This is a genomic window from Pantoea sp. CFCC18177 (genome assembly GCF_059412425.1).
In genome coordinates, this window is record NZ_JBNBPL010000005.1 from 1 (window position 1) to 230686 (window position 230686).

Consider the following 230686-nt stretch of genomic DNA (forward strand, 5'->3'; position numbering starts at 1 on the left):
ATTATGACCGGGCAGAAAGAAGTATTATTCGAATCGACTGAGCACAAAAGTGTTACCTATGTGCCCGGTCTGATCTGTTACCCATGTGCCCGGTTGTACCTTGATGCGCACCAGGATTAAAGCCCCCATCAGTGTTACGGAACCATAATCACCACATCAATCTCTAGCAACAGTTCCGGTTCTGCCAGTGCTGAAATTTGAAACAGCGTACTGGCGGGCAATTCCAGTCCGGCAAAAAAACGTTGCCGTACTGGATGGATGTGTGGCACCAGCGCTAAATCAGTGACGTAAGTCGTGGTGCGCACAATCCAGTCACGTTGCGCGCCTAACCCCTCCAGGAGCAGATCAATATTGGCGTAAACCTGCTCAACCTGCTGCTGCATATCACCGATGCCCACCACATTGCCTTCGGCATCCCAGGCAACCTGACCGGTAGGAAACACCGGCGTGCCAGGCCGAATTTTCACGTGATTGTAATAGCTACGCGCTTTTAGACCGGCGGGGTTGATGATGCTCATAGGGTTCCTTTATCTGTCACTGTGGCGAAATGCCATAGCATCAAAACTACCATCTGCCGGGCACGACAGGTAAACGTAACCCGGCAACACCGTGTTGCGCACATCGCAACGCGCAAGAACTACAAACGCTTTTGCGACGCGGCGTCAAACAGCATGGCGCGTGAGTAATCCATTTCCACCGGGATAATATCGCCGGGTGCAGCACCGGAACGCAGGGTGGTAAACAGCATCACGTCATGGCCGTGAATCGTGCCATGAATCAACTCAGATAAGCCGGTGGGTTCGACCAGCGACACTTCAAGCGGTAAGGCGTGAGCCGCGTCCGCCGCAGCCAGCGCGATGTTTTCAGGGCGGATACCGTAAATCACTTCACGGCCATCCTGCTGAACGGCCCATGTGGGATTAGCAGGCAGACAGGTGTTGTCACTGATGCGCACCCCATCGCGGCTGACCACGCCGTTGATAAAGTTCATGGAGGGCGAACCGATAAAGCTGGCGACAAACTTATTGGTCGGCGTGTCGTAGAGTTCTAACGGTGTACCCACCTGCTGAATCACACCATGATTAAGCACCACAATGCGGTCGGCCAATGTCATTGCTTCGACCTGGTCGTGTGTGACATACACGATGGTGTTGTTCATTTGCTGGTGCAGACGTTTAATCTCCACGCGCATCTTGCCGCGCAACTGAGCATCCAGGTTGGAAAGGGGTTCATCAAACAGAAATACCTGCGGCTGACGCACAATGGCACGGCCCATAGCCACACGCTGACGCTGCCCGCCAGACAGCTCTTTTGGTCGACGATCCAGTAGATGCGTCAAATTCAGAATATCCGCTGCGCGTTTCACTTTCTCTTCTATCTCTGCGCGTGGACGCTTTTGAATCTCCAGGCTAAAGCCCATATTGCGCGCCACGGTGAGGTGCGGATAGAGCGCATAGCTTTGAAACACCATCGAGATATCACGATCCTTGGGCGCAACATCGTTCATCAGCTGTTTGCCGATGCGGATATCGCCGCCACTCGCCAGTTCTAATCCGGCGATGGTACGCAGCAGCGTCGATTTGCCACAGCCGGACGGCCCTACCAGCACCACGAACTCGCCGTCGTTGATGGTCAGGTTGATATCGCGCAGCACTTCAACATTGCCGTAGCGTTTGTCGATCTGCGCCAGTGTAATTTCTGCCATGTATTACCCCTTAACCGCGCCAGCGGTGAGACCCTGAACCAGATAACGTTGAATAAAGGCAAAGAACAGACAGGCGGGAATCAGTGCCATCACCGCTGCTGCCATCATCTCGCCCCAGGAAACGGCAAACTTAGAGACGAAGCTGAGCAGTCCCACCGGGAAGGTCATCACTTCGTTTTTGTTGATTAGCATTAGCGAGAACAGCAACTCGCTCCATGCCGCGGTAAAGACAAACCCCAGCGTAGCGGCCATGCCCGGCAGTGTGAGCGGCACTAAAACGCGATACAGCGCCTGAAAACGAGTACAGCCCTCCAGCATCGCCGACTCTTCGAGGTCTTTGGGTATAGCATCAAAAAATGACTGCATCAAAAAGGTGGCAAACGGCACGTTGAACGCGGTGTAGATCAGGATCAGGCCCAACAGACTGTTGGTCAGCCCCAGCGGGGCCATCACGCGATAGATCGGCGCAATGATCATGACCAGCGGGAACATCTGGGTGAACAGCAACAGTGCCGCCATCACCACTTTGCCGCGAAATTGAAAACGTGAGAACGCGTAGCCTGCGCCGGTGGCAATCAAGGTGGTAAGCAATGCGGTGCTAAAAGAAACGATCAGGCTGTTACTGAAAAACGTCGGGAAATCACTGTCAGTCAGCACTTTCTGGAAATGACCGAGCGTAAAGCCTTTCGGCCACAACGTGACGCCCTGGCTAAACAGCAGCTGATCCGGGGTCACCGAGATTTTGATGATCCAGTACAACGGAAACAGCGCGAACAGTAAGTACAACGCGATACTGAAGCGATGTCCGATCAGCGGTAACAATTTCATAGGCTCTCCTTATTTCAGCAGTTGATGGCGGATACGCAGCAATACCAACGCGTAACAGGTCATCAGCAGCAACAGGAATACCGCCATCGCCGAGGCATAACCAAAGTCAAGTTTGCGGTAGGCGGTGGTAAAGATGTAGCTGGAGAGAATCGAGGTCGATCCTGCGGGGCCGCCGTCGGTCATCACTACAATCAGATCGGCGAAATTCGCAATCCAGATGGTACGCAACATCACGGTGATGGCGATCATTGGCGCCAGGAACGGCAGTGTGACTCGGCAGAACTGTTGCCAACCGCTGGCACCGTCTATCGAGGCGGCTTCATACAGGTCTTTCGGGATGGATTGCAACGCCGCCAGCAGCGTGATGGCAAAGAACGGGATGCCAAACCACACGTTAGCGATGATCGGCCCCCACATGGCCAGTTGGGGATCGGAGAGAATGTTATAAGGCTCACTGAGCAATCCCAGGTCACTCAGCCATTGTGGCAGCGGACCCACCACCGGGTTGAGCAGCCATGACCACGTCAGACCCGAGAGGAAGGCGGGTACTGCCCAGGGTAAAAACACCAGCGCCTGTACCCAGCGACGAAAACGAAATTCGCGATTGAGCAGCAAGGCCAGGGCGAGGCCGAAAAGGAATTGCAGCAGTAGGGAACTGAGCGTCCAGTTAAGCGTGTGCCCAAGCGCCTTAAAGAAGCGCCGGTCATCAAACATCTCAGCAAAGTTGTCCCAGCCGACCCAACCGGAATCCATCGGATTGAGCAGGTTCATGCTCTGGAACGCATATGAGATACCGATCGCCATCGGAACAAAGATAAACAGGGCGATCAGCAGTAAGCCTGGTGAGAGATAAAACCAGGGTTCAGCCAGCCGCAGCCAGCGCGCATAGCGCGGGCGCGGAGAGCTGGCGGGCAGTGAAGTTTCAAGCATCATCATTGTTCTCCGCGCTGCGTTAAATTATTGCGTGGCGAGCCAGCTTTTCTGCTCTTTAGTGAGGTATTTCGCCCAGTCTTTCACCATGTCTTCCGTGTCGTTTTCACCTAACAAGGTTTCCTGGCTGCTCTCCTTGACGATCACGGAGTTGAAATAACCCCAGCCCTTCAGGTGAGTCGGCATGGTCAGTGGCACATAGTTGGGATCGTTTAGTTCCTTGAACCAGCCAGCAAATTGCGGTGTCTGGTAGAACGGGTCCTGTTCGGCACCTTTATAGATCGGCAAGGTGCCAACGAATTTTGCCCACGCGAGGTTGTTGGTTTTGTTACTCAGGAAGGTGATCAGCGGCCAGGCGAGATCTTGTTGTTTGCCCTGTTTAAACATCGCCCAGCCGGTGTAGCCAATGGTGGGGAAGGCTTTACCCGAAGGCCCGACCGGCATCGGCGCGACAGCAAAATCATCAGCGGCCATGCTGTTTTTGATCGCAATTAATGCGTCAGGGTCCTGATCCAGCATCGCGCATTTACCGGAATAGAAGCCGGAAACGATCTCGTTAAAGCCCCAGTTCACGCTGTCTTTCGGTGCGCCACCTTGCTTATACATGTCCACCAGCAACTGCGCGCCCTTGAGAGCGCCGGGTTGGGTCAGGGTGCTGTTGCCTGCTTTGTCGAAGAAGTCCGGTGAGCCATTCATGGCCGCCATAAACATCATCCAGGCATTTGTCCCACCGACACCGCCGCGCATACAGTAGCCGCTGATACCGTTACCCAACTGACTGATGCGCTTAGCATCGCTGGCGAACTCATCCATGGTTTTCGGCGGCTCGCTTAAACCGGCCTGCTGGAACAGTTTTTTATTCCAGAACAGGGCACGCAGATAGAAGCCGTAAGGCACCATGGTGGCTTTACCGTTGGCGGCACGCGCCATCGCCAGGGTTTTGTCGGTTAACTGCGCCGTGCCATCCCAGCTTTTAAGCCGAGGTTCGAGATCCACCAGCATATTGTTGCTGGCGTAGAGCCCTTGCCAGGTGTCGGGCATTTCCACTACATCGGGCACTTGCCCGCTTTGCAGCATGGTGCCCAGTTTTTCGAATGCCTGACCCCACGGCAGCGATATCAACTCAATCTCGGTTCCAGGATGTTCTGTTTTGTATTCATCCAGCATTTTCTGCAGCAGTTCAGTGCGCGGCGGGCTGGTGATCACCTCAACCACGGTGAGTTTTGCAGCCATACTGCTGAACGCTGAACCCAATCCAACGGCTAAAACCAGTGCTTTTAAAGCGAAACGGGTTGTCATTGCAGATTCTCCTGGAGGTGTTTACGCACGCGTGGCGGTAGCAAGGGCCTGTTGCAGGTCGGCCCACAGGTCGTCGGTCTCTTCTAATCCAATCGAGATGCGGATCAAACGTGGAGAGACGCCAAAATCGACAGCAGAGTTGAATTCACTGGCCTGGTTGATGACTGAGACGGCTGGCATCACCAGACTTTCAAATCCACCCCAGCTCACGCCCATATGGAACAGCTGGAGGGCGTTGCAAAAGACCGGGATATCGATCTGCTCAGTGACTTCGAAAGCAAACAAGCCGCTGTACCCGCGCAGCGTGGACCAGGGCTGTGGCTGAAGTCCCGGATGACACACCGCCGTGACTTGCGGATGGGCGTGTAACTGCTCGGCCAGCGCCATACCGCTTTGATGGTGGTGTTTCATGCGTATGGGCAGCGTGCGCAGACCGCGCATCAGCAGCGAGGCTTCATGGGCAGAGAGTTTTCCTCCCAGGAATGGGCTGATGTGACGGGCGATGTTGTTGATGTGCTGCTGGCTGGCGATCACCAAACCCGCTACCACATCGCTGTGGCCGCTGATGTATTTCGATGCGGAGTGCACCACGATATCGATCCCGCACAGTAACGGCTGCTGGAAGATGGGCGATGCCCAGCTGTTATCGATGATGGTGACGGCCCCGGCATCACGCGCCAGCGTCGCCAGTTTGTTGAGGTTTAATTCACTCATCACCCAACTGACCGGGCTTTCCAGATAGAGCAGGCTGGCTCCTGGTAGCGCAGCGCGTATTGCCGCTTCGTCATCACCGTCGACAAATTCTGTGGTGATACCAAACCGCTGGCAGAAGCCGCGCAGGAAGCGATAGGTGTCAGGGTAGACGTGATTGACGCATACCACTTTTGCGCCGGGTTGCAGCACGCTGAGGATGGCATTACTGATGGCCGCCATGCCGCTGCCAAAGGCCAGGCACGCTTCTCCGCCTTCTAATGCGGCCACTTTGTCCTGCAATGCTTTGACGGTGGGGTTGTCCACGCGAGAGTAGAGCGGCTGGTCACTCTCTCCACGGAAGCGGGCAATCATGCTGTCGTAGTCACTAAAAGTGAACAGCGATGACTGGTAGATCGGCGGTGTGACCGCACCTTTTTCATGACGTGTATCGTGGGTTAATAGCGTTTGTTGCGAGACAGGCTTATCGCTTTGCATTGATTACATCCTTCATGTCGCGTTCAGTGATATCGAGAATTTGGTGGCAAATGGCGCGCGCAGAGACGTCATCACGCTGGTTGATGGCATTGAATAGTTCACGGTGTAGGGGGAAGGAGTCGGCGAATAGCGCCTGCTCCGGCGGTGATTCGAAAAACGCATGCATGCTGTCATAGACGCCGTTGAGCATTTGCAGCAGGAGAGGGTTGCCTGCCGCGCGGTAGATGCTGGTATGAAAGGCCCAGTCCTGGATGCCTGCCGACCCGATGGCCAGATGCACGCGTTCCATTTCGTCCAGACGCCGTTCGATCTCTTTGAGGTCTTCAGCCGTGGCACGTTGTGCTGCCAGTACGCAGGATTCGGATTCGATGATGCGCCGGACTTCCAGCGCGTGCAGCATGTTGACGGAGTCATTTTTGAATCGCAGCGACAGGAAGCTGTCATTGATGCCGACCTCCGCCTGTAAAAAGGTGCCGCTGCCTTTTTTGCGCAGGATGATGCCTAGCGCCTCCCAACGTTTGAGCGCTTCACGCACGGTGTTACGGCTTACCCCTAGCTTTTCAGCCAGCACGCGTTCCGGTGGCAAGCGGCTGCCTGGTTGTGCGCCAGATTGCGCCATATAGCGAGTGAGCGCATCGAGGATCAGCGAGTCGCTGCGTGGCGTGATAATCGGTTGAAGCTCAATCGGTGAATGCATGCCGCCTGCCTTAATTGGTCCAACATCTCTACCAATCTCATAGCAAGCGGTGTGCCATTTATTTTTGTTGTTGAATTAAAGGGTTTTTTTGATGGGTGATAAGTAGGCGATCTGAGTTTTGCTGGTGCAGTGGAGGGGGATTTGCACTGTGGTGGGACAGGGACGGGGTCTCTGAATTTTAAGGGGCTCATTATCAATGGCGGGTAGGCAGTACAGCGGGTACGCAGTCTGGGGCCGCACAGGGGCCGGCGGTCCTCGCGCCGCTACGCGGTGCCTTCACTGCACTCGTCTGCCTTACGGACCGGTGCCGATGGAACATCCATGTTCCAGCGCCACCTTTCGCCCGCGTCCTGCGGGCTCTCCTGGCATACTCTCTCCGTTCAGCGCTGCGGAATGCCTGCCCCTGTGCGGCCCCAGCCTGCTCTTCAGCCTTGGTGCGCATTGTTAGAAACAAACAGGGTTCGCTGGTTGTTCATTAGGTTTGGTGCGTGTTGTCAAAAACACGCAGGGTTATGCTTAGCTGGCGTCAAAAATGACATACAGCTTACGCATGGTGCTCTCAATAACCCATGTTCCCTCGGTGTTGGCTTCGAAGAAGAATGAATCACCGGGTTTAAAATTGAGCGTGGCCTCACCATCTGGCGTAAATGAGCCGTTGCCGTTGAGAAAATGCATGATTTCGGCCTGTTTTACCGAGCGACGATAGGAGCCGACCGCACATTCGAAGATACCGGTATCGATATCTTCTTTGCCCGGAATCACTTTTTGAATGCCAGACAGAGGAATAGTCCCGCTGCCCGGTAAGCCTTCAACTGTGCCCCAGGGTTCCATTTCTTTAATTGCGGCGGCTTGTTCAATTTTCTGCACTTTCATTACGCTATGTTCCCTGACATTAAGTGAAGAGGATGACCTCAAAGGATGTGACTGCGTGATTCAGAATAAAGAATGGGATTGAGACAGAAATGCATTTATCGCCACGTGGATAACACTTTTGCATCGTTATCCACGTGGCTTAAGCAGAAACTTTCGTCGCAGATTACGACGCGGTTTGGCAGCAAGCGCAGGGCTGTGCGGTGGTATTGCCGAGCACGCGGCGCAGGAAATCTTGCGTGCGTGCTTCCTGTGGTCGCAACAGGACGTTTTCGGCTGCACCTTGCTCAACAATCTGTCCGCTGTGCAGGAAACAGACGCGATCGGCCACTTCACGGGCGAATTGCATTTCATGAGTGACGACAATCATTGTCATCCCTTCGCGCGCCAGATTGCGCATCACTTGCAGCACTTCGCCGACCAGCTCGGGGTCGAGGGCTGAAGTGGGCTCATCAAACAGGATGGCTTTGGGTTGCAGTGCCAGCGTCCGGGCAATCGCCACGCGCTGCTGTTGGCCGCCAGAGAGTTGGGTGGGCCAGGCGTTAATTTTTTCGGCCAGTCCGACCATTGCCAGCAAGTCTTTGGCGCGTTGCTCGGCAACGTTGCGTGACTCGCCGTTAACGTGAATCGGCCCTTCCATCACGTTCTCTAATACGCTGCGGTGCGGGAACAGATTGAACCGTTGAAACACCATGCCGATCTGACGGCGTAGATCATTGATGCTTTTGTGTTTGTTATTCACGCGCTGGCCCAGCACGTTGATCTCGCCACCTTCATAAGTCTCAAGGCCGTTAATGCAGCGCAAAATGGTGGATTTTCCGGAGCCTGAAGGCCCAATCAAACAGACCACCTCACCTTCACTGACGGTAAAACTCACGCCTTTGAGGACTTCGATATGACCAAATTTTTTGTGTACATCGCGTATCTCGATCATCTCAAGCTCCTTTAATCTGGCGCTTTTCCAGCTTTTTAGTCAGCGCCAGCAACGGCATGCACAGCACTAAGTAGAGAAGCGCGACCAGCGTATACACCGTGGTGTTATCGAATGTAGAGGCGGCAATCAGTTGGCCCTGGCGGGTCATTTCGGTGACCGCAATCGTCGAGGCCAGCGCAGAATCTTTCAGCATCATCACCAGGGTGTTGCTGAAGGGGGGCAAGGCAACATGAAACGCCTGCGGCAACACCACGCGGCGCATCGCTTTGCCGAAACCCATGCCCATTGAGCGAGCGGCTTCAAGTTGGCCACGATCCACCGATTCAATGCCGGAACGGAAAATCTCAGCAATATAGGTCGCAAAACAGAAGGCAATGCCAATCACACTGGCCTGAAAAGAGGTGAGGGTGATACCAATATCGGGAAAAACAAAATAGATATAAAACAGCACCACGATCATCGGTAGACCGCGAGTGATATTAATAATGATGGCAACGGGCCAGGAGATTATTTTCCACGGACACATTTTTGCTGCAGCAAAAAGTAAGCCCAAAGGAGTACTGATAATCAGCGACAAAAGGGTGATGTAAATCGTCATTTCAGCCCCTTTCAATAAAAAGGGCAGATAAACGTGGATACTGCTCCAGTCCATCATCTTCTCCTGCGTGGTTGCATCACCGGGCAAAATGGGCTGGTGATTTCATTATAATGAATATCGTTGTTAGCGGATTGCTGTCAATGAATACTCTCATTCGAGAGATAGCGTTTACTTATTATGTCCATATGAACAAGCTATAGATTTGAAATTCAGCGAAATCAAAGGCTTTATCAATAATCTGTGAGGTAAAGCCTTTTCATCAAATAAAACGTTGACAGCATGATGCATATTTTCATTATAGTGAAAAAGAACGCCATCCCTTTCATTGCATACAGGAGTGAGATATGTCGGCTAATCGTACCCGGTTAATGATTGTCAGCCTTGCGGCTGTATTCTGTGCTCATGCCAGTGCGGCAGCATTGACGGCGGGGTCTCCCCCTTCCAGTGCCCCAACCACGTTTCTGAATACGCAGACCGGTAAAATTGAGGGCTTTATGCCGGATGTGGCGGCAGAAGTGGCGAAGCGTGAGCATCTGGATATCAACTATACGGCGATACCGTTTTCAACCCTGATTCAATCGGTGATTGCCGGGAAAATCGACATGATTGTGGCCGGAATGACGCCAACTGAAGAGCGGGCGAAACGCATCACTTTCTCTCAACCAGTGACGGCCTTTGGCGCCGGGTTGGTGGTGCGTGATGACAATAAAAAAGCTTATCACTCCTGGCAGGATGTGAAGGGTGAAGTGGTGGGGACGATGGCAGGAACCGACTACACCCAAAGCCTGATGGCCAGTGGTATCGCTAAAGAGGTGAAGGTGTATGACAGCCCAGCCGATATGACACGGGATCTCTCGCTGGGTCGTATTGCCGCCGGAATGAATGACTATCCGATCCTCAAGGCGCAGGAGAAAGCGGGCGGGTTGAAAGGCATGCATGTGGTGGATGGATATGTGCCGGAGCATGTCTCCCCGATGGCCTTTGGTGTGAAAAAAGGCAACGATGCCTTAATGGCGCAGATTAATAGCGCGCTGACCAGCATGAAAGATGACGGCACGTTGCAGACCATTAAATCCAAATGGGGTATGCCGTAATCTGTTCTGCAAGACAAAAGTGCGTGATGGGTGACAGGGAATGAAAAAAGAACGAATCAGCGATGAAGTAGCCGGCGCGCAGGAAGCGGATATTGGAACGCGCCTGAAACGCATCCGCAAGGCGCGCAATATGACTATTACGGAACTGGCGCTGCTCGCCAATGTCTCCTCGGGTGCGATTAGCCAGATTGAACGCAATCTGACCAATCCAACTGTGCGCGTTCTTGAGCAATTACGGCTGGTACTGAAGGTGCCCCTGACGGCTTTTCTTGAAGAGAGCGAGTCGACACTGCGCGGCGCTGAGCACTATGTTCGTCGCGCCGTGGAGCGCCCGCACTTTAATGTGGGCAAGCGCGGGATATCGAAAGAGATGCTCTCTCCGTCAGGCGATCATGATTTGCAGTTTATGTTCATCAACATACCGCCGGGTGTTCGTTCCGATGAGATGCTGATGGGAAAGGGGGAGAAAGCGGGTCTGGTGATGGAAGGCGAGTTGACGCTGGAGATTGACGGGGATACCGCACTCCTCACGCCGGGTGACAGCTTTCAATTCCAAAGCCACTTGCCTCACAACATTTTTAACCATACCGCCAACGACGCCAGAGTGTTGTGGATTATGCACATCCCCTCTGAACACCATTTATAAATGGCAGGATTAAACAGCATGCATATCAAGGTTAATGCAGTAGCCGACAGTGAAACGTTTCCTACCGCCGTGGATGTCATCGTCATTGGCGGCGGCATCATTGGCACCTCCGTCAGCTATGAACTGGCAAAGCAAGGTGTGTCGGTCGCCCTGTTTGAGAAGGGCGTGATCGGCGGAGAACAGTCCGGACGAAACTGGGGCTGGGTACGTCAGCAAAACCGCGATCTGTATGAATTGCCGATGGCAATACGCAGCCTGCAGCGCTGGGATGCGTTAAGCAGTGAAATCGGTCTTGATTTGGGTTTTAGCCGCCAGGGTATTACCTATGGCACCTTGAGTGAAAGCGATCTGGCGCGCTGGGAAGCATGGGGCAAACAGGCGCAACAAATAGGTTTCGTCAGTCATTTGATGACGGCAAAAGAAGCGCGGGATCGCATTGGTGATAATGCTGCCTGGGTCGGCGGCGTGTGGTCGCCGAGCGATGGCAAAGCGGAACCTTCCATGGCCGCGCCAGCGATTGCCACTGGGGCAAAAAATTTGGGTGCTTCGGTGCATCAAAATTGCGCGGTACGGGGTTTGGATATCAGCGGCGGGCGCGTAACGGGCGTCTGGACCGAGCGCGGCTTAGTCAAAGCGAATCGGGTGATTTGCTGCGGCGGGGCCTGGAGTTCACGCTTCTGCAAACAGTACGGCATTGAGATGCCCAGCGCCAATATTCTCGGGACGGCGTTTAAAACCACTGCTGCGCCGGAGGTGATCAAAGGGTGCCTCAGCACCGGCAGTTTATGTATTCGCCGCCGCCAGGACGGCAGCTACACCGTCGCGCTGTCCGGTCGTGGACAGATCGATCTGGCACCACAAAACATCCGCTATGCCACCAAGTTCTATCCAATGTATCGCAGTAAAATCGCTAAGAAACTCAAGGTGCGCATTAACGGTTCCTTCTTTAATGGCCCAGAAGCGGCGGGTTCTTGGTCAAACCAGGGTATTTCACCGTTCGAGAGGATTCGCGTGCTGGACCCGGCGCCGGACAACGGTATTTTGCAGGAAGCGATGCAAACCCTGGTTCAGCTCTATCCCGAATTGAACGGCATCAAAATCGATCATGCCTGGGGTGGCTGGATCGATACCACGCCCGATTTAGTGCCGGTTATTGATGAGATGGCGAATGTGCCGGGGCTGTTTATTGCATCAGGATTCAGCGGTCACGGTTTCGGTATTGGACCTGGCGCCGGTCTGCTGTGTGCGCAGATGGTAAACAACCAACCGGTGTTCACCGATGCCACACCGTACAGCTTGTCACGCTTTGCCAAAGGCAACGCGATTCGCGAACCGCAGATGATGTGAGATGTAATAAAGCATCGCGGTTCGCATTTAACTCAGTTTTACCCGCAATTTATGCACTGTAGGGGCGGTCTTTAGGCCTAATGATTGTCAGGTAGGCGACTGACGATTACGCCGTCTGGAGTCGCACCGGGGCTGGCGGTCCTCGCGCCGCTACGCGGTACCTTCACTTCACTCATCTGCCTTAACGGACCGGTGCCGATGGAACATCCATGTTCCAGCGCCACCTTTCGCCCGCGTCCTGCGGGCTCTCCTGGCATACTCGCTCAGCTCAGCGCTGCGGAATGCCAGCCCCGGTGCGGCCCCAGCCAGCTCATTGGCTTCAGTGCGGGTTGTCAAAAAGGGCACGTTGTCTGAGGCCATGACGCCTCTGCTGCCCCCTCAGGGTTATCCGCAGCGCTGAGACTTTTACGTTGGGCCAGGAGCCCCACGCGGGGAGGCGTGGGGCAGTTCGCGGCCGACCATGGATGGTCATCCGCGAACGGTCCGTCCGGCACGACGTGAAAGTCGAAGGTACCGCTTTAGCGGCGCGAGGACGGCCCAGAGGGGGCAGTAGTGGCGGCAGAGCCCGCTCAGAAAAGACAGGCCACTTTATCAATAAGCAGCCTGAGTTCTTTGCTGACAAGCATTGGCCTTAAGGCCGCACAAACTCGCAGCGGGTACGCCAAAGCTCGCCCCTACGTTCAACGGTTGGCCTATACACTTTATTGCTAAACATCCAAACGATGAATCACGTTCACAAATTCATGTACGCCGCTGTTGATCTCGCGCAGGCTGCGTGACAGCACGCTGATTTTGTCCTGCTCGGTGACCACGAACTGCTTCACTTCCTCCAGCTGTTGATCCATTTGCTGAATCAATCGGGCATTGTGCTCCACGACTTGGGTAATCTTCTTTGTGGCGCTGGAAGTCGATGCCGCCAGACGACGGACTTCATCAGCCACCACGCTAAAACCACGTCCTGCTTCACCCGCGCGTGCGGCTTCAATGGCGGCATTCAGCGCCAGAATATTGGTTTGCGAAGCAATCAGGTTAATGGTCTCAACCACTTCATTAATGCTTTTCGCGGATTCATTAAGCTGAATACCAATTTCTGTCGCGGCATTGACCTGCACGGCTACCAACCCGGAGTTGCGGATGGTCTCTTCCAGCACCTCGTTAGCGTTATCAGTGATTTGGGATGTTTGTCCGGAAGTCGTGAGCGCAATATCGGCCACGCGTTTGGCTGCTTCAACACGCGCAGTAATATCGGAGGCGATTTTAATGACTTTATATACTTTGCCATCGGCATCCAGTACCGGGTTATAACTCGCCTCTAACCAAATACGTTCACCGCCCGCTGTTTTGCGTTCAAAGCGTCCGACAAAGTGCTGCCCTTTGCCGATTTTGCGCCAGAAGTCGGGGTTTTCACGGTAAAAATTGTCGAAACAAAACAGACGATGATGCTGACCAACTATCGACTTTAGATCATAACCCATATGCGTCAGGAAATTGGCATTGGCAGTCAGAATGTGCCCGTCGGGGGTAAATTCAATCACCGCCATTGAGCGGTCGAGCGCGGTGATCACCGCCTCTTTTTGCTCCAGCTCCTGATGACGTGCGGTGATGTCGGTGGCGACTTTAATCACCTTGTAGACTTTGCCCTTGTCATCGCTCACCGGGAAATAGGTAGCGCTCAAATAGAAGCGCTGCCGCTGCTTGTTGTAGCGTTCAAAAATACCGGTAACCGACTCGCCCGATGCCAGCGTTTGCCAGAAAGCGTAATAGTCCGAGGATTGGGCATAAGCGGGACTACAGAAAATACGGTGATGCTGCCCCTGAATTTCATGCAGTGTGTAGCCGGTGACGTCAAGAAATTGCTGATTGGCGCTGAGAATTTCGCCAGCAGGCGAAAACTCAATCCATGCTACATGCTGCTTTATCGCATTGATATCCTTGATGACATCGCCACTTTTATAAAATGGCAGAGAAAGGCTGGATTTCTTCACCCCAAACATGTGTGACCTCAGGCGAGATTATGTCGTTGAACATAATGCGTGCAGCCTACGCCGCGCCGCTGAATTTCCCTAAGCCGAACACTTCATCTGACGACGGTGTTTCTCTGCGCGAACGCAGGCAGGGGTTATTGAGTTATGTTTGCCTGATGTTGTGATAAGCGAACCGACACAGGGTTCGCTTTGGTAAAATCTACTTAATTATCGGCACGTATTCTAGAAGATTTAATTGAAATACATTAAAAAGGCGATCACTTGCCTGACCCAAGATAAGCCAGATTTTTCAACCGATCTTTAGGTGGACGCGAGGCAATAATGCCAAGAATTCCTCCCAAAATCAGTGCCAGTGCGACAATCAGTAAACCGGAATGATAACTATGGCTCATATCTTTGAGTTTTCCCAACACTGGGGGCAAGCCTAACCCAACAAAATTGGCCACCGTATTGATGAAAGCGATTGATGCCGCGGCGGCCACCCCTGCCAGCTTCTCTGTGGTCACTGCCCAAAAGATCGGCGTCAGGGCAAAATTGAAGCCGACAGTGAGTACCAACAGCACATAGGAGAGCCATAAATTTGAAGAATAGATGGCCGCTGTAAGCGCCAGTCCCGAGAAGATAAGTGGCAGCCCCAAATGCCAGCTGCGCTCTAGCGTTTTGTCTGAATGACGGCCGTTAAAATACATGAAGAGACAAGCCATGATAAAAGGCACGGCGGAGAGTAAACCGATAACGAAATTACTCTGATCTACTGCCATGCTTTTAATAATAAGTGGCATAAAAAGGGTGATGCCAATCGAACCAAACGCCTGCAGGAACCACACCAGGCTAAGCAACAGTACGGTTCTGTCTTTTAATGCATTAAGCCATGAATGATTTTTACCGATCTCAACGCCATCATTATCTTGTTCAAGACGCTGACGTAACCATGACTTTTGAGTTGAATTCAACCATGGCGCGTGTTCTGGCGAATCGGGGAGGCGAAACAGTACGACACATCCAAGAATGATCGCCGGAATACCTTCCAGCGCAAAGAGCCAACGCCAACCGGCAATATCTGCTAATCCATGCATATTTAGAATCGCGCCCGATATCGGCAGACCAATGATAGAGGCAGCTACCGACCCCATATAAAAAAATGACATGGCACGTGCTCGATTGCTTTTGGGAAACCAGCACGAAATATAATAGATAATGCCGGGTGCAAATCCTGCCTCCGCCATGCCGAGTAAAAATCGCATAACATACAGTTGGTTAGCGCTATTAACAAACGCCATGCCAACACCGACAATTCCCCAAGTGATCATGATTCGCGCAATCCATCGACGTGCGCCCACTTTGGTCATTATCACATTACTGGGGATCTCAAAAAGTATGTAAGAAATATAAAACATCCCAACACCCAGCCCATACATGCTGGTTGAAAGTCCTAAGTCCGCGTTCATTTGTAGGGCAGCAATAGAGATATTGGTTTTATCGAGATTGGCAACGAAATAGCAAATAACGATAAATGGAATAATCTTGCTATTCAGTTGTTTCAGCGTGGAGCTGTACAGATCACTGCTCATATTATCAACCTCAATATTGACTTCAATTTTTTTGGCAGCAGAAAACCTACCCGCAAAGCAGGGAGGAATTCAGGGATTGTTATTATTATTTTAATCGTGTCATTTAATACTGGTGTGGGACTGTGCAATATCAAGTGAAAAGAATATAACGAAGATCATTGTAGTACTAAAAATATCGATTGTACTACAATGTGGATCACAAAACGGACGTCAGGATTTTGAGTTAGGCCGTGATTAAAGACCCGCGCCGCTATCAACGAGAATATGTTACCTAAGTCAAATTAAGCGTATTTGGCTGCGATTTTTGTCTCCTGCCACTGGTTTTACCTCTTTCTTATAACTACACCTTAAACGTCCTTGTTTGCTGCATGCCATCAATTTGAGTGGGGTTCCCGACTCTGAAGGCATGCCTCTTTATTCTCATTTTGCATCGTTGATGCGACCTTGCGGGCGTGCGTTGCTGCGGAACAATGCGCACGGCCACTCTTAAGCGATCAGGGGTTAGCTTCTGATCCATCATGGAGTTGATGATGAAAAACCGTAGATACGCGTTATCGGCTGCCGCTGTGGCCGTGGCACTGATTGCCAGCCCCGCGTCACAGGCCTGGGATAGCCTAACCGTCTTTGGCGACAGCCTGAGTGATAGTGGCAACATCGGCCGCTTCACCGCCGATGGGTCACAACATCCCCTGTATGATGAAATCCTCGCGGCACATTTGGGTGAAAATCTGCAGGCGTCGAAGCTGGGCGGCAGTAACTATGCACAAGGTGGCGCGGTCGCGGTGCCTGAACTTGACCCTCAACTCAACACCCAGGATCAACTCGCCGCCTATCTGCAATCCACCGGCGGGCGAGCGGACAGTCATGGTTTGTATATTCACTGGGTCGGTGCCAATGACATTGCAGCTGCTGTAACCAATCCGCTGACCGCAACTGAAACCATCAGCAACAGTGCCGTGTCGGCAGCCGCGCAGGTGGAAACCTTGCTGAATGCGGGTGCGGGGGCGGTAATTGTGCCAAACGTCCCGCAACTGGGCTTGACGCCCTATATGGTTCAGTTGGTGTTAAGCACCTTGGGGAACGCTGCCACCGTGGCAGCTTTTCAGTCACTGGACAGTGCGGCGACCCCGGATGCAGCAGCACGTGAACAGGCGGTCAAAGATGCGTTTAACGTGGCGGCGGGCCAGGTCTCTACGATTCCAGCAGTGCGTGACGCGTTGGCGCAGCAGTTGTATAGCGCGTGGCAGGCGCTGAGTACCCAGGTAACGGGGTTATCCGACGGCTATAACCAGCAGGAAGAGGCGCAACTGGCCGCGTTGAAAGGCAATATTGTGCGCGTCGATATTGCCGGATTGTTCAATGAGGTCATTGCCAATCCCGTTCAGTACGGTTTGAGTAATACTATCGGTATCGAATGTCCGGTGGGCACTTCAGCGGATGCGTGTCAGTCATCCGATGCCGGTTTCAGCACTGCGCAAAATTATCTGTTTGCCGACCGACTGCATCCCAGCCCGGCAGTGCATGCGATGCTGGCCGACTATATCCAGTCGATTCTTGACGCCCCGGCACAGGTTGCGGCGCTGTCGCAGTCTACGTTGATGATGGCGCGTGATATGCACAATACACTGGATGGTCATCTGCAACAGCAACGTCGCAATCCCGCCAGCAGCGGACAGTTCACCGTATTCGGCGGCTACGCCGGTCAACATGTTGATTATCAAGGTGATAGCTGGCGAGACGGAGATGCAAACACCACTAATCTGACATTAGGGATTGGCTATCAGCTGACCGATAACTGGCAAACCGGCCTGCTGTTTTCCAACAGCAATCAACGGATGAATCCGTCGTCTAAATACGATTACAAGCTGCGCGGTAATCTGGTCGCGCTTTATAGTCAGTTAACGGTATTCGATCAGGGTTGGGTCAATGCCGATTTGCACTATGCCGATCTCGATTTTGACAGCATTGAGCGCAAGATCACCATTGGCCCAGCCACGCGCGAGGAGCAGGGCAACAGCAGTGGTAAACTGCTGGGGATGCGCGTGCAAACCGGTTGGGATCTGCCATTAGGCACGCATATCACCACCGGACCGGTTGCCAGCTATGCACTGGATTATGGTCGTGTGGGCGGTTACAGCGAAAAGGGCAACAGCAGTACTTCTATGCGATTCTCCGACCAAACGCTGCACTCACAGATTGGTGCGGTTGGCTGGCGTATCGATAGCCAGCAGTGGGTAGTGAATCCCTGGGCGCAGGTGACCTACAACCACCAGTTTGGTGATACCGAATCCACTGTGCGTGCCGGACTGAAATCCACCCAGACATCATTCTCGCGTGCGATAGCAGAAGGGGATAAAAACTGGCTGGATCTGGCGGTGGGGGCCAATGTGCCGTTGGGCGACACGGTTAACGCATTCGCAGGCGTTTCCACCGTTGCCAGTAACAATGATTATCACCAGGTCACCTGGAACCTCGGGGTAAACGCCACGTTCTGACAGTCAGTGCCAGCCATCAGATTGCGGGTGCGCGATTCGCTTTATCGCCGCTTATTGATGAGTGAATGAATCAATAAGCGGCTCAAGACTTCTCATGCTAATAGCCCGGCGCAAAGATGATTATCGAGCCGCCATTAGCCATAATTTCACTGCGATTTATCTGTAAAATATCAAACTGCCGCTGCGCTTTTATTGTGCAATCATTGTCTTGTCCCGCCACCATTCCCATGCTGATTTTTTCTCCTCCAGTTAACCTGGTACACATCAACACATTAACTATCAGATACTTATACTCCATGGGTGCAGTTATTTTCTCTTAACATTTAAGGGGTACACCATGGCTTCGACATCGCAAAATACCATTGCAGCGACAACCGCACCGGTTATTCAAGTCAGCGACATCGCCACATTAAAAACTACCGAGCCTTCCACCGGAGGGGAGTTGGCTACCGTGCTGGAATATACCAAAGGCACCAAAATGGGCGGTGGGGTGTTCGTTTATGACGCCAAAGATACCACTAGCGTGGATGACGGTGGCTTAGTGATTATTGGCCCCAACAATAAACGCTGGAAGCGCGTCATCCTCGACTACAACTCGGTCACGGTAGTGGATTTTGGGGCTGTCGCGGATGGTAAAACCGATTGTGTGGATGCCGTAAAACGCATGTTTACCTGGTCGCAGCGGGTGCTGCCATCAGCCGGCATACGTTTTACTGCCGGAGTGTTTAGCATGTCTACCTTTGATATCTCCGCAACCGAGGTTAACCGTTTTAAAGTCGCAGGTGCGTCGGTTAACTTTGGTTATTTCCCTACCACCACGCTGGTGTTCAATTGGAACACCACGCCGCGAGGATTGCACTTCTTCAAGGTGAAAGCGCGTTACGCAGAGATTTCGGGTTTTGTGGTTAAAGGCATGAGTTCTAACAGTGGTGGTGATGGTGGCACTGCCTTCAACCAAGTGGGCTTTTACGCCAATATCATCACCGGCGGTCAGTTTTTGCGCGTGAGCAGTATGGAGTTTCGCTATCTGGGCGGGCGTGCACTGGATCTGATTGATACGCTGGATTGTAAAATCGATCAGTTTTATTCACGAGGTTGCCAGGACAGCATTGTATACGCACGTTGGTCCGATCAGGTACAGGGTGCATGGGATCATTGCACAGCGATAGAACTCTCCAACTTTAATTTACAGGGCGGCACCAGCAAACCCGTGCTCGATTTACCGCGCTGTACACAATCGTTTATTAACAATGGCTGGATAGAGCACTCAGATTATGCAGGGGATCTCACTAATGGCCAGTGGGTGATTGAAGGACTAGCCATCGAATCGACTGCCAATCCACTCAAATTAGGTTATTGCCGAGCGTTAATCATCCAGAAAAGTATTCATAACCAAAGCGCCGGTTTTGACTATAGCACCGAAGGCATTGAGCCTTGGACGCTGATTTCTGAGGGCGACCGAGGGGTAATGGAAATATCAGATTGGGGGGCGGTTATTCAAGGTTCCCTCAATTACGATTACATCACCTCGCAACACCATATGGATAACCGAACGGATAAAGCTAAGTGGTTTTATATCGGGGATTTTAATTTTTCTGACGAAGGTACACAAATTCATGTGTGTGTTGTGGGAACTTCGCAAATTTTATCACAAAGTGAAACTCAGACTGATTACAGTTACCGCTCTCCTGAAGGCTGTGCGAACATCTATCTTCAATGTCGTAACAATGCGAACACTATCGGTAGCTGGTATGGTGAGGGTTCTTGCCCCGTTGCCAAGGTGCATATTGAAGGTGGAGCCACTCATACTAAACTGTATGTGAAACTGAATCCTTACACCGGTTTTGCCACGGCGCAAGTGGAGACCAACGGCAAGGATCGATACCAGTCAGGCCTGTGTTTTATTTTTCGTAAAGGTTTTACTGTGTGTTCTGATGCGGATGGTCAAAAATTTGATGCCGCCCCGGTCGTGGCTTTTGAACAACACTGGATCGGCAATGCTCAGGTAGGTTTTGGTTATAACGATAATAAACAGCTACTGCTGCGTGGACCAGTATTTGAAAAAGCCGTTGAGTATGAACCAGGAAAATGGCGTACGCGACGCTTTGTCAAAATATGGATAAATGGTAAGGAGCAATCAATAGAATATTTAAGCGCTACCGATCCATTTTAAAAAAAGAGCCAGCAAAGGGTATCTGCTGGCTCCGTTGTCCGCAGATTTAAAAATCGTACTGCAAACTCAAACGGTTCTGCCAGAAGTGAGAATCATACAACGGAGACGTCTGCACCCCAGCGAAATCGGTCAGGCTCAGACCTTTCAACACCCCGCTGAACGCCCAGGTAAAGTACACCAGGTATTCCGACTGATTGATGCTCGCCGACTGTGCAGAGGGCTTCAGATCCATAAACGAATACTGCGTACCCAGCGAAAGGTTTTCATTCAGCACGTAATTCAGGTTGGTCATATAGGCATTGCCGCTGCCCAAATCTTGCGTACTGGTGAAGAACGGCTGCGCGAAATAGGGACCGGATGAACTGTTGTGCGCGTAAGGCACCACCAGTGAACCGTTACCCCAACTGTTAGGGCTAGCGGCGATGTGATCATAGCCGAGCTTCCAACTCAGTGCGGACGTGAAGGTCAGCGCCAACTGTGCACCGTAGGAGGTGCTGTTTACCTCTCCGGCCAGCGCCTTGCCTAAACTGGTGCCACGAATAAATTGTACCGCCACATCCGGCTGGAACAGTGTGTCCTGCCACTGCAAATGGCTTTCGCCGTAGACGACGCGGGAATAGTCAGCGTATTCCTGATACCACAGTTGTCCAGTGAGCTTTTTATTATCCCACTGTGTGCCGCGTCCGCCGCCTATCGCCCACATGCCGTTGGTGCGTTCATCGATATCGGTATACGCCGTGGTATCCAGGAACTGGTCATCGCCCCAAGGCTTATAACGCCACACTTTGGTTGCATGTAGATAATTGGTGCTGTCGCCGTAATTGGCATCGACGCCACGGAACAGAATGGGCGTAATACGCCAGTCGTAGTCACCGACAAAAGGAATATTGATACGTTGATCGCCCGCAGTGATTTTGAAATCATCTTGCTGCCAGCTTAAATAGGCCTCACCAACATTGGTTTGATTGTCACCAATATCACTGATGGTATGCGCTTCATCGGGATGATCAATGCCGCGTAAAAAGATGGCGCTGACGCCCGCACGGAATCCATATGCCGGCGCGGTTTCATATTTCACGCTGCCACCATAGCTGGCGGTATCCTGGTTAAAACCTTTTGAGAAATAGGCGTTGTGCGTGGAGTAATACAGCGTACGTAAACTGCCGCTCACGGTGCCACAGGTAAAAATATCCGTAAAATTATCCACGCCACTGGCGTCATACTGGCAGTTGCTAATATTGCTCTGTGTCGCTGCCAGTGCCGCTGGCGCGAAGGGGAAAAACAGCGCAATCAACCCCACACTTTTTAGTGCTCTCATTGCATGATCCCTAAATAGATAGACCCGTCTGAATAAAGCAAAGCGCGGCCATCTGTGTGAGATAATCACCCAGTAGTCGGCCTTGCCGTAAATAACAAATAGAAAACTAATTGACGCCCGGAATATGCACTTCCGGTAACGTTTCACGCACTTCCCAGCCGCGCAATTTGCCAGGGTTTAATAAATTATGTGGATCGCAGGCGCGTTTCATCGCCACCACATCGGCGCGCACCATCCCTTGTTTACCATCTTCAATATGGATGACGTGGGGATTATTGATTTTGACGCCATGGCTGCGGTAAATATCCATAATGGCATTTAACCGATCTTCACTGCTGTAACGCACTAAGGGCAGGCCACTACAGGTGAGGGTACCGTTCATATCACGTAAGAACTCTATATGTGACATCACCTCATCGGAGAGTTGTGACTCCATATCCAGCGCCTGCTGGTGGTAATTATCTGCGGCATAGGCGGTTTGTAGATAGGTCAGGGTTTTGTCGATCTTAAGCGCCTGCAGGGTGGTGTGGTTCCAGCAATATTCGATTAATGAGTGACCGCTGTTTTCTCCTTCGGCGTAATGCAACGCACTGCGCCCTGCGTGTTGCGTTAACAGGCTTGGCAGGAGTGCATCACTTTCGCTACCGACCACCGATATCACCCCATGTTGACCGGCAACCTGGGCGTCGGCTAAATCACTGAAGTAATCCAGTATAGGTGCGGCAAACACCGCGATTTGGCGCTTTACTAAGCCTGGTGAACGGGCGAGGGCATCAGCGAACGCCATCGCGGAGGCAAAATCGGCAAAGGTATCCAGGCGTTCAATCCAGTCATGACGAGGGGCCAGAGCCAGCTCTATCTCCAGCACGATGCCGTTACTGCCATAGGCATGATGCAGCAGCAACGCATCCGGTGCTTGCAGTGTAATGATGCGCGGCGTCTCCTCCATGGTCATCATGCGTACGGACAACACGTTACCTGGCGCGGCCAGCGGTCCGTAATTGATCGACCCCACGCCGCCAAAACCACCACCAAACAGGCCACCCAGCGTGGCGATTTTCCAGGTGGATGGCATGCAGCGCAGTTCCCAGCCATGCGGCCGGGTGTGTGCTTCGAGATCGCCCAGTCGAATGCCAGCTTGCGCACGCACTGTCCCGGTACCCATCGCAGTGACGGCATTTAAACGCGTCATATCAACCATCACCCCGCCATCCAGTGGAATCAGCTGACCGTAATTACCGGTACCGCCGCCGCGCAGGTTAAGCGGGATGCGTGCTTTCGCGCAGGCAGCCACCACGGCGCTGAGTTCATTTTCGTCTCGCGGACGCACTGCCAACTCGGCAAACTTCTCTTCAAGTTGCGGTTTCAGCACCGGGCTGAACCAATGAAAATCACGCGACAGGCGTTTGACCTTCGGCGCCTCTTTGATCCAGTCGAGTTCAGGCAACGCCGCGACCAGCGCCGCCAGTGCAGACTGGCGATCGATATTAGACATGTTGAGTTCCTATCACTATTTGGCGTGTGGGGCGGCCTTCAAGCCGCCCGCTGGGATGAATTAACTCGGGCTCAGTTCGCTCTCATGCCATGCCGCCAGCACGCGGCGTGTTAGCCATGACATCAAGGCAAACAGCAGGAAACCCGCGAGGGAGATCAGCAGCAGCGCTGCAAACATCAGCGGAATATTCAGCTGATAGCCCGCTTGTAAAATCTGGTAGGCCAGGCCGGTATCGGTACCACCGGTTCCCGCGACAAACTCAGCGACCACCGCACCAATCAGCGACAAGCCGCTGGAGATGCGCAGCGCGCCAAAGAAATAGGGCAAAGCTGATGGGACGCGCAGACGTAACAGAATTTGCAGGCGTGATGCATGGTTTAATTTGAAGTAACTCAGTAAACCTGGCGAAACACTGCGCAGACCCTGTGTAGTGTTGGAGATGATCGGGAATACCGCCATCAGCGTGGCGCACACCACCAGCGACATCGTGGTGTCTTTCACCCAGATAATGATCAGCGGTGCGATGGCCACAATCGGCGTGACTTGCAGAAACACGATATAAGGAAATAATGCGGTCTCAATAAAACGGTTTTGTACCAGCAAAAACGCAATGATGGAGCCGATGATGATCGCCAGTACAAACGAGATCACGGTGATTTTCAAGGTGTAGAGCAACGACATAAATAACGCAGGGAAGTTCTGCACCAGGCTTTGCGCGACGACAACCGGTGAAGGAACCAGGAATGCAGGAACCTTAAACGCGGTAACGAGGAACTGCCACAGCAGCAGCATCGCTACAGCGACAATTGCCGGAAATAACCACTGCTGGAATTTGAGACTGGCGGCGAGCGGTTTCATGCTTTGCTCTCCTGGCTGGCAGCGAATAAGCCGCGCTGCAACTGTTGTGCATATTGGGTGAACGGTTGGCTAACGCGGAATTCGTCATCACGCGGCATGCTGGTTTCAATGCGGATATCGTCCACCACCCGCCCGGGACGCGCCGCCATCATGATCACCCGTTGTGACAGGAACACGGCTTCCTGTATCGAGTGCGTCACGAACACCACCGTGAGTTTTTGCTCCTGCCATAAATCGAGCAGATCGCTGTCCAGTTTGTTGCGGGTAATCTCATCCAGCGCGCCAAAAGGCTCATCCATGAGCAGCACTTTGGGGCGCGTCACCAAACCACGGGCAATTGAGACACGCATCTGCATGCCACCTGAGAGTTCACGCGGTAATACGTGACCAAACTGGCCGAGGCCAACCAGTTCCAGAATTTCACGTACCCGGGTATCGGCTTCGGCACGAGGCACGCCCGCTAAATCCAACGGCAATCTGACGTTTTTATGCACGTTGTTCCATGGCATAAGTGTGGCTTCCTGAAACACGAAGGAGAGCGGCAGATCGCGCTGATTCTCACGACGATCGCGACGGAACAGCATCAATTTGCCATCGGTCGGCTCAATCAATCCGGCAATCATTTTCAGCAGAGTACTTTTGCCGCACCCTGACGGTCCCAGCAGGGAAACAAACTCGCCCTGTCGGATGGTGAGATCCACAGGCAGCAATGCCCGTGTGCCATTGGGATAAATTTTCTCTGCTGATAACACCTCAATCGCTGGTGGTGCCGCAGGCAGCGGCACCGGTTGTCCATCGTGGTTCATCAGCGTGAGTTTGCTGGCGGTGTTCATGGCATGACCTTGACGTCTTTAATGAACTGCAGCGTATAACTGCCTTCAAACGGCACTTTGGCGGGATCGATCAGTTTGTTATCCACCAGCAGTTGCCAGGTCTGTTTCAGGCGCGGCTCGGTGATAATCCCGATACCCGCCGTTTGCGCATCACCGCCGGTCAGCATCTGGTATTTCTTCATCTGAGCGATACCAAAAGCAATCTGCTCATCGCTCATCTGCGGGTTCTCTTTCTTGATCAGGACGTTACCGGCGCTTGGGTCCTGCAGATAGTTTTTCCAGCCCTGCATCGAGGCTTTAACAAAGGCGGCGACCGCTTGCGGACGCTTTTCGATGGTCGATTTCATACAAACGATGCTGTTGCCATACGGCGGGTAGCCCCAGTCGCTAATCGGATACACGTTGGCCTGGGCATTGGCTTTTTGCACCGCAAAGGGCTCAGAGGTGATATAGCCCTGCTGTACCAGCGTTTTGTCTGCGAGGAACGGCTGGATACTGAAGGTATAGGGACGCACGCGCGCGTTTTTCAGGTTCAGCGCACTCTGTGCCCACGGCCAATAGGAGGTATAGGCTTCCGCCGCCAGTAGGAAGGTTTTGCCCTGCAGATCGGCTTTATCTTTCACGTCAGGATGGGTGAGAAACGCAATCGCTGAATGCTGGAAAGTGGTGGCAACAGGCACGGCTTCGACACCTTGCTGCCAGGATTCCAGCGCCTGCATGTTGTCGCTGATGATACAGTCCGCTTGGCCGGCTGCCATCAACTGCATGGTATGCACCTGTGGGCCCCCCATTTTGATGGTGACGTCCAGCCCTGCATCTTTATACAGATTTTGCGCCAACGCCTGGTAGAAGCCACCATGCTCTGCCTGGGCATACCAGTTCGTCATGAAGGTGAAGGGCTCAGCCGCCATACTCTGGGCCGACAGTGCCAGCGAAAGTGCGGCAACCATGCTCAATTTTTTATTCATTGTTGATCCCCGTTTAGCGCGGTTGTAATAGTGATGCTGCGTCGTTGTGGTCTAACACTTTGCCCTGCCAGTGGCCGGTGCCCCATGCGGGTTCAGCGCGGGTTACCCAGCTCATTTGATGCACTTCAGTAATGACCTGCGCCCAGCTTTCAGCCAGTGAATCGAGGATCGCCGCGCCCTGTTCCGGCGTAGAGGGCAGTGGATCACCAATTACGCCGCTCGGTCCAAAATCATAGGAGGCCCATGCCGCCATCGGTTTGTTGGTGGAGAGCGTTGGGCAAGGGAATTCCGGGGGATAGTTCGCCACCGCTTTGCTCATCTGCACGGTATCCGGTGCCAGTGCCATCATCAGCGCGGTTTCAGCATGACCGGCATGCATCGCCATTTGACGCTCTTTGTCGTCCATAAAGCTTTCAGCGCAGTTCGGCACTTTGAAGGTGTCCTGCATGATGATGATCATGTCACCGTGGCGCAGACGCAATTCACGCGCGGCCATCTGCAACGGCTGCGGTTGCCCGCCGTGACCGTTCACCATCAGGAATTTACGGAATCCGGCGCGGTACAGCGATTCGCCAATTTCCAGAATGGTGTGCAGCAAGGTTTCACCGGTCAGCGTCAGCGTGCCGGGAAAGTGCAAGTGCTCATCGGATTTGCCATAGGTGATGGGCGGAATGGCGTACGCCGGGATCTCTGCCGGTAAGCGTGCCAGGGCATGACCGACTACACCGGAGGCGATCACGCTGTCTACTGCACACGGCAGATGCGGACCGTGCTGCTCAATCGCGCCTGTCGGCAGTACGATCACCGTGTTGGCTTTATCGTCCAGCGTGGCAATGTCCGTCCAGCTCAGATACGGCAAAAAGCGGTTTGCCGGAATATAACCATGCAACATACTGTTTCCTCGTGTTATTGCGGCAACCACGCCGTGGCTTCAACTTCGATTAAGACATCCGGACTCGGCAGCATTTCACTGACCTGAACCACGGTGGAGACCGGCGGTTCGTCGGGGAAGAACTGCTTACGCACCCGGCTGTAATGGGGGAAATGGTCCAGATTGCGGAAGTACTGCACCAGTTTGAACACATCACTCATCTGCCCGCCTGCGCTTTCAATGGTGGTGCGGATGCTCTCCAGCACATACCAGCTCTGCGCCAGAATCGGGCCTTCTTTAATGTCCGTGGAAAATTCACCGGTGCGCCCTAACAACAGCTGCGCGGCTTCCGGGATATCGCCGTAACCGCGCACGATGGTGGCGGTTTGCGGGTTCACCGGGATGATGCCGGAGAGAAAAATAAAGTCGCCGACGCGTCGCCACGCCGCATATTTCGCCAGCGGTTTGCCCGCTCCTGCATCAAGCGTCATTTGTATCGTCTCCATAACGCACGCCCTGTTTAAGCCGATAGCGCTGGCGTTGGCGCAGCGGCCAGCTTGCAGTATCGGCATGCGGAAAGATCACTAAATCGTTGTGATAAAAAGCGTCGGCCTGGCAGATAAGCTGCGAGGCCTCATCAAAAGCAGCGTCCAACTGGAGGCTGATAAGACCGCTAAACAGGGTGTCGAGCGGGTCGTAGCTGCCGAATGGGCAGAAGGCGTCCTGGACGTTATCAGCGCCAAGTAGCAGCGGAATACCGCGCGCTTGCGCCTCTTTCACCAGCGTTAATCCGCGCTGGCGTGGTGTGCGGCCCGGCACTGCATCCTGCAACAGCAAATTGGTCAGCGGCAGGGCGATCAGCGTGACGCACTGCTGTGCCAGCAGATCGAGGATCTGGAGCGCATCCTCCTGTTGTGATAATGCGCAGCTGTGGCTACAAGTGATGCGCCCACTGAAAGTGTGGTGTTGCAGATAGTTCGCCAGCCAGCGCATGCCTTGCGCATCCGCATTAAGTTCTTCGTCAATGTGCAGATCGATATCCAGTTGCCACTGTTCTGCCGCCTGCATCAGATGGGTAAAGGCTTGAGCATCCCAGTTGCTGGTATGAATAAACCCACCGAGTAGCGCACCCGGACCACTCACCGCCACCTGAGCCGCGATATGTTGGGCATCCTCCGCATGAGCGAAGAAGCTCAACGGTGCCAGCGCCACGCGTTCGATGCGACACAGCGGATGGTGCAAATCAGCGATCACCTGCCACGCCAGCGGCGCATCGGCGGTGAACCAGTCAACATGGGTGCGCAGCAGGCCAACGCCACTCTCTGCCGCCCACTGCAAAGCCTGGCTGGCACGTTGATGAAGATCTTCCTGGTTCCAGTGCACCCGGTCCTGATGCATCGCGGCAATCGCCGCCAGCAGCCCCGGCTGTAGGGCTGGACTGCGCTGGATGGTGAAAGTTTTATCCAGATGCGCGTGCGGTTCGTTAAGTGCGGGCAGCACTAACGCGCCATTGAGCGGCAGATAATCCGCATGCGCATCTTCGTCAGGCTCGAATTGCAGCCCGTCAGCATAAAAATGTAAGGTTGCCAGTTGCGGATGGTTGCCGCTCATTGGCCAGTTGTCTGGCAATAACCAACGAGGTAAGCGCGCCCCGGTAGCGCCTGGATAGCGATTCATAGATCGAGCACCAAAAGGGGGGAGTGCGCACGTGAGCAGCACAGCACGATGCAATCATTGGCGGCGCGCTCTTTCTGGCTCAACACTTCATCACGGTGATCGGGTGCGCCAGAGACCACACCCGTTATGCACGCACCGCACATTCCTTGTTCACACGACAGCTCAATCTCGATGCCCGCGGCTTCCAGCACCTCAGCGATGCTCTGTGTTTTGCCGACAGTGAAGTGTGCGCCAGAAGAGGCGATTTCGACCTCAAAGCTGTCACCCGTGGTGGTCAGCGTGTTGTCGGCTTTAAAGCGCTCACTGTGCAATTGCTCTGGCCGCCAGCCGTATTGCTGCGCCAGTTGCTGAAGGTGATCCATAAAACCCGCCGGGCCACAGGCCACCAGTGCGCTGTGTTCAGGTCTCTTCAGGTCATACGGGATTTGGTGACGTAAACTGTCGCCTTCACTGCTGTAGTGGATGATCACGTGATCGCCAAGCTGTGCCAACCGATCATTAAAGGCCAGCTCATCATGACGCTTGAGGTAGATATGCAACTGGAAATTCGCTTGCTTAACGGCGAGCGCCTCCGCCATCACCAGCAGGGGCGTGAGGCCGATGCCGGCGGCGAACAACAGGGTACGAGGCGCATCCGGTAGCGGAAAATGATTACGTGGCGCGGAAATCGTCAGCCTCTCCCCGACGTTAAGTGCCTGATGCAGCCAGCGCGATCCTCCCGTTGAGGCCTGATCCAGACGCACGCAGATTTGGTAGTTTTCTGCTTCGGCTGTTGAACACAACGAGTATTGACGTACGCCCCCCACAGGCAGGTGAACATCAATGTGTGCGCCCGGCGCGAATGCCGGAAGCGGTTGTTGGCTGGCACTTTCCAGCGTCAGTAATAGATTGCCAGCACCGTTGAATTGCTTTGCGATGACGGTGGCAGCCAGGTGCGTTGATTTCATAATCAGCCTGTCTGAACAGGGATGTCTTCAGCCTTAACGCCGCGCATACCCTTGCTTTTATCATGGCTGGAATTATTATTTTGCCGTAGTGTAAGCGTCCATCTGTTTAATTCGCATGATGCGTTGCAAAAAAGAGAGCACCCACTATGTTCGCCTTCTCCCGATTTCTGCTTTATTTCACCGAAGTGGCGCGTCAGGGTTCATTGCGCAAGGCTTCAGAGGTGTTGCACGTCTCCGCCTCGTCCATTGACCGACAGATATTACGGGTAGAAGAGCAGCTGGATATGCCGCTGTTTGAACGCCATCCATCAGGATTACGTATGACCGCAGCGGGCGAGATTCTGCTGAATGCGGCAAAAAACTGGCAGCGGGAGTTTGGGCGCGTCTGTACCCAACTGGATGATTTGCGCGGGTTACGCCATGGGCATGTGCATATCGCCACGATTGATGCCATCAACCGCGGTTTCTTCTCTTCGATACTGCAACGCATCCGCGAAGAGTATCCGGGTATTTCGTTTACTCTCACCACCATGAGCAACATCCATATTGCCAACGCGCTGACGGCCGGCGATGCGGATTTCGGCATCATGCTTAACCCACAGAGTTCCCGTGAGTTGCTGGTGAAGTCGTTTGCCGATTTACGCCTGGGGATTGTGGTCAGCAGCCAGCATCCACTGGCAAAGCTGGAGTCCATTCGCTTTAGCCACTGCGAGTCCTGGCCGTTTATCGTGCCCGCCGCGCCGCTAATGCTGGCCGATCCGCTGGAAGCTTTGGTCAACAGTTCGGGCATTCGCCTGAATGAGGTTGGGCGTACTAATAACATTCATATGCTGCGTTCGCTGGTGCGTGACGATGTGGGCATCAGTTTGATGTGCTGGCTGGATATCGTTGACGAATACCGACGCGGGGAGTTGAAGTTCATACCGCTGATCGACACGGTGTTAAAGCCGTTCACCCTGTCGCTGTGTGTGGCGCCGCAGCGTCAGCTGTCGATTGCCGCGTCGATGATGTTACGTGAACTGGAGTCGTTTTTTGCCCTGATGCAGAGCGAAGAGGCGCTGGCGGGTGTGGCACCAAAAATGTAAGGGCCACCAAGTGGCCCTACGCATTCAAGAACCCCAGCGGCTACGCAAATAATTGACCGCTTGCTGGGTCTGAGGCTGATTCAGGTAATTCTCCCGGAATAAAATCGTGCCGTTGATTTGCGGCACCGACTCGTTCAGGTCGAGCTGTTTTTTCAGCTCAGGCACGCCGCCACTGACGGTCCAGTCTGGTTCCATTTTCGAACTTTCGCCGATCTTATACAGCGCCACGCCGATGTAGAGTCGTGTATGGGTCGGCTTCACCACGTTAGCCCACCAGTTAGCCAGAACGTCATAGCGGGCTGCCTGGCGCGCAAACGGCCAGTAAAGTTGCGGGGCAATGTAATCTAACAGGCCCATCTGCACCCACTGGCGGGTATCGGCGTAAGCTTCGTCGTAAGCCGCCGCACCACGAGTATCGGAACCCGCTGGGTCGTGCGAAATATTGCGCCACACGCCAGCAGGGCTGACGCCAAATTCAACCTGGGGTTTAAGTTGTTTGATGGTGTGGGAGACTTGCTCAATCAACAGCTGAGTGTTGTGACGACGCCAGTCCGCTTTGGATGCAAAATCTTGCCCATACTGACGGAAAGTCGCGCTGTCGTTAAGCTGCGAGCCCGGCGTCTCGGTGTAGAAATAGTCATCAAACTGCACGCCATCAATATCGTAATGCGACACCACTTCAGCAACGATGCTGGTAATCCAGTCACGCGCAGCTGGAATACCTGGATCCAGCACAAAGCGATCGCCTGCGGTGCGGATCCAGTCGCGATGCAGGACAAACACACTTGCCGGGTGTAGCGATAGCGTGTTGTTTAATTCATTGACGGTAGAAGGCTTAACGTTGGTGGAGACACGATAAGGGTTAAACCACGCATGCACTTTAATGCCACGCTTGTGCGCCTCATCAAGCATAAACTGCAGCGGATCGTATCCGGGATCTTCACCGATTTTGCCGGTCATCATATCGGACCACGGCAGAATTTTTGAACGCCATAGCGCGGTGCCATCGGGTTTCACCTGGAAGAACACCGTATTGATGCCCAGACTTTTCAGCTTATCCAGTTTGTCAGTTAACGCTTTTTGTTGCTGGCTAATACGATTGGTCGGGCTGGCATTGACGGAGGCAATTGGTGGCCAGTCAAGGCGTGAAACGGTGGTCAGCCACACGCCGCGCACCGGCTCTTTACTGGCGACAGGTTGTGTCGGCTGCGGGTGCGGCGTCACGGTAGGCAGTGGCGTGACTAATGACTTCGGTGGCTCAGATGAGCAACTGGCCAAAAGCAGGGCAGCAGCCAATAAGGTGACCGTTTTTTTTGCTGTGGAAACACAGGGGAAACGCGCTGAACAGGCTATGATAAACTCCATTTCTTTCAACTAACTGTTCGAAGAGCCTCATTCTCTTCTCATGAGTTATAAAGTCAATAAGAGCGCTCGGTAACGTAGCGGCGCAATTCAAGCGCGATGAATCGCGCCGCTACCAGTCTGTGCTCGCTAATTATGGGATTAATTGTCATGACCTACGAAGACCTCTATCGTCGCATTGCACAGATCGTTTTCAGCAGCGGGCCCCAAGGCGCTCGCGAACTGATCGTAAAAGCAGAATTATTTGCCGATGACGAAGGTGGTGAATACCAGTTCGACTATTTGGATGAGAACGGTGAGCCGGACTGGTTTGAACCCGATGCGCAGGCGATTGGCGATCTCACTGAAGCGCTGAAAGCTTTCCAGCACTACTTTGTGGAGCACGAGATGACAGAAGGCAAACCGGTGTGGAATAAGTGCATCGTGGTAATTAATGTGCCCGAAGAGTCGATCAGTATCGACGTGCAGTATGAGTGATGTTCCGCGGCATCCTTGCCCGGAACACTCAGGCGTTACGAGCGTAGCGCCACCATCTCCTCATGCTTACGTGCGGCACGTTTGCGATGCACAATACGGCTGGTGATCAACACGGCGAGCGTCAACAAGCCGGTGGCAATGATTTCAGAGCGGTGCTGTGGGTTGAACAGCATCGATATCAGTACCCCAACGATAAACACCATGGTTGCCCAGGTTAAGCCCGGGAACAACCACATGCGATAGCTCAGCGTTTCCCCGCGCGCCTCACGCTTCTTACGCAGCACCAGATGAGAGGCGGCAATCACCAGATAGACCAACAGGGCAATGGCACCTGAACTCGCCAGTAAGAACTCAAATACCGCTGCTGGAGCCAGATAATTGGCGATCACCGTCAAAAAAGCAGCGGCGGTGGACGCTATCACCGCGACCCATGGCGTACCACTGCCCGTGGTACGTGAGGCTGCAGCAGGCGCATCTTCACGGCGTGACAGGGAATAGAGCATGCGTGAAGCGGTATAAAGCGCAGAGTTGAGGCAGCTACACACCGCGATCAGGACCACGACATCGACAATTTGACGTGCGTAAGGAATGTTCATCATCTCCATCGCCGTCTGATAGGAGCCCGCTTTCATCAGCGATGGCGTGTTCCACGGCACCAGTGCGATGACGATGAAGATCGACAGCAGATAGAACAGCGCAATACGCCAGATAACCGAGTTGGTGGCTTGCGTGATCTGTTTCTTCGGCTCGCGTGATTCTGCGGCCGCAATGGTGACAATCTCGGTGCCCATAAATGAGAACATGGTGGTCAGAATCGCGGCCAGTACGGCGCTGATACCGTTCGGCATAAAGCCGTGGGTATCATAAAGGTGAGAGATACCACTGGTACTGCTGCCCGGCATCAAACCGAATACCGCCAGACTCCCAACAACCAGGAAGGCGACAATCGCCACCACTTTGAGTAACGCAAACCAGAATTCGAACTCGCCGTAATTCTTCACGCTGAACAGGTTGCTGACGGTGAGGAATGTGGTAATGGCCAAGGTGTACTCCCACACCGCGACCTGCGGGAACCAGCCGTGCAGAATGGTGCCTGCGGCGTTTGCCTCTAACGGGATCACTAATACCCAGAACCACCAGTAGAGCCAGCCGATGGTGAAACCGGCCCAGCGACCCAGGGATTTATCCGCGTAAGTTGAAAAAGAGCCGGAGTCCGGTGAGGCGACAGCCATCTCGGCCAGCATGCGCATAATCAGCACCACCAGCGTACCGGCGGCAATATAGGCCAGCAGGACAGCGGGGCCCGCTTCGGCAATCGCGTGACCGGAACCGACAAACAGCCCGGCACCAATCACGCCGGCAATCGATAACATTCTTACATGACGCGGCTTAAGCCCTTGCGCCAGCGCATCGGCATTCTGTGAACTCATTGTTATTCTCCAGATCGTCTTTCGGGCTGTTTATCGCACAGCCTGGCTGCAGCAGGTGAGAAGCCCAGCCTGCAGCATGCAGGCTGGGAAAACGGAGGAAAAGCTATGAATCCTGATGCTGGCTTAGCACGCCGCTGAGAATGTCCAGCGCCTGGTTAAACTGTGCATCCGGGATAGTCAGCGGATAGAGGAAGCGAATCACGTTGCCTTGCGGGCCGCAGGTCAACAGCAGTAAACCGCGTGCCATTGCCTGTTGCTGGATGGCTTGTGCGGTTTGCGCCTCAGCAAACTCCACGGCCACCATTGAACCTAGTGCACGAATGTCCGTAATAGCGGAGCAGCGAGAGCGGACCTGCTGGAGGAAATCATTCAACTGCGCGCCCAATTGTGCAGAACGCTCACACAACTGCTCTTCCGCGATCACATCCAGCACCGCATGCGCTGCGGCAATGGCTAACGGGTTACCCGCGTAAGTGCCACCCAGTCCACCTGGACCTGGTGCATCCATGATCTCAGCGCGGCCACTCACCGCTGACAGCGGCATGCCGCCTGCCAGGCTTTTCGCCATGGTGATCAGGTCGGGTTTAACGGTGTAGTGATCCATCGCAAACAGCTTACCGGTACGACCAAAGCCGGTCTGCACTTCGTCGGCAATCAGCAGAATGCCGTGATCATCAGCCAGCTGGCGCAGGCGCTCCATAAAGGCAGGGGGCGCGATATGGAAACCGCCTTCACCCTGAACGGGTTCCAGCACAATCGCTGCGACATCCTGCGGAGCGATATCCTGGGTGAAGATATCGTGCAGGCTGGCCAGTGCATCATCCACGCTGATGCCGGTGACGCTGTTGGGATAGCGCGCATGCCAGACCGATGCAGGCATCGGGCCAAAGTCACGCTTATAGGGAGCCACTTTGCCGGTCATCGCCATCGTCATAAAGGTGCGGCCGTGGAAGGCGTTGCCGAAGGTGATGATGCCGTGACGGCGAGTGGCGGCGCGGGCGACTTTCACCGCATTTTCTACCGCTTCTGCACCGGTAGAGAAGAAGGCGGTTTTGGCTTTACCTGCAATGGGCACCACGCTGTTGATGCGTTCTGCCAGCGCAACGTAGCTTTCATAAGGCGTCACCTGGAACGCCGTATGGGTGAATTTTTCTAACTGTTCAGCAATCGCTTTTACGATGCGAGGATGACGATGACCGGTATTCAGCACCGCGATGCCGCCCGCGAAATCAATCCAGCTGTTACCCTCAACGTCACGCAACGTGGCGTTTTCTGCCTGCTCAACATACCACTGACACAGGTTGCCGGTACCGCGTGGCAGGGCATCATCTTTGCGTTGTTGCAGCTGGCTGTTTTTACCTTTCATAACCTTTCCTTAGCGATAAGCGTCTTTACAAATCACGACAAACACGCTTATTTATCCCTGCGCTAAGGTTTGTTGCCAGAGCCACTTTTAGAGAAAAGGATAGAGCCAATTGCGAAGTTTATACGCCGATCATGTATTGGAACGTTTGCAATTTTTGCCGGAGGGAACGCTGCAACAGCGTCTGCTTGTGTGCATGCAAGCGGCGATTGCTGAAGGGATTTTTCCGCGATCCAGTCGATTACCCGCGACACGTGATTTGGCGCGAGAATTATCGGTGTCGCGCAATACGGTACTCACTGTTTATGAAAATTTAATGTCACAGGGTTATGTGACCGCGCGCACCGGCAGTGGTACCTGGATCGCCGAAACCTTACCCGAAGGCTGCCTGAATAGCCCACGCAGTGTGGAGTTGAATTTGCCCTCGACAGCGAAAACGGCAGCGATTTCTAAGCGCGGCGCATCGTTACTCGGCCATGCCAATGCTTCCCCTTATCAGTGGGGCGCTTTCGTGCCAGGCGCGCCTGACGTTACCCAGTTTCCGCATAAACTGTTCAGTCAGATTCAGGCGCGACTGAACCGGGAACCGGACGTTGACCGCTTGATTTATAGCAGTCATGGCGGTTGTCCGCAGCTTCGTCAGGCGCTGGCGGAATACCTGAGTGTGGCGCGTTCCGTGCACGCGGATGCCGATCAGATCATCATCACTGAAGGTGTGCATCAGGCGGTGGATCTGGTGACGCGAGTATTGTGCGATCCCGGCGATCCGGTATGGATTGAGGAACCCGGCTATTGGGGAACGCGCAATCTGATGCGCATTAACGGATTGAAGATCCAGGCCAAACCCGTTGACGATCAGGGCATTATTCCCGAATTACCCCCTCGCGTTCGCGCACCGAAAATGATTTTCGTGACACCGTCACATCAATATCCACTCGGCGTCCACCTTAGCCTTGAACGTCGCAAACAACTGCTGGACTTAGCCCGCAAACATAAAACCTGGCTGGTGGAGGATGACTATGACAGTGAGTTTCGCTTTGCCGGTCAGCCTTATCCCTCCCTGCAAGGATTTGAACCGGATGCGCCAGTGATTTATATGGGCACTTTCAGTAAAACCCTCTATCCGGCGCTGCGCTTGGGTTATCTGGTGGTGCCGAAAGCGCTGGCGCAACCTTTGCGCGTGGCGGCGGCAGAACTCTACCGGGGTGGGCATCTGCTGGTGCAACGCGCCCTGGCAGAGTTCATCCAGAAAGGGCACTACATGGCGCATATTCGTCGGATGCGCAAACTCTACAGTCAGCGACGTCGGTTTTTAACCAGCCTGATCGAACGCTATCTTGGTGCGGATTTTATGCCGCGCGTGAACCATGAGGCGGGGCTGCATCTGGTAATTAACCTTCCGGCGGGATGTGATGATGTGGCTGTCGCCGCCTTGGCGCTGCGCCGCGGTGTTAAAGTGCGGCCGCTCTCGCAATACTATATGCATCCTCAGGAACGGCGTGGGCTGCTGTTAGGTTATGCCTGCGTGGATGAACGGCAGTGTCAGGATGCATTTGGGGTGCTGAAGGCGTGCCTGGTGGAGAGCGGGATTGTTGGGCGTACCGGCGGTTCGAGCTAGAGTTCAGGGGCGGCCCGAGGGCCGCGGCAGAAAATTTACGCAATGCTGTTTAAACGCTGCACCACCTCGGGTGACAGCACTAACTCACCGCTCGCCAGATTTTGTTTGAGGTGCTCCGGTGATGAAGTACCGGGGATCAACAGAATGTTGGGTGAGCGCTGTAACAGCCAGGCCAGCGCCACTTGTAAGGTTGTGGCATGCAGCGCTTGTGCAACCTCGGTCAGCTGCTCGGATTGCAGCGGTGAGAAGCCGCCCAACGGGAAGAAGGGCACGTAAGCAATCCCCTGGGCAGCGAGTAGATCAACCAGCGCCTCATCCTGACGATTAGCCAGATTGTAAAGGTTTTGCACGCAGGCGATTGGCGTCATTTTCTGCGCATCCGCGACCTGTTTTGCCGTGACGTTGCTCAGCCCGATGTGTTTAACCAACCCGCGCTCTTTCAGTTTGATCATTGCTTCCACCTGCGGTTCCAGGGAACCCTCTGCCGGTGCGTGCACATCCAGCATGGAACGCAGGTTGACCACTTCCATCACCTCCAGACCGAGGTTGCGCAGATTATCTTCCACTGCCTGAGTCAGATCTTCCGGGGAAAACGCCGGTAACCAGCCGCCTTTGCTGTCACGACGCGCACCCACTTTGGTGACGATCACCAAATCATCGTGATAAGGATGCAGCGCTTGTTTGATCAGTTGATTGGTGACATGCGGGCCATAGAAGTCACTGGTATCAATATGATTAACGCCTGCTGCAACCGCATCACGCAGTACCTGCAACGCGCGTTGTTCATCTGCCGGCGGGCCAAACACCCCCGGCCCAGCCAGTTGCATCGCGCCGTAGCCCAGGCGTTTGACCTGACGATCGCCCAAGGTATAAGTGTTTACGTTGTGAGACATGGAAACCTCCTTCGTCGATGTGTGATCAGATTGTAATCGCCGATGCGCTGTGCAACTATCCGGATAATTCAGGACACAGTGTACGGATTGGCGAACAATGGCGTTAGATATTGCACTGCTGCACGCCGTGGTGGCGGTGGCCAAAGCGGGTGGCTTCCGAGAAGCGGCGCGTATGACGGGCAGCAATCCCTCCCGTTTAAGTGATGCGGTAAGACGCGCGGAGGAGCAGTTGGGCGTACGTTTGTTCAACCGCACCACGCGCACCGTGGCGCTCACCGAAGCGGGCAGAGCATTGATGTCACGCTTAATGCCCGCCATGAACGAAGTGGATGCGGCACTGGACGCATTGAATAATTTTCGCAACACGCCGGGCGGAACCTTGCGGCTCAATGTGCCCGTTAGTGCAGCGAGATTGGTCTTGCCCACCATCGTGCCCGGCTTTCTGGCGCGTTACCCCGATATCCAGCTGGAAGTGGTGGCTGAAAGTAACGTACAGGATATCTTCCGTGAGGGTTGTGATGCGGGTATCCGTTATGACGACCACCTTGAGCAGGATATGGTGGCACTGCCGATTGGTCCGCGCCTGCAACGCTTTGCCGCCGCCGCGGCTCCTGCTTATCTGACCGCAAACGGTACGCCGCAGCATCCGCGCGATTTGATGCAACATCGGTGCTTATATGGGCGCTATGCCACGGGCGTGATAGCCGACTGGGAGTTTGAAAACGGCGATGAAGTGGTGCGTTTGCATCCGAAGGGCCCTTTAATTTGCAGTATCGGTGCCGCTATGGATCTCACGGTGTCTGCTGCCGTGGCGGGGGCGGGCGTGGTCTACTTGTTTGAAGACTGGATTAAACCAGCGCTAAATGATGGCAGCTTACAGCCGATTTTAACCGACTGGTGGCAGAGTTTTTCTGGCTTATGGCTCTATTACAACGATCGTCGATTGATCCCGGCACCGTTGCAGGCTTTTCTCGATTATGTGCGGGAAATTAACGCGCGCGGCGTAATATCTGCAATACCGTAACGGCTATCACGCAAGAAATGGCTGTCTTAATTATCAGGACGGTGAAATCGAATTTATCCATCGCCGCTTCACCATCACCAGAGACACTAACCAGATGGCCGATGAGACTGTCTGGAATAAGTACTACACCAGCGACCAGGATAATAAAAAAAATAGCTATTTTCATTTCAATTCACACTTTGAGTAGTCTGGAACACCGCGCACGTCAATTCTCCCGTATGCTAACAACCCATTTCCTCCGGGAACGCGTACTTTTGGGCGACTGAGTAATGTTCGTCTGAGGCTGTGAAATTCATTGGCACGGTAAAGCGTTATACAACCCCAGGAAACACCTGTGCCGTCGGTATTGAGAGGATGTAAACGAAAACTACCACGGCGATTGCCATTGACGTAAACAAAATCGTTCATCGTCTGACTGTTATAGAGTGCAAACCATTCCGAATGATGATTTCGGTATAAATGTGCCATATCAATGGCTTCCGCGCGGATTCGGTTAAACCAACTTCCCTCAGGGCGATCAACTATCCAGTAAGTGCCTGGCGGAATCGCGGCTTTCTCTTTATCAGAGCAGTTTGGGTTATTGATGTAACGTTCAATGCCTGATAATACATCGAAGGTTCCTATGCCATAACATTCTAGTGGTAATGTTTTACCATCCCGAGACAGTTTTTTGTAATCCATGGTGCAGACCTGCATCAGTAAAAACTCCTGTCAAAATTTCTCGCTACTTTCAGCACGGCATGATGATGTTCATATCAGAGATGATACTAGCTATTTTATACAGTGAATTAGAACTGATATATGACAAAAGAGGATTTAAGCTAATGATCAATTATTTATCAGAATCATCCTGGCAAACTTGCCTGCCTCATCCATAAAAACAGATGGCATTGCATATTTGGGCATTATGCCTTCTTCAGCGTAGTCCGGGCAGATAGCATTTTTGCGCCCCTCAGTACTTCTCCGTCGCGAGCGCCTTGAGCACATTTAACCAAGGCGTTTTGTTGTCGAGCAACTGGCAGCTGAGATGTTCGATGGTCATATGCTGGTCCATCGCCGCGCGGCGCAGCAGATTGTAGGCCTCGTCTTCGCCAAGCTGCAGCTCGTTCATCACCAAAATCTGCGCGGAGAACAGGTGTTTTCGTGCGCGCAGACGCTCTTCCTGACGCTTTAATTGCGTTTCCAACTGGCTGATACGCGCGGCACTGTCCAGCGCCAGTGTAAAGGCGGTCATCACGCCGTCAAAGCGCACTGGTTTGCGCATATAGCTGTCGATGCGCTGCTCGGTGATCCACTGCAGGCGTGAGGGGGTTTCCATGGCCGTCAGCGCTATTTTGGGCAAGGCGGGCCAGGGCAGTTTGTGGGTGGGGTGAAACAACGCCGGATTATCGCCATCGAAAACCAATAGCTGCTGTCCGACAAGTTGTGCCTCGCTGGGAAAGAGTGAGTAGAACTCACCAACAATCCCCATGCGGGTAAACTGCTGCGCCAGATGCTGATTATCACGTTCTGAGCAACCGATGACGCCCACCTTGAGGCCGCGCATTTGCACGTTTTTTCGACTCATTAGCTGTCACCTCGCTGGCCCAGATTATCCAGGTCAACCCAAGTCAGCCAAGGATCGGGTTTGATCGCCTCTGGTGCTTGCCAAAAACTCTCCAGCTTGCCGTTATGACAGCGCGCCAGGCGCGGCGTCAACCAGCTGTGGTTGTTATCAGCATCAATGCGAATCGATCCGGCAGGGGAATCCATCTCATCCTGTAGTACGGCGCAGCGTACCGCTTCCACCTCAGCATTGCCCTGACGGTGAATAGCGCGTGCCAGCAGATGCCCCGCCAGCCAGGCACTTTGACTGTCCACCGAGGGTGACACGGACTCGCCAAAACGCTGGCGATAGCAGCGCAGAAATTCGCGATTAGCCGGTGTATTTATGGACTGGAACCAACTCGCCGAGACCAGATAGCCCTCCAGCGCCTCTGCGCCAATCATTGCCACTTCGGGTTCGCATAATGTCAGGCTAAGTTTCAGTACCTCGTTCATCCAGGGTTGTTGCAGACTGGCTTGATGCCAGGCACGATAAAAGCTGTAGGCGCTTTTGCCCACCATGGTGTTAAGCAGTACTTTGGGTCGGCGGGTGATGATATCGGCAATCAGCTCATCAACGTTCTCTTCGCCCAGCGGTAACAGTTTGCTCTCCAGCACGTTCCCGCCAGCAGGGATCACCACTTCGCGTGTGATACGATCCATTTCCCACGACCAGACGTAATTCGAACCCACGTGATACATCTCCACGTCCTGCTGCTGCAACAGCCAGCGCAGCAGGGGCAACATGTGCTGATTCGGCGCTGCGCCGAGATAAATCACACTGTTGCTGCTTTCAAATCCTTCATAGCGCGCAGAATGCCATAGCAGGGCATTCGCGCCCTCCACCAACGGCAGAATGGTTTTACGCGCCGCAGAGGTGTAACAGCCGATCAGATGGCGCACGCCGTGGCGATACAACAGGTCATGACAGTCCTGGTAATATTTATCCAGCGAGCCGCCGGGATCGCGCACGATGGGCGCGAGGGTGAAGTCATAAAGCGGATTAGCGTTAATCTCCTCAATAGCCAACAAAATACCGTTAAGCATTTCGCGGCCAATCACCGCGTAATCGCCGGAAACGGAATAGAGGATGCCAACGGGAATGACATGTTCTTGTGCTGACGCGGAGGTTGCCGTCATGGTTGCTCCAGATCTTCCAGGTAACGATGGGCGGCCAAAAAGCCGCCCTTGTGTTGACTCAAACGGCGCTACAAAACTAACGCTTTTACCAGCGCGGTGTAATAGTGGGGTTGACGCATTAACACCAGATCTTTACGTCTTACCACATGATTAGGATAAGCGGTATCGGGTGAGCCGGTGGTGATATCCAGCACCGCTAAACCCTGAGCGCCAAATGCCTTGATCTCTGTACGAGGGAAAGCAAAGGTATCCGGGCCAAACACGCCGCTGAGACCGAAACTCTCTCCCTTTGCAGGAGGCCAGTTGGCAAAGGCCAGCCACACGTTATTCTCTCCCGCACGAACGCGCGGCAACAGCCAGTGATAAGGATCGGCTCCACGTGGGATCGGCCAGGCATGGGGAATCGCCGTGCCCGCGTGTGCCATTGGCGTTGGCGTGTTGATTTGTGCGGGACAGGCGATGATATCGCAGCCTTCCAGCGCCAGGATGCGTGCAGCTTCAGGTACCAGCAAATCTTCCCCAATAAGAATACCGACACGGCCACAGGGGAGATCGCAGGTCACCCACTGATTACCCGCACTGGCCCATTGCTGGTCTGCTTCACTCAGATGGATCTGACGATAATGCGCGCTTACGCCTGCACTACTCACCAATAGCGCGCTGTTATAAAAGTGATGATCGTCCCGTTCGACCAGGCCCGCCAGCAAGGCGATATCTAACTCGATGGCGAGTTTAATCAGCTGCTGAACGGGCGCATCGTTCAGGGTCAGCGCATTGCTCTGGCCTGCACCGCCGCTCAACGCGCGCTCCGGTAGCACCAGCAATTCCGCTCCACGAGATTTTGCCTGTTCTGCCCAGTGACGAATCAATTGCAGATTCGCTGTAGCGTCATTTTCGGGTCTGAACTGCGCGACAGCCACCCGGGAATCTTTGGCTGCAGGTAACGGATCGCGCCCGTACAGGCCGAAGAAATCCTGAGGATTCCACATAAAGGTTTGTGTCATCAGCCGTTGATACAGCTCCGGACGACGCTTTTGTAGTGTCTTATTCACGCTGGGCACATGAAGTTCTGCGCAGAGTATCTGATCGCCACTGTCACCACTCGCCAGTAAGCCGCCATCACTGTCCACAATGCAGCTGCCGCCGCTAAATTGCACGCCACGCTCCCAACCCCAACGGTTGCTCTCGATCAGCGCACAGCCATTCTCCCAGCCGCGCGTCAGCCAGTAAGGGGCGGGAGTGCGTTCGGCCAACCAGTTACTGATATGGCAGATAATGTGTGCACCACCCAGCGCCGCGAGGCGAGCGGTTTCGATAAAGTGGATATCCATGCAAATCAACAAAGCAATATTGCCGATTTCGGTGTTAAACACCTGATGGCCCACATCACCATTGGCGGCCCATTTCGGTTCGGAAATGTAGGGGTGTGTCTTACGATGCACCCCAATTAATCCTTGTGGGCCAACCAGCACTGCGCTGTTGTAGTAAATATTTGTGACGGTGTCACGTTCTGGCATGCCAAATACCAGATAGCAGTGATATTCGCGGGCAATGGCCGCAAAGGCCTGGCTGGTGGGGCCATCTGCGGTTTCCACAAAGGGAGCGACTTCGTCACGGTCTTGCCAGCAATAGCCGGTGGTGGCCATTTCAGGCATCACGATCAAACGTGCGCCGTCACGAGCTGCGTCCGTGGCTAATTGGAGCAGACGCGCCACGTTTTCAACTTTGCGAAATTGAGTCGGTTCAAATTGAATCGTTGCGACTTTAACACTCATTATTTAGCCTCCTTGCTCAGTACGGGGGTCAATACCGGCTTGGGCCCTTGATAGGCATCGGACGGTTTCCATGCGGTGGGCATATCTTCTGGGAAGGTTTTGAAGTAGTAACGACCGCGTGTCGCGACGCTAATGGCGACGTGCAGTACCGGGCCAACCAGCATGGCGATAAAGGAGGCATAAACCATTGGATACATGCCAAGCACGCCGGCAGCGCCGATGGCCACCGCAACGCAGAGCGCAATCACGCCGCTCGGGTTCCACATGCGCAGATACTCTTTGCGGAACTCGACAAAGTCTGACGGTGCCAGATGCAGCATCTTACGGCAGACATAGTAATCCGCGAGGATAATGAATATCCACGTGTTGGTGAGAATACCGGTAATCGACAAGAAGGTGCCGGTGTACTGGAGAATATTACAGACGTAGAACACCACGCCGAGCAACCAGACCAGCAACATCCACCATTGACGGCCAGGACGATAGTTCAACGCCATATCCATGGTGTTCGACAGGGCAATGGAGCCAGAGTAAAGGTTGAGCACGTTGATACGAATCTGGGTGATCACCGCGAACAGTACGCCGGTTAATCCAATGATCAGTGGGAATACAAATCCGGGATCCAGCGCCAGTGACCAGACATCTTGCCCCTGAATATGCGGCATTAGCGTATAGGCCATAAACGCACCAAACAGCATCACCACCACAATCGGAATCAACATGCCCAACATAATGGTTGCCGTGCCTTTGTGGCTGATCCCCGGACGGGCGAAGCGGCCATAATCGGTTGCCATCAAGCCCTGGAACACGATCTGTCCATTGGCCATATTCATGACTAACCAGATCGCATTGCTGTCAATTTCACCTTTAGGCTGCCAGCCGCTAAAGCCCACTGAAGGGTAGTGATGCGTAAGCTGCCAGATACAGAAGCCGAACAGCAGGATGAAAATCGGCACCCCCCAGGTTTGCAGGAATTGCATCGAGGACATGCCTTTCCACACAAACCAGATCGCGGCCAGCCCCATCAAGGCAAAAATTGCAATACCGGTTATTGAGTTGACCGGCACGCCTGCATAGTTGGCGATGGCATGGGAAACTATGGTGCCTTCAAACAGGAAGTAAAAAATAAAGTTAACGGCGTAGATCAGAGAGGTGAATGCCGAGCCCATGTAACCAAAGCCGAGTCCACGCGTCATCAGATTCAGTGACAATCCCTCTTTGCTCGCCATTTTCATGATGCAGGAGCCAATCAGGGTGGCGAACACCACCATGTAGCCAATAGGCAGCAGCAGGAGCGGCCAGCCGACCTGATAGCTGATATCCGCGCCGAGGCTAAACCAGAACATGGCGGTTGAGTTGCCCAGCAGCACTAAAATGATCGCCGGAATCGGCCAGCGATAGTGTGACGGCACTCGGCCGACGGCGTAATCTTCCACCGCTTCCGCTTCGGTGATGTCTTGTGGTCCCTGAAACCACGTTTTTAACTTGCTCATAGCGTTACTCCAAAAAAAAAGCCCCGCCGACAGCATTGCCGGTGGGGCTTCTTCGCCTGAAATCGATGTATTGGAGTGGCACTCAGCCACAAACCGCTTTCCAGACTACGGCGCCTGTTCCTGACCAGCAGGATGCGGTAAACAGAGTGAAGCAATTGGCGTGCCAGAGTTGAGAACAGAGAAGGGATGGTTGTTGCAGTGCAGGGCGCGATTGGTCGCCATGAAGGGCATAATGCTCGTCAGTTAAGCGCCTTTCGGTCACCATAAATGGCGATCCTACAATGCATTGGCGCGTTTTACGTAGGGTGCGCATTTATGCGCACAGGCATCGTGAACGGGCTCGTAGGATAGGAATTTAAACGCTCTGGCACCAAAATGGTGCGATCCGCACTGTGATTGCACGCATGCAAAGTCTTATTTGATGCAATAAAAAAGCCGATAACTGTTGCCAGTTATCGGCTTTATCGCGTTAAGCGAGATTACGCGTTCAGTAACTGATTCGCGGTTTTCTCAACCAGCGCCAGCAGGACTTTGATATCTTCCAGCGTTACCGTTGGGTTCAGCAGCGTCAACTTCAGGCAGGTTACGCCCTGGTTTTCGGTTACGCCGACGTTAGCGCGACCAGAATCCAGTAGCGCATCACCGATGCGTTGGTTGAACAGGGCAATCTGCGCGATATCGGTCAGTTGCTCTGGACGGTAGCGGAACAGCACGCTAGCCAGCTGCGGCTGCATAACCAGCTCAAGGCGTGGTTCTGCAGCGACAAATTTAGCCACTTCCTGCGCCAGGGTCACACCGTGATCGATGATCGCCGCGTACTGTTTCTGACCCAATGCTTCGAGACCCATCCACAGTTTCAGCGCATCGAAACGACGCGTGGTCTGCAGAGATTTCGATACCAGGTTAGGTACGCCGGCTTCTTCGTCGAATTCGGAATTCAGATAAGCCGCCTGATAACGCATCAGCTCATAGTGACGCTCGTCTTTCAGCAGGAATGCACCACAGCTGATGGTCTGGAAGTACTGTTTGTGGAAGTCCAGGGTGACTGAATCCACCAACTCCAGGCCGTCCAGGTAATCACGATACTTCTCAGAAAGCAGCAGTGCGCCGCCCCATGCCGCGTCTACGTGTACCCAGATATTGCGCTCGGCAGCAATACCCGCGATTTCACGCAGTGGGTCGATGGCACCCGCATCCGTGGTACCCGCGGTGGCGACGATAGCCAGAATCTGCTCACCGTTCGCTTCCGCCTGCGCCAGCTTGGCTTTCAGGTCAGCTAAATCCATACGGGCGAATTCATCAGATTTCACCTGTACAACGGACTGATAGCCGTGGCCGAGCAGGGCCATGTTCTTCTGCACGGAGAAGTGTGCGTTCTCGGAACACAGCACTTTAATCTTACGCAGATCGCCTGTAATGCCATTCTGCTGAACAGAGTGGCCCTGACGCGCATAGAAGGCATCACGCGCCAGCATCAGACCCATCAGGTTACTCTGGGTGCCACCACTGGTGAACACACCAGCATCACCGGCTGGATAACCCACCTGCGCACGCAACCATTCGATCAGTTTGACCTCAATGATGGTGGCAGAAGGGCTCTGATCCCAGGAGTCCATACTCTGGTTGGTGGCGTTGATCAGCACTTCTGCCGCCTGGCTAACGACCAGGCTAGGGCAGTGCAGGTGCGCCACACATTGTGGATGGTGCACTGACAGGCTGTCTTTCAGGAAATACTCAATCGCGCGTTCAATCGCGGCCTGGTTACCCAGGCCGTTTGGATTGAAGTCGAGCGTGATACGCTCGCGCAGTTCGGCAACCGTTTTGCCTTGATACATCTCAGGCTGTTGCAGCCACTGCACAACCGCGGCGCTGCTTTGGGCAATCGCCTGCTGGTACGCCTCAATGCTCTGTGCAGAGGCGGCCAGAATCGGGTTTACTTCAGACATGTACTCTTCCAATCAAACAGGTTTGACGCCAGCGCCAATCAGCGCCTGCTCAAATTTATCCAGGAAAATCGCCAGCTCTTCGTTGGTGATCAGCAGTGACGGCAGCAGACGCAGTACCGCACCGTGACGACCGCCACGCTCCAGAATCAGACCTGCTTCGAAACATTTCTTCTGCAGCAAAGCAGAAAGTTCGCCATCTGCTGGCAGGCTGCCCATATGATCAGCTGCTTCGTTTGGTTTCACGATCTCGATACCGATCATCATACCCAAGCCGCGGATATGGCCAATTACCGGGAAGCGTTTCTGCATTTCAGCCAACTGCGCCTTCAGCCATTCGCCTTGCTCAGCCACTTTACCGGCGATGTTCTGCTCGGTCAGGACTTTCAGCGTTGCCAGACCGGTAGCCATCGCCAGCTGGTTGCCGCGGAAGGTACCGGTGTGGTGGCCAGGTGACCAGGCATCGAACTGCTTTTTGATACCCAGAACAGCCAGTGGCAGACCGCCGCCCACAGCTTTTGACATCACGATGATGTCTGGCTCAATGCCAGCGTGTTCGAAGGCGAAGAATTTACCGGTGCGGGCAAAGCCAGCCTGAACTTCGTCCAGGATCAGCAGAATGCCATGTTCCTGAGTCACTTTACGGATGCGCTGCAGCCACTCGACCGGAGCCGGGTTCACGCCGCCTTCACCCTGAACCGCTTCCAGGATAACAGCAGCAGGCTTGCGTACGCCGCTTTCAACGTCGTTGATCAGGTTTTCGAAGTAGTAGGTCAGCGCTTTAACGCCAGCTTCACCACCAAGGCCCAGCGGGCAACGATACAGATGCGGGTAAGGCATGAACTGCACTTCTGGCATCATGCCGTTAACTGCTTCTTTCGGCGAGAGGTTGCCGGTGACAGCCAATGCACCATGAGTCATACCATGGTAACCGCCAGAGAAGCTGATCACGCCGCTACGGCCGGTGACTTTTTTCGCCAGCTTCAGCGCGGCTTCAACCGCATCCGCACCGGAAGGACCGGTGAACTGCAGGCAATACTCTTTACCCTGACCAGGCAGCAGCGAGAGCAGTGACTCAGAGAATTGATCTTTCAGAGGTGTCGTCAGATCAAGAGTATGTAACGGCAAGCCGCTGGTAATGACATTTTGGATGCTCTGCAGAACATCAGGATGGTTGTGACCAAGTGCCAGCGTCCCTGCGCCAGCCAGACAGTCAAGATATTGTTTATTCTCAACATCTGTGATCCACACGCCATTGGCTTTAGCGATCGCTAAAGGCAACTTGCGCGGGTAACTCCTGACGTTAGATTCAAACTCAGCCTGACGGGCCAAGAAAGCGTCGTTGTTTCCGTTGAATGCGTTGGCACCAAAATTATCAATACGGACTTTATCCGTCATCATATCTCTCCTTCAACCGGGGCTCACACAGGCTGGCCGGTCGACTAGTTGAACAAAAAAGTATCAGTGGTTGAAAAAACGCGGCCAATATAGAGCCTTTTGACGTACATCACAATGATTAATTTTGTTTAGAATTGTTTATTCTTTTCATATAGGAATCAGGGCGTTGGCCACTAATTGGCCGGCTATTTTAGCGCCAGCCTATGAATGGGTTATTAAATAATCGTGTTAATAAAAAGACTTATAGCCGCTAAGGCGATCCAGGGGCCAAATGCAAGGGGCTGATGGAGGTCACGATGCACACACATTTTGCCGATAAAAATCGCTAAAATTGCCCCGCTACAGGCCAGTAAAAGCATCAACGGTAACAGCGTCCAACCTAGCCATGCGCCTAAAGCCGCCACCAGTTTTGTGTCGCCCATTCCCAGAGCGGGGATACCTTTTATCCATTGATAGGTTGTCGCCATGCACCACAGTGCGCCATAACCCAAAATGGCACCAAAAACGCCGTCGGATAGCGAACCGGGGATCCATTCCACAGCTTTTAATAATAGCCCAAGCCACAGCAAAGGCTGGGTGATCACATCTGGCAACAAAAGATGATCAATGTCGATCAGGGAGAGGGTCAACAGTAGCCAAAACAGCATGAGCGTAGCGGCCAAAGGTCGATCGACGGGAAGCAGAACAAACATCGTCAGGCAAAAGAGTGCGCTGGCGATTTCGACGCCTGGATAACGCGCGCCGATTGCGCATTGACAGAAACGACAGCGACCCCGCAGCAACAGCCAACTCACCACCGGTAAGATGTCACGCCAGCCCAGAACTTGTTTACAGGCGACACAGTGCGAACGTGGACGCCACACACTGATGCTGTGCTCTGGGTTGACTATCTGTGTCGGGAGACGATACACCACTACGTTAATAAAACTGCCCACGCTCAGAGCCACCACGACAGCAATCAGCCATAACACCCATTCCATTGAACACGCCCTTTATTCCCGATTTATCCGCTCAAACCTACGCCGGGCTGGGCGAGTGCGCGAGCAGCATAGACGTGTTTCAAGCACTTTCATTCGGATTTTCGAGCCTGTTCCCGTCATCAGCTGTACATATTGAAGCGAGTAATGATGTTGATGCGAGAATAGGGCGCGACATGTTCGCGCTGCGGTAAAAAGCCGTGATACTCCAGCAGTGCGCGAAATGCGTGCTGCGCATCGAGTTGCAGGTTGTGGTCGATCAACGCATCGATCCTACCAGCCTGCATCAACGCCCGATTTTCACGGTCAAGATCGTGTCCTATGAAGGTCTCGATCTTAATATTGTGCTCGTCGAAAGCCCGTAAAATCCCGGCATTTCCCCCACCCACGGTGTATACCGCGTTGATCTCGGGATGCTGTGTCAAAAAGTCACTAACACAGCTGTACATCTGTTGGTCGATGCCAAAACCTCCAGCAACCACCGCGACTTGATGTTGCGGAGCGAACTGCGCCATCCCCGTGACAAATCCATCAATTCGTTCCTGTTCGCCAATAAACGCCTCGCTGCCGGTAATCGCGGCAATGTACGCCATATCCGCCCTAAGCCATTTAGACATGAGAAAAGCCGCTGCCTTTCCCGCACTGGCATTGTCCATGCCGATATAGCGCAGGCGATTGCTGGTGGGCATATCGGTGACAACGGTCACCACTGGAATACGTTGTTTACTGAGTTGCTCCAGGGTGGGCAACAATCGCTCATCGTGGGTGGCTTTAAGGATGATGCCGTGGCTGTTTAAGGCGCATTTTTTCAGTAGCGCATTCACTTCCTCAACCGTCATGGTTTCCTGACAATGGAAGCGTAATTGCAGACGAAAGGCACCAAAACTCGAAATTTGGCTGCTAAAGGCTTCACGCACCAACTCACTGAAACGATTAGGGGTATGCATGATGATATCGAAATAGAGTGTCCGTCCCTGGGCGAGGCCGGTTTTGCGCAGCAGGTCGAGATCGGCGATCGCTTGTTGTATGCGATGTTCGGTTTGCGGGTGGACTTTCCCCCGTTTATGCAAAGCACGATCGATCGTGGCGAGACTTAAACCCGACTGTGCGGCGATCTGCTTTAAGGTAAATTTTGCCATAAGTTTGGTGAGGTTTTTATGAGGTGTTTTTGATGTTTTGTTAACGTAATGTAGCTGCTAATTTGTCGGGTAACAACGCACCGCAGCGCATTTCTGCGAGTGTACATAACGATAAAACTCACCCTGCAAACCGATATGAAAATGAGGTCATCATGACATCACATTATTTTGTAAATGAAGATCAGGCTAATCTGGATGACTTACGCACATTCTGTGCACAAAAGGTGGATGCCGCCGATTATCCATTGGCCACAGAGATCGTTTCAGAAGTACTGATTTATGATCGGGACGTGTTGGACGATGCAGCGCTTACGGACAAAAAAGCGGTGCTGAGTGAGTTACATAAAGCACTCTCCTATGGCCCCGGCGTGCTAGTGTTGCGTGGATTGTATGCGGATACGCAGTGTGTGGATCGTGCTTCTCAAGCGTTTGAAGCGATCATGCATGAAGAAGCGAAGTCCAAGGTCCAGGCCGATCACTTCTCTAAAGCGGGTAACAATGGCCGTATCTGGAATGCGCTGCAAAAGTTAGCTGAAGTTAATCCGCAGGTCTTTATCGACTATTACGCCAATCCGACGTTAGGGCTGATTTGCCAGGCATGGCTCGGTCCGGCGTGGAGTATGACCTCACAGGTAAACCAGGTACGACCGGGTGGTGAAGCGCAGCAGGCGCATCGCGATTATCATCTTGGTTTCCAGCAAAGCGCCTTCGCGGCAGAATTTCCCATCCCCGTGCAGATTTTGTCTCAATATCTGACGCTGCAAGGTGCGGTGGCGCACAGTGATATGCCGCTGGCCTCAGGCCCGACCAGACTGCTACCGTGGTCACATCAGTATGAGATGGGTTATATCGCCTATCGTCGTCCGGAGTTCGCGCAATACTTTGCTGATAATTTTGTGCAATTGCCATTGCAGAAGGGCGATGGGCTGTTCTTCAATCCCGCGCTGTTCCATGCAGCGGGTAACAACACCACGCAGGATCATATCCGTACGGCCAATTTGTTGCAGGTCTCCTCGGCCTTTGGCGTGCCCATGGAAGAAGTCAACCATGAGCAAATCCTTAAGTGGGTTTACCCGATATTGAGCCGCAGTGCGTTGAGTGAAGTGGAGCTGGAGGCGGCCATTGCGGTGGCCGCGCGTGGCTATTCATTCCCGACAAATCTGGATACGGACCCACCGGTGGGGGGAATGGTGCCAAAAACGCAGCAGCAGTTGGTTAAAGAGGCATTGCAGAGTAATTGGAGCGAAGCAGAATTTAATTCAGCGCTGGATGCGCACACCGAGCGGCGCAAAGCCTGAACCAACAAACAGCAGTCAGTGGCTTATGACTGCTGTTTGAACATTTGAATGGCTTCCTGCACATTGCTGGTTGCCAGTGACATAACGCGGTCATTATTGAGAAACACATCATAATGGCCCGCGTTATAGCGGAATACATACAGGTCACCGCGAAAGCGCAAACCCTTGGTCTTGACCCCAATATGATGGCGGCGCAGTGCAGCCTGAGAAAGTCTGTCCGCTCCAGTATTCATCGCGATACCCTCCGTTCGTCAATGCGTCAATATCCCGACATAGAGTATGGTTTGAATATTAGCTTAACCTTAAGAACCGTGCAGGTTAAACACTAACAGTTTGTTTCATTGTCATTTTTCCGTCATCAACCTCTCCGCACATCTCCCGTTTAAAAAATGCAGCAAACGCAACGTTGCAGGCATCTGTTCATCTTGATGAAACTTTGGTGACGGCTAAATAGCGCGATGAATCAACGATGGAAAATCTTCTACCAATCTTCAACATTTAAGAAAAAAGCTAACTTGAGTATGACCCATTTAATGTTGAGTTAAGTTTTCCGCCGTATTTTGTTCTACGAGCAATAAGACAGGTGTGCTTAAGTTTTTTGCGTTAGATTAAAAAATTAACACTTCGTGCTACCAGAATGTTTCCGCTTAATCTACGGTTAAACAGCAAGTTACTGAATGCTGTTAGGGATCTGAATGACTGCACACTGCAATTGGTCCTATTGCAGGCAACTTTAGGCGTAAAACGTTAAGGTAAACTTATGACTTTTCTTCCATTCTCGCGCCCCGCTTTGGGCGAGGAAGAGTTAGCGGCAGTAAAAGAGGTATTTGAGTCAGGTTGGATCACCACTGGCCCCAAAAATGCGGCGCTGGAACAAGCCTTTTGCCAGTTAACCGGCAATCAACATGCGATTGCTGTCAGTTCTGCCACGGCAGGCATGCACGTCACGCTTCTGGCGTTGAATATTCAGCCGGGTGATGAAGTGATCACACCTTCGCTGACGTGGGTCTCCACCATCAATATCATCACGTTGTTGGGTGCCACGCCGGTGATGATCGATATCGATCGCGATACGTTGATGGTCACGCCAGAACAGATTGAAGCAGCCATTACGCCGCGTACTCGCGCCATAATTCCGGTGCATTACGCCGGTGCGCCCGCCGACATTGACGCGATTCGCGCCTTGGGCGAGCGACACGGTATTGCCGTAATAGAAGACGCAGCACACGCAGCGGGTTGTTATTACAAAGGGCAGCATGTCGGAAACCAAGGCACCGCCATTTTTTCCTTCCATGCCATCAAGAACATGACCTGCGCCGAAGGCGGCCTCATCGTCACCGATGATGCTGAGCTGGCTGACCGCATGCGCAGTCTTAAATTCCACGGTTTAGGCGTTGATGCCTACGACCGCCATACCCACGGCCGTAAGCCCCAGGCAGAAGTGATTATGCCGGGCTTTAAATACAATCTGCCTGATATCAGTGCGGCGATTGCGCTGGTGCAACTCAACAAGCTGGCGGAGATTAATGCACGCCGTGCTGAGATTGCGCAGCGTTATCTGACCGAGTTAGCGGATACGCCGTTCCTGCCTCTGGCGCAGCCCGCCTGGCCGCATCAACACGCGTGGCATCTGTTCATCATTCGTGTTGATGAAGCCGAATGCGGGATGAGTCGTGATGCGTTAATGGAAACGCTGAAAGCGCAGGATATTGGCACTGGCTTGCACTTCCGGGCTGCCCATACCCATAAATATTACCGCGAACGTTACCCGCAACTTTCCCTGCCGAATACGGAATGGAATAGCGATCGAATTTGTTCAATACCGTTGTTTCCTGACATGCGCGATGAAGACGTCACTCGCGTCATTACCGCACTGCGTCAGATCGCTGGAGTTTGATTGAGATGTTGGAAGAACAAGCCATTCGTAAAGTTTCCGTGGTGATCCCGGTCTTCAACGAAGAGGAGAGCCTGCCGGAACTGGTGCGTCGCACCGATGCGGCCTGCGCAGAACTGAATCTGGAATACGAAATCTTGCTGGTGGATGACGGCAGCAGTGACCGCTCAGGCGAGATGATTGCCGATGCGGCGGATATGCCCGGCAGCCATGTGGTAGGCGTGTTGTTGAACCGTAACTATGGTCAGCATTCGGCGATCATGGCCGGATTTAACCATGTCTCAGGTGATTTGATTATCACCCTGGATGCTGACTTGCAGAATCCACCGGAAGAGATCCCGAATCTGGTAAGAGCCGCCCAACAGGGTTATGACGTGGTCGGCACGGTACGTCAGAACCGTCAGGATAGCTGGTTCCGCCGTCGTGCCTCGCGCACCATCAACCAACTTATTCAGAAAGTGACGGGCAAGGCAATGGGGGATTACGGCTGCATGTTACGTGCTTACCGTCGTCACATTGTCGATGCGATGCTCAACTGCCATGAGCGCAGCACCTTCATTCCCATTCTCGCCAATACCTTTGCCCGCCGCACTATCGAATTACCGGTGGCGCATGCGGAGCGTGAATTTGGCGATTCGAAATACAGCTTTATGAAGCTGATTAACCTGATGTATGACCTGGTGACCTGTCTGACCACTACGCCGCTGCGCCTGCTGAGCATTGTCGGTAGCCTGATTGCGCTAGCCGGTTTTGCCTTCTCACTGGTGTTGATTGTGTTGCGTCTATTCCTCGGTGCCGATTGGGCCGGAGATGGCGTGTTCATGCTGTTTGCGGTGCTGTTTATCTTCGTCGGCGCGCAGTTTATCGGCATGGGCTTACTCGGCGAATATATCGGCCGAATCTATAACGATGTACGCGCTCGTCCGCGCTACTTCATCCAACGTGTTATTAACTCGCAGAAAGATGCCTCATCTGTACAGGAAATTGAGCAATGAAAACTATCGTCTTCGCCTATCATGATATGGGCTGTGCAGGCATTACTGCGCTGTTGAACGCAGGTTTTGAAATCAGCGCGATCTTCACCCATGCGGACTCCGCCGGGGAAAATAATTTCTTTGGTTCAGTGGCGCGTCTGGCGGCTGAACAAGGCATTCCGGTTTATGCACCGGAAGACGCAAACCATCCGCTGTGGGTTGATCGTATTAAAACCATGGCCCCGGATTACATCTTCTCGTTCTACTACCGTAACCTGCTGAATGACAACATTCTCAGCAGCGCGCGTCTTGGCGCCTTTAACCTGCATGGTTCACTGCTGCCAAAATACCGTGGTCGCGCACCGCTCAACTGGGCGCTGGTAAACGGTGAGAAAGAAACCGGCGTGACGCTGCATCGCATGGTAAAACGTGCGGATGCGGGCGATATCGTGGCGCAACAGCGTGTCGCGATTGAAGAGCAAGACAATGCACTGACGCTGCACCGCAAACTGGTGACATGCGCGTCACAAGTGCTGGAACAGGCGTTGCCCGCGATGAAGCGCGGTGAGATCGCCGCAACTCCTCAGGATCACAGTCAGGCGACCGTCGTCGGACGCCGCACGCCGGAAGATGGTCGCATTAAGTGGGAGCAGCCCGCGCAAACCATCAATAACCTGGTGCGTGCGGTGACCGACCCATGGCCTGGCGCGTTTGCATTTGCCGGTACGGTCAAGTTCGTGGTGTGGAAAGGGCGCGTTCATTCTGACGCGCCTGTGGCGAAACCGGGTACGGTGCTCTCCGTAGAACCTTTCCTGATTGCCTGCGGTGAAGGCGCACTGGAAGTGGTAACCGGGCAAAGTGAAAACGGTGTGTACATGAACGGTACACAACTGGCACAAAGCCTGGGAATGGTGCCGGGCGCGCTGCTTTATTCGCAGCCGGTTGCAGCGGTCAAGCGCCGTACTCGTGTGCTTATCCTTGGCGTTAACGGTTTCATCGGTAACCATTTGACCGAGCGTCTGTTGCAGGATGACAACTTCGAAGTTTACGGCCTGGATATTGGTTCGGATGCCATCAGTCGTTTCCTCGATCAACCCCGCTTCCACTTTGTTGAAGGTGATATCAGCATTCACTCAGAATGGATTGAGTATCACATCAAGAAATGCGATGTGGTGTTGCCGCTGGTGGCGATTGCCACACCAATCGAGTACACCCGTAATCCACTGCGCGTATTCGAACTCGATTTTGAAGAGAACCTGAAAATCATCCGTGACTGCGTGAAGTACAAAAAGCGCATCATCTTCCCGTCTACGTCGGAAGTGTACGGTATGTGCACCGATAAACATTTCGACGAAGATCACTCCAATCTGGTGGTGGGACCGATCAACAAGCAGCGTTGGATCTATTCCGTCTCCAAACAGCTGCTCGACCGCGTGATCTGGGCTTACGGTGAAAAAGAGGGGCTGCGCTTCACCTTGTTCCGTCCGTTTAACTGGATGGGGCCGCGTCTGGATAACCTGAATGCTGCCCGTATCGGCAGCTCGCGCGCCATCACCCAGCTGATTCTTAATCTGGTGGAAGGTTCGCCGATCAAATTGATCGACGGTGGCGCGCAGAAACGCTGCTTTACCGATATCCGTGACGGTATTGAAGCCTTGTTCCGCATCATTGAGAACAAAGGCAATAACTGTGATGGTCAGATCGTTAACATCGGTAACCCGGATAACGAAGCCAGCATTAAAGAGCTGGCAGAACGCCTGTTGGCCAGCTTTGAACGTCATCCTCTGCGCGATCGCTTCCCGCCGTTTGCCGGCTTCCGTGAAGTGGAGAGCAGCAGCTATTACGGTAAAGGTTATCAGGACGTAGAACACCGTAAGCCAGCCATCAAAAATGCGCGTCGTCTGCTGGACTGGACGCCAACCGTCGAGATGGATACCACCATTGATAACACGCTGGACTTCTTCCTGCGCACCGTTGAGCTGCAGGATAAGCCATGAAGAAAATTGGTTTGCGCGTAGATGTTGATACCTGGCGTGGAACCAAACTCGGCGTCCCGGCACTGTTGGAACAGTTCAGCCTGCATCAGCTGCAGGCCAGTTTCTTCTTCAGCGTAGGGCCGGACAACATGGGGCGCCACTTGTGGCGCCTGATGAAGCCGCGCTTCTTATGGAAAATGCTGCGCTCGCGCGCAGCTTCCCTCTACGGCTGGGATATTTTACTCGCGGGTACCGCTTGGCCAGGGCGTGAAATTGGTCGCGGGTTGGAAGAGATCATCAGCGCCACGGCGGACCACCATGAAGTCGGGCTGCATGCGTGGGACCACTTTGCCTGGCAAACCTGGGCAGGCGTATGGCCAGAAGAGAAGTTGCTGGAGCAGATCGCCCGTGGCAAAAAGGCGTTGGAATCGATCATCGGTGACAATGTCACTTGCTCGGCCGTGGCGGGATGGCGTGCCGATGGCCGCGTGGTGGCGGCGAAGCAACGATTTGGTTTCAGCTACAACAGCGACTGCCGCGGTACGGGACCGTTTCTACCGCGTCTGCGTGATGGCAGCCTGGGCACGGTGCAAATCCCGGTGACACTGCCAACCTGGGACGAAGTGGTCGGGCAATCTGTGAGTGCGGCAGGCTTTAATGACTTCATCCTCGAACAGATGTTAGCTGCTGAAGGTGCGCCGGTTTATACCATTCACGCCGAAGTGGAAGGCATTGTCGGTTCGCAAGCTTTTGGCGAATTGCTGACGCGCGCGAAGCAGCATGGCATTCACTTTTGTCCGCTCAGTGAACTATTACCTGAAGATCTCAGCACGCTACCACAAGGCAATCTGGTGCGTGGGCATATCCCCGGACGAGAAGGCTGGCTGGGCTGCCAGGCCTGAGTGTTAACAGGAAACTAAACAGGAACCACGGATGCGTACAGGTACCAAAACGGCGCTGCTGTTAGCGCTTTTCGCACTCTACTACCTCATCCCCATTGAATTCCGCGCCTTATGGCAGCCGGATGAAACCCGCTATGCCGAGATCAGCCGTGAAATGCTGGTGAATGGCAATTGGGTGGTGCCGCACTTCTTTGATTTACGCTATTTCGAGAAGCCGATCGCTGGATATTGGGTTAATAATATTGGCCAACTGCTGTTTGGTCATAGCAACTTCGGCGTGCGTGCGGGTTCTATTTTCTGCACTTCGATCAGTGCGCTGTTGATTTACTGGCTGGGTAACCAGATGTTTGCCAGCCGTAAGATCGCCCTGACGGCCAGCGTGATCTTTATGACTTCGCTGCTGGTGTATGGGATCGGGACTTACGCGGTACTCGACCCCATCCTGCTGTTGTGGCTGGTGGCGGCGATGTGCAGTTACTGGCTGGCAGTGCAGGCCACCAATACTCAACAGCGTTTACTCGGCTATGTCTTGCTCGGCGCGGCATGCGCCATGGGCTTTATGACCAAAGGCTTCCTGGCATTGGCGGTGCCGGTCTTGGCTATTTTGCCGTGGGCCATCTGGCAAGGTCGCTTTGGTGAGCTGCTGCGTTGGGGTCCATTAACTATTGTGGTGGCTGCACTGTTGAGTGCGCCATGGGCGCTGGCGATTAATCGTCAGGAAGGGGATTTCTGGCATTACTTCTTCTGGGTAGAACATATCCAACGCTTTGCGGAGAAAGATGCCCAGCACAAAGCGCCATTCTGGTACTACTTGCCGGTGCTGCTGGCGGGTTGCTTACCCTGGCTGGCACTGTTGCCGGGTTCATTAGTGGGCGCGTGGCGTCAGCGCAGTCAGCATGCGGGGGCTGTTTATCTGCTGAGTTGGGTGTTGCTGCCGCTGCTGTTCTTCAGTATCGCCAAAGGAAAATTGCCGACCTACATTCTGCCTTGCTTTGCACCGCTGGCACTGCTGATGGCGCACTATGCGCACAGCGGATCAGCGAAGCTTGCCAGGGTGTTCAAAGTGAATGGTTGGATCAACCTGCTGTTTGGTGCCGTCACGACCATTGTGGTGCTGGGAGTTATTGCACCATGGGGGCTGTCACATCGTCCGGTTTATAGCAGTGATGAAACCGTTCGTGTTATCTGTGGTGCATTAGCGTTTGCCGGCTGGGGTGTGATGGGCTGGCTGAGTCTGAAGCCTGGCCACTGTCGCTGGCAGTTGGCTGCGCTCTGTCCGTTGATGTTGGCACTGCTGGTGGGATTTGCCATTCCACAAAAGGTGCGTGATTCTAAACAGCCACAGAACTTTGTCAGTGCCGTGCATAATCAACTGGTCGATAGTCGTTACGTGTTGGCCGACAATCCGGGCATCGCCGCTGCCGTGGCGTGGGAAGCAAAACGCAGTGATATCACCTTCTATGACGCAAAAGGGGAATTGCAATATGGCCTTAGCTATCCCGATGCGCAAACGCGTTATGTTGATGGTCCAGCTTTTGCGGACTGGCTGCGCGAACATCGTCGCCAGGGGAAAGTGTCATTGGTGATGATGCTGAACTCAGGCGAGAAGGAGCCGGATCCCTCATTGCCGACTCCAGACGATGTCTATCGCCAGGGGCGCCTGGTCTATTACGGTTACGACGCGAAACCATGAGTTTGCTGCTCATTCTCCTGGTGAGTCTGTTGAGCTGCGCCGCCCAGCTGTGTCAAAAGCAGGCGGCGTACCTCGGCACCCGACAGGGCAAGAAAAAGCTGATCATGTGGATTGCGCTGAGCATTTTTTTGCTCGGTGTAGCGATGCTGCTGTGGCTGATCGTGTTGCGCGTGGTGCCCGTGAGTGTGGCCTATCCGATGCTCAGCCTCAACTTCGTGCTGGTGGCGATTGCCGCACGGCTGATCTGGCGTGAAACCTACTCATTGCAGCAGTGGTTCGGCACCCTGGCGATTGTTGCAGGTGTCGCGCTGATGGGGAGTCATCTATGAAAGGGGTGATCCTCGCGCTGTGCAGCGTCTTACTGGTGTCTTGCGCACAGCTGCTGCTACGAGCGGCGATGCTGCATTTTCCACCTCTCGCTGAGCTGCTCAGCCCACAGATTTGGCAACATCTGCAGCCCTTGATGTTGCTGTGCCTGGGGCTGGGAGCCTATGCACTCTCTATGCTCTGTTGGATGTTAGCCTTACGCCATCTGCCGCTGAATCGGCTCTACCCGCTGTTGAGTCTGAGTTATGTGCTGGTGTGGCTCGCCGCCATCTCGCTCCCGGTGTTTAATGAGCCATTCCGCTGGAGCAGTTTTGCTGGCGTGGTGCTGATTGTTTTCGGGCTGTTGTGCGTCTCGTTACCGCGCAAGCGCTGAACACCAGCTACTCTTTCGCGTACAGGTAAACCGACGCGCGCGACACGCCCAACTGCTGCGCAATCAGGTCCATCGACTTTTTCATTTCCAACAAGCCGCTATCGCGCAACTCAGCCATCAGCTGTTTGCGCTCAGCGGCTTTCAGTGCGCGCGGTGTTGTGGCGAGTCGGGCAGCAAAATGATCAATCTTCGCTCTTAACGCCTGCGCACCGGCGGGTTCAATGGTCTCTTGCACCGCATTACTCGCCAGTTGTGTAAACTGCGCCAGCGCGCTTTGCATGCCGCGGAATAGCGTCATATCCACATTCATACAGAGTGCCGCAACATAATCCCCGTCTTCGTCTTTAATACCAATTGAGGTGCTTTTCACCGGACGACCATCGGCCAGTTGATTGGCATAGTTAGCCACGATAGCCGGAAACTCAGGTGAAGCGATGCGCGCCAGTCCCATCTCTGTGCTGGGTTCACCGACTTCTCGCCCGGAAAGGTTGTTATGAATAGCCAGAATCGCGTGCTCTGGATTTTGCAGATCGTGGACCACCACCTCACAAAAAGGGGCGAAAGTCGCGCTCAACCCCTCGGCGATGGTGTTGAGTTGTTCAAGCAGCAAGGCATTATTTCGAACGTTCATAAATCAGATCACAAATAGACTGGAAGAATTGCCTAATTTTATATATTTTGTCAATTCAATGCAAAACTTGCTGGTGCTGCCATGAGCGCTCTTATCTTACGAAGCAGGTGGTTGAACCAATGGGCTGCTGGGGGCTGGCGGCGGTGCGCGCGAATCCACAACGTTTTGTGGACAAGCGTGTCGGCATCATTATCAGTGGCGGTAACGTTGATCTCGACCGCTATGGCGAATATCTGACAAGGAGCAAGGCGTGACAGGACTTCCTGAGTGGTTAGAACAGATTGAAACCCCATATTTACTCATCGACGAGGCCCGCTTTCAGCGCAATGTGGATCGGCTTTATAGCCGCATTGCCCGGCTTGGCAGCGTGGTGCGTCCGCATCTTAAGACGTTACGTTCGGTAGAGGCTGCATCAAGGTTACTGGCGGATGCGGCACATCCGGCCACGGTGTCAACGCTGGCCGAAGCCGAAGGCTTTGCCGCGGCGGGTTATCATAATTTGCTGTATGCTGTGGGCATTGCACCTCACAAGCTGGCTCGTGTTGCCCGCCTGATGCAGCAAGGGGTGGATCTGCATATTTTGCTGGATACGCCGCAACAGGCACAGGCGGTGGTGGATTATGCCGTTGCGCATCATGTCACTTTCTCGGTGTTTATTGAGATCGACTGCGATGGTCACCGTGGCGGCCTTCCACCGGAAAGCGACAGGCTGGTGGCATTGGCACAGCAGCTAGAAGGCAAGGGCGCAACGGTAACGGGATTGCTGGTGCATGCCGGGGAATCCTACAGTTGCCGGAACCCGGAACAGATCCGCGCTGCCGCGCAAGCGGAGTGTGACGCTATCCGTCTGGCGGGTAGCAGGGTGCGTGCAGCGGGCATTGCGTGCCCGATCCTCAGTGTCGGAGCAACGCCTACGGCGCATTATGCCGAGGATTTGGCAGGGATCAGCGAGGTGCGAGCAGGTGTGTTTACTGCCTTTGACCTGGTGATGCACAACGTCGGCGTTTGTCAGAAAGACGATATCGCGCTATCCGTGGTCAGTACTGTCATTGGGCATAACGTTGAGAAAAACTGGGTGTTTATCGATGCGGGCTGGATGGCGATGTCTCGCGATCGTGGCACCGCAGCGGGCCCGGTGGATTACGGTTACGGATTGGTGTGTGATATGGCGGGCGCGCCGCTGGATGTGTGTCTCAGTATCACCAATCAAGAGCATGGCATCATTGTCTTACCCACGGACAGCAACCTGACGCCAGACGATTTCCCGATTGGATCGCGCATACGTATTCTGCCGAATCACGCTTGCGCCACCGCCGCTATGCACCTGCAGTATCAGGTGTTACAGGCAGACAGCACAGAACCAGCCGTTTGGACACGTATCACCGGCTGGTGACGTGACAACGTCACTCTGTCTGGCGTAAGTGCCGCAGATTAAGATCAGCCAGCGAGGGCGCGCCCAGCATGCCTAAATCGCGGCTGACCTCATTGATAATCAAATCCAGTGCCCATGAGACGCCCGCTGACCCACCCACCGCACAGGCATAGTTGAAAGGGCGTCCTACAAAGCAAGATTTTGCCCCCAGCGCCAGCGCTTTGATAACGTCGGTGCCACGACGAATCCCGCTATCGAACATCACCGTCATGTTTCCGGCTGCCTCGACAATCTCCGGCAAAACATAAATCGGTGGGATCACGGTGTCCAGTTGGCGACCACCGTGGTTCGACACCACAATGCCGTCTATACCGATAGTTTTGCAGCGCACCGCATCGTTACGGCTGAGGATGCCTTTAATCACCATTGTGCCGGGCCAGCGTTGACGAATATGTTCAATGTGCTGCCAGGTGAGATGACTGCGGCCACTAAAATCGCGTACGGCATTTTTCGAAAACAGCGGTGCGCCACGTACCGCATTGTTATTTTCGAAGTAAGGCATGCCGCTGGTCAGTAGGGTTTTTATCAGGGTGCCGGTGAGCCAGCGAGGATGTGTCAATCCTTGCCAGGCTAATGCCAGACTGGGGCGAAACGGCGTAGCAAAACCGGCGCGCACATTGTTTTCGCGGTTGGCTTTGACGGGGGTATCCACCGTGACCACCAAAACGGGGATCGCGGCACGTTGTACCCGATCTATCAAGGCATCAATTTCTGCCAGCGTTTTCGGCAGGTAAGCCTGAAACCACATGTTGGGATTCGCGGTCGCCACGTCTTCCAGGCGGATCAGCGACGATCCGCTCATGATAAAGGGCACGTTTTTCTCTGCTGCTGCACGCGCTAGCGCGATATCACCCTGAAACCCGGTAATCGCAGAGATACCCATCGGTGCGATGCCCACTGGTGCAGCGTAGTGATGACCGAACAACTCGACCTCGGTGTTGCGGTGTGAAACATCCACCATATTTTCTGGGATCAGGCTGAAGCGCGCGTAGGATCGCAGCGTATGCTGGAGCGCCAGGTTGTCCTCGACGCCACCCGACACGTAGGCATAAAGCGGGTGCGGCAGCCGCTTAACGGCGTATTTTTCGAAGTCATTCAGGGAAAGACAACGCTCAAACTGTTTGCGCATGGGTAACCAATCCGGTGGGGCGAGGTAACATGATGAAAACGAATGCTATTGCACCGGGTGATTTTAGCAAATGCTGAAACTGGCAAAGCTATTCTGATTAATGCATAACCAGGCAGAGCGGCACGGGGCCGCTCTTATTCACAGATTAATGCTGCTGCCAGGGATGATATTCTCCGTTGCGGCGTCCAGGCGCGGTTTCCGGCAGACGCAGCAGGCCAATGACCGAAATCACGCCCAGCACCGCCACATACAGGGCCAGCCCATACCAATGGCCGTCTGTCATTTGCAGAATTTTAACCGCCACTAAGCCGAGCACGCCGCTACCGATCAGGGAACCGATCTGCCAAATCACCGCAATGCCGCTACAGCGGATGTGGGTCGGGAACAGTTCAGGGAACCAGGAAGCTTGAGGGGCATAACACATGCTGTGTCCCAGTGTCAGGGCAACGATCATCGCGATTTGTGTGAGCCAGTAGCTGTTTTGCGACAGGGCATAGAAGAACGGCACAATCGAGATAACAATCAGCAGCGCACCCATCATATACACCGGTTTACGGCCGATTTTATCCGATAGCGCCCCCATCACCGGGATGGCGAAGACTTCGAGAATCACCGCTACGATCATGCTGTTCATCAGAATGCCGGAATCGAGATTATTCGCTTTGCCCCACGCCAAAATAATTACGGTAAACAGCGCAAAGGCACAGGCTTCGATCAGCTTAGCCGCCACGCCATTCACCACTAATTTGGGATTACCGCGCAGCACCTCTTTTAAGGGACGTGACTCCGCTGCTTTGGTTTCGCGGATGGCGGCAAACACCGGCGATTCATCAATACGAAGTCGAATAAACAGGCCGACAATCACTAACAATGCACTTAACAGGAACGGCACGCGCCAGCCCCAGTCCATCATCTGTTCAGCAGACAGCGTCGCATTGAGAATGGCGAACAGGGCCAGCGGCAGTAAGAAACCCACTGGCGCGCCGATTTGCACCCAACTGGCGAAGAAACCACGGCGTGATGCTTGCGAATACTCTGCGGTCATCAATACAGCACCTGCCTGTTCACCGCCCACACCGAAGCCTTGCAGCAGACGAATAGCAATCAACAATACTGGCGCCCAGATGCCGATCTTCTCGTAAGTCGGCAGTAATCCAATGCAGAAGGTACCCAGTCCCACGATCAGGATGGTGGCCACCAGCGCCTTTTTACGACCGACTTTATCGCCAATATGACCAAAGACTATCCCGCCTATAGGACGGGCAAGGAAACCCACGGCGTACGTGGCAAATGCGGCCAGCGTGCTGATCAGTGGATCGTGGCTGGGGAAAAATAAGTGGCCAAAAAACAGCACCGCCGCTGTGCCGTAGGCGAAGAAGTCATAGTATTCCGCCGCGGTGCCAATGGCCGATGCACTGGCCACCCGACGAATCAATGAGGTGTGATTTTTTTCGGTAGCCTGAGTGTGGGTAAGGGTGGAAGATGCCATAACAACAATCCTGCTTGGTTTTATAATGTTAGACTACCATACAAGAAGGTTTCATCGTTTGTTGCGCGGATGATCACAGTTTTAGTCGGCTGATTTATCACATCTTCGAGCTCTCTTCTCACCTAATGAGTGCCTCAAATAAACCCGCTTTGTGATGAATTATATTTAGCTCGTTTATCGCTGCATTTATTCTACTTTATTGTTTAAATAAAATATTACTTGGATCTGTTTTAATCTTTTTTCCCCTCTCTCTTAATTCATGAGTCATATAAATGTTATCAATATTTATTTCTTGATTGATATAATAATGAGTGGTTGTCAATAAATTTGCATCGCGTTGATTCATAATGGAAATACACTGAAAATTCGAACGTTGTTAACTGTTGAAAGTAAACGGCTAATTCCTAATTTGGCTTAACTTTCATCCGTCACCTTAACTCCAGCTAGACGTTTTCTTTACAAAGTGATGAGATAACCCAATACAGCAGGTTATCTATTCCGGCTTTACCTCATTCTTTTATTCAAACGTCATGCATGGCGCTGCGTTGCCGTGCGCAAAATATTATTTTCTCTCTGGAGGAAAGGATGTTGTTCAAACTAAAACCGCTCGCGTTAAGTCTACTGGCTGCGCAAGGCATCATCATTCCTGTGGTACAGACCACTGCCGCAGTCATTCAGCCTTTTGACCCGGCGAAGAATGACAATAAAGTGGGGGTCTTTTGTGTCTGCAATGGCAGCACGCAATCACTCACGGGATTACCGCAGTTTGCGCCGGGCAAAAGTGGTGAAGTACAGGTTACGATTGGTGAAATACAGGATCAGGGCAGGCTGGTCTCGGACAATAACGTACTTGGTCAACCTCGCCTGAGTCTGGGGGCGCAGGATTACACGATATCGGTGCCCAACGAAGACCATCGCTCTTACAGCGACTATCAAACCTACAACAGCGCCGCATTGAGCAGCCTGGCACCTGTAGACAGCAGTACGGTGGTAACCGATTTCGAAGAGGTAAAAAATCAGCAGTACATTGATACTCGCGTTGCATCGGTGAGTAACGGCACCATCAATGTGCAATTGGGTACGGATGGTGCCAGCACCGTCACAAATGGTTGGGAGATGGCAGCGAAACAGAGCCGCTTATTCACCGCCAGCAACAAAGGCAATATGAATTGGTATGGCGATAATCGCATCACGTTTACCGCCACACAGATTCCGGCGGTGTCACGCTGGGGCCTGAACGTTGATAATCTTGTGAGCTATAACGGCGCATTCAGCGTAACCACCCTCTACGGCGACACCACCAACTTCAATGTCACTTCTTTACCGGATCTGCAAAGTTACAATGACTGGCTAATTGAGCAACTGCAAAACGGACAGATCAGCAGCGCCGACTACAATACCGAATTTAATAAAGCCGTCACCTTGAGTAGTCGGTTGGTGGTATGGGGCGTGAATACCCCTGATGAAGATGAAGCCTTCCTGCCAATTGGCGAACGTATCGTACTCAGCGCCGACGGGGCTAATGCACATGCCTCTGTTGCCACCGGCAAAACCCTGGAGGTGGCGAATGCCAATGGCGGCGCGATGCGTGCGGATAACGGCGCAACCGCGACCATCAATGGCAAGCTGGCCAGTAGCGGCAGTGGGCTTACCGATGACGATGCGCTGGTGCTGACCAACGGCAGCAGCGGCATTAACAATGGCGTCATCAATAGCGGGTTCTTCAATAACGCGGATGGCAGCGGGATCGACAGCAGCACGCTGGGTCCCAATGGCCTGGCGGTCAATGCCAGCAACAGTCACTTTATCAACAACGGCATCATTAACAGTGCTGGCTCCGCCGTCAGCCTGGTAAGCAGCAGCGGGGTGAACAACGGTACGATTAACCTGGTCGGAGGCAACGACAGCGGTACGGCCGTGGCACTCAGCGGCGAGACCAGTACCTTCACCAACAATGGCACGATTTATCTCGGGCGCACGCCGCAAAATCAGCCTGGCGATGCCACCACCGACACGCCATTGAGCAGTGCGATCGGCATCCTGCAATATGGCAATTCCAGCGTCATTAATAACGGGCACATCGTCGTTGGATCTAAAGTGCAAAGTGGTGCGGCGATCAGCGTGAATGGTGCAGATGATGCTGTGACCCGCAACAATGGCGTAATTGATGTTAACGGTCGCGGCACCGGGCTGGAAGTCATTGATGCAGGCCGAGGCGGGCAAGTCGGTAACGCAGGAGTGATCAACCTCAACGGTGATAATGACACGGGCCTGATGGTCACTGCTAACGACGGCAATCAGGCTTATGGCTGGTCAACCGGCCCCGTGAATATCTCGGGTAATGCAAATGCCGCAGGAGGCACGCGTAACACCGCGGTGTGGGTTAAAGGAAGCGGCAGTGGCAGGGCTTCGGCCGATATCAGCGGCCCGATCGCCCTAAATGGCGCGGGTGCCATCGGTATTCGTGCAGAAGGCAATGCCAGCGTGAACGTCGCACAAAGTGCCATCCCAACCGGCAACAGCAGCCCCGATCAAATCACTTTTCTCACTATCGGTCCTGACGCCCATATCGCGTTGCCTGCTAGCGGCAGCTATGGCGTGACGGGGGCGAACTCCACCGTTTTCCGCGTGCAGGATGGGGCAAGCTTTGATGGCAGCGGCATGATGCTAAGCTCCAACGGTGATCTCTCAACTGCGGTCATTGGCAGCGGTGACAACACCCAGGTCACTACCGGCAATGCCATCTTCAATCTCGGCGATAACGGCATCGGCTTGCGCATCGAAGGCGCCGCGCAGGGAACGATTGATGCCGCCACCACCTTCAATATGAACGGTGTACACAGTATTGCGGCGCAAGTGCAGGGAAATCGCACCGATCTCACTGGCAATATCACCAACTCCACCTCTCTGCCGTATACCAACACGCTATTAACTAACAATGCCAGCCTCAACGGCACTCAGGATCAGCAGATTGGTTTTATCGCCAGCAGTCAGGGGCAGTTGATCAACAACGGCGCGATTACCCTGAGTGGCAACCATGCCACCGGCATAATGTCGTTGGGTGCCACGGCCACCAACAACGGTACGGTCTCGGTCAGCAACGGCAGCACCGGGATATACGCGGAAGGGTATAGCTATTCGGTTGCCGCACGTGCCACCAACAATGGCACCATCAACGTCACCGCAGGTAATGCCAGTGCTGCGCAGCCTTCAGTGGGTGGCGTGGCGTTTGGCGATCTTGGTTTCTTCTACCAAAACGGCACCATCAATCTTTATGGCGATCATGCCGTAGGCGCGCAGGCGGGCAATGGCGGCACGGTGGTGATTGGCACGGGTAGCAACATCCTGTTCCATAACGCGAACCAAATCGGTTACCAGGCGCTTGAAGGCTTAAGCAGTATCAGCAATAGCTCCAGTCTGAACACAGATGCTGAAAACATCACGTTGTTAAGTGCGGGGGGCGGCGGCAATGTTAACAATCAGGGCATCGTCACGCTCAACGGCAACAACAGCAGCGCGGTTGGGCTGACTGATGGCGGTTTACTGGTTAACAGCGGTTCGATTTCCGCCACCAAAGGCGTAGCGCTGGATGCCTCCTCTGGAAGTTCAATCTATCTACAAAGTAGTGGCCAACTTTACTCCGAGGGCACTGCCGCCATTCGTGTCGGCAGCGGTGGTTCACTCAATATCATCGGAGACGGTCAAGGCGATACTTACAGCAGCTACACCAGTTCGATTGGTGCTGGCGGTAATGCAGACACCGTGCTGATCGATAACGGCGCAGCGGGGTTTAGCGCTGACCATGTAGAGTTATATGGCAGCAGCAACGTGATCAATAACCGTGCTGAATCCAGCAATATCGCGTTGAATTATGCTCGCATTGATGTCAACGACGGTAACGGCATTCGTTCAGCCACCTCTTTTGATCCCGAGGGGCATGCCTACATCAACGTCAGTGGCAACGGTAATGGTATCGGCTATCTGTTTGCCAATGAGGATGGTTCAGTGACCCATAACGATCTGACGATTGGGCCAAACTATTACATCTTTGTCTCCGGCAATAACACCGGGGTACGCGCTAACACCACAGGGACGGTCACCAACGAAGGCACCATTGCGGTGTATGACCAATCGGGTGGCTCGGCGATTGTCACCAGTACCGCCAGTGAGGTGATCAACCGGGGCGGCATTATTTCATTAAGCACCGTCTCACCGATTATTGACCTGCGTGGCGGGCAGACGCGCTTTATTAACCAAGGCAATATCAGCGCTCCTTTCCCGGAAACCATCGTGGTGGCGGGAGGGGCCAGCGATGATCAAATCGCGTTACTGGCGGGGAGTGTGGTTGGCGACGTCAACACCGGCAATGGCAACGACAGTTTGCAGGTTTCGGGTGGCACGCTGAATGGCAGCCTGACCATGGGCGACGGCACCAATCAGGCGCTGGTGGCTAACGTTGACCTCGCCAACACGCGCCACATCACCACCAATAATGGTGCAGGCAGCACCTTGAATTTCAGTGATATCAGCGCGCGCGGCGGTTCCTTTAGCGCTGACGATCTCAGCAAAGGTACCAACCTTGGCGCTGGCTGGAGCACCATTAACTTCGACCACACCCAATGGACATTGACCGATAACCTGAAGCTGGCGCACAGCACCATCAATATCGGCGAGGGGTCGACCCTGTTTGCCGGTGATGGCGTCAATCCGCTGTTAAGTGGTGCCATGGATGGATCGCTGGTGGTGAATAATGCCGGGATGCTGGATCTCACCAATGGTAACGGTGCGCCGGGTAATACGTTAACGATCGATGGCGATCTTAATGCTGTCGGTGGTCGCGTGAAACTCAACACGCAATTAGCCAGCGCAGGAGCCAGCGATAACCTGCGCGTTAACGGCAATAGCGGCGGCACAACCTTGCTGGATGTCAAACCGGTAGCGGGCGACGGGGCTGTTATCACGCCGGACCAGGGCATCTCGCTGGTACAGGTCACCGGAACTGCCAGCGCCAGTAGCTTCGCGTTGGCGAATGGCTACGTGGCATCGGGTCCTTATCAATACGGGCTCTATAGCAGCACCAATGGCTCTGCATGGGATTATCGGCTGGCGAACAACTTCATCAGCAACACGGCAGGTAACGCAGTGCGGCCTCAACTCACCCCTCAAATGCCATCCTATATTTCTGCACCTGTCGGGTTGGCCTACTACAACATGGCGGTGATGGACGATCTGCATAAGCGCTTAGGTGAGTTACGCCAGGATCAAGATAGCTCTGCAGGTAACGGCGGTGAGATGTTTATCCGCTATCTGGGCTCCAACCTGACCTACAAAACTGATCGCAGCCTGAGCCAATACGGCTATGACTTCGATCTGGATTACAGTGCGGTGCAACTGGGCGGGAATCTGATTCACCTGCAGGGGGCCAACGACAGCATACGCGCAGGAGTGGCTTACACTCGTGGTAATGCGCGCATTCGCCCGCAGGCGGCAGATGGCTACAGCTCCACCAGCCTCGATAACGATACGCTGTCGCTATACGCGACCTGGCTGCGTGACAATGGTCTGTATGTGGACGGGACGCTTTCGTTTGACTGGCACCGTGGCGATACCGACATTGCGCGGCAGAAAGACGTCGGCAAGTTGAAAGGTAATGGCTGGGGCGCTTCACTGGAAACCGGCTATCCGTGGCAGCTTGGTAACGGCATTCGCCTTGAGCCGCAGGCGCAGTTAATGTATTTGCAGCTCAATATGGATGACCTGGTTGATGAGGATAATACCCGTGTCCGTTGGGGAAGCTATGATCAAACCATTGGCCGTGTGGGGGCGCGACTGGACCGCACCTGGCAGGATGCAGCCGGGCAACAATATACGCCTTATGTGCGTACCAGTTACACGCGTGGCTGGGGTGGCGCAGCGACGACGCAGGCCAGTGCCAACGGTAGTGCGCAGAGTGTCAGCTTTGACAGCGGTAAGTTCGGTCAGATGTGGGATGTGGGTATCGGCGGCACCGCTACCTTAAAAAGCAATGTTTCACTGTATGCTGAAGCGGATTATCGCCAGGAGATTGACGGTAACGGAACAAAAGGCTGGCGCTACAATGGTGGTGTACGCTGGCAGTTTTAATCTAATTAACCCTTACGCTAATAGGTTTGGCGTAAGGGTTTTCTTATTCCCGCTTTGACTCCCCGCTTAATTTAAACCCACATTATCAGCCTACGATATATTTATTTATCACCTCTTCAATACAAAATTCAACATCGCTTGATGCAAACCCATCAAAATAAAATAACCAGAATGCTTGATCTCACACTTTGAACGCAATGTTTTAAATAACTATTAACATGAAATAAAAATACCGCTAGCGTGAACGTCTGTTTTGTTCTGCTGTATTTCCTAATGCTTTTTTACCAGGAGGGTTTATGGAAAAAGAACTTTATATCTCCAGTAACACCACGTCAGGTCCAAATAGTGCAACGCGCACTGAGCCATTTGTGAAGATTATTGCGCTGGTGGCGACCTTAGGCGGTTTATTATTTGGCTACGATACGGGTGTGGTGTCAGGTGCATTGTTATTTATGCGCAATGATTTGCAGCTAACGCCATTTACCACCGGATTAGTGACCAGTTCACTGCTGTTTGGTGCGGCGTTTGGTGCCTTACTGGCGGGGCACTTTGCTGATGCGATGGGCCGCCGCAAAATCATCATCTCGCTGGCGTTTATTTTCGCCGTCGGTGCCGTGGGTTCCGCCTTTGCCCCGGACGTTATCTCCATGATCGTCTCCAGGTTATTCCTGGGGATTGCAGTCGGCGGCGCGGCAGCAACGGTGCCGGTGTATATCGCTGAAATCGCGCCCGCGAACAAGCGCGGTCAACTGGTAACACTGCAAGAGTTAATGATCGTTTCCGGTCAGCTATTGGCCTATGTCTCTAACGCGACCTTTAATGAAATCTGGGGCGGTGAGCACACGTGGCGCTGGATGCTGGCGATCTCCACGGTTCCCGCGGTGCTGCTGTGGATCGGCATGATATTTATGCCGGAAAGCCCACGCTGGCATGTGATGCGTGGCAATAGTCCTGAAGCAAGAAAAGTACTGGAGAAGACCCGTGCGGCAGAAGATGTCGAATGGGAACTGGAAGAGATAGAAGAGACGATCGAAGAGAATCGACAGAAGGGAAAAGGGCGACTGCGCGATTTACGCACCCCATGGCTGCGCAAGGTGTTCTTGCTGGGTATTGGTATTGCCGCTATTCAGCAGCTTACCGGCGTGAACACTATCATGTACTACGCGCCCACCATGCTGACGGCAACGGGCTTGAGCAATGATGCAGCACTGTTTGCCACCATTGCCAATGGCGTGATTTCGGTACTGATGACGCTGGTCGGTATCTGGATGATTGGCAAAATTGGCCGCCGCCCGTTGGTGCTGGTGGGGCAAATGGGTTGTACTGCCTGCCTGTTCTTTATCGCTGCCGTTTGTTTCTTCATGCCAGAATACCATCTGGGCGGTGAGGTCAATCTGCTGCGCGCTTATCTGGTTTTGGCCGGGATGCTGATGTTCCTCTGCTTCCAGCAGGGGGCGCTCTCACCGGTGACCTGGCTGCTACTGTCCGAAATATTCCCGGCGCGCATGCGGGGTATCTGTATGGGTGGCGCGGTATTCGCCCTGTGGATGGCCAACTTTGCTATTTCCATGGCATTCCCGATTCTGCTGGCGGCATTTGGTCTGGCTGGCGCGTTTCTGACCTTTGCCATCATCGGGATTGGAGGCTCACTGTTTGTGTTGCGCACTATTCCGGAAACGCGTGGGCGCAGTCTGGAGCAGGTCGAGCATTACTTCTATGAACTGTATGACGGTAAGCCATAAATGTGACGCAGCTCCGGTCTGAGTGACGTTGATGTAAATCACTCAAGGTTCACGCAGTCGGAAACAAAAAGATAACTTATTATCAAAACCAGTTAATGCGTGACAGCAAAACAGAACATTTCACCAAACCTAATGTTTATTATTTCAGGAAATATCATGACCTATAAAATAAGTCACGACCGCTTTTGCGTGAACCGCAAGATTGCGCCGAATTTAACTGTTGAAGAATTTTTCACATTGGTGAATGACCTTGGGATAAATAAGGTGGAAATTCGCAATGATATGAAAAGTGGCAGTGTGACGGATGGTTTAGGAAGAGGTGTTGTCCATTCTCTGACTCAACAATATGGCCTTGAAGTTGAAACCATCAATGCTGTATACCCGTTTAATCAATTAAATGAAGAGGTGCTGGAAAAAACGCGTGGCTTATTAAAAGACGCGCGGGAAACGGGAGCGAAGGCACTGGTGCTTTGCCCGCTTAATGACGGCACCGTTATTTCTCATCAGCAAACGATAGCGGCATTGCAAACGCTGGCACCGTTATTTGCCGAATATGGCATTGAAGGGCTGGTGGAACCGCTGGGTTTCCCGCAAAGCTCACTGCGTTCTGCCGCACTGGCCCAGCAGTTGATTAAACAGGCCGGTGTCCCGTTCAAAATTGTCCTCGATACTTTCCATCATCATTTGTACGAAGGGGCAGAGCAGGACTTCGCCGGTGGTGTTGATGTCAGGAACATCGGTTTGGTGCATCTGTCGGGTGTCACGGACGCTCGTCCTGTTCATACCTTGACGGATGAAGAACGCATCATGCTGAGCGCTGATGATCTGTTGAAGTCAAAACAGCAAGTTCAACGTCTTGAAGAGATGGGCTACACCGGCATTTACGCCTTTGAGCCGTTTTCGTCGGTGATGGATGAATGGAGCGAAGCGGATATCGCGCGTGAAATCCGCAGCAGCATTGAATATCTCAACCACTAATTTCACCTGCACACAGATTAAGGAAAGAACCATGACACTCAATATTGGTGTAATCGGCACTGGCGCTATCGGACGTGAACATATTCGCCGTTGCAGCCAGGTACTGCAGAACTCTCGTGTTGTTGCCCTCAATGACATCAACCGTGGCAACTGTGAGCAGGTGATCAAGGATCTGAATCTGGAGGCTGAGATCTACGACAACGCGCATGACCTGATTAATGCCGTGGATGTGCAGGCTATTTTGGTGACCTCTTGGGGGCCGACTCACGAAGAGTTTGTGCTGGCTGCCATTAAAGCGGGTAAAGCGGTATTCTGTGAAAAGCCGCTAGCCGTCACGGCTCAGGGTTGTAAAAACATTGTAGAAGCAGAAATCGCTGCCGGTAAAAAGTTGGTGCAGGTAGGCTTTATGCGTCCCTACGACAGCGGCTACCGCGCGTTGAAAAATGTGATTGATAGCGGTGAGATTGGCGAACCGCTGATGCTGCACTGTGCACACCGTAACCCGGAAGTGGGTGAGAGTTACACCACCGATATGGCGATTACCGATACGCTGATCCATGAGTTGGATGTGCTGCGCTGGTTGTTAAAGGATGATTACGTCAGTGCCCAGGTGATTTATCCGCGCAAAACCCGTAAAGCGTCATCGCATTTGAAAGATCCTCAGATCGTGCTGCTGGAAACCGCCAAAGGTGTACGCATCGACGTGGAAATTTTCGTCAACTGTGAATACGGTTACGATATTCAGTGCCAGGTGGTGGGAGAAAGCGGAATTGCCAGCCTGCCAGAGCCGATGTCTGTACAAACGCGCCGTGCCGCCAAACTTTCAACCGGCATCCTGACTGACTGGAAAAAACGCTTTATTGACGCTTACGATGTCGAATTGCAGGATTTCATCAATAATGTGCTGTCCGGCCACATGACGGGTCCGTCCGCCTGGGATGGCTTTGCCGCTGCCGTCGCCGCGGATGCCTGCGTTGCTGCGCAGAACAACGGTGAAATCGTACCAATTACCATGCCACCGCGTCCGGCGTTTTATAACTAATACGCTCATATGAAAAAGGGGCACGCAGATGTATGCCCCTGAATTCAGAACGCCATCGAACGCCAACCGCGCGCTTTGTCGTTGCCCGTGCGCACAGCCAGTGAATGCGCTGCACGTTGTGAACGTGCCATCACCTCGGCTTGATTGAGTTGGGTGAACGCACCGTTGCGTAACAGATAAGCACCATCAACAAACACGTCGCTGACTTCATGGCCCAGCGCGGAGTAGACCAGCGAAGAGACCGGATGATGAATGGGCGTCATGGCGGGGTGGGAAGTATCAACGATCACCACATCAGCACGCTTGCCGACCTCCAGTGATCCGACAAGGTGATCCAGACCGATGGCACGTGCACCGTCGATGGTGGCCATTTCCAGTACTTTTTCCGCTGTCATGATGGTGGGATCGCGATGGAACCCTTTTTGCAGCAGCGCCGCCATTTTCATCGCCTGGAACAAATTATGGTTGTTGCTGCTGGCCGGGCCATCAGATCCCAGGCCCACCGTCAGCCCCGCCGCCAGCATTTCCGGTATCGGCGGTACACCGGAGGCCAGGTAGAGATTGCTACAGGGATTGTGCGACACGCGCGTATCGTGATGCTTCAGGGCGCGGATATCCCGCGAGCTGCACTGCACGCAGTGCACCGCCAGCACGTCCGGGCCGAGGAAACCAATATCACTCAGAAACTCGGTGTCAGTGCTTTGGAATCGCAACTTTGCCTGTTCAATTTCGAAGTCGGTTTCTGCCACATGGGTGGTGATCAACACACCAGTTTCATCGGCTAACGCGCGTGTCCCGCGCAAGACTTCTTCATCCAGCGCCCAAATCATGCTGGGAGCCAATCCTACTCTGACGCGACCATCTACTTTGTGAAAACGTTGAATCACCTGACGCGCATCCGCTAATGCCGCTTCCGGCGTTTCGATCAGGGCTTCTGGAATACCGTGTTCAGCGCCGCTGGTGAGAAATCCTCGGCACACGTGACCACGGATGCCGCTGACCTCGAAAGCTTCAATCACTTTTGCCGTCAGCCCCGGTCGTGGATGCGCGTACATAAAATCCACCAAGGAGGTGACACCCGAACGCAATGACTCCATACAGCCGTGCAGGGCGGCGGCGTACACATCTTCTTCGGTGAGTGCCACAGCACTCGGGCCGGTCATACAGGTAAACCACTTCTTCAACACCATATCGTCACCCAGACCTTTCAACAGCGTCTGGAACAGGTGCGTGTGAGTGTTAACCATGCCAGGCATGATGATACGTTCACGACAATCAATCACTTCAACTTCGGGAAAGCGCTGGCTCAGGCTCTCGCGAGTGCCCATCGCGCTTATGGTGTGGCCCTCAATCACCAGACTCGCTTGTTCGAGGATCTCACGTTGCGGGTTCATGGTAATGATCCAGCCGTCGGCCAATAAGTAACTCATGGCGCGCTCTCCAACTGCTGCTGGAGTTGTGCGGCATTCACCACAAAACCAAAGCACTGTTGCACGTTATACAGCGTGGCGTCGCGGCAATAATCCGGCGAGGTGGTGGCGCTGCAATCTTCCAGCAACAAACAGTCGTAGCCGCGAAAATTTGCGTCCTGCAAGGTACACAGCACGCACTGGTCAAGGTTCACACCGGCAAACAACAGTGTGGTGATGCCCAGATTGCGCAAAATGCTGTCGAGTTCGCTGTCGTGGAATCCGGACATGCGGTATTTGTTAACGCGAATATCTGACGCTGCGGGTGTCAGTTCCTCAACCACATCTGCTGCCCAACTACCCACTTGCAGCACGGGTGCGCCAGACACAGGCAAGGGATCGCCAAGGCCGACGCCATTACCGTGCGGGTTATACACATGCAGTAGCGCCGGACTGAGATTCAGTTTATCCGGTCGATTACCCCAGTTCAGCCAGATAACCGGGACATCGGCATGGCGCAATGCGGGCAACAGGGCTTGCAGCGGGGCAATGGGCGCACGCGCAGGGGTCACATCTACGCCGATGTGACCAAGCCAGCCATCGGGATGGCAAAAATCGTTCTGCATATCCACCACGATGATCGCCGTCTGCTGTAAATCAAAAATCACTGAGCGATCGCGCGTGCTGAGCTGCATCGCACGTGCCTGCTGCATCGGTCGGCGGGTATCAACAATCGCGGGTGACACTCGCCACTGGTTAGCACGGCTGCTGCCTATAACGTTTTCCGCCATATCAGGCTCCCGTGAGTATGCGCAGGTCTTCTTCATCCAGCGTGACAGGGTCACCGCTGCGAATCAGTTCGGAGAAACCTTCATTGGGGGTCATCACGGTCAGGGTATAGAGCTTGCTGCTGCCGGTGTTGCGAATGGCGTGATCGTTGCCAGGATGCAGCAGCAACGAATCGCCTTTCTTAATAGCCAGCTCATCGTCATTGCAGCGGGCGATGCCTTCACCGTGCAGCACATAGAAAAATTCATGGGCAGTGGCATGTTCATTGGGTGGCGTTGCGCCGCCGACATTAAAAATTTCCACCACGAAGATGTTTTTAATGCCATCCAGCGGTTCATCAAACAAGATGGCGAAATAGTTGCTGCTGTCCGGGCTGATGCGGAATGCCTGAACGTCCTTGAGATTATTAAAGCGAAACGTTTTCATCTGTTATTCCTTGCGATAAGGCTGCGTTAATGCGCCGGGTTGCAACGTTCTTCCCACCACGCCAGACATGGCCAAAATGGTGAGCAGGTAAGGCAGGGCGAGAAGCACCTGCGGCGGTAAGCTGTTTTCAAATAACTGCAATGAGAGCTGTAACGCATCGGCTGCGCCAAAGATAAATGCGGCGATCAGCGCTTTCAGCGGACTCCAGCGACCGAAAATCACAATCGCCAGAGCAATAAAACCCTGACCGCTGACAATGTTGTCGCGAAACAGGCCAATCTGCGCGGTGACCAGATAGCTGCCAGCTAAACCTGCCCCCACGCAGGAGAACATCACGCCCCAGGTGCGGATTTTCAGGACATTGAGGCCTGCCGCATGTGCTGCGCGCGGATTTTCCCCAACAGCCCGCAACGAAAGGCCAAAGCGCGTATGAAACAGACAGAAATGCGCCAGCACCGCCAGTAACAGCGTGAGATAAAGCGGCAGCGGCTGCTGAAACAGGATTGGGCCAATGAAAGGGATCGCCGAGAGCAGCGGAACATGCCACGGCTCCAGCATGGGGATGGTTGGCGATGCGCCGTTGCCCATCACCAGGGCATAAATCCAGGTGGCTAAACCGGCGGCAAGGATATTGAACACGATACCGACCACCACCTGGCTGGCGTGGGCGCGCAGGTAGAGGGCGGCCAGCACACAGCCCACCAGCAGCCCACCGACACCTCCGGCGATAAACCCCAACGCCGTCGAACCACTCTCAACCGCCATCATGTAACTCGACAGGGCGCCCAGCAGAATGGTGCCTTCAATGCCGATGTTCAACACCCCGGAACGTTCCGCATAGATCTCACCCAGCGCCGCTAGCAAAACCGGTCCGGCAAGGCGCACGGCCGCTGCCAGCCAGCTAATAAAGAAGGCAGTATCGAGATTGGCCAGCAAATTCATGATTGTTCCTCCGCCAGTTGATTGCGGGATTTGCGCAGACCCGGCAGATTAATGCGGTAATAGCGCAACAGATCGCCCGCCAGAATCAATAGCACCACCAGACTTTGCAAAATCAGCACCACCGATGTGGGCAGGCCGGTCTGGCGTTGCATGGCACTGCCGCCGACCTCCAATCCGCCGTACAGGATCGCGGTAGGGACGACCAACAGCGGGTTGAGCCGTGCCAGCAGCGCGACCACCACACCGATAAAGCCAACGCCGCCGGAGATGCCATCCATTAAACGATGCTGCACGCCGAGCACGGCGCATAATCCTGCTAACGCCGCCAGGCCACCGCCCAGTAGCACCGCACCCATTTGACGGCGATTGATATCAACCCCGCTGTAGCGCGCAGCGCGTGGATTGAGGCCGGCGACTTTAATCTCGAAACCCGCCGGGGTGGCACGTAACAGCCAAAAAACGAAGATCGTGGCGACCAGGGCAATGGCAATCCCCCAGTGCGCACGCATACCGCTCATGACAAAAGGCAGCCAGGTATCAGCAGGTAAACGTGGGGTTTGTGGCAAATCACCTGGCGCGCGCATTGGGCCAGAGACCAGATATTGCACGATAAACAGCGCGACATAGTTGGCCATCAGTGAAATCAGCACATCGTTACCGCCAAATTTCACCCGCAGTGCGCCGACCCATCCGGCCCAGATGGCACCGGCGAAAAACGCCGCCAGCAGCACCATCGGCCAGTAGAGCAGTGCCGGAATCGCCCAGGGAAAACCTTGTGGCGTCCCAGAGAGGGCGATCCAGCTTGCCGCCGCCGCACCCATCAGAAAGCAGCCTTCAAAACCGATGTAACCGAGTCCAGCGCGCCACACCACGATGGTCGCCAGCGCAATCAGCATGAGTGGTGTGGCCTGTACCACACTCAGTCCCAAGCTGCGCAGTGAGCCAAAGGCTTCATTAAACAGGAATCCATAGGCCGAAATGGGATTGCCGCCAAAGGGGATAAACAATAAACCGGCAATCACAAAGGCGGCGGCAATACCGCAACTGCTGGTCAACAGCAACGCACCCGTGGATTCCGCAGGCGCAAGACGGCGCTCAAGCAGCTTCTTCATGTTCGCCTCCTTGCGTGCGCAGATGCGCACCGGCCATCAGCTCACCCAGCCGTTCCGGCGTGGCGTCAGCAACGGGAAGTTCACCAGCAATTTGACCGGCATACATCACGGCGACGCGGTCCGAAAGATTGATGATCTCTTCCAGTTCAGCCGAAATCATCAGAATGGCGCAGCCGCGGTCGCGTGCCGCAATTAACCCTTGCCATACACTCTCAATCGCACCGACATCCAGCCCGCGCGTAGGTTGCTCCACTACCAGTAAGCAAGGATCGCTGGCGACTTCACGCCCAAGGATTAACTTTTGCAGATTACCGCCAGAAAGCTTGCCGGCTTCGAAGGCGGCGTCTGGGGTACGAACGGCAAAGCGGGCAATGATGTCACGTGCATGTTGGTTTATGCGTTGACGATCGAGCAGCCAGCCGCATGCGCGGGTGAAGCTGTGCTGACGTCCTAACAGGGCGTTATCGGTGATCGACAAATCTGTCACCGATCCCACTCCGCGCCGGTCAGCCGGAATAAAGCCAATGCCTTTATTACGCCGGATGGCAGGGGTGTCATCACTGATATCTTCGCCATTGAGTAGGATGCGTCCGGCTTCCAGCTTGCGCAGATTGAGCAGCGCTTCAGCCAGTTCCGACTGACCGTTGCCTTCTACGCCTGCAATACCGAGAATCTCTCCTGCGGCCACCTGCAGCGATACGCGCCAGATTTTTTGCTGGCCGCTAGCGTCACGCACCGCAATATTATCAACCTGCAGAACCGTTTTACCCGGCTGGCAGGGTGCCTTGTCCACACGCAGCACCACATCACGGCCCACCATCCGTCTGGCCAAATCACGCTCGGATGTGTCTTTAATATCGACGGAATCCACCATCTTTCCTGCCCGCATCACCGAAACATGGTGGGCGATGGCCATGATTTCATACAGTTTGTGGGTGACGATGACCACCGATCGGCCTTCCGCACACAGCGATTTTAACGTGGCGAAAAGCCCGGCTTTTTCCTGTGGGGTCAGTACCGCGGTAGGCTCATCGAGAATAAGAACCTGAGCATCGCGATACAGCAGTTTGAGGATCTCCACGCGCTGCTGTACGCCAATCGGCAAATGCTGAACTTTGGCCCAGGGGTCAATCGCCAAACCGTGTTTATCTGATAGCGCCTGTAACCGTTGCGCGGCAGCATGCAGATTGAGCCTGCCGCTACGATTTTCTTTCAGCCCCAGCACCACGTTTTCGACCACCGTCATCGGTTGCACCAGCATAAATTCCTGGTGCACCATGCCAATACCGCAACGAATGGCATCGCTGGGATCGCGGAAGCGCTGGATTTTGCCATCCACCACCACCTCGCCTTCATCCGCCTGATACAAACCATAAAGAATTTGCATCAGGGTGCTTTTACCCGCGCCGTTTTCGCCTAAGAGCGCATGAATTTCACCCGCTTTAATGCTGAGAGAAACCCCGTCATTCGCTATCACGCGCGCAAAGCGTTTGGTGATGTTGTTGAGCGCGACCCGCACCGGTGCTGTTGCTGTCATGGCAAATACTCGCTGGTTAAACCGAAGGTTTCAGTGTGCCGCTATCCAACTGCTGCCAGATGGTCTGGAACGCGGCCCATGCGGAGGCACTGACCAGTTTGCTGTTGTATTGCTCACTGCCGCTCACCACGGACCAGGCTTTGCCGACGGTGGGATGCCACTCGTCGCCGCCTTTGAAGCTTTTATTGGCGACAGACTCGCCGACCTGTTCCACCATCCAGTCGAGATTCTGGCGGAAGCTGCAGGCGACGTAATCCGGTGCCACGTCGCGTTGATCAACATAACAACCGATGGCTTTGACTTTACCGGCTGCTGCACCCTGCATGGCACCCAGACCAGTGACATCGGCGGCGTGCCAAATCACATCTGCACCGTTACCAATCATGGTGGTGGCGGCTTCACGGCCCTTGGCCGCGTTGTCGTAATCACCCGTCACCACGCCCATGCCTTTGATGCCTGGACGGGTCTTTTCGGCGGCCTGAATGAAGGCGCGCATCATCGCTTGCTGAGTAGGGTTATCGCCGCCACCGACAAAACCAACGGCCTTGCCTTTATCAGAAATCAATGCGGCCAGCGCACCTGCAGCATAGGCGCCTTGCAGATAGGCAAGATTGACATACTCAACGTTGGCAGGGGATTTCTCTCCCGGTTTAAAGGTCGAGGCGAAGAAATAAGTTTCCGGGTAGTCCGGCGCGATTTCGGCAAACGCGGAGCCATATTCGAAGCTGTGGCCGATGATCAGGGTGTAGCCATCGTCGGCATAACCGCGAATCACCTGTTCCATCTGCGCCTGAGGCACGCTTTCACTGTAGGCCACGCTAAAACCGGCCTTTTTCAGGCTCTGCAATCCGGCAAACGCCAGTGAACTCCAGCCGCCGTCGGCCACTGAACCGGGCAGCAGTAAGGCAATTTTGATGTTGTTATTAGCGGCCATGGCTTTGCGCGACAACAGCGGGGCCAGTGTCGGTAACAACAGCGCGCCAGCCACTAATTTCGCGAAATGTCTGCGGGATACGTCTGCCATCATGTGTTCTCCTGGTGTGGTTTTGATGTATTAATCACCGGAAGAGCATTATCTTAAAAGCATCATTTTTCGCACTTACCGATGCCTTAAAGGCAACGCAGGGGAAAGCATGCTTCAGCACCGATTGTTTATTTATCTCGACCAAGTGGCGCGCAGCGGTTCGATCCGCAAGGCCGCTGAACGTCTGCATATTTCGGCTTCGGCGATTAATCGCCAATTGATTGCGCTGGAAGAGGAACTCGGGACACCGCTGTTTCAGCGCTTGCCGCGTAAAATGGTGTTGACCGCGGCAGGCGAAGCCTTGATCCATCATGTGCGCCAGAGTTTCAAAGAGATTGAAATTGCGCAGATGAAGATCGAAGAGTTAAAAGGCTTACGCCGTGGTGAAGTGACGGTGGCGATGATGAGCGGGCTGGCGGCGAATTTGATTCCGCTGGCCGCCGCGGAATTTCGTCGGGCGAACCCGCGTGTGAAACTGCAACTGCAGCAGTTGACCACCGGCGAGAACATCACTAATGCGGTGGCAAGCGGTGAAGCAGATCTCGGTATTGGATTTGATTTCGAATTGCAGCCGGTGCATCGCAAACTCGCCAGCATGCCCGTGCGTCTTGGTGCGGTCGTAGGAGTAGGGCATCCGTTGGCGGAGAAAGCCAGTTTACGGCTCAGTGATTGCCTGCCTTATCCGGTGGCCATTGCGGATAAATCGATGGTGATTCGGCCTTACCTCAATGAGGTGTTCGCGCGGGCATCAATCAATCTGCATACCGTGATTGAAACCAACTCGATCGAAGTGATGCGTCAGTCTGCGATGATGGATCAAACCCTGACGTTTCTGACGCCGATTGATATCGAATCCGATCAGCGTAGTGGCCGTTTGGTGTATATCCCGGTGCGTGAACTGGCACAGCATAGCCAGACGCTGATGTTGATCGGTCACGATCGTGGCACCAGCGCCATTGGCAGCGTGTTTGCGGAGACGTTGAAAGGGATGATGTCGCCATCGTAGATGGCGGCAACGATTATTGCTTCTGCTTGAGAAAATCGAGATCAAATGCCGCCACTTCGCGCACCAGCTTGATCAATGCGTTAGCTGCACGATCTGTGGCGATCTCGCCGCGTTCCGCATCCGCCGCTGCGGCGTTGCCCGTGGTGCCAGACAGGTGCAGATCCTGCGCCATCCAGCCAAAACCAATTCCCCCTTCAGGGGTGAGAATGCCGCCGGATTTTTCCAGCGCCACCGAAGTTGACACGAAGTCATCCGCGTAAGCCATCTGCACTAACTCAGGGTGGAGATGCAGCATCATACTGGTTTCTGATTCGCCGCCATGAATCCCGTGTTGCCGCTCATGGGCGCTATACAAGTCAGAGGCATCGATGGTACGGAACCAGCTGGCGCTGACGGCAAACATGCCAAGTTCGATGCGCAACTGACGGCAAACAATTTCCATTAACTGCGGCTGGCCGCCGTGCGAATTCCAGAAAATCAGTTTACGAATCCCCGCGCGCCAGGCACTTTTTGCCACCTCGAACCACACTTTGCCCAGTACCTCATAGGGCAGAGAGAGCGTACCGGGATATTCCAGGTGTTCGTCAGATTTGCCAATCGGTAGCGCAGGTAACACCAACAGCGGTAGGTCATCTGGCATTATCGCGACGGCGCGCTGAATAATCCCTGCGTTGATGGCCGCATCAACCCGCACCGGTAAGTGCGGTCCATGTTGTTCCACGGCGCCAATCGGTAGCACGGCCACCATATTGGCCATATCAAGTTCACTGAATTCCCGAGTGGAGAGATCCCACCACCAAGGTGAAGACGGTTTACGCATGTTGACCTCCATTTTTTAAGCTCAACATAGCGGGTTAGCGCTGCAATGGAAGCAACAAAATTCGTACTGAGCGTTGCTTTTAAGGCATCGCACCTGACAGGGTAGCTTGTAAGATTTCGCTAAACGCCGCGCAAACTTGTGACGTTTCGCTATTGTCGTCTGGGCCTTTCAACAGCACGAATTCTGCTGAGGGAAGCGGTGGCAATCTTTGCGTGTGGTTTTTGTTGAGGAATTCGGCAGGGACGGCGGAGCGATTAAGGCAAGCAATGCCCAGCCCCGCTATCACGGCGGTTTGTAAACCACGTACCCCTGAGGCGATGTGTCGGATCACATAGGGTAACTGATGCTGTTTTAGGGTCTGGCAGGCGAGACGATGCAGGCTACATCCTTCAGGAAGCAGTGCCAGCGGGAGGGGTTCGTGCTGCGCGGGTGCTGAAGCACTGACCCACAGCATAGGTTCATCCATCAGCAAGATTTCACGTGTGCTGGAGCCTGGTGGGTGGATACCCGGGATGCGCATCACAATCGCGAGATCGAGTTCGCCCTGTTGCCACGCATGTTCAATATCACCGCTTTTTCCCATCATTGTTCGCAGTTTCAAGTGCGGGTAGTCGCGGGCAAACCGCGCCAGTAAAACGATCATATCTGCGGGCCGGCAATAATCGGTGATGCCCAGGCGGATCTCGCCGCTGAGTGACACCCCTTGCAAATCCCGCCATGCGGCATCTGATAAGGCCAGTAAATGTCGTGCATGATGCAAGAGCTTCACGCCTGCTGCAGTGGGTGTCACGCCGCTTTTGCTGCGCAACAGTAAGGTCTGATTCGCATGCTGCTCTAATTTACGCAGCTGCTCACTGAGTGCGGATTGCGACAGAAAACGCAACGGTGCGGCTGCCGTCAGGCTGCCGGCGTCTACGGCCGTGACAAAACTACGGAGGTGCTCCAAATCAAAGCTGTTCATTTCTATCCATCGGATTAATGGTTGGATGTCATTCTATAATCCCGTTTTACCGATGGATTGCAATAAGTGATAGTGATTTGGAACCTCATTCAGGAGAAATATCATGCCACACATTGTTTTGCAGTTATCCGGTGAACGTGACAGCGATCTAATGCGTCGATCAGTACAGGTGATTCACGACCTGACGGCCGAAGTGCTTGGTAAAGAACGCGCAGTGATGACCACCACCGTTCAGTTCATTCCTTGCGACCAATGGTTTATTGCCGGGAAATCTCTGGCTGATACAGGCGGCAGTGCCTTTCATCTTGATATCAGTATCACCGATGAAACTAACACCAAAGCTGAGAAGGCGAGATACGTGCGGGACGTTTTTCAGGCTTTAAGTTCACTACGCAGTGATTTGCATGAAGCCTGCTATGTGCATTTGATTGATGCGCGCGCGGCGGCTTACGGTTACGGTGGTCGCACCCAAGAGTGGCGCCATCAGCAGGTGTAAAATTCTGCGGCACCTGAGGACTCATGCCGCTCACTTATCTAAAAACGGTTCATTAATGGTACCCTACGAAAACCGCGTACGATCATCGTAGGGTTGCCATTTATGGCGACCGCAAAGCGCCTGGCATTACTTTTGATTCTTAGTCGTGAATTCCTGATAGTTTTCCTGCGTCACCGTCTGGTAAGGCACCCAGTTATAGGCTTCGGTCTTTTTACCTGTGAGCATATCGTTCGCGACATCTACCGCGCCGGTGGCCTGGCCTTTGGCGTCCTGGAAAATGGTCACCGCCATTTTGCCGTTTTTAATAAATTGCAAACCGTCTGGCGTGCCATCAATGCCTGCCACCAGCACATTGTTTTTCTTCAATTGATCCAGAGCCATAATCGCACCAATCGCCATTTCATCATTGTTGGCCACTATTGCATTAATATCATTGCCATCCTGCAACCAGGAGAGGGTTTTATCGACGGCCTCATTGCGCTGCCAGTTGGCGGTCTGTTTCTGGATCACCTTTAATCCAGGATGATCCTTGACGTAATCTTCAACCGCTTTGGTGCGCTGACGAGCTTCTTCAGTGGATAACGCCCCCATTAAAATCGCAATGTTACCTTGGTTATTCATACGTTTTGCCAGCGCTTCAATTTCCATCTTGCCGCTTAACGCAGAGTCAGACCCGACATAGGCCATTTTGCCGCTGAGTTTCACCTCTGGTTTTCGGTTAACAAAAATTAGCGGGATATTGGCTTTCTGCGCAGCAGCAATCACCGGCATCACGCCTTGGGTATCAACGGGGTTAACGATGATGGCGTCCGCACCCTGGTTGATAAAATCATCGATCTGCTGAATTTGCAGTGAAACGTCGCCCTTGGCATCGGCGAACTGGCTGTTGAGGCCTTTTTCTTTCAACTGCTTTTCCATCTGGCTACGAAGAATAGAAACAAAGTTGAGGTCTAAGTTAGCCAGCGCCACGCCGACCATATAGGTTTTCGCTTGCACACCGAACATGCTGAGCAGACCGAAGATCACCATTAATACTTTGATTATTTTCATCTTTATATCTCTGTAGGGGAGTGACAGATGTGTTTTGCATCCGGGTGCAAAATAAGATCAAAAGCCTTCTAATGTCGCTTATTTTGGGGTTTTGCAGCGGGATGCTTAATCATCACTCTCGGTTGCGGTGGAATAATAGTCAACGTGGCAAACATGGATTCCTTCACCCGGATCACAAAAACAGCGTGTTTTGCACTCAGGTGCACAGTAAAATGCTACCGGGTGCGAAATTTGCAAAAGTTACCCCTTGTCATATCTTGCATAAGAAGCGCCAGGTTGATTAAGTTACAACATACAATGCTGGTCATTAATCTTCGACCCATGTAACAGCTGAGCTGTTGTCAAAGTTAAACAGAATAAGGGGGGCATATCACACAGGAAGTTGAGGCTCTGATTGTCGCCCGGCAACGCTATTGCCGGGCATTGTAACCTTAAACTTCAATGCTGGTTAAGAGGGCATTTTGAATAATCTTCTGTGCTTTCAATGGATTCTGTTCACGCTGAGCTTCTTGCAGTGCCGTGATGTCGAGCTTATCTAATGCGCGATAAATGTGTTTAAGAAAACGTATGGAAAGATTGGCCGCTTCTACATGGTCTTCACGGAAGGGGAACTGATCCAGTTGCCAGACGCCGTCCCAGTTATTGATTTTGAGCACATAGAAGAACTCAAAAATCTCAGTCATATGAACGGTGCCGACCACTAAATCATCATCCCAACCGCGCAGGTTATCGTTGACGTCCATGCCAAACAGGCGTCCACGATCGATAATCAGCTGCGCGGAATCGGCCGGAGATTCGCCGGCAAACAGGGCATGGCCGAAATCCAGCAGTACACCGACGTTATCAAGGCCAATATCTTCAATCCCTAATAAGGTACGTGCTGCGGAATCCCACGTCATTTTTACACGCGGTTCGCGCGGCTTGTATTCGATAGCAAACTTAACATCAGGATTGGCGCTGGCCAGTTCACGCATGCCATCGACAGCCATTTTCCATAGATTTTTGTGATCGACCTGGAATGGGTAGTCCCAACCATCCTGACCCGGCCAAACTTTGACGTAGTTTGCCCCCAACTCACGCACCACTTTGGCCGCGTCATGCATCAATTCAAATGCTTGCTGGCGTAGCGCTGGGTCTGGATTGGTAAATGCGCCACGAGAGAATTTGCGCAGGTAAATCTCGGGTGTAACACCAATCGCTTTCAATCCGGCATCTGCCAGCGCCTGCTTAACCTGTTCCACCGTCACGCCTTCGGTGAAAGGATAGGGCACATCAACGTAAGATAAGTCTTCGACACTACCGGCAAGTTTAATCTGATCGAGGGTGCTGAGTGCCGGTCCATAGCCATCCACCGCGTAGCGATCGATATAGTTGGCGAAATGCCATAATCCAGCACCGAATTTAGGGTAGGTGTAGCCACTCATTAGATGTACTCCTCAGATAGGTAAGGACTTAAACGTAAGAATGATTATGTGTGAATATATATTCAACTACGGTTATATATTCCATTTTGCGCCGCGTTACCCTTTGTTCACCAGTGGCGATTGATGAAAATGCAGGGGTAATCACACAAATTTTTTCCTGGGTGGCTTCCCTGAGTGGTTGAAATTTGCACGCTTATAACCATATGGTTATAATTCAATATCCAAATGGAGGTTTCCTATGAAAACATTCAGCATATCAACGAGTCAGGCTAAACCGCCTCGCTTATGGCAGGTCGCTGGGCTTAACAATTCCGATGGCGTCGCGTTGCTTGGGCAGATCAACGAAGGTCTTGATGGCAAAGTTGCCGGTCTAATCGTTGATTGGGCGCAGATAACGCAAAATGACCTGCGCAAAATGTCGGGCATTCCGTCAACCACCTTTAGTCGAAGCCTGAAAGCGCGATTCAGTGCCGATCAAAGCGAACGACTGGTGCGCATCATTCGCGTTATCGATCGAACCGTCGAGTTGTTCGAAGGTAATAAAGAAGAAGCGCAAAAATGGCTGAATGAGCCAAACAGAGCGTTAAGTTGGAAAGTTCCAGCAGAGCTGATGGCTTCTGAAACCGGAGCTTATGAGGTCATGAAACTGATCACTCGCCTGGAGCATGGGGTTTATTCTTGATTCTCTATCGGCTAACCAAGACAAGGTTTTTGACAACGGCGTGGTCGGGTTACGGCGCAAAAGAGGCTGGAGGGCGATGGAACAGTGTGGGGGTCTCGATGGTTTATGCCTCCGAAACCGCATCGCTCACCATGCTGGAGACTTTGGTGCATCTACATGCGGCGCATCTCATGGAATATTTCACGCTGCTGCGTATAGAAGTGCCTGATGAACAAGTACAGGACGCCGATATGGCAGAGTTACCCCGTCATTGGGCTGACGAGGATGCACCACCAGAGTTAGCCGCATACGGTGATGCCTGGTGTTTTAGTCAGAGTTCGATTGCGTTACGCGTACCGAGCGCCTTGTCGCCGGTGGAATACAATTTCTTGTTGAATCCAGAACATCCGGATTTATTTGGGATTACTCAACGTGCAGAAGTTATCCCATTTAGGTTTGATAGCCGACTGAAGGCTTAGGCATCAGCTTAGTGGGCAGGGAGATACAATCTAGTAATCTCACAAATACATTATTTAACATAATATACATTACCCGTACTTTTATAGCGCATTGATATCTAAGGCTAAATCATGATGTTTCAAGCCCATGCACTCATTAACTGCGTCATGCTTGTCAGTTAAACGCTGTCGGTCGCCATAAATGACGACCCTACAAGAATGTGTGTGCTACTTTGTCGTGTGCGCATTGATGCGCACCAATTCACCGGCTTGCATACGCCTTAATCCTGACGCACCGCCAGCAGCGCTGATGCCAATCGTTCTGCCGTGTTGTTCTGCCCTTGATCCTCAAAGAATGGCACCAACTCCGCCAACTGATCCGCGCTGAATCCGACGTTCATGCTCACGTTCAAATGCGATTTAAGTTGAGATTCGACACCACTCATCGCTGAAAGCGCACCTACCGTTGCCAGTTCGCGGTTTTTCCAGCTCAAATTATCACGAGCAAAGATATCGCCAAACAGATGGGATTTAAGATACTGGTCGATTGCCGGCGCGAATTCAAATATCGGCCCTTTGACCGGCGCGCCCACTAATGCAGTCTGATTCTGCGTTCCCGCAGCCAGCATCGCTTCTGCTGATGGCATTGGGTTTGGATCATTACCCACCGCATCCTGTTTACCTTGCTGCTGACGTGTCTCAGCCAACTTCATCAACTCAGTCAATGCATTAAGGCTGCGTGGGAAACCGGCATAGGCATAAAGCTGGACCAATACTTCTTTGCAGTCACTCAGCGTTAACCCTGCATCCAGACCACGCTCTAACGCTGTTCGTAACCCCTGCATCTCACCGACGGCCGCGTTTGCAGCAATCAATGCAATGTCTTTTTGCTGTTCGGTCAGTGCATGACGCTGTTTTTGCAGTTGAATTTCAATTTTCTTCCGTTCCGGTTCAGAAGTCATTTCGGCAAAACTCACTGAACTGGCCATGGCTGCACATATGATTAACGCGCTATTGATATTCTTCATCTTTTCCTCGGTTCGACGCTTCGGGAATGCATGATTTCCAGTGTAGGTTGCTACGGTTGGAGGATAAATTGCTTATTTGAGGAAGGCGCTATGAGAAAAATTCATTAATCGATATAGCTGAGCGCGGGTAAAGAAATGTGAAATAAGCCTTTCATGCCGTTGCTTCCGCTACTCTTAATATTCATTCACCCCGTTGGGGAAATCATCATGTCAATTCTGTCGAAAATACCCGGTTTGAAGTTTGTCATTTTCTTTATATTGAGCTGTAGCCTGGCTCATGCGGCTGGCAGCCCCCTATTCCAGTCTTTATCGCCCGACACCGCAGATCTCAACCCGTATCGTTGGCACAATCGCCCGTTGGTGATTTTCGCACCGTCTAACCACGATGCCGCCTACGTTGAGCAAATGGCGATGCTGGAGAAGAACAAAACGGCACTGGCCGAGCGCGATATCATTGTATTAACTGACACGTCACCCAGCGACAAAGGCCAGTTGCGCAGGCAACTTGATCCAAAAGGATTTGAAGTGGTTTTGGTGGGAAAAGATGGGGGCATGAAAATGCGTGAAACTACACCCCTGAATACAGAGGTGTTATTTTCCACCATTGATCAAATGCCGATGCGTAAAGCCAATCTTGACTAAGTGACGTTATAAACAGCGGGATTCACGGTTACTCAACATCCAGCAGTGAACCCGTTTTATAGAAACGTTTGCCCGCGATATAGTGCAAACTGGGCATCTCATCAGGCGCATCTTCGAATAACCAACGCCCTTGTTTAAACACGCGGTTATCCGCCCAGGCGCCTTTTATCTCGCCAATAAACAGGTCGTGATCGTTCTGGTTTTGCGGCAGAGGAATAAGTTCGCAGTATAACCAGGCTGCACATCCCGCGACCAAAGGCAGTTCACTGTCCGGTAACTGGAAGAGTTGCACTCCGGACGCCGCCAGTTTGTCCGTTTCACCGCTGCGAGAATGCGTACCCAAATAATGCACCATCTCTGCCTGACCTGCGGTCGGGACGTGAATCACAAATTTATGGCTCTGCTCAATGAGTTTGCGGGTGAAGGTGGATTTGTCGAGAACCACGGTCAGCTTCGCCGGTTTGAATTCCAGGCCACACACCCAGGAGGCAGACATCACGTTGTCAATGCCATCATGGTGTGAAGAAACCAACGTCGTCGGGCCGTGGTTAATCAGACGATACGCTTTTTCCAGTTCAACAGGTTCGATATGGGAAGTCATGTGTCATTTCCATCTTATTGGGTTCAATCATATTAATGCACTCATCAATAACATTTTACCCTTAGCGGGGAAACCTCACTGCACCCGGCAGGTGCAACAATTGCTCCACGCTATGCTGTTCCTGCGTGTATATCCCTTGAAATAACGCGATCCGTCCATTAATAAAGCCTGGCGCATTTCTTGCCTGTAACAAAAGGTGTCTACCGCTGAAGCTGTTTTCCCATTCATCCAAAGAGGTCAGTGCTATGGAGTTGAAATGGTTCGAAGATTTTCTCAGTGTTGCCCGTTGTTATAGTTTCACTCGCGCCGCAGATGAACGGCATATCACCCAGTCGGCGCTTAGCCGTCGTATTCGCCAGTTAGAAGAGTGGCTGGGGGTGCCGCTATTTGATCGCAACACCTATCCCGTTACCCTCACCCCGGAAGGACAAACCTTTCTCGCGACCGCCAGCGAAACGGTATTTTCTATGACACATCTTCGGCATGACTTGCATCAGCGCTACAGTTCGCGCACTGCCGTGCTGCGCTTCGCGATGTTAAATACCCTTTCGCTGACCTTCTTCCCGGACTGGATCCAACGACTCAATTTGCAACCCAATCTGAGTTACATCCGGTTATGTAACCAAAAGCCGACCTTCGCAGAGCATATCGCCACCTTGCACAGTGGTGAAACCGATTTTCTCCTCACTTATGCGCATGATGCGGTGTCGCTGATCCACCAACTCGCCCCTTATCCCATGGTGCAGTTAGGGCGTGAACGCGCTATCGCCGTCTGTCGTCCAGATAGCGGTGGTAAGCCTCTCTATCCGGTGAGCGCTGACGGCGGTGCTATTCCCTGGCTGAGTTATGGCCAACACACCTTTTTCGCCCACGCGCTGGCGCAAATGTTGATCAAACGCCCGCTGCCACTTGAACCGGTATATGAAAACGGTATGTCGGTGAATCTTAAAGCCATGGTCCTGGCCGGTGGCGGCGTGGCGTGGTTGCCGTTGAGCTTGATTCATGAAGAGTTGGCCAGTGGCAGTTTGGTGCGAGCAGATGACAGCAGTTGGGACATTTCACTCGCGATCCGGCTCTATCGCCAGCCCATTTTGCAAAACCCGCAGGCAGAACAAATCTGGCTGCGCGCCTGTAACGGAGAGGCCGTTAACGCCGCTTAACCGAAACTATGCCGTTTTGGAATGGGGGGTGTGAATTGCTCATTGGCTTTAAAACGCTGAAGTACTCCATTGTGGTGGCTCATCCTGATGAATCAGCGGAGAGCCACAATGGAAAACAAAGCGTTAGTCTGGAAATGGGTTGAAGAACATCAAGCGGTGTTTTGCGACTTAAGCGATCGTGTCTGGGGTATGCCGGAAATTTGTTATACCGAATATCGCTCAGTGGCTGAACATACCGCCATGTTGCAACAGCAAGGTTTCCGCGTGACGGAAAACGTGGCAGACATTCCCACCGCCGTGATGGGCGAGGCCGGAGATGGTGGTCCTATTATCGCTTTCCTCGGCGAATATGATGCGCTGCCGGGCCTAAGCCAGGCTGCGGGTGTCGCCAGTTACTCCCCGCTTCCAGGCAATGGCAATGGTCACGGGTGTGGACACAATTTGCTGGGTTCAGCCGCCATGCTGGCCGCCACCGCATTGAAATCCTGGCTTGAAGAGTCAGGCTTACCTGGTCGCGTGCGTTACTACGGCTGCCCGGCAGAAGAAGGCGGTGCGGCGAAATCATTTATGGCACGCGCCGGCGCGTTTGACGGTGTCGATGTGGCGATTACCTGGCATCCAAGCGCACATCATGAAGTGGCCAAACCGCTGTCACTGGCGAATACGCGTATGGATTTCGCCTTCCGTGGCCGTTCATCTCACGCGGCGGCCTCCCCCCATCTGGGCCGTAGCGCGCTGGACGCCGCAGAATTGATGAACGTTGGGGTGCAGTTTCTGCGTGAACACGTGCCGCAAGATTCACGCATTCACTATGCCTTCCTTGATGCAGGCGGTGTGGCGCCAAATGTGGTTCAGGCCAAATCAACCGTGCGTTATGCCATTCGCTCCCGCGATGTGCACGCCATGTTTGAACTCAATGAGCGCGTAAAACGTGTGGCGCAAGGTGCTGCCATCATGACCGATACCGAAGTGGATATCAGCATCATGAGCGCTGTCTCAAACCTGTTGGGCAATCGTCCACTGGAAGAAGCGATGCAGCGCAATCTCGAAGCCCTGGGGCCAGTGCCTTTCGATTCGGCTGACCTGGCGTTTGCCGCTGAAATTCAGGCCACGCTGACAGCAGAAGAGATTGATAACTGCTATCGCAAAACCGGCATTAAGCCAGCGCAGCCTAAACCCCTCAGTGATTACATCATCCCGCTTGATACCCACGGTGAAGTGATGATCGGTTCGACCGACGTGGGCGATGTCAGTTGGGTGATCCCCACCGTGCAGGCGCACGTTCCGACCATGGCCATTGGCACACCTGGCCACTCCTGGCAGCTTACCGCTCAGGGAAAAATGCCGGCCGCCCATAAAGGTTTAGTGCATGTTGCCAAAGTGATGGCCGCCACCGCCGTGGATGTACTCACCGACAAAATGCTGCTGGCGCAGATGAAAAAAGCGCATTTCGAGCAAGTAAGCGAAAAACCTTACCACTGCCCCATTCCCGCCGAAGTCAAACCCCCGATCCAGCCGCGCCCGGACAACCTATAACGCCTCAGGAGAGATGCATGAAAATTACCACATTGACTGCCGCACTGATGCTGGCAGCGGCTTCCTGCGCTTCCACGCAGGCGGCCACACCGGCAGATTCGCTGGTGATGGCATGGAATATTGATGCCATCAGCACTTGGGACCCGGCTCAGATTGGCGAAGTGGTCACCAGTGAAATTTACTCCAATACCTGTGACACGCTGGTCGATTTCCGGGTGAGTGATGAAACGCAACTCGATCCGGCATTGGCCAAAAGCTGGGAGGTGTCAGCGGATCGTAAAACCATCACCTTCCATTTACAGGACAACCTGAAGTTTGCCGATGGCTCAGCGGCCACCGCAGGCGATTTAGCCTGGTCGATGCAGCGTGTGGTGAAACTCGGCTACGGCAATGCGGCGGCGATCAAGGAGTACGGATTTGATAAAGATAATGTCGACAGCCGTATCACGGCACCGGATGACAAAACACTGGTTATGACCTTCGACAAAGCCTATCCCACCAATCTGGTGCTGCAGGCGATTGCGGCCAATAACGTCTCCTCATTAATCAACCGTAAAGAAGTCGAGAAACAGGCGGTAGACGGGGATCTTGGCCATAAGTATCTCTCCACGCACACTGCCTGCGTGGGTCCCTATCAGTTGGTACGCTGGAATGCCGGTGAAGGTGTGGTGTTGCAGGCCACGCCAAACTACTGGGGCACCGCACCGGTGCTAAAACGCATTTTGATCCGCCATGTGGCTGAGACCGGCACCCAACGGCTGCTGGTCACACAGGGTGATGTTGATATCGCCCGCGATCTCTCGGCAGACGATCTGAAAGCGCTGGATGAAGGTGGCAAAGTTAAAGTCGAAAAAGTCCTGAAACCTCAGCTGTTTTTCTGGACCTTCAACAACGAAGACCCGATTTTCAAAAACGCCAAAGTGCGCCTCGCCATGCGTTATCTGATTGATTACGACGGACTGGCAAAAAGCGTGATGCCTTATCTCGGCGTACCCCGTGCCAGCTTTGTCCAGCAGGGAGCTTTCGGCGCGCTGGATGCTAAACAGGGCCAACCTTTCCATCTCGACCTGGATAAAGCCAAACAGTTATTGACCGAAGCGGGCTACCCTAACGGTTTTAGCACGGCGGTGTTGTTCGGCACCTTACCCCACTCAGCCCCCATCGCCCAGAGCGTGCAGCAGAACGCGGCGAAAATCGGCGTGAAACTCAACCTGGAACGCATGGCAAACGCCCAGCTGTTTAGCCGTGTGCGTGGTCGTGAATTCCAGAGTGCCATGATGGCGTGGCAAACCTCAGTGCCCGATGCCTACGGCAACGCCTCACGTTTGGTGTACAACCCGGACAACAGTAAAGAAGCGCGTGCCACTCAGTATCCCAGCTGGCGTGCGGCTTATTACGATCCGCAGATGAACCAAAAAGTGGAGACCGCTTTACTGGAACCGGATGACGCCAAACGTATTGCCCTGTATGCCGACTTGCAGAAAGAGCAGATGCAGCAAGGCCCGATGGCCATCATGTTCCAGATGTATAACAGCGCGGGGATTAGCCCTGCAGTGAAAAACTGGACCTGGAACGGTTTTCGCGTCTGGTACGGTGCCGCAAGCAAATAAAGGAGGTGGCTGATGTCACAGGTAACCTTGCCCGTTGCGCATAACTCCCCCTCCGCTGGCTGGCGTCTGTTAAGACGCCTCGCTCGCGGGCTGATCTCCATTATCTGCACCCTGATCGGCCTGGCGGCATTGACCTTTTTCATCGGTCGGCTGCTGCCTATCGACCCTGTGGTGGCGATTATCGGTGATAACGCCAGTCAGGAAGCGTACGACAAGATGTTCCACCAGTTGGGGTTAGATCTGCCGTTATGGCAGCAGTTTGTTGATTACGTCTGGCAACTGCTGCACCTCAATTTTGGGGTTGCCCTCACCACCAGCCATCCGGTGGCCCAGGATATCGCCCGCGTGTTTCCTGCCACGCTGGAGCTGGCAACCGTGGCGGCAATCATTGGTGTGGGGTTTGGCGTTCCAGCAGGCGTATACGCAGCGATGTACCGCAACACTTGGTTTGATCACGTGATTCGTTTTATTGGACTGCTGAGTTATTCCACCCCGCACTTCTGGCTCGGCTTGATGGGATTATTGTTGTTCTACGCCACCTTAGGTTGGATCGGCGGCCCTGGGCGTATCGACTTTATTTACGAATTTGATCTGCACCCCGTTACCGGATTCTGGCTGATCGACAGCGCGCTTAGCGGTAACTGGGAGGTCTTTCGCAACGTGTTCGGTCACATCATCCTGCCGGCATCCATTTTAGGGCTCAGCGCGCTGGCTTATATCAGCCGTATGACACGCAGTTTTATGCTGGAGCAGCTTTCACAGGAGTACATCATCACCGCGCGGGTTAAAGGGATGTCTTGGGCACGCTGCGTCTGGGTTCATGCCTTTCGCAATATTACTGTGCCAACGCTGACGGTGGTGGCGCTTTCCTGGGCATGGCTGCTGGAGGGGGCTGTTTTAACGGAAACGGTGTTTGCCTGGCCGGGCTTTGGCCGCTATCTCACTAACGCCTTGCTGGCGGGTGATATGAACGCGGTGGTTGGCTGCACGTTATTGATTGGTGCCATCTTTGTGGCGATCAATCTGCTGTGTGACCTGCTCTATCGCCTGTTTGATCCGCGCACGCGTCAGGAGGAAGCATGACTGATTCTGTGAATAAACCTTTGAACATTCCCGTCTCACATGGACTGCGCGCCTGGCTGCGCGACCCCGCACCACAGTCACCATTTCAGGCGAAGATGCAATTAATGTGGATTCAATGGCGGCGTTTTTGTGCCAACCACTCTGCTCTGTTTGGCCTGTTAGTGTTGCTGGTGATTGTGTTCGCGGCGTTGTTCGCGCCTTGGCTGGTGAATCACGATATCTATGTGCAAAACCTCGCTCAACGTTTGCAGCCGCCCTCCTCATCACACTGGCTGGGCACCGATGAGCTGGGACGAGATATGTTCAGCCGCCTGATGTATGGCGCACGCATCACGTTGTATATCGCGGGACTCACTGCGTTGATCATTACACCCATCGGCCTGCTGGTCGGGACGACCGCGGGCTACCTTGGCGGTTGGGTCGATACCGTACTGATGCGCCTGGTGGATATCTTCCTCGCGTTTCCGAGCCTGATTCTGGCGCTGGCGTTTGTGGCCGCGCTGGGTCCTGGCATAGAGAACGCGATAATTGCCATCTCACTGTCGGCGTGGCCGCCGATTGCTCGCCTGGCCCGCGCCGAGACTTTGGCCATCCGCAAAATGGATTACATTGCGGCGGTCCGGCTACAAGGGGCATCGGCCTGGCACGTTATCGTCCACCATATTGTACCCATGTGCCTGCCCTCAGTGGTGGTGCGCGTCACGCTCAATATGGCCGCCATCATCCTTACGGCTGCGGGCCTTGGCTTTCTGGGCCTGGGGGCACAAGCACCCAGCCCCGAATGGGGGGCCATGCTGGCATCCGGACGCGAGTTTATGCTGACCAATGGCTGGATAGCCGCCATCCCCGGTTTAGCGATTCTCTTCACCAGTCTGGCCTTCAACCTGTTGGGTGATGGTCTGCGCGACGTAATGGATATCCGCCATGAATAATCTGCTGCAGGTGAAGAACCTGAGTATCGTCTTTCGTAGTGCACACGGTGAACAGCACGCGGTGCGTGACGTCTCTTTTCAGGTTGGCCGCGAGAAAGTGGCGATTGTGGGTGAATCCGGGTCGGGTAAATCACAAACCTGCCGTGCGTTACTGCAACTCACCCCGAAGATTGGCCGCGTCAGCGCTGAGAAGATGCAGTTTGGCGAGATTGATTTGCTGAACAGCAGTGAAAAGCAGATGCGCCAGATCCGGGGTAACCGCATCTCAATGATCTTGCAAGATCCCCGTTTTTCGCTCAATCCATTGATGCGTATGGGGGAACAGGTGGCCGAGGCTTACCGCTTGCATCATCGCGTCAGTAAAAGCGAAGCCCGCGAACGCGCCATGTCGATGCTGGAGTCGGTCCACATTCGTGACGTGGCAAAAGTTGCCCGGCTTTATCCACATGAAATCTCCGGTGGCATGGGCCAGCGCGTGATGATTGCCATGATGTTGATCCCGGAACCAGATCTGATCATCGCCGATGAACCGACCTCGGCGCTGGATGTCACCGTGCGTCAGCAGGTGCTGAGTATTCTCAACGAGCAACTTGCACGGCGGCAAACCGGTTTGTTGTTTATTAGTCACGATCTCAACCTGGTCTCACGCTTTTGCGATCGTGTGCTGGTGATGTATGCCGGGCGCATCGTCGAGGAGATCCGCGCGGATCGTCTGGAGCAGGCGCAGCATCCGTATACCCAAGCCCTGCTCGCCAGTCAGCCACGCCTGCATCAACCGCTGGAGATGCTGCGCGTGCCCACACGTGACGCCAGTTGGCTGACCGGTCCCTGCTTTCGAGATGGAGTCGCGATATGAATCCCATTCTTGGTGCACAGCGCAGTATTGAGATGGTAGACGTCAGCATTGCCTTTGGAAACGGTACTCAACGCCGTCAGGTGGTAGATAACGTGAGCCTGATGCTGGCTCAGGGTGAGTGTTATGGGCTGATCGGCGAATCCGGTTGTGGAAAATCAACGATATTGCGCGCGTTGGCGGGTTTAAACCACGACTATCAAGGACACATCCTGTTCAACAACAAGGAACAGCAGCCGCAGCGTGACAAACCTTTCTATCGTCAGGTGCAGATGGTGTTTCAGGACCCTTATGCGTCATTGCACCCTCGCAAGATGGTTTGGGCCAGTCTGCGTGAACCGTTAAAACTGCACGGGCTGGATCGTCACGAAGCGCGTATCAATGAGGTGCTGCAGGCAGTGGGTCTCTCGGATGCTTTTCGTTATCGCTACCCCCATCAGTTATCCGGCGGCCAACGTCAGCGGGTGGCGATTGCCCGAGCGCTGATCCTCGAACCCTCTGTGCTGTTACTGGATGAACCCACTTCCGCATTGGACGTTTCGGTACAGGCGGAAATCCTCAATCTGCTGAGAAGCATGCAACGACAGCGCAACCTGACTTATCTGATGGTCACCCATGACTTAGCGGTGGTGACGCACCTGTGCCGTCGCATTGGCATCATGCATCAAGGAAAATTACTCGAAGAGCTGAGTGACGACAGTGTGCGTCAGGGCGATGCGCGCGAGGCTTATACCCGTGAGTTTTTAGCAGCCAGTGAGGCCTAAGTATGTTTGAAAAACTTCAACAGCAGTTAGCGACGCAAGCCACCGCCGTGCTGCTGGTCGCGCGGGGTCATGAAACACTTTTTCGCTGTGGTGATGTGGCCCAACGCTATCCCTGCCATTCCATGCGTAAAAGCTTTTTGAGTGCGTTGATTGGCTGTGCCGCTGCGGAAGGACTGTTCGATATTTCACTCAGCTTACAGGCGATGAATATTGACGATCGCGAAGCGCTCAGTGACAGCGAAAAACAGGCCACGCTGTACGATCTCCTGACCGCGCGTTCGGGTATTTACCATCCAGCCAACTACGAAACGGCCTGGATGCAGCGCATCAAACCACCGCGTCACTTGCATGCGCCAGGAGAAAACTGGTGTTACAGCAACTGGGATTTCAACGTGCTGGGCACGGCCTATCGGCAGCTGACTGGTGAAGCCATTAATCAGGCATTTGCACACCGCATTGCCGATCCGATTGGCATGCAGGATTACCGGAAACAAGAAGATAGCTGGCTTGAGCCGGGCGTTTTTTCCGACCATCCCGCCTATCCATTTACCCTCTCCAGCCGCGATCTGCTGCGTTTCGGTCAGCTGTTCCTGCAAAAAGGACGATGGAACGATCAACAGGTGATTCCAGCGCACTGGGTCAGGACCAGCACGCTGCCGATTTCTCACGCCGGGGACCGTGGCGCCTACGGCTACATGTGGTGGGTGACTCGTGACGGGGTTGCCTGGCCAGAGGTGATTCTGCCCGCAGGAAGTTACTCTGCACGCGGCGCGGGCGGACATTTTTGTTTGGTGATCCCCAGTCATGATTTGGTGATCGTGCATCGTGTTGATACCCGCATACCCGGCCAAGAGGTAAACCGTTTTCAGATCGGCAACCTGTTGCACACGCTATTTACGGCTCTCGATATGGAGGTGACATCATGACGTTAATTGAAACGCTGGCGCAGTGGTGCGCGACGCCACCGCCCTTTTCTCCCCGCGCTCGCCAACTGGCCTGCGAGGCAATCACAGATACGCTGGCATGTTTGGTGGCTGGCCGTAGTGATTTTTCAACCCAGGCGGTACAACAGGCGTGGCCTGACACGCAACGTACTCCGTCGCAGGATGCGTTAATGAATGCTACTGCCGCACACGCCATCGACTTTGATGACAATTTTGCGCCAGGTATGAGTCACGCATCCGCTGTCTTGGTTCCGGCACTGCTGGCTGTCGCTAAGGATTCAACCGGTCCAACGTTGATACGCGCTTATCTCATTGGCTTGCAGGCTCAGGCCTATATCGGTGAGGCCATCGGCTATCAGCATTACACGGCGGGTTGGCACGGGACATCAACGGTCGGTTGCATCGGCAGTGCGGCAGGTGTGGCCGCCTTAATGGGGCTGGATGCCGCGGGAATTGCCCGTGCTTTAAGCATCGCGGTTAGCCTGGCCAGCGGCGTTAAAGGGCAGTTCGGCACACCGTTAAAACCGTTTCACGCTGGGATGGCGGCGCGGAACGCGGTTGATGCCGCGACACTGGCGAAAACCGGTATGCAGGGGCGACTGGATATCATTGAGTGTGCTCAGGGCTTTGCGGAGTTGTACGCCGGAATACTCAACCAACCCTCATTGCCAGGCGCGGAACAGCATGTGATCGAATGCATCGGAGTGATGCCGAAAAAGTACCCGTGCTGTGGCTCTACGCATCGCATTCTTGATGCCATCGTTGATCTCCAACAACAGCAAAGGTTGAACATCGACGATATCGAAAGCGTGCATTGTCAGGTGGGCATTGCTAACTGGCGCAACCTGGCTTATCACCAGCCGGAAGATGAGATGCAGGCACGTTTTTCCATGCAATATTGTGTCGCGATGATGTTGAAACACGGCACGTTGAGCGTGCAGGATTTTACCCTGGAACGCGTGCAACAACAGAGTGAGGCCAGTCAGTTGGCGATGATTACCCTCGATCCCTGGACTGCCGAACAGGAAGCTGAAAGCCGGGACTTGCCCCACGTTCTGACGTTACGCTTCAAAGATGGGCAGGAAATCGTGCATTCAAGGCGACGTGCTCGCGGCACGCTCGATGAGCCCTTCAGCGCCAGTGAACGCCAGGCAAAGTTTTACGATTGCTGTGCTGAAGTGGTAGATGCGCCGGCACTCTATCAAATGTTGCTGAGGTTAGATCAGCAAACGGATCTGCGTTTCCTTCGTCAATTGATGGTTTGAGCTTGCGGCTCATACCGCGTTGGAATGAGCCAAAACAGTGAGAATCAGAATTTTTTTAAAAAGAATGCATTTACCCAGCAATATTTGCATCGCTCATTCGTCTACCTCATTACCAGGCGATTTCCGCTAATGTAATGAGGAACAACACAATGAGAGATTTTGATATGCACAGACACCACCGTGGTCACCCTTTTACCCGCCACCGGATGCTGAAACCGCTGCTGCTGGGTGCGGTGTTGATTGCCGTGCTGGGCTTGCTTGTCATGTCGTTATGGAATGCCATTCTTCCCGCCATTATCGGCGTGAAGAGCATCGGTTTTTGGCAGGCGATAGGTCTGCTGGCACTGTGTCGCATTCTGTTTGGCGGATTAGGTTTCCGTCCGGGCATGTTCGGTATGGCGCGTCGCCGGATGCACGAACGTTGGATGCAAATGAGCCCCGAGCAGCGTGAGGAGTTTATGCAGCATCGCCGCGAGGGATTTCGTCGCGGTCGCCGAGACCGCTGTGACCGACATGGCCGTCGCGATGAGGCCCGCGATCAGCCAGACCAACGTGCTCCGCAATCTCCAGACGCCGAGTAAGCCACATGGCGCAGGATTCACTGCTGCTGTCAGCACTCAGCGCCTGCCGCAACAAATTGCGGGCATTTATTCGCGGCCACACTGCGGTGAGCGAAGATGCTGACGATATTTTGCAAGAGGTGACATACAAACTGATGCAGGTGGAACAGCCAGTTGAGAATGTGGCGGCGTGGCTATTCCGTGCAGCACGTAATGAAATGACCGACCGGGCACGAAAAAAACGTGAGCTGCCGCTGGCCGAGTTGTTCACTGGTACTGAAGAAGAAGACTTTCCCGAAGATGAACTGGCGGAAACGTTATTCGGCGTGCCGCAAACACCGGAAGATGACTATCTTAAAACGCTGCTGTGGGAGGAACTGGAAGCCGCCTTAGCCGAAATTCCTGAGACACAGCGCGAGGTGTTTGAGAAAACTGAGTTGCTGGATTACAGCTACAACGAGCTGGCTGACGAGATGGGTGTGAGCGTACAGACGCTTTTATCACGTAAGCACAAGGCGGTACTCTATTTACGAACACGGTTACGCAGTGTGTATGATGATTTGACCCAGGAATAAGCCATCTTCTTCTGGCACGTCTAAACGCAGACCCTACGAAAACCGCGCACGATCGTCGTAGGGTCGCCATAAATGGCGTCATGTTCGTCAGTTAAGCGACCGATGATAACGCCGTCTGGGGCCGCACCGGGGCTATCCGCAGCGCTGAGACTTTTACGTTGTGCCAGGAGCCCCACGCGGGGAGGCGTGGGGCAGTTCGCGGCCGACCATGAATGGTCATCCGCGAACGGTCCGTCCGGCACGACGTGGAAGTCGAAGGTACCGCTTTAGCGGCGCGAGGACTGCCCAGAGGGGGCAGTAGTGGCGGCAGAGCCCGCACTGAAAAGACAGGCCACTTATCAATAACCAGCCAGTGTTCTTTACTGACGAGCATTGCGCCATTTATGGCGACCGGGCAACCCGCTTAATCTTGTGGGTGACAATTCAGTCATCGGCGGCTAGAGTCACTCTTTTAATTGATTTTACGAGGGAAAATGAAACCTTTATTTGTGTACGGCACCCTACAACCTGGACACGTCAATGCCCACATCCTTGAGAACATCGGCGGTGAATGGCTGGCGGGAACGGTTAAAGGGCTGTTCTATGAACGTGGTTGGGGTGCAGCTGCGGATTTTCCCGGCATCGTGCTGGACAAGCATGCGGGCACCGTTGCGGGATCGTTATTCTTTTCGCCAAATCTGACGTCACACTGGCCGATGCTGGATGAGTTCGAAGATGGTTATGATCGGGTTGATGTTGAAGTCACCACCCTTGATGGCCAAAAGATCACCGCGTGGATTTATCAGTTGCAGCCGCGATAAGCCCGCTCCAGATCTCAAGCACGGCATGGGACGGAGGCTACAATGAAAGAACACTTTCTGAGGAGCCTGGCATGATCAAACTCTGCACCGCGTGCAGCACCTCATATGATGATGACAGCATCACTGCTTGCAAAATATGCGAAGATGAACGGCAATTCGTCCCAGCCAGTGGGCAACAGTGGCTGGCTTTTTCCGCTTTGCGTGCATCACACCAAAATAAGTGGCAGCAGCATCAAGCAGGCTTATTGAGTCTACAGACAGTACCCGCTTTCGCTATCAATCAACGCGCTTTTTTACTACAAACGCCGCATGGCAATATTTTATGGGATTGCATCGCCAACCTGGATGATGCCACGGAAACCCTCATAAAGGCTTTGGGCGGAATCCATGCCATTGCCATTTCACACCCCCACTATTACAGCACCTTGCAGGACTGGGCGGCAGCATTCAAAGCGCCGGTCTATCTGCACGCGGATGATCGGCAGTGGTTGATGCGGCAAAGTCCTTATATTCAATGGTGGCAAGGTGATGATCTTGAGCTTCTGCCACAAGTCAGACTGCTGCGATTGGGCGGTCATTTCGCCGGTGGAACGGTACTCCATTGGGCACAGAATGAAGGCATCGTATTGAGTGGGGATATTGTACAGGTGGCACCTGGTGCGAACACCGTATCCTTTATGTGGAGCTATCCGAATATGTTACCGCTCTCCGCCGCGACCGTGAGCACCCTGGTTCAGCGTCTGGATAAGGTGCAATTTAACCAAATTTATGGTGCGTTCGCCGGGAGGGAAATCACCCAAGATGCACAAAAAAGGGTTAAAGAGGCAGCAGCGCGATATATCCGCTGCCTGCAGTCATGATTACCCCGCCAGCCCGGTATTGACGCGCTTGCCAATCTCTTTGAGCTGGGAATATTTCTCAAGCAGTGCCGGGCCATCATCCAGGCTCATGGCGAACATCCACAAATAGGTCATGACGGAGTAAATGTGCCCGGCAGTCATGCCGCCTTTTAACGCCATCACGGTAATCGTGATACCAAACAGCAGCGCAGCAGCCACGCCAATCGATAAATAGCTGATGGCTTCGCGGTCGGATAAGCGGATGCGCACACGCGCCAGGAAATGATAATGACGCTGCAGCTTTTGCTCACCGGCGCTGCTGACAAAGCCCACTTCCCGCTCCAGCCTGTCGTTCATTCGTGCAATCAGTGACTCGTTGGTGCGCGTGTAACGCGGCAAAAAGCAGGCAAACAACAGCAGTATTGTCAGGCAGACTAATCCAGCCCAAGGTTCGATGGTCAACAACATCACTACTGCCCCGCACATTGAGGCGGTTGAAGTAATCAGCATCGGTAAGTGAGTTTCAAAAAAATCCACAAACTGGCGTGACAATGTCACTCTGGCTGCAATAGCCGAATGGCTATGCGCTTCTCCGCGCTGGGCAAGTATCACGGGAACGGCCAAACCGGCATAAATGCGGGCGAAGGTGCGGGTATCCATGGTGCGGCGCGCTGCGCCAATCATCCACATCACCAGCACCAGCCCAGCATAAAATAACCCATGCAGTGCGTGACCGTGCATGATGGCGTTGATGGCAAAACCCGCCAGCAAGGGATAAAGCAGGTACACCACATTCTCAGCGATAACCAGCATCAGCGTGAAAAGTAATTTTTTCTTGTTACGTTTAGCCAGGACTTTCAGGGTATTCAGCGCGCTGTGCGACGCTACGTTTTCGAGGTTTTCAGGTATGATTTGCATAGGATTACATTTAAATTGAGGCTTTTGAGCAACTGCTCAAAAGTGGCAAAATTGTATTTGAGCAGTTGCTCAAAGTCAACGGTGGTAGTGATGAAAGAAGCGGCAGCAGAGTTACGCGAGAAGATTCTGGATACAGCGGTTGCGCTGTTTATTGAAAAGGGATTAGAGAATGTCAAAACGCGCGAGTTAACCACTCAACTTGGATTATCTCGCAGCCATATCTACCACTATTTCCCCGACTGGGCGTCGCTCAGCCTCGAAGCCTGCGCAAGGTTCGCACAACAGGATCTGCAAGACTTTACGCATGAGATCAATGCGTTACCCTTCCCCCAGCGTCTGAACGCTTTTATCGCCAGCTATTTGCCAAAGGAACCGGATGCTGTATGGCAGCTCTACAGTTCGCTGTGGCGCAAAGCCACAACGGAAACGGCCTATGCAGAATTGGCCACACAACTGACGCGGCAATGGCAGGCATTAATGGCAGGGATTATTCGTGACGGCATCAGCGCGGGTGTCTTTCGCGAAGCGAATGCAGAACAGGTGGCGCGTCAGCTCAGCGCAATGCTAAACGGCTATGCGGATTTACTGATTGTGGTGCAAGAGACTGAAGCGCGGGAACAGGCGATAAACGATCTGCATGCCTTTATTAAACTCGCGCTTTAAGGTGTTGAACGGTACGTTTTAGGAAGTGGTCAGGGAATTCTCGGTGGTGGCAACGAAAAACTCATCGCGCTTTTCAATGGTGACACCCCGGTCGCGCCAGTAAGCGGCCATGGTAAAAAACGCATCGCTGGTAAGAGTAAAGCCAATGATAACTGAAGGGTGCTTACCACTTGCCAGCAACGTATTCAACTGCTCCATATCCAACGCTTTAACAGACTGCATCATCCTCTCCTGATCTATAACAAGATAATCTGCGGCAACAGATTATCTTGTAAGTCCCTGAATGCACAATGCAGTTATATTAATATGACAATTTGCAAAAATTCCCAATTCCAATAATCACAACATCAACAAAAACCCATGCCAGCGCTGATGAATGAGATCGATCTCATTTACGCGCTGCGCTTTAACAGCCCTTGCGTGATAAAAATACTGTGTTTTTACTGAATGGTTTCATGCTGGATATATCAGTCAGAATCAATGTCAATCACGGCGATTAATTACTATTTGCTATGGATGTCGGCAATGAATGAATGGCGGAATTATAAGCAAACGCACCGATAGCGGATGTACAGACGTCCAGACGTATATTATAGTCCGTTCCCTACGTTTCTAAGGGACCTGTGTTATGAAGAAAATTGTGCTTACCACCCTGCTCGCCGCCGCGGTTTCACTGCTCAGTGCTTGCGATAACAATAAAGACAACACCATCAAAGTCGCGATCAATACCGGTCCTGATGAAGCGCTCTGGCAGACCGTCAAACAGGTAGCCCATGACAAATATCAGCTGGATGTTGATGTGGTGGCGTTCAATGACTATGTGCAGCCCAATGAAGCTTTGATGAACAAAGATGTCGATGTTAACGCCTTCCAAAGCCTGCCCTACCTTGAAATGCAGTCAAAAGAGCGTGGCTACAAATTTGCTGTGGTTACCAATACTTTTGTGTTCCCGATTGCCGGTTACTCTCGCAAAATTAAATCGCTGAGTGAGCTGCCTGATGGTGCCACCATCACTATTTCAAACGAAGCCACGACGCTGGGTCGCAGTCTGTTGCTGTTACAGGCGCAGGGGTTGATTAAGGTCAAACCGGAAGCTGGATTGCTGCCAACCACGCTGGATATCACCGACAATCCGAAGAAGCTGAAAATCATCGAAGTCGATACGCCACAGCTGGCACGTACGCTGGACGATCCACATGTGTATATTTCAATTATCAATAACAACTTTGCCGCACTGGTCAATCTCTCCGCCTCACGCGATGGTATGTTTATGGAGGGTAAGGCCTCACCTTACGTCAATGCCATCGTGGCGCGTGAAGATAATAAAGACAGTGCCAATGTGCAGAAGTTAAAAGAAGCGTTCCAGTCTCAGCCGGTGTTGGATAAAGCCAACGAAATCTATAAAGGCGATATTATCAAAGGCTGGTAAGACAAGTGTTTTAAGCCGCGCATCGTTGCGCGGCTTTTCTTTTATTTAAAATCCACTTCCATCAGTTCGGCGATGGTCGCATCCTGGGTCGATACTACGCAGCGGTGCAGATAGTCGGTGAATTTTGACGAAGGTGGCATCCCCAGCTTAAGCAATTTGTCGTTACTGAATACCACGTTGAGTTTGGAAAAGTGGCCGTACAGATTCATCGCCCGCAGCACAATACGCTCGTTACAGGGACCAAACAGCGATGAGAAACTTTTTTTACTTTCAGCTAACTCGCGGTAGTTCACCTTCTGATAACTCTCTGCCACCGGGACCTGACCGGAAGCTTGCGCCATCGCTTGATCAATCTCGGCAAAGGTCACGCTACTGTTGAGGCCAGCCGAAATATGAATGATGCTTTTATCAACATTTTCCGCGGTCAGCAACAGCTCTAAGGCGTCGGCACAATAATCCACCGGCACCACATCAATGCGGTCATCCAGTTCGCACATAAATTTGCCCAGTGTCAGCGCCATCCGGAATACCCAGAAAATACTTGGCGAAGGCGCACAGCCATGATCGGAGTGCCCAACCACAATCGAGGGACGCGCAATCACCAACGGCAAATTGGGCAGCGCTTCGGTCATCATTTTCTCCACCGTGGCTTTACTCCAGGTGTACTCAACGATGTGCTGATCGCGTAGCGTGTTCAGTTCACTCTCAGTGACCAACGTGTTGGCTTCCGGTGCACATGACATGGCCGTGCCAACGTGAATAAAGCGCTTCAGCCCGTTGACCTGACTCATCCGGCTGGCGAACTGGAACGTCCCTTCGACGTTAACTTTCCAGATATACGGATTGGTACCAAATGACGCGACAGCCGCACAATTCAATACATGGGTGACCGCATCAAGACGTGGATCCTGAGTAAAGCATTCCGGTTCGGCCAAATCCCCCATCAGGATGTTATCCGTGGTCAGTGTATTGAGCGACTGTTCATTAACGCCAAACTTGGCCAGATTTGCCTGAAGGCGCGCCAGCCCCTCAGCGGGGGAATCACCACGGACTAACAGTAAAAGCCGGTTGTGATCGCTTTTCTTTAATAAGTTAACCGTGACCGCACCACCGAGAAAGCCAGTCGCGCCAGTAATAAGAATTGTATTCATAAGTTTCGAGCTACAAGTTGGTTATAGAAATAAACGGTCCATCAGGGATTGGCTCGAATGTAGGTCAGGCAACGTAAATGGCGGATAAATGTGGTTTAACGGATGGGGAGGAAAAACGATCCGGTTAGGATTCGTTTATCTCTGACGCATTTGTGGTCGTCAGCCGTCAGTTTGCTTCTGATTTATCGGCTATTCTGAGATCAAAAAGTAAGCTGCGATATAAAAATGGCGTAAAAATATGGCATTAAGGCGTAAAAATGCAGTGCATAAAATCGCCACCTGCTATTCACCTCTCAGGTTAAGCGATATGTTCTGCTTCATACACACAGTCATCGCCGTTCCATACTGATAAGAAACAGGAATTTTATGAGTCAGACCGAGAAACAATCCCTGCCTGCTGGCATGTTAGCCGCCGCCGGGATCGTGTTTGGAGATATCGGTACCAGTCCGCTCTACACCCTCAAAGAGTGTCTTTCTATCCTGCCGGATGGTTCTGTCTCCACCACCGCAGTGATGGGGTTTTTATCGCTGATTTTCTGGGCACTCACGCTGATCGTGACACTGAAATACGTCTGTTTTGTCATGCGCGCTGACCACGATGGTGAAGGCGGTATTTTGACGCTGATGTCACTGGCACGTCGCCACGTCAGCCCGAAAATCGGCCATATTATTGTGCTAGCGGGCCTGACCGGCGGCGCGTTCTTCTATGGTGACGGCATCATCACACCGGCCATTTCCGTACTGTCGGCGATTGAAGGCATTGAGGTGGTCTCACCGCATCTGGATAAATATGTCGTGCCGCTGGCGGTAGTGATCCTCACCTTGCTGTTTATGATTCAAAAACACGGCACAGAGAAAGTGAGCAAGGTGTTTGGCCCGGTGATGTTTATCTGGTTTGTTTCCATTGGTGTATTGGGCATTCGCGGTATCTTGCTCAATCCCACCGTGCTGCATGCCCTTAATCCCGCTTTCGCACTAACGTTTTTAGTCACTCACGAAACGCTCGCCTTTGCCGCACTGGGCATGGTGGTACTGGCGGTCACCGGTGCTGAGGCCTTGTACGCGGATATGGGCCATCTCGGTAAAGCTCCTATTCGCATGGCGTGGTTAGTGATTGCGATGCCAGCATTGGTGCTCAATTACTTTGGACAAGGTGCATTGGTCATCGCCGATGTGAAAGCACTCAACAACCCCTTTTTCAACCTTGCACCAGGCTGGGGGCAGATCCCGCTGATTGTGTTGTCGACCCTTGCCACTGTCATCGCCGCACAATCCGTGATTTCAGGCGTTTACACCTTAACCCATCAGGCGATTCGTCAAGGCTTCTTGCCGCCGATGCGTATTGTATTCACCTCGCATACCGAATCCGGGCAAATCTATATCCCGGTGGTTAACTGGCTACTGTTTGTGGCCGTCACCGTGATCGTGCTTGCGTTCCGTCAGTCTTCCGCCCTCTCCTCGGCTTACGGTATTGTGGTGACCGGCACCATGGTGATCACCGCGTGCCTGGCGGGCGTGGTGGCGCTGCGCAACTGGAAATGGCCGCTGCCGCTGGCGCTGATTTTCCTCGCCTGTATGCTGACCATCGATATCCCACTGTTTGCCGCAAATCTGATGAAACTGTTGTCTGGCGGTTGGGTACCGGTACTGATGGCCCTGACGATGATGGGATTGATGCTGATCTGGAGTACTGAGCGTAATCGGCTGATTAAGCGCTTGAATAACGATCCGGAAAGCCTGCAGGCGTTGGTGAAATCGCTGGAAACCAACCCTCCCAGCCGCGTACCGGGAACGGCTATTTTCCTCGCGCGTAAAGAGTTTGAAATCCCGCAGGCGCTGTTGCACAACCTGAAACACAACCGGGTTCTGCACAAACGTGTGGTGTTACTGAATATCCGCACCACTGATACCCCGCGCGTGCATAACCAGAAACGTATCACCATCACCCAACTGTCAGCCTCTTTCTGGCAGGTGACAGCGGCTTACGGCTGGCGAGAAGTACCGTCTATGGCTGAAGTCCTGCATTTATGTGGACTGGAAGGATTTGGTTGTACCGTCAACGAAGCCTCTTTCTTCACTTCCCATGACACCCTGGTGATGAAAAAGCGCAAAGGGCTGGCGCGGATTAAAGGCGGCATCTTCCACTTCTGCCAGCGCAATGCGTTGCGTGCACATGAGCAATTTAACATTCCACCGAATCGGGTCATTGAGTTGGGTGGTCAACGCGAGTTTTAACCTTTTGGGGCGTATTTAGGCGCCCCATTAATTTATCTGAACGTGATAAATGTAAGCAGATGAAAAAATATTCCCGAAAGATTGTCAGAGTTGTGGCTGAACTTTTCTTAACAACTAATTAGCAACTAAAGCTAAAACGCATAACCTCAAAAGGTGTTTATTAACGTACCGGCGCAGATAATCTGTCGTGCGCAACTGCCGGTATTTATAAACCTATTATCAACAATAGAATTTGTAGCTTAGAAATCGGCTCGAATATTTTTTTGAGGAGTATGACCATGAAAGAACTTATTAATGATGTGATTTCTATTTTCACACCGCAAAATGTTAAACCGGTTTTAGTTCGTGCTGATCTTACCCATCGCGAATTATCATCGATTCACCCTGTAGGCTTCACTTCAGTGAGCTGGGCCACCTCAATGGAAGAGCTGACTGATGCGATTGTGAAGAAAACACTCGCCGCAGGTGCCGTGGGTTATCACATCACCGATGTTGAATCCCATGAACCGGGCCATGATGGTCAGCATGTGATGGCTGCCACCGCAACGCTGTACCACATCAACAGTAAAGTGGCGTACGGCTAATGTTAACCTACGCACCGAAGCTGAAATTAAGCCTGCCACTCCCGTGACAGGCTTTTTTCTGCAAAGTATTGCACCAAAAAATCAATAAAGACTTTAATGCGCGGCGATTCTGATGTCCGTTGCGTATACACCGCCCAAATATTCGCTTCCTGATACCACTGTGGTAAAACATGTACCAGTTCACCACTGGACAGATAAGGGGCAACATCCCATGCAGAACGCAGCGCAATTCCATGCGACTTTAATGCCCAATTAAGAATAACCTTGCCGCTGTTCGACGAATAATGACTATTCAGCCGGCACAACACCTGCTGTTTACCGTCCGTCAACGCCCAATGACCGAAAGTATTGTGCTTCTCATTGATGATTAAACAGCTGTGGTCGATTAATCCATCCAGAGAATGAAGGGGAGCGTGATGCTGTAAATATCCAGTGGATGCGCAAAGAATGCGCCGGTTTGCGGCCAGCTTGCGGACGATGTAGGCGTCATTCAGATCGTCTCCCACCTGAATATCCACATCGGTGCCTGACTGCATCAGGTCAATTTGACGGTCGCTAAGAACAAGTTTGATATTCAACGAAGGGTGCAAAGAGATAAAAGCTGAAATGGCATCAGAGAGATAGTCCTGACCGAAGCCCAGGGAACAACCGACAGTCATCTCACCCGTTAATGCACCACGCCACTGTTGGAAATTATTCAAAAATGAATCCATTTCCTCGATGACTTGCCTTGCGCCTTCCAGCGCCTGCTCACCTTCTGGCGTCAGGCGCATCACGCGATTGGTGCGGAAAAACAGCCGGGTATCCAGCTGCTTTTCCAGAATGGCAATGCGTTTGCTGATATACGATGGCGACTGACCCAACTCCACAGCGGCACGACCAAATCCATCATTGCGCGCCACACTGATAAAGACATAGAGATCTTCGACGGAGGGCCAACCCTGAAGCGGCTTCTGGGTGTTTTTGCCAGCCAGTTCTCGTTTCATATCTTTCCGCGTTTAATTCACATCACGCGTTTATAGCACAGAGTTCAGAAAGCCCTGAAGCTCGTTAAGGAATAGCTCTGGCACCTCTTCCTGGGGTGAATGTCCACACGGCAGCGCACTTCCCTGCACATCCCGCGCTTTATCCTGCCAGGTTGCAACCACATCATATAGCTGGCCCACCGTACCCTTTTCACCCCAGAGCAATTGCAACGGACAGGCGATACGTTTATCGCTGTCCTGCGCATCATGCTCTAAATCAATGGTCGCGGCGGCACGGTAATCCTCACACACGGCGTGAATCATCTCTGGCTGCTGATAGCAGCGCAGGTAATCATGGAAGATTTCCTCCGAGGTGGCATCAGGCGTTTTGAGCTGGCCCTCAATGTGTTTTTTCAGGAAGAACGCCGGATCGTGGCCAATCATGGTTTCGGGTAACGGATAGGGCTGAATAAGGAAAAACCACCAGAAGTAGCGCGTGGCAAACGCCTTATCGGTTTGCGCATACATGGTTGCCGTTGGCGCGATATCGACAAAGGTACAGCAGGCGAGTTTTTCGGGATGATCCAGCGCCAGACGATGGCCAACGCGACCGCCGCGATCGTGTCCGACAAACGCCACCCGCTCAAGCTCCAGCGCATCGATCAGTTGGCTGATATCTTCGGCCATGCTGCGTTTGGCATAAGTAAGATGCTGTTCGTCGCTGACCGGTTTATCGCTGTCTCCGTAACCGCGTAAATCCGGCAGAATAACCTGATATTTTTCTGCCAGCTGTGGCGCGATCTTGCGCCACGCCAGATGGTTCTGCGGATGACCATGCAACATCAGCAGCGATGTGCCTTCACCGCCCATCGCCACTCGCAGCGTGACGCCGTTTGGTAACTTCACGTCTTTGAGCATAAAGCCGTCGATAAACGGCGATGCACCACAGTCTGTTACGTTACTCATACTGTTGGTCCTTTTACCCGTTGCAGCCACGGACGCTGAGCAAAATGCTGCACTTCAAACTGCGTAATGTCCGATTCATATTGCAGCGTCCAGTCCACTGCGCTGCCACCGCCTAACAACATCTCACGTTTCAACGCGCTGACGTGAAAATGGAGGGTGTGCTGACCAAAGCGGATGATCTGCTGCTCCAGTGATACGGTGATTTGATTGTGAGCGGCATCGGCTGTTGCTGCACTTAACTGCTGATAGTCTTCCTCGCTCAACGTCAGTGTCAGCACACCATTGCGCTGGCAGTTATCGTCAAAAATTCCGGCAAAGCTGGTGCCGATAATCGCGCGGATACCCAGCTGATTGAGACCCCAAACTGCATGTTCACGGCTGGAACCACAGCCAAAGTTGGCCCCGACCAAAAGAAAGGTTGCCTGCTGCCAGCCAGGCTGATTGAGAATGAAGGCAGGATTGGGCGTGCCATCGGCCAGAAAACGCAGGTCAAAGAATACGCCACGGTCCAGCCCCTGCCGATCGATGCCTTTCAGAAATTGCTTTGGCATGATGACATCAGTGTCGATATTCGCGGCAGGCAATGGCGCAATTCTGCCGGTGATATTGTTAAACGCTTCCATTTTGCACCTCTGCTGTCATCAAGCTGCGTACATCGATCAGATGGCCAGCAACTGCTGCGGCAGCCACCATCGCCGGGCTCATTAAATGCGTTCGTGCGCCCGCCCCCTGGCGGCCAGGAAAATTACGATTGGTGCCCGAGGCACAGCGGTCGCCCGGTGCCAGCACATCTTCATTCATTGCGAGGCACATAGAACAACCCGATTGCCGCCACTCAAACCCCGCTCGCTGAAATATATCCGCTAAGCCCTCTTCTTCCGCCTGCTGCCGCACCTGAGTTGAGCCGGGCACAATGATACCGCGCACGTGACGGGCAATTTTGCGCTCACCAATTACGGCAGCCGCCGCGCGTAGATCCTCAATGCGCCCGTTGGTGCATGAGCCGATGAATGCATGGGTAATGGCGATGTGTGCCAATGGCGTGCCAGGTTCAAGCCCCATATAGTGCAACGCGGTGTGTAAGGCTTGCTGTTTAATCAGGTCTGTCTCCTGCGCGGGGTCCGGCACACAACCACTGATTGCACTGGTTTGGTCTGGGCTAATCCCCCAGGTCACTTTGGGTTCAAGGTCGCTGCAATCGAGTGAAATGGCCCGGTCAAACTTCGCATCGGGATCGCTGCGCAACGTCAGCCACGCTGATTTTGCCTGCTCCCACAGTGCGCCCGTTGGCATTTGCGGTTTGCCTTCAATATAGGCGAACACTTTTTCATCCGGCGCGATAATCGCTCCACGCGCACCCGCTTCCACCGCCATGTTGCACAGGGTCATGCGCCCTTCCATGCTCAGCGCCTCAATAGTCGGCCCACAAAATTCAATGGCGAAGCCGGTTGCGCCAGAAGCGCTGATAGTCTCAATCAGCGCGAGAATAATATCCTTAGCCGAACAGCCATACGGCAGTTCACCGCTGACGTTAACCTGCATGGTTTTCAGTCTGCGGTAGATCAGCGTTTGCGTGGCCAACAGATGTTCAATTTCCGAGGTGCCAATACCGAAACCCAGCGCACCAAACGCGCCATAGGTGGTGGTGTGGCTGTCACCGGCCGCAATCACCATGCCGGGCATCACCATCCCTTGTTCATGGGCAACAACGTGCTCAATACCTTGACGCGGATCCATCACATCAAACAGTTCAATGCCGAAATGTGCCGCGTTCTGCCGGAAGTACTCCACCTGAAGTTGTCCTCCCGCATCCGTCATGACGTCATCACGTTGCGGACGAGTGGGATTCACGTGATCGACATTGAGCAGAATCGTCGCCGGATGGCGCACCGAACGCTGATGTTCGCGCAAACCACTGAAGGCTTGCGGGCTGGTGTATTCATTCAAAATGGAGCGATCGATATAAAGCAGGACATGTCCTTCATCGTCTAACTGACGGACGACATGTTGATCGACCAGTTTTTCATACAACGTTTTGTTAGCCATGCGATTGCCCACATAAAGTATTAACAAGTCATTAGAGACATTAAGGTAATACAGTTGTGGGCGGAATGATGAACACGTTACGTGGAGATATAAATGACGAAATGTGAACTGATACGCTTTCTAAAATGATGCGGGTTCAGCCAGAGCTCGCACTAAGGTTAAACAGCAGTCTGGGGCCCCTGTGTGGCCCCAGACTGCGACATAACCATAGTTAATCACGCCTACATCAGACGCTCCAAACGATACGGCGAAGGATCAATAATGGGTGCCTGTCCTGTCACCAAATCGGCTGCCAGTTGCCCCGCTGCTGGTGAAGTGCCAAAACCGTGCCCTGAAAAACCGGTGGCCAGCGTTAATCCTGGCATTGAAGCTACCGGCCCGATCACCGGGTTAGAATCCGGCGTCACATCAATCACCCCCGCCCATGACGCCGCCATTTCCGCCAGCTGAAACGCGGGCCAGGCAGCGCGCAAATTGCGCATCGCTTCACTATTCAATGCAGGATTGGCTGGCGGGTCCAGAGTGCGGACGTGCTCAAAAGGCGAGCGTCGGTCGTGTCGCCAGCGTCGCGCCATCGCTAGGTCCTTTACGAAATATTTGCCCAGCGAGATACGTAAATTGTCGCGCGCATGGCGTAACTGCGGCATATAACGGGTTCCGATCAACAGATGATCGAGCGTCAAGGGGGCATCCAACGCGCCGCGCTGCGTCACAATAAAGCCGCCATCCTGATGTTGACGGAACGAAAAATCTGGTGCACCGACGGCGATGTTGGTTGGGCCTTGCAGCGGTTTAGTGCGCATCACCGAACAGATCAGCGGTAAGGTGGGCAGATTGATACCGTGATTGCCTAAAAAGCGCCGTGACCAGGCACCGGCAGCAAGCAGCACCTGATCGCAACGAATCTCACCCTTTTCCGTCACCACGCCGCTCACGCACCCGTTTTGCGTGGTAAGTGCGCGCACCGCGCATTGTTCGATGATCACTGCACCTTTCGCCAGCGCGGCTTTGGCTATCGCGCTCGCCGCCAGAGTCGGTTCAGCGCGTCCGTCCGAAGCGGTAAAAATGCCGCCTGACCATTTTCCCGCCCCCCCCGGAACACGGGCAGCAATGTCGGTATGGCTGAGCAGACGGGTATCTAACCCCGCGGCATTGACGCCGTTAAGCCATTTTTCATGCATCGCCATCTGCTTCTCATCCCGAGCGACAAACATAATGCCTGCCTGGCGATAACCCACATCACTGCCAACCCGCGCAGCCATCCCGGCCCACAGCCGATCTGCCGCCTGCGCCAGCGGAATATCCTCCAGCGCACGGCTGGTTTTACGAATCCAACCCAGATTGCGTGATGACTGCTCACTCGCAATGCGCCCTTTCTCCAGCACCACCACCGGAATGTTGCGTTCTGCCAGCGTCAGCGCGGCGGTTAACCCGACAATGCCACCACCAATGATCACCACAGTGGTGGCCGCAGGCATAACATCTGAAGTTGTCACTGGCGTAATAACAGGTGCCATAACGCGTCTCCCGCCCTTACAGGGCTACGGTAATTTCCTGAACCTGGTCTTTGCCCGCGCCACGATAGGCAGTCACTTCCAGTTCAACCTTATAAACGGTTGACCCGAGCGGAGGACAAGTGACGGTCGATGCCGGATTCACCCCCCGGAACTTCTCGCCAATGATGGCCATCACCGTCGGGACATCCTCCGGGTTTTGAATAAAGACCCGAGAGCACACCACATCCTGTAATGATGCATCGATAGCAGCCAGCGCGGCTTCAATGTTGGCAAACACCTGCAAGGTCTGTTCGCGCAAATCGGAAGGAATCTCTTTGGTCTGCGGGTTACGTCCAGCAGTGTTGGACACATAAATCCAGTTATCGACCGCGACAATACGCGAATAACTTGCCTGCTCTTCAAATTTGGAACCGGTTTTAACCTTGATGATATTCGTCATGATGTTCTCTTTTGTTCAATGGATTAGCTTAAAACCGGTGATTCCCACAGGTTCAGTTTCACGCCGATGCCTTGCTCGATGGCCTTGCGATACAGCACCGTGCCCCAGGCCACGTCCTCTACCGGCATTCCTCCGACGGACATGATGATGATCTCCTCATCGTTCTGGCGGCCCGGTGCTTCACCGGCGACGATCTTGCCGATATCTTCAAGTTGCTCCGCCTGCAGCTGCCCGGCGTCCAACATATCCATAAAACGCACGCCGATAATTGGAATAGTGCGATGAGCGGGCTTGGGCACTTCGTCAAACCAGGCGTGATACAAGCCGGTGTTATCCAGTACTTTGCGTACATCAGCCTGTTCCATGCCGGCATCGATGTTGCACAGCGCGGGCATCGCCAGGAATGCCCCGGCTTTGACCCACTCCCGCTTCACAATGGGATAAGTAGTGGGTTCGCCCACTTCGCCGGAACTGCAATAGGTGACAATGTCACTCCCGCGCACCACCTCTTCCAGCGAATCGACAATTTCCACCTGCTTAATTTGGGGATAGGTCTCTTGCACCCAAGTGAGGAAGTTATCGAGGCTACGCTGACCACGACCTTTGACTTTGATGGTATCGATCTGCGGGCAAACGGCGATGAATGCCGCAACGGCGGTTTTCCCCATCACGCCAGGGCCAAGTAAGCCAATCACTCGCGAATCTTTACGCGCCAGATGACGCGCGCCCACGCCGGGTACCGCGCCGGTGCGGTAAGCAGATAAGAGATTGGCCGACATATGTGCCAGCGGTGCACCGGTGTCAGCGTCATTCAGGGTGAACATCAGAATGGAGCGCGGCAGGCCTTTTTCGCGATTAGCGATGTTAGAGCCATACCATTTCACGCCTGCAGTGCAGAAATTGCCGCCTAAATAGGCGGGCATCGCCATCATGCGGCGGTCAGCGGTGGGTTTGGGCATCGCGGGGAAAGGTGAGTTCTCCGGGAAAGTCACCATCGCGCCGTGTGAATCGTTATTCGCGCCTGCCATGCGGTAGTCGCCGTGATACAGCAAACCAAACATCTCTTCCATGGTATCCACGCAGGCGGCCATATCGGTCACGCCAGCACGAATCATGTCCTGTTCCGACAGGTAGATAAAATCAATCCGGGTTGAATCACTCATATTGCGCCTCTTCAATCAGCTATTTGCGTCTTCGCTATAACAAATAACGCGCCAGAAACAGGCTGTATTGAATATTTGCGACAGGGAAATCCTCGGGCTGTGGCACAGGGCTTGCATTACTCAACGCAGATAACGCCTGCACCGGAACGCGCCATGACACACTTTCCTCTGTATCGACATCGCGGATTTCAACCTGAACAGCCATGGTTTGTGCTGAATGCCGCGCAGCATTATTCGTTGATTGCCTCAGATAACCCGGCGATCTCCCACTTCTACAGTTTTGAAGTGGCGCAGCATGCCAGCATGACGCTGGCCATACCGGACGGATGTGTTGATATTGTGTTTGACTGCGATGCACAACATCCCAGCGCCCGCGTTTGCGGCACCACGCTGGAGGCGCGTGGCGCAGATATGCAGCATAACCATCACTATTTTGGCGTACGCTTTGCGCCGGGCATCATTCCTGACTTTCTCGACGTGATGGCTGAGGAAATCCCTGACAGTGAATTCAGTTTTCTCGATGTGGTGCCGGATGCGCGTCTGGCTTTCGAGCAAATCGTGCAAGCGCGTGATTTCTCCCGGCAGATTGCGTTGTTTAATGCGCACTTTACGCCACGTCTGGTGCGTAAAGCCTCCTCCGTCACCTCATTGATTATTCAGACCATGCGGAAATTAAATGGCAACATCCGCGTTGATCAGCTGGAAGCCTTAACCGGATACTCTTGCCGCACCATCCAGCGCCAGTTCCGCCAGGACACCGGGCTGTCACCGAAAGCATTCAGTCGTATTCTGCGCTGCCAGTCAGCCATCAACACTATTCATTCACGGCAGGAACTGTCGTTCAGTGATCTGGCGATTGACCTGGGATTCAGTGACCAGTCCCACTTCCTACGTGAATTTAAAAAGTTTGTCAGCACCACACCCTGCGATTATCAACGCAGAATTACCCACGATGACTATTTCCATCGGCTGCGTTTTACCGAGCACTAAAAGGGTGCAACGTTGCACTGCGCGACTGTCCGATTTTTTCTATCCGATAGCCTCAAGACTGAGAAATGATGCCGCTACGTTACCTGCCTCAGGCGGCACAGACTGCCTGAGAAATTTCTCCTTCTGTTGAGGGCATTGGCGATGAATACGGATTCAGGCTTACGCAAAAATACGTTGGGTTTATTTTCTCTGGTCTTTTTTGTTGTCGCAGCTGCTTCGCCTTTAACGGGCGTAGTAGGAGGTTTACCGGTGGCCATCATCTCCGGTAACGGGGGCGGGATTCCGGTTTTCTATATTCTCTCCTGCATCATATTAATGTTGTTCGCGGTGGGGTTTATTGCGATGAGCCGCCACGTCAACAATGCGGGTGCGTTTTATACCTATATATCAAAGGGCATGGGGGAAAATTGGGGTGCGTCAGCCTCGGTGCTGGCCGTGATGGCGTATATTTCCATTCAGATTGCGATTGTTGCCATGCTGGGATTCTTCACGCAATTATTTAATGAAGAGCACTTTTCCACCCATATTCCCTGGTGGGCACTGAGCATGCTGGCGGTGTTAATCTGCTGGATGCTCAGTATTAAACGGGTCGAGGTCGGTGGCAAGTTACTGGGTATATTGATGTTAGCGGAAGTGGCCATTGTCCTGTTAACCGACGTTATGCTGCTTGTCAAAAAAGTCGGACCCTATACGTTCCAGTCGTTTGAACCGTCGGTATTTATGCAGGGTAATTTGGGCATCGCGTTTATTTTCACCATCGCGGCGTTTATTGGTTTTGAATCCACTGCCATTTATGCCGAAGAGTGTCGTGACCCGCAGAAAACTGTGCCGCGCGCGACGGTCTGCGCTCTGCTATTAATTACGGCTTTCTTCTGTTTCACCAGTTGGTCACTAGTGCAGGCCTATGGTTTTGACCAGATTGTGGCGATTGCCACCAAAGACCCGGGTAACTTCGTGTTCAATATCACGCGGCAATATGTCGGGCAGTGGGCAGTAGAAACCATGTCGGTACTGCTGATCACCAGTTTGTTTGCGGCAGCGTTGGCGTTCCATAACAACATATCGCGTTACTTGTTCAGTATCAGCCGTGATGGATTGATCTGGAAAGAGCTGTGCAAAACCCATCCCACCAACGGTACACCGCACAACGCCAGCCACGTTCACAGCGTGATTATGCTGATGCTACTGGCGGGCATGGGCAGTGCGGGCCTCGATCCGATGGTGCATATTTTCGCGATTGGTTCCGCCGTGGCAACATTGTGCATTCTAGTTTTACAACTGGGCGTTTCTGCCGCGGTAGTGCTGTTTTTCCGCCGCGTTAAGACTGACGACAGTCGCTTTACTGTGTTCTGGGCGCCGTTACTTTCGATGGTGTGTATGACCATTACCATTATTTTGGTGGTGAATAATTTGCAATCATTGAGCGGCAGTGATTCCAGTGTCGTTAAATGGATTCCGTGGCTTATTGCCGGCTGTGCACTGGCGGGATATAGCATGTCAATTAAACGCGGAGTGAAGCTGCGCGCCTAAAAAGATTAACGCTTGCTGAACCGATGTTAAACCGCAGCAAGCGTTTTATTTGACCTAAGTCGCTTTGCCGGATATAAAGAATAACCGCGTTCTACAAGCGGATATATGTCCCCTCTCTTGTTGTTCGTTGCTTAAATTCCCGCCAAATCCCTTTTATGTAAGTTAAGTAATTAACACCAATACTTAATTAACTAAAAACAAGTTAATCTTTTCGTAACAATCTTTTAATTTGCAAACCGAAATTTTAACGTTCACCTGCAAAGTATAAAGATCAGGATCAGAATGACTCACACCAAAAAAATCGTGCCTGCCCTTAGCCTGGCAGCACTGCTTGTCTCTTCAGTGGTTCATGCGGACACCGCGCCGGAAAAAACCGATGTCTTGTTGATCGGTGGCGGCGTGATGAGCGCCTCTCTCGGTACCTGGCTGCAAGAGTTACAGCCGGGCTGGAAACAGCTGATGGTAGAGCGTCTCGATGGCGTCGCGCTGGAATCCTCTAACGGCTGGAACAACGCCGGTACCGGCCACTCGGCTAACATGGAGCTGAACTACACGCCAGAGCGTGCAGACGGTTCAATCGACGTGAGCAAAGCGCTGGAAATCAACGAAGCTTTCATGATTTCTCGCCAGTTCTGGACTTCGCAGGTACAGCGCGGTGTGATGCACGATCCGCGTTCATTCATCAACTCTACCCCGCACATGAGCTTCGTTTGGGGCGACAAAAATGTCGAGTATCTGACCAAGCGTTATGATGCGCTGCAGAAAACCACCCTGTTCCAGGGCATGAAGTTCTCTACCGATCACAAGCAGATCGAGCAGTGGGCGCCGCTGGTAATGGAAGGTCGTGACCCGAATCAGAAAGTCGCGGCAACCTGGACGCCAGTTGGAACCGATGTTAACTATGGCGAAATCACCCGTCAGCTGATCGGTAGCCTGAAAAAGGATCAGAACTTCAAACTGGAAACCTCCTCTGAAGTGACTGATTTCAAACGTAACAGCGATAACTCGTGGCACGTCACCATTAAAGACGTGAAGAGCGGTGAAAATCGCGCTGTTGACGCGAAATATGTGTTTATCGGTGCAGGCGGCGCAGCCATCAAACTGCTGCAGAAGACCGGTATTCCAGAAGCTGACAACTACGGTGGCTTCCCGGTGGGTGGTTCATTCCTGATGACCGAGAACCCAGAGGTGGCGAACCGCCATCTGGAGAAAGTTTACGGCCAGGCTTCTGTAGGTGCACCACCGATGTCCGTTCCCCACATCGATGCGCGTAACCTCGATGGTAAAAAAGTGGTGCTGTTTGGGCCGTTCGCGACCTTCTCCACCAAATACCTGAAAAACGGTTCACTGTTTGATCTGCTGAGCGCCACCACCACCAGCAACATCATGCCGATGACCCACGTGGGCATTGATAACTTTGACCTGGTGAAATACCTGATTGGTCAGGTGATGCTGAATGACGACGATCGCTTCGCGGCGCTGAAAGAGTACTATCCAAACGCACGTAAAGAAGACTGGAAACTGATTCAAGCGGGCCAGCGTGTGCAGATCATTAAGAAAGATGCCGAGAAAGGTGGCGTGCTGAAACTGGGTACGGAAATCGTGACCGATCAGCAGAAAACCATCGCAGCGCTGCTGGGCGCATCACCGGGTGCATCCACTGCTGCACCGATCACCCTCGACGTGATGAAGAAGTTGTTCCCAGAGCAGTTCGCTTCACCAGAGTGGCAAGAGAAGATCCGCGCGATCATCCCAAGCTTTGGTCAGAAACTGAATGGTAATACTGCGCTGACTCAGCAGGTATGGGACAACACCGCAGCGACCCTGCAGTTGACCAAACCGCCAGTGATTAACATGGGCGACCAGTCAGTCGCACCCACGCAGGCCAAACCGCGTGCGGAATCCGCTAAGCAGGATATGGCGCTGTAATCACCGCTTCTACCACGCTTAATAAAGGCTACCCTTTTCACAAGGGGTAGCCTTTTTGTTATGTATTTTCAGTGTAGCGCTGATGGTATAGCAGAGGCGTCTTGGCTTAAGGCAAAGTGCCCTTTTTGGCAACACGCACTGAAGCTGATGAGCAGGCTGGGACCGCACCGGGGCAGGCGGTCCCAGACGGCGTTATCACCAGTCGTTTAACTAACAAGCTTCTCCGCCATAAAATCGGCATGCCCGATAATCTGCAACGTGCCGCCCACATCCATGGAACGGGCGCGAGCGGATGATAATGCAGACTCGGCAGTATCCAGTGAGTTGCCAATATCAGCGGCCAGATCGTCTGCAACGGCAGTGGGCGTCACACCATGCACCTGACGTTCAAACAGCGGCCTTCCGACAGCGACTTCCAACCCACTGATGTGTTGCGATACCGCCGGTTGAGTCAGATTCAGTGCGCGGGCCGCACCAGAAATTGAGCGCTGCCGATACACTTCCATAAAAGTACGCAGGCGAACCAGCGACATATAGCCCCATAAATTAATTTATACCCCAGCCAAAATAGCCTTGTTAGCCGCCAAACGCCAGCACGGGTAAGCTGCCTGCATCGTGAAACACACAGGAAAAGAACATGCCACTCCAACAAGATTTACAACGTGTACTGCACACCATGAAGCAGGCACATCTCCAGACACCTCCGGCATCAGCTGCCTTGCGCCGCGACCGTTTACTGCGCAGCGTTGCGTTAATCCGGGAGAATCACCAGGCTTTAAATCACGCCATTAGCGCCGATTTTGGCCATCGCAGTGCCTACCAGACCCAGGCCGCCGACCTGATGACCACCATCAATATGTTGCAGCATGCGGCAGAGCATCTGGAGCAGTGGATGCAACCAGAAATCGCGGAAGTCCCGCTCGCCGGGATGCAGGCGCGTATTGAGCCGCAACCGCTGGGCGTCGTGGGTATCATCAGCCCGTGGAATTTCCCGATTAACCTGGCGTTTGGTCCGTTGGCGGGCGTGTTTGCCGCGGGCAACACCGCGATGCTGAAACCCTCCGAGTTAACGCCCAAAACGTCTGAGCTATTAGCGGAATTAGTACCGCGTTATTTCGCGGCCGAAGAACTGACGGTGGTGCTCGGTGATGCCAGCGTCGGCCAGGCTTTTAGCGCCCTGCCATTCGACCACCTGGTCTTCACCGGCAGTACCGCTGTTGGGAAACATGTGATGCGCGCAGCAGCGGAAAACCTGGTGCCTGTGACCTTAGAGCTTGGCGGGAAATCTCCAGTGGTGGTGGACATTGATGCCGATGTGGCCATCGCGGCTGCCAGAACGCTGACGATTAAAACCTTTAACGCCGGGCAAATCTGTATCTCCCCCGATTACCTGCTGCTCCCGCAGGCGGCTGAAGATGATTTCATCGCCGCGGCTCAGCAATTTATGCAGCAGGCCTTCCCTGCGCTACAGGCCAACGAGGATTACACCGCCATCATCAGCGATCGTCACTATCAGCGGCTGATCGATCTGATTAAGGATGCGCGCAACAAAGGCGCTCGCGTCATCAGTCTGGCACCGGCCGGTGAACCTGACTTTGATGCACAGTGCCGCAAAATCGCTCCGCATCTGATTCTGGATGTGACTGAAGAGATGGCGGTGATGCAGGAAGAGATCTTTGGCCCGTTGCTGCCAGTCAAAACCTACAGTGGTGATCTACAGCAGGCGATAGGCTACATCAATGCGCACCCCCGCCCGCTGGCAGCCTATTACTTTGGTGATGATGTGCAGCGTCAGCAACAAATGGCACAGCACACCACCTCCGGCGCACTGGTGATAAACGATGTCATGACCCATGCTTCTCTCGACAGCCTGCCATTCGGTGGCGTTGGGGCATCGGGTATCGGCGCTTACCACGGCATACATGGTTTCCGTCGTTTCAGTCACGCTAAACCGGTTGTGATTCAGGATGCAGCCGGCACCACCAATTTACGGTTGCGCGCGCCTTATCAGGACAAAAGCGCGGCCCTGACCGATCTGCTGAATAACCAATATTAATTGAGGATTGAAAATGAAAATTTTGATGGTTCTGACGTCGCACGCTGAACTGGGCAACACCGGCAAAAAAACCGGATTTTGGCTGGAAGAGTTTGCCGCGCCCTATTTCGTCTTTAAAGATGCCGGGGCTAAGGTGGTCCTGGCCTCGCCAGCGGGTGGACAGCCGCCGCTTGATCCTAAAAGTGATTTACCCGAATTTCAGACCGAGATGACTGCACGCTTTAAATCTGACGCGGCGGCTCAGCAGGCGCTGGCCACCACCGTTAAACTGAGCAGCGTCAATCAGCACGATTTCGATACCGTATTTTATCCAGGTGGTCATGGACCCTTGTGGGATCTGGCAGAGTCAGCTGACTCCATCCAGTTGATCGAGTCCTTTGATCGCGCAGGCAAACCGATTGGCTTTGTCTGCCATGCGCCAGGCGCGCTGCGTCATGTTAAGGCCGCTAACGGTGCTCCGCTGATTCAGGGCAAAAAGGTCACTGGGTTCACTAACAGTGAAGAAGCCGCGGTAGAACTGACTGACGTCGTGCCTTTCCTGATTGAAGATGAGTTCATCAAACTGGGTGCGCACTATCAAAAAGGAGCTGACTGGGCACCTTTCGTGGTGCAGGACGGTCATCTGGTGACGGGGCAAAACCCGGCAAGCTCAGAAGACGTGGCAAAAGCCCTGCTTATGCAGTTGGCTGCACAGCGACCATAAGCCTGATTCAGCCCTGATAGCGCACCGCTTCCAGTAATTTAGCAAAGGCGGCGGTGTGCTGTTTGCGGCTAGGGTAATAGAGATAATAGCCGCTAAAAGGCTCACTCCAGTCCTGCAGCACCCGCTGTAAACGCCCTTGTTCAATCAGATCGCGGACCGCATCTTCTGGCACACAGGCGATGCCCATGCCAGAAAGCGCGGCATCAATGCGCGATGACAGGTTATTAAATATCAGTTGCCCTTCGACTTTGACGCGAATTTCTTTGCCGTCTTTGGTGAATTCCCAGTTATATAATCCGCCTAATGTGGGCAAGCGCATATTAATGCAACTGTGATTTTGCAATTCATAAGGCGTTTGCGGCTTACCCTTTTCGGCAAAATATTCAGGAGTGGCAACAATTGCCATACTCCAGTCCGGGCCAATGCGCACCGCGACCATATCTTTTTCAACCTGTTCACCTAAGCGCACACCGGCATCAAAACGGCCGCTGACAATATCCGTCAGGGTGTTATCCACCGACAGCTCAACTTTCACCTCGGGATATTGCAGCAGGAAGGGTTTTAGTAAGGGCCATAAAGTGGTTGATAGCGCATGTTCACCCGCCGTAATACGAATCGTCCCCGTCGGTTTCCCTTGATTAGCGACTAAGTCCTGCAGGGCTTTTTCAATATCAACGATCATCGGCTCAACGCTTTTAATCAGCTGCTCACCCGCTTCTGTCGCCGCGACGCTACGCGTCGTGCGGGTTAACAAACGCGTATTGAGGCGCTCTTCTAACCCGCGAATGGCGTGGCTTAACGCCGATTGGGAAACGCCGAGCTTAGCCGCAGCACGCGTAAAACTCTGTTCACGCGCCACCACCACCAGGTAGGTGAGATCATTAAAGTTTTCCCTCAGCATGGTTTTATCCTTTTCGGTTTAGCTGTCGTGCGGCAAAACAATATACATAACCTGAAATATATGTGGGACTTTCACGAGTAGTACGGCACAAAGCGTTAAATTGTGACACCCATCAACTCATGAAGCCATGCACCTGTATTTTTCCTTGTAATTAATGAATGAGGTTCATAGCGCTTATCGCGGTTTCACCTCTAATTAAATGTACTTTGTAATGATACTGTTAGCCGGTCTCTGAGCCTGTTGAGCAGAAGTCAGAGACTCGACGTTAACTGAGGCCGCAAACATGGACAGACATGAAATCCTCATTCAAGACCTGATTGTATGGATTGATGACCATCTGCGCCAACCGCTGAAAATTGAAGAGGTGGCGCAACGCGCGGGATATTCAAAATGGCATTTGCAGCGCATATTTCAGCGCATCATGCATATCAGTTTAGGCAATTACATTCGCGATAAAAAACTGGCGTTGGCCGCTGAAGACTTAATTAACAGCAATGACGCAGTCATCGATATCTCAATGAAATACGGCTATGACTCGCAACAGTCATTCACCCGCTCATTTGTCAGAAAATATCGCGTACCGCCAGCCACCTGGCGGCGATTAAACGCACAAAAGTTCCCTTTCCAGGTGTAATTCACCTTCACGACCGGCCTCCGGGAGAAAATCAGAATGCCCCACAACGTGGCAATTAAGCCGCTGGCTTTGCTATGCGCGTCATTTACTTTGTTATTAACCGGCTGCGATGCCGCATCCGCGCCCTCTTCCGCCACCTCGTCGGCTCCGGATGTACAGGTGATGACCTTGCACGCGACAGCATTAGCCATCACCACTGAGTTGCCTGGCCGCACCTCCGCTTTCCGTGTAGCAGAAATCCGCCCGCAAGTCTCTGGCATCGTATTACAACGCGCTTTCCGCGAAGGCAGCGATGTGGTGGCAGGTCAAACCCTGTATCAGATTGATCCAGCACCCTTTCGCGCCAGCTATGACAGTGCCCGTGCGGCACTTTCACAAGCTGAGGCGAATGCACGTATCGCCCAACTCACGTTGACGCGTTACCGCTCACTGGGCGATACGCAATATGTCAGCCGTCAGGAGGTCGATCAGGCACAGGCCACCGCCGCACAAACCCGAGCGGCGGTGGATGCCCAACTCGCCGCGACAGAGTCAGCACGCATTAATCTGCTCTGGAGCACGCTTAAATCGCCCATCAGCGGACGCATTGGACGCTCATCCGTCACCGAAGGTGCGTTAGTGCAAAGTGGACAAACCGACGCACTGGCCACAGTGCAACAACTCGATCCTTTGTATGTCGATGTCACCCAATCCAGTGACGATTTCCTGCGTCTGCAGCAAGCCTTCTCCAGCGGTCACCTTCAGCAGAACAGCGGAAAAACCCAGGTCAACGTAGTGTTGAGTGATGGTTCCCTCTACCCCCACAGCGGCACCCTGGCCTTCTCTGATGTCACGGTCGATGCCACCACCGGCGCCATCACCCTGCGAGCCATCGTACCCAACCCTGAACATCAACTGCTGCCGGGCATGTTTGTGCGTGCCCAGTTGGATGAGGGGCGCGACCCACAAGCATTGCTGATCCCGCAGCAGGCTGTGACTCGCACACCGCGCGGGCAAGCCACCACGTTAGTGGTGGGCGCCGATGACAAAGTAGAAGTGCGAGCGATAAGCGTGGCTGAAGCCGTTGGCGACGCATGGCGTGTCAGTGGCGGCGTTGAGGCAGGCGAACGCGTGATTGTATCTGGCTTGCAGCGCGCACAGCCGGGCATGGTGGTGCATCCCGTCACCCTTCCTACCCCAACCGGGAGCGCTCACTGATGTCACGTTTTTTTATTGATCGACCCATTTTTGCCTGGGTGTTAGCCATTATTGTGATGCTTGCCGGGGCGATTTCTATCCTAAAATTGCCAGTGGAACAATATCCCGATGTCGCCCCCACGGCGGTGCAAATCCGTGCCACCTATCCCGGCGCGGATGCCACCACCTTGCAGAACAGTGTGACGCAGGTGATTGAGCAAAATATGAGTGGGCTGGATGGCCTGATGTACATGTCCTCGACCAGCGACTCATCGGGCACCCTGCAGTTGACGCTGTCGTTTGAAAACGGCACCGATGCGGATATCGCTCAAGTGCAGGTGCAGAATAAGCTGCAACTCGCCACGCCCCTGTTGCCGCAGGAAGTGCAGCAGCAAGGGATCACCGTGCGTAAATCCTCTAGCGTGTTTTTCCTCGTGCCCGGCTTTGTCGATGAAAGTGGCCGCATGAGCATGGAGGACATTGCGGATTACGTGGCGGCAAACCTGAAAGATCCCATCAGCCGCATTAACGGCGTAGGCGATACCACGCTGTTTGGCTCGCAATACGCGATGCGCATCTGGCTCGATCCCAACAAACTCAACAATTATCAGCTCACCCCGGTGGATGTGATGAGTATGATCCGCACCCAGAATGCGCAGGTGGCAGCCGGGCAGCTTGGTGGGGCGCCTCCGGTTAAAGGCCAGCAGCTCAACGCTTCAATCATTGCGCAGACGCGCCTCACCTCACCGGAAGAGTTCGGCAACATTCTGCTGAAAGTGAACAATGACGGCTCACAGGTGCGTCTGCACGATGTTGCGCGCATTGAACGCGGCGGTGAGAACTACAACTTTGTTGTGAAGATCAATGGGAAACCGGCGTCTGCTTTAGGCATTCAGCTAGCCAGCGGTGCCAATGCACTGGATACAGCGAATGCCATTCGCGCGCGCATCAATCAACTGAAGCCCTATTTCCCTCAGGGGCTGAAAGTGGTGTATCCCTACGACACCACGCCGTTCATCAGCATCTCAATTAATGAGGTGGTGAAGACCCTGTTTGAAGCCATCGTGTTGGTGTTTCTGGTGATGTATCTGTTCCTGCAGAACCTGCGCGCCACGCTGATCCCGACCATTGCCGTACCGGTGGTATTACTGGGTACCTTCGGCATTCTTAGCGCGTTTGGTTACTCGATAAATACCCTCACCATGTTCGGCATGGTGTTGGCCATCGGGCTATTGGTCGATGATGCCATTGTGGTGGTTGAGAACGTCGAGCGCGTGATGGCAGAAGAGGGATTAAGACCTAAAGCGGCCACACGCAAATCCATGGGCCAGATTCAGGGAGCCTTAGTGGGGATTGCGCTGGTGCTCTCGGCGGTCTTTGTGCCGATGGCCTTCTTCGGCGGCAGTACTGGGGTGATCTATCGCCAGTTCTCCATCACGATTGTCTCTGCGATGGTGCTGTCGGTGCTGGTGGCGCTGATCCTGACACCAGCCCTCTGCGTGACTATCCTGAAGCCGATTAAGCCGGGCACCCACGGACAACAGCGCGGTTTTTTTGCCTGGTTTAACCGTAAGTTTGACCAGAGCAGCCACCACTACAGCAACGTTGTGGCACGGATGCTGCATCGCAGCGGTCGTTTTTTGCTGATCTATGCGCTACTGGTGGGTGGTATGGCGGTGCTATTTATGCGCCTTCCCACCTCATTTTTGCCATCTGAAGACCAGGGTGTTCTCGCGACTCAAGCCATACTACCGGCCGGAGCCACACAGGAACGCACTCAAGCGGTACTGGATCAGGTTAACGACTACTATCTGACTCATGAGAAAGACAACGTTGAGAACGTATTAACCGTTAACGGTTTCGGCTTTGCAGGGCGTGGCCAGAATGTGGGGATCGCCTTTATCGGCCTGAAAGATTGGTCGCTGCGCCCCGGTGACAGCAATAAGGTCGATGGCATCGTCAGCCGCGCTGCCCAAGCATTCAGCAAAATTTTAGATGGCAATGTGGTGGCGTTTAATCTGCCGCCAATCATTGCGCTGGGTAATGCCACCGGATTTGATTTTGAGTTGATTGATCAGGGTAGTCTCGGGCATGACAAGCTGTTGCAGGCACGCAATCAACTACTGGAACTGGCGCGTCAGCATCCTGAGACGCTGGCGGCTGTGCGCCCTAACGGCATGGAAGACAGCCCGCAGTTCAAACTCAATATCGACCAGGAGAAGGCCACAGCACTCGGCGTTGATCTTTCCGACATCAACACCACCCTGAGCAGCGCCTGGGGCGGCAGTTACGTGAACGACTTTGTCGATCATGGCCGTGTGAAAAAGGTCTACGTCATGAGTGATGCGCCCTGGCGCATGATGCCAAAAGACATTAATGACTGGTATGTCCGTGCCAGCAACGGAAAAATGGTGCCTTTTGCCAGTTTCGCCACCGCCGAATGGGTTTACGGATCACCACGACTGGAGCGTTACAATGGTTTGTCCTCACTGGAAATTCTCGGGCAGCCTGCGCCGGGCAAAAGTTCAGGTGAAGCCATGGCGCTGATGGAACAGTTAGCACAACAACTGCCCTCCGGCATCGGTTTCGACTGGACCGGTATGTCTTATCAAGAGCGCATGACGGGCGAGCAAGCCCCAGCGCTTTACGCACTGTCCCTCATCGTGGTGTTCTTGTGTCTGGCCGCGCTGTATGAAAGTTGGTCCATTCCGTTCTCCGTGATGCTGGTGGTGCCGCTGGGTGTCTTGGGTGCGTTACTGGCCACTCTGTTACGAGGACTGAGCAACGATGTCTACTTTGTGGTCGGCCTGCTGACCACCATTGGGCTGTCGGCAAAGAACGCCATTTTGATCGTCGAATTCGCCAAAGATCAGATTGAGATCGAAGGCAAAGGCGTGATCGAAGCCACGCTGGATGCGGCGCGTATGCGTTTACGTCCGATTTTGATGACCTCACTGGCCTTTATCCTTGGCGTTTTGCCACTGGCGCTCAGTTCGGGTGCCGGGTCGGGCGCGCAAACTGCGGTGGGCACCGGGGTGATCGGTGGCATGGTTGCCGCTACGCTGCTGGCGATTTTCTTAGTTCCAGTATTTTTCGTGGTGGTGCGCAACCGCTTTGCTGGGCGTAAAGCCGAAGAGGAGGATGAAGATGAATACGCTATGGATTGATGATTTAAATTCATAGGTTCAAGCTGATTTTCGTCACTAATCAACGCAGCCCGGCTTTGTTACAGTAAGCGGGGCTGTCACTTCATCCTGCACGCATCGTTATCACTCAATAAAAGACACCATGGACATTAAAACCGTTACCCATCCTCCCGATTTCAAAACCGGCATCGCGTTTATCGTGATTCTGAGTGCGTTGATGGCATTTACCTCGCTCTCAACCGATATTTATTTGCCCGCCATGCCGGCTATGTCCGCGGCACTGCACGGTGATTCAGAACTGACAGTGACGGGATTTCTGATTGGCTTTGCCATCGCACAGCTCATTTGGGGGCCCATTAGTGACCAGTTGGGCCGCAAAAAACCGCTCTACATCGGCATGGTCATTTTTGCCGTGGGATCAGCGGGCTGCGCCCTCTCGACTGACATGATTCAGATCGTCTTTTGGCGGGTCATTCAGGCTGCCGGTGCCTGTACCGGCCCGATGCTGGCGCGCGCGATGATCCGTGATCTTTTTACCCGGACACGCGCCGCACAAATGCTGTCCACGTTGATTATTGTTATGGCGATTGCACCCATCGCTGGCCCGCTGTTGGGTGGGCAGATTATTCGCTATTCGCAGTGGCCGGTGATCTTCTGGTTCCTGGCGCTGGTGGGCGTACTGATGTTCTGCTCTCTAATGTGGCTTCCGGAAACATTACCGCTGGAAAAACGCGTCAAAGCTTCCCTGGGGCACGCATTTTCGAATTACCTGACCTTGCTGGGTAATAAGAGTTACATGCGTTTCACCTTGTGTGTGACCTTTTATTACGTGGCGGCCTATGCGTTTATCGTGGGCTCACCTGCGGTCTACATCACCTATTTCGGCGTTGACCCGCAGCACTATGGTTGGTTATTCGCCGTCAATATTTTAGGTTTGGTGGCGATTAGCACTCTGAATAAACGTTTAGTGCAAAAGGTCAAACTTGAGACCCTGCTGAAAGGTGCCTCTTTTATCGCCGCCATGATGACGCTAATGATGTGCGTAATGCTGAAAACACACCCCACTGCCATCGCTGCGCTGGTGATCTGTATTTTTGTTTTCTTCTCCATGAACGGCATTATTGCCGCGTCTGCAACCGCTGCGGCGCTGGATGCAGTGCCTAATGCAGCGGGATCGGCTTCCGCGCTGATCGGTTCATTGCAATACGGCAGTGGGATTATTTCATCCTTGCTGTTGGCATGGCTGAATAACGGCACGCCCTGGATCATGGTTGGCATTATGACGGTCTTCACTCTGCTCAGTTTCTTGATCACGCTCGGCGGGCGTAGACCACAAGCAGAAATGGCAAAGGCTTAATGTTGAGGCGGCCTTCTGGCCGCCCAAGGCGCGTCCCTACGTCATTCACGCCCTGTTCTGACGCAAAATTCCTGCATCAATTGAAGCGACATCCGTTTTCCCGCAAAACGCCATCGACAAATCAAACTCGTTGCGGATGATGTTTAGCGCAGTCGTCACCCCCTCTTCACCCAACGCGCCTAATCCATACAGCATGCTGCGTCCGATATAGGTTCCTTTCGCACCTAACGCCACGGCTTTAAGAACATCCTGTCCTGAACGAATACCACCGTCGAAATGAACCTCAATCTGCTGCCCCACAGCAGCCACAATCTCTGGCAGCAGCGTAATGGAAGAGGACACACCATCCAGTTGCCGACCGCCATGATTAGAGACAATAAGCGCATCAGCACCCGCCGCTACAGCCAGCCGGGCATCTTCAACATCCATAATGCCTTTGACGATCAACTTGCCGCCCCAGCGACGCTTAATCCATTCAATATCACGCCACGATAGCTGAGGGTCAAACTGTTCTGCTGTCCACTCGACCATCGCATCAATATTATCCACCCCGCTGGCATGCCCGACGATATTGCCAAAGTTACGATTCGAGGTGGCCAGCATCCCGCGGCACCAACGCGGTTTGCTGGCGATGTTCAGCAGATTACGCAGCGTCATTTTGGGGGGTGTAGAAAGCCCATTTTTGATGTCTTTATGCCGCTGGCCAAACACCTGTAAATCCATGGTGACCACTAACGCGCTGCATCCCGCCGCTTTGGCGCGATCGATAAGATTCGCCACAAATTCTCGATCGCGCATGACGTACAGCTGAAACCAGAAAGGATGGTTATCCGTTGCCCGGGCGACGGCCTCAATCGAGCAGATGCTCATGGTTGAGAGCGTAAAAGGAATATCGAATGACTTTGCGGCCCGCGCGGCCAGAATCTCGCCATCAGGATGAATCATGCCGGTCAAACCCGTTGGCGCAATCGCCACTGGCATGGCTACCGCTTGCCCAATCATTTGGCTGGCGGTACTGCGCTCGGTGATATCCACTGCCACGCGCTGGCGGAACTCCATGCGGCGCAGGTCGCTTTCGTTAGCACGATAGCTGTATTCACTCCAGGAACCAGCATCAACATAGTCATAAAACATTTTGGGCACCCGCTTACGCGCCAGTTGCCTTAACTCTTCAATACAGGTAATGGTCACATCGGCTATTCCATAAAAAAGCGGCTAAACAACGATTATTTAGCCGCCTGCAGTTACGCGAAAAACACACACACAGAAGAGTTATGATTTAACGTAATCGGTATACGCATTCTGTAACACGATGTGGTCAGCAATATATTTAGCGTCGTGCCACACGCCATAAATAAAGGATGATGCACGGTTAACTAAATTAGGCAGACCGAGGAAATAAACACCGCGCTCAGCAGAAATACCACGCTTATGGAAAGGCAGGCCATTTTCATCAAAGGCATCCGCCTGTAGCCAGCTGAAATCAAATTTAAATCCAGTAGCCCAAATAATGGTAGTAATTCCCGCCGCTGCGACATCCAACTGTGATAAAGGGTTAATTAAACACTCGGCATCAGGCAAAAGTTCCCATGCCTGCGGCTCTAAGGGCAAATCAAGCCCATTACGCTCAATATAGGCATCGGCATCGCGCAGTACGTCGAAATAGGCTTTATCCCCTTCCGCAATGTTCTCTGCCAGACCTTCCGCAAAGCTCAGGACGCCGTTATTCCACTCTTTCGTGATACCTACCAACGTAATTCCCATGTGCGCCAGACGGCGGAAGTCCACGGTTTTACCGCCTTCATAACCACTCACGGCAAAGGCAACGTGCGCTTTTTTAGGCTTGATTTTCACTTCATCCCAGAGACCCAGCGCACCCAGCCACCAGCAATAATCACGGTCACGATAGGAACGCGGTGGGCGATAATGTTCACCCACGGACAAGTAGACCTCACGCCCGGCTTTACGCAGTTCCTCAGCGATTTGTGTCCCTGAGGCGCCAGCCCCTACCACCAATACGCCCCCCTCTGGCAACTGTTGTGGATTCTTATACGTTGAAGAGTGGATCTGCTGTAAAGCTGCACTTTCCGGTACGATTTGCGGGAAGGCCGGCTTCTGGAACGGCCCTGTGGCCGCCACGACGTTATCGGCCTCATACTCGCCGATGGACGTGCTGACCTTAAAGCCGCTACGGCCCGGCAAACGTTCCACTTTAAGTACCTCAACACCGGTGCGCACTGGGGCATTCAGCATTTTCACGTAGTCTTCGAAATATTGCGCCATGCGCTCTTTCGGCGGAAAAGCCTCCTGCGAAATGTTGTCGAACTTCAGCGAAGGAAAGCGATCGTGCCAGGCTGGGCCATTCGCCACCAGCGAATCCCAACGCTCAGAGCGCCAACGTTCAGCAATACGGCTGCGTTCAAATACAATATGCGGAACATTCATCAGTGAAAGATGTTCACTCATCGCAATACCTGCCTGGCCGGCACCCACAATAACGGTATTAATTTTTTCTACTGGCATAGTAAATCCCTAGATAGATTCGACCCCGATAGGTCATCGCTGATTTTTATCAAGTGTCGTAGTAATGGTGTTAATGACGCGCATTGAATAATTCAATGCGCGATAATTAATTATTAGTGGCCAGACTCAACGTTAAGGATTTTACCTAATCCCAGAAACTTATTAGCGATAATCAGCATTGCAGCCGTTACCGTAATATAAATAACCGAGAGCGCAGCCAAGGTTGGATCCGCAAATTCACGCACATAGTTGTACATCGCGACCGGCAAAGTTTGTGTCGCCTGAGTGGTGATAAACAATGAGGCAGTGAACTCATTAAACGACAGGATGGCGGCAAACAACCATCCCCCAAACAGGCCCGGCAAAATAAGGGGCACCGTAATGGTCCACACCACACGCAGTGGCGAAGCGCCCAAACTGGCTGCGGCCAACTCAATACGCTGTTCAAGGTTTTTCAGTGAGACATAAACACTGCGCAGGACAAACGGCAGCACCAACACGATATGGCAGAAAATCACCAGAGGATATCCGCGTCCCAGATTGAGTTGCGACACCAGCATCAGCAGCCCGAGGCCAATGGTGAAGTGCGGAATAAACAGCGGTGACAACAAGATCCCTTCCAATACTTGCTTGCACGGGAAGGAATAGCGTTCGATCGCAATAGCCAGTGTGGCACCAATGATTACGGCCAGAGAGGATGCCCACGCGGTGACGATCAACCCAGAATAGAAACCATGGCGAAAATCATCGTAGTTTACTGCGCGTTCAAACCAGCGTAGTGACCAGCCTTTCGGTGGAAAGAACAGAACCGCGGTGCTGCTGAACGAAGAGATGAACACCACGATCGTCGGTAGCATCACAAAGATCAGGATAGCGGCGACCAGTAAGCGACCGGCCAGTGTCACCAGTTTATCATTCATCGAACGAGTCATATTAATGTTCTCCCATCGCGTGCAGGAAGCGGGTCATGCGTTTCAATGCCATCAACAGCAGGATCGTCAGGATCAATCCCGCAATGCTCAATGCCGCTGCAAATGGGAAATTCATGGACGAGAAACCGAGTTGATAGACCATCGTTGCTACGGTGCTGACACGTCCACCGCCGATCAGTTGCGGCGTCGCGAAGGCGCTAAACGTCCAGGCGAAAGCCGTCGTCAGACTCGAAACGATGCCGGGAATGGAGAGTGGAATCGTCACCGTCAACAGGGTCCGCACCGGACCTGCACCCAGGCTGGTGGCGGCTTTCTCGTAATCAGGATTGATGTGCGACAAGGCGGTTGCCAGCATCAGTACCATGATGGGCATGGTGACGTGTACCAACGCCACTACCACACCGGTTTGGGTGAACATAAACTGAATCGGTTTCGAGATGATGCCCATGGCTAACAGCAGGCTATTCAGAAAACCACTGTTCCCCAGCACAATAATCCAGGAATAGGTACGGACCACTTCGCCAAGAAACAACGGTGTAATAGCGATGATCAGAATGGTGGATTTAATCCAGGTCGTACGCGTGCGCACCAGCGCATACGCCAACGGATAACTCATCAGTAAACCAAAAATGGCGGTTTTGGCGCTCAGCATGACGGTATTGATGAAAGCATCGGCATAGATACTTTTTAGCAACCCCTGAAAGTTCGCCAGGGTAAATCCGCCCACGTCGAGCGAACCGGGAATATAAGCGCGCACGCTAAACTGCATCACCGCGAACATGGCAATAACCAGTCCCAGCGCAGTGAGCGTGGCGGGGATAATGAACCAGGGTAAGAATGTCGGTTTTCTCGTCATAGACGTTGCTGCCTGAATAAATTATTTACGAGGTCTCACTGGGCGGCCCAAAGACCGCCCGATGAACCTGATCAATCAATGAGACATGATGTTTTCAGAGAACCACTGACGCCACTCGGCCGTTTTCTCGGCACGCAGTTGCGGATCGGTGTTGATAGTGGCGTTCCACTGCGCAGGTGTGGTGAGCATCCCTGGCAACTTGGCCAGTTCTGGGTCAATGTGCGCGTTGGTCACCGTTGGGCTACCACGATAGATTTTCGCTACCTGTTCCTGAATCTCTGGCTTGAGCGCGATATTCATGAACTTGTAGGCCAGATCGGCGTGTTTGGTGCCTTTATTGATACCAATAGTGTCGACGCCGAGAATCGCGCCCTCTTTTGGAATCGCCAGTTTGATGTTCACCCCTTCGGCAATCATGCTGTAGGCATTCATTGACAGCATCACCTGGACCGGTGTTTCGCCGGTGGAGATCAACTGCTGGCTGTTGGCGTCATCGGTATAGAACGATTTGATGTTCGGGATAAGCGCTTTCATCTTCGCCTGGCCCTGTTCCCAATGCGCAGCATCTGTACCGGAGAGTTTGGCGGAAACGGCGATGATATGGCTTGGGTCCCAGTCTGGCAGGGCCAGCGTGCCCTTCAGCTCAGGCTTCCACAGGTCATTCCAGCTCTCAAAGGTTTCCCCCTTTGGCACCAGGTCTGGACGGTAGCCGATGGTATACACGTATCCCCATACGCCAAGATGATAAGGACTGACCTTAGCCTGCTGCACCAGATTCACGGCGTTGGGAATCTTGCTCATATCCAGTTTTTCAAACAGGCCGCTATTGGCATACAAATAGCCAACGTGCGCGGTGGTGAAAGTCACATCAGTTTCGGGTGAACCACCCGCGAGTTTCGCTTTGTTGAGACGGTCTATAGTACCGCCGGTAACAAACTGCACTTCTACGCCGGTTTCTTTGGTGAACTCTTTAGCAATGGTTTCATCAATCAGATCTTTAAAACTTCCGCCCCAGGTGCTGACAATCAGCTTGTCGGCGGCCATCGCATTACCTGCGCTCAATACACTCGTCGTTAACAACGTTAAGGCACAAATCTTACGCAACATATTCTCGTCCCCAATCAATGAAGTGGCTGTGGTAGTTATCCGAAATCCGACGCCCTAAAACAGTGCAAACGGTATTCCCCGGTGTGAAACCGATAATGCCGCTGCGAGATGAATCGGTAAAACAGGCTTTTCCTCGCCCTTGCATCAGGATTTCTGACGCTAAAAAAGACGCTGCTTTGCAACGGATTTTCTTAAGCAGTGATGAGGCAGAAGCGAATGGGCGTGAACTGACAGGCAGGCGATTATGCTATTAACCGGCCTTTGGCATGATAAATGCAGGGTATCCGGCACTATTAGAATGACTGGCGCGACATGATCGCGCTGGCGATCTCAGGAGAACCTGCATGCTCAGTCGCATCACTCAGCGTCAGCTGGAATATTTCGTCGCTTCCGGTGAGGCCGGCAGTATTATTGGCGCTTCAGAACGCATCCACGTGTCATCGCCTTCAATCTCAGCCGCGATTACCCACATTGAATCTGAACTCGGTGTGCAGCTGTTTGTTCGCCATCATGCGCAAGGGGTTTCCCTGACCGCTATTGGTCATCAGGTACTGAAAGAGGCGAAACTGATACTGGACCAGATGTCCAATCTGTATACCATCGCGTCGGAATCGCTCAACAATGTGCGTGGTCCGCTGCGTGTGGGCTGCCTGGATACGTTGGCGCCGATGTTAACGCCAGAACTGGTGTTTGGCTTTGGTCGCGCTTTTCCTGGCGTTCGCATCACGCTTGAGGAAGGCAACCATGAGCAGTTGCTAAAGCAGTTACGTGCAGCTGATATTGATATCGCCCTCACCTATGATTTGGTGCCGGCACATGACATCACTTTTCAATCCCTTGCGCAGTTGCCGCCTTATGTGATGGTTGGTGAACATCATCCCCTCGCCACGCAATCCGCGGTGACAATTCAGGATTTGGCAGAGATGCCGATGGTGCTACTCGATATGCCGTGGAGCCGCGAATATTTCCTTAGCCTGTTTAGCGAAGCCGGCGTCGCGCCCAATGTGGTCATGCGTTCCAGCAATATGGAAGTGGTTCGCGCAATGGTCGCTAACGGTGTGGGATTCGGCATCGCTAACGTCCGACCCAAAGCGCATCTTTCCCAGGATGGTAAACGCCTGATCCGCGTAAGGCTTGCAGGCGTTAACAAACCGATGCAACTCGGCTACGCCACCATGGCTAACGTACAGCATTCAATGGTGGTGAACGCCTTCGCCGAGCGTTGCCGTATGTTTATCTCTGACCAATATATCCCTGGCATGGCAGCACCGAGTTATTTCGATCCGCAAGTGGTGCGGGTGGCGTAATACGGATAAGGGTTGATGTTAACGGGCGTGCCTGGGCGCGCCCGTTGCTAACCTGTAATGACGTTAATATCCGCGTTCAGGAAAGACCTGATTGGTAACGGACTCGCCACGTGCGGCGCGCTGGATATTTTCGGCAACCTGTTGCGCTGCGCTGGCAGGAATGGCGACAGAAGCCAGATGAGGTGTTATCAACACGTTTTCCATGCGCCACAGAGGGTCCTCTGGCGGTAATGGCTCACGATCAAACACATCCAACGTCGCTTCAGCGATGTGCCCTGAACGTAACATCTCGGTGAGCGCAGCCTGATCAACGATCGCCCCGCGTGACACATTAATAAAAGCAGCACCTGCCGGTAAGCAGGCAAGCCTTTCAGCGCTGAGGAGGCCGCTGGTACCTGGCGTAAGCGGTAACATCACCACCAGAATATCGCTGCGCTGTAGAAAATCGTCTAAAGCAGGTAATCCGCTACAGCATTGAACACCGTCAATCTCTTTTTGGGTACGAGACCAGCCGTGCACATCAAAGCCTTGGCGAGCCAGTTCCTGTGCCGCCCAGCCTCCCAGCTCTCCTAATCCCATCACCCCCACGCGCACGCTGGAGGGTACGCGCGGATGAAGATAGTGCCAACGCTGCTCGCGTTGCGCGCGTTCAAACGCCGGAATGTCACGGGCGTAACGCAGCACGGCGAACAAAACATACCCCGCCATCATGCGCGCCATATCAGGATCTGACAGACGGATAATCGGAATATCCGGCAAGTCATTCCTACCCACTAATGAATCAACGCCTGCACCCAGATTCACCAGTAATTTCAGATTTCGAAACGGCGCGAAAAAACCCTGTGGCGGTTTCCACGTCAAAGCAAAATGTACGGTATCGGCATCCTGCACATCCTCAGCACGACAGATCGTTATGCCTGGCAGGTGTGGCGCTAACAGTTGTGACCACTCTTCGAAACTGTCGAACTCACTGTAAAACACCAGGGTCGTCATGCAGCATTTGCCTCAATTAAAGCAGCCACGGCTTCAATGGCCAGCTCATAACCCAGCACGCCAAGTCCGGCAATCACCCCAGTGGCGGCCTTAGAGACCATTGAATGATGACGGAATGGCTCCCTCTTCCAGATATTACTCATATGCGCTTCAATGATCGGCCCCTCAAACATGAGCAGTGCATCAAGAATCGGCACTGAGCTATAGGTCAAACCGGCGGCGTTGATGATCAGGCCGGCAGCATTCTGGCGGGCTTCCTGGATCCAGTCCACCAACACGCCTTCATGATTACTCTGCCGAAACTGTAACGTTAAACCCAGAGATGCAGCTCGACGCTGACAACGCTCGCCAATGCTGACAAAGCTCTCACTGCCGTAAGTGCCATTTTTATCCAGACCGTACAGATTAGCGTTAGGTCCATTAAGGAAATAGATTTGCTGTGACATGAAAACTCCTGGTTAACTGTGCGGACGTGTTGCTGCCATCGCTGGATGCGCATCAAATACGGCAAACCATGCCGCCGTCAACGGGTAGCCGGCACGCCAGTTGAGCGAGGCAAAACGAAAATCGAGATAACCCAGCGCACAGCCAATGGCGATCAGCCCTATATCATCAGGCTGCTGGCTAAAACTACTCACCTGCTGCTCTATTTCTGCCAACGCCGCCGACACTTTCTTCAGTTGAGCATCGGCCCAGTTCGACCACTGTTTATCTTCAGGACGAGCGCTGAATTCGTAACGCGCCAGCAAAGCGGCATCAATCAAACCATCGCCCAACGCCTGACGCGTCAGGCTGATCCAACGTGCATTGCCTGATGTTGGGCATAACGTACCACCGAACTCAGCGTTGAGATATTCGCAAATCACCCGGCTATCGTAGAGACACAAACCCTGCTCGGTGCGCAAAGCAGGCACTTTTGCCAGCGGATTGAACGCAGCGATACGCTCATCGCGTTCAATCGGATGGGCAGCAGAATCCAGCCATTCAATCTGTGGAGTGATGTCCAGCACCTGCGCGCACACCATCACTTTGCGCACGAAAGCCGATGTGCTGGCATAAAAAAGCTGCATCATAGTGATACCTGTAACAACACTTTGCCGATGTTGGCATTGGCTTCAAGTACACAATGAGCCTCAGCCGCTGCAGCCAACGGCAAGGTTTGATGGATTGTGGGTGATATTTTTCCTGCAGCGATCAACGGCAATAGATGCCTGCTGACGCACTGCGCTAAACGCGCTTTTTCCGCCGCACTTTTCGGACGTAAAGTTGATGAGGTGAGGATCAGCCCCTTGCGCATCACCTGTTGCAGATCGAGTTCGATCTTCGCACCTTGCATAAAGGACAAGCTCACGTGGCGTCCGCCCTGCGCCATGACGCTTAAATTACGCGCCACATAATCGCCCCCCACGTTATCTAACACCACGTCCACGCCGCGCTCTTGCGTAAGCGCCTGCACAACTTCAACAAAATCTTCTGTGTGGCGGTCAATGGCTCGCCACACGCCGAGCTTTTGCAAGGCCGCAATTTTATCTGCACCGCCTGCCGTGGCGATCACGCGAGCCCCACATGCCTGCGCACACTGGATAGCAAAGGTCCCAACACCGCTGGCTGCACCATGAATCAGTACCGTGTTACCGGGTTCCAGACGACCCAGTTCGAATAAGTTGTGCCACACAGTAAAGGCCGCCTCGGGCACTGAAGCGGCCTGTGCCAGTGGCAAAGTATCGGGCACAGCAAGACAGAGTTCCGCCCTTGCCACGCAGTAGTCGGCATAGCCACCGCCGTTTAGCAGAGCCATCACCGGCGTACCAATGGCTGGTGATTTCACGCCTGCACCCAGCGCGACAACGATGCCAGAGGCCTCTAGCCCGAGGATATCCGTGGTATCAGGCGGCAATGGCATGCCGTTACGCTGCATAATGTCAGGGCGATTGACTCCAGCACTGCATACGCGGATCAGTACCTCTCCTGCTGCGGGCTGTGGCAGCGGACGGGATACACAGGCTAAAACATCAGGACCGCCAGGTTCGCGCGCCATCACCGCATTCATCATTTCAGGTATCATCGTTTAGCCCTGCTTCGCCGCGCTAAACGCGCACACGCCTTCGTCATCGACACTCACGCCCACCACGCTGCCCACAGGCCAGCGAGTCAGGGAATCTAATCCGGACTGACGAGCAAAAAGTGCAGCACTGCCCAATGCCGGCACATCAAGATGCACATCGACGTGGTCACCCTGGAAAACATGGGTAATCACCGTGGCACTGAATAACGCATGTGGCCCAAGCGGCGCCAGTTGCAAATTTTCCGGACGCACATACACATCCAGGCGGTCTCCTACCGTGGCATGCACGCGCTCTGCGGGCAGACGCAAGGTATTGCCGCCCATATCTAATAGCGCCGTGCTATCACGGCCAGCATAACGACCGGGAAGGATATTGACGTCGCCGACAAATCCGGCAACGAAGGGGTCCTGCGGACGGCGATAGATGTCATCCGGCGTACCGATTTGGCGCACATGACCTGCTGACATCACCACCACACGATCGCTCATGCTCAGTGCTTCACCCTGATCGTGGGTAACAAATACCGTGGTGACGCCGAGTTTGCGCTGAATTGCTTTGAGTTCCACCTGCATCGACAGGCGCAAGTTTTTATCCAGTGCTGAGAAAGGCTCATCCAGCAACAGCACTTTGGGTCTAATCACCAATGCACGCGCTAATGCCACGCGTTGTTGTTGGCCACCCGACAGTTCACGCGGTTTACGCTGGCCGTAGCCTGCCAGTTTCACCAACGCCAGCGCCTGTTCAACACGCTCCGCGATTTCCGCTTTAGGCACGCCACGCATCCGCAATCCGTAACCCACGTTTTTTTCCACCGTCATATGTGGAAACAGCGCGTAGTTCTGGAACACGATGCCGATTTCACGCTGATAAGGCGGAATTTCGGTGACCAGATCGCCATCAATAAAGATTTCGCCGCCGTCCGCTTCAGCGAAGCCAGCCATCAAGTTCAGCAGCGTAGTCTTGCCACAGCCTGAGGGACCCAGCAGGGTAATAAACTCACCTTCCTCAATGGTCAGCGAGATTTTATGTAGCGCGATGGCGTCGCCAAAGCGCTTAAGCACACCATCAAGCTGGACGGCAATCGGGGGCTTTGTTGCGGCGGCCGGCAGCGTGGTGGGCTGCGGGAACGGGGTTACTTCTGCACTTACCATGGAATCTCCAGAAATCGGGCTATCAATGCTTACAGCCAGCATACGTGTTGTGTGCGTGTTACGCGGTTAGTGCTTCCTGAAGCTGGCGTTTGGAAAAGATAAAGCAGTCTCGTTCTGCCCCTAACACATCCACTCCGCCAAACGGCGCAGCATGGCATCACAGGCATCAAGTTGTGCAATGCTGATGAACTCATCCGGTTTATGGCCCTGTGCCATACTTCCTGGGCCACATACCACACTCGTGATCCCCGCCTGATCAAATAAGCCCCCTTCGGTACCGAATGCCACAGTACTAAACGCGTCAGAACTGGTCAGATAGGTCAGCAACTGCGCCGCGAGACTGTCAGCCGCCGTGTAGAGGCCTGGATACCCGCTGATAGCCGTAAATCGAATAGCGGTGTCTTTGTTGATGGCCTGCATTTGTGGCACGAGTTCATGCTGGGCGTAATGCGCCAGTTCGTCTGCCACCTGCTGTGCATCGTCTTGCGGTAGAGTACGCACCTCATAATCAAAGGTGCATTCAGCAGGGACGATGTTTAGCGCACGACCACCGTGGATCACCCCGGTCTGAACGGTAGTAAACGGCGGATCAAAACGCGCATCCTGCCGTTCAGGAGCAGCCAGTCGCTCGCTCATCAAGGTTAAGCGGTGGATCAACTTAGCCGCATACTCAATCGCGTTAACCCCTTGAGGCGCATAGGCTGAGTGGCAAGCCGCGCCTTGCACCTCACAGCGCACACCCAGTTTGCCTTTGTGGCCCAGCACCGGTTGCAACTCTGTAGGTTCGCCTATCAGGCAGATATCGGGTTTATCCGGACGTTGTGCCAGCGCCTCGAGTAGTGATCGCACGCCAAGACAGCCCACTTCTTCGTCGTAAGAGATGGCCAAATGCAGCGGCTGAGTTAATGGCTGAGACAGAAAATACGGCACTGCGGCCAACATGCAGGCAATAAAGCCTTTCATGTCAGCGGTGCCACGCCCGAAAAGCTTTCCGTCGCGCTCCGTTAACGCAAAAGGCGGAACACTCCAGCGTTGGCCATCAACTGGCACCACATCGCTGTGGCCAGAAAGCATCACGCCTCCTTTACCGCTGGGGCCAAGGCGCGCATAGAGATTGGCTTTACTGCGTTCATCGTTGTGAATCAACTCACAACTCACCCCAAGATCGCCCAGATAACGCCAGACAAAATCGATTAATGCCAGGTTGGATTCACGGCTGGTGGTATCAAATGCCACCAACTTCTCCAGCAATGTACGGCTGGTTATCATTTGTCCTCCTTGTCTCATTCGTCGCCTGGCACGCCGTAGCTCGGGGCTTTGGTCGGATCAAGCGCACGCGTCACATAATCCTCCATCTGCGGTTGATAGGCCTGCCATAGCATCGCAAGTTCGTGGATAGGATCGCCTTCGCTCCAGTCCACGCGCAGATCGACAATTGGCCATACTGGTTCGTCAACAATAGAGAGTGCGGCGGAGTGAACCGGCCCGGCTTCTCCACCTGCCTGCATCCCCGCCTGCATGGCGGCGATCAATCGATCCGCAAGATGCCCCTGCTGCTGCTCAAAGGCGCTGACCATCGCGACGATCACCTCGATGTTGGCAAGCAAATTGCCCGCTGCCACGCAATTTTCGCCGCTTAGCGCATGGTTGACGCCCAGCGTCTTTTCACCACTGTAAAAGGCACTTTCTCCCTCAATAGAGAGCACAGTGACCTGGCGATAGGTAGGATAATCATCGGTAGCTAAACCCGCTTCTAAGGCGGATTGCGCAGACTCCCCCTGTTGCAACTTATCGAGGATGCGCGGTCCGAGTGCAGGCAAGGTGATGTTTTGCGTGGATACTGCACCCACCTGACTGCGCAGCCAGGGGCAGCGCGCACCGACCGCGATACTGGATGAACTAATGGCAATACCCATCTGACCGGTTTGCACGCAACGTCCGACAATAGATAACGTCATGATTAGGCCTCTGCTTGTGGTTGCCAGTCATCCGGGATCACCGCAATCACATCTATTTCCATCAGCCATTGCGGCTGGCCCAGCCCTGAAATCACCAATCCGGTTGAGATCGGGAATACCCCTTTCAACCACTTGCCAACCACTTGATAAACCGGCTCGCGATAGCGTGGATCGATGATGTAAGTCGTCGTTTTTACGATGTGCGTTAGATCGCTGCCTGCCTCTTCCAGCAGTTGTTTAACATTTTTCATCGCCTGCTCGGCCTGTGCCGCGGGGTCGCCCAAACCGACAAGGTTGCCAGCGAAATCAGTGCCGATCTGCCCGCGCACGTACACGGTGTTACCGGCACGAACCGCCTGACAGAGATCATTATCCAGTGACTGATTAGGGTAAGTTTCTTTGGTATTGAATTTGCGAATGCGGGTATGTGTGCTCATGTCTGCCTGCGAAGATGAGTGGATTCTTCGCAAGGTATACCGCGCGCGGCGCAACAGATAAAACAGCATTAACCGAGGTGCTGCTTTAGAAAATCCGAAGAACGTGAGCGCCCGTCACGCGCAAAATGTTTGATTTAATCACATTGCGTAACCATTTGGGTTTACCGCGTAAGCTTGATGCGGTATACAACGTTTCCGTCGTAACATGCAGATAAGGAAGCAGAAATGTTCGTTAAACATTATGACGTCGATGAGAAACATATTGATTTTCAGGGCGTGGTAGATGGCCTCTACTATCCGTTTTATATGGAATGGACACGCCACGCTTTTATGCGCGAGGCTCTCGGCATTGATATTGAGGAAGAGTTTAAACAGGGAAAGCTCTATATGGTGCTGGAGTATTCACTGCGCTTTCGCAAAAGCCTGGTCAAAGGTGACAACGTCGAAGTGACCTGCGCGCTGGAAAAAAATGAGAAGCGCAATCGCGTGAACTTCGTTCAGCAGATCAAAGTTGATGGCAACGTTTATGCGGATGCCACCTTTGTCGCGACTTGCCTGGTTAACGGACGTCCGTCTATGCCTGAAGCGGTATTGAACGCATTGGCAGAATAAAGATCAAAGGGCGAACGCTCGCCCTCTTTTTTTAATCCCGCTCGAAAGAGCGGTTGGTTTGACTCATGGCCATTTCGCTTGCCATCTCCATGCTTCTAAGTTCGCAAAGTGCGCATTTATGCGCACCAAAGTAAGCCAACGCACTGGCATGAGTCTAAAGGCATCTACTCTGATTCTGCCACTCCTGCACTATTGTCCGGACCAGCTGCCCGGCTGGCATTTCTCGCGCCAGCCCCGCGCCCTGTCCTGCCCATTGTGCGCCAAAACCGGGTTCATTTTTGGCGGCAGCCGCTGCAGCCAAAGCCTTGCCCAGCGAATAGGTTAAGGGATAGTCGGGGATCTCCTCGGGGCTGACATCCTGACTAAAACGGCAAAAAGCGTTGCGTAAGCATCGCGCCTGACGACCCGAGATGGCCGCCGTCATCACTGTCGCCGTTTCATTGGCTTGTTTAAGTGCGGCGCGGTAGGCGTCATTCGCTGCCGATTCTGGACAGAGTACAAAAGCCGTGCCCATTTGCACGCCGGTCGCGCCCAACTGCATCATGGCGGCCATGCCAGCGCCATCCATGATTCCGCCCGCCGCAATAACCGGATGGGCAGTGTGTTGGCGAATGGCCTGCACGAGTGTCAACGTCGACATTTGAGGATCGAAAGTCCATGGATCAAATTGCCCACGATGACCACCCGCCTCCATGCCTTGAGCAACAATAAAATCAATTTTGTTTTCAGCTATCGCTAAAGCTTCCGTAACGCTGGTGGCGGTAGCGAACGTGACAATCCCCCGCTGTTTAAACTGCTCAATCACCTGAGCTTCTGGCAGGCCAAAATTAAAGCTGACTGCAGCGGGCTTTGCCTTTGCAATCACATCAAACATCGCATGATTGCCTAAGAAGGTTTGGTAAATCTCCTGCAGTTCATCTGGTAGCGCTGCGTCATAGCGGGCAAACAATTCGCGGAACCGTTCAATCCATGCCTGCTCGCGTGCAGCATGGCGTTGAACTGGGGCATGGCAAAACACGTTAACGTTGATCGCGCCACGCGTCAGTGCCTGTGTTTTGGCGATCATCGCTTCCGCCTGTTGAGGCGTTGCCGCCCCCACGCTGATCGAACCCAGCGCCCCTGCCTCAGTCACGGCGGCTGCCATTTCCGGTGTTGATACACCGGCCATCGGCGCCTGTACTAACGGGTATTGCAAACCTAATGCATCACAAAGCGAAAGTGCCACGGTGATATCCACGCAAAATTTAAGTGAAATAAAAGTAGCACCGATTCAAAGCCGCCTCCATATAACATGCATTTATAATGCAACTACATATTATCGGGCGATATCATTTACAGCGACGCCGCGGCAAACGCGCCCGGCGTAATGCCAAAATGTACGCGGAATTTTTTAATAAAATGGCTCTGATCAAAAAATCCAACATCGTTAGCGGTTTGCGCCGCATCCAGTCCCAGCGACAGCAGGCGCTTGGCGCGCACCAGGCGGATTTGGGTGAGATATTGATGCACCGACAGACCCGTGAGCTTTTGGAAAGTGCGCATAAAATGAAATTCGCTCAAACCGGCCACGGCGGCGATCTCACTGACTGCGAGCGGCTGATGATAGTGGCTGTGCAGGAAATCAATCGCCTGACGGATATCGGCACGCAAGGCGTTTTTTTGCCCGCCTTTTAGGGTGCGTTCGCCATGTTGACGAATCAACGTATTAAGAATCTGATAAAGCGCACACTCCTTTTCAACCGCATCTGGGCTTTGCTGCATCACGGCGGAAGCCTGCAACATCTGCTGGGCCAGCGCAGGATCATAACGCATCCCCTCGGCGCCAAAATTGAGTTCACCTGAACCGCCAATGATTGACTCAGCCACCTCATTGACCAGCGAAGCTGAAGGATAAAAGGCACAGTAATCCCAGCCTTCGTCACGTTGAACCGCTTCCCCGGTGTGCACTTCTCCCGGCTGGATAACCATCACGGTGCCGGCAGCGGCAATACCCTGCTGGCGACAAATACGCGTGCGCTGTGCGCCACGTGCAAACGCGGCAATCACATATTCGTCGTGGAAATGTGGCGGGTAACTGTGTTCATAACAGCGCGCGCGCAGGATTTCCATTCCACCGAGCATTCCTCGATCGCGCCACAGTTTGATGTCGTCACGTTTTTCCTGCATCACAAATCCTTCGCTGATTTTCTCCGGGAGCAGGATTTTACTATAGCCTTGTGAATCCATGCTTATTATTGCTGCATCTGTTGAGAAGGTTTTGGAACTGAATTATGTCGTTGAATAGTCAAACCCTGCCAAAGCACAGCGAAAGAGAGAGCTTTCGAGCGGGATTTATCGCCTGTTTACCCACGGTGCCGGGCTATCTGAGCATCGGTTTTGCGGCGGGCGCCATTGGCACACTGGCGGGATTTTCGGTGCTGCAAACCGCGCTGTTAGCAACCCTGCTCTACACCGGTTCGGCGCAATTTTTATTTTATTCACTCTGGGCCTCTGGAGCGGAAATGACCTCGGTGGTGTTAAGCGTGATGCTGGTGAATCTCCGTTATTTGTTGATGAGTTCCGCCATTAGCGTCTTTTTCCGCGGGCAAACCGGCTGGCAGAAGGTGGTCAGCGGCCTGTTACTCACCGATGAAACCTTTGGTGTGGCCGTGCAGCATGGCACCCAGCACGGCAAGATCGGCTTTAACTGGATGTTTGGCCTTAACCTGCCCGCCTGGCTCAACTGGATTCTTGCCTGTGTGATCGGTGCTTACGCAGCGTCAGCAGTGCCCGAATCTCTGATGGCAGGTCTAAGCTTCAGCCTGGTGTCGATGTTTATCGGCTTGATATTAATGACGTGGTTTGCCAGCCGTCGTAAATGGCTTGAGACGCTGGCGATTGTCGTGGCGGTGCTGGTGACCTTTTTCTCTGCCGGGCATCTCGATCTGAGTGTGGTAGTGATTGTAGCGGCCTCTATTGCCGCCAGTTTGGCGACGCTGATTTTACGCATGAAGTACAAGGAGGGTGTGTAATATGGAACGTAATGTCCTGCTGACCATTGTGATTGCGGCGCTGATCACGGCGGTCATGCGTGTTGGCCCGATCCTGCTGCTCTCACGTTTTCGCCTGGCCCCACTGGCGCAACAGTGGCTGAGTTTCATTCCTGCAGCGATTATGGCGGCGATTGTCACCGCCGAATTAGTGGAGAAACCGGCCCTCACCGCTTCAGGGCTGAGTTTGTCACTGCTGGCCGCGCTGATTGCCGCCATTACGGGCGTGATCACCCGTGGTTTATTTGCCACCGTATTGGCAGGCATGGTGGCCTATACAGCACTGCGCTATATATTCGGCATGTAGGTTAATGACCTTTGTTTTAATGCCGGCTCTGCCGCCCAGCAGCACCCTTTTTGACAACTCGCACTGAAGCTGATGAGCAGGCTGGGGCCGTACAGGGGCAGGCATCCGCAGCGCTGAACGGCGTGAGTCTGCCAGGAGAGCCCGCAGGACGCGGGCGAAAGGTGGCGCTGGAACATGGATGTTCCATCGGCACCGGTCCGTAAGGCAGACGAGTGAAGTGAAGGCACCGCGTCAGCGGCGCGAGGACCGCCAGCCCCTGTACGACGCCAGACTGCGTTCTCGTCAGTCGCTTAACTTGCCATTCAGGCGGCCAAGACCAAAAACTAACTGACCTCCGGGGCTGGTGTGCGCTTGCCCTTCAACAGATTCCTCAGTGCAGGCTCCGCATATTTACTGATAAACCACGCGATATAATAGAGGACGGTCGCTACTGCTATCGGCATCAGTAACATGACGAACTCATTTTTAATGTGCACATTGATTTTTATCAGTGTGGCAATCATCAAATTTTCATGGATCAAATAGAACGCATAACTGGCAAAACCAATGGCAGTCAGGAAGCGCAACGATAAAATGCGTTCTAACATTCTTGAATAAAAACTGGCAATAAAGAACAGCATCACCATCAGTAAAGGTATAACAGTAATGACGCCAGCATTTTTAATGAAATAGCTGAAGTTAATCAGTAACGCAAACGCCACAATCGCATAATGGAATGCCTTATCCCTGCCATGCATCCGTTCATATACCAGACATCCCACCATAAACCAGGCGTAATGGATAAAGCCAAATTTAGACACCACATCAACTAACAAAGGATGTCCCAACGACTTTATAACGGACGCACCTGATAACAGCAACATTGGCACCAGTAAGCCTGGCAAACAATATTTTCGTCCCAAAGTAAAATAGATTAAACCGATAATCAGGTAAAATACCGCTTCAACATAAAGCGACCAGAAAGATCCCGCCATGGATTTAAATTCAATGCCGGTGATTTGTGTCAGCGTCTCAGGGTTGGTGAAGATAAGACCGGGCAGCAAGTTCTTGACATGTGGCGTCATGGCTGACCATTCAGGATATAAGCCGCCCGCAAAGAACAGCAACAAACTGGCAATCAGCATTGCCGGAAACAGGCGTAACCAGCGTTTCTTCAGGAAACCAATATAGCTCTCAGATTTGTCCAGCGTCATAAATATGACGAAGCCGGAGATCATAAAGAATAACTCTACGCCGAGCCAGCCAAAGGAAAAAATGGGAATATGTTGGGTGATATTGACATAAGGCAATAGCTCAGGCCAACGTGCATAGGCGTGATAGCCAATCACCAATAAAATGGCTAAGCCGCGCATTCCATCAAGATGCTTGATACGTGCGTGCATAATTCCCTCAGGAAAGATGACCGTGTGAGTAAAGTCAAATTAACATCGAAACAATTTCACTCACAATAAGACTTAATCTGATTAAATAAATTACAAACAAAATTTTAATTAACGACACACACTCACGCCGCACAAGTTTATATTGGCCTTGCTATCAGCATTAAATGATGAGCTCTACAGGTCATTTATCTACATGCTCGCAGTAATTCCAGGCCAGTCATTAACAACATCATGACCAGCCTGTTATTAAAATCGGACAGGAATGCTAATCAATACTTATTTTGGCGGTAATGCCTGCAAAATACGCTGCGCTTCACCCGCGCTGAGTGGGTAATCGTAAAACTGTCGATAAAACGCCTGCGTGGCGGTCACCATATCAAACAGGGGAAACAGTGTCGGATGAAGCTGTTTTGCCGCCCATTTTACAGAGTATCAACAATAAATAGAGTCAACATGCCCGCACCTACCAGCCAGTAAAAGATCATTGCCCAGTGGCGAAAGAGAGGTTGCTGGCAGTAGCGCTCATGAAGGATAAAAAGCAGCAGCAGTACCGCAGCAGTACGATTGACGAGGAAACTCATTTCCCCTCGAATGAAATAAATCATGATGGCGAAAACCACACTTCCGAGACTGAGTAAGGTAAAGATGCCTTTGGCCCAAAATAAAGATCTCAACATAATCTACGCTTCCTGTAAGCAGCATAAGGATGAACCGTATTCATCCTGATTAGACGATGCTGACAGGTTACGTCTCATTGGTGCTATTCTACAAAATCATAGTTTTCAACCATGCGTGAGATGAATTCATCCATGAAAATACCGCGCCTACCTCCACTTGGTGCTATTCGCGCCTTTGATGCTGTTGCACGCCATGCCAGTTTTAAAATGGCCGCGGATGAAATTGGCGTCACACCCACGGCGATAAGCCATCAGATACGGGTATTGGAAGAAGCACTGAATCAACGCTTATTTACCCGATCTGCACGTGCCGTGACGCTCACACCCGCTGGTGAAACACTTTTCCAGGCATCGACACATATTTTCGCCACCCTACGCGATGCCGTTGATACTCTCAAGGCTGCCGAATCCCCGGCCACATTGACCCTGAGTACCACCTCTAACTTCCTCACCAACTGGCTGGTGCCGCGTCTGTCCAGCCTGCATCAGGAACATCCGCATATGGCGCTGCGCCTCCATAGCGGCACTGAATTGGTGGATGTACGTGGTTCCGTAGCGGATTGTGCCATTCGATATGGCATGAACATTGATGAGGATCTGGACGCTACATTGCTTTACAACGACAGGTTTGTTCTGGTCTCCAGCCCACAGCTGGACTTACAGGACGTTACCGACCTGCGCAATGTCACCTTATTTCATGTTGAGAACCGCCGCGTTCCGACACCGGAGCCCAACTGGCAACAGTGGAAGGAGAGCTATGGCCCCGATGATTTAAAGGTGGAGAGCGGCATCCATTTCGACGACGAAACGCACGCAATTCAAGCGGCCATTGCCGGTCAGGGCGTGTTGCTGGCCAGTGAATTATTGATTCAGCGCGCCTTGAATCAAGGCTTATTGCAGATTGCCTTGCCAGGTACGTTACCGGGCGCACGTTACACATTCGTCACCAGTATGGAAAAGACACAGCGCCAGGATGTACAACAGTTCAAACAGTGGTTATTGCGGGCTTTTCATGAACCGTGAGACTACGGTACAGGTCCAATCGACTCTCTGCGCACCAGTTCGCCGGAGAAAGTTCTGCGATTGCGCATTTCGCCACCATCCAGCATCGATATCAGCCGTTCCAGGGTTTCCTGAATCATGTCTGTAACCGGCATTTTGACGCTGGAGAGTGACGGGATGGTAAACGGAGCCAGTGGAATATCATCGAACCCCAACACTGAAACCTGAGCGGGTACCGCGATGTGATGCGCCGCCAGCGCTTTCAGCGCGCCGACCGCCATCTCATCGTTACTGGCAACCAGTGCGCTAAAGGGTTTCCCTTGCGCCAGCAGTGTCTCAACGGCCGTCACCCCATTTTGCGCCTGCCATTTTCCCTCAATAATCAACGCGTCCTGCAGCGCAATCTGATGCTTTGCCAGTGCCGATTTGTATCCCGCCAGTCGTTCACGGCCGGTGGGTGAATCCAGTGATCCGGTAACAAATGCAATGTCACGGTGCCCCAGTGCGATCAGTTGTTCTACCGCATCCGCACAGGTCTGCTGCTGGTCTGAATAAATACAGTAGCTGTCATGCTGACGTAAACGGCGGTTAATCACCAGAATGGGATGCTTGTGCTGATCAATGATCTCATCCATCTCTTCGATGGTGAGAAAACGTGGATAGATGATCACACCATCACAACGCAGGTCGAGCAGAAACTGAATCGCCGCCCGCTCCTCTTCTGCACTGTGCTTGCCATCCACCAGTAACAGTTGCCGCCCCTGTTGCTCCATCAACCGTGCCGAATGTTGCATCAATTCAGTGAAATAGCTGCCGCTGTAAAGGGTATTGGTGATAACCAGACCAATCGTCTGCGTTGATTTGGTCGCCAGATTACGCGCCAGTAAATTGGGGCGAAAACCGGTTTCAGCTATAGCCTGAAACACCTTTTCACGCTTCTCTTCGCTGACATAGCCGTTGCCTGAAAGAACACGTGAGACCGTGGCTTTGGACACACCCGCAACTTTTGCCACCTCAATGATGGTTGCCATTTTTCACTCTTTTTGATGCCTGCATTGCCGCAGTGTACCTAAGCGGCGAATAGTGCGGGAGTTTTTCTCCAAAAAACCTTTCCAGCACGCGCGTTAAGAAAACGATCGACTTCACACTTATCAACATCAACTTATAAATATCTTGCCTGGATTGAAGTGGCTGTTCATGATTTTGTGAAACCGGTTTCTCACGAAGTCACACATAGACGTTTGTACTCCTACTAAAAAACAGAGATCCAACATCCATGGCTAAAAATTATGCTGAAGTATCGCGCGCCATCGTGGCTGCACTCGGCGGGTTTTCCAATATTGAAGCCGTCACCCATTGCATGACGCGCCTGCGCTTCGTGTTAAAAGACAGCGCGGTAATCGATAACGCCGCCCTTAAGGCCATTCCTGGCGTGATGGGCGTGGTGCACACCGATACACAATGCCAGGTGATCATCGGCAACAACGTTAATCTCGTCTATCAGGAGGTGCTGAAGCTGGGCACGCCTGATGGCAGCCTCGGTACAGCGGTAAAACGTAAAATCACGCTGCGATCGATTGGCGCAGGTATTCTGGATGCGTTGGTCGGCACCATGTCACCGCTGATCCCTGCCATCATTGGTGGGTCGATGGTGAAACTGTTGGCGATGGTGCTGGAAATGAGCGGCGTACTGCCGAAAGGATCGTCCACGTTGGTGATACTGAATGTCATCGGCGACGGTGCTTTCTTCTTCCTGCCGATCATGGTTGCGGCGTCAGCGGCGTTGAAATTCAAAACCAACATGTCGTTAGCCATTGCCATTGCGGGCGTGCTGGTGCACCCCAATTTTGTTGATCTCATGGCAAAAGCAGCGCAAGGCCAGGCGGTAGAGTTCGCTTATATTCCCGTCACGGCGGTGAAATACACCTACACCGTTATTCCCGCCCTGGTCATGACGTGGATTTTGTCTCACATCGAATATTGGGTTGATCGTTTTACCCCGGCGGTCACGAAAAACTTCCTGAAACCGATGCTGATCGTGTTGATTGCTGCGCCTATCGCCATTGTGCTCATTGGGCCGATTGGTATCTGGATCGGCAGCGGCATTTCTGCGTTGGTCTACACCATCCACGGCTATCTCGGCTGGTTGTCCGTGGCGATTATGGGTGCGCTGTGGCCACTGCTGGTGATGACCGGGATGCACCGCGTCTTTACGCCGACCATTATTCAAACCATCGCTGAAACCGGCAAAGAAGGCATGGTGATGCCGTCTGAAATTGGTGCCAATTTGTCCTTAGGTGGATCGTCGTTGGCGGTGGCGTTCAAAACCAAAAACCCTGAACTACGCCAAACCGCCTTCGCCGCCGCAGCCTCCGCCATTGTCGCCGGCATTTCCGAACCCGCCCTGTATGGCGTGGCGGTGCGTTTGAAACGCCCGCTGATCGCCTGTTTAATCAGCGGCTTTATTTGCGGTGCCGTCGCCGGTATTGGCGGACTCGCCAGCCATTCCATGGCCTCACCGGGTCTGTTCACCAGCGTGCAGTTTTTTGATCCGACCAACCCCATGAGCATTGTTTGGGTGGGTGGTGTGATGGTGCTGTCGGTGGTGCTCTCCTTTGTGTTGACCCTGATTCTTGGATTTGAAGATATCCCGGTCAGTGAAACGGCCCCGGTCAAACCGGTTGCAGAAGCAACCAAAGCCGTAAACGCTAATTGAAAAATTGAGGTTTTTTATGTCTGAAGTGACATTTCCTGCGGGATTTTTGTGGGGCGGTGCGTTAGCCGCCAATCAGTCAGAGGGGAGCTATCTGGCGGGCGGTAAGGGTTTGACGACGGTGGACATGATCCCGCACGGAGCAAACCGCATGCCGGTCAAACTGGGGCTGGAACCGCGTTTTGCATTACGTGAAGACGAGTATTATCCCAGCCATGATGCTATCGATTTTTATCGTCGCTACAAAGATGACATCGCACTGATGGCGGAAATGGGCTTCACCGTGTTCCGCACCTCTATCGCCTGGAGCCGTATTTACCCGAATGGCGATGAACTGACGCCCAATGAGGAAGGCATTGCCTTCTATCGCAGCCTGTTTAAAGAGTGCCAGAAGTATGGCATCACGCCACTGGTGACGTTATGTCATTTCGATGTGCCGATGCATCTGGTCACCGAGTATGGTTCCTGGCGCAACCGCAAGATGATTGAGTTCTTCGCGCGTTACGCCAAAACCTGCTTTGAGGCATTCAATGGACTAGTGAAATACTGGCTGACCTTCAATGAGATCAATATTCTGCTGCACAGTCCTTTCTCTGGTGCGGGGTTGGTATTCGGTCCAGAAGATAATCCAGAGCAGGTGAAATACCAGGCAGCTCATCATGAGTTGGTGGCTAGCGCACTGGTCACCAAAATCGCGCATGAGATCAATCCAGGAAACCAGGTGGGTTGCATGCTGGCGGGCGGTAACTTCTATCCCTGGTCCTGCAAACCGGAAGATGTCTGGGCGGCTCTGGAAAAGGATCGCGAAAACCTGTTCTTTATCGATGTGCAAGCACGCGGCGCCTATCCCTCTTATGCTGCGCGCGTGTTCCGTGAAAAAGGTATTGAAATTGAATGGCAGGATGGCGATGCCGAGATCCTGCGGCATACTGTTGATTTTGTCTCATTCAGCTATTACGCGTCGCGCTGTGCCTCAGCGGATATGAATGAGAAAAACAGCAGCGCGGCAAATGTCGTGAAGTCCTTGACCAATCCCCATATCGAACGCAGCGCGTGGGGCTGGGGCATCGATCCTTTGGGTTTACGCATCACCATGAACATGATGTATGACCGCTACCAAAAACCGCTGTTTTTGGTGGAAAACGGGCTGGGAGCACGTGACGAGCCAGATGAAAACGGTGAAATTCACGACGATTACCGCATCAGCTATTTGCGCCAGCATATTCACGCCATGGGCGAAGCGATTGCGGATGGTATTCCGGTGATCGGTTATACCACGTGGGGATGCATCGACTTGGTAGCCGCCTCAACCGGTGAAATGAGCAAGCGTTACGGTTTTGTCTATGTCGATCGTGATGACCTGGGTAACGGCACGCTGGCGCGTTCGCGTAAAAAGTCTTTCTGGTGGTATAAGAAAGTCATCGCCAGTAACGGCCGTGATTTGAGTGAGTAGTACAATTTTGGGCGCAGCTTGCTGCGCCTTGCATATCATTCAATAAGCCATGATCTCTATTAATGAATGGCGCTAATTATCCAGCTGAATTAAAAGATAAGATTCTTCTGACAGTGAACATCTGTACTCTTTCGTAATAGCCGATGGTACTATTTCCGCGATTATTCCAGCGGAATTGCGGCATGTTACGTTCTGATCCACGCCTTCACTTACGTGAAGTTTTATTTCTGCTTTTTGCTCAGCTTAAAGTGGCGCTTGCCCTGATGGCTGCCCTGGCGTTTCTGTTGTTTTCGCTCTCTTCCCCTGCGCTTGCTGCGGGAAAAGATGATAAGGCCAATCGAATTGTCAGCGGTATCATCAGTTTTACCCGCTGGCCATCGCTGCACGGCGCACCGCAACTTTGTGTGTTCTCCTCTGCACGGCACCTCAACTTTCCCGCCAGCCCAACGGCAAACTCGCTGCCGTTTAGTGTCATTTACCTGAATAGTGACAATGAGTTAGCCAGTAATCGTTGCGATGCCATTTATTTTGGCGACCAGACCCCGCAACAACAGACGGAATTACTGGCCATGGAGCCCGGTAAAGCAGTGCTGTCACTCGCTGAAAACAACCCAGATTGCGCCGTCGGTGCCGCTTTCTGTTTAATCTTCAATGCCGATCATCCCATGTTTTCCGTCAACCTTGACTCGCTGAGCCGCAGCGGCGTGCGAGTCAGCCCGGATGTGTTGTTGCTGTCGCGCAAAGGAAGCCAATAAGATGAAATTTGAAAAAAATAAAAATGAGAAATCATCTATCCGCATTAAGCTGCGCAAAATCAGCATCATTAACTCGGCTGTTATTTTATTGCTGTGCTGGCTTCTGCTCTCTTCCACGTCGTTGCTGTTCATTAAACGCTATGAAAAAAGAAATCTGGAGCTGATTGCCGCTACGCTAAGTAACAGTTTGACCGCCGCTACCGTATTTGAAGACAGCTATGATGCGCATAAAAAAATTGCCACGCTGGGCAATGAAGGTATGTTCGCTTCGGCAAAACTGGTCACCGATGATCAAACGGTTTTGGTGAACTGGCAAGATCAGCAGCAGCAAAGCGGCTGGTATCAGAACTTCCTGCGTGAATGGATCTATGCCCGCCCGATCAGTGTGAATATCAATCATTCTGAGAATGTGGTGGGCACTCTGACGCTGGTTGGCACGGTGACCGGTGCCGCCGACTTTATTCGCTATTCGGTGATGATTTTAACCAGCGGTATGATCTGCGTGCTGGTCGTCGCCTCACTGCTGAGCGCCTTTTTGCATCGCGGTATTCTGATGTCACTGCGCAATATCACCAGTTCAATTCATTACGTTATCCGCTCCGGTGATTTTTCGTTACGCATTCCAGAAAGCCGGACGAAAGAATTCCAGCTGTTCTCTGAAGACCTGAATTCACTGCTGGCCGAGATGCAGTCATTACAAACCTCACTGCTGCGCGATAACCGCTCGCTGGCAGCCAAAGCTTTAGAAGACCCTCTTACCGGTTTGGCCAACCGCGCGGCTTTTGTTGCTCAACTCACCTCGCTATTGGATAAACAGCTGGCGCAAGAGCAGTTTGTTTTGCTGTTCCTCGACGGTGACCGCTTTAAAAGCATTAACGATAACTGGGGACATGCCGCTGGAGATGAAGTGCTGCGCGCCATTGGTTCGCGCCTGGCGGCACTGGCGTATAAACAGGATCTGGTCGCCCGATTGGGGGGGGATGAGTTCGCCATGCTGATCACCAGTCGTGCCACCGAATCACAGTTGCAACTGCTCACCGAAGAGATTCGCAGCTCGATTGCGCAGAAGATCATGATTGCGGAAGGCACGCCGATTACCACCTCTGTCACCATTGGCTACGCCTGGTCACAACATGGCGATACCGTGGAATCGATTCTGGAACGTGCAGACATGAATATGTACAAAAACAAAGGGATCAATAAGGTACGGATATGAAGATAAAACTCTTTCTGCTGGTTTGTATTATGTCCATCGTCGGCTGTCAGTCACCTGGACGTTTTACGGCGGCACAAATCTCGGCAATGCAAAGTGAAGGTTTTACTGAAAACAGTGAAGGCTGGGGCCTGGGTTTATCAGAGAAGATTTTATTTGGCATCAACGAGTCTCAGTTGACGCCTGGCAGCCAAACCACCATTGCGGCCATGGCGAAAAAACTGTCTGATACAGGTATTCAGCATGTACGTATTGATGGGCATACCGATAACTACGGCAAAGCTGATTACAACCAGCAACTGTCACTCAAGCGCGCCAACGCCGTCGCGGCGCAATGGGCGCAAGGTGCCGCCGTGCCACGCAACAACATCACCACACGCGGCCTGGGCATGACCGCCCCGATTGCCAGCAACAACACGGCGCAAGGCCGTGCTCAAAACCGCCGCGTGGCGATTATTATTACTTCTCCGTAATTAACTGGCGGTCGAGTGCATATTGATAGAGTCGCTCGACCGCCAGGTTCTTCATTTTCACCTCACACATAATGTCGAAATCCTGGAATGACAGCGCCCAGTCATTCAGCGTTTGATTGAAATAATAATCCGCGTGAGCGCGTAATTTAGATTTTCTGACGGCTAAATCATGCTGGTCAGGAAAACCCTCATCTGGGATAAGCCCTTCCTCAGCAACCGAATAATGCAGCACCGGCCGCACGTCGCGCCAGGATTCGATGATCAACGGAATCCGCGCATCGTCCGCCTGGATATAGTGATTCTCTTTCACCCAATGGTGATGAATATCCAGCACCACCGGGCACATATCGCGGGCTTGAAGCACATCGTCTATCGAACAGGATATCTCGTCATTCTCGACCGTCAGCATATTGCGTGCCTCGGGAGAGAGCCGCAGAAAGGCGGCGCGAAATCCCTCAATGCCTTTCTTCCCATTCATATGAATGTTGATCTTGAAATCCTGAAACTGGCGGCCATAACCCATCGCCACGGCACAGCTGGCATGATACTCCACATCCTCAATCGCTCGGTCCACGACCCCTTCATTGTCTGAAGCAAGCACCGAATATTGGCCGGGATGGAAAGAGAGACGGATATTGTTCGCGCGGGCAAAATCGCCGCAGCGCGCCAGCAGCGGGAGCAAGTCAGGCATTAATTCTGCATAAATCGCCGTGGCTTCGGGCACGGTATACAGCGGCAGCAGGTCGCTACCAATACGCATCATGCGCAATGCGTCAGGCAACGATGCCAACTGTTCCAGCATCCGAAATTGGTTTTCAAGATTTAGAGTGGCCAGTTGAGAGAGTAAACTGGCCTGCGCCGCACGATCCAGGCTGAGAAAACGCGTGCGCGTGGTGGTTTTAAACGGAAATGGCTGCTTAGCCTGTGCATCTAAGAACTTGCACGCAAACCCTAATTTCATCTTACATCCCCTTCAGAACAGCCTGAAAGTGTAGCTGGCAATCTGAAGGTTGCAGAAATTATCAGGAACAGGCGCTAATGCTGTTTATCGTTGCCATCAACAAAAGCACGTGCCCTTTTTAACGACACGCACTCAGGTTGATAAGCCGCCTGCCCCTGTGCAGCCCCAGACGGCGCCCGCGTACAATCCAGCGCCAGCAGTCGACAACGTGCAAGCCAGCGCCAGAACGGTGCCAAAGAAGTGATTCACTACACGCTCGGGAACGTGATACTACTCCCCGGTGCTTCTCGATGCAGATGGATAAAGTTAAGGTGACGTTCATACTGATCGAGGATATCGATAATCACCTGTTCCTTATTGTAATCCATCAAATCGTTACCCTGGCTCCCCTCCAGCAGGAAGGTCTCCAGCCGGTAATAGGTCGATTTACCGCTACGGGCGCGATAGGTGAAGCCTGGTACCGAATACTGCTGTGGCCAAATCTGATACACGAAATCCTGCTCTTCGCCTAATAGCACGCGCAGATCCAAATGCCCCAGCGGTTGCCCCTCTTCTGGCTCAACGCGCTCCAGAGACACCCGTCCTCCACGCAACTCCAGCTCTTTCGCCACATCCTGCATCGCCGGGAACAGCACTGTCTCCATCATCTGCTGGGTGTAGCGCGTACCGGGATAATTCATTAACCGTGACAGACGCTTCTTCCAGCTCAAACGATCATTACTCGCCGGAATATAAGGCGCGGTCTCACGGCTGGCACTGGCGCGACGGTGATCTTCGACTTTCAGCGATTTGTACAATCCCGCCATTACGAAGAAAATCACAAAACTGAACGGCAGGCCCATAATCACCGTGGCATTCTGCAAGGCAGAAATACCGTTGGTCATCAGCATCCCCATCGTCAGCACCCCAATCGCCACCGACCAGAAAATACGCAACCAGTTTGGCGCATCACTGTTAATGTCTTTCAGCTTTGAGGTGAAATTGCCCAATACCAACGAACCCGAATCCGCTGAAGTCACGTAAAACAGCATGCCGGTGATAGTGGCAACCGAAGCACTAAACTTAAAGGCTGGATACTGCGCCAGAAGACTGTAGAAACCGCGTTCAGCATGCGCCATCACTTCCTGGGCGAAACCGGCGTCGCCATGAATGATTTCATACAAGGCCGCGTTACCGAACACCGACAGCCACAACAGGGTAAAGGTGAATGGAATAATCAGCGTACCAAGTACAAACTCACGAATAGTGCGCCCACGTGAAATACGCGCCAGGAACAAACCGACAAACGGCGACCAGGCTACCCACCATGCCCAGAAGAACAGCGTCCAGCTGTTCATCCACTCTTTGGGCTGATCAAAGGCGAAGGTATTTAGCGTCATGCCCATAAAGCGGTTAATGTAATCGCCCACGTTCAACACCAAGGCATTCAGCAAGAAATCGGTTTTGCCCATAAACAGCACGAACAGAATCAAGCCCAGCGCCAGCGCGACATTCAGCTCAGACAAAATACGAATGCCTTTATCCACGCCCGAGGTCACGGAAATGGTGGCGATAATCACCGACAGCACAATCAGCGCCGCCTGGGCGGTAAAGCCTTCAGGGATATCAAACAGCACATTGAGGCCGTAATTGAGCTGAACCACACCAATACCTAACGTGGTCGCGATACCGAAGATGGTACCGACCACTGCAGCGATATCCACGGTATGACCAATAGGCCCATTGATGCGTTTGCCAAAGATGGGATAGAGCGCAGAACGAATGGTGAGCGGCAGGTTATAGCGGTAACTAAAATAGCCGAGCGCAATGCCCATCAGCGCGTACATTGACCAGCCGGTTACGCCATAGTGGAACAGCGTCCACACCATCGCCTGGCGTGCCGCCTCCATGGTTTGCCCGGCCCCTTCCGGTGGCTGCATATATTGCGTGACGGGTTCCGCCACTGAGAAGAACATCAGGTCAATGCCTATCCCTGCAGCGAACAGCATCGCTGACCAGCTTAATAAACTGAATTCCGGTTTGGACTGCTCTGGCCCGAGTTTAATCGCGCCATAACGCGAGCACGCCATGTACACCACAAACACAATGTAGAGCGTCGCGGCGAGCATGTAGTACCAGCCAAAAGTCGACGTCACCCAATTCACGGTGGTCTGGATCCAGCTGGCTGCTAACTCGCTGTAAAAAATCGTGACAAGTGAAAATGTCAGAATCAGTCCGGCCGAGGTATAGAACACCACAGGATTGATTCTGTCTTTTTCACTGGCAGGTGGATTAATCATCGGTTACCTCTGGTTAATTTCCTGTTATAAAACAATTAATTATTTTGACCAGTTCATCTGGCCTTGTTGTTTTTAACTCTCCCGTCTTCCCTCCATCGTTTTCGATGCCCCGCATAGCCCGGTTCACCGCTGCGTTTTTGTAACAATCGAAGCACAGCATCCTAACAAAATTCTTTTTTATATTGAACGTGCAATCAAAAAAAGTTTTAATGGTGCCCTTACATTGTGGTGGAGCTGGAGTCATGCCAAAGGTGGGAATGCAGCCGATTCGTCGTCGGCAACTGATTGATGCAACCCTCGATACCATTAACGAAGTGGGGATCAACGATGCCACTATCGCGCAGATTGCGCGTCGTGCTGGCGTCTCGACGGGCATCATCAGTCACTACTTCAAAGACAAGAACGGTTTGCTGGAAGCCACCATGCGTGACGTAACGCGTCAACTGCGTGATGCGGTCGCGGCCAGATTAAAACCGTTGGCACAGGCCAGTACCGAAGCGCGGCTGCTGGCGATTGTGGAAGGCAACTTTGATGACACCCAGGTTCACAGTGCAGCGATGAAAGCTTGGCTGGATTTCTGGGCCAGCAGCATGCACCAACCGCAGTTGGGTCGTCTGGAACGCGTCAGCAGCAGCCGCTTATTCTCGACGCTGGCGGCTGAATTTCGTCGTGAACTACCGCGTGAGCAAGCGCGTTTGGCGGCCCATGGGCTGGCATCGTTAATCGACGGACTCTGGCTACGCGCAGCACTGAGCGGCAAACCTTTTGATTTGGGTATTGCCCGCACGCTCACCACCCAATTCATCAGCCAGCAGTTAGCTGGCACACAGAATCACTGAGGAAGGAGAAATCATGTCCCGATTCAACGAGCAACACCTGTACATTGATGGCGCACTGGTCCCTGCTGCTGCAGGCAATACATTCCAGACCATCAACCCAGCCAATGGCGAAGTGCTGGCCGATGTGCACGAAGCAGAACACGCTGATATCGATCGTGCCGTCGCGGCGGCACAAAAAGGCCAGAAAATTTGGGCAGCGATGACCTCGATGGAACGCTCGCGCATTCTGCGTCGTGCAGTGGATATCCTGCGTGAGCGCAATGACGAACTCGCCGCCCTCGAAACCCTCGATACCGGTAAGCCATTGAGCGAAACCCAATATGTCGACATCGTCACCGGTGCCGACGTATTGGAGTATTACGCCGGTTTAATTCCGACGCTGGAAGGCCAGCAGATCCCGCTGCGCGACACCGCTTTCGTCTATACCCGCCGTGAACCGCTGGGTGTGGTGGCCGGTATCGGTGCATGGAACTACCCGATTCAGATCGCCCTGTGGAAATCCGCCCCTGCTCTGGCAGCCGGAAACGCGATGATTTTCAAACCCAGCGAAGTGACCCCGCTGACCGCGTTGAAACTGGCAGAAATTTACACCGAAGCCGGTGTGCCAGCCGGTGTCTTCAACGTATTGAATGGCCGTGGTGCCGTCACCGGACAGCTGCTGACTGACCATCCCGGCATCGACAAGGTCTCCTTTACTGGCGGCGTCGCCAGCGGCAAAAAAGTTATGGCGAATGCAGCCGGTTCGACCTTGAAAGAAGTCACCATGGAACTGGGCGGTAAATCCCCACTGATAATCTTTGATGACGCCGATCTCGATCTGGCTGCGGATATCGCCATGATGGCCAACTTTTACAGTTCCGGTCAGGTCTGCACCAACGGGACGCGTGTGTTTATCCCAGCCAAATTCCAGGCCGCGTTTGAAGCGAAAATCGTCGAGCGCGTGGCGCGCATCAAAGCAGGCGACCTTAACGATCCTGCCACCAATTTTGGCCCGCTGGTCAGCTTCCCACATCGCGATAATGTGATGCGCTTTATCGAAAGCGGTATCAGCGAAGGTGCGCGTTTGCTGTGTGGTGGGAAACGCCTGAGCGGGGCTGATTTCGACAACGGCGCCTGGGTTGAACCTACCGTGTTTACCGACTGCCGCGACGACATGACCATTGTGCGCGAAGAGATCTTTGGGCCGGTAATGTCGATTCTGACTTACGAAAGCGAAGAAGAAGTGGTGCGTCGAGCCAATGCCACCGACTTCGGCCTGGCGGCGGGAGTGGTAACACAAGACCTTAACCGCGCGCACCGCGTGATCCATCAGATTGAAGCGGGCATCTGCTGGATCAATACCTGGGGCGAATCTGCCGCCGAAATGCCGGTGGGTGGCTACAAGCACTCGGGTATTGGCCGTGAGAACGGTCTGATGACACTGCAAAATTACACCCAAGTGAAATCTGTGCAGGTCGAGTTATCCCGTTTTCAGTCCGTATTTTAATTTAGCTTTAACCTGAGGAGCGACTAATGGAATTTGATTACATCATTATCGGAGCCGGATCCGCAGGGAACGTTTTGGCAACAAGACTGACCGAAGACAGCAGCGTTAACGTGCTGCTATTAGAAGCCGGTGGCCCTGACTACCGCTTCGATTTCCGTACGCAGATGCCTGCAGCTTTGGCATACCCGCTACAGGGTAAACGCTACAACTGGGCGTATGAAACCGAGCCTGAGCCACATATGAACAACCGCCGCATGGAGTGTGGACGCGGTAAAGGCTTGGGTGGATCATCACTGATCAACGGTATGTGCTACATCCGCGGTAACGCCATGGATCTCGATAACTGGGCGCAGCAGCCTGGACTGGAGAGCTGGAGCTACCTTGACTGCCTGCCCTACTACCGTAAATCGGAAACCCGTGATATCGGTGCCAATGATTACCACGGGGGTGAAGGCCCGGTGAGTATCACCACCTGTAAACCGGATAATAACCCGCTGTTCGCCGCCATGATTGAGGCGGGCGTGGAGGCAGGTTATCCGCGCACGGAAGACCTGAACGGTTATCAGCAAGAAGGCTTTGGCCCGATGGATCGTTTTGTCACGCCAAAAGGTCGCCGTTCCAGCACCGCACGCGGCTATCTCGACACCGCGAAAGTGCGACCGAATCTGAAGATTGTGACGCACGCCACCACCGATCGCATCCTGTTTGAAGGCAAGCGCGCAGTCGGTGTGCAATATTTACAGGGTTCAAGTAATACCTCGCATCAGGTTCATGCGCGTCGTGAAGTGTTGCTGTGCGCGGGCGCGATCGCTTCACCGCAAATTCTGCAGCGCTCGGGTGTCGGTTCAGCCGCGCTGCTAGAGAAGTTTGATATCCCAGTGGTACATGATTTGCCGGGCGTGGGTGAAAACTTGCAGGATCACCTTGAGATGTACCTGCAATATGAGTGCAAAGAGCCGGTTTCGCTCTACCCTGCACTGAAATGGTACAACCAACCGAAAATCGGTGCCGAGTGGTTGTTTAACGGTACGGGTATCGGTGCCAGTAACCAATTCGAAGGCGGCGGTTTTATCCGCAGCCGTGAAGAGTTTACCTGGCCGAATATTCAGTATCACTTCTTGCCAGTGGCGATCAACTACAACGGTTCCAACGCCGTCGAAGCGCATGGCTTCCAGTGTCACGTAGGTTCTATGCGTTCACCGAGCCGCGGTCATGTGCGCATTAAATCGCGCGATCCGCGCCGCGATCCGGCCATTTTGTTTAACTACATGGCGCATGAGCAAGACTGGCATGAGTTCCGTGACGCGATTCGCATCACCCGACAGATCATCAATCAGCCCGCGCTGGATAAATATCGTGGCAAGGAGATCAGCCCAGGGCTTGATTGCCAGACCGATGAGCAACTGGATGAGTTTGTGCGTAACCATGCGGAGACCGCCTATCACCCGTGCGGCACCTGCAAAATGGGCAGCGACGAGATGGCAGTCGTCGATGGTGAGGGCCGCGTTCACGGGCTGCAAGCACTGCGCGTGGTGGATGCCTCGATCATGCCGTTGATCATTACCGGCAACCTGAATGCCACCACCATTATGATTGGCGAAAAGATCGCAGATAACATTCGCGGTCGCCAGCCATTGCCGCGCAGTGAAGCGGATTACTTCGTCGCGGGCGATCGCCCGGTGCGCGGTGAACCAAAGCGCGCTTAAAGCTTTATCCCGGGGCGGCCTATAAGTCGCCCCTACGACCCGCTCAGATACGCCAGAATCAATCGCTGCAGCTCCTGTTTGATCTCCACGGAATGCAGCTCATCACGTCTCGATGCATCATGCACCACCCCTTCCACAGCGGATGCCAACACTTTGGCAGCCACTAACGCGCGAGCTGACCCCTCACCTAAGATCTGCGTAACGAAGCGCTGATAAAATTCGGCATAGCGTTGTTCAAAATCTTCGTGTGCTTTGCGCTCAGACAGTGGCACTTCATCAAGTAACACCCGGTGCAAACTCGGGTTGATTAAATGTGCATGGATAACGCCCTCGACTAAGCGTTCAATTCGCCTGTCGAGGGAATCCTCGTTGATCGCCGCATTGGCCAACACCAGCAAAATCGCATCCAGATGTTGCTGACGAATCGCCTCAGCCAGAGCCAGTTTATTGGGAAAGTATTGATACAGTGAACCAATACTGACACCGGCAATTCGCGCAACTTCATTGGTGTTGAACTTTGACCAGCCATTCTTCGCCAGGACGCGAGCTGCCGCCTGCAAAATCACATCTACCATGACCTGCGACCGCCGCTGGCGCGGGGCTTTGCGCATCGATCGCGATGCATCAATGACACGAGTATTCATTAGAGGGTCCTCAAACGATAATACGAGTATTCACTCACATACCGAGGAAAACCGTGATGTTACTCGAAAAATTATCTAGCAGGGAAATTCGTTTGCGCCAACGGAGCAGTGGCATGCCCACACGCAACAACTTTGATCTGGTTGAGAACCTTGTACCGCCTCCTGAACGGCATCAGGTGTTGATCAAAAACCGTTGGTTCCGCGTCTCCATCTCTACACGCTTGATGATGAGCGTGGAGGCTGAAGCGGTAAAAGGGATCCCCTTCCCGCCTTTGCAAATCGGTGATGCTTTAGCGGATGCCGCCATTGGTGAAGTGATCAGTGCATCGGCGGACAGTGGATTATTGCCAGGAGATTTTGTGATTCATCCCAGTGGCTGGCGCGAGTTGGCGCTGGTAGACAGGCAGCAGTGCGTGCGCTTAGGCAGAGAGATCCATCACCCTGCTGCCTATCTCGGCCATGGCTGGACGGCTTACGCGGCGTTAACGCAAGGCATTCAGGTGCATCAGGGTGATACGGTTTTTGTTTCCAGCGGGGCTGGGGCTATCGGGTCCATGGCGGGACAGATTGCGCGTAAGCTCGGAGCGTCACGGGTGATCGGCAGCACAGGTTCAGCGGATAAAGCGCTCTGGATGCAACAGCAGTTGGGTTATGACGCGACCATACAGCGAGGCAAAGGGGCGATTGCGCAACAGCTGCAGGAATGCGCCCCTGAAGGCATTGATGTATTTGTCGATATTGTGGGTGGCGAGCAGTTAGCTGCGGCGGTTGCACAGGCGCGAGAGCATGCGCGCCTGGTGCTGCTCGGCGCCCTTTCCGCTGAGCTGGCTGCCAGCCAATCCACTAAGATCGCTCCGGTCGAAATTGATTCGTTCGCCTTGATCGTAAAAGGTGTGACCCTCAAAGGCTACAGCGCTGACGAACATCCCAAGGTGTTTGATAGCTGGATAAGCCAACTATCGCACCCTGACTGGCAGGATATTCATTTTGCTTCCACTGTTTATCAGGGCTTGGATGCCGCACCTCAGGCGTTAGCCGATGCCTGCAGCGGCAAGGCACGCGGCGTGGTGCTGGTGGCGCTTTAATCGGTAAAGTCCGGGCTACCCGGCAAATTGATTACCCTTTAAGCGGGTGTCGGTCGCCATAAATGGCGACCCTACAAGATTCGATACTGTATTTTCGTAGGGTGCGCATTTATGCGCACCCGCTAACCTATTCATTTCTTTGCTTAAAATATTGCCCAATTAACCTGAATAGCCAAGGACACACTGCGGCCTAATCCGGTAGGAGTCGTAACAAATAAAGTATGTTGTAACTAGTAACGGTAACCCGTAATGAAATCACCTATTAGCATTCGCCTCCCCCTCAGACTGCCGTGCAATGGCCTGCNCAAGGACACACTGCGGCCTAATCCGGTAGGAGTCGTAACAAATAAAGTATGTTGTAACTAGTAACGGTAACCCGTAATGAAATCACCTATTAGCATTCGCCTCCCCCTCAGACTGCCGTGCAATGGCCTGCAGAAACCGCTCAAGAATCACATTCTGGCTGCGCGTCTTACGCGTGACCAGCGCAATCTGGCTGATGTAATGCAGCCGCTGTGGAGCAATCGCGCGCATAACCCTTTTCTCTACCCACTGCGCGGCATAGTGATCGGGCAGGAAACCGAGAAAACGCCCCGAGAGAATGAGAAAGGCAATGCCTTCACGGTCGGTGGCGGTCGCATTGCAGTTCAGCATCTGATGCATAGCAATGGCTTCCGTGGTCATGCGGAAAGCGGGCGCGATGGCATCATAGCGTAGCAATTCTTCATCACTGGGTGGCTGACGCTGCGCGAACAAAGGATGGGTATCACTGCAATACAGCTCTAATTTCTCATCGTAAAGCTGCATATAGTCCAGTCCAGAGATCGGTGACGTCAGTGGCAACGCGCCTACATGCAAGCGCCCATCCATCAGACCGCGCTCAATGTCTGCAGCGGTCATCATGCTGATATTGAGACGAATATCGGGACCGATGTCGCGCAAGGCTTCCAACGCATGGGTGATTTTCATCCGTGGTTGCGTCACCAGATTGTTGATGATGCCAATATTAAAATCACCGCGCAGCTGCTGGTGCATTTGATTAACCTGCAGGCGAAAATGCTCTACTGCCGCCATCATGCTATCGCTATGGCGTAATATCTCGCGCCCCTCATCGGTTAAGGCAAATCCTGCCCTTCCACGCTGGCACAACCGCATGCCGAGCCGTTTTTCCAGATCGCCCATATGCAAACTGATTGCTGAGCGCGTCATGCCCAGCAGACTTTCAGCGGCAGAAAAACTGCCGCACTCATTCACGGTTTTGAATAAGCGCAATAATTTGAGGTCAAAATCTGTGATTTGAGCCAGCGACTTACTTTTCATTTAGGTGAGTAATTCAATATCTAAAGATGAATTAATAAGGATTTAACTTACCTATCGCTTAATTGCAAACTCTTCCTACACCTGCCTGGAGGAATGGAACATGACCGACGTTGTTAATACTGCATCGCTTAATCTGCAATCACACTGGATGCCCTTCAGTGCCAATCGTAATTTTCAACGTGATCCGCGGTTCATCGTCGCGGCGCAGGGCCGCTGGCTCACAGATGATAAAGGACGGCAGATCTTTGACAGCCTCTCTGGGCTGTGGACCTGTGGCGCGGGCCATACGCGTAGTGAAATTCAGCAAGCCGTGGCACAGCAACTCGGCACCCTTGATTACTCACCCGGTTTTCAACATGGCCACCCGCTCTCATTCCAGTTAGCAGACAAAATCGCTCAGCACATGCCGGGGGATCTCAACCATGTGTTCTTTACCGGCTCGGGTTCAGAGTCTGCGGATACCGCAGTAAAAATGGCGCGCGCTTACTGGCGCATCAAAGGCCAACCGGCAAAAACCAAATTCATCGGGCGTGCACGCGGCTATCATGGCGTGAACATTGCGGGTACCAGCCTTGGAGGTATTGGTGGTAACCGTAAGATGTTTGGTCAGTTTATGGATGTCGATCATATCCCGCATACGCTGCAAACGGATCTGCCCTTCACGCCGGGTCAGGCAGAAACCGGCGGCGTAGCGTTGGCGAACGAAATGCTCAAATTGATTGAGTTGCATGATGCCTCCAACATCGCGGCACTGATTGTTGAACCCCTTTCCGGTTCAGCAGGGGCGATCATCCCACCGAAAGGCTATCTGCAACGCTTGCGTGAGATCTGTACACAGCACAACATTTTGCTGATTTTTGATGAAGTGATCACCGGTTTTGGCCGGATGGGCCGCTGGAGCGGCGCGGAATATTTCGGCGTAACGCCGGATATCCTCAACTTTGCCAAGCAGATCACTAACGGCGCCATCCCCCTCGGCGGCGTTGTCGCCAGCAGCGAAATTTATCACACCTTTATGGCACAGCAACTTCCTGAACACGCAGTGGAGTTTGCCCACGGCTACACCTATTCCGCCCATCCGGTAGCGTGTGCGGCCGGGCTGGCCACCTTGAATTTGCTGGAAAATGAATCGCTGATTGCACAATCTGCCGAGCTGGCGCCCTATTTTGAACACAGCTTACATGCGCTGCGCGATTGCCCGAACGTGGTGGATATTCGCAACTGTGGTCTGGTAGGGGCTATCCAACTCGCACCCCGTGACGGCGATGCGACCATTCGCCCGTTTGACGCGGGCATGGCGTTGTGGAAAGCCGGTTTCTATGTGCGTTTTGGCGGCGATACGCTGCAGTTTGGTCCGATGTTTAACACGCAACCCGCCGAACTGGATCGCCTGTTTGACGCGGTGGGTGAAACCCTTCACCACATAAGTTAACGGAAGGTGTGAGCAGCAAAGTCCCAAAATGCTTCCAGTGCTGGAGAAGCGTCTCCCCCTGCTGCTCGCACCAGACCGAAACGCCGCACGGTAAGGGGTTCTATCGGTATGGCAAACACGCCTGGCAACGTAGCCGGGAGAGTGGAGTCCGGCACTAATGCCACGCCCATCCCCTCTTTGACCAGCGCGCAAGCGCTGGCCCAGTCTCGAACCCTAATGCGTACATCGGTGAGTTGCAATCCGGCAGCATGCATCAGGCTTTCGCCATTCACTTTGCATCCGCCCGTGGCGAGGATAAAGGGTTGCTGATGGAGTTCATGCGCCGTAATCGCAACCCGGTGGCTGCGCGCCAGGCGATGGTGCGCGGGTATCAATGCCATCCAGCGATCCTGCCCGAGTTCAATGGCTGCGCTTGCCGGTTGCGGGTTCAACACCACGCCCAAATCCACTTCTGCGCGGCTCAGCCAGCCCTCGACCTCCTCATCACTGCCCTCCACCACGCTGATGCTCACGCCAGGAAAATCATGGGCAAACTGCTTTAACATATCGGGTAGCAGCACCGACACCACGGAAGGGAAACATCCCAGCCGGATACTGCCCTGATTCAGACCACGTGCGTGGTGAGTCAGCAAGCGTATTGTTTCAAGGTTATCCAGCATCTGCTGCGCCTGTTGCACCACCTGACGTCCAATATCAGTCAGGGAAATGGCGCTGCGACTGCGATGCATCAAGGTCACGCCTAATGACTTCTCCAACTGCGTGATGGCCTGACTGGCCGCAGATTGCGTAATCCCAACTTGCGCAGCAGCCCGCGTCAGATTCTCATGCGCCGCCACCGCCAGTAGCAATCGCCAGTGGCTGAGATTCATCATGTCAGTAGCTCAGCTTATAACGTGAATTTTAAGCATTAATTTTACCGACAATAGCTGACCGCGCAAGATAGGAAAAAACACAACCAATAAGGATTGGTCATGAAGCTCTATTACGCCCCGCAAACCTGCTCACTGGCACCGCATATTGTTTTACGCGAGCTGGCACTCCCATTCGAACTTGTGCGCGTCGATAACCACACCAAACTGACCGCAGAGGGATGCGATTTCCGCAGCATCAATCCCAAGGGCTACGTTGCCGCGCTGGAATTGGCTGATAAGACGGTGATCACCGAAGGCCCGGCAATTATGTTGTACCTCACCAGCTTGCAGCCTGATGCGGCGCTCTCTATCGCTCCCGGATCAATGGCCTATATCCGGCTGCTGGAGTGGCTTAATTTTCTGGCTACCGAGTTACATAGCGGTATGGCCCCGCTGTTCAACCGTGCTTTACCGCAGCAGGTACGCGACACGTTCGAGCAACGTCTTTTCCGCCGCTTCGACTATCTGGAGCAGAGGCTGCACGACAACCTGTTCTTGCAGGGAGATCGGATTGGGTTGGCCGATATCTATCTGTATGTGCTGGCGGGTTGGTGTGATTTTTTTGCCATTGAGTTAGCACGCTGGCCTGCACTTCAGGCACATCATCAACGTATTCAAGCACGTCCGTCGGTTCAGGCTGCTGAGTTAGCCGAGCACTAATTGATGCGTTTACACATATCTTTCAACATCTTCTCCATCATCTCTGCCGATTATTCTGCTTCAATACCCTACTTTGACTCAGTCTGGATCGGCTATGAATCGTCGCCACTTTATCACTTGCCTGACGCTCGCCCCGTTTGTCGCGCAGAGCAACCTCAGCCTGGCTGCAACAGCTAAACCTGAAGTCATCCCCCTATGGCCCGGTCAGCCGCCGGGCGGTGGCGGCCCGCTGGGGGCAATGCAGTTCTCTGCCAAAGGCGCGCAGCGCAATATCGCGATGCCGACGCTCACCGTGGTTAAACCGGACAATCCCAACGGACGCGCGGTATTGATCGCCGCGGGTGGCGGCTATACGCGTATTGAAATGGGCAAAGAAGCCTGGCCGGCCGCCGCCTGGCTGGCGTCGCAGGGTTACACCGCATACGTCCTGAGTTATCGCTTGCCACAGGAGGGTTGGAAAGATGGTGCCATGGTGTCTTTACAGGACGCACAACGCGCGCTGCGTTTAGTTCGGCACCGCGAGGATCATGTCAGTGTGCTGGGCTTTTCGGCGGGGGGCCATTTGCTTGGCATGGCGGTCAATCGTCCTGATTTTCATGCTTATCAGGCTACAGACACGCTGGATAATCTTCCCGCCACCGCTGAACGCGCGGCGCTGATTTACCCAATTATTACGTTGGAACCGCCCTATTCGCATACGTCCACGCATAAGGTGTTGGTGGGTAAAGGCGCCACGCTGGCTGCCGATACCACCTGGTCAGTGCAATCCTACGTTAACCCACAGTCACCGCCTTTCTTCCTGGTACAGGCAGAGGACGACCCTATTTCCGATCCGCACAACACGCTGATCATGGCTAGCGCTTGCCAGCAGCAGCATATTCCGGTTGAGATGCATCGCTATCCCACTGGCAGGCACGGTTTTGGCATGGGTAAACCCGGCACACTCACCACCGAGTGGCCGGGGCACTATCTACACTGGTTAAGCCGTTAACGTTGCGGGGGCATCCGCTAACGCCACCAGTAAACCCTCTGAACTGGCGACCGCACCGAAAATGCCGCCCTGCATATGAATCATGCTCAGCGCCGCTTCATGGTGTTTACGTTCAGTGGCGGCGCAGCAGTCTGACAACACCAGGCACTCGAACCCGCGATCGTTGGCTTCACGTAGCGTGGTGTGCACGCAAACGTCCGTGGTGATGCCAGCGATAATCAGGTTGCGAATGCCCTGGCTGCGCAGAATCAGCTCCAGATCGGTGGCATAAAATGAGCCTTTACCCGGTTTATCAATGATGGTTTCACCCGGTAGCGGTGCCAGCTCGGGGATAATTTCCCAGCCGGGTTCGCCACGCACTAAAATGCGGCCGCAAGGTCCAGGCGCGCCAATTTCGGCCTGCATACGTTTGGAACGCCAGCGCTTGTTAGCGGGCAAATCGCTTAAGTCCGGGCGATGACCTTCCCGGGTATGGATGATCGGGAAAGACAATTCCCGCATGCGGGCCAGCACACGCTGCAAGGGTTCAATCGGTGCGCGCGTTAGCGCGATGTCATACCCCATGCTGTCAACGTAACCCCCTTTGCCACAGAAATCGGTTTGCATGTCGATAATGATCAGTGCGGTATCAGCGGGCGAGCCCTTTCCATCGAACGGCCACGGATACGGCGTAGAATCCACGGAAAATTCAGGCATTGTTCTGCTCCATCAGGTTGGCGGTGCTTTCGCGTTTGAATTTCACAATCAGGGTGTAACTCACCGCTGCAGTGACTAAACCAATTACCGCTTCACCAAACTGCGGGAATTCGATATGGGCAATGACGGCACACAGGCTGCCGATGGCCCACGCGGCGAAAGCGCTGCCGCGTAAACGGCGGGTTTTACGCTGTTCGCTAATTTTGGCCATAAAGATCAAATCGACGATCATCACCGCGCCAAACGGCGGCACCACAATACCGAGCAGACTCAGCCACTCGAGGAAATAGGACCACACCCCCGCCAGCGCCAGTGCACCGCCAATCACGCCAAGAATCACGGTCCAGAGACGCATTTTGCTGCTGAACAGATGGCTGAAGCCGACAGCACCGTTATACAAGCAATGGGTACAAACGGAACCAAGGTTGATGAAAACAAACAGGAAAGCGATAACCGACAGCAACATGCCATGGCCCATCAACATCGGCAGGAAGTTGCCGCCATTATTACCTGGGTCGACCGCTGCCCCGACCGCCACAATCACCACGCCGAATAGATAGGAGATCACATTCGCCATCGGAAAGGCAGAGAACGCAGCAATCACTGCTGATTTGCCATCTTTGGACCAGCGTGTGAAATCTGCCGTCATGGTGCCGGAATCGGCAAAGCCCGCCACCACCATGGTCACTGCGGTGCCCATGCTCATGGCACCTACCGCCGTTGCACTACCGTGGAATTGGGTCATGGTGCTGAAATCATGGTCCTGACCAATCAACCACAGCGCCACCAACCCGAGCACCACAAACAGAGGAGCGGCAATCATGCCGAGAATCGACAGTGCGCGCACGCCAAGGAAAGTGACGCCGGTGTAGAGCACCATCGCCAGCGCCGTTACCGCCAGCGCATTCCAGCCAAAGGTTTGATTGATGACAGTACCGGTGAGGCCCGTCTGGAAGGCATACCAGCCAATCACCACCGTGGAAAGAAAACCGGAGACCAGAATGTAGCCTTTGGTACCAAAAGTACGTTTAGCTTGCAGCGCGAAGTTCATCCCGGTATTGCCCGCAAACCAACTCAGCGCCCCGACATAGGCAAACAGCACCAGGTTACCCAACAGAATGGCAATGATCGCGGGCCAGAAGCCCAGGTGCCAGGTAATGATGCCGCCGAACAGCGCATTGGTCAGGATCATCGGGAAACCAAACCACACCGCCGATACGGAACGCGTAGAGTGACGGTGGCTCAACGGAACGGGTTCGTGTTCAAACTCCTGCTCCAACGCAGGTGATGATTTATCTTTCATGGGCAACTCCGATTGAAGCGGGATAAAGGTGATTCCAGGGTTGGATGTGCTCAAAAGCGGCACTGGCCGCCAGCACCAGGCCGTCATCCAGATGACGACCGACAATTTGCAAACCAATTGGCAAGCCGCTGGCTGTAAAGCCAGCTGGCACTGAAGCCGCCGGTTGGCCGGTAAAATTGAACGGATAACAGAACGACAGCCAGTGATCGCTGCGCACCATGCGGCCATCAATGATTTCCGGTCCCTGCATGTTGAGTGGGAACGGCGGCACGGCCAGCGTGGGGGTTAACAGCAGATCGTAGCGCTGCATAAAGCGCCACAGCTGGTTGCAGATTTTCTTGCGTGCAGTATTGGCATCGGTAAAGGTTTCCGCTCGCCAGTCACGTTGCAGCATGGCGCTGAGATGCGGTGACATACGCGAACCCAGTTCGGATTGCATCTGGCGCATGCCGGTCAAATCGCTTTCAAAAGCCACCAGCGCTGAAAAGGTCGCGCCTTCGTCGGCGATGCCAGGATCGACTTCCTCTAATTCTGCGCCCAGTTCATGTGCAAATTTTCGTGCGGCACTAGTGACAACGTCACGAACCTCTTTATCGACCGCCACATATCCAAAGTCGGCACTGAAGGCAATGCGCAGGCCGTTTAACGGCTTCTCTAAAACGCCAAGCCAGTCAACGTCACTGCAAGGGATTGAGTGGCGATCGCGCATATCCGGTCCGGCCATGACAGACATCATCAAGGCGCTGTCGCGAACGGTGCGCGTCATCGGCCCTATATGCTCGAGGGATTCCCAACTGGATACTCCCGGATAACGTTCATCACGGCATCCCGGCCACAGTGGCACGCGGCCCATTGAAGCTTTGAAACCATAAACGCCGCAGTGTGCCGCTGGAATACGTACTGAACCGCCGCCATCGCTGCCCAGCGCAATCGGGCAAAGTCGCGCCGCCAGTGCCGCACCCGAACCCGCGCTTGAGCCGCCTGGCGTTTTACTCAGATCCCACGGATTACGCGGAGAAGGAAACAACGGGTTATGACCGACACCGCTGTAACCAAACTCGGGCGCCGTGGTTTTGCCGAGCAAAATGGCATCGGCTGCCAGCAAGCGCTCCACCGTAATATCATCCTCTTCCGGGATAAAATCGGCATAGGCTGCGGAGCCAGAGGTGGTTTTGACGCCTGCGGTGCAAATCAGATCTTTCACCGCCAGCGGCACACCGGCGAATGCGCCCAGCGTTTCTCCTCTTGCGCGTTTCGCATCCACCGCCGCCGCTTGCTGTAACGCCCGGTCAGGTGTTGCGGTGCAAAATGCCTGAATTTGCGGCTCGCGCTGTGCCATACGCTCCAGCGCCGCTTGCGTCATTTCGCTGGCGGAAACTTCACCCTTGCGGATCAACCCGGCCAACGTGGTGGCATCGCCATCCAGTAATGCATCAAACATACAGAAACTCCCGATTTGGTCACTTAACGGGATTAATGCAGTTTGCGTGCCAGAAAATGCCAAAAAAGGAGTACAGCGGAGCAAAGCCAGATGGGATACGGACTTGGATACAAGATCGAATACTTATGTTTACTGAGGTGGCAGACTCAAGGCCTGAATGCACAAAAATAGCGCAGTGATGCGCCATGGATGTGTAAGAGTTGAGCTTTTAAGCAGAAATTTTAGTGGGCGATTAACTGCCCCACGGTGCGGGCGAAAACCTCAGCTTGCTGCACATCAAAATCTGACACGGTAATGCGCAAGCCATGCACCTTTTGGTCAAGAGCGAAGACTTCGCCACTGCGCACCAGCCAGCCATAGGTCGCCAGTTGCGTCACCAGTCCAGCGCTGTCCTGCTTTAACGGCAACCAGATATTGACGCCATCATGCTTAAGTGACGTTGTCACTCCATGATTAAGCAGCGCGTTGCTTAATGCGGCACGCCTCTTTTGATACTGCTCGCGCGCATCACTGACCGCGCTTTTTAATGTCGGTGACTGGAGTGCCGCCAGCGTGATGTCCTGCAATAAGTGGCTCACCCAATTACTGCCCGCGTTCAGCCGAATCGTCAGGCGCTTTGCTGTCTCTTCATCGCTGGCGACAAAGGCTAAGCGCATATCCGGTCCGAGGAATTTAGAGACCGATCGCACCAGCGCCCAACGCAAGGTTTCAGGGGGGATCACAGAATGATATTCGTGAGTGGAAAGCAGTGAAAAGTGGTCATCAACGATCACCACCACCTGAGGATAGTTCGCCAATAAAGCACGAATTTGTGCGGCACGGGTGGCGCTAAATCCCCAGCCTGTTGGGTTGTGCGCACGCGGGGTAATAATTACTGCCTGAACACCTGACGCCAATACCGCTTCCAACGCGTCCGCATTCAATCCCTCTTCGTCAATGCTAATGCCGACCGCATTTAACCGGCTGTTTTTCAACGTATTGATGCTGCTAAGGAAACAGGGATCCTCCACCACAACGCGGTCGCCGCTTATCAGATAACAGTTAAGTAAACGCTCAACGGCATCCACAGCACCATTAGTGAGCGTCAGTGAGAAGTCACCTTGAATATCGTTGCCTAGCCATTCTCGCCCATAATGCTCCAGTTCAGCATTGATAAGCGGTTCACCATAAAGACGATGACGAAACTGGAGCTGGCTAATCACGCTGCTTATGTCAGGCAACAACGAGGCGGATGGATTGCCACTGGCTAAATCGGTCAGAGTGACATCAGGCGGCGAACCTTCCTGAGCAACGCTTTCCGCCACACCGAGGATCACCGTTCCATTACGTCCACGTGACTCTGCGATACCGGCATCAATCAATCGCTTATAAGCGGATGCCACCGTATTGCGGTTTACCTCGAGTGCAATCGCTAATTCGCGCACTGGCGGCAGGGTATCACCAGGCAGATATCCGCCCGACTGTACACCTGAGCGAATCTGTTCAAAGATTTCACCTGCGGTTTTACCTGAAATCATCATTGATCCGTGACAGCTTATTTTTGGCTTACGGCATATTACTCACCGCTAGCCGTGATGTCTAACGCGGATCTTTATCCAAAAAACCTTCTTACTTTCACTGTTCCGCAATATCTGATTACAGAAATATCCACTCAATAAGCGCAACTCTTAATGAAAGATTAATCTGTATCCTTTTTTTTAATTTATGACGTTAAACCGTTCATCAACGTCGACTTAAATAGGAATAAACGCATCACGTTCTGACACATAACTATGTCAGGGTGCTGAGGATCTTTTCATTCTTTTAAGGGGAATCAGGTGAACTATTTCGACGTATCCATTTTGGCCGTGATACAAGGGCTGGCAGAACTGCTGCCGGTATCCAGTTCCGCCCATGTCATCATGACAGAAAAATTGCTTGGCCTTGATCCCAGCTCACCGGAGATGACCTTACTGCTGGTGATGCTGCACACCGGCACCATGTTTGCGGTGATTGTTTATTTCTGGCAGAACTGGCGTGACACCTATTTCAGCTCAACCCATGCTTTTAAGAAGAATGTGGTATTAATTATTCTGGCCACCTGTGTCACAGGTGCAGTCGGATTAACCCTAATGAAATTGATTCAATATTTCTTTGCGGCCAATGCAGACACCTTTGAAATAGAATCTTTATTTAGCAACAGTAAAATTATTGCCAGTGGATTAGCCGCCGCTGGTCTATTAATTATCGCTTCCTCGCGTTTGAAAGAAAAAGAACGTGGTGAGCTTTCCCCCATGAGCGCCGCAGGAATTGGTTTTGTTCAGGGGTTGTGCTTGCCGTTTCGCGGCTTCTCGCGCTCCGGTGCCACCATCTCGACCGGGCTTTCACTGGGGGTGGCACGTAAACGCGCCGAGGAGTTCAGCTTCGCCCTGGCTGTGGTACTGACGCCTGCGGTGATTGTGAAAGAAGGCTTGCGTGCCTTTTCGGCTGGATCACCGAATCACGTCGCTGTCAGCAGCGGTGTTCTGCTCCCCAGCTTAGTCGGCATGGTACTGAGTTTCGTCGCAGGCTTACTGGCATTGCGCTGGCTGTCTCGCTGGCTGGAACATGACCGCTGGCATCTGTTCGGCGGCTATTGTCTGTGCGCTGCCGTGCTGATTGGCTGGCTGGGTTAAAAGTGGCCGACAATCTCAAAGCGCGGTTCAATGAGCTAATGCTGGCCACTGAAGCGTTTTATGGTCACAATTAATGGTGACACTACAGAATGGATGTGGTCTTTGTAGGGTGCGCATTTATGCGCACCAAAACATAATGGACTGTTAGCTTATCTAACTCTGCGCACTCACCAGACGCACCGCAAAACCGAAGAACAGCATACCGGTCAGCATGTTGGCCAGTTTGACCAGCCGCGTGCGGTTTTTCAGGAAGCGCACCATCACGCTGCCCGCCATTAGCAGAATGAGGTAATAGCTCAGACTCATCAGTTGAATCATTGAACCCAGCACAGCAAAAGCAGGCGCAGTATGCGTTACCGCCGGATCGACAAACTGAATGAAAAACGAAACATAAAACAGTATCGCTTTGGGATTGGTGACGCCAAGCAACAGGGCGCGCAGGAAATAGTTTTCCACTTTCACCGTTTCGGTTGATGACGCGTTATCACGCTTGCGTAAAGCGCCAATAATAATCTTCACACCGAGGTAAAGCAGGAACATGGCGCCCAGATATTTCACTACCATAAAAATATGCGGGCTGGTCCGGATAAGGGTCGCAACCCCTGCCCAGGCAAGAAAAATCAAAATTAGATCGCCCAACATCACGCCGGCTATCGCTTTCGACGCGGCCTTCGCTCCGCGACTCATTCCGGTACGCAGCACATACAGACTGTTTGGCCCTGGCAGCAGAATAATCACCAGCGCGCCGGCCAGAAAAGTCCATAGATTGATAATACCTACATCGTGCAACATAACGGCAATGACTCCACAGCCATGCTGGCAAAATAGCCAGATGACAATTGTTATTGATTAAACAGGTGAGCAGCAATAGCGGATCGCACTGCTGGCAGAACGATATATTAGCAGATGGCACTGAGGGCTGTCGCAAACAACCTGCACCTGATGGAAACAAACCTATCCTGATGGTACCCAGCGCTATATAATCCGCTGTATTACGCTTCAGGAACCCCTTATGAACACCACTCATCGCCTTATACTTGCAGGTTTACTGACCTTTACCTCCATACACAGTTTCGCCAGCCGCGTCGTGACCGATCAGATTGGACGCGAGGTGACCATTCCAGACCAGGTCGATCGTGTCGTGGTGCTTCAGCACCAAACGTTGAATTTATTGGTGCAGTTAAATGCGACCGATAAAGTCGTCGGCATTCTCGCTAACTGGAAACAGCAGTTGGGAGACGGCTACGCGCAGCTGGTGCCAGAACTGACACAAAAAGCGATGCTCGGTGACCTGACGCATGTGGATTTGGAGAAGCTGGTTGCGCTGCACCCTCAGGTGGTGTTTGTCACCAACTATGCGCCAAAAGAGATGATCGATCAGATCTCGGCACTCGGTATTCCGGTGTTGGCCATCTCTTTGCGCCATGACGATGCCGGTCAGCAAGGCAAGATCAACCCGACGATGCAGAATGAGGGTCGCGCCTACGACCTTGGCATCAAAGAAGGCATCACTTTGATTGGTGAAGTGGTGAACAAGCAGCAACAGGCAAAAGAGTTGATCGCAGCAGCTTTCGCCGGGCGCAAACTGGTCAGCGATCGGTTGAAGAATCTGCCGGATCAGCAACGTGTTCGTGCTTATATGGCCAACCCGGACCTCACCACGTACGGTTCAGGTAAATACACCGGTTTGATGATGGCACATGCAGGCGCGTTGAACGTGGCTGCCGCCACCGTGCAGGGCTTTAAGCAGGTCAGCATGGAACAGGTGGTGGCGTGGGATCCACAGGTGATTTTTGTGCAGGACCGCTATCCGCAGGTGGTGCAGGAGATCAATCAAGACCCGCGCTGGCGCACCATTAGTGCAGTAAAAAACCATCAGGTCTGGCTGATGCCTGAATATGCCAAAGCCTGGGGCTATCCGATGCCGGAAGCCATTGGTTTAGGTGAATTGTGGATGGCGAAAAAGCTCTATCCTGAAAAATTCCGCGATATCGATATGCAGCAGCAGGCGAATCGCTGGTATCAACGCTTCTACCGAACCCCTTATCATGACAACACTGCAGATACTGGCAGCCGGTAGCCTGCGCGGCGCGTGGCCTGAACTGATGGCGGCGTTTTCGGCACAATCAGGCATAACAGCGGAGACGCAATTTGGCCCGGCCGGGCTGCTACGCCATCGCATCGAGCAAGGTGAAGTTTGCGATTTTTTCGCCTCCGCCAACTTGCTGCATCCCGCCACATTGCGACAAAAAGGTCTCGCAAATGAGACTGGCCGCTTTACCGCCAACGCCTTGTGCCTGACTGTTAAACGTGACACTGTCACTGAAAACGATAACTGGCTTTCACTCCTGCTACGCGATGATTTGCGACTGGCGACCTCAACGCCACTGTGTGACCCATCAGGCGACTATACCTGGCAGCTGTATGACAACATCGAACAGCGTCATCAGGGTTGGGGCGAACAGTTGAAGCGTAAAGCCCGCCCTTTGGTGGGCGGCCCCAACAGTTTGCCGGTTCCTGCGGGTGAACTGGCAGCGCGCTGGTTAATCGATGAGGGGCACGCTGAATTGTTTATCGGTTATGCCAGTTATCAACCTCGCTTGATGCTTCATCCTCAGTTGCAGGTTTTCACCATTCCTGAACCCTACAACGTACCGGCCGAATATGGTTGGGCGATGCTGTCTTCGGCGGCTCAGCACCTTGCGGCTTTCCTGAACTCACCTATTGCACAGCAGATTTTGCAGCAGCATGGCTTTGTTTCGTCATTCAAGCCTTAGCTCGTCGAACATCTCGACGAACGGCAGAATCACCGAAGCCTCCGTGCTGGCGTGGTGGTAAAGCAGCCAGGTTCTGCTTTTCAACGCTTCGCCCGCTACCCTGATGGGCTGTCGGCATATGCCTTCGGGCAACGGCTGATAGCTCGATACGATGGCATAGCCCAATCCACGCTCCACCATTGCCAGACAGACTTCCAGTTTATCTACCTGCATCGCCACGCGTGGCGCCAGTGAATAGTTTGCATTCCACCAGCGCTCAATCAGGTGAGTAATATGCCCGCCATGATTAATGCGTATCTGCGGTAATTGCGGGAGAAAGCGCAGGTCGAGCGGTTGCTGGCTCACCAACCAATAATCATCTTCATCCACCAGCCGCTTGCCGTGACGCCAGTGATAGTCATCTTTCACCAGGGCGACATGCACCTCTTCGCGTTGCAGTTTTTGGTACATCTCTTCACTCAAACCGCTGACCAGATTAACGCGAATACCACTGTGTGTTTCTGAGAAACGCGCCAAAATGGCTGGGAGTCGATAGGCTGCATAGTTGCTGGTGACGCCAATTCTTAACTCCCCCTGGCGTGGCTGAGACAAATTTTGCAGCGTCTGACGCAGTTGCTGTGAGTCATTCAGCATTTTGGCGGCGTGTTGCGCCAGATAGCGCCCCTGGGCACTGAATGTCAGTTGACGGCCACCCTCTTCAAATAGCGCGACGCCCAGTTTACGTTCGATCTGCTTGAGGCGATAACTGAGCGCAGGCTGAGAGGTATAAAGCTGTTGGGCTGCTCGCGTAATGTTTTGGTACTGCCAAACGGTATGAATAATCAGCCAGTCTTTTTCGTTCATCGCCCCTCCTTCACTGCTTCCATAAAATAATTTTTGCGTAATCAGTGCAAGCAATAAAAAAGCTCAATTGGGAATCCAGGTAAAAGCCCTGTATATCTTAATAACACATTGAACTTAAATACTTTATTGCACTATCACAGTGAAGTTCCGCACGGGGATGCACCATGAGTGAGCAAAAGAATAAAATTCTTTTTGCGGTTGAGCAGATAAGCCAACAAATGACCGATTTGGCACGTGCTATCCATGCACGGCCGGAATTAAGTTTTGCCGAGCACTATGCCAGTGCTGCATTGCAAGCCCCTTTGCTGGCTGCAGGGTTCATAGTCAGCAACCCTGTAGCAGGACTGGAAACAGCATTCCGTGCGCGATTAGACACGGGCAAACCGGGCCCACATGTGGCACTGCTGGCGGAATATGATGCACTGCCGGGTCTTGGGCATGCCTGCGGCCATAACCTGATCGGCACCGCGTCAGTGGCGGCCGCCGTTGCACTGGCTAACAGCGGCACCCTGCAATCTGGCGTACTGGAAGTGATTGGCACGCCTGCCGAGGAGGAAGGCGGCGGGAAAATTATTATGGCGGACGATGGCGTATTTGCAGGCATTGACGCGGTAATGATGTTCCATCCGCGTGAAAAGAACATGATGACGCGGGGTGCATTAGCCTGCGTCGATGCCACCTTCAAATTTTATGGCAAAGCAGCACATGCCGCCTCTGCACCGCATCTCGGTATCAGCGCGCTGGATGCGGTCATCCAGACGTTTGTCGGCATTAATGCTTTGCGTCAGTTCTTCACCGATGACGTCAGAGTCCATGGCATCATCACCGACGGCGGCAGTGCCACCAACATTGTCCCTGCCTATGCCGAAGCCAAATTCCTGATGCGCGCCGCAACGGTGGCCGGCTTACAAACCGTGCGCAGTAAAGTGTTCGCCGCCGCGCAAGGGGCCGCAGACATGAGTGGTGCACGTATAGAGATCGAAGAAGGTCTCACCTACGCCGAACGCAATAATAACCACGCGCTGGCCGGTTTGTTCCAGTCCAACATTGAAAAAATGGGTTTAGTGGCACATGCCGCACCGGAACGTGGCGGCGTGGGCTCTTCAGATATCGGCAACGTCAGCCAGGTGACGGCTGCCATCCATCCCTATTTACGTATTGGAGATGTGGTCCCCCATACTCCGGAGTTTGCGGCTGCCGCAGCTTCTGACAGCGGGATTGAAGCGATGCTGAATGCGGCGCGCGCCCTCGCCATGACCACCTTTGACCTACAAGACAACGATCATTTAACAACCGTTCGCGATGAGTTTATCGCCTGGCAATCAACCGTTCCGCAGGAGAATTAAAATGAAAAAGACGCTTTCCATGGTGGCCGCTTTGACCCTGGCATGCAGCAGCCCACTCTTCGCCGCAGACAACGTGTTACGCGTAGCCGCTGACCTCAGCTACCCTCCGTTCCAGTACCGAGACGCTTCCGGCACACCCACCGGTTTTGAAATTGATATCACCAATGCGGTGTGTAAAGCAGTGAATATCACCTGCGAGTACGTGGTCAGCAGTTTTGATGCGGAAATCCCCTCTCTGATGGCCAAAAAGGTGGATTTCATTTCCCCGCTCGGCGCCACCGAGAAGCGTCGTAAATCCATCGACTTTAGCGACTTCATTTATCACATCCCGACAAAATTAGTGGCGCGTAAAGGCAGCAACCTCCAACCCGATGCGGCTTCACTGCAGGGCAAACATATTGCCGTGCAACAGGGTTCCATCCAGGAGATGTACGTAAATAAATTCTGGGCACCCAAAGGCGTGGATATTGTGATGTATGCCGATCAGGATGCGATCTACCTGGATCTCGCGGCAGGTCGTCTTGATGGCGCATTAAGTCCAGGCGTTGCCGTGACCTATGGTTTTTTGAACAAGCCAGAAGGCAAGGATTTCGCGCTGACCGGACCTGAAGTGCGCGACGATAAATTGTTCAGCATTGGTTCGGCCTATGGCGTGCGCAAAGGCGATGAAAAGACGCAAAAATTGCTGAATGAAGGCTTAGCCAAAATTGTAGCGGACGGCACATGGGAAAAAGTGAAGCAGCACTATTTTGGCGATCTGGAGATGAAAGTCACACGTGTGGAACCCGATCATGCCAGCCAGTGATATGCAGGCGCTGATGCGTGCGACGCTGGAGCAGTTCCAGCATCTGCATCGTTTATCGGGTAGCGTTGATGCGGAACGAAGTGCGGACTGGTTGTGTGAGCAGCTGAGCCAGCATCAGATTCCGCATCGACGTGAATATTGCGATCTGTGGCTGAGCGATCCACTGGACGCCACGCTGACTGTGGCGGGTCAAGAATTCCGGGCGAAAACCCGATCCTTTTCGGCCCACTGCCCTGAGGGCGTGGAGGCTGAATTATTTTACGATGCCCAATCTCTGGCTTTCATCCCTGAGAACGCGGCAGCCAGCTGGGCAGACAAGGTACACGGTAAACTGGTGCTCGCCGACCAGGGCTTCGAGGATTACGTGCAGCGTCTGATGCAAGCAGGTGCGCTGGGATTAATTCATATCTGGGGTTCAGCGGAATCCGCGCTGCATGAAGAGACGGTGGGCCCGATCTGGGGCACACCGGTACCCGATGATGTGCAACGCTATCCCACCATTCCGGTGATCAGCATTAATCATCAGGCTGGTGCGCAACTGCGATCACAATTATCAACGCAAAAGCTCACGGCAAAGATCACCACCCTTTTAAATGAGCATGTTGCCACCTGCTCGCTACCCGTGGTGGAATTGCCTGGCAGCAGTGATGAGTTTGTCTTGCTCTCATCCCATTACGACTCATGGCATGAGGGCGTAACGGATAATGCCACCGGCAACGCCCTCTGCCTCGCGCTGGCTGTACTGTTCAACGGCCAGCGCTTATTACGCGGTTTACGTATCGCTTTCTGGCCCGGTCACTCCAATGCGCGCTATGGCGGTTCAACCTGGTATGCCGATCATCACCGTGCAGCGTTACTGCGCGATTGCGTCGCGCATATTAATGTCGACTCACCCGGCTGTCAGGGCGGTTCGCAGTTGGTGGTTAACGCCAGCGGCGCGGAATCGACTGACTGGCTTCATCAGGCTATCAAAGCCACAACCGGTAAACCGGCCGATCGCGTGACGCCGATGGGGAAAGGGGGTGACCAGTCTTTCTGGGGATTGGGCATCCCGCTGCATTTTGCCTTACGGGAAGTACCTGAGCAGCGGCAATCCCTCTCGCCTGGCAGCGGCGGCGGTTGGTGGTGGCACACGGAAGAAGATACCTTAGACAAAGTCGATGAAGGCTACCTGTGGCGAGATTTTCAGATACACCATCGCTGGCTGGACTCGCTGCTGTGCCATGAGCCGCTGCCAATCGATGCTAAACATTATCTGCAGCAGATCGATGCCGCTCTATTACAGCTGCAAGGTGAGATTGATAGGGCGTTCTCCTTAAAGCCACTACGCGAACGTGTGGCCGCACTCATCACACTTATTGAAAAGAAAAGTTTTAGCGCTGCGCAACTCGTGCAAGCCATTGGCTTATTGCACCGAGCGCGCTACCGGGCGAGTGATGATTTCCATCCCGATCTCAGTTTCCACGGCGGCGCGTTTCCTGGGTTACAGCTGTTAAGGGGTTTCCGTCGAGAGCAATGCAGCCAGCGCTACTGGTTGATGCTAACCACTCAATTTATTCGCCAGCGCGATCGTATTGGCGAATTGTTCGCTGACAGCGAGCGTCTGTTGTCAAATTAAAGGAAATCCCCTTTCGTCTGACGCAACAGGCTGCGCACCGCCCAACGCGCTTCCAGCTTTATCCGACTGGCGGCTTTTTGGTAGCGGCTGTTGCGCTCTGACGCCTCCAGTACACGACGCAATAAGACGCAATAGTCCATCACTAAACCGGGAGTCCAGGTCATGCCTTCAGCACGACTGCGAACCAGACTAAGCAACCAAAAATCAGGATTAAGCAGCACCCAAAACCCTTTTAAGCCGCGCTCACCCAACAAGCCCTCTGTTGCCACATCGATTGCCTGCATGACGCTGGTTGAACAGTTGCGTGACGTCAGGTTATAGCGCGTATGAGAAGCATTGCTAAGCCAATAGTTACGCAGCGCGGCTTGGTTGTAATGCGGCAATACCAGGCGTTTATCCGGGCGACACCACGCCTTAATCTCTCTTTCAAGTGACGGTCGCATAAAACCTTCAACGTCATACTCCTCACGAGCACGCAAGGTATTCAGGAAACCACGGAAATTCCGCGATACATCGTCAACGGGGTACAAGCTGATATACAGCTCATCGCCCATTTCCAGTGAAGTATGGCCTGTGGAGACTTCGCCACGATGATCAATCGCCGCCACCCAGCGATCGAACCATGGGCGTCTTCCCGATACCTCGCCTGAACCGAGTGGCGTCCAGATATAGATATTGAGCGGCGCGCTAACCGGCGTGGCGCTCAGAGGCGGATGGCAATAATCGAGTCCATGAGGCGCACGCAGACCCTTGCGGGTAAACAGCGGCAGCGCGGCAACGCTGGTATTATCCGGCAAAGCATGGATTTGTGCTGCCATTGTCAGCAAGCTCAGACTCCAGCCCGCCAGCAGCAATGCAAAACACAGCGGCACAATCACGTGGGGTGACCACGGCCAGTGTGTGGCAATCAGCACGCTGAACAACATCTCCGCGCATCCCAGTGTCAGCTTGCGCGTCCAGCGGCGGCATCGCATCAAACTACACGAGATGACGCGAAAACCACCATCCAGCAGGAAGATCGCAGAAAATGCCAGTGAGATGCAAAGGCCATTATCATGTGGGGCAAGAAAGACCACGATGCCAAATATCATCAGCACTGCGGCTTTAGCCAGTGGCGGCCAGGCGATACCCGCAGGCTGGTAAATCGCGCCAAGCGTTTCTGCTATGCCCTCTAATGCCAGAAACAAACCCAGTACGTGCAACGGGAGGGATAAACTTCCATGTTGCAGCAGATCGATCAGGATCCCGCCACTGGCGCCCGCACTCAGCAGACCAAGTGCCGCCAGATATGGCCAACCGGCTCGCAGTGCCGGTCCACCCATCAATAGAAATAATAATCTCAGCAAGGAAGCTCTCCAGCGGATAATGCACCGTTCAGTTCGATCTGTAGACGCAACGAAACAACAGGAGTTCTGTTGCCGATCAGCGATTCTGACTTCGTTTACTGATGGTTGTGACTGTGAGGGCACTCTAGCGGGCGAAGATTAAAATTGGCTTAATGGTTAAGTAAAGATTGGTTTAAATTTTAATCAGTTAAAAGGAGGTTCAGTGGCGATTTCAGGCTGAAACTGCGCGCATTCATACAACGCACCAATATTTAACCATTTGAATTTATAGCTTAAATCCCACCAGTCGCAGAATAATGTGCGGCTGGCGTAGGGCTATTTTACAGGATGACGTTGAATCAGCAGTTTTAAAAAACTGTCGAGACATGGATTGCGGTTGTCACTGCTCCATGCCACAGCGAGATTCACCTGCGGCGCATCGGCCAGCAGTTTGAATACGATGCCATCCATTTTCAACTGCTGAACCGAAGACGGCACCAGCGCCACATAGTTGGCATCATTAACCAGACTCAGCATGGTGTGTTGTAAACGCACCTGTAAACTCACCATCGGCTCAAAACCGTGGGCGCGACAATAATCCATAATCACTGCGGTTAAACGGCTACCGGCACTGGCAGCGGTCATGACAAAAGGATCGTCACGCAGATGTTCGATGCGTAATTTTCGACTTTTGGCCAAGGGGTGAGTGCGCGACATCGCCACGCACAGAGGTTCGGTTAACACGGTTAGCGTTTGCATGCCGACACGTGACGTGCCTTCCACCAGCACCGCGAGATCCACCTCGCCCGCCAGCACTTTATCTGGCAAATCTTCGGTAACGGCCTCTTCCAGCTCCAGCGCGATATTTGGGTAATGGTGGCGAATCATTCTCACATATTCAGGAATGACGCTGTGTGCCGAATACATGGTAAAGCCGACGCGCAAGGAACCCGATTTGCCTGAAGCGGTGTCACGCGCCAGGCTTTGCGCCTGTAGCAATGCTTCAAGGATCTTGCGCGCATCCTGATAAAAGCTCTCGCCTGCGGGCGTGAGCATTAGCTGGCGCGTGTTGCGCTCCACCAGCAAGGTTCCCACGGCTTTCTCTAAGGCAGCAATATGACGACTCAGCGACGGCTGCGACATATGCAGGCGCTCCGCTGCGCGGTGAAAGTTCTTCACTTCAGCCAGCGCGATGAAGTAACGCAGCGGCTTAATATCCAGCATGATTCATTTTTCGTATCAATCCCGGTCAGATTTGCTATTGGAACTGTATCAGGAAACACTTTACAGTCCTCCAGCTTAACGGGAGGACAAGATGTTAGCTACGTTTCTGATTCTTTTGCCGGTGTTCGGCTTAATTGTGGCGGGATACGCCTGCCGCATGTTGGGGGTACTGGGGCCCACTGCTGCCACTGAACTGAATAAGTTCGTTGTCTGGCTGGCACTGCCTGCGTTGTTGTTTGACATCATGGCGCATACGCCATGGCACACCATTTATCAGCCGGGATTTTTCTGGGCGTTTGCCCTCTCCTGTGCTGCGGCTTTTGTGATCGTCTTTGCCTTTCAAAAGGCCAAAGGCAAATCCACTGCCGATGCCAGTGTCGATGGCGTTGCTGCCGCTTATCCCAATACCGGCTATCTTGGTTTCCCGTTATTACTGCTGATCTTTGGCAAGAGCAGCCTGATCCCAACCACCACTGCCACCATTGTGGTCGCCTGTATCTTGTTTGCGATAGCCATCGCGATGATTGAGATTGGCTTACAGAGTGAGCGCGAATTTCATCGACTGGCCATTAAAGTCCTGCGCGCCATTCTTAAAAACCCATTGATTATTTCACCGTTGCTGGGCGCAGCCTGTTCCAGCGCGGGATTAACGTTACCCGACAGCATTGAGACATTCCTGAAGATGCTAGGTGGCGCAGCCAGTCCCTGTGCATTGGTCTGTTTAGGGGTGTTCCTGGCCAGCAGGCAGAAAGCCAAACCCAGCGAACTGCCAAGTGGCGCGAAAATGAGCGCTTCCACCGTCGGGTTAGTTGTGGTGGCTAAATTGATCATGCAGCCATTGCTGACGTGGGTGCTGGCCGTGTGGTTGTTTCATCTGCCCGATGACCTGACCAAAATGGCGATTCTGCTGGCGGCGTTACCCACCGGCACCGGGCCGTTTATGCTGGCGGAGTACTATCGCCGCGATGCACAGATCACGTCAGGCGCGATCCTGATTTCAACCGTGTTATCGATTGTCACTTTAGTGGCCATTATGCACTTTATGCAGGTCACGCCGGTCGCATAACGGATGGGCTACTTCCCGTTTAGCCGCTGCTGCACCGCATCCAGAAAGAGCCGCAGCGCCGCCGGTTGGCGTTCTCGCGACATATATAAGCCGTAGATGCCCAGCGTTTTGGGCGCAAAGTCGGGCAGCACGCATTGTAGCTGCCCGCTTTCAATGCCGGCTCGCGCTTCCATCTCCGGCACCATCGCCAGTCCGCATCCTGCTATCGCGGCGTCACATAGCACGGACGAAATGCCCGCACTAAAATTGCCACTTACCGCAGCCGTCACCCCTTCGCCCTGTGCGTCTTTGAACTGCCAGCTCTGCCCGGCAAAGCGACTGTAGTGCAGGCAATTGTGCTGAGCCAGGGCTTGTGGCGTATCCGGTATGCCGTGCTCACGCAAATAGCCCGGTGAGGCGCAGACCACCGAAATACATTCGCCAAGCCGCCGCGCAATCGCCCCTGGTTCCGGATCGTCGGTGATACGCACAGCGACATCAATACGTTCTCCCACCAGGCTTACCGGTTGGTTATTGATTTCAAGTTCAATCCGCACCGCCGGATAGCGTGCCAGAAACGCCGGAATCATCGGACCAAGGATATGGGTTGCGGTGGAATGGGCGCAAGCCACGCGCAACGTGCCCTGCGGCTCTCCCGGCGCGCCCTGCCCGGTGATCTCATCTGCCAGCCGAGCCAACATGCGGGTTTTTTCGAGGATTTTCTCCCCGGCAGGCGTGATGGTGAGGCGTCGGGACGAACGATGCAGCAAGCGAACGCCCGCCCATTTTTCCATCTCATCCAGATAACGGCTGACCATCGGACGTGAGATATCCAGTGCCCGCGCCGCGGCACTCAGGCTGCCCAGTTCGCAAATGCGGTTAAACACCGATGCGGCTGTCACTCTGTCCATGCGTCTCCATCTGATCGTTTTATGAAACTGACCATCTCTAATTGCGGGAATTCTATCAAACGGCAATTTACATACAATGGCCCTGTTACCTGCCGAAGACCGAATTAAGGATATAAAGATGAAGTTGAAGACCCTGGCGTTGATGATGACACTCGCCGCAAGCCCCGCCTTTGCCGCCCCACTGTATTTAGAAGTCTACAATCCTCAGGAGCAAGGCGTATTCCCGGTATCCTCTACGCTGGTTTCTGGTCCCCATGAGGCGATTCTGTTCGATGCGCAATTCAGCCCGAAAGATGGCGAGAAACTGGTGCAGATGATCAAAGCCAGCGGGAAGAAACTGACGCAGATTGTCATCACTTCTGGCGATCCTGATTTCTACTTCGGTCTGGAACCGATTTTAAAAGCCTATCCGCAGGTGAAAATCGTTGCATCGCCGCTGGTGGTTGAACATATCAAAGCCACCAAAGACGCTAAATTGCAGTACTGGGGTCCGAAAATGCCCGGCGGCGCCCCCGCTAAGCTTTATGTCCCGCAGATGACTCATCAAACGGCCTTTAGCGTGGACGGTGAACGCATTGAGTTACGCCATGCTGATGACAAATCCGCCTACGTGTGGATCCCTGCCAACAAAGCCGTGTTAGGTGGCACCGCAGTGGCGGCCGATATTCACGTCTGGACCGCAGATACACAGACACCGGCCAGCCGCGCGCAGTGGCGCAGCGTACTGTCTGAAATTCAGCAGTTGAAACCAAAAGAGGTGATCCCAGGCCACTACATCGGTACCCGTCCAGCGGGAGATCAGGCGGTGACCTTCACGCTCAACTATCTGCAAACCTTTGAGAACGCTCTGCAGAAAAATAAGGGTTCTGCTCAGGTGATTCAGGCGATGAAAGCCGCGTATCCCGGCCTGCCAGACGAGAGTTCACTGGAATTAAGTGCCAAAGTGAATACCGGTGAGATGAAGTGGTGAGGGAAATCTAAGTTCTGAGCGAAAGAGGCCAGACGCATGATGCGTCTGGCCTGTGTGGTTATTGCAAATGGGTCTTGAGTTCCTCCGCCGCCTGGCGGATGGCGGTGCGAACCGCCGGTACATCACTCAAGCCGTTAAGCAGACCATAATCATGAATCAAGCCGTTATAGCGTGTAACGGTAACATCCACACCCGCAGCGTCCAGTTTGCGTCCAAAGGCTTCGCCTTCATCACGCAATACATCCAACTCTGCCGTCTGGATTAAGGTTGGCGGTAATCCCTGCAGTTGTTCACGCGTGGCGCGCAGTGGTGAGGCCAGGATGTTGTTGCGATCGCTCTCTTTGGTGGTGTAAGCATCCCAGAACCACTTCATCATATTGCGTGACAGGAAATAGCCGTTCTGGAACTGGTCATAGGACGCTGTATTGAAATGGGCATCGGTCACCGGCCACAGCATTACATCATAGCGAATCGCCGGGGTGTGCTGTTGCTTTGCTTGTAAAGCAACGGCTGCCACCATATTGCCTCCCACACTGTTACCGACCAGCGCCAGACGCGTGCCATCTACCCCGATTTCGCTACCGTGTTCAGCTACCCAGCGTGTGGCGGCATAGGCTTGATTAATCGCCACCGGGAAGTGGGCCTCGGGTGACGGCGTGTAGTTAACAAATACCGCTGCGGCACCGGATTCCACCACCAGGTCACGCACCAGACGTTCATGAGTCTGGAAATCGCCCAGAATCCAACCGCCGCCGTGGAAAAACATAAAGACCGGCAGTGTCCCTTCAGCATGCGGCGGCTTCACGATGGTCAGTGTGATTTTCTCGCCCTGCACATCAATGGTTTTCTCACTGACTTGAGCGGCGGGCAGTTTCACCCCCTTTTGCGCATCAATCAGCACCTGACGTGCAGCTTCAGGAGACAACTGCTCAATAGGTTTACCTCCTCCGCTATTGAGCGCATTCAAAAATTGCTGCACGTGACGCTCTGGCTGAGGTGACGCCGCAAAGCTATTGGTTGCAGCAGCGGCCATGGCAACGGCGATTAATGTGTGTTTGATTTTCATCTGTCATGTTCCTTTTTGTTTTGAGCGATTATATCGCACGCTATTTAAATGTTTAAAAACGCGGGTTGGTGTTCGTGTTGGATCAGAATTTATATAGCGCACTACCTAATAGCAAGATATTTATTTGCCGGATTGATTATAAATTTCACAATGCATTGTTTTTTATGAAATTAATTTTATCTTCGGTATCAGAATGCGTCTGCTTTAAGATGAAGGGTATGGTGAATGTGGGGAATCTTGAGCCAGGCCAAGGGGGGCCTGGCTTCTTCACAACCTATGCCTTACTGTTGCTAACCGGTGTAAATGTCGGTTCACTTTTGCGATGAAAAAGTGGATAGGCAATACTGGTTACGATCAAGCTAATGATCCACGAGATATCGACCCCAGGAATGAGATTTGCGTAGGGTCCGGCGAAGAAGGCATTTTCCACAAACGGAATCTGCACCACAATACCCGCGAAATAGACCAACAGTGATTGAGTATTTAACAAACCGTAACGGCCCCCATCAGCGCGAAATATATCATCAACATTGTAGTGTTGTTTCCTCACATAATAGAAGTCCAGCAGGTTGATGACTATCCAAGGTATCAATACAGCAATTAACGCGAGAATTAAATTTATAAAGAAGGAAACAAAATTCTGTGATGCTGCCAAGGCAATTAAAACACTCCCTAATAACACCAGCGCTGACACCACTAAACGTACAGTGACGCCTGGCATCCAATGAGGCCGAAAGGTTTGCGCTGCTGTAATCAGGGAAAGTACTGCACCGTAAAGATTCATCGAGTTATGGCAGATAATATTAATTAAAAACAACACCATTAATATCGGGCCTAGCCAACCGGTCGCATGACGCACTGACATCATTGCATCACTGGTCGGAGCTATATTGACCGCCATCATGCCGAAAATAAAGGCCAGAATCGTGCCGCCACAGGCTCCCAGATATGTTGCAATAAACGGCCGTGCAATACCGACATTAGCGGGCAGGTAGCGCGAGTAGTCAGAGGTATAGGGCGAGAAACTGATTTGCCATACCGCTCCAATACAGAAGGTGCCAAACCAGCCTGCAGCACTCATACTCCCACGCGACCAAAAGTCTGCCGGTAAGGGTTGTAACACCATCAATACCAAGCCCATAACCAGCGCCGCCCCCATCACCCATGCCCCGACTTTATTAATGCGATGGATAAAATGATAACCGACGATCCCAATCGCTGTGGCAAGAATAGCGCCAATAACAGTCGCACTGCTTACCGGTATCGACGGGAAGACGTTGTTGATGACTTTACCGGATAACGAAATATTCGAGATGAAGAACCCAAGATAAATCACCGTCGTAAAGCTAATCACCAGTAGCGAGCCGTAACGACCAAACTGCGCGCGACTCTGTACCATTTGTGGTATGCCAACTTTTGGCCCTTGCGCAGAGGGTAGCGCAAGGAAAATCCCACCAAACAGATGACCCGCAATAATCGCGGTTAGGGCGGAAATAACATTCAGATGAAACGTTTCGGTGGCAATCGCACCGCTGACAATCGCAAGCGGTGCAATATTGGTACAGAACCACAAGGTAAATAAACTGTGCGATTTACCGTGGCGATCCGATTCTGGAACATAATCCACCGACTTATTTTCTATAATTTGACTCTGACGTGGTTGTGTATTCACCATACCCTCCAATTCTCAAAGTGGGATTGTTTTCTAATGTGGGTAAAACCTTCCTCGCGAAAAAAAGCCACAGCCATCCCGACGAATGTATTTTCGTCTTCTTATTAAAGAATTGGCGGTAAGACTCCCGGTGCTAATTAATGCTAAACAACTGTATATGAGACGGTCGTCATAAATAACGCCCTACAATTTCAAAACATTTTTTCCCACAGGGCGAGCATTTATGCGCACCTTAAACAATCAGCGCATAACAAAGGGGTCGCTAATCGGCTCATCGCTGGTACGCAGCCACACTGTTTTGGTGGTGGTGTATTCCAACGCGGCGTCTACGCCACCTTCACGACCGAAACCGGACTTACCGTAGCCCCCAAACGGCGCCAGCGGTGAAACCACGCGATAGGTGTTAAGCCACACCACGCCGCTACGCAACTTGCGCGTGACACGATGGGCGCGCGTCAGGTTCTGGGTGAATACACCGGCCGCCAAACCATACTCTGTGCCATTGGCTAAACGAATTGCCTCGGCCTCATCCTTAAAAGTCAGCACCGACAACACCGGACCAAATAGCTCCTGCACCACGCTTTCTGCATTTGGTACCGCACTGCAATCCAGAATGGTTGGTGGGAAATAAAATCCCGGTCTGTCAATCGGCTGATTGCCGATCACCAGACGAGCGCCTTGCTCAATACTGCGACTTACTATCTGCTCGATATTGCTTTTCTGCCGCTCGGTACAAAGTGGGCCGAACTGCGTCTCCTGCTGCTGCGGGCAACCTATAACGATACCGCGTACTTTACTGGTGAGCTTTTCAATAAAGGCATCTTTGATCTGTTCATCCACCAGCAGACGCGAGCCAGCAACACAGCTTTGCCCCGAGGCAGAGAAAATGGCGGCCACCTGCGCATTGGCTGCACTTTCCAAATCGGCATCGGCGAACACGATAAACGGCGACTTGCCGCCTAATTCCAGTGAGGTGCTGGCCAGGTTTTCCGCGCTGTTGCGAATGATGTGGCGTGCGGTATCCGCTCCGCCGGTAAAGGCGATATGGTCGACCTGCGCATGCTGGGTCAGCACTGTGCCACAGCCTTCAGCGAAGCCTGTGATCACGTTTATTACGCCTGCAGGGAAGCCGGCTTCATGAACAAGTTCAGCAAATCCCAGCAGTGGCGTCGGTGCCACTTCAGCCGCCTTCACCACGACCGTACAGCCGGCCGCAATGGCCGGGCCAATTTTCACCGCGGAGAGAAAAAGCTGGCTGTTCCAGGGAATAATCGCGGCAACCACACCTACCGGTTCACGCTTAATCCAGGTTTCCATGTCGGCTTTGTCGATGCTGAGCATGGCGCCGTCCATTTTGTCGGCCAGCCCAGCATAAAAGCGATAGTATTCCGCCACGTAAGCGATCTGCGTCTGGGTTTCACGGATGATTTTGCCAGTATCTAGCGTTTCAAGACGTGCCAGTTTTGCGGCATCGCGTTCAATCAAATCCGCCAGTTTCAGCAGCAATTTACCGCGCGCACCGGCGGTTAAGCCGCGCCACGCATCGGATTCAAAAGCCCGGGCCGCAGCTTGCACTGCACGGTCGGTTTGCTCGCTGCGTGCTTCGGCAATCGTGGCCCACGGCTCAGCAGTTGCCGGATTCAGCGAGGTGAAGGTCGCGGCTCCAGCATCAAATTGGCCGTCGATGTAGAGTTTGAAAGATTCCATGACGTCTCCGCTCAGTGAAATGCAGGTGCAACGTGTTTAATGAAACGTTCCAGCGAGGCTTTCTTACGCTCGAAGGTCATGCCGCTATCCAGCCACAATGCGTACTCATCGTAGCCCATCGCCTCATAGTTTTTCAGGCGGGCGATCACCTGGTCAGGATTACCGATCGCCAGATTTTTCCGCATCCCTTCCACGCTGTAATAGGTATTCGCCGCCATCTCTTCTTCCGTCAGTGGCTTGATAAGCCCCTGCTGTACCGGGCGCTCATTTTTGAACCAGGCACCGAAGTAGTTATAGAAGCGGTAAAGTTCTACCGCCGCTTGCTGCGCATCGGCCTCGTCTTCAGCCACAAAACCGTGCTGTAGCAGCATGATTTTCAGCGGCTGTTCAGGGGAATATTCCTGACAGGCTGCTTTGAAGGTGGTGATCAGACGGGTGATCTCCTCCTCACCCTGATGCAATGGCGTGCACTGCACGTTACAACCGTTTTTCACCGCAAATTCATGACTGTTCGGGTCACGTGCAGCCACCCAGATAGGCGGGTGTGGCTGCTGTTTTGGCTGCGGCGAGGAAGTGGTGGACGGGAAATTCCAGAACTCACCTTTATGCTCGTAGTCGCCTTCCCAGAGTGCTTTAACTGCAGGCACCAGCTCACGCATCCGCTGGCCCGCTTCCCAGGCATCCATCCCCGGCATCAGGCGCTCATATTCATAGGAGTAAGCTCCGCGTGCAATCCCCAAATCCAGACGCCCTTTGGTGATCAGGTCGGTCATGGCCGCTTCACCCGCCAGACGGATCGGGTGGGTAAAGGGCGCAATAATGGTACCGGTGCCCAGACGAACGTTTTGGGTGCGGCTGGCGATATCCACCAGGTTAATAAACGGATTCGGCGCGATGGTGAAATTCATGCCGTGGTGCTCGCCGGTCCAGATAGCGTGCAAGCCGCCTTTATCCGCGATTTCACACAGTTCCATCATCTCATCGTACAGCTTGTCCTGCGCGTCATCGGCTGACACGCGCTCCATGTGCAGGAACAGGGAAAGTTTCATACCACCTCCTGATGAGACGGGGCGAAGAAGTGACGAACCGATCCTTCCGCTTCATCACCGTAATAGAGGCCGTAATTGCCCACCGCATTTTCGCGAATGAAGCGATCAACCAGCGATTTCAGCGCGCTGTCCGGCACCGGCAACTGCGCAAGCGCGTGAACATCGACCCATTCGCCTTGCTGTACTGCCGGCAACGTGCTGCCCGTCGGCTGTGCGCACAGGAACACAATATGCTGCTGTTTCTTTTGGCGGTCTTCCCAGATGGAGTAGACAAAGCCCGGACTGGCTTCGATGTTGAGCCCATTGAACACCTGCTCCAAGGTTTCGCTGACGCTGCGGTTGTTCACCGTTTGCGACGGCAAGCCATAACCGTTCTCTTTCTTCACCACTAACGCCTGACCCGCCGATTCAATCAACGCACTGACCACCACGTTAGGCCCGGCAATCAGGGATTCGGCATTCTGGTAAGGCGTAAAGTAGGCGCCGCGATAGTAGCCAAGGCCTGGCGTACCGCAGGAATCAAACTGTTCAACTTTACCGATCAGAATCGCGTGGTCACCGGCATCAACCACCTGATGCATCGCGCATTCGAACCACGCTGAACTCTCATCCAGCAGCGGCGAGTTGAACTCACCTTTACGCCATTTCACCAGCGAGAATCGATCGGGCACTTTCTGCGCGAAGATATTCGATGTCTCTTTCTGCTGTTCCGCCAGAATGTTGATGGCGAAGTGAGGGCACTGAGTGAAGTTATCGAAATTAGCGGAGCGCTTATCGATGCTCACCAGCAGCAGCGCGGGATCCAGTGACACCGACGAGAACGAGTTTGCGGTGAAGCCAATCGGCAGGCCTTGTGCATCGTTAGTGGTGACCACGGTGACGCCGGTCATGAAGGCGCCAAAAGCGTCGCGTAACTGTCTGCGTTTATCTGCGTCCATAAGTTACTCCTTTACTGGCTCTATTTGCGTGACTTCGGCAGCAACCGGATTGAGGAACGATAAGATTTCCTCGTTCACACGGTCGGCATCCGTCAGGTTCAACATGTGTTTTGCGTTAGCGACCACCACCGCCTGACCAAAGCGTGCTGCCTGAGCCATCTGGCGCGTCATTTCTGGATTCGAATTAGCATCCAGTTCACCGGTCATCACTAACACCGGACATTGCATTTCATTCCAGCGGTCTGAATAGAAGCGGTCTCCTGCGGCAAAGGCTTGATAGGCGCGGGCATAGCCGGTGAGGTCCACCTGCTGTAACCACGTTCCCACTTTTTGCCGCAGTTTTTTTTCGTGATGTTCGCTACTGAACCAGCGATCCAGAGGCGCATCGAGTCGCACATTACCGCTAGCCAGTTCTTGTGCCCGCTGCAGCACCGCATTGCGTGCAATATCGCTACGTTTAAACACGCCACTCATCACAATGGCTTGATTCACCAGTTGCGGATAATCGATAGCAATACCTGCAGTGATCAGCGCTCCCATTGAGTGCCCGACTACGGCAAAGCGGGTTTCAGGTTGCATCTTCAGGAACAGAGCCAGCCACTGCACATAATCTTTGAGTGTGGCGGGATGGCGAAAACCGCTGCTTTCACCGTGACCCGGCATATCCACTGCGATCACACGGAAATAGCGACTCAGTACGTCCATTTGCGGGAACCAGGCATCGGCATTCATACCGACACCGTGGATCAACACCAGCGGCGCGCCCTGTCCTGCCTCCAGGTAACTGACCTGGAGCCCTAACTCAGATAGCTGCTGGGTTTTTCTGGTCATGGCCTAACTCTTTCAGGTCAAGGTAACGGTTGCCGATACGATGATGTGGGCGGCCGCCCAGTGCTGCGCCCAATGCAATCACGATCTCATCACTGAAAGGCGCATCGTTGATGTTGAACTGCATAGTGAGGTAGTGCTCACGGGTACCTTCATCATCCGTACCCATCATGGGTACCAGAATCGGTGTGTTAGCCGGACCGCGGGTATTATTAAATGCCAGATAGGTTTTACCCTTTACCGCAGAACGGTAGTGGTTACCGAAATGCAGGGTGTGGATTAATGCTGAGGCATGTTCCAGTTCACCGTTCAGGCCCACAACGGCGCTTTTGCCATATGCCACCACGTTGTCACCGCCGCCCGCTTCTTTCACAATCAAGCTGGTAAGCAGTTCGCCCAATACCGGGGCCATTTCACGAATTTTAGGCGAAAGGTCTTCGACAAAGCCTTCGCCTGCCCACGGATTTTTTACCACGGCAGCCGCCGCAATCATCACCAGCGGCTTGGTAGCCGCTTTGCCGCCGTCAGAGTAAATGGTTTCTGTGGTAACGAACGTCTTGCGTATATCTGGATGCATGGTCAGAACCTCATTCAAGTTAATGGTTTGTTAATCAGGTGTCTCGGGAAGGGATATAACATTGGATTTTATGGCATGTCAAAAGTTGGTATACCATCATACAAGATGATAATTAGACCGATTTGGCTGTGCAAATTGCTTCGCTAAACCTTGTCCAGCAAGGGGTTTTCTGGCGTGGAAAGTTAAAAAAAAGAAGGTTTTGAAACGAGAAACTCGCGTGACTGACGTCAAAATTTTGGTGCATGGAAGTGGTGCCAGTAAAAAGTATCCAAATGATTTATAAAGTAAAATATGGATGTATTTGGGCTCTCATCACTTTTTCATTACTCAAGTATCGAAACTGTGAGCACGCGCTGGTTTCGCCTGGGTGGCTAAGTTTAATGACTCAGTTGGTTGAACAACGTTATAGGGCATTTGGATCCGTTCAGGCAGGGTCAACCCCATTCAGTAACATTGCTTTCTCACGGTAAACGGTGTTAATAGTAAAAAGCTTGCTGATGAGTTTATTTCCCTAAAGAGAATACAATGGTTGCGAGTCACTCATTAAAAATTGAAAACACGCCAGTGACTTTACGCGAACTGGCTCTGGAGAAAATTCGCCAGGCAATTATCTCCGGCTATTTTAAAGCGGGCGACCGTTTGGTTGAACGCAGTCTGTGCGATGAGTTAGGTGTAAGCCGAACAGTGGTGCGTGAGGTTATTCGCTATCTTGAAGCTGAAGGTCTAATTGAAAATCTGCCGAAAAAAGGACCGATCGTCGCGATATTAACCTGGGAGGTCGCTGAACAGATTTATGATATTCGCCTTTTACTGGAGTCAGAGGCGGCAAAAGATTGTGCGAATATCGCTAATGCTGATGATAAAAAAATCCTCCATCAAAAATTAATGCGTATCGCCAAAGCGTCGCAAGACCGTGATGACATTGAACGCGTCGAAGCATCTCAAGCGTTCTACGAATGCCTTTTTTCCATTGCAAAACATCACATTGCCTGGGAAATAGTGCAGCGTCTCAATAGCCGCATCAGCCGTTTGCGCGCGTTGACCTTGCGCAATCCTGAACGCCAGGTCGCTGGCTTTGAACGTATGTCGCGTATTTATGAAGCGATTGAAGATAACCAGCCCGAGCAGGCCCAAGAGGCAGTGAAGCAGCACCTCACCGAAGCCGCCAGTCTGGCAAAATCGATTCTTACCGCCGAGGAGTAACAATGCCCGCTTACTGGATTGCCCACGTGACTATTGAAGACGCGGAACAGTACAAAAAATATATTGAATTAGCGCCAAAGGCATTCAACAAATATCAGGCGAAATTTATTGCTCGTGGAGAGAAAGCCACTTCACTGGAAGGAGAAGCATTTATTAAGCATGTTGTGATTGAATTTCCTGATTATCAAACTGCACTGGATTGTTATCATTCAACTGAATATCAACAGGCAAAAACAGAGCGGGAACATATTGCAAAGGCGATGATAACCATTGTCGATGGATTGGTTTAGGCACGCCGTCAGTAAACTGACGGCGGCGATTCATCCTACACTTCCAGCCCCGCACGATACTGCCCCCACCTCAGCACCGAGTTCACGCCAATCGACAAGAAAGGCTCGGTCGGGGTTTGATTGGGGCCGGGTGATTGGGTGAGAAAATCGATCAGATCGTTGCGTTCACCGGCGATCATATCTGCAATCAACTTGCCCGTTGCGGTACCGCGCGTAATGCCCAGACCGTTACAACACAGCGCACCATAAACGTTTGGTGCCAGTTTGCCGAAGAAGCCTTCATGGTTTTCAGACAGGCAGATCGCACCGCTCCAGGTGTATTCGAAATTAACGTCCGGCAGCATTGGAAAGCGGCGTTCAAACGATTTGCGATGGTTATCCAAATATTGCGTCAGATATCTGGCACGTGGGCGCCCATCGGGATGGAAGCTAAAGCTATTGCGCACCAAAATGCGATTATCCAGCGTGCGACGGATGGTACTGCCAAACGGATGTGCCGGAATCACGCCCCACACGGGTTGACCGCCCAAACGTGCTTGCTCCTCTTCAGTCAGTTGACGCGACAGGCTGCCATACAGAAAAGTGGGCAGTAAGCGACGTTGTAAGAAGCCAAAATGGGCGGCAAAACCGTTATTGGCCAAAATCAGTGTATCTGCGGTGATGCTACCTTTTTCGTGCACCAGCGTAATTTTGCTGCCGTAATCAATCGAGGTAACGGGCGTGTATTCATAGAGAGTCACATTAGACGGAAGATTATCTGCCAGACCTTTCACCAGAGCTGAGGGTTGCAGCAGAATGGTGCCGGGAATGAACAGTGCCTGTTTGTAATAAGACGTACCTATATGATCCGGCAGATCTTGGCCGGAGATCATTTGCGAATCCCGGCCTATTTTCGCCAGTCCATTACGGTAGGCTTCCAGAATCTTCGTGCCCTCCTCACCCACCGCAGCCTGATATTTCCCGGATTCCGTCATCTGGCAATCGATATGATGCTCCTGCACGATTTGACGCAGCGTGTTCTGCCCCAGCGTATTGAGCGTGAGGATTTTATTCGCGATGGTGACATCACCAATATAATCTTTCGCGCCAATATCATGCGGTACATCAATGGCGAAACCGGCGTTACGCCCTGCCGATCCGAAACCGACCTCTTGTGCTTCGATTAGCACCACTTCGTCATTGGGGAAGTTCAACGCTAACTGACGTGCCGCTGCCAGACCGGTTAAACCTGCCCCCACAATCGCGAAACGCGCTTTCTTTTGACCAATATGCGCCGGGCGCGGCGTGCGTGCCGCACTGGTATGAAACCAACCAGGCATTGAATCATCTGCAGGTAGTGAGGTGATCTTTTGCAATTCCGTTACTCCAATACACTTTTTTGAATCGGTGGCTGCTTAAAACAGACACCCTGTAGGGTTTAGTTGTGGTGTAAAGCGTAAAGCTGAGATGAATCTTTAATGTATATTTCATGTATACATGATGTATCGAAATTTAATAAAGATGATGAAATGTTGTCAACGCGATCCGTGCAAGGATGCGTAGTTGATCTCAAAATGAATGAGAGTGATGGCGGGATACGGTGTTATCGCAGGTGATGGCGTGCAGGCGGGACCGGAAGGAAAGCTTAATGGCGCATTAAGGCCCATCACCACCCTTTATCCTGCCTGGCAGAAAAGGTTCTGGCGTGAGCCTTACTGGCGTTATTTCTTCTTCTTGTTCAGCATTGACTGCAAATCAGCAAAGGGATTGTAGGTCGCCGCCCCAACATCTTTCTGCGCGTCCTCTCCCGCCACCACAGTGGTGCCATACTGGTCTGCTTCGGTGTATTTCGAATGCTCATGGTCATGGCAATACAGGCACAACAACTCCCAGTTGCTGCCATCTTCGGGGTTATTGGTGTGATCGTGATCGATATGGTGAACGGTTAATTCGCGCAAGTTGGAATAGACAAATTCGCGCGCACAGCGTCCACATACCCACGGATAGATTTTCAGTGCTTTCTCGCGGTAGCCGCTTTCCAGCCGCGCGTAGTTTTTCGGGATCAAAGCCATTGCTGAGAGTACCTGTTACAAAGAAATTTTTAGGATAACGGTTCAAATATATCCCATGTGCGCCCCTGGAGAGAAATGATCGGCGGAAAAACAGTAAACTGATGACATCATCTATAATCCAGCACCATGAATGCTGATAAAAGGACTTCCCGTGTTAGCAAACATCCTTATCTTTATCGTTGCCGCAATACACATCTACATTTTGGTGCTGGAAATGTTTTTATGGGAAACCAATACAGGTCGTAAAGCGTTTAAACTCAGCGCAGATTTTGCCCGCTCAACACGCGTTCTCGCCGCTAACCAAGGGTTGTATAACGGCTTCCTGGCAGCAGGTTTACTTTGGGGGTTATGGCTGGGCGAAAGCGGTTTGCCTGTCACTTACTTCTTCCTCATTTGTGTAGTGATCGCCGGAATTTTTGGTGCTGCCACCGCCAGCCGCAAAATCCTCTATGTGCAGGCGCTCCCGGCTTTGCTGGCGTTAGTGGCGTTATTGATGCGTTAATCCCCTGCTTGAAGTGATCACGCCCCGCATTACGGGTATAATCCGGCGATGGTTTTCACGGGTTTAGAGACGAAGATGACAAAACTCACCTTGCAAGAACAGATGCTTAAAGCAGGACTGGTCTCCAGCAAAAAAATGGAGAAGGTCCAGAGAACGGCAAAGAAATCACGCGTGCAGGCGCGCGAAGCCAGAGCGGCGGTAGAAGAGAACAAAAAAGCGCAAGTTGAGCGTGATAAACAGTTAAGCGAACAGCAAAAACAGGCAGTGTTAACCAAAGAGTATAAAGCTCAGGTGAAGCAACTGATTGAGATGAACCGCATCACCGTCGCCAAAGGCAGCATTGATTTCAACTTCACCGACAATAATCTCATCAAAAAAATCGCGGTCGATAAGCTGACACAAACCCAGCTGATTAATGGTCGTCTGGCCATTGCGCGCCTGATAACGGACAGCAGCGGTAAAAGCGAGTACGCGATTATTCCAGCGGTTGTTGCCGATAAAATTGCCCAACGCGATGCCGAAAGTATTGTCTTGAACAGTGTCGTAAGTCAGGACGTGCAGGATGAAGATGACCCCTACGCCGATTTCAAAGTGCCTGATGATTTAATGTGGTAATCAAGTTGCCAGGTTCAGAACGGACTGGCATTACGTGCCTCGATTAACGTTCCGCTGATGGGATGTACAAAATGCAGTTCACTGGCGTGCAACATCAAACGCGGTGTCCCTTCAGTCCCTGGTGATTTGAGCCCGCCGTAAAGGTCACAACCTAAAATCGGGTGCCCCAATTGTTGGCAGTGAATACGCAACTGGTGGGTGCGCCCGGTCTCCGGAAAGAGTTGCACCCGTGTCAAAGGTATTAGGGTCCCGTCCTCTGCCTCACGCGTGCAACGTTCCACTACCTGATAGCGTGAGCGTGCTGGCTTGCCGTTGACTGGGCAAATCGACATCAAGGGAAACAGTGCGGGATCTTTGGCGATCGGCGCGTCTATCACCCCTTCGTTTTCATCAAGATGTCCGTGAAGTAAGGCACTGTAGATTTTGGTCACGGTTCGCGCGCTAAACTGCTGGCAAAGCGCAGCATTGATGGCCTTGTTGAGCGCGATCACCATTAAACCTGACGTACCAAAATCAAGACGATGAACCAGCGTACAACCGGGGAAGGTCTTCACTAACCGATAATGCACCGAATCGAGATTCTGCGGATTTTTCCCTGACAGACTCAGCAGTCCGCTGGGTTTATTGATGAGCAACAGATGCTCATCCTGATAAAGCGTTTCAATCTGCTCATCACAAGGCGGGGCAATGAAAGTATCGAGGATGGGTGACATTTGACTGCCCGGCTGGAAAGTGGCTGCGGATGATACCCCATTTTGCGCCGAACCACGAATTTACCCCTTCACTCGCACTCCACAAAATTCTCGTCCAGACTTAGCGCAAAGGCATAGTCTGCGCGCGCATTGTGCATTACACTGCGCGCTGCAAAAAATTGAGCAAATAAACGATTAAGTAGGCGGTAATGGCGATGAACGGAACAATCACAACCTGGTTTCAAGAAAAGGGTTTTGGATTTATCAAAGATGAAAACGGTGATAACCGTTATTTTCATGTGATTAAGGTCGCCAACCCTGATCTGATCAAGAAAGATGCGACGGTGACATTCGAACCCACCACCAACAACAAAGGTTTATCCGCCTTTGCGGTGAAAGTTATCCCCGATAGCAAATACATCTTTATTGCTGGCGAACGCCTCAAGCTCACGTCGATCAAATCCTTCGTGGTATACAGCGAAGAAGAGCCGGTTGATACCCGTATTGATAAAGAAAACACCGTGCTGTCTGTGGGCATTCTGATGAACAATATCAAGCCAAAATCGGATGTGAAACCTGATGAGATGCGCTCCGTGAAAAAACTGGCGGTGACCACCTTCCAGGGCACAACCTTGATCTTTACGGAAGATGAGATCGACATCGATGCCGCCGTTAAGATGCTTAAAGTCTAAATTGGGAAGCGAAGAATGAGACCTCAAATAGCAATGAAATATTATGACATCGCCGAAGAGTACGCATCGGAATCAGAATATGATGTCAGTGAAGCAGAATTTGAAGCACTGGCGCACTATTTCCAGCTGTTACTCACGCGTCTGTCGAATAACGAAGAGATCAGCGAAGAGTCACAGCAGGAGATGGCCGTTGATGCGGGTATTGAAGCGCGGCGAATCGATGAGATTGCTAACTTTTTAAACCAGTGGGGCAACGAATAGTCATTACTGGATTGTTGTCACGGTGCGCATCAATGCGCACCTGTTTAAATCATGTCAACGCTTAGCGTTTATTCCCTTCCGAAGACTGCACCAAATCATCCGCCGTTAGCCCCTGCGGCGCGATAAAGATTTCCATGTTCTCGCGTGACAACTCCCAATGCTCGAACACTAAATCGACCACCTTCTGTTCGTCGCGCGCTTCGATGGCCTGAATAAATGCATCGTGATGTTCTGCTGCCAGCAGCAAACGGCGTTCCATATCTTCATTCTGCGGACGGAAGAACGTGTGGCCAATACGGCAATGGTCAATCAGTAAGCGACCCAGGCTGGGCTGCAAATAAGGATTGCCCGCCATTTCGCCCATAATTTCGTGGAATCGGTTGTTCTCCAGTGCCAACGCTTCTGCGTCGCGACTTTGCACGGCTTTACGGAAGCGTTTTTGCGTTTCCTTAAGAGACTTTAACTGGGAAGGTTTCACGTTCTGCACCGCCAGGCGGCCGGTTGCGGCATAAATCATCGGCGCGACCAGGAAAAAATTGCGCAGTGTGGAGTGGCTCATTGGGATGACGCGGACACCACGTTTCTCAACAATCTCCAGATAGCCTTCACCGGCTAAACGCTGGCACACTTCACGCACGGGTGTGCGGGACAAACCGTACTGCCCGGTCAGGCTGGCTTCATCTAACAGTTCGTCAGGGTCCAGTTCCATGGTCAAAATAAGGCGTTTTAAATCTTCATATAACGCGGCTTTTCCCGATCTCAATGTGACCTCCTGTGATGAATAAACACACTCAACTCCTGCTTAACCTACAGAAAAAGTGTGTATACAGCAAAAATAATCACAGCATATTGATCGCATTCTTCAGCGCATCCCACATCCTGGTCATGAAGCATAACAATGCGTTACCGAGCAGAATGCCTGCCATCTCTGGCAGGCGGATAAGAAATTATTCGGCAGGAACATCGATCCAGATGGTTTTTAACTCGGTGTACTGGTCGAGCGCAAATACAGATTTATCACGCCCGCCAAAACCAGACTGCTTATACCCGCCGAACGGCGTGGTGGCATCCCCTTCACCAAAGCAGTTAACCGTTACCGTACCCGCGCGCACCGCACGAGACACGCGAATCGCGCGACTTAACTTACCGGTATAGACCGAGGCAGCGAGGCCGTAATCTGTATCGTTGGCTAATGCGATAGCTTCCGCTTCCGTTTTGAAGGTGGTGACACACAGCACGGGACCAAAAATCTCTTCGCGGAACAGTGCACTTTTCGGCGTAACTCCATCAACAATGGTCGGCTGCACGTAAATACCGCGATCGGTAAATCCGCCCTGGATGACACGCAATCCTTCTTTCCGGGCGGTTTTCAGGTAATCACTGACCTTGCAGAAATGCTCGGTGGTGATCATCGTGCCAAGGCGATTTTCAGGATCGAGTGGATTGCCCATACGCCATGCAACCAGCTGATCGGCCATCAATGCCAGCAGCTTGTCTTTGACATCTTCGTGCACCAGCAGGCGCGATGTCGCAGAACAGTTCTCACCCATATTCCAGAATGCGCCGCTTAACACGTTGGCCGCTACACTCGCCAGATCCTCAGCATCTTCAAACACCAGCGCCGGGTTTTTACCCCCACACTCCAGCACAATCTTTTTCAGATTGGACTCCGCCGAATAGTGCAGGAACCGGCGTCCGGTGGCGGTTGAACCGGTGAAACTCACCATATCAATATCAGGATGTAAGCCCATTGGCTCACCCACGTCTTTGCCCGTGCCGGTCACGATATTCAGCACGCCGGCAGGAATGCCCGCCTCGTAAGCCAGCTCTGCCACGCGCAGCGCAGTCAGTGAGGTCTGTTCTGCTGGCTTCACCACCACGGAACACCCTGCGGCCAGGGCCGGACCGATTTTCCAAGCCAGCATCAGCAGCGGAAAGTTCCACGGCAACACGCAACCGACCACACCAATAGGTTCACGCACAATCATCGCCATTGCCGTACTACCCACCGGGGCCGTTTGGTCGTAAAGCTTGTCGATGGCTTCCGCATGCCAGCGGATAACATGGATGGTCTCCGGCACATCTACGGCCAGGCATTCGCTGACCGGTTTACCGCTATCCAGACTCTCCATCACCGCCAGCTGCGTGACTTCCTTTTCCAGTAAATCCGCTAACTTCAGTAAGACCGCTTTTCGCTCGCCGGGATGCAGTTGGCTCCAGCTTCCTGCTTCAAATGCGCGCCGCGCGCCCTGCACCGCCACATTGACGTCATCACGGTTACAGGCGGCAATGTCTGCGAGCACCTCACCGGTTGCTGGGTTAGTGGTTTCCAGCGTGCGGCCGGATTGAGACGCAGTGAAACGTCCGTTAATAAAGGCCTGATGGGGAAAGCGCAACTCGCGGGCGATGCTGACAACATCGCTGAGCGTTTGGACTTGTTTCATGCGCACTCCTTACAGCACGGCAACCGCGGCGACATTACGTTTGACATCAGCGATAACAGTCTGCAACTGTGCTTGCTCTTCTTCACTCAATGCCTGCAGAGGAGCACGCACCGGACCCGCTTTCAGCCCCGCCAGCTCTACACCGTGCTTGATAGACTGCACAAATTTGCCACCGTCCAGAAAGTTCATCAGCGGCATCATGGCGGCCATGATCTTGCGACCTTTATCGAAATCCTTCTCCACCACGCAGGCGTTGTAGAGCGCAACATGTTCACGAGGGATGAAGTTAGAACCTGCGCACACCCAGCTGCGTGCGCCCCAGGCAAAGAACTCCAGCGCCTGGTCATCCCAGCCGCACGACAGCGCAATGTTAGTGAACTGACAGGCCAGCAAGTGCAGATTATTGAAATCACCTGAGCTCTCTTTAATCGCCACCACGTTTTTCGAGCGGCTGACTTCGCGGAAGTAGGTTTCACCCATGGTGATACCCATACGCCCCGGATAGTTGTAGAGCATGATCGGCAACTGCGCGGCCTTATCCACGCTCAGCGCATGGTGCGCGTTTTCCATTTCGGTTGGCAACGCATACGGTGGAGAGGTCACCAGAATGGCATCGGCCTGATGGTCACGGGCATGAGTGGCAAACACGATAGCATCTTCGGTTCGAATGGCACCGGTGCCCACAATCAGTGGCAGGCGGTTACCGATCACTTTGCGTGCGTGCTCAACCAGTGAAAGACGCTCTTCTGCGCTTTGTGCATAATACTCACCGGTAGAACCACCAATGATAATGCCGTGCACCCGCGCTTCAATCAGTGACTCCAGTACGTTGGCAAACGCAGTGAAATCAATGCTGCCGTCTGCAGCGTAAGGGGTAATCGCGGGGGTGTAGATACCTTCAAATGTCATCATCGGACTCTCCAGGGTGAAATCAGGACCATATGCAACGCGGTGAGGTTGCGTTTGTTAAAAATTTGCACATAGCGCGCAGTGAGGTCAATTGGTGAGACTTTTTTGTATACTTTAAAAATACAAAGGAAATACGATTTGATGGAAGATTTCTACAGAAGGAGATTTTTTATATGATTACTTTCATGTGCTTATGTGTTTTTTATTGACGTAATAATTTTCTAAACGATTTAAGAGAGCGATCACATTCCCTGACTATTGCCCTTTTTAACGTCTTTACACTGTGCATCAGGCGGCATAGTTTGATGCTGGTTTTAACCTGAATTTAACAGGTCTGCGTTCACCACCCTTAGGGTGGACAGTAAATCCAAACGAGGTAGTGGGTTATGCCCCAGAAAAAAGCGACGCTCATCGGTTTGATTGCCATCCTGTTATGGAGTGCAATTGTTGGCCTGATTAAAAGTGTCAGTGAAGGTTTTGGCCCAGTTGCAGGCGCAGCATTGATTTACAGTTGCAGTGCCCTCTTACTGCTGTTTACCGTGGGCTTCCCGGATCTCCGTAAGTTTCCACGCAGCTATTTAATTATCGGTAGCGCGTTATTTGTTTGTTATGAACTGTGCCTCTCGCTCTCACTGGGTTTTACCCATAACGGTCGTCAGGCGATTGAAGTCGGCATGGTGAATTATTTATGGCCGAGTATGACGATTGTGCTGGCGGTAATCGTTAACAGGCAAAAAGTCAGCCCCTTAATTATCCCCGGCGTTATTTTGGCCGTGGCGGGTATCTGTCGTGTTTTAGGGGGGAACCAGGGATTCTCATTCGCCGAAATGACTCATAACATAATGGATAATCCTTTAAGCTACGGCTTGGCGTTCAGTGGTGCGATAATTTGGGCAATTTATTGTGTGGTGACGAAAAAAATTGCCAACGGTAATAACGGCATTACGTTGTTCTTTATTTTAACGGCCTTAACGCTGTGGATTAAGTTCCTGTTGTCACCGCAACCGCCATTTGTTTTATCACTTCAAGTTTGGGTCTGCCTGGCACTGGCCGCCATGGCGATGGGATTTGGCTATGCCGCGTGGAACGTGGGAATACTGCACGGCAACGTGACTCTGCTGGCGGCGGCGTCTTACTTTATCCCCATTATTTCTTCCGTTTTAGCGGCTTTCATTCTCAGTTCACACCTGACGATGTCATTTTGGCAAGGTACCGCGATGGTGAGCCTCGGCTCGCTGGTCTGCTGGTGGTCCACCCGCCTGGTTGAGAGCAAACATTTAAGCCGTAACGTTTCCGAATAAATAAAAGGGAGGAACATCACCTCCCATAATAAAAACAACGAATAGCAGCCAATTTATCTATCCGACTACCCTACACCGGAGGAAACTGCTTATGACGCATTTCACTTAGCGCCTTAAAGCGTAATACATCACGATCTTATTATCTGTTCTGGATAACGTTTTAACGATCGCCATAGGTTTATATTCATTTTAGCGCGCTGATAAAACCAGGCACGCGTTGCTTTCGTGCCTGATTCAGGCGCGCCGGCAAATTGATTCGTCAGCGCCGAAAAAGACAGGAGTAATAAATGTCCAATAACATTTCTGTTGAAGATGTTCCCCTGAGCCGTTTCCATCGTTTATTAACGGTGCGTTCTGGCGGCGGCTCTTTTGTGGATGGTTATGTGCTGAGCATCATTGGCATTGCCATGACAAAAGTTTCTCCGGCTTTGGGTCTTAACTCTTTTTGGGAAGGTTTAATTGCCGCATCCGCTTTGATTGGTATTTTCTTTGGCGGCTTTATTGGCGGTGCACTGACCGATCGTCTGGGCCGCAAGATGCTCTACTTCGTTGGCCCTACGCTGTTTATTGTTTGCTCGCTGGCGCAGTTCTGGGTGGAAAGCGGAGAAGTGTTGTTTGCACTGCGTTTCCTGAATGGCGTGGCTGTCGGGATTGAGTATCCGGTGGCGACTGCCTTTTTGGTTGAGTTTATGCCGAGGAAATCACGTGGACCTTGTCTCGCCACACTGACTATTCTGTGGTTTGCCGGTGCGGCAACCGCATACCTGGTGGGTGAAGCCATCCTCAATTTCGGCGGTGCAGACGCCTGGCGCTATACGTTGGCGAGCACCGCGGTGATTGGCACACTGTTGTTTTTGGTGCGTCTGGGGACACCTGAATCACCACGCTGGTTGATCAGCAAGGGACGTGAACAAGAAGCGGAAGCGATTATCCGCCGCGTTTACGGTGCCGACTTTAGTCTGAAGAATTTGCCTGAGCAGGCGGAAAATAACCCGCTGTCATTTGGGCATTTATTGCACTCAGGCTATGGCAAGCGCATGGCGTTTGTGACCATTTTCTGGACCTGTTCAGTGATTCCGGTATTTGCGGTATATGCCTTTGCCCCGAAGGTACTGGAAGCCCTGCATCTCAGCGGTGACTGGGCGTCTTACGGCTCCATCGCGATTACGCTGCTGTTTGTGGTTGGCTGCATCATCGCCACCCGTCTGGTGAATACGCTGGGCCGACGTAAATTGTTACTGCACAGCTTCCTGTGGTCAGGGCTCGCACTGCTGCTGTTAGGTGCTCTGCGCGATGGGCCGTCGATGATCATTCTGCTGATGTTTGGCGCATACGCACTGTTTATTGGCGGTGCTCAGGTATTGCAGTTGGTCTATCCCAACGAGATTTTCCCCACCGAAATACGTGCGGGGGCGGTAGGGGTTGGCACGTCGATGTCGCGCATTGGTGCCGCTGTGGGAACGTATCTGGTTCCAGTTTCACTGCAGACGATTGGTATCGGCCACACCATGTATATCGCGGCAGGTATCACCTTCTTTGGCTTACTCGTCTCCTGGTTCCTTGCCCCTGAAACAGCTGCGCAGAACCTCAACGATGCAGCATCGCTGGATGAAAACACCGAACACCCACCCGCTGCACGCACCTTGTCGAAACACGCCCGCTAAGCGAGAAGGGGTCAGTGCCCCCCTACTCTTTAACCAATCGTTCAACCTCACGCCGACGTTTGCGAAATGAACTCGGCGTTTCGCCATACTGCTTGCGGAACCAGGCGATAAGATGCGAGGCATCGGCAAAACCGGTTGCGGCGGCAATCGCATTAATGCTGTTACTGGAGTCTGCCATCAGTTTACGCGCACGCTCAAGCCGCATTCTTCGCCAGTAAACCGCTGCCGAATGGCCGGTACATTGCGTAAAAATCAAATTGAGCTGGCGGAAAGTGACGCCAGCGAACTCCGCCACCTCTGCCAGCGGTATCGGTGAATCAAGGTGGTGTTTCATAAATTCAATCACCTTATTCACCTGATCATTTTCGTACACGTCCGGCTCGTGCAGATTTCTCTTCTGCTGCGTTTTTTTAACCGGCGCTGCGGGCTCCTCGACCAGTAAGTACTTGAGCACTTTTTGTGAGCGCACCACGCCACAATGCTGGCGAATGAGGTCGGCGGCCAGATCAATTGCCGTTCCGCCGGGGCAGGAGATAATGCCGCCGTCTTTGATATAGGTTTTATCGATCACCGGAATCGCCTGTGGGAAACGCAGACGGAATTCATTACGGGTAGTGAAATGGATCGCACAATGGCGCCCATCCAACAATCCCGCGTTACCCGCGACAAACGCGCCACTGCATAGGGTGATGATCGGGATATTGCGTGCGTGCAATGCCCGCAGCGCTTGCAGAAGCCACTGTGGTGACTGACGCGTCTCCTCCAGCAAGCCGCCCGCTACTACGAAATAATCCCAGTTTTTAGTGAAATCGAGATCGGCAGTGGGTGAAACCGGCAAGCCACAGCTGGCCGTTACCGGTTGGTTATCGCAAGTCATCCACTCCCAGCGGCAGAAGATCTGGCGACTGCTGAAAGATTCATCCGCCGCAAAGCGCAGTGATTCCACCAGCCCGGCTACCGAGGCCAATGTGAAGCTTTTCATCAGCAAGAAGCCGATGGTGAGATCCGGTTGCGGATCACTCGTGCGGTCAACGTCGTTTGTTTGCGGCATCATTTTAGGGTTCCTGCAATCCACCCAGTTTGCTCAGTAAGCGTTTTAAATCCGTAATATCCTGGCTATTCAGATTGGCGATAATCATCTGTTCGGCGGCTTTTGCTTGCTCGATCATCTGCTTGAGCATGGCTTCCCCTTGCGCGGTCATCGACACCAGCTTACGCCGACGATTACCGGCGTCAGTTTCCACCTGAAGCAACCCACTTTTGGTCATACGATCGATAAGGTAAGTCCCCGTCGCTTTATCAAAACCCGCACGGTTACCTAGCGTTTGTTGGTCGCAGACATGGTCTTCTGCCAGCACCACTAAAATCGCGTATTGCACGGCTGAGAGCCCAGTATCCACGCATTGTGACCAACAAAATGTTGAGTGCTGCCCTGCACGTCGAACCAAGTGCATTAACGAACAATCTCCGTGCGGCCACAAGGGGGCAGCGATAATTAAGTCGGGATTTTGTGACATGGGTACGCTTGACTCCTTAAAATGCCAAATATATAGTTCGAGCACAAACAGTTCGATAACGAACTATATCACTAATGGTGTTGGGTGTTCACCCATATCGCGTGATCATATCAGTAATGAAACAGGGAGAGAGGGATGTCCTGGTATAAAGATTTGCGTGGTTTTATCGCGGCGCTCGATGAAATGGGCGACATTATGCACGTTCATCGTGAGGTGGATGGTGATTTCGAACCCAGCGCTATTACCCGTCGCAGCTATGAAATCCAGTCTCCTGCGCCGTTGTTCCATCACGTGACGGGCGTGGCACCCGGTTTCCGCCTGTTTGGCGCACCAGCCGCATTATCCTCTCGTCGTGAGATGCCTTATGCACGCGTCGCCATGTCGTTAGGTTTAGCGCCTGAATCCAGCGGTCCTGACATTATTGAAGCGCTGTCGGCCGCTCGCTGTAAACCGGGCATTCCTCCGGTGCGCGTAGCGTCAGCTCAGGCAGAGTGTCAGCAAAATATTTTGCGTGGCGAAGCCGCGAATCTTGACCGCTTCCCTATTCCCTTTGCGCATGACAAAGATGGCGGCCGCTATGCCAATACCTGGGGTACGTTGATTGTTAAAACGCCGGATGGCAAGTGGGTCAACTGGTCGATTGCACGAGTAATGAAAGTCGACGGTAAACGCATGGTGGGGTTAATCGTACCCAGCCAGCATATTGGTCAAATCTGGACACAATGGGTGGCGCGTGGCGAACCTATGCCTTATGCGTTAGTACAAGGCCCGGCACCCGCCATTTCCTGTGTTTCTGGCATCCCTATTCCCGCTCATGCCGATGAAGCGGACTACATTGGCACACTGGCAGGCGAACCGATCCCGGTGGTAAAAGCCATCAGTCTCGATCTTGATGTGCCAGCCAGCGCTGAAATCATCATTGAGGGTCACGTATCGATTGAACGAGACTGTCAGGAAGGCCCTTACGGAGAATATGGCGGCTATCTCGGAGAAGGCTCGTCAGCGCAACCTACCTTCCATGTTGAAACCATTACACATCGCGACGATCCCATCTGGCCAATGTCGATCACCGGACGTCCGAGCGATGAATCACATACGCTGTGGGCCATGGGTCTGGCCGCCGATGCACTCACTCACCTGCGCGAAGCCGGACTGCCAGTGACTACGGCCTGGATTCCAGAGGACTCTACCGTCCACTGGTTGCTGGTGGTGATGCCTGAAGACTGGCGCGAACGCTTGCCGGGCATGGGCAGTCAGGCATTAGCCCAACGTATTGGCGATGTGTTGTTCAAAACCGATGCGATGGTATTTATCCCGAAAGTGTACGTTGTGGATGATGATTTTGATCCGACCAATTTGCGTGAAGTGGTATGGGCATTATCGACGAGAGTGCATCCCGTTGGCCGCCGTGCCGTGTTTAACGATCAGCGCGTGATTCGCTTGCCCCAGTGTTATGACGAAGCAGAATATGTCGTAGGCACGGGCGCTAAAGTGGTGTTTGATACTTTACAGGCTCAACGTCATTTGCATGCATCCTTTGCGCAGGGTTATCCCGAAGCGGTGCGTCAACGTGTATTGGATAACTGGCCAGAATAGCCTGCTATCTAGGGTGTTCTTTGCCTGTCAGAGAACATCTTACGGTACACCGACGGTGTCATTCCCGTGACTTTCACAAACGCACGGCGCAGCACATCAGCGCTGTGATAACCACAGGCGGCGGGAATGGCCTTCAGGGGCATTGTCCCCCCTTCCAGCAATGCGCGTGCCTGCTCAATGCGCGCATTCTCCAGCCAGTTTCCTGCTTGCACATCCATCTGCTGTCGAAATAAGCGAGTGAGGTGGCGCGTGCTGATTCGCATATGGTCGGCAAGATCCTCTAATCCGCGAATGCTGGGCAAATTCGCCAACGCCCAGCGTTGCATCTCCTGAAAAGCACTGCGCCCTGCCAGGGCCACCTGCGGCTTACGGACAAAATGGGCCTGCGTAACAGGACGCTGGAAGAACATCACCAGGTTGGCGGCGATATCCTGTGCCACTTCGCGCCCCAGGTCTTCTTCCACCAGACGCAGTGCCATATCCAGCCCTGCCGTCACACCAGCCGCCGTGCGCAGGGGTCCATCTGCAACATAAAGTGCATCTCCCTCCACTTGCGCATCTGGGATTAGTACTGCCAAACGCTCAGCGCATGTCCAATGAGTGGTGACTTTTTTGCCCTGTAATAACCCCGTCTGGGCCAGCAACAACGCACCGGTACAGACCGAGCCATAACGCTGACTCCTCGCGCAAAGCTGGTTGATGCGTTCAACCTGTGCTGCGCTTAGCAGAATGTCACTGGCATCTGGCGCACCGGCAATCAGAAAGGTATGGGGTTGATGGATGTCCGTCAGCATCACGTCGGCCATTAAGCGCACCCCTGATGAACACTGAACCTGCGTATGCTCCAACGACATCACGCGCAAGGTATAAACAATGCGATTCAGTAATCGATTGGCTTCAGCAAACACATCTAACGGCCCAGAAACGTCGAGCAGTTGTGCGCCCGGTACTGCCAGTATAGTGAGGTGATGATTCATGCGTAATCCCGTCTGATTTAGTCGCAATGTCCTAAATAGTCGCTTTAAGTCGATTAACGACATTATGCGCAAGGTTTAAGCTGGCTGCAACTTCACTGAGCGGAGAGCACACCATGCAATTTTCCATTAACGGCATCACCATCCCAGATAGTCCAATGACCCGTGACGCAACCACGTTCGTTCGCGATACCGAATCCGATCTGCTGTTTCATCACTCCAGCCGGGTTTACTACTGGGGCGCGCTGGCGGGCCGTCGGTTAGATCTGAAGGTGGATGCTGAGTTGCTATATGTCGGCTGCATGTTCCACGATATCGGGCTGACACATGAGCACTGCAGTTGTGACAAGCGTTTTGAGGTGGACGGGGCGAACGCCGCACGCGATTTCCTGCAGCAATACGGCGTGGAACAGGCGGATATCGACAAAGTCTGGACCGCCATTGCGTTGCACACCACACCGGGCATCCCACAATTTATGGCACCGGAAATTGCACTGGTCACCGCAGGGGTAGAAATGGATGTGTTGGGCATCAACTACCAGCAATTCAGTGATGCGGAGCGAGAGGCCGTGGTTCAGCAGCATCCACGTCCGCCACAATTTAAAGAAGAGATCATTCAGGCATTTTATGAGGGGATCAAACACAAACCCGATACCACTTTTGGTAACGTGAAAGCCGACGTCATCGCGGATAAACAGCCGCAATTCACACCGCTTAATTTTTGTAGCGTTATTCGTCAGTCGCGTTGGGTGGGCTGATGTGACGGGGCGATACGTTTATTAGCAGGCTAATTGATAAGCACTCGCTTAGTCGCACTGAGTGCTACCATGACATCAATGGCACGCCCGCAGGGACGATCGCCCTTTCCAGCCGCTTCGCTGTGCATTTGTAAACAGCGAAATAACATTCCCGTCACAAATATAACGTTTATCAAATCAGCAAAATTAAATCATCGATCATTTTCTGTACGGACGGCGCTACGTTGCTAATATAGTGACGCAACACACAGCACTGCGTTGCCTACGAGAATTTTTTCCTTGGTTTAATTACCCCGCCCGCTTAGCGGGCTTCTTTTTGCCTGGCAAACAGGTCAATGTCAAACCGATCGCTGTCTCCCTGCCCAACATCACCCTGGTTATCTGGTAAACTCTTGCGAGCTGTGCCGATAAGGAAACCACTGAGGTGAACGAATGCGTAATCAACTGGATGATGTTTTACAAACTGAGCTGGACAGAATCAATGTAGAAGAGCAGCGTAATGACCGCCCCTACTTTGATATCTCGTTTATCAAAAATTATCCTGGTTTGTTCGGTCTGATGTGGCTTCTGTTTATCCTGACCATGGCCCTGCTGATGTACTCCGACTCTTTTGGCACTATTGAATATGTGGTCTGCATCCTGATTTTTGCCGTGTGTAATTTCTTCTTTTTCTTCCACGTCAATCCGTCTTACAAAGCCCGTGACATTGATAAAGGTGCGTGGAAAAACTGCTACACCGGTGACTGGTACATGGAAGTGCACGTGCGCGAGGAGTTTATCGATTCGCTGATGGCCAGTAGCGTGCTGACAGAAAGTGAGAAAACACGACTACAAGAGATGCGGGCAAAAAAAGGCTACCTGTACTTCGCCGATATTCATCGTCTGCGGCATTAAGTCATCGCAACGCGCTAAATCCGCCAGCGTTCCAGACCAAAATCAATGATCGCCTTTAATTTCGCACTGGCAAAACGATCCTGGCGGTAAATCATGTTCACGGCACGATTTGGGATGGTGAATTCCGTAAGCAAGGGCACTAAAGCACCGCTGGCGAAGTCTTGCTGCAGCAGCACTTCCGGCTGCATTATCACGCCCGCACCGGCTAACGCCGCTTGCCGCAGCGCTTCGCCCTGATTGATACTGATGCAATCATCAACCCGCACACTGACCTTTTCATCCCCGCGCTGAAAATGCCAATGGCGCTGCGACTGTTTTAATCTGAAGCCCAGACAGTGATGCTCGGCCAACGCTTCCGGCCGCGACGGTACTCCCTTCCTGGCCAGATAAGCAGGCGCAGCCGCAATTACCATCCGGTAGCGGCCTAAGGGACGGGCGACCAGAGACAAATCTTGTAGGGTTCCGATGCGTATCGCAACTTCGACTTCATCGGCTTGCAAATCCATCACCGAATCGGTGAGAAAAAGATCCACTTCAACGCCAGGATGCTGTTGGCGGAACATGCCCAGCGTCGGCGCGATCACCCGTGCGCCAAAAGTGGCCGGTGCAGAGAGGCGTAATAATCCCTTCGCCTCCACATGCAATTGATTGATCACCTGTCGGGTTTCGCCGATTAAGCCTAAAACCTGCTGACAGTGCTGATAGAACAGTTTGCCGGCCTCGGTCAGGCCAATATGGCGCGTGGTGCGATGCAAAAATTTAGCCCCAAACTGCTGCTCCAGCGCTTTGATATGCATACCCACCATTTGCGGCGTCACATCAGATTTCACGGATGCCGCCGTCATACTGCCCTGATCCACCACCTCAATGAAAACGGCCATACTTTTCAGTAAGTCCATCTGTGCTTCCCTTCCCTGTAATAAGGCATTGATCTTTGGATCAATGCCTCGTTAAGTCAATGTGCATTATGCGCGCTTTTTGCCACCACTCCGGCACGCGCAAAATAGGCAAACAACAGCCCCACGGTAGTTACTGCGGCCGCCACCAGCGGAAGTTGAGCGACCTGAACCCCTTGCTCCAGCACGTACCCGCCTAACCATGCACCTCCCGCGTTGCCAAGATTAAATGCCGCGATATTAAATGAAGAACCTAATACTGGGGCAGCCAGGGTGGCATGCATTGCCTGAACCTGCAGCGGTGTAATCGCAGAGAACATCGCCGCACCAAAAAGGAACACCAACATCGCCGTGACCACTTTGAAACCCGCAAACAGACCCAACGCAACCAGCACGGCCAACAAAATCACTAATGTCACCAGAATGCCCAGCCGCAGGCTGAAGTCGGTAAGACGGCCACCTAAAGGATTACCCAACACCATCCCGATACCGAATACCAGCAGCAGCCAGGAAACCGCACTCTCCGGGAAGCCCGTCACCTGAGTCAGCAGTGGGCCAATGTATGTCAGCGCAGTGAAAATACCGCCAAATCCCAGAATGGTGATCAACAATGCCTTCAGTGCCTGCGGTTGCAGCAATACTTTAAATTCAGTACTTAAATGTTGTGGCTTCTCGCTTTTGATATCCGGGACTAACACAACAATCGCCAGCGCGCCAAACACACCGATGGCTGAACAGGCCATGAAAGTACTGCGCCAGCCAAAATGGTCGCCGATCAAAGTACCAAGCGGTGTACCAAATACATTCGCTAACGTCGCCCCGAGAAACATGGCAGCGATGGCACTGGCTTGCTTATCTTTAGGCACTAATTGTGTGGCGACGACGGCTCCTAAACCAAAGAAGGAGGCGTGCGCCAACGCCGCAATCACGCGGGCCAGCAGCAGGTATTGATAGCTGGTCGCGACCGCACAAGCAAAATTTCCTGCGACGTAGAGCAACATCAACATGACCAGCGCATTTTTACGCTTAAAACGCACCATAAAAGGCGTCAGCAACGGGGCGCCAATCACCACCCCTAATGCGTATGCTGTGACCAGCATGCCCGCCGATGCCACGCTAATCGACATGTCATGAGTGATGTTAAGCAGCATGCCAACAATGACAAACTCTGAGGTACAAATGGCAAAGGCGCCAACCGCAAGGGCGAGTAAGGCAACAGGCATAATCACATCCTATTTATCGGACTCGCAGACAACCCGATGCTGTCTGCTGCAGTGAATGCATTGTTGCTATTCAGGGCTTACCAATAAATGGAAAGGGATTTACTGGATTAGAAAGTAAAATTTTCTAATTAAGATGCTTCGGCCGCTCTGTACGAAACCCTAAGCCAATTAAACGGCCAAACAAGTGGCGTAAGAAAGGGAAGCGACTGATGAGCTGCGGCACTTTGCTGGGAGTGCTGCGCTTTCGTTTATTACTGCTCATTTTGATTTGCAGAAACTGGGTCGCCACCGTGGGAAACTGTCGCCGCCGCTGGACCTTCTGTAGATCACGTAAAGTAAGTCTGTTGTCTTTCAAAGGTTGGGTGAGGACGTTGGCAGCCGCCACCGCGTCCTGAATCGCCAGATTCACCCCCACGCCGCCTATTGGTGACATCGCATGGGCGGCATCTCCAATACACAACACACCGGGCTTCGCCCATTGCTCAAGCCGATCTATACGAATCGAAAGCAGCTTGAGTTTATCCCAGCTATCCAGTTGTGCCATTCGCTCCTCACTGAAAGGTGCAACCTCAGCCATGGTGTGCTTCAGCACGTCCAGGCCAGCGTGTTTCAACTCATCAAACTGTCCTTTTTGAATGGTAAAACCGCACTGCCAGTAATCACCACGATCGATGACGATGAAATTTTGCTTGGGGCCTTTATGGCCCATGCCCCATTGAGGATCTCCAGTTTGTTTATCCAGGCGGAACCACAACACATCCCGTGACGAGCCAAAGCTTTTGCTTTGTAGCCCCGCTTTAGCACGCACCTGGGAATTACGGCCATCTGCACCAATCACCAGCGGAGTTTGAATGACTAGCTGTTCGTTACCCTGTAACGTTTTAACGCCCACCAGCGCACCATTCTCATAGACCAGGTCAGCAAATGCGGTGGATTGCAGCAGAGTAAAGCCAGGAAAAGCAGCCGCTTTGCGGGCGAGGAAATTCAGGAAATCCCACTGCGGCATAAAAGCGATAAAACGGCTCTCTACCGGCAAACGAGAGAAATCAGCCATGGTGATTTCTTGACCCGCCACTTCAGCCTGCAACTTTTCAGCCCGCTGATGAGGCAACGCCAGTAATTCATCAAGCAAGCCCAGTTGGCGCATAATTTCAAGCGTTGAAGGATGGATAGTATCGCCGCGAAAATCGCGCAGGAAGTCGGGATGTTTTTCAATCACGACAACTTGTAGACCAGCTCGCGCCAGGAGATATCCCAGCATTAATCCTGCGGGACCACCGCCAACGATACAGCAGTCAGCGGTGAGTTTTGTTGATGGCATCCTGACCTCAGCACAAGGCAATTGATGATAATTGTTATCATTTATATAGCATTATGGTGCAGAAAATGAGGAGATAAATGCCCCGCTAAAAGTGCGTTAACTGTTCACGTCACCCTTAAGCGCATCAAGGCTGATGACGCGTATCCAATTTAAGCTGCAAAAACGTCAGGTCGAGCCAGCGTCCAAACTTGCACCCCACCTGGTTTAACCTGCCGCCATCGCTGAACCCTAACTTCTTATGCAGTGCTATTGAGGCGTGATTCTCTGACTCGATGCCGGCAATCATCATATGTTTATCCTGTTCGCGCGCCCGTTCGATTAAAGCGAGCATCAGTTGGCACCCGATTCCTTTGCCACGCCCCTCTTTATGCACATACACCGAATGTTCGACGGTATGACGATAGCCATCCCAGGGTCGCCAATCACCGTAGGAGGCGTAGCCGATCACCAGCTGCTCCTCGACGGCAACCAGCACCGGAAATCCTGCCCTCTGCCGGGACACTAACCACTGGATACGATTAGCCGTATCCACCGTATTATCATTCCAGATCGCAGTGGTGTGGAGCACCGCGTCGTTGTAGATCTCAGCAATGATTGCTGCGTCACTCTCTTGTGCTTCACGTATTTGCATGATGCCCTCCCCGTCACTATAGTAGATGTTTCGTTTACTATCGTAGTTATCCATTATGTTAGATGAATTGTCCAGCAAAGAAGACGACATCAATGCACGCATTGGTCAGAACATAAAAATTGAACGTGAGAAACGTGGCTGGTCATTAACCGACTTGGCCGAGCAATCTGGTGTCTCGCGCGCCATGATCCACAAAATTGAACGTGGCGAAAGCAGTCCCACCGCCACCTCATTGGCGCGTTTGGCGGGTTCGTTCACTATAAGTATGTCGCAGCTTATCGCTCTCACTGAAGTTCAACCCGGCACTTTGCTGCGCCATGCGCAACAGCCTGTCTGGCAGGACCCGGAAACCGGTTACATTCGCCGCCATGTTTCGCCGGGTGACATTCCGCTGGATGTGGTTAGCGTTGAACTCCCGCCGCATACTGACGTGCCAATGCCTGCCATCTCCTACCTGTCTCGTCGCCAGTTAATCTGGGTGCTGGAGGGTACGTTACGCTTTCAGGAGGGCGATAACCTGTTTGAAATGCAGCCAGGAGATTGCCTTGAGTTAGGTGATCCGGCGGATTGTGTGTTTAGCAATGCCACCGATATCATGTGCCGCTATGCGGTGATGGTGTTGAAGACAGCCGCGTGAATTTCAATGCGAGGAAACAAACGCGGAAGCCTGCTGCGCAGGTGGCACCGCGAAATTGCGCTGCATGCGTTTGATCTCCTCTGCTGGCGGCAATCCAAACAGGCGTTTAAATTCACGGTTGAATTGCGAGGCGCTCTCGTAGCCCACGGCATGACTCGCGGCGGCTGCCGTCATCTCCTGACGCACCATTAACATGCGCGCCTGATGCAGTCGCACCGATTTCACATACTGCATCGGCGATTGCTGGGTGATGATTTTGAAATGCGCACTGAACGTCGGCACGCTCATGCCTGCCTCATCCGCTAACTGTGTCAAATTCAGCGTCTGCGCATAACAGGCGTGAATATGGCGGAGCGCCTTGCCCACTTTGCCGAATTGTCCTTGCAGGGTCAGCGCAGCGCGCAATGTTTGTCCCTGCGCCCCTGTCAACACACGATAATAGAGTTCACGCACCAGTGATGGGCCAAGTATTGCGGCATCCAGCGGATGGTTGAGTACGGTTAAAAATCGTAAAACAGCATCACGTAGCTTTTCATCCATCGGACTGGACACCATGCTCTGTGCCGCCTTCACCGCAAGCGGAAGGTGTTGCTGCTCCAGTTCCAGTAACAATGCCGTCGCCAAACTAAAATCCAGATGCATGTAAATCGCCAGCAACGGATGTTCCGCTGTAGCAGCAGTCTCCATGGTGAAAGGCACCGGCACAGAAACCGCCAGATAGTGCTGCTCGTCATAGACATACACTTGATCGCCAAAATAACCGCGCTTACTGCCCTGGCAAACAATCACGATGCCCGGATCGTAGAGTACCGGGGTGCGCGCCAGCGGACGATCTGAGCGTAAAATGCGCACATCCGGCAACGCCGTCAAATTGTATCCCTCTTGCGGGGCTAACGTTTTCAGTAGTTGAACCGTGCGTAGCTGCACATCTGAATGAAACATCACATTCTCGCAATCATAAGAATAGGCAATAAAAGCAGAAGATACGGCCTTATAACGCACTCTTCCAGAGAATAATATGCATTCTTCATTCACTTAGTGAGAATCGTAATGTCAACCTCTAAAACACTTTTGATTACTGGCGTCAGTAGCGGATTTGGCCGCGCCCTGGCGCAAGAAGCGTTAGCAAAAGGCTATCGTGTGATAGGAACGGTGCGAAATGCCCAGGCGAAAACGGCATTTGAACAGTTACATCCTCAACATGCTGTGGCATTTGAACTGGATGTCACCCATTTCAGCGCCATTGATGATCTTGTAGCGGATATTGAAGGGCACCATGGGCCGATTGATGTGCTGGTGAACAACGCCGGATACGGTCATGAAGGGGTAATGGAGGAGTCTTCTCTGGCGGAAATGCGTCGTCAGTTTGATGTTAACGTCTTTGGCGCCGTGGCCATAATCAAAGCCGTACTGCCTTATATGCGGCAACGTCGCCGCGGACATATTCTCAACATCACCTCGATGGGCGGATTTATTACCATGCCGGGTATCAGTTACTACTGCGGCAGTAAGTTTGCGCTGGAAGGTATTTCAGAAACGCTGAGCAAGGAACTGGCTGCATTTAATATTCATGTGACCGCTGTGGCACCCGGCTCATTCCGCACCGATTGGGCGGGACGCTCGATGGTGCGAAGTGCGCGCAGTATCACCGATTATGATGCGCTGTTCGACCCCATTCGCCAGGCGCGTGAGGAGAAGAGCGGCAAGCAACTTGGCGATCCGCAGAAGGCCGCACGCGCGATGCTGGCGGTGATCGAGAGCGACAACCCACCCGCTCACCTGCTGCTGGGCAGTGATGCACTGAAACTGGTAAGAGAAAAACTGGCGGCGTTTAGCACGGAGATTGATGCGTGGGAATCACTGACACGTTCGACGGACGGCTATTAAACTTCATTTCAGTGTCGGCAGATAACGTGAAAATTGCTAAGCCCCTTTACAGGGGCTTTCGCTATTGAAGAACGCTTAAACCTTTTTTGTCGATAATATCAAGCAGACGCTTGGCCGCACCATTAGGTTCCTTCTCTTCGCGCTCCCACTTAATCACGGTGGCAACAGACATTCCAACACAAGCGGCGAGCATGGCTTGACTCAACCCAAGCCGTTCACGCAATTCCTTAATCGCTTGGCCTGACATCATAGGTAACACTGGAAGTGTCGCGCGCAGTTCCCGCAATCTGACTCGCGAATCGATTTTTTCTTTAAGCTCATCAGAAATCGCACCAATTTCATTGAAATCGTGAGCTATTTCCTGAAGATCTTTGAGATGATTAACCATCGCAATGTACCTCTCGCATTTTTCCCATTCTAATAGCTTGGCTGGCTTGTTCTGGAGTGAGATTGAACATCTCTTTAGCAACTTGTTTATAAATCAAAAGATCAGATTCGGGAATTTCTCTCCCAACCTGCTTTACCGATGATTTAGCATAACCATTAACGAAAAAAAGATGATTATTGATTTTGAATGCAACAACGGCTCTGGCTCCACCGCTTTTTCCTTGGCTTAAAGGTATTCGTTTTTTAAATACCCCTCCACCGAAATTGGCTTCAAAAATACCGGCAATCACCTCTCTGGCAGCCGTACACAATCTAACATCGTCAATGTTGTCACTTTTGGTATTCCTGTCGAATGGCTTTAAGACATAGATGGCCATGATGCCTCCCTTCTGTGGTTTGATTAGGACGGTCCTTGTCCTCACATGAAGAGTTATAATACCAAGTACTATAGATGTACTCAATTCAGAATTGTTGTTAGCCTCGCCTATTACTTAAGCACCTGTAATTAATCAATTAGCACTTTTTGCAAAAACAGCCTGCCTGATGTTCCTTCATATTCTTGTACAAACTGATTAAGGTTGTATAACTTTCGCGAGCATTTTGCTCACAAGTTAGCCTGGAGGAAGGAACCATGCGTCAGGACAAAAACCTTTTATCCACCTCAGATGCCATTGCGCGTTATTTTAATGAAGCGACCTTGCCCTCTCAGCAAGAAACCCTCGGGCACATTGTGGTGGAAATATTACGTTCCGGCCGCACGCTCTGCCGCAAAACGCTCTGTACCAAACTGATTTGCCGTCTGGAACAGGCCAATGACACTGAAGAAGCGTTGCACTATCAACAACTCATCGGGTTGATGTTTACTGCTAACCGGGAATCCTGAGAACAGGCGCACGACTCTGCTAACGGACAAAGTGGCTTCCGCCTCATCAGATCTTTCGCTTTAGACTGAACCCACTTTGTTATCTGTCGCGGATTTGTTGCGATAACCAGAGAACATTTATGCATAGAAGTGATGAGGAACGACTGGCCGATATTCTAATGGGCGATGCAGTTCTACAGCTATTGAGGAATGTAGGGCCAGTATCCAATGATACTCTGCTCGAGAAACTAAGAATCATGGCCGCGCAGGAGTCAGACCCCGCGAGGCTGAAAGCGTTGCGTCTCGCTATGGCAGAAGTCATGAATAATCAGCAGACAACCTCTAGAAATAGCGTAGCGCTAAAGGACGCGGATAACGTCACGCATATTTTCCGTAATCGTAGTCACACGGGCAAAGACACTCAGCATTAATAATGGGGCCAGTTGGCCCCATTTTCTTAATGATCGTGAGAATGGCGCGGGAAAGCATGTCCGCTATGTACTGCCATAGCTTCTGTACCCGCCATTGGACTGCGCAACAGATGGGTTAAATGAATGGGCTTTACCAAATCCGTCATCCCGCAGATAAGTGATGATTTATCACTTTAGCGGCTTTTTATCCCGATGCGCAAAACACAGATGGATTTTGTACAGGACTGTGATAACGTCGAACTTCATCTGTTATTTTACGCGAGCCTGAAATGTCTCAGTTTATTACGTTGACCACAGTGACCATCACCACCGCATTTGGCGGCGGTGCGTGTGTATCTGTAACGAAAACGTAAGCTTACAGGTTCCCTCGCCCCGTCAGACAATGGACGGGGATCGTCTCCGTTCATCACACAGTGAAAGGAGACACACCATGGCATCCCCAAGTAAAAAAGCGTTGTTGATTATTGATATGCAGCACGGCCTGTTTTTTGCGCCACAGCAGCCGTATGCCGCAGGGGCAACGCTGGCTAACATCAATTTATTGATTACTCGCGCCCGGGAAATGAAGGCCGCTATCTTTGCTGCACGCCATACAGGACCTGAGGGTTCACCTCTTGCAGAAAGCAGCCCGTTGACACAACTTATCCCGCAACTGGCAATAGACCCAACGCAGGATGGTGTGTTTGTGAAGCGCTATCCAAACTGTTTTCGTGGCACCACGCTGTCAGCATCATTGCAATTAGCGGGAATCGAAGAGTTGGTGGTTTGCGGGATGAAAACCGAATATTGCGTGGATACCACTTGCCGCGCAGCCGCAGACTTAGGATTTCGGGTGGTTTTAATCGGTGATGCACATACCACTACGGATAACGGGCAGATCATTGCGCAACAGATTATTGCCCATCATAACCAGACGTTGTCAGGCCCCTTTGTGCAACTGGTGACGGCTGCCGAATATCAGTTTTGACGGGTGCGCGGCGGTTGCCGCGCGCTACTCTGGTTACATCAGCGCGATACCAAAGCGTTTCAGCAACGTGGCCCATAGTAGAAACAACAGAATGGTCAGTAAGCAGCTTGCCACCAGCGTTGGCCAAAATCCCCAGCGTTGATAGAGAAACGGAAACGCGACAAACATTGGCAAGGTAGGCACCACATACCAGAAGGTGTACCACGCGTGACTGGCAATTTTGGCTTGGCTCTGCCCCTCCAGCTTCATCCATATCAATACCAAGACCGTGACTAAAGGCAGTGCCGCAATCAATCCGCCCAGGCGGTCACTGCGTTTAGCCACTTCAGAAATCAGCACCACCATCCCCGCCGTTATAGCGTACTTTGCGATCAACCACAGCATGCAACACACCCCTACTTCAAATACGAACGAATAACGCTGACGATCTCTTCCAGATCCTGACTGCGCTCAGCTTCCGTCGCCGATTCATTCATCAAATGCTCTTTAATGTGCCCTTCCAGCAGTTCTGCCATTAATCCGTTCACCGCACCTCGCACCGCAGCAACCTGCTGCAATACCTTCAGGCACTCCTCACCGGACTCCAGTGCCGTCTCTAGCGAAGCCGCCTGCCCTTTAATGCGACGCACGCGCGTAAGCAGGCTTTTCTGATGCTTCAGTGTATGGCCCATTGTCAGCTCCTGTTGATCTTAATGTATACTGGGGTATAGTATATTTTCTTTGATTTTTCGATTTTACGGCACTCCAATGCCGCTTTCAACTTATCACGACACGAGATGATGACTATGAATGATTTCGCGGCACTGTTGAGTCAGGGCTCGTCCAGCGCGCTCCTGTTTATCCCCAGCGCCATCCTGCTTGGTGCCCTGCACGGCCTGGAACCGGGCCACTCGAAAACCATGATGGCGGCTTTTATCGTGGCTATTAGCGGCAGCGTGCGTCAGGCGGTGATGCTCGGGTTGGCGGCAACACTATCCCATACTGCCGTAGTGTGGTTGATAGCGATGGGCGGGATGTATCTCAGTCGTCAGTTTACCGCTGAAGCGGCCGAACCCTGGCTACAGTTGGTGTCGGGCATCATTATTTTGATCACGGCGGCCTGGATGGGCTGGCGTACATGGTCAGAGGCGCATGCGTGGCATCACGGCCATCACCATGAGCACAATCACCATCACGACTCGCCACATCACCACCACCATCATCATCACGAGCACGCGGATGACCTGCCTCGCGTCTCTCTTCCCCATTTTGGGGCTGAAAGTCAGGTTTTCCAGGATACACATGAACGCGCTCATGCAGAAGATATTCGCCGCCGCTTCAATGGCCGTGAAGTCAGTAACCTGCAAATTTTGCTGTTTGGCCTGACTGGCGGGTTAATCCCCTGTCCTGCGGCGATCACCGTGCTGCTCCTGTGTCTGCAGGTCAAACAATTCAGCCTCGGGGCAGCGCTGGTGGTGTGTTTCAGCATTGGTCTGGCATTAACGCTGGTGACAGTGGGTGCCGGTGCTGCGCTCAGTGTTCGCCATGCGACCCGTCGCTGGAAAGGGTTTGCCGATATTGCGCGCCGTGCGCCTTACTTCTCCAGCGCCCTGATCGCCGTTGTGGGCATCTATATGATGATACACGGCTTAAGCGGCCTCACCCGTTAAGGAAAAAGTCACTATGTCGGTAAAATCGCCCTGCATTGATATCTGTATTTTTGAGGGTAAAAGTGGTTGGTGCCGTGCCTGTGGCCGCACCCGCAAAGAGGCGCAAGAGTGGCGCAAAATGTCACCCTATCATCGCAAGGCGATTGAACGGGCGCTAAAAGACCGCGTAGCAGCATTAGAAATCAAATAGATTAGGTGATCGGGGTGCTGAATTTTTAGCACCCCATTATCTTCAGCGAATTAATGGCGAATTGCGCAGCCACACTGCGACATCTCGCCTGGTACATATTTTCCGTGATGGGAATGACGCACCTGCAGTTCACCCTGTTGCCAGGCATCAGTTTCGTCAGTTTTGTTTTCCAACAGGCGATTCAGCGCCTCGGTGACCCACAAATCACGTCGTTGCGCCCAGCTGGTAAGGTGCCAGGTTGATGCGCGCGCTTCATCCACATCATCAAACCCCACCACCGCCACATGCGAGCCTTGGCCAAAATCACGCACGGCTTGCAGTGCACCAAAGGCCAACACATCGCTCTCACAGAACAACGCGTTGATACGCTCTGCTGCGCGGGTTTTCTTCAGATAGGCCATCATCGCCTGATATGCCCGTTCGCGGTCGTTCGCACCGGCGGACAGCTCTACGGTCAGCGCTTTATGCTCTGCCTCTAAACTTGAGACGAATCCAGCCATTTGTTGCACCGGGACATCATTTTCCTTGCTATGCATAAAGCCAAAACGCTGATGCCCCTGCGATAGCAGCAATAATCCCATCTCGGCACCGGCATCAAATCCCTCGGCGATCACCGTGTTCGCACGACTATCACGGCTTTGGCTTAAATGCACCGTTGGAACCTCTGGCAGTGCATCCGCCACGGCACTCAGTTCATCGTCAAACAGTGATGTCAGAAACACCAGCCCCGCCAATGGCAAAGCAGCAGCATTGCGCAGCGTGCTTTGATAACTTTCACGGGAATCCACATTCAGCAGTAGCGTAAGGTATCCGCGAGCATTTATTTGACGAGTGACTTCATTCAACATTCTTACGGTATTGGGATTGGTGAATTCATCGCTGACAATACCGATGATGTTGGGATTAACTGCCATGGCCGAGCTCTCCTGCAACTAGCGTGCGGTTATGATTATGTAGGTAACGAAAGTGATTCCACGTTACCCGAATAATCCGTTATCGCCAATCATCAGACTTGTTGTCCGTGATGATTTTTAACGCCGGGTCATGGCAAGGCGAACCCCCAAGCCAATAAAAGTCATTCCCACGATGCGATCTAATACTCTTTGCAATGTGATGTTGCGTGATACCGCACTGGCCGCGCCCCCCGCCAGCAGAGCGAAACAGACGTCAGTCAACAAACCAATCACGGCGTATGTCAAACCCAACACGAGAAACGAACTGGCATGGTGTGCACCATCGACCACCACAAATTGCGGGAAGAACGAAATGAAAAACAGCAATACTTTTGGATTCGTGATGGAGGTTATAAAGCCGCGCAATAACAAACTGCGCGTATTGGTGCGAGGAACCT

Annotated in this window: 218 protein-coding genes and 2 pseudogenes (1 of these 220 cut by a window edge); 98 read left to right on the forward strand and 122 right to left on the reverse strand. The window is 53.0% G+C overall.

The features are described 5' to 3' along the window. Positions 1-134 precede the first annotated feature (134 nt). From ACPUC8_RS06690 to ACPUC8_RS06735, 10 genes are all read right to left on the reverse strand, one after another. The gene (locus ACPUC8_RS06690) at positions 135-518 is read right to left on the reverse strand and encodes a RidA family protein (protein ID WP_039337496.1); all 384 of its coding nucleotides are present in this window, start codon (positions 516-518) and stop codon (positions 135-137) included. Between the two features lie 119 nt (positions 519-637). Continuing rightward, positions 638-1705, reverse strand: coding sequence for an ABC transporter ATP-binding protein (locus ACPUC8_RS06695; protein ID WP_494925856.1), 1068 nt, complete (start codon positions 1703-1705; stop codon positions 638-640). A gap of 3 nt (positions 1706-1708) precedes the next feature. Next, complete coding sequence (locus ACPUC8_RS06700; RefSeq protein ID WP_058972412.1) at positions 1709-2533, reverse strand: carbohydrate ABC transporter permease; 825 nt, start codon at positions 2531-2533, stop codon at positions 1709-1711. Between the two features lie 9 nt (positions 2534-2542). Beyond that, the gene (locus ACPUC8_RS06705) at positions 2543-3466 is read right to left on the reverse strand and encodes a carbohydrate ABC transporter permease (RefSeq protein WP_494925857.1); all 924 of its coding nucleotides are present in this window, start codon (positions 3464-3466) and stop codon (positions 2543-2545) included. 24 nt (positions 3467-3490) lie between these two features. Further along, positions 3491-4762: an ABC transporter substrate-binding protein gene (locus ACPUC8_RS06710; protein WP_039337423.1), complete on the reverse strand. Its 1272-nt coding sequence runs from the start codon at positions 4760-4762 to the stop codon at positions 3491-3493. 21 nt (positions 4763-4783) lie between these two features. Then, positions 4784-5950, reverse strand: a complete 1167-nt coding sequence (locus ACPUC8_RS06715; RefSeq protein WP_494925858.1) for a PLP-dependent transferase — start codon at positions 5948-5950, stop codon at positions 4784-4786. Next, a complete protein-coding gene (locus ACPUC8_RS06720; RefSeq protein ID WP_494925859.1) occupies positions 5937-6647 on the reverse strand; it encodes a FadR/GntR family transcriptional regulator in 711 nt (236 codons plus the stop codon). Before ACPUC8_RS06720 ends, ACPUC8_RS06715 begins: the two co-directional genes overlap by 14 nt. A gap of 516 nt (positions 6648-7163) precedes the next feature. After that, entirely contained in the window at positions 7164-7520 is a 357-nt protein-coding gene (locus ACPUC8_RS06725) for a cupin domain-containing protein (RefSeq protein ID WP_058973411.1), read from the reverse strand. Positions 7521-7683: 163 nt separating this feature from the next. Next, positions 7684-8451: an amino acid ABC transporter ATP-binding protein gene (locus tag ACPUC8_RS06730; protein ID WP_058973412.1), complete on the reverse strand. Its 768-nt coding sequence runs from the start codon at positions 8449-8451 to the stop codon at positions 7684-7686. A gap of 1 nt (position 8452) precedes the next feature. Beyond that, the gene (locus ACPUC8_RS06735; protein WP_039335894.1) at positions 8453-9103 is read right to left on the reverse strand and encodes an amino acid ABC transporter permease; all 651 of its coding nucleotides are present in this window, start codon (positions 9101-9103) and stop codon (positions 8453-8455) included. A gap of 290 nt (positions 9104-9393) precedes the next feature. On the opposite strand from ACPUC8_RS06735, the gene ACPUC8_RS06740 reads away from it, so the two are divergent. The 3 genes from ACPUC8_RS06740 to ACPUC8_RS06750 are packed head-to-tail and all read left to right on the forward strand — an operon-like array spanning position 9394 to position 12136. Then, positions 9394-10143, forward strand: a complete 750-nt coding sequence (locus ACPUC8_RS06740; RefSeq protein WP_494925860.1) for an ABC transporter substrate-binding protein — start codon at positions 9394-9396, stop codon at positions 10141-10143. A gap of 40 nt (positions 10144-10183) precedes the next feature. After that, positions 10184-10789 (forward strand): cupin domain-containing protein, encoded by a 606-nt coding sequence (locus tag ACPUC8_RS06745; RefSeq protein WP_039335899.1) that lies wholly within the window; start codon positions 10184-10186, stop codon positions 10787-10789. Between the two features lie 18 nt (positions 10790-10807). After that, on the forward strand, positions 10808-12136 hold the full coding sequence (locus ACPUC8_RS06750; RefSeq protein WP_494925861.1) for an NAD(P)/FAD-dependent oxidoreductase: 1329 nt from the start codon (positions 10808-10810) through the stop codon (positions 12134-12136). Positions 12137-12843: 707 nt separating this feature from the next. On the opposite strand, the gene ACPUC8_RS06755 is transcribed toward ACPUC8_RS06750, so the two are convergent. Next, on the reverse strand, positions 12844-14130 hold the full coding sequence (locus ACPUC8_RS06755; RefSeq protein ID WP_494925862.1) for a methyl-accepting chemotaxis protein: 1287 nt from the start codon (positions 14128-14130) through the stop codon (positions 12844-12846). 20 nt (positions 14131-14150) lie between these two features. On the opposite strand from ACPUC8_RS06755, the gene ACPUC8_RS06760 reads away from it, so the two are divergent. Further along, the gene (locus tag ACPUC8_RS06760) at positions 14151-14285 is read left to right on the forward strand and encodes a hypothetical protein (RefSeq protein WP_268810645.1); all 135 of its coding nucleotides are present in this window, start codon (positions 14151-14153) and stop codon (positions 14283-14285) included. A gap of 93 nt (positions 14286-14378) precedes the next feature. On the opposite strand, the gene ACPUC8_RS06765 is transcribed toward ACPUC8_RS06760, so the two are convergent. After that, positions 14379-15692, reverse strand: a complete 1314-nt coding sequence (locus ACPUC8_RS06765) for an MFS transporter (protein WP_058973419.1) — start codon at positions 15690-15692, stop codon at positions 14379-14381. Positions 15693-16222: 530 nt separating this feature from the next. Here ACPUC8_RS06765 and ACPUC8_RS06770 point away from each other — a divergent pair. Beyond that, positions 16223-18187, forward strand: coding sequence for an autotransporter outer membrane beta-barrel domain-containing protein (locus ACPUC8_RS06770; protein WP_494925863.1), 1965 nt, complete (start codon positions 16223-16225; stop codon positions 18185-18187). Positions 18188-18524: 337 nt separating this feature from the next. Further along, entirely contained in the window at positions 18525-20360 is a 1836-nt protein-coding gene (locus ACPUC8_RS06775; protein ID WP_494925864.1) for a putative phage tail protein, read from the forward strand. 46 nt (positions 20361-20406) lie between these two features. Here the strand turns inward: ACPUC8_RS06775 and ACPUC8_RS06780 are convergent, their stop codons facing one another. From ACPUC8_RS06780 to ACPUC8_RS06820, 9 genes are all read right to left on the reverse strand, one after another. Further along, positions 20407-21678, reverse strand: coding sequence for a TonB-dependent receptor (locus ACPUC8_RS06780; protein WP_494925865.1), 1272 nt, complete (start codon positions 21676-21678; stop codon positions 20407-20409). A 106-nt stretch (positions 21679-21784) separates the two neighbouring features. Then, positions 21785-23173, reverse strand: coding sequence for an FAD-binding oxidoreductase (locus ACPUC8_RS06785; RefSeq protein ID WP_494925866.1), 1389 nt, complete (start codon positions 23171-23173; stop codon positions 21785-21787). Between the two features lie 60 nt (positions 23174-23233). Continuing rightward, positions 23234-24031, reverse strand: a complete 798-nt coding sequence (locus ACPUC8_RS06790) for an ABC transporter permease (protein ID WP_058973426.1) — start codon at positions 24029-24031, stop codon at positions 23234-23236. Then, positions 24028-24864 carry an ABC transporter ATP-binding protein gene (locus tag ACPUC8_RS06795; RefSeq protein ID WP_494925867.1) on the reverse strand — a complete coding sequence of 279 codons (837 nt, stop codon included), beginning with the start codon at positions 24862-24864 and terminating at the stop codon, positions 24028-24030. Before ACPUC8_RS06795 ends, ACPUC8_RS06790 begins: the two co-directional genes overlap by 4 nt. Next, positions 24861-25832 (reverse strand): ABC transporter substrate-binding protein, encoded by a 972-nt coding sequence (locus tag ACPUC8_RS06800; RefSeq protein ID WP_039332878.1) that lies wholly within the window; start codon positions 25830-25832, stop codon positions 24861-24863. The genes ACPUC8_RS06795 and ACPUC8_RS06800 overlap by 4 nt, the downstream gene beginning before the upstream one ends. Positions 25833-25845: 13 nt before the next feature. Next, positions 25846-26724 carry a creatininase family protein gene (locus tag ACPUC8_RS06805; RefSeq protein ID WP_494925868.1) on the reverse strand — a complete coding sequence of 293 codons (879 nt, stop codon included), beginning with the start codon at positions 26722-26724 and terminating at the stop codon, positions 25846-25848. Positions 26725-26738: 14 nt separating this feature from the next. Continuing rightward, entirely contained in the window at positions 26739-27194 is a 456-nt protein-coding gene (locus ACPUC8_RS06810; protein ID WP_039332882.1) for a RidA family protein, read from the reverse strand. Further along, positions 27184-28380, reverse strand: coding sequence for an amidohydrolase family protein (locus tag ACPUC8_RS06815; protein ID WP_494925869.1), 1197 nt, complete (start codon positions 28378-28380; stop codon positions 27184-27186). Before ACPUC8_RS06815 ends, ACPUC8_RS06810 begins: the two co-directional genes overlap by 11 nt. Beyond that, complete coding sequence (locus tag ACPUC8_RS06820) at positions 28377-29327, reverse strand: PDR/VanB family oxidoreductase (protein ID WP_494925870.1); 951 nt, start codon at positions 29325-29327, stop codon at positions 28377-28379. Before ACPUC8_RS06820 ends, ACPUC8_RS06815 begins: the two co-directional genes overlap by 4 nt. A gap of 146 nt (positions 29328-29473) precedes the next feature. Between ACPUC8_RS06820 and ACPUC8_RS06825 the strand changes: the two genes are divergently transcribed. Continuing rightward, positions 29474-30412: a LysR family transcriptional regulator gene (locus tag ACPUC8_RS06825; RefSeq protein ID WP_039332888.1), complete on the forward strand. Its 939-nt coding sequence runs from the start codon at positions 29474-29476 to the stop codon at positions 30410-30412. 24 nt (positions 30413-30436) lie between these two features. Here ACPUC8_RS06825 and ACPUC8_RS06830 read toward each other — a convergent pair whose 3' ends face one another. After that, positions 30437-31777 carry a glycoside hydrolase family 10-like protein gene (locus ACPUC8_RS06830; RefSeq protein WP_494925871.1) on the reverse strand — a complete coding sequence of 447 codons (1341 nt, stop codon included), beginning with the start codon at positions 31775-31777 and terminating at the stop codon, positions 30437-30439. 147 nt (positions 31778-31924) lie between these two features. Between ACPUC8_RS06830 and ACPUC8_RS06835 the strand changes: the two genes are divergently transcribed. Next, positions 31925-32251 carry a hypothetical protein gene (locus tag ACPUC8_RS06835; RefSeq protein ID WP_039332892.1) on the forward strand — a complete coding sequence of 109 codons (327 nt, stop codon included), beginning with the start codon at positions 31925-31927 and terminating at the stop codon, positions 32249-32251. A gap of 35 nt (positions 32252-32286) precedes the next feature. Here the strand turns inward: ACPUC8_RS06835 and gabP are convergent, their stop codons facing one another. Next, complete coding sequence (gabP, locus tag ACPUC8_RS06840) at positions 32287-33687, reverse strand: GABA permease (RefSeq protein WP_231568873.1); 1401 nt, start codon at positions 33685-33687, stop codon at positions 32287-32289. 97 nt (positions 33688-33784) lie between these two features. Further along, positions 33785-35047, reverse strand: a complete 1263-nt coding sequence (gabT, locus tag ACPUC8_RS06845; protein ID WP_039332896.1) for a 4-aminobutyrate--2-oxoglutarate transaminase — start codon at positions 35045-35047, stop codon at positions 33785-33787. A 109-nt stretch (positions 35048-35156) separates the two neighbouring features. On the opposite strand from gabT, the gene pdxR reads away from it, so the two are divergent. Further along, positions 35157-36662, forward strand: coding sequence for a MocR-like pyridoxine biosynthesis transcription factor PdxR (gene pdxR / locus ACPUC8_RS06850; RefSeq protein WP_494925872.1), 1506 nt, complete (start codon positions 35157-35159; stop codon positions 36660-36662). A 35-nt stretch (positions 36663-36697) separates the two neighbouring features. Here pdxR and ACPUC8_RS06855 read toward each other — a convergent pair whose 3' ends face one another. Further along, complete coding sequence (locus ACPUC8_RS06855) at positions 36698-37555, reverse strand: aldo/keto reductase family oxidoreductase (protein WP_494925873.1); 858 nt, start codon at positions 37553-37555, stop codon at positions 36698-36700. 97 nt (positions 37556-37652) lie between these two features. Between ACPUC8_RS06855 and ACPUC8_RS06860 the strand changes: the two genes are divergently transcribed. Next, entirely contained in the window at positions 37653-38579 is a 927-nt protein-coding gene (locus tag ACPUC8_RS06860) for a LysR substrate-binding domain-containing protein (protein WP_494925874.1), read from the forward strand. A gap of 162 nt (positions 38580-38741) precedes the next feature. Here the strand turns inward: ACPUC8_RS06860 and ACPUC8_RS06865 are convergent, their stop codons facing one another. The 9 genes from ACPUC8_RS06865 to ACPUC8_RS06905 all read right to left on the reverse strand — a co-directional run bounded on the left by ACPUC8_RS06865 (position 38742) and on the right by ACPUC8_RS06905 (position 50028). Continuing rightward, positions 38742-39260, reverse strand: a complete 519-nt coding sequence (locus tag ACPUC8_RS06865; protein ID WP_331436520.1) for a DUF2778 domain-containing protein — start codon at positions 39258-39260, stop codon at positions 38742-38744. Positions 39261-39531: 271 nt separating this feature from the next. After that, positions 39532-40146, reverse strand: coding sequence for an ANTAR domain-containing response regulator (locus ACPUC8_RS06870; protein WP_494925875.1), 615 nt, complete (start codon positions 40144-40146; stop codon positions 39532-39534). Next, positions 40146-41303, reverse strand: a complete 1158-nt coding sequence (locus tag ACPUC8_RS06875) for a transporter substrate-binding domain-containing protein (protein WP_494925876.1) — start codon at positions 41301-41303, stop codon at positions 40146-40148. Before ACPUC8_RS06875 ends, ACPUC8_RS06870 begins: the two co-directional genes overlap by 1 nt. Before the next feature lie 68 nt (positions 41304-41371). After that, on the reverse strand, positions 41372-43078 hold the full coding sequence (locus tag ACPUC8_RS06880) for a nitrilase-related carbon-nitrogen hydrolase (RefSeq protein WP_494925877.1): 1707 nt from the start codon (positions 43076-43078) through the stop codon (positions 41372-41374). Further along, positions 43078-44571 carry a purine-cytosine permease family protein gene (locus ACPUC8_RS06885; protein WP_494925878.1) on the reverse strand — a complete coding sequence of 498 codons (1494 nt, stop codon included), beginning with the start codon at positions 44569-44571 and terminating at the stop codon, positions 43078-43080. The genes ACPUC8_RS06880 and ACPUC8_RS06885 overlap by 1 nt, the downstream gene beginning before the upstream one ends. Positions 44572-45050: 479 nt before the next feature. Continuing rightward, complete coding sequence (locus ACPUC8_RS06890; RefSeq protein WP_494925879.1) at positions 45051-46517, reverse strand: pyridoxal phosphate-dependent decarboxylase family protein; 1467 nt, start codon at positions 46515-46517, stop codon at positions 45051-45053. Between the two features lie 12 nt (positions 46518-46529). Then, a complete protein-coding gene (locus ACPUC8_RS06895) occupies positions 46530-47912 on the reverse strand; it encodes a diaminobutyrate--2-oxoglutarate transaminase (RefSeq protein ID WP_034829839.1) in 1383 nt (460 codons plus the stop codon). A gap of 215 nt (positions 47913-48127) precedes the next feature. Further along, positions 48128-48892: a prepilin peptidase gene (locus ACPUC8_RS06900; protein WP_494925880.1), complete on the reverse strand. Its 765-nt coding sequence runs from the start codon at positions 48890-48892 to the stop codon at positions 48128-48130. A 119-nt stretch (positions 48893-49011) separates the two neighbouring features. Then, positions 49012-50028: a substrate-binding domain-containing protein gene (locus tag ACPUC8_RS06905; RefSeq protein WP_494925881.1), complete on the reverse strand. Its 1017-nt coding sequence runs from the start codon at positions 50026-50028 to the stop codon at positions 49012-49014. A gap of 152 nt (positions 50029-50180) precedes the next feature. Here ACPUC8_RS06905 and ACPUC8_RS06910 point away from each other — a divergent pair, with 152 nt between their 5' ends. After that, on the forward strand, positions 50181-51326 hold the full coding sequence (locus ACPUC8_RS06910) for a phytanoyl-CoA dioxygenase family protein (protein WP_494925882.1): 1146 nt from the start codon (positions 50181-50183) through the stop codon (positions 51324-51326). Positions 51327-51349: 23 nt separating this feature from the next. Here ACPUC8_RS06910 and ACPUC8_RS06915 read toward each other — a convergent pair whose 3' ends face one another. Beyond that, positions 51350-51559, reverse strand: a complete 210-nt coding sequence (locus tag ACPUC8_RS06915; RefSeq protein WP_039332917.1) for a hypothetical protein — start codon at positions 51557-51559, stop codon at positions 51350-51352. Between the two features lie 527 nt (positions 51560-52086). Between ACPUC8_RS06915 and arnB the strand changes: the two genes are divergently transcribed. Genes arnB through arnF form a run of 7 tightly spaced genes read left to right on the forward strand, consistent with a single transcriptional unit; the run spans position 52087 to position 59465 of the window. Then, positions 52087-53223, forward strand: a complete 1137-nt coding sequence (gene arnB / locus ACPUC8_RS06920; RefSeq protein ID WP_494925883.1) for a UDP-4-amino-4-deoxy-L-arabinose aminotransferase — start codon at positions 52087-52089, stop codon at positions 53221-53223. A 5-nt stretch (positions 53224-53228) separates the two neighbouring features. After that, positions 53229-54215 carry an undecaprenyl-phosphate 4-deoxy-4-formamido-L-arabinose transferase gene (arnC, locus tag ACPUC8_RS06925; RefSeq protein WP_039332923.1) on the forward strand — a complete coding sequence of 329 codons (987 nt, stop codon included), beginning with the start codon at positions 53229-53231 and terminating at the stop codon, positions 54213-54215. Then, complete coding sequence (arnA, locus tag ACPUC8_RS06930; RefSeq protein WP_494925884.1) at positions 54212-56191, forward strand: bifunctional UDP-4-amino-4-deoxy-L-arabinose formyltransferase/UDP-glucuronic acid oxidase ArnA; 1980 nt, start codon at positions 54212-54214, stop codon at positions 56189-56191. Before arnC ends, arnA begins: the two co-directional genes overlap by 4 nt. Then, positions 56188-57072, forward strand: coding sequence for a 4-deoxy-4-formamido-L-arabinose-phosphoundecaprenol deformylase (gene arnD, locus ACPUC8_RS06935; RefSeq protein WP_039332928.1), 885 nt, complete (start codon positions 56188-56190; stop codon positions 57070-57072). The genes arnA and arnD overlap by 4 nt, the downstream gene beginning before the upstream one ends. A gap of 31 nt (positions 57073-57103) precedes the next feature. Then, complete coding sequence (arnT, locus tag ACPUC8_RS06940; protein WP_039332930.1) at positions 57104-58765, forward strand: lipid IV(A) 4-amino-4-deoxy-L-arabinosyltransferase; 1662 nt, start codon at positions 57104-57106, stop codon at positions 58763-58765. Continuing rightward, entirely contained in the window at positions 58762-59094 is a 333-nt protein-coding gene (gene arnE, locus ACPUC8_RS06945) for a 4-amino-4-deoxy-L-arabinose-phosphoundecaprenol flippase subunit ArnE (protein ID WP_039332932.1), read from the forward strand. The genes arnT and arnE overlap by 4 nt, the downstream gene beginning before the upstream one ends. Beyond that, positions 59091-59465 (forward strand): 4-amino-4-deoxy-L-arabinose-phosphoundecaprenol flippase subunit ArnF, encoded by a 375-nt coding sequence (arnF, locus tag ACPUC8_RS06950; protein ID WP_494925885.1) that lies wholly within the window; start codon positions 59091-59093, stop codon positions 59463-59465. The genes arnE and arnF overlap by 4 nt, the downstream gene beginning before the upstream one ends. A gap of 7 nt (positions 59466-59472) precedes the next feature. Here arnF and ACPUC8_RS06955 read toward each other — a convergent pair whose 3' ends face one another. Next, positions 59473-60096: a helix-turn-helix transcriptional regulator gene (locus ACPUC8_RS06955; protein WP_039332938.1), complete on the reverse strand. Its 624-nt coding sequence runs from the start codon at positions 60094-60096 to the stop codon at positions 59473-59475. Positions 60097-60197: 101 nt separating this feature from the next. Here ACPUC8_RS06955 and ACPUC8_RS06960 point away from each other — a divergent pair. Together ACPUC8_RS06960 and ACPUC8_RS06965 are read left to right on the forward strand one after the other, a co-directional pair. Next, positions 60198-60350: pseudogene (locus tag ACPUC8_RS06960) on the forward strand (serine dehydratase); the annotation flags it as partial. Then, on the forward strand, positions 60347-61489 hold the full coding sequence (locus ACPUC8_RS06965; RefSeq protein WP_494925886.1) for a DSD1 family PLP-dependent enzyme: 1143 nt from the start codon (positions 60347-60349) through the stop codon (positions 61487-61489). The pseudogene ACPUC8_RS06960 and the gene ACPUC8_RS06965, both read left to right, overlap by 4 nt. A gap of 10 nt (positions 61490-61499) precedes the next feature. Here ACPUC8_RS06965 and ACPUC8_RS06970 read toward each other — a convergent pair whose 3' ends face one another. Together ACPUC8_RS06970 and ACPUC8_RS06975 are read right to left on the reverse strand one after the other, a co-directional pair. Further along, entirely contained in the window at positions 61500-62657 is a 1158-nt protein-coding gene (locus ACPUC8_RS06970; protein WP_039332942.1) for an alpha-hydroxy acid oxidase, read from the reverse strand. Positions 62658-62802: 145 nt separating this feature from the next. Next, entirely contained in the window at positions 62803-64146 is a 1344-nt protein-coding gene (locus tag ACPUC8_RS06975; protein WP_494925887.1) for an MFS transporter, read from the reverse strand. Between the two features lie 585 nt (positions 64147-64731). Here ACPUC8_RS06975 and ACPUC8_RS06980 point away from each other — a divergent pair. The 4 genes from ACPUC8_RS06980 to iolG all read left to right on the forward strand — a co-directional run bounded on the left by ACPUC8_RS06980 (position 64732) and on the right by iolG (position 74031). Continuing rightward, positions 64732-70269: an autotransporter outer membrane beta-barrel domain-containing protein gene (locus ACPUC8_RS06980; protein WP_494925888.1), complete on the forward strand. Its 5538-nt coding sequence runs from the start codon at positions 64732-64734 to the stop codon at positions 70267-70269. Between the two features lie 296 nt (positions 70270-70565). Then, positions 70566-72011 (forward strand): sugar porter family MFS transporter, encoded by a 1446-nt coding sequence (locus tag ACPUC8_RS06985; RefSeq protein WP_039336916.1) that lies wholly within the window; start codon positions 70566-70568, stop codon positions 72009-72011. Between the two features lie 156 nt (positions 72012-72167). Further along, entirely contained in the window at positions 72168-72989 is an 822-nt protein-coding gene (locus ACPUC8_RS06990; protein WP_494926006.1) for a TIM barrel protein, read from the forward strand. A gap of 31 nt (positions 72990-73020) precedes the next feature. Then, entirely contained in the window at positions 73021-74031 is a 1011-nt protein-coding gene (gene iolG / locus ACPUC8_RS06995; RefSeq protein WP_039336921.1) for a bifunctional inositol 2-dehydrogenase/D-chiro-inositol 1-dehydrogenase, read from the forward strand. A 44-nt stretch (positions 74032-74075) separates the two neighbouring features. On the opposite strand, the gene ACPUC8_RS07000 is transcribed toward iolG, so the two are convergent. The 7 genes from ACPUC8_RS07000 to ACPUC8_RS07030 are packed head-to-tail and all read right to left on the reverse strand — an operon-like array spanning position 74076 to position 81273. After that, the gene (locus ACPUC8_RS07000; protein ID WP_039336923.1) at positions 74076-75461 is read right to left on the reverse strand and encodes an amidohydrolase family protein; all 1386 of its coding nucleotides are present in this window, start codon (positions 75459-75461) and stop codon (positions 74076-74078) included. After that, entirely contained in the window at positions 75458-76231 is a 774-nt protein-coding gene (locus ACPUC8_RS07005) for a cysteine hydrolase family protein (protein WP_039336925.1), read from the reverse strand. The genes ACPUC8_RS07000 and ACPUC8_RS07005 overlap by 4 nt, the downstream gene beginning before the upstream one ends. 1 nt (position 76232) lies before the next feature. Then, positions 76233-76655 (reverse strand): cupin domain-containing protein, encoded by a 423-nt coding sequence (locus ACPUC8_RS07010; protein WP_039336927.1) that lies wholly within the window; start codon positions 76653-76655, stop codon positions 76233-76235. Between the two features lie 3 nt (positions 76656-76658). Next, positions 76659-77597, reverse strand: a complete 939-nt coding sequence (locus ACPUC8_RS07015; protein WP_494925889.1) for an ABC transporter permease — start codon at positions 77595-77597, stop codon at positions 76659-76661. Further along, the gene (locus ACPUC8_RS07020) at positions 77594-78709 is read right to left on the reverse strand and encodes an ABC transporter permease (RefSeq protein ID WP_494925890.1); all 1116 of its coding nucleotides are present in this window, start codon (positions 78707-78709) and stop codon (positions 77594-77596) included. Before ACPUC8_RS07020 ends, ACPUC8_RS07015 begins: the two co-directional genes overlap by 4 nt. Then, complete coding sequence (locus tag ACPUC8_RS07025) at positions 78693-80246, reverse strand: ABC transporter ATP-binding protein (RefSeq protein ID WP_494925891.1); 1554 nt, start codon at positions 80244-80246, stop codon at positions 78693-78695. The genes ACPUC8_RS07020 and ACPUC8_RS07025 overlap by 17 nt, the downstream gene beginning before the upstream one ends. A 16-nt stretch (positions 80247-80262) precedes the next feature. Next, entirely contained in the window at positions 80263-81273 is a 1011-nt protein-coding gene (locus ACPUC8_RS07030) for a BMP family protein (RefSeq protein WP_494925892.1), read from the reverse strand. 106 nt (positions 81274-81379) lie between these two features. Here ACPUC8_RS07030 and ACPUC8_RS07035 point away from each other — a divergent pair, with 106 nt between their 5' ends. After that, complete coding sequence (locus ACPUC8_RS07035) at positions 81380-82276, forward strand: LysR family transcriptional regulator (RefSeq protein WP_494925893.1); 897 nt, start codon at positions 81380-81382, stop codon at positions 82274-82276. Between the two features lie 13 nt (positions 82277-82289). Here the strand turns inward: ACPUC8_RS07035 and ACPUC8_RS07040 are convergent, their stop codons facing one another. Both ACPUC8_RS07040 and ACPUC8_RS07045 read right to left on the reverse strand, forming a co-directional pair. Next, entirely contained in the window at positions 82290-83096 is an 807-nt protein-coding gene (locus tag ACPUC8_RS07040) for a creatininase family protein (protein WP_039336937.1), read from the reverse strand. A gap of 79 nt (positions 83097-83175) precedes the next feature. Next, a complete protein-coding gene (locus ACPUC8_RS07045) occupies positions 83176-84057 on the reverse strand; it encodes a LysR family transcriptional regulator (RefSeq protein ID WP_494925894.1) in 882 nt (293 codons plus the stop codon). Positions 84058-84160: 103 nt separating this feature from the next. Between ACPUC8_RS07045 and ACPUC8_RS07050 the strand changes: the two genes are divergently transcribed. Further along, positions 84161-84553, forward strand: coding sequence for a tautomerase family protein (locus ACPUC8_RS07050; protein WP_494925895.1), 393 nt, complete (start codon positions 84161-84163; stop codon positions 84551-84553). Between the two features lie 126 nt (positions 84554-84679). On the opposite strand, the gene ACPUC8_RS07055 is transcribed toward ACPUC8_RS07050, so the two are convergent. Both ACPUC8_RS07055 and ACPUC8_RS07060 read right to left on the reverse strand, forming a co-directional pair. After that, positions 84680-85603: a substrate-binding domain-containing protein gene (locus ACPUC8_RS07055; protein WP_039336940.1), complete on the reverse strand. Its 924-nt coding sequence runs from the start codon at positions 85601-85603 to the stop codon at positions 84680-84682. Between the two features lie 431 nt (positions 85604-86034). After that, positions 86035-87027 (reverse strand): sugar phosphate isomerase/epimerase family protein, encoded by a 993-nt coding sequence (locus ACPUC8_RS07060; protein ID WP_039336942.1) that lies wholly within the window; start codon positions 87025-87027, stop codon positions 86035-86037. A gap of 238 nt (positions 87028-87265) precedes the next feature. On the opposite strand from ACPUC8_RS07060, the gene ACPUC8_RS07065 reads away from it, so the two are divergent. Both ACPUC8_RS07065 and ACPUC8_RS07070 read left to right on the forward strand, forming a co-directional pair. Beyond that, the gene (locus tag ACPUC8_RS07065; RefSeq protein ID WP_039336944.1) at positions 87266-87709 is read left to right on the forward strand and encodes an Xre family toxin-antitoxin system antitoxin; all 444 of its coding nucleotides are present in this window, start codon (positions 87266-87268) and stop codon (positions 87707-87709) included. Beyond that, positions 87706-88167, forward strand: a complete 462-nt coding sequence (locus tag ACPUC8_RS07070) for an RES family NAD+ phosphorylase (RefSeq protein WP_039336947.1) — start codon at positions 87706-87708, stop codon at positions 88165-88167. Before ACPUC8_RS07065 ends, ACPUC8_RS07070 begins: the two co-directional genes overlap by 4 nt. Positions 88168-88427: 260 nt before the next feature. Here the strand turns inward: ACPUC8_RS07070 and ACPUC8_RS07075 are convergent, their stop codons facing one another. Beyond that, the gene (locus ACPUC8_RS07075; RefSeq protein ID WP_072034450.1) at positions 88428-89174 is read right to left on the reverse strand and encodes a carboxymuconolactone decarboxylase family protein; all 747 of its coding nucleotides are present in this window, start codon (positions 89172-89174) and stop codon (positions 88428-88430) included. A 207-nt stretch (positions 89175-89381) separates the two neighbouring features. Here ACPUC8_RS07075 and ACPUC8_RS07080 point away from each other — a divergent pair, with 207 nt between their 5' ends. Next, positions 89382-89816, forward strand: coding sequence for a DUF4174 domain-containing protein (locus tag ACPUC8_RS07080; RefSeq protein ID WP_058974080.1), 435 nt, complete (start codon positions 89382-89384; stop codon positions 89814-89816). Between the two features lie 28 nt (positions 89817-89844). Here ACPUC8_RS07080 and ACPUC8_RS07085 read toward each other — a convergent pair whose 3' ends face one another. Next, a complete protein-coding gene (locus tag ACPUC8_RS07085; protein ID WP_494925896.1) occupies positions 89845-90417 on the reverse strand; it encodes a flavin reductase family protein in 573 nt (190 codons plus the stop codon). A 245-nt stretch (positions 90418-90662) separates the two neighbouring features. Between ACPUC8_RS07085 and ACPUC8_RS07090 the strand changes: the two genes are divergently transcribed. The 13 genes from ACPUC8_RS07090 to ACPUC8_RS07150 all read left to right on the forward strand — a co-directional run bounded on the left by ACPUC8_RS07090 (position 90663) and on the right by ACPUC8_RS07150 (position 103359). After that, positions 90663-91577: a LysR family transcriptional regulator gene (locus ACPUC8_RS07090; RefSeq protein WP_039336952.1), complete on the forward strand. Its 915-nt coding sequence runs from the start codon at positions 90663-90665 to the stop codon at positions 91575-91577. A 108-nt stretch (positions 91578-91685) separates the two neighbouring features. After that, entirely contained in the window at positions 91686-93113 is a 1428-nt protein-coding gene (locus ACPUC8_RS07095) for a M20 family metallopeptidase (RefSeq protein ID WP_058971060.1), read from the forward strand. Between the two features lie 17 nt (positions 93114-93130). After that, positions 93131-94723 (forward strand): ABC transporter substrate-binding protein, encoded by a 1593-nt coding sequence (locus ACPUC8_RS07100; RefSeq protein WP_052206284.1) that lies wholly within the window; start codon positions 93131-93133, stop codon positions 94721-94723. A gap of 12 nt (positions 94724-94735) precedes the next feature. Next, positions 94736-95806: an ABC transporter permease gene (locus tag ACPUC8_RS07105; protein ID WP_494925897.1), complete on the forward strand. Its 1071-nt coding sequence runs from the start codon at positions 94736-94738 to the stop codon at positions 95804-95806. Further along, complete coding sequence (locus ACPUC8_RS07110; protein ID WP_052206286.1) at positions 95803-96738, forward strand: ABC transporter permease; 936 nt, start codon at positions 95803-95805, stop codon at positions 96736-96738. Before ACPUC8_RS07105 ends, ACPUC8_RS07110 begins: the two co-directional genes overlap by 4 nt. Beyond that, entirely contained in the window at positions 96731-97594 is an 864-nt protein-coding gene (locus tag ACPUC8_RS07115) for an ABC transporter ATP-binding protein (protein ID WP_039336955.1), read from the forward strand. The genes ACPUC8_RS07110 and ACPUC8_RS07115 overlap by 8 nt, the downstream gene beginning before the upstream one ends. After that, entirely contained in the window at positions 97591-98355 is a 765-nt protein-coding gene (locus ACPUC8_RS07120; RefSeq protein WP_494925898.1) for an ABC transporter ATP-binding protein, read from the forward strand. The genes ACPUC8_RS07115 and ACPUC8_RS07120 overlap by 4 nt, the downstream gene beginning before the upstream one ends. A gap of 2 nt (positions 98356-98357) precedes the next feature. Then, positions 98358-99281 carry a serine hydrolase domain-containing protein gene (locus tag ACPUC8_RS07125; protein ID WP_494925899.1) on the forward strand — a complete coding sequence of 308 codons (924 nt, stop codon included), beginning with the start codon at positions 98358-98360 and terminating at the stop codon, positions 99279-99281. Continuing rightward, positions 99278-100564 carry an MmgE/PrpD family protein gene (locus tag ACPUC8_RS07130; protein ID WP_494925900.1) on the forward strand — a complete coding sequence of 429 codons (1287 nt, stop codon included), beginning with the start codon at positions 99278-99280 and terminating at the stop codon, positions 100562-100564. Before ACPUC8_RS07125 ends, ACPUC8_RS07130 begins: the two co-directional genes overlap by 4 nt. Before the next feature lie 149 nt (positions 100565-100713). Beyond that, positions 100714-101145, forward strand: coding sequence for a hypothetical protein (locus ACPUC8_RS07135; protein ID WP_494925901.1), 432 nt, complete (start codon positions 100714-100716; stop codon positions 101143-101145). A 5-nt stretch (positions 101146-101150) separates the two neighbouring features. After that, positions 101151-101699, forward strand: a complete 549-nt coding sequence (locus tag ACPUC8_RS07140) for an RNA polymerase sigma factor (RefSeq protein ID WP_494925902.1) — start codon at positions 101151-101153, stop codon at positions 101697-101699. A gap of 473 nt (positions 101700-102172) precedes the next feature. Further along, positions 102173-102499, forward strand: coding sequence for a gamma-glutamylcyclotransferase family protein (locus ACPUC8_RS07145; protein ID WP_039337143.1), 327 nt, complete (start codon positions 102173-102175; stop codon positions 102497-102499). Between the two features lie 71 nt (positions 102500-102570). Continuing rightward, positions 102571-103359 carry an MBL fold metallo-hydrolase gene (locus ACPUC8_RS07150; protein WP_039337141.1) on the forward strand — a complete coding sequence of 263 codons (789 nt, stop codon included), beginning with the start codon at positions 102571-102573 and terminating at the stop codon, positions 103357-103359. On the opposite strand, the gene ACPUC8_RS07155 is transcribed toward ACPUC8_RS07150, so the two are convergent. Next, positions 103360-104256 (reverse strand): ABC transporter six-transmembrane domain-containing protein, encoded by an 897-nt coding sequence (locus ACPUC8_RS07155; protein ID WP_494925903.1) that lies wholly within the window; start codon positions 104254-104256, stop codon positions 103360-103362. Between the two features lie 90 nt (positions 104257-104346). Here ACPUC8_RS07155 and ACPUC8_RS07160 point away from each other — a divergent pair, with 90 nt between their 5' ends. Further along, positions 104347-104919: a TetR/AcrR family transcriptional regulator gene (locus ACPUC8_RS07160; protein ID WP_039337138.1), complete on the forward strand. Its 573-nt coding sequence runs from the start codon at positions 104347-104349 to the stop codon at positions 104917-104919. A gap of 18 nt (positions 104920-104937) precedes the next feature. On the opposite strand, the gene ACPUC8_RS07165 is transcribed toward ACPUC8_RS07160, so the two are convergent. Continuing rightward, the gene (locus tag ACPUC8_RS07165; protein ID WP_039337136.1) at positions 104938-105141 is read right to left on the reverse strand and encodes a hypothetical protein; all 204 of its coding nucleotides are present in this window, start codon (positions 105139-105141) and stop codon (positions 104938-104940) included. Between the two features lie 406 nt (positions 105142-105547). Between ACPUC8_RS07165 and ACPUC8_RS07170 the strand changes: the two genes are divergently transcribed. Further along, positions 105548-106348 carry a MetQ/NlpA family ABC transporter substrate-binding protein gene (locus tag ACPUC8_RS07170; RefSeq protein ID WP_494925904.1) on the forward strand — a complete coding sequence of 267 codons (801 nt, stop codon included), beginning with the start codon at positions 105548-105550 and terminating at the stop codon, positions 106346-106348. A gap of 41 nt (positions 106349-106389) precedes the next feature. Here the strand turns inward: ACPUC8_RS07170 and ACPUC8_RS07175 are convergent, their stop codons facing one another. Continuing rightward, entirely contained in the window at positions 106390-107499 is a 1110-nt protein-coding gene (locus tag ACPUC8_RS07175; RefSeq protein WP_058971082.1) for an SDR family oxidoreductase, read from the reverse strand. A gap of 366 nt (positions 107500-107865) precedes the next feature. Here ACPUC8_RS07175 and kup point away from each other — a divergent pair, with 366 nt between their 5' ends. Both kup and ACPUC8_RS07185 read left to right on the forward strand, forming a co-directional pair. Continuing rightward, a complete protein-coding gene (gene kup / locus ACPUC8_RS07180; protein WP_494925905.1) occupies positions 107866-109734 on the forward strand; it encodes a low affinity potassium transporter Kup in 1869 nt (622 codons plus the stop codon). A 278-nt stretch (positions 109735-110012) separates the two neighbouring features. Continuing rightward, the gene (locus ACPUC8_RS07185) at positions 110013-110318 is read left to right on the forward strand and encodes a YdgH/BhsA/McbA family protein (RefSeq protein WP_045815559.1); all 306 of its coding nucleotides are present in this window, start codon (positions 110013-110015) and stop codon (positions 110316-110318) included. Positions 110319-110344: 26 nt separating this feature from the next. Here ACPUC8_RS07185 and ACPUC8_RS07190 read toward each other — a convergent pair whose 3' ends face one another. The 7 genes from ACPUC8_RS07190 to ACPUC8_RS07220 form a co-directional block, all read right to left on the reverse strand. After that, entirely contained in the window at positions 110345-111304 is a 960-nt protein-coding gene (locus ACPUC8_RS07190) for a LysR substrate-binding domain-containing protein (RefSeq protein WP_494925906.1), read from the reverse strand. A 30-nt stretch (positions 111305-111334) separates the two neighbouring features. Next, positions 111335-112249 carry an alpha/beta fold hydrolase gene (locus ACPUC8_RS07195; protein ID WP_494925907.1) on the reverse strand — a complete coding sequence of 305 codons (915 nt, stop codon included), beginning with the start codon at positions 112247-112249 and terminating at the stop codon, positions 111335-111337. Continuing rightward, entirely contained in the window at positions 112246-112872 is a 627-nt protein-coding gene (leuD, locus tag ACPUC8_RS07200; protein WP_494925908.1) for a 3-isopropylmalate dehydratase small subunit, read from the reverse strand. Before leuD ends, ACPUC8_RS07195 begins: the two co-directional genes overlap by 4 nt. Further along, positions 112859-114295, reverse strand: coding sequence for a 3-isopropylmalate dehydratase large subunit (gene leuC / locus ACPUC8_RS07205; protein ID WP_494925909.1), 1437 nt, complete (start codon positions 114293-114295; stop codon positions 112859-112861). Before leuC ends, leuD begins: the two co-directional genes overlap by 14 nt. Before the next feature lie 221 nt (positions 114296-114516). Further along, entirely contained in the window at positions 114517-115812 is a 1296-nt protein-coding gene (locus ACPUC8_RS07210; RefSeq protein WP_494925910.1) for an NAD(P)/FAD-dependent oxidoreductase, read from the reverse strand. A 16-nt stretch (positions 115813-115828) separates the two neighbouring features. Next, entirely contained in the window at positions 115829-116251 is a 423-nt protein-coding gene (locus ACPUC8_RS07215; RefSeq protein ID WP_494925911.1) for a RidA family protein, read from the reverse strand. A 23-nt stretch (positions 116252-116274) separates the two neighbouring features. Then, entirely contained in the window at positions 116275-117414 is a 1140-nt protein-coding gene (locus ACPUC8_RS07220; RefSeq protein ID WP_494925912.1) for an ornithine cyclodeaminase family protein, read from the reverse strand. A gap of 153 nt (positions 117415-117567) precedes the next feature. On the opposite strand from ACPUC8_RS07220, the gene ACPUC8_RS07225 reads away from it, so the two are divergent. The 3 genes from ACPUC8_RS07225 to mqo all read left to right on the forward strand — a co-directional run bounded on the left by ACPUC8_RS07225 (position 117568) and on the right by mqo (position 121863). After that, positions 117568-118404 carry a helix-turn-helix domain-containing protein gene (locus ACPUC8_RS07225; protein WP_494925913.1) on the forward strand — a complete coding sequence of 279 codons (837 nt, stop codon included), beginning with the start codon at positions 117568-117570 and terminating at the stop codon, positions 118402-118404. Positions 118405-118545: 141 nt separating this feature from the next. Continuing rightward, on the forward strand, positions 118546-119934 hold the full coding sequence (locus ACPUC8_RS07230; RefSeq protein ID WP_494925914.1) for an APC family permease: 1389 nt from the start codon (positions 118546-118548) through the stop codon (positions 119932-119934). 282 nt (positions 119935-120216) lie between these two features. Continuing rightward, entirely contained in the window at positions 120217-121863 is a 1647-nt protein-coding gene (mqo, locus tag ACPUC8_RS07235) for a malate dehydrogenase (quinone) (protein ID WP_039337112.1), read from the forward strand. Positions 121864-122084: 221 nt separating this feature from the next. Here the strand turns inward: mqo and ACPUC8_RS07240 are convergent. Continuing rightward, positions 122085-122396: pseudogene (locus ACPUC8_RS07240) on the reverse strand (LysR family transcriptional regulator); the annotation flags it as partial. Positions 122397-122500: 104 nt separating this feature from the next. Between ACPUC8_RS07240 and ACPUC8_RS07245 the strand changes: the two are divergent. Continuing rightward, entirely contained in the window at positions 122501-123919 is a 1419-nt protein-coding gene (locus ACPUC8_RS07245) for a coniferyl aldehyde dehydrogenase (protein WP_494925915.1), read from the forward strand. Positions 123920-123932: 13 nt separating this feature from the next. Continuing rightward, the gene (locus ACPUC8_RS07250; protein ID WP_494925916.1) at positions 123933-124622 is read left to right on the forward strand and encodes a type 1 glutamine amidotransferase domain-containing protein; all 690 of its coding nucleotides are present in this window, start codon (positions 123933-123935) and stop codon (positions 124620-124622) included. A 7-nt stretch (positions 124623-124629) separates the two neighbouring features. Here the strand turns inward: ACPUC8_RS07250 and ACPUC8_RS07255 are convergent, their stop codons facing one another. Continuing rightward, positions 124630-125523, reverse strand: coding sequence for a LysR family transcriptional regulator (locus ACPUC8_RS07255; RefSeq protein WP_494925917.1), 894 nt, complete (start codon positions 125521-125523; stop codon positions 124630-124632). Between the two features lie 283 nt (positions 125524-125806). Here ACPUC8_RS07255 and ACPUC8_RS07260 point away from each other — a divergent pair, with 283 nt between their 5' ends. The 4 genes from ACPUC8_RS07260 to ACPUC8_RS07275 all read left to right on the forward strand — a co-directional run bounded on the left by ACPUC8_RS07260 (position 125807) and on the right by ACPUC8_RS07275 (position 131836). Continuing rightward, a complete protein-coding gene (locus ACPUC8_RS07260; RefSeq protein WP_039334157.1) occupies positions 125807-126157 on the forward strand; it encodes a helix-turn-helix domain-containing protein in 351 nt (116 codons plus the stop codon). 36 nt (positions 126158-126193) lie between these two features. After that, positions 126194-127354 (forward strand): efflux RND transporter periplasmic adaptor subunit, encoded by a 1161-nt coding sequence (locus ACPUC8_RS07265; protein ID WP_494925918.1) that lies wholly within the window; start codon positions 126194-126196, stop codon positions 127352-127354. Further along, the gene (locus ACPUC8_RS07270) at positions 127354-130500 is read left to right on the forward strand and encodes an efflux RND transporter permease subunit (protein WP_494925919.1); all 3147 of its coding nucleotides are present in this window, start codon (positions 127354-127356) and stop codon (positions 130498-130500) included. Before ACPUC8_RS07265 ends, ACPUC8_RS07270 begins: the two co-directional genes overlap by 1 nt. A gap of 121 nt (positions 130501-130621) precedes the next feature. Next, positions 130622-131836 carry a multidrug effflux MFS transporter gene (locus ACPUC8_RS07275; protein WP_494925920.1) on the forward strand — a complete coding sequence of 405 codons (1215 nt, stop codon included), beginning with the start codon at positions 130622-130624 and terminating at the stop codon, positions 131834-131836. A gap of 45 nt (positions 131837-131881) precedes the next feature. Here the strand turns inward: ACPUC8_RS07275 and ACPUC8_RS07280 are convergent, their stop codons facing one another. From ACPUC8_RS07280 to ACPUC8_RS07300, 5 genes are all read right to left on the reverse strand, one after another. Continuing rightward, positions 131882-133027, reverse strand: a complete 1146-nt coding sequence (locus tag ACPUC8_RS07280) for an alpha-hydroxy acid oxidase (protein ID WP_494925921.1) — start codon at positions 133025-133027, stop codon at positions 131882-131884. A gap of 81 nt (positions 133028-133108) precedes the next feature. After that, positions 133109-134359 carry a flavin-containing monooxygenase gene (locus tag ACPUC8_RS07285; RefSeq protein WP_494925922.1) on the reverse strand — a complete coding sequence of 417 codons (1251 nt, stop codon included), beginning with the start codon at positions 134357-134359 and terminating at the stop codon, positions 133109-133111. A gap of 113 nt (positions 134360-134472) precedes the next feature. Continuing rightward, entirely contained in the window at positions 134473-135291 is an 819-nt protein-coding gene (locus ACPUC8_RS07290) for an ABC transporter permease (RefSeq protein WP_039334141.1), read from the reverse strand. A gap of 1 nt (position 135292) precedes the next feature. After that, complete coding sequence (locus tag ACPUC8_RS07295) at positions 135293-136147, reverse strand: ABC transporter permease (protein WP_494925923.1); 855 nt, start codon at positions 136145-136147, stop codon at positions 135293-135295. 75 nt (positions 136148-136222) lie between these two features. Further along, positions 136223-137254, reverse strand: coding sequence for a polyamine ABC transporter substrate-binding protein (locus ACPUC8_RS07300; RefSeq protein ID WP_039334139.1), 1032 nt, complete (start codon positions 137252-137254; stop codon positions 136223-136225). A 344-nt stretch (positions 137255-137598) separates the two neighbouring features. Between ACPUC8_RS07300 and ACPUC8_RS07305 the strand changes: the two genes are divergently transcribed. Beyond that, complete coding sequence (locus tag ACPUC8_RS07305) at positions 137599-138561, forward strand: LysR family transcriptional regulator (RefSeq protein ID WP_039334138.1); 963 nt, start codon at positions 137599-137601, stop codon at positions 138559-138561. 63 nt (positions 138562-138624) lie between these two features. Here the strand turns inward: ACPUC8_RS07305 and ACPUC8_RS07310 are convergent, their stop codons facing one another. The 8 genes from ACPUC8_RS07310 to ACPUC8_RS07345 form a co-directional block, all read right to left on the reverse strand. Then, complete coding sequence (locus ACPUC8_RS07310; RefSeq protein ID WP_494925924.1) at positions 138625-139554, reverse strand: 2-hydroxyacid dehydrogenase; 930 nt, start codon at positions 139552-139554, stop codon at positions 138625-138627. Further along, positions 139551-140000, reverse strand: a complete 450-nt coding sequence (locus tag ACPUC8_RS07315) for a type II 3-dehydroquinate dehydratase (protein WP_039334134.1) — start codon at positions 139998-140000, stop codon at positions 139551-139553. Before ACPUC8_RS07315 ends, ACPUC8_RS07310 begins: the two co-directional genes overlap by 4 nt. Positions 140001-140012: 12 nt before the next feature. Then, positions 140013-140627 (reverse strand): glutathione S-transferase, encoded by a 615-nt coding sequence (locus ACPUC8_RS07320; protein WP_039334133.1) that lies wholly within the window; start codon positions 140625-140627, stop codon positions 140013-140015. Further along, positions 140624-141619 (reverse strand): NAD(P)H-quinone oxidoreductase, encoded by a 996-nt coding sequence (locus ACPUC8_RS07325; RefSeq protein WP_494925925.1) that lies wholly within the window; start codon positions 141617-141619, stop codon positions 140624-140626. Before ACPUC8_RS07325 ends, ACPUC8_RS07320 begins: the two co-directional genes overlap by 4 nt. Before the next feature lie 3 nt (positions 141620-141622). Next, positions 141623-142771: an ABC transporter ATP-binding protein gene (locus ACPUC8_RS07330; RefSeq protein WP_494925926.1), complete on the reverse strand. Its 1149-nt coding sequence runs from the start codon at positions 142769-142771 to the stop codon at positions 141623-141625. Between the two features lie 120 nt (positions 142772-142891). Beyond that, the gene (gene argE, locus ACPUC8_RS07335; RefSeq protein ID WP_494925927.1) at positions 142892-144040 is read right to left on the reverse strand and encodes an acetylornithine deacetylase; all 1149 of its coding nucleotides are present in this window, start codon (positions 144038-144040) and stop codon (positions 142892-142894) included. Between the two features lie 14 nt (positions 144041-144054). After that, on the reverse strand, positions 144055-144729 hold the full coding sequence (locus ACPUC8_RS07340; RefSeq protein ID WP_494925928.1) for a DUF1028 domain-containing protein: 675 nt from the start codon (positions 144727-144729) through the stop codon (positions 144055-144057). Between the two features lie 2 nt (positions 144730-144731). After that, positions 144732-145166 (reverse strand): RidA family protein, encoded by a 435-nt coding sequence (locus ACPUC8_RS07345; RefSeq protein WP_039334129.1) that lies wholly within the window; start codon positions 145164-145166, stop codon positions 144732-144734. 225 nt (positions 145167-145391) lie between these two features. Here ACPUC8_RS07345 and ACPUC8_RS07350 point away from each other — a divergent pair, with 225 nt between their 5' ends. Next, positions 145392-145778 carry an acyl-CoA thioesterase gene (locus tag ACPUC8_RS07350; RefSeq protein ID WP_494925929.1) on the forward strand — a complete coding sequence of 129 codons (387 nt, stop codon included), beginning with the start codon at positions 145392-145394 and terminating at the stop codon, positions 145776-145778. Between the two features lie 154 nt (positions 145779-145932). Here the strand turns inward: ACPUC8_RS07350 and ACPUC8_RS07355 are convergent, their stop codons facing one another. Together ACPUC8_RS07355 and ACPUC8_RS07360 are read right to left on the reverse strand one after the other, a co-directional pair. Next, positions 145933-147003 carry an NAD(P)H-dependent flavin oxidoreductase gene (locus tag ACPUC8_RS07355; RefSeq protein ID WP_494925930.1) on the reverse strand — a complete coding sequence of 357 codons (1071 nt, stop codon included), beginning with the start codon at positions 147001-147003 and terminating at the stop codon, positions 145933-145935. 107 nt (positions 147004-147110) lie between these two features. Beyond that, a complete protein-coding gene (locus tag ACPUC8_RS07360; RefSeq protein ID WP_039334166.1) occupies positions 147111-147944 on the reverse strand; it encodes an AraC family transcriptional regulator in 834 nt (277 codons plus the stop codon). Between the two features lie 104 nt (positions 147945-148048). Here ACPUC8_RS07360 and ACPUC8_RS07365 point away from each other — a divergent pair, with 104 nt between their 5' ends. From ACPUC8_RS07365 to ACPUC8_RS07375, 3 genes are read left to right on the forward strand one after another with little or no spacing between them, the layout of a single operon-like run. Continuing rightward, on the forward strand, positions 148049-148789 hold the full coding sequence (locus ACPUC8_RS07365; RefSeq protein ID WP_039334126.1) for an AzlC family ABC transporter permease: 741 nt from the start codon (positions 148049-148051) through the stop codon (positions 148787-148789). 1 nt (position 148790) lies between these two features. Then, positions 148791-149114, forward strand: a complete 324-nt coding sequence (locus ACPUC8_RS07370) for an AzlD domain-containing protein (RefSeq protein ID WP_283228355.1) — start codon at positions 148791-148793, stop codon at positions 149112-149114. 50 nt (positions 149115-149164) lie between these two features. Next, positions 149165-149317: a hypothetical protein gene (locus ACPUC8_RS07375; protein ID WP_494925931.1), complete on the forward strand. Its 153-nt coding sequence runs from the start codon at positions 149165-149167 to the stop codon at positions 149315-149317. 120 nt (positions 149318-149437) lie between these two features. Here ACPUC8_RS07375 and ACPUC8_RS07380 read toward each other — a convergent pair whose 3' ends face one another. Further along, positions 149438-150496: an acyltransferase family protein gene (locus tag ACPUC8_RS07380; RefSeq protein ID WP_494925932.1), complete on the reverse strand. Its 1059-nt coding sequence runs from the start codon at positions 150494-150496 to the stop codon at positions 149438-149440. 422 nt (positions 150497-150918) lie between these two features. Continuing rightward, positions 150919-151173 carry a hypothetical protein gene (locus tag ACPUC8_RS07385; RefSeq protein WP_494925933.1) on the reverse strand — a complete coding sequence of 85 codons (255 nt, stop codon included), beginning with the start codon at positions 151171-151173 and terminating at the stop codon, positions 150919-150921. Positions 151174-151305: 132 nt separating this feature from the next. On the opposite strand from ACPUC8_RS07385, the gene ACPUC8_RS07390 reads away from it, so the two are divergent. Beyond that, on the forward strand, positions 151306-152196 hold the full coding sequence (locus tag ACPUC8_RS07390; protein WP_494925934.1) for a LysR substrate-binding domain-containing protein: 891 nt from the start codon (positions 151306-151308) through the stop codon (positions 152194-152196). Between the two features lie 2 nt (positions 152197-152198). Here the strand turns inward: ACPUC8_RS07390 and ACPUC8_RS07395 are convergent, their stop codons facing one another. Continuing rightward, on the reverse strand, positions 152199-153206 hold the full coding sequence (locus ACPUC8_RS07395; protein ID WP_494925935.1) for a LacI family DNA-binding transcriptional regulator: 1008 nt from the start codon (positions 153204-153206) through the stop codon (positions 152199-152201). A gap of 245 nt (positions 153207-153451) precedes the next feature. Between ACPUC8_RS07395 and ascF the strand changes: the two genes are divergently transcribed. The 5 genes from ascF to yfiB all read left to right on the forward strand — a co-directional run bounded on the left by ascF (position 153452) and on the right by yfiB (position 158782). Continuing rightward, positions 153452-154891, forward strand: a complete 1440-nt coding sequence (gene ascF / locus ACPUC8_RS07400) for a PTS cellobiose/arbutin/salicin transporter subunit IIBC (protein WP_494925936.1) — start codon at positions 153452-153454, stop codon at positions 154889-154891. A 16-nt stretch (positions 154892-154907) separates the two neighbouring features. Beyond that, positions 154908-156341 carry a 6-phospho-beta-glucosidase gene (locus ACPUC8_RS07405; protein ID WP_494925937.1) on the forward strand — a complete coding sequence of 478 codons (1434 nt, stop codon included), beginning with the start codon at positions 154908-154910 and terminating at the stop codon, positions 156339-156341. A 182-nt stretch (positions 156342-156523) separates the two neighbouring features. Then, on the forward strand, positions 156524-157096 hold the full coding sequence (gene yfiR, locus ACPUC8_RS07410; protein ID WP_494925938.1) for a regulatory sequestration protein YfiR: 573 nt from the start codon (positions 156524-156526) through the stop codon (positions 157094-157096). A 1-nt stretch (position 157097) separates the two neighbouring features. Then, complete coding sequence (gene dgcN, locus ACPUC8_RS07415; protein WP_494925939.1) at positions 157098-158312, forward strand: diguanylate cyclase DgcN/YfiN; 1215 nt, start codon at positions 157098-157100, stop codon at positions 158310-158312. Beyond that, positions 158309-158782 carry an outer membrane lipoprotein YfiB gene (gene yfiB, locus ACPUC8_RS07420; protein ID WP_494925940.1) on the forward strand — a complete coding sequence of 158 codons (474 nt, stop codon included), beginning with the start codon at positions 158309-158311 and terminating at the stop codon, positions 158780-158782. The genes dgcN and yfiB overlap by 4 nt, the downstream gene beginning before the upstream one ends. On the opposite strand, the gene uvsE is transcribed toward yfiB, so the two are convergent. Together uvsE and ACPUC8_RS07430 are read right to left on the reverse strand one after the other, a co-directional pair. Beyond that, positions 158769-159743: a UV DNA damage repair endonuclease UvsE gene (gene uvsE, locus ACPUC8_RS07425; protein WP_494925941.1), complete on the reverse strand. Its 975-nt coding sequence runs from the start codon at positions 159741-159743 to the stop codon at positions 158769-158771. The genes yfiB and uvsE overlap by 14 nt on opposite strands. A 248-nt stretch (positions 159744-159991) precedes the next feature. After that, complete coding sequence (locus ACPUC8_RS07430; RefSeq protein WP_039334977.1) at positions 159992-162022, reverse strand: choline transporter; 2031 nt, start codon at positions 162020-162022, stop codon at positions 159992-159994. Positions 162023-162264: 242 nt separating this feature from the next. Here ACPUC8_RS07430 and betI point away from each other — a divergent pair, with 242 nt between their 5' ends. From betI to betA, 3 genes are read left to right on the forward strand one after another with little or no spacing between them, the layout of a single operon-like run. Beyond that, positions 162265-162861 carry a transcriptional regulator BetI gene (gene betI / locus ACPUC8_RS07435; RefSeq protein WP_494925942.1) on the forward strand — a complete coding sequence of 199 codons (597 nt, stop codon included), beginning with the start codon at positions 162265-162267 and terminating at the stop codon, positions 162859-162861. 13 nt (positions 162862-162874) lie between these two features. After that, the gene (betB, locus tag ACPUC8_RS07440) at positions 162875-164347 is read left to right on the forward strand and encodes a betaine-aldehyde dehydrogenase (RefSeq protein WP_494925943.1); all 1473 of its coding nucleotides are present in this window, start codon (positions 162875-162877) and stop codon (positions 164345-164347) included. A 26-nt stretch (positions 164348-164373) separates the two neighbouring features. Then, the gene (gene betA, locus ACPUC8_RS07445) at positions 164374-166053 is read left to right on the forward strand and encodes a choline dehydrogenase (protein ID WP_058971152.1); all 1680 of its coding nucleotides are present in this window, start codon (positions 164374-164376) and stop codon (positions 166051-166053) included. A gap of 32 nt (positions 166054-166085) precedes the next feature. Here the strand turns inward: betA and ACPUC8_RS07450 are convergent, their stop codons facing one another. After that, entirely contained in the window at positions 166086-166697 is a 612-nt protein-coding gene (locus tag ACPUC8_RS07450; protein ID WP_058971155.1) for a TetR/AcrR family transcriptional regulator, read from the reverse strand. A gap of 56 nt (positions 166698-166753) precedes the next feature. Between ACPUC8_RS07450 and ACPUC8_RS07455 the strand changes: the two genes are divergently transcribed. Next, positions 166754-167782: an MDR family NADP-dependent oxidoreductase gene (locus tag ACPUC8_RS07455; RefSeq protein ID WP_494925944.1), complete on the forward strand. Its 1029-nt coding sequence runs from the start codon at positions 166754-166756 to the stop codon at positions 167780-167782. 387 nt (positions 167783-168169) lie between these two features. Here the strand turns inward: ACPUC8_RS07455 and ACPUC8_RS07460 are convergent, their stop codons facing one another. Next, the gene (locus ACPUC8_RS07460) at positions 168170-169102 is read right to left on the reverse strand and encodes a LysR family transcriptional regulator (protein ID WP_494925945.1); all 933 of its coding nucleotides are present in this window, start codon (positions 169100-169102) and stop codon (positions 168170-168172) included. Positions 169103-169202: 100 nt separating this feature from the next. Between ACPUC8_RS07460 and aptA the strand changes: the two genes are divergently transcribed. Next, complete coding sequence (gene aptA, locus ACPUC8_RS07465) at positions 169203-170534, forward strand: omega-aminotransferase AptA (RefSeq protein WP_494925946.1); 1332 nt, start codon at positions 169203-169205, stop codon at positions 170532-170534. Here aptA and ACPUC8_RS07470 read toward each other — a convergent pair. Then, positions 170531-171406 carry a LysR family transcriptional regulator gene (locus ACPUC8_RS07470; protein WP_494925947.1) on the reverse strand — a complete coding sequence of 292 codons (876 nt, stop codon included), beginning with the start codon at positions 171404-171406 and terminating at the stop codon, positions 170531-170533. The two genes, aptA and ACPUC8_RS07470, sit on opposite strands and share 4 nt — an antisense overlap. Before the next feature lie 99 nt (positions 171407-171505). Here ACPUC8_RS07470 and ACPUC8_RS07475 point away from each other — a divergent pair, with 99 nt between their 5' ends. Both ACPUC8_RS07475 and ACPUC8_RS07480 read left to right on the forward strand, forming a co-directional pair. Then, positions 171506-172105, forward strand: a complete 600-nt coding sequence (locus tag ACPUC8_RS07475) for a glutathione binding-like protein (RefSeq protein ID WP_494925948.1) — start codon at positions 171506-171508, stop codon at positions 172103-172105. A gap of 94 nt (positions 172106-172199) precedes the next feature. Beyond that, the gene (locus tag ACPUC8_RS07480; protein ID WP_494925949.1) at positions 172200-173096 is read left to right on the forward strand and encodes an alpha/beta hydrolase; all 897 of its coding nucleotides are present in this window, start codon (positions 172200-172202) and stop codon (positions 173094-173096) included. On the opposite strand, the gene biuH is transcribed toward ACPUC8_RS07480, so the two are convergent. The 4 genes from biuH to ptsJ all read right to left on the reverse strand — a co-directional run bounded on the left by biuH (position 173085) and on the right by ptsJ (position 178053). Continuing rightward, a complete protein-coding gene (biuH, locus tag ACPUC8_RS07485) occupies positions 173085-173792 on the reverse strand; it encodes a biuret amidohydrolase (RefSeq protein ID WP_494925950.1) in 708 nt (235 codons plus the stop codon). The two genes, ACPUC8_RS07480 and biuH, sit on opposite strands and share 12 nt — an antisense overlap. Continuing rightward, positions 173785-175095 carry a purine-cytosine permease family protein gene (locus ACPUC8_RS07490; RefSeq protein WP_039332249.1) on the reverse strand — a complete coding sequence of 437 codons (1311 nt, stop codon included), beginning with the start codon at positions 175093-175095 and terminating at the stop codon, positions 173785-173787. The genes biuH and ACPUC8_RS07490 overlap by 8 nt, the downstream gene beginning before the upstream one ends. After that, a complete protein-coding gene (locus ACPUC8_RS07495) occupies positions 175085-176536 on the reverse strand; it encodes an amidase (RefSeq protein WP_494925951.1) in 1452 nt (483 codons plus the stop codon). The genes ACPUC8_RS07490 and ACPUC8_RS07495 overlap by 11 nt, the downstream gene beginning before the upstream one ends. Positions 176537-176757: 221 nt before the next feature. Then, on the reverse strand, positions 176758-178053 hold the full coding sequence (gene ptsJ / locus ACPUC8_RS07500; protein WP_494925952.1) for a MocR-like B6 salvage transcription factor PtsJ: 1296 nt from the start codon (positions 178051-178053) through the stop codon (positions 176758-176760). Positions 178054-178353: 300 nt separating this feature from the next. Here ptsJ and ACPUC8_RS07505 point away from each other — a divergent pair, with 300 nt between their 5' ends. Next, positions 178354-179190: an undecaprenyl-diphosphate phosphatase gene (locus ACPUC8_RS07505; protein ID WP_494925953.1), complete on the forward strand. Its 837-nt coding sequence runs from the start codon at positions 178354-178356 to the stop codon at positions 179188-179190. Positions 179191-179343: 153 nt separating this feature from the next. Here ACPUC8_RS07505 and leuE read toward each other — a convergent pair whose 3' ends face one another. Further along, positions 179344-179982 carry a leucine efflux protein LeuE gene (gene leuE, locus ACPUC8_RS07510; RefSeq protein ID WP_039332260.1) on the reverse strand — a complete coding sequence of 213 codons (639 nt, stop codon included), beginning with the start codon at positions 179980-179982 and terminating at the stop codon, positions 179344-179346. A gap of 220 nt (positions 179983-180202) precedes the next feature. On the opposite strand from leuE, the gene ACPUC8_RS07515 reads away from it, so the two are divergent. Both ACPUC8_RS07515 and ACPUC8_RS07520 read left to right on the forward strand, forming a co-directional pair. Next, positions 180203-181270 (forward strand): ABC transporter substrate-binding protein, encoded by a 1068-nt coding sequence (locus ACPUC8_RS07515; RefSeq protein WP_494925954.1) that lies wholly within the window; start codon positions 180203-180205, stop codon positions 181268-181270. Further along, positions 181239-181967 carry a substrate-binding domain-containing protein gene (locus ACPUC8_RS07520; protein ID WP_494925955.1) on the forward strand — a complete coding sequence of 243 codons (729 nt, stop codon included), beginning with the start codon at positions 181239-181241 and terminating at the stop codon, positions 181965-181967. The genes ACPUC8_RS07515 and ACPUC8_RS07520 overlap by 32 nt, the downstream gene beginning before the upstream one ends. Here ACPUC8_RS07520 and ACPUC8_RS07525 read toward each other — a convergent pair. Then, positions 181953-182810, reverse strand: coding sequence for a LysR family transcriptional regulator (locus tag ACPUC8_RS07525; RefSeq protein WP_494925956.1), 858 nt, complete (start codon positions 182808-182810; stop codon positions 181953-181955). The two genes, ACPUC8_RS07520 and ACPUC8_RS07525, sit on opposite strands and share 15 nt — an antisense overlap. Before the next feature lie 164 nt (positions 182811-182974). On the opposite strand from ACPUC8_RS07525, the gene ACPUC8_RS07530 reads away from it, so the two are divergent. Genes ACPUC8_RS07530 through ACPUC8_RS07540 form a run of 3 tightly spaced genes read left to right on the forward strand, consistent with a single transcriptional unit; the run spans position 182975 to position 186579 of the window. After that, complete coding sequence (locus tag ACPUC8_RS07530; RefSeq protein WP_494925957.1) at positions 182975-184156, forward strand: M20 family metallopeptidase; 1182 nt, start codon at positions 182975-182977, stop codon at positions 184154-184156. 1 nt (position 184157) lies between these two features. Further along, positions 184158-184961, forward strand: coding sequence for a transporter substrate-binding domain-containing protein (locus ACPUC8_RS07535; RefSeq protein WP_058970310.1), 804 nt, complete (start codon positions 184158-184160; stop codon positions 184959-184961). Next, positions 184948-186579 (forward strand): M28 family peptidase, encoded by a 1632-nt coding sequence (locus ACPUC8_RS07540; RefSeq protein WP_494925958.1) that lies wholly within the window; start codon positions 184948-184950, stop codon positions 186577-186579. The genes ACPUC8_RS07535 and ACPUC8_RS07540 overlap by 14 nt, the downstream gene beginning before the upstream one ends. Here the strand turns inward: ACPUC8_RS07540 and ACPUC8_RS07545 are convergent. Together ACPUC8_RS07545 and ACPUC8_RS07550 are read right to left on the reverse strand one after the other, a co-directional pair. Further along, positions 186576-187925: a hypothetical protein gene (locus ACPUC8_RS07545; RefSeq protein ID WP_494925959.1), complete on the reverse strand. Its 1350-nt coding sequence runs from the start codon at positions 187923-187925 to the stop codon at positions 186576-186578. The genes ACPUC8_RS07540 and ACPUC8_RS07545 overlap by 4 nt on opposite strands. A gap of 315 nt (positions 187926-188240) precedes the next feature. Continuing rightward, the gene (locus ACPUC8_RS07550; protein ID WP_058970305.1) at positions 188241-189128 is read right to left on the reverse strand and encodes a LysR family transcriptional regulator; all 888 of its coding nucleotides are present in this window, start codon (positions 189126-189128) and stop codon (positions 188241-188243) included. Positions 189129-189219: 91 nt separating this feature from the next. Between ACPUC8_RS07550 and ACPUC8_RS07555 the strand changes: the two genes are divergently transcribed. Then, positions 189220-190194, forward strand: coding sequence for an AEC family transporter (locus ACPUC8_RS07555; RefSeq protein WP_494925960.1), 975 nt, complete (start codon positions 189220-189222; stop codon positions 190192-190194). An 8-nt stretch (positions 190195-190202) separates the two neighbouring features. On the opposite strand, the gene ACPUC8_RS07560 is transcribed toward ACPUC8_RS07555, so the two are convergent. Continuing rightward, positions 190203-191084 carry a LysR family transcriptional regulator gene (locus ACPUC8_RS07560; RefSeq protein ID WP_494925961.1) on the reverse strand — a complete coding sequence of 294 codons (882 nt, stop codon included), beginning with the start codon at positions 191082-191084 and terminating at the stop codon, positions 190203-190205. Positions 191085-191202: 118 nt separating this feature from the next. Here ACPUC8_RS07560 and ACPUC8_RS07565 point away from each other — a divergent pair, with 118 nt between their 5' ends. Further along, positions 191203-192054, forward strand: coding sequence for a Vmh family MBL fold metallo-hydrolase (locus tag ACPUC8_RS07565; protein ID WP_494925962.1), 852 nt, complete (start codon positions 191203-191205; stop codon positions 192052-192054). Positions 192055-192112: 58 nt separating this feature from the next. On the opposite strand, the gene ACPUC8_RS07570 is transcribed toward ACPUC8_RS07565, so the two are convergent. The 7 genes from ACPUC8_RS07570 to ACPUC8_RS07600 all read right to left on the reverse strand — a co-directional run bounded on the left by ACPUC8_RS07570 (position 192113) and on the right by ACPUC8_RS07600 (position 199891). Then, positions 192113-193120, reverse strand: a complete 1008-nt coding sequence (locus ACPUC8_RS07570; protein WP_494925963.1) for an alpha/beta hydrolase — start codon at positions 193118-193120, stop codon at positions 192113-192115. A 274-nt stretch (positions 193121-193394) separates the two neighbouring features. Beyond that, positions 193395-194792: a purine-cytosine permease family protein gene (locus tag ACPUC8_RS07575; RefSeq protein ID WP_494925964.1), complete on the reverse strand. Its 1398-nt coding sequence runs from the start codon at positions 194790-194792 to the stop codon at positions 193395-193397. A gap of 240 nt (positions 194793-195032) precedes the next feature. Further along, positions 195033-196499, reverse strand: a complete 1467-nt coding sequence (locus ACPUC8_RS07580; protein ID WP_494925965.1) for an aldehyde dehydrogenase — start codon at positions 196497-196499, stop codon at positions 195033-195035. A gap of 11 nt (positions 196500-196510) precedes the next feature. Next, positions 196511-197548 (reverse strand): LLM class flavin-dependent oxidoreductase, encoded by a 1038-nt coding sequence (locus ACPUC8_RS07585; RefSeq protein ID WP_494925966.1) that lies wholly within the window; start codon positions 197546-197548, stop codon positions 196511-196513. Then, positions 197545-198486: a flavin reductase family protein gene (locus ACPUC8_RS07590; RefSeq protein ID WP_494925967.1), complete on the reverse strand. Its 942-nt coding sequence runs from the start codon at positions 198484-198486 to the stop codon at positions 197545-197547. Before ACPUC8_RS07590 ends, ACPUC8_RS07585 begins: the two co-directional genes overlap by 4 nt. A gap of 3 nt (positions 198487-198489) precedes the next feature. Continuing rightward, entirely contained in the window at positions 198490-199317 is an 828-nt protein-coding gene (locus ACPUC8_RS07595) for an alpha/beta fold hydrolase (RefSeq protein ID WP_494925968.1), read from the reverse strand. After that, complete coding sequence (locus ACPUC8_RS07600) at positions 199289-199891, reverse strand: amino acid synthesis family protein (RefSeq protein ID WP_494925969.1); 603 nt, start codon at positions 199889-199891, stop codon at positions 199289-199291. Before ACPUC8_RS07600 ends, ACPUC8_RS07595 begins: the two co-directional genes overlap by 29 nt. Positions 199892-200416: 525 nt before the next feature. On the opposite strand from ACPUC8_RS07600, the gene ACPUC8_RS07605 reads away from it, so the two are divergent. Both ACPUC8_RS07605 and ACPUC8_RS07610 read left to right on the forward strand, forming a co-directional pair. Continuing rightward, complete coding sequence (locus ACPUC8_RS07605) at positions 200417-201094, forward strand: GntR family transcriptional regulator (protein ID WP_494925970.1); 678 nt, start codon at positions 200417-200419, stop codon at positions 201092-201094. Positions 201095-201096: 2 nt separating this feature from the next. Continuing rightward, positions 201097-201384 carry a DUF1330 domain-containing protein gene (locus ACPUC8_RS07610; protein ID WP_494925971.1) on the forward strand — a complete coding sequence of 96 codons (288 nt, stop codon included), beginning with the start codon at positions 201097-201099 and terminating at the stop codon, positions 201382-201384. Between the two features lie 35 nt (positions 201385-201419). On the opposite strand, the gene ACPUC8_RS07615 is transcribed toward ACPUC8_RS07610, so the two are convergent. Together ACPUC8_RS07615 and yajD are read right to left on the reverse strand one after the other, a co-directional pair. Beyond that, a complete protein-coding gene (locus tag ACPUC8_RS07615) occupies positions 201420-202703 on the reverse strand; it encodes an NAD(P)/FAD-dependent oxidoreductase (protein WP_494925972.1) in 1284 nt (427 codons plus the stop codon). 381 nt (positions 202704-203084) lie between these two features. Next, a complete protein-coding gene (gene yajD, locus ACPUC8_RS07620; RefSeq protein WP_039332287.1) occupies positions 203085-203435 on the reverse strand; it encodes an HNH nuclease YajD in 351 nt (116 codons plus the stop codon). 151 nt (positions 203436-203586) lie between these two features. Here yajD and ACPUC8_RS07625 point away from each other — a divergent pair, with 151 nt between their 5' ends. Further along, positions 203587-203937: a DUF1304 domain-containing protein gene (locus tag ACPUC8_RS07625; protein ID WP_494925973.1), complete on the forward strand. Its 351-nt coding sequence runs from the start codon at positions 203587-203589 to the stop codon at positions 203935-203937. A gap of 75 nt (positions 203938-204012) precedes the next feature. Further along, positions 204013-204552, forward strand: coding sequence for a DUF2058 domain-containing protein (locus ACPUC8_RS07630; protein WP_494925974.1), 540 nt, complete (start codon positions 204013-204015; stop codon positions 204550-204552). Between the two features lie 14 nt (positions 204553-204566). Here the strand turns inward: ACPUC8_RS07630 and ACPUC8_RS07635 are convergent, their stop codons facing one another. Continuing rightward, positions 204567-205265 (reverse strand): RluA family pseudouridine synthase, encoded by a 699-nt coding sequence (locus tag ACPUC8_RS07635; RefSeq protein ID WP_494925975.1) that lies wholly within the window; start codon positions 205263-205265, stop codon positions 204567-204569. A 188-nt stretch (positions 205266-205453) separates the two neighbouring features. Between ACPUC8_RS07635 and ACPUC8_RS07640 the strand changes: the two genes are divergently transcribed. Both ACPUC8_RS07640 and ACPUC8_RS07645 read left to right on the forward strand, forming a co-directional pair. Beyond that, a complete protein-coding gene (locus ACPUC8_RS07640; protein ID WP_039332292.1) occupies positions 205454-205936 on the forward strand; it encodes a cold-shock protein in 483 nt (160 codons plus the stop codon). Between the two features lie 15 nt (positions 205937-205951). Further along, positions 205952-206197 (forward strand): DUF2543 family protein, encoded by a 246-nt coding sequence (locus ACPUC8_RS07645; RefSeq protein ID WP_039332293.1) that lies wholly within the window; start codon positions 205952-205954, stop codon positions 206195-206197. Positions 206198-206258: 61 nt separating this feature from the next. On the opposite strand, the gene ACPUC8_RS07650 is transcribed toward ACPUC8_RS07645, so the two are convergent. The 3 genes from ACPUC8_RS07650 to ACPUC8_RS07660 all read right to left on the reverse strand — a co-directional run bounded on the left by ACPUC8_RS07650 (position 206259) and on the right by ACPUC8_RS07660 (position 209553). Continuing rightward, the gene (locus tag ACPUC8_RS07650) at positions 206259-206960 is read right to left on the reverse strand and encodes a GntR family transcriptional regulator (protein WP_494925976.1); all 702 of its coding nucleotides are present in this window, start codon (positions 206958-206960) and stop codon (positions 206259-206261) included. A gap of 184 nt (positions 206961-207144) precedes the next feature. Continuing rightward, positions 207145-208641 (reverse strand): aldehyde dehydrogenase, encoded by a 1497-nt coding sequence (locus ACPUC8_RS07655; protein WP_494925977.1) that lies wholly within the window; start codon positions 208639-208641, stop codon positions 207145-207147. A gap of 9 nt (positions 208642-208650) precedes the next feature. Next, positions 208651-209553 carry a dihydrodipicolinate synthase family protein gene (locus ACPUC8_RS07660; protein WP_494925978.1) on the reverse strand — a complete coding sequence of 301 codons (903 nt, stop codon included), beginning with the start codon at positions 209551-209553 and terminating at the stop codon, positions 208651-208653. A 383-nt stretch (positions 209554-209936) separates the two neighbouring features. Here ACPUC8_RS07660 and yddG point away from each other — a divergent pair, with 383 nt between their 5' ends. Together yddG and ACPUC8_RS07670 are read left to right on the forward strand one after the other, a co-directional pair. After that, positions 209937-210851 carry an aromatic amino acid DMT transporter YddG gene (yddG, locus tag ACPUC8_RS07665; protein ID WP_494925979.1) on the forward strand — a complete coding sequence of 305 codons (915 nt, stop codon included), beginning with the start codon at positions 209937-209939 and terminating at the stop codon, positions 210849-210851. Between the two features lie 287 nt (positions 210852-211138). Beyond that, entirely contained in the window at positions 211139-212515 is a 1377-nt protein-coding gene (locus ACPUC8_RS07670; protein WP_494925980.1) for an MFS transporter, read from the forward strand. Positions 212516-212537: 22 nt separating this feature from the next. Here the strand turns inward: ACPUC8_RS07670 and ACPUC8_RS07675 are convergent, their stop codons facing one another. Continuing rightward, positions 212538-213569, reverse strand: coding sequence for a GlxA family transcriptional regulator (locus tag ACPUC8_RS07675; RefSeq protein ID WP_494925981.1), 1032 nt, complete (start codon positions 213567-213569; stop codon positions 212538-212540). A 1-nt stretch (position 213570) separates the two neighbouring features. Then, positions 213571-213894 (reverse strand): MarR family winged helix-turn-helix transcriptional regulator, encoded by a 324-nt coding sequence (locus ACPUC8_RS07680; RefSeq protein ID WP_494925982.1) that lies wholly within the window; start codon positions 213892-213894, stop codon positions 213571-213573. 273 nt (positions 213895-214167) lie between these two features. Between ACPUC8_RS07680 and ACPUC8_RS07685 the strand changes: the two genes are divergently transcribed. Then, positions 214168-215628: a UbiD family decarboxylase gene (locus ACPUC8_RS07685; protein WP_494925983.1), complete on the forward strand. Its 1461-nt coding sequence runs from the start codon at positions 214168-214170 to the stop codon at positions 215626-215628. An 8-nt stretch (positions 215629-215636) separates the two neighbouring features. Here ACPUC8_RS07685 and ACPUC8_RS07690 read toward each other — a convergent pair whose 3' ends face one another. After that, positions 215637-216605 carry a GlxA family transcriptional regulator gene (locus tag ACPUC8_RS07690; protein WP_494925984.1) on the reverse strand — a complete coding sequence of 323 codons (969 nt, stop codon included), beginning with the start codon at positions 216603-216605 and terminating at the stop codon, positions 215637-215639. A 113-nt stretch (positions 216606-216718) separates the two neighbouring features. On the opposite strand from ACPUC8_RS07690, the gene ACPUC8_RS07695 reads away from it, so the two are divergent. Beyond that, entirely contained in the window at positions 216719-217360 is a 642-nt protein-coding gene (locus tag ACPUC8_RS07695) for an HD domain-containing protein (RefSeq protein ID WP_058970271.1), read from the forward strand. Between the two features lie 432 nt (positions 217361-217792). Next, entirely contained in the window at positions 217793-218254 is a 462-nt protein-coding gene (locus ACPUC8_RS07700; protein WP_494925985.1) for a YlaC family protein, read from the forward strand. 14 nt (positions 218255-218268) lie between these two features. Here ACPUC8_RS07700 and ACPUC8_RS07705 read toward each other — a convergent pair whose 3' ends face one another. From ACPUC8_RS07705 to ACPUC8_RS07720, 4 genes are all read right to left on the reverse strand, one after another. After that, a complete protein-coding gene (locus ACPUC8_RS07705) occupies positions 218269-219153 on the reverse strand; it encodes a LysR substrate-binding domain-containing protein (RefSeq protein ID WP_058970267.1) in 885 nt (294 codons plus the stop codon). A gap of 56 nt (positions 219154-219209) precedes the next feature. Then, positions 219210-220373, reverse strand: coding sequence for an MFS transporter (locus tag ACPUC8_RS07710; RefSeq protein ID WP_494925986.1), 1164 nt, complete (start codon positions 220371-220373; stop codon positions 219210-219212). 124 nt (positions 220374-220497) lie between these two features. Further along, a complete protein-coding gene (locus tag ACPUC8_RS07715; RefSeq protein WP_039332312.1) occupies positions 220498-221694 on the reverse strand; it encodes an FAD-dependent oxidoreductase in 1197 nt (398 codons plus the stop codon). A gap of 124 nt (positions 221695-221818) precedes the next feature. Then, a complete protein-coding gene (locus ACPUC8_RS07720; protein ID WP_494925987.1) occupies positions 221819-222325 on the reverse strand; it encodes a GNAT family N-acetyltransferase in 507 nt (168 codons plus the stop codon). A 55-nt stretch (positions 222326-222380) separates the two neighbouring features. On the opposite strand from ACPUC8_RS07720, the gene ACPUC8_RS07725 reads away from it, so the two are divergent. Continuing rightward, positions 222381-222962, forward strand: a complete 582-nt coding sequence (locus ACPUC8_RS07725) for a helix-turn-helix domain-containing protein (RefSeq protein ID WP_494925988.1) — start codon at positions 222381-222383, stop codon at positions 222960-222962. Between the two features lie 3 nt (positions 222963-222965). Here ACPUC8_RS07725 and ACPUC8_RS07730 read toward each other — a convergent pair whose 3' ends face one another. Continuing rightward, a complete protein-coding gene (locus ACPUC8_RS07730) occupies positions 222966-223904 on the reverse strand; it encodes an AraC family transcriptional regulator (protein WP_494925989.1) in 939 nt (312 codons plus the stop codon). Positions 223905-224012: 108 nt separating this feature from the next. Between ACPUC8_RS07730 and ACPUC8_RS07735 the strand changes: the two genes are divergently transcribed. Continuing rightward, positions 224013-224849 (forward strand): oxidoreductase, encoded by an 837-nt coding sequence (locus ACPUC8_RS07735; protein WP_039332319.1) that lies wholly within the window; start codon positions 224013-224015, stop codon positions 224847-224849. A gap of 61 nt (positions 224850-224910) precedes the next feature. Here the strand turns inward: ACPUC8_RS07735 and ACPUC8_RS07740 are convergent, their stop codons facing one another. After that, positions 224911-225237, reverse strand: a complete 327-nt coding sequence (locus ACPUC8_RS07740) for a helix-turn-helix domain-containing protein (protein WP_494925990.1) — start codon at positions 225235-225237, stop codon at positions 224911-224913. Next, a complete protein-coding gene (locus tag ACPUC8_RS07745; RefSeq protein WP_494925991.1) occupies positions 225230-225613 on the reverse strand; it encodes a type II toxin-antitoxin system RelE/ParE family toxin in 384 nt (127 codons plus the stop codon). The genes ACPUC8_RS07740 and ACPUC8_RS07745 overlap by 8 nt, the downstream gene beginning before the upstream one ends. Before the next feature lie 254 nt (positions 225614-225867). Between ACPUC8_RS07745 and ycgZ the strand changes: the two genes are divergently transcribed. Both ycgZ and ACPUC8_RS07755 read left to right on the forward strand, forming a co-directional pair. Further along, on the forward strand, positions 225868-226119 hold the full coding sequence (gene ycgZ, locus ACPUC8_RS07750) for a regulatory protein YcgZ (protein WP_494925992.1): 252 nt from the start codon (positions 225868-225870) through the stop codon (positions 226117-226119). An 840-nt stretch (positions 226120-226959) separates the two neighbouring features. Then, on the forward strand, positions 226960-227496 hold the full coding sequence (locus ACPUC8_RS07755) for a cysteine hydrolase family protein (RefSeq protein ID WP_039332330.1): 537 nt from the start codon (positions 226960-226962) through the stop codon (positions 227494-227496). A gap of 33 nt (positions 227497-227529) precedes the next feature. On the opposite strand, the gene ACPUC8_RS07760 is transcribed toward ACPUC8_RS07755, so the two are convergent. Then, complete coding sequence (locus ACPUC8_RS07760; protein WP_039332331.1) at positions 227530-227880, reverse strand: DUF3147 family protein; 351 nt, start codon at positions 227878-227880, stop codon at positions 227530-227532. A gap of 11 nt (positions 227881-227891) precedes the next feature. Continuing rightward, positions 227892-228167 carry a metal/formaldehyde-sensitive transcriptional repressor gene (locus tag ACPUC8_RS07765; RefSeq protein ID WP_039332333.1) on the reverse strand — a complete coding sequence of 92 codons (276 nt, stop codon included), beginning with the start codon at positions 228165-228167 and terminating at the stop codon, positions 227892-227894. Positions 228168-228281: 114 nt separating this feature from the next. On the opposite strand from ACPUC8_RS07765, the gene ACPUC8_RS07770 reads away from it, so the two are divergent. Continuing rightward, positions 228282-229145: a nickel/cobalt efflux protein RcnA gene (locus tag ACPUC8_RS07770; protein ID WP_494926007.1), complete on the forward strand. Its 864-nt coding sequence runs from the start codon at positions 228282-228284 to the stop codon at positions 229143-229145. A 13-nt stretch (positions 229146-229158) separates the two neighbouring features. Continuing rightward, positions 229159-229335 carry a DUF1289 domain-containing protein gene (locus ACPUC8_RS07775; protein ID WP_039332337.1) on the forward strand — a complete coding sequence of 59 codons (177 nt, stop codon included), beginning with the start codon at positions 229159-229161 and terminating at the stop codon, positions 229333-229335. 50 nt (positions 229336-229385) lie between these two features. Here ACPUC8_RS07775 and ACPUC8_RS07780 read toward each other — a convergent pair whose 3' ends face one another. Further along, positions 229386-230249 (reverse strand): substrate-binding domain-containing protein, encoded by an 864-nt coding sequence (locus tag ACPUC8_RS07780; protein WP_494925993.1) that lies wholly within the window; start codon positions 230247-230249, stop codon positions 229386-229388. Between the two features lie 117 nt (positions 230250-230366). Continuing rightward, on the reverse strand, positions 230367-230686 hold the 3' portion of the coding sequence (locus ACPUC8_RS07785; RefSeq protein ID WP_039332341.1) for a LysE family translocator. Its footprint extends 322 nt past the window's final position; the window shows 320 of its 642 coding nt (coding positions 323-642); its start codon lies off the right edge, out of view; it ends in the stop codon at positions 230367-230369.

Bases quoted from the DNA above. Each gene is read 5' to 3' on its own strand.
- ACPUC8_RS06690 (WP_039337496.1), bottom strand. From the start codon at position 518: ATGAGCATCATCAACCCCGCCGGTCTAAAAGCGCGTAGCTATTACAAT.
- ACPUC8_RS06695 (WP_494925856.1), bottom strand. From the start codon at position 1,705: ATGGCAGAAATTACACTGGCGCAGATCGACAAACGCTACGGCAATGTT.
- ACPUC8_RS06700 (WP_058972412.1), bottom strand. From the start codon at position 2,533: ATGAAATTGTTACCGCTGATCGGACATCGCTTCAGTATCGCGTTGTAC.
- ACPUC8_RS06705 (WP_494925857.1), bottom strand. From the start codon at position 3,466: ATGATGCTTGAAACTTCACTGCCCGCCAGCTCTCCGCGCCCGCGCTAT.
- ACPUC8_RS06710 (WP_039337423.1), bottom strand. From the start codon at position 4,762: ATGACAACCCGTTTCGCTTTAAAAGCACTGGTTTTAGCCGTTGGATTG.
- ACPUC8_RS06715 (WP_494925858.1), bottom strand. From the start codon at position 5,950: ATGCAAAGCGATAAGCCTGTCTCGCAACAAACGCTATTAACCCACGAT.
- ACPUC8_RS06720 (WP_494925859.1), bottom strand. From the start codon at position 6,647: ATGCATTCACCGATTGAGCTTCAACCGATTATCACGCCACGCAGCGAC.
- ACPUC8_RS06725 (WP_058973411.1), bottom strand. From the start codon at position 7,520: ATGAAAGTGCAGAAAATTGAACAAGCCGCCGCAATTAAAGAAATGGAA.
- ACPUC8_RS06730 (WP_058973412.1), bottom strand. From the start codon at position 8,451: ATGATCGAGATACGCGATGTACACAAAAAATTTGGTCATATCGAAGTC.
- ACPUC8_RS06735 (WP_039335894.1), bottom strand. From the start codon at position 9,103: ATGGACTGGAGCAGTATCCACGTTTATCTGCCCTTTTTATTGAAAGGG.
- ACPUC8_RS06740 (WP_494925860.1), top strand. From the start codon at position 9,394: ATGTCGGCTAATCGTACCCGGTTAATGATTGTCAGCCTTGCGGCTGTA.
- ACPUC8_RS06745 (WP_039335899.1), top strand. From the start codon at position 10,184: ATGAAAAAAGAACGAATCAGCGATGAAGTAGCCGGCGCGCAGGAAGCG.
- ACPUC8_RS06750 (WP_494925861.1), top strand. From the start codon at position 10,808: ATGCATATCAAGGTTAATGCAGTAGCCGACAGTGAAACGTTTCCTACC.
- ACPUC8_RS06755 (WP_494925862.1), bottom strand. From the start codon at position 14,130: ATGTTTGGGGTGAAGAAATCCAGCCTTTCTCTGCCATTTTATAAAAGT.
- ACPUC8_RS06760 (WP_268810645.1), top strand. From the start codon at position 14,151: ATGTCGTTGAACATAATGCGTGCAGCCTACGCCGCGCCGCTGAATTTC.
- ACPUC8_RS06765 (WP_058973419.1), bottom strand. From the start codon at position 15,692: ATGAGCAGTGATCTGTACAGCTCCACGCTGAAACAACTGAATAGCAAG.
- ACPUC8_RS06770 (WP_494925863.1), top strand. From the start codon at position 16,223: ATGAAAAACCGTAGATACGCGTTATCGGCTGCCGCTGTGGCCGTGGCA.
- ACPUC8_RS06775 (WP_494925864.1), top strand. From the start codon at position 18,525: ATGGCTTCGACATCGCAAAATACCATTGCAGCGACAACCGCACCGGTT.
- ACPUC8_RS06780 (WP_494925865.1), bottom strand. From the start codon at position 21,678: ATGAGAGCACTAAAAAGTGTGGGGTTGATTGCGCTGTTTTTCCCCTTC.
- ACPUC8_RS06785 (WP_494925866.1), bottom strand. From the start codon at position 23,173: ATGTCTAATATCGATCGCCAGTCTGCACTGGCGGCGCTGGTCGCGGCG.
- ACPUC8_RS06790 (WP_058973426.1), bottom strand. From the start codon at position 24,031: ATGAAACCGCTCGCCGCCAGTCTCAAATTCCAGCAGTGGTTATTTCCG.
- ACPUC8_RS06795 (WP_494925867.1), bottom strand. From the start codon at position 24,864: ATGAACACCGCCAGCAAACTCACGCTGATGAACCACGATGGACAACCG.
- ACPUC8_RS06800 (WP_039332878.1), bottom strand. From the start codon at position 25,832: ATGAATAAAAAATTGAGCATGGTTGCCGCACTTTCGCTGGCACTGTCG.
- ACPUC8_RS06805 (WP_494925868.1), bottom strand. From the start codon at position 26,724: ATGTTGCATGGTTATATTCCGGCAAACCGCTTTTTGCCGTATCTGAGC.
- ACPUC8_RS06810 (WP_039332882.1), bottom strand. From the start codon at position 27,194: ATGACGCTTGATGCAGGAGCGGGCAAACCGCTGGCGAAATATGCGGCG.
- ACPUC8_RS06815 (WP_494925869.1), bottom strand. From the start codon at position 28,380: ATGAATCGCTATCCAGGCGCTACCGGGGCGCGCTTACCTCGTTGGTTA.
- ACPUC8_RS06820 (WP_494925870.1), bottom strand. From the start codon at position 29,327: ATGAAATCAACGCACCTGGCTGCCACCGTCATCGCAAAGCAATTCAAC.
- ACPUC8_RS06825 (WP_039332888.1), top strand. From the start codon at position 29,474: ATGTTCGCCTTCTCCCGATTTCTGCTTTATTTCACCGAAGTGGCGCGT.
- ACPUC8_RS06830 (WP_494925871.1), bottom strand. From the start codon at position 31,777: ATGGAGTTTATCATAGCCTGTTCAGCGCGTTTCCCCTGTGTTTCCACA.
- ACPUC8_RS06835 (WP_039332892.1), top strand. From the start codon at position 31,925: ATGACCTACGAAGACCTCTATCGTCGCATTGCACAGATCGTTTTCAGC.
- gabT (WP_039332896.1), bottom strand. From the start codon at position 35,047: ATGAAAGGTAAAAACAGCCAGCTGCAACAACGCAAAGATGATGCCCTG.
- ACPUC8_RS06855 (WP_494925873.1), bottom strand. From the start codon at position 37,555: ATGTCTCACAACGTAAACACTTATACCTTGGGCGATCGTCAGGTCAAA.
- ACPUC8_RS06860 (WP_494925874.1), top strand. From the start codon at position 37,653: ATGGCGTTAGATATTGCACTGCTGCACGCCGTGGTGGCGGTGGCCAAA.
- ACPUC8_RS06865 (WP_331436520.1), bottom strand. From the start codon at position 39,260: ATGGATTACAAAAAACTGTCTCGGGATGGTAAAACATTACCACTAGAA.
- ACPUC8_RS06870 (WP_494925875.1), bottom strand. From the start codon at position 40,146: ATGAGTCGAAAAAACGTGCAAATGCGCGGCCTCAAGGTGGGCGTCATC.
- ACPUC8_RS06875 (WP_494925876.1), bottom strand. From the start codon at position 41,303: ATGACGGCAACCTCCGCGTCAGCACAAGAACATGTCATTCCCGTTGGC.
- ACPUC8_RS06880 (WP_494925877.1), bottom strand. From the start codon at position 43,078: ATGAGTGTTAAAGTCGCAACGATTCAATTTGAACCGACTCAATTTCGC.
- ACPUC8_RS06885 (WP_494925878.1), bottom strand. From the start codon at position 44,571: ATGAGCAAGTTAAAAACGTGGTTTCAGGGACCACAAGACATCACCGAA.
- ACPUC8_RS06890 (WP_494925879.1), bottom strand. From the start codon at position 46,517: ATGTCTGAAGTAAACCCGATTCTGGCCGCCTCTGCACAGAGCATTGAG.
- ACPUC8_RS06895 (WP_034829839.1), bottom strand. From the start codon at position 47,912: ATGACGGATAAAGTCCGTATTGATAATTTTGGTGCCAACGCATTCAAC.
- ACPUC8_RS06900 (WP_494925880.1), bottom strand. From the start codon at position 48,892: ATGGAATGGGTGTTATGGCTGATTGCTGTCGTGGTGGCTCTGAGCGTG.
- ACPUC8_RS06905 (WP_494925881.1), bottom strand. From the start codon at position 50,028: ATGGCAAAATTTACCTTAAAGCAGATCGCCGCACAGTCGGGTTTAAGT.
- ACPUC8_RS06910 (WP_494925882.1), top strand. From the start codon at position 50,181: ATGACATCACATTATTTTGTAAATGAAGATCAGGCTAATCTGGATGAC.
- ACPUC8_RS06915 (WP_039332917.1), bottom strand. From the start codon at position 51,559: ATGAATACTGGAGCGGACAGACTTTCTCAGGCTGCACTGCGCCGCCAT.
- arnB (WP_494925883.1), top strand. From the start codon at position 52,087: ATGACTTTTCTTCCATTCTCGCGCCCCGCTTTGGGCGAGGAAGAGTTA.
- arnC (WP_039332923.1), top strand. From the start codon at position 53,229: ATGTTGGAAGAACAAGCCATTCGTAAAGTTTCCGTGGTGATCCCGGTC.
- arnA (WP_494925884.1), top strand. From the start codon at position 54,212: ATGAAAACTATCGTCTTCGCCTATCATGATATGGGCTGTGCAGGCATT.
- arnD (WP_039332928.1), top strand. From the start codon at position 56,188: ATGAAGAAAATTGGTTTGCGCGTAGATGTTGATACCTGGCGTGGAACC.
- arnT (WP_039332930.1), top strand. From the start codon at position 57,104: ATGCGTACAGGTACCAAAACGGCGCTGCTGTTAGCGCTTTTCGCACTC.
- arnE (WP_039332932.1), top strand. From the start codon at position 58,762: ATGAGTTTGCTGCTCATTCTCCTGGTGAGTCTGTTGAGCTGCGCCGCC.
- arnF (WP_494925885.1), top strand. From the start codon at position 59,091: ATGAAAGGGGTGATCCTCGCGCTGTGCAGCGTCTTACTGGTGTCTTGC.
- ACPUC8_RS06955 (WP_039332938.1), bottom strand. From the start codon at position 60,096: ATGAACGTTCGAAATAATGCCTTGCTGCTTGAACAACTCAACACCATC.
- ACPUC8_RS06970 (WP_039332942.1), bottom strand. From the start codon at position 62,657: ATGCGCAAACAGTTTGAGCGTTGTCTTTCCCTGAATGACTTCGAAAAA.
- ACPUC8_RS06975 (WP_494925887.1), bottom strand. From the start codon at position 64,146: ATGGCATCTTCCACCCTTACCCACACTCAGGCTACCGAAAAAAATCAC.
- ACPUC8_RS06980 (WP_494925888.1), top strand. From the start codon at position 64,732: ATGTTGTTCAAACTAAAACCGCTCGCGTTAAGTCTACTGGCTGCGCAA.
- ACPUC8_RS06985 (WP_039336916.1), top strand. From the start codon at position 70,566: ATGGAAAAAGAACTTTATATCTCCAGTAACACCACGTCAGGTCCAAAT.
- ACPUC8_RS06990 (WP_494926006.1), top strand. From the start codon at position 72,168: ATGACCTATAAAATAAGTCACGACCGCTTTTGCGTGAACCGCAAGATT.
- iolG (WP_039336921.1), top strand. From the start codon at position 73,021: ATGACACTCAATATTGGTGTAATCGGCACTGGCGCTATCGGACGTGAA.
- ACPUC8_RS07000 (WP_039336923.1), bottom strand. From the start codon at position 75,461: ATGAGTTACTTATTGGCCGACGGCTGGATCATTACCATGAACCCGCAA.
- ACPUC8_RS07005 (WP_039336925.1), bottom strand. From the start codon at position 76,231: ATGGCGGAAAACGTTATAGGCAGCAGCCGTGCTAACCAGTGGCGAGTG.
- ACPUC8_RS07010 (WP_039336927.1), bottom strand. From the start codon at position 76,655: ATGAAAACGTTTCGCTTTAATAATCTCAAGGACGTTCAGGCATTCCGC.
- ACPUC8_RS07015 (WP_494925889.1), bottom strand. From the start codon at position 77,597: ATGAATTTGCTGGCCAATCTCGATACTGCCTTCTTTATTAGCTGGCTG.
- ACPUC8_RS07020 (WP_494925890.1), bottom strand. From the start codon at position 78,709: ATGAAGAAGCTGCTTGAGCGCCGTCTTGCGCCTGCGGAATCCACGGGT.
- ACPUC8_RS07025 (WP_494925891.1), bottom strand. From the start codon at position 80,246: ATGACAGCAACAGCACCGGTGCGGGTCGCGCTCAACAACATCACCAAA.
- ACPUC8_RS07030 (WP_494925892.1), bottom strand. From the start codon at position 81,273: ATGATGGCAGACGTATCCCGCAGACATTTCGCGAAATTAGTGGCTGGC.
- ACPUC8_RS07035 (WP_494925893.1), top strand. From the start codon at position 81,380: ATGCTTCAGCACCGATTGTTTATTTATCTCGACCAAGTGGCGCGCAGC.
- ACPUC8_RS07040 (WP_039336937.1), bottom strand. From the start codon at position 83,096: ATGCGTAAACCGTCTTCACCTTGGTGGTGGGATCTCTCCACTCGGGAA.
- ACPUC8_RS07045 (WP_494925894.1), bottom strand. From the start codon at position 84,057: ATGAACAGCTTTGATTTGGAGCACCTCCGTAGTTTTGTCACGGCCGTA.
- ACPUC8_RS07050 (WP_494925895.1), top strand. From the start codon at position 84,161: ATGCCACACATTGTTTTGCAGTTATCCGGTGAACGTGACAGCGATCTA.
- ACPUC8_RS07055 (WP_039336940.1), bottom strand. From the start codon at position 85,603: ATGAAAATAATCAAAGTATTAATGGTGATCTTCGGTCTGCTCAGCATG.
- ACPUC8_RS07060 (WP_039336942.1), bottom strand. From the start codon at position 87,027: ATGAGTGGCTACACCTACCCTAAATTCGGTGCTGGATTATGGCATTTC.
- ACPUC8_RS07065 (WP_039336944.1), top strand. From the start codon at position 87,266: ATGAAAACATTCAGCATATCAACGAGTCAGGCTAAACCGCCTCGCTTA.
- ACPUC8_RS07075 (WP_072034450.1), bottom strand. From the start codon at position 89,174: ATGAAGAATATCAATAGCGCGTTAATCATATGTGCAGCCATGGCCAGT.
- ACPUC8_RS07080 (WP_058974080.1), top strand. From the start codon at position 89,382: ATGTCAATTCTGTCGAAAATACCCGGTTTGAAGTTTGTCATTTTCTTT.
- ACPUC8_RS07085 (WP_494925896.1), bottom strand. From the start codon at position 90,417: ATGACTTCCCATATCGAACCTGTTGAACTGGAAAAAGCGTATCGTCTG.
- ACPUC8_RS07090 (WP_039336952.1), top strand. From the start codon at position 90,663: ATGGAGTTGAAATGGTTCGAAGATTTTCTCAGTGTTGCCCGTTGTTAT.
- ACPUC8_RS07095 (WP_058971060.1), top strand. From the start codon at position 91,686: ATGGAAAACAAAGCGTTAGTCTGGAAATGGGTTGAAGAACATCAAGCG.
- ACPUC8_RS07100 (WP_052206284.1), top strand. From the start codon at position 93,131: ATGAAAATTACCACATTGACTGCCGCACTGATGCTGGCAGCGGCTTCC.
- ACPUC8_RS07105 (WP_494925897.1), top strand. From the start codon at position 94,736: ATGTCACAGGTAACCTTGCCCGTTGCGCATAACTCCCCCTCCGCTGGC.
- ACPUC8_RS07110 (WP_052206286.1), top strand. From the start codon at position 95,803: ATGACTGATTCTGTGAATAAACCTTTGAACATTCCCGTCTCACATGGA.
- ACPUC8_RS07115 (WP_039336955.1), top strand. From the start codon at position 96,731: ATGAATAATCTGCTGCAGGTGAAGAACCTGAGTATCGTCTTTCGTAGT.
- ACPUC8_RS07120 (WP_494925898.1), top strand. From the start codon at position 97,591: ATGAATCCCATTCTTGGTGCACAGCGCAGTATTGAGATGGTAGACGTC.
- ACPUC8_RS07125 (WP_494925899.1), top strand. From the start codon at position 98,358: ATGTTTGAAAAACTTCAACAGCAGTTAGCGACGCAAGCCACCGCCGTG.
- ACPUC8_RS07130 (WP_494925900.1), top strand. From the start codon at position 99,278: ATGACGTTAATTGAAACGCTGGCGCAGTGGTGCGCGACGCCACCGCCC.
- ACPUC8_RS07135 (WP_494925901.1), top strand. From the start codon at position 100,714: ATGAGAGATTTTGATATGCACAGACACCACCGTGGTCACCCTTTTACC.
- ACPUC8_RS07140 (WP_494925902.1), top strand. From the start codon at position 101,151: ATGGCGCAGGATTCACTGCTGCTGTCAGCACTCAGCGCCTGCCGCAAC.
- ACPUC8_RS07145 (WP_039337143.1), top strand. From the start codon at position 102,173: ATGAAACCTTTATTTGTGTACGGCACCCTACAACCTGGACACGTCAAT.
- ACPUC8_RS07150 (WP_039337141.1), top strand. From the start codon at position 102,571: ATGATCAAACTCTGCACCGCGTGCAGCACCTCATATGATGATGACAGC.
- ACPUC8_RS07155 (WP_494925903.1), bottom strand. From the start codon at position 104,256: ATGCAAATCATACCTGAAAACCTCGAAAACGTAGCGTCGCACAGCGCG.
- ACPUC8_RS07160 (WP_039337138.1), top strand. From the start codon at position 104,347: ATGAAAGAAGCGGCAGCAGAGTTACGCGAGAAGATTCTGGATACAGCG.
- ACPUC8_RS07165 (WP_039337136.1), bottom strand. From the start codon at position 105,141: ATGCAGTCTGTTAAAGCGTTGGATATGGAGCAGTTGAATACGTTGCTG.
- ACPUC8_RS07170 (WP_494925904.1), top strand. From the start codon at position 105,548: ATGAAGAAAATTGTGCTTACCACCCTGCTCGCCGCCGCGGTTTCACTG.
- ACPUC8_RS07175 (WP_058971082.1), bottom strand. From the start codon at position 107,499: ATGAATACAATTCTTATTACTGGCGCGACTGGCTTTCTCGGTGGTGCG.
- kup (WP_494925905.1), top strand. From the start codon at position 107,866: ATGAGTCAGACCGAGAAACAATCCCTGCCTGCTGGCATGTTAGCCGCC.
- ACPUC8_RS07185 (WP_045815559.1), top strand. From the start codon at position 110,013: ATGAAAGAACTTATTAATGATGTGATTTCTATTTTCACACCGCAAAAT.
- ACPUC8_RS07190 (WP_494925906.1), bottom strand. From the start codon at position 111,304: ATGAAACGAGAACTGGCTGGCAAAAACACCCAGAAGCCGCTTCAGGGT.
- ACPUC8_RS07195 (WP_494925907.1), bottom strand. From the start codon at position 112,249: ATGAGTAACGTAACAGACTGTGGTGCATCGCCGTTTATCGACGGCTTT.
- leuD (WP_494925908.1), bottom strand. From the start codon at position 112,872: ATGGAAGCGTTTAACAATATCACCGGCAGAATTGCGCCATTGCCTGCC.
- leuC (WP_494925909.1), bottom strand. From the start codon at position 114,295: ATGGCTAACAAAACGTTGTATGAAAAACTGGTCGATCAACATGTCGTC.
- ACPUC8_RS07210 (WP_494925910.1), bottom strand. From the start codon at position 115,812: ATGGCACCTGTTATTACGCCAGTGACAACTTCAGATGTTATGCCTGCG.
- ACPUC8_RS07215 (WP_494925911.1), bottom strand. From the start codon at position 116,251: ATGACGAATATCATCAAGGTTAAAACCGGTTCCAAATTTGAAGAGCAG.
- ACPUC8_RS07220 (WP_494925912.1), bottom strand. From the start codon at position 117,414: ATGAGTGATTCAACCCGGATTGATTTTATCTACCTGTCGGAACAGGAC.
- ACPUC8_RS07225 (WP_494925913.1), top strand. From the start codon at position 117,568: ATGACACACTTTCCTCTGTATCGACATCGCGGATTTCAACCTGAACAG.
- ACPUC8_RS07230 (WP_494925914.1), top strand. From the start codon at position 118,546: ATGAATACGGATTCAGGCTTACGCAAAAATACGTTGGGTTTATTTTCT.
- mqo (WP_039337112.1), top strand. From the start codon at position 120,217: ATGACTCACACCAAAAAAATCGTGCCTGCCCTTAGCCTGGCAGCACTG.
- ACPUC8_RS07245 (WP_494925915.1), top strand. From the start codon at position 122,501: ATGCCACTCCAACAAGATTTACAACGTGTACTGCACACCATGAAGCAG.
- ACPUC8_RS07250 (WP_494925916.1), top strand. From the start codon at position 123,933: ATGAAAATTTTGATGGTTCTGACGTCGCACGCTGAACTGGGCAACACC.
- ACPUC8_RS07255 (WP_494925917.1), bottom strand. From the start codon at position 125,523: ATGCTGAGGGAAAACTTTAATGATCTCACCTACCTGGTGGTGGTGGCG.
- ACPUC8_RS07260 (WP_039334157.1), top strand. From the start codon at position 125,807: ATGGACAGACATGAAATCCTCATTCAAGACCTGATTGTATGGATTGAT.
- ACPUC8_RS07265 (WP_494925918.1), top strand. From the start codon at position 126,194: ATGCCCCACAACGTGGCAATTAAGCCGCTGGCTTTGCTATGCGCGTCA.
- ACPUC8_RS07270 (WP_494925919.1), top strand. From the start codon at position 127,354: ATGTCACGTTTTTTTATTGATCGACCCATTTTTGCCTGGGTGTTAGCC.
- ACPUC8_RS07275 (WP_494925920.1), top strand. From the start codon at position 130,622: ATGGACATTAAAACCGTTACCCATCCTCCCGATTTCAAAACCGGCATC.
- ACPUC8_RS07285 (WP_494925922.1), bottom strand. From the start codon at position 134,359: ATGCCAGTAGAAAAAATTAATACCGTTATTGTGGGTGCCGGCCAGGCA.
- ACPUC8_RS07290 (WP_039334141.1), bottom strand. From the start codon at position 135,291: ATGACTCGTTCGATGAATGATAAACTGGTGACACTGGCCGGTCGCTTA.
- ACPUC8_RS07295 (WP_494925923.1), bottom strand. From the start codon at position 136,147: ATGACGAGAAAACCGACATTCTTACCCTGGTTCATTATCCCCGCCACG.
- ACPUC8_RS07300 (WP_039334139.1), bottom strand. From the start codon at position 137,254: ATGTTGCGTAAGATTTGTGCCTTAACGTTGTTAACGACGAGTGTATTG.
- ACPUC8_RS07305 (WP_039334138.1), top strand. From the start codon at position 137,599: ATGCTCAGTCGCATCACTCAGCGTCAGCTGGAATATTTCGTCGCTTCC.
- ACPUC8_RS07310 (WP_494925924.1), bottom strand. From the start codon at position 139,554: ATGACGACCCTGGTGTTTTACAGTGAGTTCGACAGTTTCGAAGAGTGG.
- ACPUC8_RS07315 (WP_039334134.1), bottom strand. From the start codon at position 140,000: ATGTCACAGCAAATCTATTTCCTTAATGGACCTAACGCTAATCTGTAC.
- ACPUC8_RS07320 (WP_039334133.1), bottom strand. From the start codon at position 140,627: ATGATGCAGCTTTTTTATGCCAGCACATCGGCTTTCGTGCGCAAAGTG.
- ACPUC8_RS07325 (WP_494925925.1), bottom strand. From the start codon at position 141,619: ATGATACCTGAAATGATGAATGCGGTGATGGCGCGCGAACCTGGCGGT.
- ACPUC8_RS07330 (WP_494925926.1), bottom strand. From the start codon at position 142,771: ATGGTAAGTGCAGAAGTAACCCCGTTCCCGCAGCCCACCACGCTGCCG.
- argE (WP_494925927.1), bottom strand. From the start codon at position 144,040: ATGATAACCAGCCGTACATTGCTGGAGAAGTTGGTGGCATTTGATACC.
- ACPUC8_RS07340 (WP_494925928.1), bottom strand. From the start codon at position 144,729: ATGACGTTATCTATTGTCGGACGTTGCGTGCAAACCGGTCAGATGGGT.
- ACPUC8_RS07345 (WP_039334129.1), bottom strand. From the start codon at position 145,166: ATGAGCACACATACCCGCATTCGCAAATTCAATACCAAAGAAACTTAC.
- ACPUC8_RS07350 (WP_494925929.1), top strand. From the start codon at position 145,392: ATGTTCGTTAAACATTATGACGTCGATGAGAAACATATTGATTTTCAG.
- ACPUC8_RS07360 (WP_039334166.1), bottom strand. From the start codon at position 147,944: ATGCAGGAAAAACGTGACGACATCAAACTGTGGCGCGATCGAGGAATG.
- ACPUC8_RS07365 (WP_039334126.1), top strand. From the start codon at position 148,049: ATGTCGTTGAATAGTCAAACCCTGCCAAAGCACAGCGAAAGAGAGAGC.
- ACPUC8_RS07370 (WP_283228355.1), top strand. From the start codon at position 148,791: ATGGAACGTAATGTCCTGCTGACCATTGTGATTGCGGCGCTGATCACG.
- ACPUC8_RS07380 (WP_494925932.1), bottom strand. From the start codon at position 150,496: ATGCACGCACGTATCAAGCATCTTGATGGAATGCGCGGCTTAGCCATT.
- ACPUC8_RS07385 (WP_494925933.1), bottom strand. From the start codon at position 151,173: ATGTTGAGATCTTTATTTTGGGCCAAAGGCATCTTTACCTTACTCAGT.
- ACPUC8_RS07390 (WP_494925934.1), top strand. From the start codon at position 151,306: ATGAAAATACCGCGCCTACCTCCACTTGGTGCTATTCGCGCCTTTGAT.
- ACPUC8_RS07395 (WP_494925935.1), bottom strand. From the start codon at position 153,206: ATGGCAACCATCATTGAGGTGGCAAAAGTTGCGGGTGTGTCCAAAGCC.
- ascF (WP_494925936.1), top strand. From the start codon at position 153,452: ATGGCTAAAAATTATGCTGAAGTATCGCGCGCCATCGTGGCTGCACTC.
- ACPUC8_RS07405 (WP_494925937.1), top strand. From the start codon at position 154,908: ATGTCTGAAGTGACATTTCCTGCGGGATTTTTGTGGGGCGGTGCGTTA.
- yfiR (WP_494925938.1), top strand. From the start codon at position 156,524: ATGTTACGTTCTGATCCACGCCTTCACTTACGTGAAGTTTTATTTCTG.
- dgcN (WP_494925939.1), top strand. From the start codon at position 157,098: ATGAAATTTGAAAAAAATAAAAATGAGAAATCATCTATCCGCATTAAG.
- yfiB (WP_494925940.1), top strand. From the start codon at position 158,309: ATGAAGATAAAACTCTTTCTGCTGGTTTGTATTATGTCCATCGTCGGC.
- uvsE (WP_494925941.1), bottom strand. From the start codon at position 159,743: ATGAAATTAGGGTTTGCGTGCAAGTTCTTAGATGCACAGGCTAAGCAG.
- ACPUC8_RS07430 (WP_039334977.1), bottom strand. From the start codon at position 162,022: ATGATTAATCCACCTGCCAGTGAAAAAGACAGAATCAATCCTGTGGTG.
- betI (WP_494925942.1), top strand. From the start codon at position 162,265: ATGCCAAAGGTGGGAATGCAGCCGATTCGTCGTCGGCAACTGATTGAT.
- betB (WP_494925943.1), top strand. From the start codon at position 162,875: ATGTCCCGATTCAACGAGCAACACCTGTACATTGATGGCGCACTGGTC.
- betA (WP_058971152.1), top strand. From the start codon at position 164,374: ATGGAATTTGATTACATCATTATCGGAGCCGGATCCGCAGGGAACGTT.
- ACPUC8_RS07450 (WP_058971155.1), bottom strand. From the start codon at position 166,697: ATGAATACTCGTGTCATTGATGCATCGCGATCGATGCGCAAAGCCCCG.
- ACPUC8_RS07455 (WP_494925944.1), top strand. From the start codon at position 166,754: ATGTTACTCGAAAAATTATCTAGCAGGGAAATTCGTTTGCGCCAACGG.
- ACPUC8_RS07460 (WP_494925945.1), bottom strand. From the start codon at position 169,102: ATGAAAAGTAAGTCGCTGGCTCAAATCACAGATTTTGACCTCAAATTA.
- aptA (WP_494925946.1), top strand. From the start codon at position 169,203: ATGACCGACGTTGTTAATACTGCATCGCTTAATCTGCAATCACACTGG.
- ACPUC8_RS07470 (WP_494925947.1), bottom strand. From the start codon at position 171,406: ATGATGAATCTCAGCCACTGGCGATTGCTACTGGCGGTGGCGGCGCAT.
- ACPUC8_RS07475 (WP_494925948.1), top strand. From the start codon at position 171,506: ATGAAGCTCTATTACGCCCCGCAAACCTGCTCACTGGCACCGCATATT.
- ACPUC8_RS07480 (WP_494925949.1), top strand. From the start codon at position 172,200: ATGAATCGTCGCCACTTTATCACTTGCCTGACGCTCGCCCCGTTTGTC.
- biuH (WP_494925950.1), bottom strand. From the start codon at position 173,792: ATGCCTGAATTTTCCGTGGATTCTACGCCGTATCCGTGGCCGTTCGAT.
- ACPUC8_RS07490 (WP_039332249.1), bottom strand. From the start codon at position 175,095: ATGAAAGATAAATCATCACCTGCGTTGGAGCAGGAGTTTGAACACGAA.
- ACPUC8_RS07495 (WP_494925951.1), bottom strand. From the start codon at position 176,536: ATGTTTGATGCATTACTGGATGGCGATGCCACCACGTTGGCCGGGTTG.
- ptsJ (WP_494925952.1), bottom strand. From the start codon at position 178,053: ATGATTTCAGGTAAAACCGCAGGTGAAATCTTTGAACAGATTCGCTCA.
- leuE (WP_039332260.1), bottom strand. From the start codon at position 179,982: ATGTTGCACGATGTAGGTATTATCAATCTATGGACTTTTCTGGCCGGC.
- ACPUC8_RS07515 (WP_494925954.1), top strand. From the start codon at position 180,203: ATGAACACCACTCATCGCCTTATACTTGCAGGTTTACTGACCTTTACC.
- ACPUC8_RS07520 (WP_494925955.1), top strand. From the start codon at position 181,239: ATGACAACACTGCAGATACTGGCAGCCGGTAGCCTGCGCGGCGCGTGG.
- ACPUC8_RS07525 (WP_494925956.1), bottom strand. From the start codon at position 182,810: ATGAACGAAAAAGACTGGCTGATTATTCATACCGTTTGGCAGTACCAA.
- ACPUC8_RS07530 (WP_494925957.1), top strand. From the start codon at position 182,975: ATGAGTGAGCAAAAGAATAAAATTCTTTTTGCGGTTGAGCAGATAAGC.
- ACPUC8_RS07535 (WP_058970310.1), top strand. From the start codon at position 184,158: ATGAAAAAGACGCTTTCCATGGTGGCCGCTTTGACCCTGGCATGCAGC.
- ACPUC8_RS07540 (WP_494925958.1), top strand. From the start codon at position 184,948: ATGCCAGCCAGTGATATGCAGGCGCTGATGCGTGCGACGCTGGAGCAG.
- ACPUC8_RS07550 (WP_058970305.1), bottom strand. From the start codon at position 189,128: ATGCTGGATATTAAGCCGCTGCGTTACTTCATCGCGCTGGCTGAAGTG.
- ACPUC8_RS07555 (WP_494925960.1), top strand. From the start codon at position 189,220: ATGTTAGCTACGTTTCTGATTCTTTTGCCGGTGTTCGGCTTAATTGTG.
- ACPUC8_RS07560 (WP_494925961.1), bottom strand. From the start codon at position 191,084: ATGGACAGAGTGACAGCCGCATCGGTGTTTAACCGCATTTGCGAACTG.
- ACPUC8_RS07565 (WP_494925962.1), top strand. From the start codon at position 191,203: ATGAAGTTGAAGACCCTGGCGTTGATGATGACACTCGCCGCAAGCCCC.
- ACPUC8_RS07570 (WP_494925963.1), bottom strand. From the start codon at position 193,120: ATGAAAATCAAACACACATTAATCGCCGTTGCCATGGCCGCTGCTGCA.
- ACPUC8_RS07580 (WP_494925965.1), bottom strand. From the start codon at position 196,499: ATGGAATCTTTCAAACTCTACATCGACGGCCAATTTGATGCTGGAGCC.
- ACPUC8_RS07585 (WP_494925966.1), bottom strand. From the start codon at position 197,548: ATGAAACTTTCCCTGTTCCTGCACATGGAGCGCGTGTCAGCCGATGAC.
- ACPUC8_RS07590 (WP_494925967.1), bottom strand. From the start codon at position 198,486: ATGGACGCAGATAAACGCAGACAGTTACGCGACGCTTTTGGCGCCTTC.
- ACPUC8_RS07595 (WP_494925968.1), bottom strand. From the start codon at position 199,317: ATGACCAGAAAAACCCAGCAGCTATCTGAGTTAGGGCTCCAGGTCAGT.
- ACPUC8_RS07600 (WP_494925969.1), bottom strand. From the start codon at position 199,891: ATGCATCCAGATATACGCAAGACGTTCGTTACCACAGAAACCATTTAC.
- ACPUC8_RS07605 (WP_494925970.1), top strand. From the start codon at position 200,417: ATGGTTGCGAGTCACTCATTAAAAATTGAAAACACGCCAGTGACTTTA.
- ACPUC8_RS07610 (WP_494925971.1), top strand. From the start codon at position 201,097: ATGCCCGCTTACTGGATTGCCCACGTGACTATTGAAGACGCGGAACAG.
- ACPUC8_RS07615 (WP_494925972.1), bottom strand. From the start codon at position 202,703: ATGCCTGGTTGGTTTCATACCAGTGCGGCACGCACGCCGCGCCCGGCG.
- yajD (WP_039332287.1), bottom strand. From the start codon at position 203,435: ATGGCTTTGATCCCGAAAAACTACGCGCGGCTGGAAAGCGGCTACCGC.
- ACPUC8_RS07630 (WP_494925974.1), top strand. From the start codon at position 204,013: ATGACAAAACTCACCTTGCAAGAACAGATGCTTAAAGCAGGACTGGTC.
- ACPUC8_RS07635 (WP_494925975.1), bottom strand. From the start codon at position 205,265: ATGTCACCCATCCTCGATACTTTCATTGCCCCGCCTTGTGATGAGCAG.
- ACPUC8_RS07640 (WP_039332292.1), top strand. From the start codon at position 205,454: ATGGCGATGAACGGAACAATCACAACCTGGTTTCAAGAAAAGGGTTTT.
- ACPUC8_RS07645 (WP_039332293.1), top strand. From the start codon at position 205,952: ATGAGACCTCAAATAGCAATGAAATATTATGACATCGCCGAAGAGTAC.
- ACPUC8_RS07655 (WP_494925977.1), bottom strand. From the start codon at position 208,641: ATGAAACAAGTCCAAACGCTCAGCGATGTTGTCAGCATCGCCCGCGAG.
- ACPUC8_RS07660 (WP_494925978.1), bottom strand. From the start codon at position 209,553: ATGATGACATTTGAAGGTATCTACACCCCCGCGATTACCCCTTACGCT.
- yddG (WP_494925979.1), top strand. From the start codon at position 209,937: ATGCCCCAGAAAAAAGCGACGCTCATCGGTTTGATTGCCATCCTGTTA.
- ACPUC8_RS07670 (WP_494925980.1), top strand. From the start codon at position 211,139: ATGTCCAATAACATTTCTGTTGAAGATGTTCCCCTGAGCCGTTTCCAT.
- ACPUC8_RS07675 (WP_494925981.1), bottom strand. From the start codon at position 213,569: ATGATGCCGCAAACAAACGACGTTGACCGCACGAGTGATCCGCAACCG.
- ACPUC8_RS07685 (WP_494925983.1), top strand. From the start codon at position 214,168: ATGTCCTGGTATAAAGATTTGCGTGGTTTTATCGCGGCGCTCGATGAA.
- ACPUC8_RS07690 (WP_494925984.1), bottom strand. From the start codon at position 216,605: ATGAATCATCACCTCACTATACTGGCAGTACCGGGCGCACAACTGCTC.
- ACPUC8_RS07695 (WP_058970271.1), top strand. From the start codon at position 216,719: ATGCAATTTTCCATTAACGGCATCACCATCCCAGATAGTCCAATGACC.
- ACPUC8_RS07700 (WP_494925985.1), top strand. From the start codon at position 217,793: ATGCGTAATCAACTGGATGATGTTTTACAAACTGAGCTGGACAGAATC.
- ACPUC8_RS07705 (WP_058970267.1), bottom strand. From the start codon at position 219,153: ATGGACTTACTGAAAAGTATGGCCGTTTTCATTGAGGTGGTGGATCAG.
- ACPUC8_RS07710 (WP_494925986.1), bottom strand. From the start codon at position 220,373: ATGCCTGTTGCCTTACTCGCCCTTGCGGTTGGCGCCTTTGCCATTTGT.
- ACPUC8_RS07715 (WP_039332312.1), bottom strand. From the start codon at position 221,694: ATGCCATCAACAAAACTCACCGCTGACTGCTGTATCGTTGGCGGTGGT.
- ACPUC8_RS07720 (WP_494925987.1), bottom strand. From the start codon at position 222,325: ATGCAAATACGTGAAGCACAAGAGAGTGACGCAGCAATCATTGCTGAG.
- ACPUC8_RS07725 (WP_494925988.1), top strand. From the start codon at position 222,381: ATGTTAGATGAATTGTCCAGCAAAGAAGACGACATCAATGCACGCATT.
- ACPUC8_RS07730 (WP_494925989.1), bottom strand. From the start codon at position 223,904: ATGTTTCATTCAGATGTGCAGCTACGCACGGTTCAACTACTGAAAACG.
- ACPUC8_RS07735 (WP_039332319.1), top strand. From the start codon at position 224,013: ATGTCAACCTCTAAAACACTTTTGATTACTGGCGTCAGTAGCGGATTT.
- ACPUC8_RS07740 (WP_494925990.1), bottom strand. From the start codon at position 225,237: ATGGTTAATCATCTCAAAGATCTTCAGGAAATAGCTCACGATTTCAAT.
- ACPUC8_RS07745 (WP_494925991.1), bottom strand. From the start codon at position 225,613: ATGGCCATCTATGTCTTAAAGCCATTCGACAGGAATACCAAAAGTGAC.
- ycgZ (WP_494925992.1), top strand. From the start codon at position 225,868: ATGCGTCAGGACAAAAACCTTTTATCCACCTCAGATGCCATTGCGCGT.
- ACPUC8_RS07755 (WP_039332330.1), top strand. From the start codon at position 226,960: ATGGCATCCCCAAGTAAAAAAGCGTTGTTGATTATTGATATGCAGCAC.
- ACPUC8_RS07760 (WP_039332331.1), bottom strand. From the start codon at position 227,880: ATGCTGTGGTTGATCGCAAAGTACGCTATAACGGCGGGGATGGTGGTG.
- ACPUC8_RS07765 (WP_039332333.1), bottom strand. From the start codon at position 228,167: ATGGGCCATACACTGAAGCATCAGAAAAGCCTGCTTACGCGCGTGCGT.
- ACPUC8_RS07770 (WP_494926007.1), top strand. From the start codon at position 228,282: ATGAATGATTTCGCGGCACTGTTGAGTCAGGGCTCGTCCAGCGCGCTC.
- ACPUC8_RS07775 (WP_039332337.1), top strand. From the start codon at position 229,159: ATGTCGGTAAAATCGCCCTGCATTGATATCTGTATTTTTGAGGGTAAA.
- ACPUC8_RS07780 (WP_494925993.1), bottom strand. From the start codon at position 230,249: ATGGCAGTTAATCCCAACATCATCGGTATTGTCAGCGATGAATTCACC.